Annotated in this window: 141 protein-coding genes and 4 pseudogenes; 70 read left to right on the top strand and 75 right to left on the bottom strand. The window is 69.3% G+C overall.

Annotated features, from left to right (window positions below; translation table 11 throughout):
- Window positions 1-396 precede the first annotated feature (396 nt).
- The 5 genes from ACFWBQ_RS27350 to ACFWBQ_RS27330 all read right to left on the bottom strand — a co-directional run bounded on the left by ACFWBQ_RS27350 (window position 397) and on the right by ACFWBQ_RS27330 (window position 5475).
- A complete protein-coding gene (locus ACFWBQ_RS27350; RefSeq protein WP_385500181.1) occupies window positions 397-777 on the bottom strand; it encodes a hypothetical protein in 381 nt (126 codons plus the stop codon).
- 131 nt (window positions 778-908) lie between these two features.
- Window positions 909-2267: a GH1 family beta-glucosidase gene (locus ACFWBQ_RS27345; protein ID WP_385500213.1), complete on the bottom strand. Its 1359-nt coding sequence runs from the start codon at window positions 2265-2267 to the stop codon at window positions 909-911.
- A gap of 20 nt (window positions 2268-2287) precedes the next feature.
- Window positions 2288-3151 carry a carbohydrate ABC transporter permease gene (locus ACFWBQ_RS27340; RefSeq protein WP_385500177.1) on the bottom strand — a complete coding sequence of 288 codons (864 nt, stop codon included), beginning with the start codon at window positions 3149-3151 and terminating at the stop codon, window positions 2288-2290.
- Complete coding sequence (locus tag ACFWBQ_RS27335) at window positions 3144-4151, bottom strand: carbohydrate ABC transporter permease (RefSeq protein ID WP_385500171.1); 1008 nt, start codon at window positions 4149-4151, stop codon at window positions 3144-3146. Before ACFWBQ_RS27335 ends, ACFWBQ_RS27340 begins: the two co-directional genes overlap by 8 nt.
- A 10-nt stretch (window positions 4152-4161) precedes the next feature.
- Window positions 4162-5475, bottom strand: coding sequence for an ABC transporter substrate-binding protein (locus ACFWBQ_RS27330; RefSeq protein ID WP_385500163.1), 1314 nt, complete (start codon window positions 5473-5475; stop codon window positions 4162-4164).
- Between the two features lie 143 nt (window positions 5476-5618).
- Between ACFWBQ_RS27330 and ACFWBQ_RS27325 the strand changes: the two genes are divergently transcribed.
- On the top strand, window positions 5619-6956 hold the full coding sequence (locus ACFWBQ_RS27325; RefSeq protein WP_385500153.1) for an ROK family protein: 1338 nt from the start codon (window positions 5619-5621) through the stop codon (window positions 6954-6956).
- A gap of 412 nt (window positions 6957-7368) precedes the next feature.
- On the opposite strand, the gene ACFWBQ_RS27320 is transcribed toward ACFWBQ_RS27325, so the two are convergent.
- The 3 genes from ACFWBQ_RS27320 to ACFWBQ_RS27310 form a co-directional block, all read right to left on the bottom strand.
- A complete protein-coding gene (locus ACFWBQ_RS27320) occupies window positions 7369-7683 on the bottom strand; it encodes a glycosyltransferase (protein WP_385500148.1) in 315 nt (104 codons plus the stop codon).
- 137 nt (window positions 7684-7820) lie between these two features.
- Window positions 7821-8900: a LacI family DNA-binding transcriptional regulator gene (locus ACFWBQ_RS27315; protein WP_385500145.1), complete on the bottom strand. Its 1080-nt coding sequence runs from the start codon at window positions 8898-8900 to the stop codon at window positions 7821-7823.
- A gap of 16 nt (window positions 8901-8916) precedes the next feature.
- Window positions 8917-11409, bottom strand: a complete 2493-nt coding sequence (locus tag ACFWBQ_RS27310) for a glycoside hydrolase family 3 C-terminal domain-containing protein (protein WP_385500137.1) — start codon at window positions 11407-11409, stop codon at window positions 8917-8919.
- 211 nt (window positions 11410-11620) lie between these two features.
- Here ACFWBQ_RS27310 and ACFWBQ_RS27305 point away from each other — a divergent pair, with 211 nt between their 5' ends.
- Window positions 11621-12955, top strand: a complete 1335-nt coding sequence (locus tag ACFWBQ_RS27305) for a peptidoglycan DD-metalloendopeptidase family protein (protein ID WP_385500131.1) — start codon at window positions 11621-11623, stop codon at window positions 12953-12955.
- On the opposite strand, the gene ACFWBQ_RS27300 is transcribed toward ACFWBQ_RS27305, so the two are convergent.
- Window positions 12945-14069, bottom strand: a complete 1125-nt coding sequence (locus ACFWBQ_RS27300; RefSeq protein WP_385500124.1) for a DMT family transporter — start codon at window positions 14067-14069, stop codon at window positions 12945-12947. The genes ACFWBQ_RS27305 and ACFWBQ_RS27300 overlap by 11 nt on opposite strands.
- A 364-nt stretch (window positions 14070-14433) precedes the next feature.
- Between ACFWBQ_RS27300 and ACFWBQ_RS27295 the strand changes: the two genes are divergently transcribed.
- The gene (locus ACFWBQ_RS27295; protein ID WP_385500115.1) at window positions 14434-16785 is read left to right on the top strand and encodes a GH92 family glycosyl hydrolase; all 2352 of its coding nucleotides are present in this window, start codon (window positions 14434-14436) and stop codon (window positions 16783-16785) included.
- 89 nt (window positions 16786-16874) lie between these two features.
- Here ACFWBQ_RS27295 and ACFWBQ_RS27290 read toward each other — a convergent pair whose 3' ends face one another.
- The 4 genes from ACFWBQ_RS27290 to ACFWBQ_RS27275 form a co-directional block, all read right to left on the bottom strand.
- The gene (locus ACFWBQ_RS27290) at window positions 16875-17327 is read right to left on the bottom strand and encodes an ATP-binding protein (RefSeq protein WP_385500109.1); all 453 of its coding nucleotides are present in this window, start codon (window positions 17325-17327) and stop codon (window positions 16875-16877) included.
- 256 nt (window positions 17328-17583) lie between these two features.
- Entirely contained in the window at window positions 17584-19113 is a 1530-nt protein-coding gene (locus tag ACFWBQ_RS27285; protein ID WP_385500207.1) for a CHASE3 domain-containing protein, read from the bottom strand.
- A gap of 101 nt (window positions 19114-19214) precedes the next feature.
- Entirely contained in the window at window positions 19215-20456 is a 1242-nt protein-coding gene (locus tag ACFWBQ_RS27280) for a PP2C family protein-serine/threonine phosphatase (protein WP_385500200.1), read from the bottom strand.
- A 129-nt stretch (window positions 20457-20585) separates the two neighbouring features.
- The gene (locus ACFWBQ_RS27275) at window positions 20586-21482 is read right to left on the bottom strand and encodes an RNA polymerase sigma factor SigF (protein WP_385500101.1); all 897 of its coding nucleotides are present in this window, start codon (window positions 21480-21482) and stop codon (window positions 20586-20588) included.
- Window positions 21483-21713: 231 nt separating this feature from the next.
- On the opposite strand from ACFWBQ_RS27275, the gene ACFWBQ_RS27270 reads away from it, so the two are divergent.
- The 3 genes from ACFWBQ_RS27270 to ACFWBQ_RS27260 all read left to right on the top strand — a co-directional run bounded on the left by ACFWBQ_RS27270 (window position 21714) and on the right by ACFWBQ_RS27260 (window position 25399).
- Window positions 21714-23171, top strand: a complete 1458-nt coding sequence (locus tag ACFWBQ_RS27270; protein WP_385500095.1) for an MFS transporter — start codon at window positions 21714-21716, stop codon at window positions 23169-23171.
- A 198-nt stretch (window positions 23172-23369) separates the two neighbouring features.
- Complete coding sequence (locus ACFWBQ_RS27265; RefSeq protein ID WP_385500088.1) at window positions 23370-24857, top strand: SDR family NAD(P)-dependent oxidoreductase; 1488 nt, start codon at window positions 23370-23372, stop codon at window positions 24855-24857.
- Window positions 24858-25225: 368 nt separating this feature from the next.
- On the top strand, window positions 25226-25399 hold the full coding sequence (locus tag ACFWBQ_RS27260; RefSeq protein WP_385500218.1) for a hypothetical protein: 174 nt from the start codon (window positions 25226-25228) through the stop codon (window positions 25397-25399).
- A 73-nt stretch (window positions 25400-25472) separates the two neighbouring features.
- On the opposite strand, the gene ACFWBQ_RS27255 is transcribed toward ACFWBQ_RS27260, so the two are convergent.
- Genes ACFWBQ_RS27255 through ACFWBQ_RS27245 form a run of 3 tightly spaced genes read right to left on the bottom strand, consistent with a single transcriptional unit; the run spans window position 25473 to window position 28278 of the window.
- A complete protein-coding gene (locus ACFWBQ_RS27255; RefSeq protein WP_385500077.1) occupies window positions 25473-26909 on the bottom strand; it encodes a lipase maturation factor family protein in 1437 nt (478 codons plus the stop codon).
- A 29-nt stretch (window positions 26910-26938) separates the two neighbouring features.
- Window positions 26939-27448 carry a DUF1990 family protein gene (locus ACFWBQ_RS27250; protein WP_385500071.1) on the bottom strand — a complete coding sequence of 170 codons (510 nt, stop codon included), beginning with the start codon at window positions 27446-27448 and terminating at the stop codon, window positions 26939-26941.
- Window positions 27445-28278: a YndJ family protein gene (locus ACFWBQ_RS27245; RefSeq protein ID WP_385500062.1), complete on the bottom strand. Its 834-nt coding sequence runs from the start codon at window positions 28276-28278 to the stop codon at window positions 27445-27447. The genes ACFWBQ_RS27250 and ACFWBQ_RS27245 overlap by 4 nt, the downstream gene beginning before the upstream one ends.
- Before the next feature lie 133 nt (window positions 28279-28411).
- Here ACFWBQ_RS27245 and ACFWBQ_RS27240 point away from each other — a divergent pair, with 133 nt between their 5' ends.
- From ACFWBQ_RS27240 to ACFWBQ_RS27220, 5 genes are all read left to right on the top strand, one after another.
- The gene (locus ACFWBQ_RS27240) at window positions 28412-30478 is read left to right on the top strand and encodes a SpoIIE family protein phosphatase (protein ID WP_385500056.1); all 2067 of its coding nucleotides are present in this window, start codon (window positions 28412-28414) and stop codon (window positions 30476-30478) included.
- Between the two features lie 120 nt (window positions 30479-30598).
- Entirely contained in the window at window positions 30599-31960 is a 1362-nt protein-coding gene (locus tag ACFWBQ_RS27235; RefSeq protein ID WP_385500049.1) for a wax ester/triacylglycerol synthase family O-acyltransferase, read from the top strand.
- Between the two features lie 162 nt (window positions 31961-32122).
- Entirely contained in the window at window positions 32123-33106 is a 984-nt protein-coding gene (locus ACFWBQ_RS27230; RefSeq protein WP_385499996.1) for an aldo/keto reductase, read from the top strand.
- 1 nt (window position 33107) lies between these two features.
- On the top strand, window positions 33108-33977 hold the full coding sequence (locus tag ACFWBQ_RS27225) for an amidohydrolase family protein (RefSeq protein ID WP_385499977.1): 870 nt from the start codon (window positions 33108-33110) through the stop codon (window positions 33975-33977).
- Between the two features lie 56 nt (window positions 33978-34033).
- A complete protein-coding gene (locus tag ACFWBQ_RS27220) occupies window positions 34034-34894 on the top strand; it encodes an Fpg/Nei family DNA glycosylase (protein ID WP_385499970.1) in 861 nt (286 codons plus the stop codon).
- A 7-nt stretch (window positions 34895-34901) separates the two neighbouring features.
- On the opposite strand, the gene ACFWBQ_RS27215 is transcribed toward ACFWBQ_RS27220, so the two are convergent.
- Entirely contained in the window at window positions 34902-35564 is a 663-nt protein-coding gene (locus tag ACFWBQ_RS27215; RefSeq protein WP_385499935.1) for a zf-HC2 domain-containing protein, read from the bottom strand.
- A gap of 32 nt (window positions 35565-35596) precedes the next feature.
- Window positions 35597-35911 (bottom strand): hypothetical protein, encoded by a 315-nt coding sequence (locus ACFWBQ_RS27210; protein ID WP_385499926.1) that lies wholly within the window; start codon window positions 35909-35911, stop codon window positions 35597-35599.
- Window positions 35912-35961: 50 nt separating this feature from the next.
- On the opposite strand from ACFWBQ_RS27210, the gene ACFWBQ_RS27205 reads away from it, so the two are divergent.
- The 4 genes from ACFWBQ_RS27205 (at window position 35962) to ACFWBQ_RS27190 (ending at window position 39833) form a co-directional block, all read left to right on the top strand.
- On the top strand, window positions 35962-36714 hold the full coding sequence (locus tag ACFWBQ_RS27205) for a LytR/AlgR family response regulator transcription factor (protein ID WP_385499908.1): 753 nt from the start codon (window positions 35962-35964) through the stop codon (window positions 36712-36714).
- A 62-nt stretch (window positions 36715-36776) separates the two neighbouring features.
- Window positions 36777-37139 (top strand): hypothetical protein, encoded by a 363-nt coding sequence (locus tag ACFWBQ_RS27200; RefSeq protein WP_385499889.1) that lies wholly within the window; start codon window positions 36777-36779, stop codon window positions 37137-37139.
- 23 nt (window positions 37140-37162) lie between these two features.
- A complete protein-coding gene (locus ACFWBQ_RS27195) occupies window positions 37163-38626 on the top strand; it encodes a cation acetate symporter (protein ID WP_385500197.1) in 1464 nt (487 codons plus the stop codon).
- Window positions 38627-38645: 19 nt separating this feature from the next.
- Window positions 38646-39833 (top strand): sensor histidine kinase, encoded by a 1188-nt coding sequence (locus ACFWBQ_RS27190; protein WP_385499877.1) that lies wholly within the window; start codon window positions 38646-38648, stop codon window positions 39831-39833.
- A 19-nt stretch (window positions 39834-39852) separates the two neighbouring features.
- On the opposite strand, the gene ACFWBQ_RS27185 is transcribed toward ACFWBQ_RS27190, so the two are convergent.
- Window positions 39853-40362: a hypothetical protein gene (locus ACFWBQ_RS27185; protein WP_385499863.1), complete on the bottom strand. Its 510-nt coding sequence runs from the start codon at window positions 40360-40362 to the stop codon at window positions 39853-39855.
- Between the two features lie 111 nt (window positions 40363-40473).
- Here ACFWBQ_RS27185 and ACFWBQ_RS27180 point away from each other — a divergent pair, with 111 nt between their 5' ends.
- The gene (locus tag ACFWBQ_RS27180; protein ID WP_385499858.1) at window positions 40474-40671 is read left to right on the top strand and encodes a zf-HC2 domain-containing protein; all 198 of its coding nucleotides are present in this window, start codon (window positions 40474-40476) and stop codon (window positions 40669-40671) included.
- Here the strand turns inward: ACFWBQ_RS27180 and ACFWBQ_RS27175 are convergent.
- The gene (locus ACFWBQ_RS27175) at window positions 40605-41174 is read right to left on the bottom strand and encodes a sigma-70 family RNA polymerase sigma factor (protein ID WP_385499853.1); all 570 of its coding nucleotides are present in this window, start codon (window positions 41172-41174) and stop codon (window positions 40605-40607) included. The genes ACFWBQ_RS27180 and ACFWBQ_RS27175 overlap by 67 nt on opposite strands.
- Before the next feature lie 258 nt (window positions 41175-41432).
- On the opposite strand from ACFWBQ_RS27175, the gene ACFWBQ_RS27170 reads away from it, so the two are divergent.
- On the top strand, window positions 41433-42644 hold the full coding sequence (locus ACFWBQ_RS27170) for a CapA family protein (RefSeq protein ID WP_385499846.1): 1212 nt from the start codon (window positions 41433-41435) through the stop codon (window positions 42642-42644).
- A gap of 60 nt (window positions 42645-42704) precedes the next feature.
- Here ACFWBQ_RS27170 and ACFWBQ_RS27165 read toward each other — a convergent pair whose 3' ends face one another.
- The gene (locus tag ACFWBQ_RS27165; RefSeq protein WP_385499835.1) at window positions 42705-43166 is read right to left on the bottom strand and encodes a universal stress protein; all 462 of its coding nucleotides are present in this window, start codon (window positions 43164-43166) and stop codon (window positions 42705-42707) included.
- A gap of 164 nt (window positions 43167-43330) precedes the next feature.
- Between ACFWBQ_RS27165 and ACFWBQ_RS27160 the strand changes: the two genes are divergently transcribed.
- A complete protein-coding gene (locus tag ACFWBQ_RS27160) occupies window positions 43331-44176 on the top strand; it encodes a polysaccharide deacetylase family protein (protein ID WP_385499823.1) in 846 nt (281 codons plus the stop codon).
- 27 nt (window positions 44177-44203) lie between these two features.
- On the opposite strand, the gene ACFWBQ_RS27155 is transcribed toward ACFWBQ_RS27160, so the two are convergent.
- Entirely contained in the window at window positions 44204-44866 is a 663-nt protein-coding gene (locus ACFWBQ_RS27155; RefSeq protein WP_385499811.1) for a class F sortase, read from the bottom strand.
- Window positions 44867-45691: 825 nt separating this feature from the next.
- Here ACFWBQ_RS27155 and ACFWBQ_RS27150 point away from each other — a divergent pair.
- Window positions 45692-45874, top strand: a pseudogene (locus ACFWBQ_RS27150) (hypothetical protein); the annotation flags it as partial.
- Between the two features lie 97 nt (window positions 45875-45971).
- Here the strand turns inward: ACFWBQ_RS27150 and ACFWBQ_RS27145 are convergent.
- Both ACFWBQ_RS27145 and ACFWBQ_RS27140 read right to left on the bottom strand, forming a co-directional pair.
- The gene (locus ACFWBQ_RS27145) at window positions 45972-46520 is read right to left on the bottom strand and encodes a hypothetical protein (protein WP_385499805.1); all 549 of its coding nucleotides are present in this window, start codon (window positions 46518-46520) and stop codon (window positions 45972-45974) included.
- A 165-nt stretch (window positions 46521-46685) separates the two neighbouring features.
- Window positions 46686-47453, bottom strand: coding sequence for a hypothetical protein (locus tag ACFWBQ_RS27140; RefSeq protein WP_385499801.1), 768 nt, complete (start codon window positions 47451-47453; stop codon window positions 46686-46688).
- A gap of 734 nt (window positions 47454-48187) precedes the next feature.
- Between ACFWBQ_RS27140 and ACFWBQ_RS27135 the strand changes: the two genes are divergently transcribed.
- The 3 genes from ACFWBQ_RS27135 to ACFWBQ_RS27125 all read left to right on the top strand — a co-directional run bounded on the left by ACFWBQ_RS27135 (window position 48188) and on the right by ACFWBQ_RS27125 (window position 52343).
- The gene (locus ACFWBQ_RS27135) at window positions 48188-49150 is read left to right on the top strand and encodes an SCO0930 family lipoprotein (RefSeq protein WP_385499795.1); all 963 of its coding nucleotides are present in this window, start codon (window positions 48188-48190) and stop codon (window positions 49148-49150) included.
- A gap of 203 nt (window positions 49151-49353) precedes the next feature.
- Window positions 49354-50172 (top strand): SAM-dependent methyltransferase, encoded by an 819-nt coding sequence (locus tag ACFWBQ_RS27130; RefSeq protein ID WP_385499788.1) that lies wholly within the window; start codon window positions 49354-49356, stop codon window positions 50170-50172.
- Window positions 50169-52343, top strand: coding sequence for a putative bifunctional diguanylate cyclase/phosphodiesterase (locus ACFWBQ_RS27125; protein ID WP_385499783.1), 2175 nt, complete (start codon window positions 50169-50171; stop codon window positions 52341-52343). Before ACFWBQ_RS27130 ends, ACFWBQ_RS27125 begins: the two co-directional genes overlap by 4 nt.
- A 42-nt stretch (window positions 52344-52385) precedes the next feature.
- Here the strand turns inward: ACFWBQ_RS27125 and ACFWBQ_RS27120 are convergent, their stop codons facing one another.
- The gene (locus ACFWBQ_RS27120) at window positions 52386-53360 is read right to left on the bottom strand and encodes a LysR family transcriptional regulator (RefSeq protein WP_385500191.1); all 975 of its coding nucleotides are present in this window, start codon (window positions 53358-53360) and stop codon (window positions 52386-52388) included.
- A 96-nt stretch (window positions 53361-53456) separates the two neighbouring features.
- On the opposite strand from ACFWBQ_RS27120, the gene ACFWBQ_RS27115 reads away from it, so the two are divergent.
- The 3 genes from ACFWBQ_RS27115 to ACFWBQ_RS27105 are packed head-to-tail and all read left to right on the top strand — an operon-like array spanning window position 53457 to window position 56858.
- Window positions 53457-54164 (top strand): succinate dehydrogenase, encoded by a 708-nt coding sequence (locus tag ACFWBQ_RS27115; protein WP_385499780.1) that lies wholly within the window; start codon window positions 53457-53459, stop codon window positions 54162-54164.
- Window position 54165: 1 nt separating this feature from the next.
- Complete coding sequence (locus tag ACFWBQ_RS27110; protein ID WP_385499776.1) at window positions 54166-56115, top strand: fumarate reductase/succinate dehydrogenase flavoprotein subunit; 1950 nt, start codon at window positions 54166-54168, stop codon at window positions 56113-56115.
- Entirely contained in the window at window positions 56112-56858 is a 747-nt protein-coding gene (locus ACFWBQ_RS27105; RefSeq protein ID WP_385499771.1) for a succinate dehydrogenase/fumarate reductase iron-sulfur subunit, read from the top strand. Before ACFWBQ_RS27110 ends, ACFWBQ_RS27105 begins: the two co-directional genes overlap by 4 nt.
- Window positions 56859-56937: 79 nt before the next feature.
- Here ACFWBQ_RS27105 and ACFWBQ_RS27100 read toward each other — a convergent pair whose 3' ends face one another.
- Window positions 56938-57129 (bottom strand): DUF6381 family protein, encoded by a 192-nt coding sequence (locus ACFWBQ_RS27100; RefSeq protein ID WP_385499764.1) that lies wholly within the window; start codon window positions 57127-57129, stop codon window positions 56938-56940.
- Between the two features lie 137 nt (window positions 57130-57266).
- Between ACFWBQ_RS27100 and ACFWBQ_RS27095 the strand changes: the two genes are divergently transcribed.
- Window positions 57267-57653, top strand: coding sequence for a plasmid stabilization protein (locus ACFWBQ_RS27095; protein WP_385499757.1), 387 nt, complete (start codon window positions 57267-57269; stop codon window positions 57651-57653).
- A gap of 82 nt (window positions 57654-57735) precedes the next feature.
- Here the strand turns inward: ACFWBQ_RS27095 and ACFWBQ_RS27090 are convergent, their stop codons facing one another.
- Complete coding sequence (locus tag ACFWBQ_RS27090) at window positions 57736-58305, bottom strand: DJ-1/PfpI/YhbO family deglycase/protease (protein ID WP_385499753.1); 570 nt, start codon at window positions 58303-58305, stop codon at window positions 57736-57738.
- 39 nt (window positions 58306-58344) lie between these two features.
- Here ACFWBQ_RS27090 and ACFWBQ_RS27085 point away from each other — a divergent pair, with 39 nt between their 5' ends.
- On the top strand, window positions 58345-58833 hold the full coding sequence (locus ACFWBQ_RS27085) for a hypothetical protein (RefSeq protein WP_385499750.1): 489 nt from the start codon (window positions 58345-58347) through the stop codon (window positions 58831-58833).
- Here ACFWBQ_RS27085 and ACFWBQ_RS27080 read toward each other — a convergent pair whose 3' ends face one another.
- Window positions 58834-59049, bottom strand: a complete 216-nt coding sequence (locus ACFWBQ_RS27080; RefSeq protein ID WP_329205008.1) for a dodecin — start codon at window positions 59047-59049, stop codon at window positions 58834-58836.
- A gap of 205 nt (window positions 59050-59254) precedes the next feature.
- On the opposite strand from ACFWBQ_RS27080, the gene ACFWBQ_RS27075 reads away from it, so the two are divergent.
- From ACFWBQ_RS27075 to ACFWBQ_RS27065, 3 genes are all read left to right on the top strand, one after another.
- On the top strand, window positions 59255-60505 hold the full coding sequence (locus tag ACFWBQ_RS27075; RefSeq protein WP_385499733.1) for an extracellular solute-binding protein: 1251 nt from the start codon (window positions 59255-59257) through the stop codon (window positions 60503-60505).
- A gap of 177 nt (window positions 60506-60682) precedes the next feature.
- Window positions 60683-61504 carry a GNAT family N-acetyltransferase gene (locus tag ACFWBQ_RS27070; RefSeq protein WP_385499717.1) on the top strand — a complete coding sequence of 274 codons (822 nt, stop codon included), beginning with the start codon at window positions 60683-60685 and terminating at the stop codon, window positions 61502-61504.
- Window positions 61501-62340, top strand: a complete 840-nt coding sequence (locus ACFWBQ_RS27065) for a lysophospholipid acyltransferase family protein (RefSeq protein ID WP_385499709.1) — start codon at window positions 61501-61503, stop codon at window positions 62338-62340. Before ACFWBQ_RS27070 ends, ACFWBQ_RS27065 begins: the two co-directional genes overlap by 4 nt.
- Here ACFWBQ_RS27065 and egtD read toward each other — a convergent pair.
- The 4 genes from egtD to egtA are packed head-to-tail and all read right to left on the bottom strand — an operon-like array spanning window position 62283 to window position 66656.
- Window positions 62283-63245, bottom strand: a complete 963-nt coding sequence (egtD, locus tag ACFWBQ_RS27060) for an L-histidine N(alpha)-methyltransferase (RefSeq protein WP_385499703.1) — start codon at window positions 63243-63245, stop codon at window positions 62283-62285. The genes ACFWBQ_RS27065 and egtD overlap by 58 nt on opposite strands.
- Window positions 63242-63997 (bottom strand): ergothioneine biosynthesis protein EgtC, encoded by a 756-nt coding sequence (gene egtC / locus ACFWBQ_RS27055; protein ID WP_385499699.1) that lies wholly within the window; start codon window positions 63995-63997, stop codon window positions 63242-63244. The genes egtD and egtC overlap by 4 nt, the downstream gene beginning before the upstream one ends.
- Window positions 63997-65337 carry an ergothioneine biosynthesis protein EgtB gene (gene egtB / locus ACFWBQ_RS27050; protein WP_385499693.1) on the bottom strand — a complete coding sequence of 447 codons (1341 nt, stop codon included), beginning with the start codon at window positions 65335-65337 and terminating at the stop codon, window positions 63997-63999. Before egtB ends, egtC begins: the two co-directional genes overlap by 1 nt.
- Window positions 65334-66656: an ergothioneine biosynthesis glutamate--cysteine ligase EgtA gene (gene egtA / locus ACFWBQ_RS27045; RefSeq protein WP_385499689.1), complete on the bottom strand. Its 1323-nt coding sequence runs from the start codon at window positions 66654-66656 to the stop codon at window positions 65334-65336. The genes egtB and egtA overlap by 4 nt, the downstream gene beginning before the upstream one ends.
- Window positions 66657-66803: 147 nt before the next feature.
- On the opposite strand from egtA, the gene ACFWBQ_RS27040 reads away from it, so the two are divergent.
- Window positions 66804-67640, top strand: a complete 837-nt coding sequence (locus ACFWBQ_RS27040; RefSeq protein ID WP_385499676.1) for a TIGR02452 family protein — start codon at window positions 66804-66806, stop codon at window positions 67638-67640.
- Here the strand turns inward: ACFWBQ_RS27040 and ACFWBQ_RS27035 are convergent.
- Window positions 67625-68092 carry a type II toxin-antitoxin system PemK/MazF family toxin gene (locus ACFWBQ_RS27035; RefSeq protein WP_385499667.1) on the bottom strand — a complete coding sequence of 156 codons (468 nt, stop codon included), beginning with the start codon at window positions 68090-68092 and terminating at the stop codon, window positions 67625-67627. The genes ACFWBQ_RS27040 and ACFWBQ_RS27035 overlap by 16 nt on opposite strands.
- 71 nt (window positions 68093-68163) lie before the next feature.
- Between ACFWBQ_RS27035 and ACFWBQ_RS27030 the strand changes: the two genes are divergently transcribed.
- The 3 genes from ACFWBQ_RS27030 to ACFWBQ_RS27020 all read left to right on the top strand — a co-directional run bounded on the left by ACFWBQ_RS27030 (window position 68164) and on the right by ACFWBQ_RS27020 (window position 70772).
- Window positions 68164-69288, top strand: coding sequence for a glycosyl hydrolase family 18 protein (locus ACFWBQ_RS27030; protein WP_385499656.1), 1125 nt, complete (start codon window positions 68164-68166; stop codon window positions 69286-69288).
- Between the two features lie 83 nt (window positions 69289-69371).
- Window positions 69372-70400, top strand: a complete 1029-nt coding sequence (locus tag ACFWBQ_RS27025) for a LacI family DNA-binding transcriptional regulator (protein WP_385499648.1) — start codon at window positions 69372-69374, stop codon at window positions 70398-70400.
- A gap of 60 nt (window positions 70401-70460) precedes the next feature.
- Window positions 70461-70772: a hypothetical protein gene (locus tag ACFWBQ_RS27020; protein ID WP_385499642.1), complete on the top strand. Its 312-nt coding sequence runs from the start codon at window positions 70461-70463 to the stop codon at window positions 70770-70772.
- Between the two features lie 415 nt (window positions 70773-71187).
- Here the strand turns inward: ACFWBQ_RS27020 and trxA are convergent, their stop codons facing one another.
- The gene (trxA, locus tag ACFWBQ_RS27015) at window positions 71188-71574 is read right to left on the bottom strand and encodes a thioredoxin (RefSeq protein WP_385499634.1); all 387 of its coding nucleotides are present in this window, start codon (window positions 71572-71574) and stop codon (window positions 71188-71190) included.
- A 115-nt stretch (window positions 71575-71689) separates the two neighbouring features.
- On the opposite strand from trxA, the gene ACFWBQ_RS27010 reads away from it, so the two are divergent.
- The gene (locus tag ACFWBQ_RS27010) at window positions 71690-73129 is read left to right on the top strand and encodes a dihydrolipoyl dehydrogenase family protein (RefSeq protein WP_385499628.1); all 1440 of its coding nucleotides are present in this window, start codon (window positions 71690-71692) and stop codon (window positions 73127-73129) included.
- 407 nt (window positions 73130-73536) lie between these two features.
- On the opposite strand, the gene ACFWBQ_RS27005 is transcribed toward ACFWBQ_RS27010, so the two are convergent.
- The 3 genes from ACFWBQ_RS27005 to ACFWBQ_RS26995 are packed head-to-tail and all read right to left on the bottom strand — an operon-like array spanning window position 73537 to window position 74689.
- Complete coding sequence (locus ACFWBQ_RS27005; protein WP_385499624.1) at window positions 73537-73803, bottom strand: DUF4235 domain-containing protein; 267 nt, start codon at window positions 73801-73803, stop codon at window positions 73537-73539.
- Complete coding sequence (locus tag ACFWBQ_RS27000) at window positions 73800-74279, bottom strand: DUF3618 domain-containing protein (protein WP_385499618.1); 480 nt, start codon at window positions 74277-74279, stop codon at window positions 73800-73802. Before ACFWBQ_RS27000 ends, ACFWBQ_RS27005 begins: the two co-directional genes overlap by 4 nt.
- Window positions 74279-74689, bottom strand: a complete 411-nt coding sequence (locus ACFWBQ_RS26995) for a phage holin family protein (protein ID WP_385499613.1) — start codon at window positions 74687-74689, stop codon at window positions 74279-74281. Before ACFWBQ_RS26995 ends, ACFWBQ_RS27000 begins: the two co-directional genes overlap by 1 nt.
- A gap of 766 nt (window positions 74690-75455) precedes the next feature.
- On the opposite strand from ACFWBQ_RS26995, the gene ACFWBQ_RS26990 reads away from it, so the two are divergent.
- From ACFWBQ_RS26990 to ACFWBQ_RS26950, 9 genes are all read left to right on the top strand, one after another.
- Window positions 75456-75797 (top strand): hypothetical protein, encoded by a 342-nt coding sequence (locus ACFWBQ_RS26990; protein WP_385499605.1) that lies wholly within the window; start codon window positions 75456-75458, stop codon window positions 75795-75797.
- A 401-nt stretch (window positions 75798-76198) separates the two neighbouring features.
- On the top strand, window positions 76199-77710 hold the full coding sequence (locus ACFWBQ_RS26985) for a cryptochrome/photolyase family protein (RefSeq protein ID WP_385499601.1): 1512 nt from the start codon (window positions 76199-76201) through the stop codon (window positions 77708-77710).
- 391 nt (window positions 77711-78101) lie between these two features.
- Window positions 78102-80396 (top strand): SpoIIE family protein phosphatase, encoded by a 2295-nt coding sequence (locus ACFWBQ_RS26980; protein ID WP_385499595.1) that lies wholly within the window; start codon window positions 78102-78104, stop codon window positions 80394-80396.
- Between the two features lie 138 nt (window positions 80397-80534).
- Complete coding sequence (locus ACFWBQ_RS26975; protein WP_385499589.1) at window positions 80535-82178, top strand: gluconokinase, GntK/IdnK-type; 1644 nt, start codon at window positions 80535-80537, stop codon at window positions 82176-82178.
- Window positions 82179-82365: 187 nt separating this feature from the next.
- Window positions 82366-83205, top strand: a complete 840-nt coding sequence (locus ACFWBQ_RS26970) for an SDR family oxidoreductase (RefSeq protein WP_385499584.1) — start codon at window positions 82366-82368, stop codon at window positions 83203-83205.
- Between the two features lie 34 nt (window positions 83206-83239).
- Window positions 83240-84715, top strand: coding sequence for a cytochrome ubiquinol oxidase subunit I (locus ACFWBQ_RS26965; RefSeq protein ID WP_385499579.1), 1476 nt, complete (start codon window positions 83240-83242; stop codon window positions 84713-84715).
- Entirely contained in the window at window positions 84712-85770 is a 1059-nt protein-coding gene (locus ACFWBQ_RS26960; RefSeq protein ID WP_385499575.1) for a cytochrome d ubiquinol oxidase subunit II, read from the top strand. Before ACFWBQ_RS26965 ends, ACFWBQ_RS26960 begins: the two co-directional genes overlap by 4 nt.
- Window positions 85771-85824: 54 nt before the next feature.
- On the top strand, window positions 85825-87591 hold the full coding sequence (locus tag ACFWBQ_RS26955) for a cation:proton antiporter (RefSeq protein ID WP_385499570.1): 1767 nt from the start codon (window positions 85825-85827) through the stop codon (window positions 87589-87591).
- 14 nt (window positions 87592-87605) lie between these two features.
- Window positions 87606-88883 carry a DUF2254 domain-containing protein gene (locus ACFWBQ_RS26950; RefSeq protein WP_385499565.1) on the top strand — a complete coding sequence of 426 codons (1278 nt, stop codon included), beginning with the start codon at window positions 87606-87608 and terminating at the stop codon, window positions 88881-88883.
- A gap of 57 nt (window positions 88884-88940) precedes the next feature.
- Here ACFWBQ_RS26950 and ACFWBQ_RS26945 read toward each other — a convergent pair whose 3' ends face one another.
- The 4 genes from ACFWBQ_RS26945 to ACFWBQ_RS26930 all read right to left on the bottom strand — a co-directional run bounded on the left by ACFWBQ_RS26945 (window position 88941) and on the right by ACFWBQ_RS26930 (window position 95214).
- Window positions 88941-89933: a transcriptional regulator TrmB gene (locus tag ACFWBQ_RS26945; protein WP_385499563.1), complete on the bottom strand. Its 993-nt coding sequence runs from the start codon at window positions 89931-89933 to the stop codon at window positions 88941-88943.
- A gap of 137 nt (window positions 89934-90070) precedes the next feature.
- A complete protein-coding gene (locus ACFWBQ_RS26940; RefSeq protein ID WP_385499558.1) occupies window positions 90071-93805 on the bottom strand; it encodes a S8 family serine peptidase in 3735 nt (1244 codons plus the stop codon).
- 514 nt (window positions 93806-94319) lie between these two features.
- Complete coding sequence (locus tag ACFWBQ_RS26935) at window positions 94320-94679, bottom strand: AMP-binding protein (RefSeq protein ID WP_385499551.1); 360 nt, start codon at window positions 94677-94679, stop codon at window positions 94320-94322.
- Window positions 94660-95214, bottom strand: coding sequence for a hypothetical protein (locus ACFWBQ_RS26930; RefSeq protein WP_385499549.1), 555 nt, complete (start codon window positions 95212-95214; stop codon window positions 94660-94662). The genes ACFWBQ_RS26935 and ACFWBQ_RS26930 overlap by 20 nt, the downstream gene beginning before the upstream one ends.
- Window positions 95215-95502: 288 nt before the next feature.
- Between ACFWBQ_RS26930 and ACFWBQ_RS26925 the strand changes: the two genes are divergently transcribed.
- Window positions 95503-97341 (top strand): glycoside hydrolase family 15 protein, encoded by a 1839-nt coding sequence (locus tag ACFWBQ_RS26925; RefSeq protein WP_385499544.1) that lies wholly within the window; start codon window positions 95503-95505, stop codon window positions 97339-97341.
- A 265-nt stretch (window positions 97342-97606) separates the two neighbouring features.
- Here the strand turns inward: ACFWBQ_RS26925 and ACFWBQ_RS26920 are convergent, their stop codons facing one another.
- From ACFWBQ_RS26920 to ACFWBQ_RS26910, 3 genes and pseudogenes are all read right to left on the bottom strand, one after another.
- Window positions 97607-98176 (bottom strand): DinB family protein, encoded by a 570-nt coding sequence (locus tag ACFWBQ_RS26920; RefSeq protein WP_385499536.1) that lies wholly within the window; start codon window positions 98174-98176, stop codon window positions 97607-97609.
- A gap of 443 nt (window positions 98177-98619) precedes the next feature.
- Window positions 98620-99003 (bottom strand): annotated as a pseudogene (locus ACFWBQ_RS26915) (PepSY domain-containing protein); the annotation flags it as partial.
- Entirely contained in the window at window positions 99002-99292 is a 291-nt protein-coding gene (locus ACFWBQ_RS26910) for a hypothetical protein (protein ID WP_385499533.1), read from the bottom strand. The pseudogene ACFWBQ_RS26915 and the gene ACFWBQ_RS26910, both read right to left, overlap by 2 nt.
- 436 nt (window positions 99293-99728) lie before the next feature.
- On the opposite strand from ACFWBQ_RS26910, the gene ACFWBQ_RS26905 reads away from it, so the two are divergent.
- Window positions 99729-100844 (top strand): AI-2E family transporter, encoded by a 1116-nt coding sequence (locus ACFWBQ_RS26905; RefSeq protein WP_385499530.1) that lies wholly within the window; start codon window positions 99729-99731, stop codon window positions 100842-100844.
- An 815-nt stretch (window positions 100845-101659) separates the two neighbouring features.
- Here the strand turns inward: ACFWBQ_RS26905 and ACFWBQ_RS26900 are convergent.
- Window positions 101660-102103: a subtilase-type protease inhibitor gene (locus ACFWBQ_RS26900; protein WP_385499525.1), complete on the bottom strand. Its 444-nt coding sequence runs from the start codon at window positions 102101-102103 to the stop codon at window positions 101660-101662.
- A 956-nt stretch (window positions 102104-103059) separates the two neighbouring features.
- Here ACFWBQ_RS26900 and ACFWBQ_RS26895 point away from each other — a divergent pair.
- Together ACFWBQ_RS26895 and ACFWBQ_RS26890 are read left to right on the top strand one after the other, a co-directional pair.
- Entirely contained in the window at window positions 103060-103965 is a 906-nt protein-coding gene (locus tag ACFWBQ_RS26895) for a metallophosphoesterase family protein (RefSeq protein WP_385499519.1), read from the top strand.
- The gene (locus ACFWBQ_RS26890; RefSeq protein ID WP_385499510.1) at window positions 103962-104672 is read left to right on the top strand and encodes a 4'-phosphopantetheinyl transferase; all 711 of its coding nucleotides are present in this window, start codon (window positions 103962-103964) and stop codon (window positions 104670-104672) included. Before ACFWBQ_RS26895 ends, ACFWBQ_RS26890 begins: the two co-directional genes overlap by 4 nt.
- Here the strand turns inward: ACFWBQ_RS26890 and ACFWBQ_RS26885 are convergent.
- Window positions 104596-105189 (bottom strand): histidine phosphatase family protein, encoded by a 594-nt coding sequence (locus ACFWBQ_RS26885; RefSeq protein WP_385499505.1) that lies wholly within the window; start codon window positions 105187-105189, stop codon window positions 104596-104598. The genes ACFWBQ_RS26890 and ACFWBQ_RS26885 overlap by 77 nt on opposite strands.
- Before the next feature lie 277 nt (window positions 105190-105466).
- Between ACFWBQ_RS26885 and ACFWBQ_RS26880 the strand changes: the two genes are divergently transcribed.
- Window positions 105467-105682 carry a CbtB domain-containing protein gene (locus ACFWBQ_RS26880; RefSeq protein WP_385499500.1) on the top strand — a complete coding sequence of 72 codons (216 nt, stop codon included), beginning with the start codon at window positions 105467-105469 and terminating at the stop codon, window positions 105680-105682.
- Between the two features lie 26 nt (window positions 105683-105708).
- On the top strand, window positions 105709-106482 hold the full coding sequence (locus ACFWBQ_RS26875; RefSeq protein WP_385499492.1) for a CbtA family protein: 774 nt from the start codon (window positions 105709-105711) through the stop codon (window positions 106480-106482).
- A 92-nt stretch (window positions 106483-106574) separates the two neighbouring features.
- On the opposite strand, the gene ACFWBQ_RS26870 is transcribed toward ACFWBQ_RS26875, so the two are convergent.
- On the bottom strand, window positions 106575-107075 hold the full coding sequence (locus ACFWBQ_RS26870; protein ID WP_385499480.1) for a GNAT family N-acetyltransferase: 501 nt from the start codon (window positions 107073-107075) through the stop codon (window positions 106575-106577).
- Window positions 107076-107231: 156 nt separating this feature from the next.
- Here ACFWBQ_RS26870 and ACFWBQ_RS26865 point away from each other — a divergent pair, with 156 nt between their 5' ends.
- Together ACFWBQ_RS26865 and ACFWBQ_RS26860 are read left to right on the top strand one after the other, a co-directional pair.
- The gene (locus ACFWBQ_RS26865; RefSeq protein WP_385499470.1) at window positions 107232-107984 is read left to right on the top strand and encodes an SDR family oxidoreductase; all 753 of its coding nucleotides are present in this window, start codon (window positions 107232-107234) and stop codon (window positions 107982-107984) included.
- 109 nt (window positions 107985-108093) lie between these two features.
- Window positions 108094-108804, top strand: coding sequence for a TetR/AcrR family transcriptional regulator (locus ACFWBQ_RS26860; RefSeq protein WP_385499466.1), 711 nt, complete (start codon window positions 108094-108096; stop codon window positions 108802-108804).
- A gap of 221 nt (window positions 108805-109025) precedes the next feature.
- Here ACFWBQ_RS26860 and ACFWBQ_RS26855 read toward each other — a convergent pair whose 3' ends face one another.
- Window positions 109026-109772, bottom strand: coding sequence for a DUF2199 domain-containing protein (locus ACFWBQ_RS26855; protein ID WP_385499460.1), 747 nt, complete (start codon window positions 109770-109772; stop codon window positions 109026-109028).
- Between the two features lie 9 nt (window positions 109773-109781).
- Complete coding sequence (locus ACFWBQ_RS26850; protein WP_385499454.1) at window positions 109782-110165, bottom strand: tetratricopeptide repeat protein; 384 nt, start codon at window positions 110163-110165, stop codon at window positions 109782-109784.
- Window positions 110166-110288: 123 nt separating this feature from the next.
- Between ACFWBQ_RS26850 and ACFWBQ_RS26845 the strand changes: the two genes are divergently transcribed.
- From ACFWBQ_RS26845 to ACFWBQ_RS26835, 3 genes are all read left to right on the top strand, one after another.
- Complete coding sequence (locus tag ACFWBQ_RS26845; protein WP_385499447.1) at window positions 110289-111254, top strand: pirin family protein; 966 nt, start codon at window positions 110289-110291, stop codon at window positions 111252-111254.
- Between the two features lie 1257 nt (window positions 111255-112511).
- On the top strand, window positions 112512-112910 hold the full coding sequence (locus tag ACFWBQ_RS26840; RefSeq protein ID WP_385499442.1) for a hypothetical protein: 399 nt from the start codon (window positions 112512-112514) through the stop codon (window positions 112908-112910).
- Window positions 112907-113938, top strand: a complete 1032-nt coding sequence (locus ACFWBQ_RS26835) for a LacI family DNA-binding transcriptional regulator (RefSeq protein WP_385499436.1) — start codon at window positions 112907-112909, stop codon at window positions 113936-113938. Before ACFWBQ_RS26840 ends, ACFWBQ_RS26835 begins: the two co-directional genes overlap by 4 nt.
- Before the next feature lie 83 nt (window positions 113939-114021).
- Here ACFWBQ_RS26835 and ACFWBQ_RS26830 read toward each other — a convergent pair whose 3' ends face one another.
- The 7 genes from ACFWBQ_RS26830 to ACFWBQ_RS26800 all read right to left on the bottom strand — a co-directional run bounded on the left by ACFWBQ_RS26830 (window position 114022) and on the right by ACFWBQ_RS26800 (window position 123179).
- Window positions 114022-115371, bottom strand: a complete 1350-nt coding sequence (locus tag ACFWBQ_RS26830; protein WP_385500186.1) for a cellulase family glycosylhydrolase — start codon at window positions 115369-115371, stop codon at window positions 114022-114024.
- A 471-nt stretch (window positions 115372-115842) separates the two neighbouring features.
- Complete coding sequence (locus tag ACFWBQ_RS26825) at window positions 115843-116808, bottom strand: ROK family protein (protein ID WP_385499429.1); 966 nt, start codon at window positions 116806-116808, stop codon at window positions 115843-115845.
- Window positions 116809-117085: 277 nt separating this feature from the next.
- Window positions 117086-119584, bottom strand: coding sequence for an NPCBM/NEW2 domain-containing protein (locus ACFWBQ_RS26820; RefSeq protein ID WP_385499422.1), 2499 nt, complete (start codon window positions 119582-119584; stop codon window positions 117086-117088).
- 683 nt (window positions 119585-120267) lie between these two features.
- Window positions 120268-120993 carry a carbohydrate-binding domain-containing protein gene (locus tag ACFWBQ_RS26815; RefSeq protein ID WP_385499407.1) on the bottom strand — a complete coding sequence of 242 codons (726 nt, stop codon included), beginning with the start codon at window positions 120991-120993 and terminating at the stop codon, window positions 120268-120270.
- A 566-nt stretch (window positions 120994-121559) separates the two neighbouring features.
- On the bottom strand, window positions 121560-121979 hold the full coding sequence (locus ACFWBQ_RS26810; RefSeq protein ID WP_385499397.1) for a hypothetical protein: 420 nt from the start codon (window positions 121977-121979) through the stop codon (window positions 121560-121562).
- 66 nt (window positions 121980-122045) lie between these two features.
- On the bottom strand, window positions 122046-122207 hold the full coding sequence (locus tag ACFWBQ_RS26805) for a substrate-binding domain-containing protein (protein WP_385499392.1): 162 nt from the start codon (window positions 122205-122207) through the stop codon (window positions 122046-122048).
- A gap of 216 nt (window positions 122208-122423) precedes the next feature.
- On the bottom strand, window positions 122424-123179 hold the full coding sequence (locus ACFWBQ_RS26800; RefSeq protein WP_385499381.1) for an SDR family NAD(P)-dependent oxidoreductase: 756 nt from the start codon (window positions 123177-123179) through the stop codon (window positions 122424-122426).
- Between the two features lie 246 nt (window positions 123180-123425).
- Here ACFWBQ_RS26800 and ACFWBQ_RS26795 point away from each other — a divergent pair.
- Window positions 123426-123812, top strand: a pseudogene (locus ACFWBQ_RS26795) (AraC family transcriptional regulator); the annotation flags it as partial.
- A gap of 447 nt (window positions 123813-124259) precedes the next feature.
- On the opposite strand, the gene ACFWBQ_RS26790 reads toward ACFWBQ_RS26795, so the two are convergent.
- Window positions 124260-124835, bottom strand: coding sequence for a hypothetical protein (locus ACFWBQ_RS26790; RefSeq protein ID WP_385499371.1), 576 nt, complete (start codon window positions 124833-124835; stop codon window positions 124260-124262).
- Between the two features lie 338 nt (window positions 124836-125173).
- Between ACFWBQ_RS26790 and ACFWBQ_RS26785 the strand changes: the two genes are divergently transcribed.
- The 3 genes from ACFWBQ_RS26785 (at window position 125174) to ACFWBQ_RS26775 (ending at window position 128461) form a co-directional block, all read left to right on the top strand.
- Window positions 125174-126943, top strand: a complete 1770-nt coding sequence (locus ACFWBQ_RS26785) for a glycoside hydrolase domain-containing protein (RefSeq protein ID WP_385499366.1) — start codon at window positions 125174-125176, stop codon at window positions 126941-126943.
- 31 nt (window positions 126944-126974) lie between these two features.
- Complete coding sequence (locus ACFWBQ_RS26780; RefSeq protein WP_385499357.1) at window positions 126975-128054, top strand: peptidoglycan-binding protein; 1080 nt, start codon at window positions 126975-126977, stop codon at window positions 128052-128054.
- Window positions 128055-128176: 122 nt separating this feature from the next.
- On the top strand, window positions 128177-128461 hold the full coding sequence (locus ACFWBQ_RS26775; RefSeq protein WP_385499349.1) for a hypothetical protein: 285 nt from the start codon (window positions 128177-128179) through the stop codon (window positions 128459-128461).
- Here ACFWBQ_RS26775 and ACFWBQ_RS26770 read toward each other — a convergent pair.
- From ACFWBQ_RS26770 to ACFWBQ_RS26745, 6 genes are all read right to left on the bottom strand, one after another.
- On the bottom strand, window positions 128451-129605 hold the full coding sequence (locus ACFWBQ_RS26770; protein ID WP_385499345.1) for an anhydro-N-acetylmuramic acid kinase: 1155 nt from the start codon (window positions 129603-129605) through the stop codon (window positions 128451-128453). The two genes, ACFWBQ_RS26775 and ACFWBQ_RS26770, sit on opposite strands and share 11 nt — an antisense overlap.
- Window positions 129606-129774: 169 nt before the next feature.
- Window positions 129775-130797: an ABC transporter ATP-binding protein gene (locus tag ACFWBQ_RS26765; protein ID WP_385499339.1), complete on the bottom strand. Its 1023-nt coding sequence runs from the start codon at window positions 130795-130797 to the stop codon at window positions 129775-129777.
- Entirely contained in the window at window positions 130794-131834 is a 1041-nt protein-coding gene (locus ACFWBQ_RS26760) for an ABC transporter ATP-binding protein (RefSeq protein WP_385499333.1), read from the bottom strand. Before ACFWBQ_RS26760 ends, ACFWBQ_RS26765 begins: the two co-directional genes overlap by 4 nt.
- The gene (locus ACFWBQ_RS26755; RefSeq protein WP_385499323.1) at window positions 131834-132745 is read right to left on the bottom strand and encodes an ABC transporter permease; all 912 of its coding nucleotides are present in this window, start codon (window positions 132743-132745) and stop codon (window positions 131834-131836) included. Before ACFWBQ_RS26755 ends, ACFWBQ_RS26760 begins: the two co-directional genes overlap by 1 nt.
- 2 nt (window positions 132746-132747) lie before the next feature.
- On the bottom strand, window positions 132748-133746 hold the full coding sequence (locus tag ACFWBQ_RS26750; protein ID WP_385499315.1) for an ABC transporter permease: 999 nt from the start codon (window positions 133744-133746) through the stop codon (window positions 132748-132750).
- A gap of 133 nt (window positions 133747-133879) precedes the next feature.
- The gene (locus ACFWBQ_RS26745) at window positions 133880-135712 is read right to left on the bottom strand and encodes an ABC transporter substrate-binding protein (protein ID WP_385499307.1); all 1833 of its coding nucleotides are present in this window, start codon (window positions 135710-135712) and stop codon (window positions 133880-133882) included.
- A 284-nt stretch (window positions 135713-135996) separates the two neighbouring features.
- Here ACFWBQ_RS26745 and ACFWBQ_RS26740 point away from each other — a divergent pair, with 284 nt between their 5' ends.
- Entirely contained in the window at window positions 135997-136905 is a 909-nt protein-coding gene (locus tag ACFWBQ_RS26740; RefSeq protein ID WP_385499300.1) for an N-acetylmuramic acid 6-phosphate etherase, read from the top strand.
- 141 nt (window positions 136906-137046) lie between these two features.
- Here ACFWBQ_RS26740 and ACFWBQ_RS26735 read toward each other — a convergent pair whose 3' ends face one another.
- The gene (locus tag ACFWBQ_RS26735; protein WP_385499290.1) at window positions 137047-137994 is read right to left on the bottom strand and encodes a MurR/RpiR family transcriptional regulator; all 948 of its coding nucleotides are present in this window, start codon (window positions 137992-137994) and stop codon (window positions 137047-137049) included.
- A gap of 93 nt (window positions 137995-138087) precedes the next feature.
- Window positions 138088-139191: a serine hydrolase domain-containing protein gene (locus ACFWBQ_RS26730; RefSeq protein WP_385499283.1), complete on the bottom strand. Its 1104-nt coding sequence runs from the start codon at window positions 139189-139191 to the stop codon at window positions 138088-138090.
- A gap of 135 nt (window positions 139192-139326) precedes the next feature.
- Here ACFWBQ_RS26730 and ACFWBQ_RS26725 point away from each other — a divergent pair, with 135 nt between their 5' ends.
- The gene (locus tag ACFWBQ_RS26725) at window positions 139327-140247 is read left to right on the top strand and encodes a GNAT family N-acetyltransferase (protein ID WP_385499275.1); all 921 of its coding nucleotides are present in this window, start codon (window positions 139327-139329) and stop codon (window positions 140245-140247) included.
- Between the two features lie 106 nt (window positions 140248-140353).
- Window positions 140354-141874 carry a glycoside hydrolase family 3 protein gene (locus ACFWBQ_RS26720; RefSeq protein ID WP_385499268.1) on the top strand — a complete coding sequence of 507 codons (1521 nt, stop codon included), beginning with the start codon at window positions 140354-140356 and terminating at the stop codon, window positions 141872-141874.
- Between the two features lie 247 nt (window positions 141875-142121).
- Here the strand turns inward: ACFWBQ_RS26720 and ACFWBQ_RS26715 are convergent, their stop codons facing one another.
- Window positions 142122-142346 (bottom strand): hypothetical protein, encoded by a 225-nt coding sequence (locus ACFWBQ_RS26715; RefSeq protein WP_385499262.1) that lies wholly within the window; start codon window positions 142344-142346, stop codon window positions 142122-142124.
- Between the two features lie 106 nt (window positions 142347-142452).
- Between ACFWBQ_RS26715 and ACFWBQ_RS26710 the strand changes: the two are divergent.
- Window positions 142453-142734: pseudogene (locus ACFWBQ_RS26710) on the top strand (transposase); the annotation flags it as partial.
- Window positions 142735-142802: 68 nt separating this feature from the next.
- Here ACFWBQ_RS26710 and ACFWBQ_RS26705 read toward each other — a convergent pair.
- Window positions 142803-143231: a VOC family protein gene (locus ACFWBQ_RS26705; RefSeq protein ID WP_385499259.1), complete on the bottom strand. Its 429-nt coding sequence runs from the start codon at window positions 143229-143231 to the stop codon at window positions 142803-142805.
- A gap of 431 nt (window positions 143232-143662) precedes the next feature.
- Window positions 143663-145798, bottom strand: a complete 2136-nt coding sequence (locus tag ACFWBQ_RS26700) for a cellulose binding domain-containing protein (protein WP_385499253.1) — start codon at window positions 145796-145798, stop codon at window positions 143663-143665.
- Window positions 145799-146260: 462 nt separating this feature from the next.
- Between ACFWBQ_RS26700 and ACFWBQ_RS26695 the strand changes: the two genes are divergently transcribed.
- Window positions 146261-146419, top strand: a complete 159-nt coding sequence (locus ACFWBQ_RS26695) for a transposase family protein (RefSeq protein WP_385499241.1) — start codon at window positions 146261-146263, stop codon at window positions 146417-146419.
- Between the two features lie 596 nt (window positions 146420-147015).
- On the opposite strand, the gene ACFWBQ_RS26690 is transcribed toward ACFWBQ_RS26695, so the two are convergent.
- The 4 genes from ACFWBQ_RS26690 to ACFWBQ_RS26675 form a co-directional block, all read right to left on the bottom strand.
- Window positions 147016-148551, bottom strand: a complete 1536-nt coding sequence (locus tag ACFWBQ_RS26690; RefSeq protein WP_385499236.1) for a glycoside hydrolase family 43 protein — start codon at window positions 148549-148551, stop codon at window positions 147016-147018.
- A gap of 369 nt (window positions 148552-148920) precedes the next feature.
- The gene (locus ACFWBQ_RS26685) at window positions 148921-150597 is read right to left on the bottom strand and encodes a CocE/NonD family hydrolase (RefSeq protein ID WP_385499232.1); all 1677 of its coding nucleotides are present in this window, start codon (window positions 150595-150597) and stop codon (window positions 148921-148923) included.
- Between the two features lie 15 nt (window positions 150598-150612).
- Window positions 150613-151077, bottom strand: coding sequence for a MarR family winged helix-turn-helix transcriptional regulator (locus ACFWBQ_RS26680; protein WP_385499222.1), 465 nt, complete (start codon window positions 151075-151077; stop codon window positions 150613-150615).
- Entirely contained in the window at window positions 151070-151906 is an 837-nt protein-coding gene (locus tag ACFWBQ_RS26675) for a hypothetical protein (RefSeq protein ID WP_385499211.1), read from the bottom strand. Before ACFWBQ_RS26675 ends, ACFWBQ_RS26680 begins: the two co-directional genes overlap by 8 nt.
- Window positions 151907-152577: 671 nt before the next feature.
- Here ACFWBQ_RS26675 and ACFWBQ_RS26670 point away from each other — a divergent pair.
- From ACFWBQ_RS26670 to ACFWBQ_RS26650, 5 genes are all read left to right on the top strand, one after another.
- Window positions 152578-153876, top strand: coding sequence for an extracellular solute-binding protein (locus tag ACFWBQ_RS26670; RefSeq protein WP_385499207.1), 1299 nt, complete (start codon window positions 152578-152580; stop codon window positions 153874-153876).
- Between the two features lie 11 nt (window positions 153877-153887).
- A complete protein-coding gene (locus tag ACFWBQ_RS26665) occupies window positions 153888-154910 on the top strand; it encodes a carbohydrate ABC transporter permease (protein WP_385499192.1) in 1023 nt (340 codons plus the stop codon).
- Window positions 154910-155812, top strand: a complete 903-nt coding sequence (locus ACFWBQ_RS26660; RefSeq protein ID WP_385499178.1) for a carbohydrate ABC transporter permease — start codon at window positions 154910-154912, stop codon at window positions 155810-155812. The genes ACFWBQ_RS26665 and ACFWBQ_RS26660 overlap by 1 nt, the downstream gene beginning before the upstream one ends.
- A 1267-nt stretch (window positions 155813-157079) precedes the next feature.
- Window positions 157080-158723, top strand: a complete 1644-nt coding sequence (locus ACFWBQ_RS26655; protein ID WP_385499164.1) for a glycoside hydrolase 43 family protein — start codon at window positions 157080-157082, stop codon at window positions 158721-158723.
- Window positions 158724-159227: 504 nt separating this feature from the next.
- Window positions 159228-160658: a non-reducing end alpha-L-arabinofuranosidase family hydrolase gene (locus ACFWBQ_RS26650; RefSeq protein ID WP_385499154.1), complete on the top strand. Its 1431-nt coding sequence runs from the start codon at window positions 159228-159230 to the stop codon at window positions 160656-160658.
- A gap of 504 nt (window positions 160659-161162) precedes the next feature.
- Here the strand turns inward: ACFWBQ_RS26650 and ACFWBQ_RS26645 are convergent.
- The 3 genes from ACFWBQ_RS26645 to ACFWBQ_RS26635 all read right to left on the bottom strand — a co-directional run bounded on the left by ACFWBQ_RS26645 (window position 161163) and on the right by ACFWBQ_RS26635 (window position 162062).
- Window positions 161163-161336 (bottom strand): hypothetical protein, encoded by a 174-nt coding sequence (locus ACFWBQ_RS26645; protein WP_385499142.1) that lies wholly within the window; start codon window positions 161334-161336, stop codon window positions 161163-161165.
- Between the two features lie 72 nt (window positions 161337-161408).
- On the bottom strand, window positions 161409-161651 hold the full coding sequence (locus ACFWBQ_RS26640; protein ID WP_385499132.1) for a hypothetical protein: 243 nt from the start codon (window positions 161649-161651) through the stop codon (window positions 161409-161411).
- A gap of 219 nt (window positions 161652-161870) precedes the next feature.
- Window positions 161871-162062, bottom strand: a complete 192-nt coding sequence (locus ACFWBQ_RS26635; protein WP_385499127.1) for a hypothetical protein — start codon at window positions 162060-162062, stop codon at window positions 161871-161873.
- 550 nt (window positions 162063-162612) lie between these two features.
- On the opposite strand from ACFWBQ_RS26635, the gene ACFWBQ_RS26630 reads away from it, so the two are divergent.
- A partial coding sequence (locus ACFWBQ_RS26630; RefSeq protein ID WP_385499123.1) for a glycoside hydrolase family 15 protein occupies window positions 162613-163951 on the top strand: 1339 nt, incomplete at its 3' end.

Raw genomic sequence — 163951 nt, 5'->3', positions numbered from 1 at the left:
ACGGAGACCCGTGGCCCGCCGCGGACTCTTGCTGCGTACGCAGGGTTCCTGCCCGGATGCTCCGGGCAGGGGCAGGGGCGTGGGAGGGGGGCGGATGGTGTGTGCGGGTCTCGCCGTGGAATGCGTGATGGCGGCCGGCTGCCGGCCCTGCGGTGCGGCGGCAGCGGGGCGGGCCGACAAGGACGCCCTCCGCGCGTTCGCAGTCGAGCGGCCCGGACTGTACGCCGCGTGGGCGGGGATACAGATCGATGCGCGGGCGGCGGCCCGGCAGCAGGGGTGTCGGTGTCCTCCTCGAGCACCGGCCGCCGGCGAGGGACGCGGCGGTGAGCGGCCGGCCGCCCCTGAGCAGCGCACGACGGTCCGCACCCGCCGGCTGACGCCGCGAACGCGAGGCCCCTAGGGGGAATCCTCGGGACCGTCGTCGTCGGAGCTCAGCTCCTCGGCGCGCAGGGCCAGGTCCTGCAGTACGTCGGTCGACGTGACCTCCTCCTGGCCGGAGTCGTGCACTTGTGCGAGCGCGATGAAGGCCAGCGTGAAGGCTCCGACCAGCTGTTCGACGGCGCCGCCGACTTCCCGGCCCACAAGGGAGGCCATCTCCTCGACGGTCGCGTCCCCGGGAATGGCGATGTGCGGCATCGTCTCGTTGAGAAGCGTCGTCACGATGCTTCCGCCCGCGTCCGGGTCGTTCCCGTTCGTGTCCCCCTCGGCCTGGCGCTGCATCTCGCCTGCCTCCGTGAGGATGCCGATCACTCGCTTGAGGACTTCGCTCTGCTCCATACGGTGAGCATAGGCGCCGGAGCTGTCCACATGATCGCCGTCCGACCGCGTGCCGAACGGCCGGAGCCCCCGGACACGGGCATGTGGGGATGCCGTGTCCGGGGGCTCCGGGCCGTCGCCCGGTGCGGGGCTCAGGCCGCCTTGCGGGGCCTGCCGCCCGAGTACTCGCGGATCAGCTCCGCGTAGCGCCGGCCGCTGGTCTTGATCGTGCGGCGCTGGGTGGTGTAGTCGACATGGACCAGGCCGAAGCGCTTGTCGTAGCCGTAGGCCCACTCGAAGTTGTCCAGCAGCGACCAGGCGAAGTAGCCCGCCAGCGGTGCACCCTTGCGCACGGCGCGGGCACACGCGGCCAGGTGCTCCTCCAGATACCGGGTGCGCTCCGGGTCGTGCACCGAGCCGTCGGCCCGGACGACGTCCTGGTAGGCCGAGCCGTTCTCCGTGACGTAGATGCGCTGCGCGCCGTACTCCTCGGTGAGGCGCAGCAGCAACTGCTCCAGACCGTCGGAGTGGACCTCCCAGTCCATGTGGGTGTGCCGTGCGCCGGGCAGATAGACCTGCTTGGCGTTCGGGACGGACCCGCGCTCGTCGGCGGTGACGACCTGGCGGAAGTAGTAGTTCAGCCCCAGCCAGTCCAGCGGCGCCGCGATGGTCTCCAGATCGCCCGGCTGAACAGGCAGTTCCACTCCGTACAGGTCGAGCATGTCCTGCGGGTAGCCGCGGCCGTGGATGGGGTCGAGCCACCAGCGGTTGATGTGGCCGTCGGCGCGGACGGCAGCCGCGCGGTCGGCCTCGCTGCCGCTCGCCGGCTCGACCGGGCTGAGGTTGTTGACGATGCCGACGCGGGCGTCCGGTGACTGCGCGCGGATCGCCTGCACGGCCAGACCGTGGCCGAGGTGGAGGTGGTACGAGGCGCGGACGGCGGCCGTCAGGTCGGTCAGACCCGGCGCCATCCTCCCTTCCAGATGGCCGACCCACGCGGAGCAGAGCGGCTCGTTGAGGGTCGCCCAGTCCTTCACCCGGTCGCCGAGGCGTTCGACGACGACGGAGGTGTAGGCCGCGAAGTGCTCGGAGGTCTCGCGGACGGTCCAGCCGCCGCGGTCCTGGAGCGCCTGCGGCAGGTCCCAGTGGTACAGCGTGGCGAACGGGGTGATCCCGGCGTCCAGGAGGCCGTCGACCAGCCGGTCGTAGAAGTCGAGGCCTGCCTTGTTCACCGGGCCGTCGCCGCCCGGCACGATCCGCGGCCAGGCGAGCGAGAAGCGGTAGGCGTCCGCGCCGAGCTGCTTGATCAGACCGATGTCCTCGGGGACCCGGTGGTAGTGATCGCACGCCACGTCGCCGGTGTCACCGTTGTCGATGGTGCCGGGGGTGTGGGAGAAGGTGTCCCAGATCGAGGGGGAGCGGCCGTCCTCGGCCACGGCTCCCTCGATCTGGTACGCGGCCGTGGCGACGCCCCAGGTGAAGCCGGCCGGGAGGGCGTTGAGGTCGTTCACCGACTGCCTTTCCGTAGCGGTCACTTGACGGCTCCCGCGGTGAGCCCTGCGACGAGGTAGCGCTGCAGGAGCAGGAATCCCGCGACGACGGGCACGCTGACGACGAGCGAGGCGGCCATGACCTGGTTCCAGTACACGTCGTTCAGAGTGGAGTACCCCTGCAGACCCACGGCCAGGGTGCGGGTGGTGTCGTTGGTCATCACGGAGGCGAAGAGCACCTCGCCCCAGGCCGTCATGAACGCGTACACGGACACGGCGACGATCCCCGGCACCGCGGCCGGCACGACGACCTGGAACAGGGCCCTGATCGGGCCGCAGCCGTCCACGAGGGCTGCCTCGTCCAGGTCCTTCGGGATGGAGTCGAAGTAGCCGATCAGCATCCAGATGGAGAAGGGGAGCGAGAACGTCAGGTAGGTGAGGATCAGCCCGCCGCGCGAGCCGTGCAGGGCGAGACCGGTGCTGTTGCCGATGTTGACGAAGATCAGGAACAGCGGGAGCAGGAAGAGGATCCCCGGGAACATCTGCGTGGAGAGCACCGTGACGGTGAAGACCCGCTTGCCGCGGAAGCTGTAGCGGCTCACCGCGTATGCCGAGAACACCGCGATGGTCACCGAGAGCACCGTCGCGGAACCCGCCACGATCAGCGAGTTCACGAAGTACTTGGCGAGCGGGATGGTTTCCCAGATGTCGAAGTACGGCTCGATGGTCAGCCGGGACGGGATCCACTGGAACTTCCCCGACACGTCCTCGAGCGGTTTCAGCGAGCTGCTGACCATGACGTACACCGGCAGCAGGACGAAGCCCGCGAGCAGGGTCAGGATGATGCGGCGGGTCCAGAGGAAGGACTGCGGCGCGGCCATGGGGGACCGGGCGGGGCTAGACATCGGCGCCCTTCCTTCCGCGTGAGGTGAGGAACAGATAGCCGGCCGTCACGATCAGCAGGAAGAGGAGCAGCAGGACGGACATCGCCGAGCCGCTGCCGAAGTTCCAGGTGACGAACGACGACTGGTAGATGTGGATCGAGATCAGGTCGGCGTTCTCCGGTGCCGACTTCCCGAACAGCACATACGGCGTGTTGAAGTCGTTGAACGTCCACAGGAACAGCACGAGCACCAGGACCTGGTTGACGGGCCGGAGCGAGGGCAGTGTGATCTTGCGGATCTGCTGCCAGATGCCGGCGCCGTCGATCGAGGCCGCCTCGTACAGCTCGCGCGGGATGTTCTGCAGCCCGGCCATCAGCATGAGGAAGGCGAACGGCCAGCCCTTCCAGACCGAGACGATGAGCAGCGCGTAGATGCTGTTGTCGCCGATCAGCCAGAACGACGGCTGGTCGGTCAGCCCCAACTGGTCATGGACTACGTGGTTCACCAGCCCGTTGTCCCGCTGGAACATGAAGGCCCACGTGATGACGGCCGCGTAGACCGGCAGGGCGTACGGGACGAGGAACACCGCCCGCAGGACGCCCCGGCCGCGGAAGTTCTCCTGCAGCATGATCGCTGCGGCGACTCCGAACAGCCAGGCCAGTCCGACGGCGAAAAAGGTGAAGACACAGGTGACGAGGAACGAGTGGAGCAGTGCCTCGCCGATCGGGGCGTTGAAGTCGACGGCGATGCTGTAGTTGTCGAGGCCGGTCCAGGGCGCTCCGCCCCAGTTGTTGATGTAGAACTGCGTGAGCTGGCGGAAGCTCATCACGATCCCGATGATCATCGGGATGATGTGGATCAGGAGTTCGAGCAGGACGGCGGGGAGCAGCAGGAGATAGGGCAGTCCGCCACGGCGGATCCGGTCGGGGATGCGCGGCAGTCTCCGGCGCGCACCCCCGGTGCCCGTGCTCATCGCCCTGTCCTGTTTGTCGACCTGGGGATCGGTGGTCACGGCGGTCATGAAGTGTGCCTCACTGCTGCATCGTCTGCTGGGCCTTTTCCAGGCGCGCCTTGACGGTCTCGGTGGTGATCGGCTTCCCTGCGGCGGCCTCGGCCCACAGCTCCTTGACCGCCGTTCCCACGGCGGTCTCGAACAGTGACTCGTTCGGGACCTGGGGGAGTGGCGCAGCGCTCGTGGCGAGCGTGTCGCGCAGGACCTTGAGGTCGGGGGCGGCGAACGCCGCGTCGGCCTGGGCAGCCTTGACCGGGGGAATCGAGCCGTAGGTCTTGTTGAGGAGCTTCTGCTCCTCGTCGCTCGTCATGAACTTCACGAACTTCTTGGCGCCGTCGATGTTCTTGGTGTTCTTGAACACCGCCATGTTGATGCCGGCGACCATCGAGTTGGTGTTCCTGCCCGCGCCGGGGGCGCCCGACGCCACGGGGACGGGGGTGACACCCCAGTCCTCGGGCTTCATGCCCTGGGCGGCGAAGGTGGACGCGGCGGCCTGCCACAGCACCATTGCCGTCCTGCCCTTGGCGAAGTCCGTGAGCGACTGGTTCTGGGCGTACTCCGCGTTGCCCGGGGCGATGATCTTGTCCTTGGCCATCAGGTCGATGTACTGCTTCACGGCGGCGACCGCACCGTCGGAGGTGAAGGTCGCCTTGCCGGACCCGTCGAAGAAGTCGGCTTCGTGCTGCTGGCCGAGGACGAAGACCTGGTGGATGTTGTTCGAGAGGTTCCCGCCCTCGGCGCCCAGCCCCCACTTGCCGTCCTTCGACAACTTCTTGCCGTCGGCGACCAGCTCGTCCCAGGTGGCGGGCGGCGCGGTGATGCCGGCCTCCGCGAACATCGCCTTGTTGTAGTAGAGCGCGTACGCCAGCGAGTACAGCGGCACCGCGGCGGGCGGCTCGCCCTCCTTGCCGGCCGAGGCGACGGCCGAGTCGACGAAGCGGTCACGGCCGCCGATCGTCTCGAAGTTCTTGTCGTCCCACGGGAGCAGGGCGCCGGTGGCCTGGAGCGAGGCCGACCAGGTGTTGCCGATGTTCAGCACGTCCGGGCCCTGACCGGACGCGGTGGCGGCGAGGATCCGGTTCAACAGGTCGGCCCAGGGGACGACCTCCAGCTTCACCTTGATCCCTGTCTCCTTCTCGAACTTCTTCAGTTCGGGAGTGAGGATCTTCTTGTCGGCCTCGATGCTCGGGCCCTGGTTGGACGCCCAGTACGTGAGGGTCTTCGGTGACGCGTTGCTGCTGCCGGACGACGACGTTCCGCCGCCGCACCCGGTGACTCCGACGGCGACGGACATGGCGAGGGTGACGGCTGCTGCGGCTCTGAGGTGACGCATGAAAGGTGGCCCCTTTCCGGGAAGGGCAGCGTTCGGGATCCGAACGGCCTTCCTTCACTTAATTTATGACGTGATTTAAGAGGTGAAGGAAGTGTGCGTCAAGAGGTGAGGCCGGGGTATGTTTCCGGAACGAAGGGAGCAACATGGCTGAGCGCAGCAGACGGACCGTGCGTGACCTGCGAAGGGGCAATCGGGCGAGGGTATTGCAACGGTTGTATTTCGACGGCCCGCTGAGCCGTCAGGAGCTCGGCCCCGCGACCGGGTTGAGTTCGGGATCCATCAGTAACGTGGTCGCCGAGCTGGCCGCGGAAGGTCTCCTCGAGGAGGCCGGAATCGTCGACTCCGACGGCGGGCGCCCCCGCACCCTGCTGCGGGTCGCCCCGGGCGGCGGACTGCTCGTGGGCATCGACATCGGTGAGACCCGGGTCCGCGTCGAGCTGTTCGACCTGTCGCTCACGGAACTGGCCCGCACCGAACGCCTGCTTGCCCAGCACGGCTACGACGTCGACCGCATCGTCAGGCACGTCCGTACGGGGGTGGCCGATGTCCTGCGTGACGCGGGAGCCGACCCGCACCGACTGCTCGGGATCGGTATCGGAGTGCCGGGCATCATCGAACGCGAGGCATCCGGAGCCGCTGACGGCCGGGGAGCGGTCGTGCACGGCCAGACCATCGGCTGGAGCGCCGTCCCCTTCGAGCGGATGCTCCGCGAGGCCGTCGATGTGCCGCCGGAGGTACCGTTCTTCATCGACAACGGCGCGAAGACGCTCGGGCAGGCCGAAATGTGGTTCGGCGGCGGCCGCGGCGCCGCCGCCGCGGCCATCGCCCTCATCGGCTCCGGCGTGGGCGCCAGTGTCAACAGAGGAGAGATCCTCGACGAGGACCTGTCGAACGCGGCCCTGGAGTGGGGCCACACCACCGTGCAGGTGCGGGGCCGCCGCTGCCGCTGCGGTTCCATCGGCTGCCTGGAGGCATACGCCGGTGCGGAGGCCATGCGCGAGCGCTGGCACGAAGCCGGCGGCCCGCTGCCCGCGGACACCGACGACGAGACCGCCCTCGCCGCGCTCCTCGCCGCCGCCTACCCCCGATCGGGCGGCACGGCCCCGGACCCGGTGGCGGCCGCCATCCTGGACGAGACGGCCGAGTACCTGGGCGCCGCCCTGGCCGACCTGGTCAATCTGTTCCTGCCCGACCGGATCCTGCTCGGCGGCTGGGCGGGGCTGCTGATCGGCCCGCATCTGCTCCCGGACATCCGGCGGTACGCCCAGGAGTACGCGCTGAGGTATGCGGTGGCCCGCACCACGATCGAGATGGGTCACCTCGGTCCGGACGCGGTCACGGTGGGCGCCGCGACCCTGCCCCTGTCCGACTTCCTGGCCCGCGGCGGCAGCCGGCCTGCGACGGGCCCAGGTCCGAACATCGCGCCCGGCCCGGCCCGGAGAGCTGCGGCAGCCCTGCGCAGCCGTACCCCGGCGGGCTGAGCCGTACCGCCCGGTGGCCGTGGTGGCCCCGAGCCGTGTCCGTAGGGTCCTGCCAGGCGCCGCGTGCCGGGCGGGATCTCGCGGGACAGCCCTGGGAGCTCATGACCTTCTTGATGGTGAGGTCGTCATCGCGGCGGACGTCGGAGCATGTGCGCCGAAGGGCCGGTCCGGTGGGAGCGGGACAGGAGGCGGGCCCTCCGTATGGATGCCGGAGGGCCCGCCGGGTTGTGGGAGTCGCCCTGGGACCGTGCCTCGGGCTGCCCTCCCGTCGCCGGAGGCACGGTCCCGACCCGGACGGTGGTGCCCCCGATGCCATGGTGACGGGGTCCCGCGGACGGCGCGGGAACCGGGGCAAGCCACCCGGTCCGCCCGGGCATGTGCCCCGACGGGCGAGGAGTCCGCGAACGGTCTGTCAGAGGTAGACGACCGCCCCTTCGCGTATCCAGCCCCGTCCGTCCGCTGCCGCATCGGTGGCGACCAGTACGTAGCCGTACTCGTTGTAGGACGCGCCCTCGCAGGTCGATGCGCCGACGATGTCACCGGCGTACTTGGTCTTGACGACGACACTGTTCGGGTTCGGATTCTCGTATACCCCAGCGGTCGGCCACACGACCTTGTACTGGCATCCGGCCTGGGCCGAGGCGCCGGCAACCGGGCCGGTGACGAGCGCGCCGGCGAAGCCGAGCGCGGTGGCCAGGACGGCGGTGGTGAGACGGGTCATGCGCATGATTGGTGGCGCTCCTCAGGAGTCGACGATGTGTCAGGGCACATGATGGCAGGCCCTTCGGCGCGACCACCGCACCTTTCTGCACTCCCCACCGCCAGACCGCTGACCAGGGCGGATCCAGACGTCCCGCTGGGACTTCAGGCGGAATCCCGTACCACGAGGGCCGGTTCGTGGATCACCGAGGTTGCCGGGCTGTCCGGTGACGCGAGGCGGTCCAGCAGCAGTCTCGCCATCTCCGCCGCCATGTCCTCCACCGGTTGCCGAACCGTCGTCAGCGGCGGCCGGCAGGCGGATGCCACGCTGCTGTCGTCGAAACCGATCACGGCCACGTCCGCGGGTACCCGCCGACCGTGCTCCCGCAGGACATGGCAGGCGCCCATCGCCATCAGGTCGTTCCCCGCGAACACCCCGTCCAGGTCGGGGTGTTCCGTCAGCAGCCGTTCCATCGCGGCCTCGCCGCTCTCCTGGGTGAACTGCCCCTCGGCGATCGGGATGTACGGGTGTCCGCGTCGCGCCATCGTGTCCCGGAAGCCGGCCAGGCGTTCCTGTCCCGCGGGTACGTCCAGCGGGCCGGTGATCGTGGCGATCCGACGGCAGCCGCGCGCCAGCAGGTGCTCGGCGGCGAGCTGTGCCCCGTCCCGGTGGGCCAGGTCGACATAGCTGATCCGTACCGGCCGGGCGGGACGCGCGTACAGCACCGCGGGCAGTCCCGCGTCCGTGATCAGTCCCGGCAACGGGTCCTCGGCGTGCGTCGATACGATCAGTGCCCCGTCCGCGCTGCCCTGCCGCAGGTAGGACACCACCTCGTCCCGGGCCCGTGGGGTCTCGGCGAACATCAGGACCGGATGCATCCCGCGCGGCCGCAGGTAGTTGACGACACCCGTCACCACCCGGCCGAAGAACGGGTCGGCGAAGACCCGGGCGGTGAAGGAATCCCCGTCGGCCGCCCCGGCTCCGTCTCCCTCGTCCGTCTCGACCCCCGCACCGGAAACGACCAGGACGATGGCGTCCGCCCGACGCGTGACCAGGGCGCGCGCCGCACGGTTGGGTGCGTAGCCGGTGACGGAGACGGCCTGACGCACGGCCTCCTGGATCACCGGGTCGACATTGCGCACTCCGTTGATGACCCGTGAGACGGTGGCGCGCGACACGCCGGCGGCCCTCGCCACGTCCTCCAGGGTGGGTGCCGCACCGGCCGATCGCTGGTCATCCGTCATGGGCGCATTTATAGCATCAGTGGAGCAGTTGCGGAGAGCGCTCTCCCTCTGTGCTGGGCCCACGTCCGGACAAAGGTTCACCCATCGCGAGCACAGCCTCCAGCGGCAGGTCCCCGGCCGACCGCCCGGCGAGCAGCCGGACCTCGCCGGGATCCGTCTCCCACCGCGACCGGACCACCGACCAGTGGGCGGCGGCCCGGCCCGCGACCCGGACCGTCGCCACCGCGCTCTGCCCCGGGTCCGCCTCGACCGCCGCGTACCCGATCAGCTTGCGCACCGGCCGCTCCGCTCCGGAGGCCGGCCGGGACAGATAGACCTGAACGACCTCGCGCCCGCGCCGAGGCCCCGTGTTGCGCAGCCGTACGCATACGTCGAAGGCCTCCCCGGCCCGCACCGCTTCCGGCGGCGACAACTCCTCGTACTCCCACCGTGTGTAGCCGAGTCCGTGCCCGAACCAGTAGGCGGGCGCCGTCCCCGAGCGCAGCCATGCCCGGTGGCCGATATGCCAACCCTCCTCGTAGCGCAGCACCCCCGCGTCCGGGCGGGTCGTGAGCACCGGGACGTCCTCCTGCGCGGCGGCCCATGTGGTCGGCAGCCGGCCCCCCGGCTCGGCGAGGCCGAACAGGACGTCCGCGAGCCCGTGGCCGGCCTCCTGGCCGGGGAACCAGGCCAGGAGCAGGGAGGGGACCCGGGTGTGCCACGGCATGGCCACCGGGCCGCCGGAGTTCACGATCACCACCGTGCGCGGGTTGGCCCGCACGACCGCTCGCACAAGCTCGTCCTGGCCGTCCGGCAGGCCGAGGCCCTCGCGGTCGCGGCCCTCCGACTCGCTCTCCTGCGTGGTGCCCACGACGACCACGGCGACATCCGAGGACCGTGCCGCGGCCACGGCTGCAGCGAGCGCCGTGGCGTGGTCACCCGCGGGGGGAGCCGCCGCCAGGACCGTCGCCACGCCCGTCCCCGGCGCCAGGCCGCGCCGGGCGACGACCTCGACCTCGGTGTCCGCCTCCAGCACCGCCTCCGCCCGCCGGAAGGGAGGTGCGACATGGACACGCGTCGGATCGTCGCTGTCCAGCGGGAACGTCCCGCTGAGCACCTCCCGGCCGTCGACGCTCAGCGAGAGCGGCCCCCAGCCGCCGACCGCCCAGGTCCACCTTCCGCCGGTGTCCGGCCTGATCAGCGTCCGGATCTCCACCGTCGTGGCCCCGGCCACCGTCACCGAGGGTTCCACGATCCGGCCGGACAGCCGGTGCTCCGCGTGGAGTTCGGCTCCCGCCCCGTCCAGCAGCCGTACGAGCACCCCCGGTTCGCCGCTGCGCGGATCGCGGGCCCAGGTCCCGTCCAGGGCGCGCGGCAGGGCGGACGGCGCCTGCCCGGGGGCGTACGTCACCCGTGTGCCGCTGCCCAGCGCCTGCTCGATGCCCTCCAGCGGAGAGACGACGGAGGCCGGGAACGCCTCCGCGCTGCCCCCACCCTGAATCCGTACGTCGCAGGCATGCGCCCCGATCACGGCGACGCTGCGCAGCCCCGCCGGATCCAGCGGCAGGAGCCCGCCCTCGTTGCGCAGCAGGACGGTCCCCGCCGCGACGGCCCGGCGCAGCAGAGCGCGCTGGACGACGAGGGAGACGGCGGGACGCCACACCGGCTCCGGACGGCCCAGTGCACCCACCCGGCCGGCCAGCCGCAGCAGCCGTCGGACCTTGTCGTCCAGCAACTGCCGCTCCACGAGCCCCTGTTCCGCGGCGGCGAGCAGGCCGACGGCCCAGGGGCTGTGCGGACCGGGCATGGCCAGGTCCTGCGCCGAGTCCGCGGTGTCGAGCAGCGAACGCACAGCGCCCCAGTCGGAGACCACGAGGCCGTCGAACCCCCACTCGCTCTTCAGCGGCTGCTCCAGGAGGGGGGATGCGGCCATGGTGCAGCCGTTGACCTGGTTGTACGCGGACATCACCGCCCACACGCCTGCCTCGACGGCCGCCTCGAACGGCGCGAGATAGACCTCGTGCAGGGTCTGCTCGTCGATCCGCACGTCGACGGTCAGCCGGTCGGTCTCGGCGTCGTTGCCGATGAAGTGCTTGGCGGTGGCGGCCACACCGCCCGACTGGATGCCCTTGATCAGTGCGACACCCGTGCGGCCGGTGAGCAGCGGGTCCTCCGAGAAGCACTCGAAGTGCCGCCCGCCCAGGGGTGACCGGTGCAGGTTGAGTGTGGGGGCGAGAAGGACATCGACACCTTTGCCGCGGGCCTCGGCCGCGAGCAGCGCACCCAGCTCGGTCACCAGTCGCTCGTCCCATGCGGCGGCGAGCGCGGTCGGCGAGGGCAGGACGAGGGAGGTCTCCCGTTCGTCCCAGGCCTCACCGCGTACCCCGGCGGGTCCGTCGGAGAACGTCAGCGGGCGCAGACCGACGGCCGGTTCCCCGTGCGTACGCCAGGTGGTGGCGCCCGTCAGCACGCGCACTTTCTGCCCGAGATCCAGCTTCTCCAGCAGACGATCGATCTCTTCATCCGTCATGCGGCCCCGCCCCTCACCCGCACCCTCGGTTGGAGAGCGCTCTCCCAATGTGCTCGGCACAGCGTCGCTGGCCGGTATCGGCTCTGTCAATGGGGTGCCGCGGCGGGGTGTGCGGGTAACAGCTCGGTAGTCCCTCACTTGTCACCACCCGTTGTCTGCACCTAAGTTGGCCGCTTGCGACGTGTCCTACTGCCAGTGGGGGAGCCAAGTCATGGCCGCGAACGGACGGCACCGCAGATATCAGCCCAGCCGGATCAACCGTGCCTCGCTCACGGTGACGGCGGGCGGCGCGGGCATCGCGCTGCCGCTCCTCACAGCCGCTTCGGCAGGAGCCGCCTCGACCGATGTGTGGGAGAAGGTCGCCGCATGCGAGTCGACCAGTAACTGGCACATCAACACGGGCAACGGCTACTACGGCGGCCTCCAGTTCACCCGCTCGACCTGGGCGGCCTTCGGCGGCACGGCCTACGCCGCGCGCGCCGACCTGGCCACCAAGGACCAGCAGATCGCCGTCGCGGAGAAGGTGCTGGAGGGACAGGGGCCCGGAGCCTGGCCGGCCTGTTCGGTGCGGGCCGGGCTGACGCGGGGTGGTGACGCCCCCGACATCGCCCCACAGACGAAGCGCGGCACGGCGGTCGACGCGGCGAAGGCGAGCACGAAGGCCGCACCGAAGAGCACACAGCACTCCGGCTCGGCGAAGGCCGCGCCGGACGCCCGGGCGGGCAAGGCGTCCGCAACGCCGACGTCCGTGCCGGGCAAGCGCGAGTCGTACACCGTGGCCCGTGGCGACTCCCTCTCCGGCATCGCCGCGGCCGAACGGGTCCAGGGCGGCTGGCAGCGCCTCTACTCGGCCAACCGTGCTGTCGTCGGTGACGACCCCGACCTCATCCTGCCCGGACAGCGGCTGAGCCTCGAGGTGGCGCAGACGCCGAGGACCGCGAAACCTGCGGCGACGAGTGAGTCCTCGCGGGCGCGGGCCGGCTCGGCGAGTCCGGAGCGGGACGCTTCGAAACAGCAGGCCACCCCGAAACAGCGGGCCACCGGGAAGCCCGCACCGAAAGCCACCCGGAAGACTGCTCCCAGGGCGGCACCCGAGCAGGCCGCGAAGTCCGCCGCCAGGCCCAAGCAGTCGGCCAAGCAGCACGCAGGCGTCACCGCACCCGTGGCAGCCCGGACCGGAACCCCCTACCACCAGGCAGGTTCATGGTCGAGCGGCTATCACACGGGCGTCGACTTCCCTGTGCCCACCGGAACCTCGGTGAAGGCCGTCGCGTCGGGGAAGGTCGTCTCGGCCGGCTGGGCGGGGGCGTACGGCTACGAGATCGTCATCCGCCACAGCGACGGCAGGTACAGCCAGTACGCGCACCTCTCCTCGCTCCACGTGCGCGAGGGCCAGCAGGTCGGCAGCGGCCAGCGGATCGCGCGCTCGGGATCCACCGGCAACAGCACAGGCCCCCATCTGCACTTCGAGATCCGAACCGGCCCCGGCTACGGCTCCGACGTCGACCCGCTTGCCTATCTCAGGGCGGGCGGCGTCAGTATCTGAACGACACCGTGCGGCTCCGGCGCTCCCCGCTCCGGGCGAGTAAGTCGCTGCGGCGTGCCGGGCCGGCAAAGGGTCGCTCCCCCTTGAACTCCACCCGCCCCGCCGCGTGGTTCAGCGGCAGGGCTGTCGGTGCCGGAAACGGGTCCGGGGAGCGCTGCGCGGGAGTGGGCGGGGGCTTCGGCGGCTCGGGAACCACAAGGATCCGGCTCCCGTGACCGGCTTGTGGGGCCTCCCCGTCCGCATCGGCTGCCGACCGCTGCGGACCCAGCCGCTGAGACCCCGTACGCTCCGCGGTCAGCCTCTGTGTGGTCAGCAGGACCAGCCCGCCCGCCGCCAGCGCACCGCAGCCGAGCGCCAGCACCGTGCCTGTCATGCCATAACGGAACTGCTCCCCGAAGAGGGTGAGACCCACCGCGGCGGCGACCACCGGATTGACCACGGTGACCGTCGCGAGCGGCGCGGTCAGCCCGGCACCGCGGTACGCGGCCTGGGAGAGCAGCAGCCCCGCGGCGGCCAGGCAGGCGATCACCAGAAGCGTCGGCAGCCCTGAACCGACCGAGCCGGACGTCCATTCCACCGCCACGGTCTTGGTGAACACCGATGCCATTCCGAAGGCGACGCCGGCGCCCGTGGCCAGCACCACACTGCGCACCATCGGGCGGTGCAGTCCCTTGGCGAGTACGGTCACGACCGCCACCGCGCCGAACGTCCCGGCCGCCAGCACCAATTGCTCAGGGCCCGTCAGCGTGTGCGAGCCGGCGCTCCCCGTGAGGGCCAGCAGCCCGGCCAGGCCGACCGTGGCCATGATCGCGCCGCGCCAGGCCGTCCGTCCCGCCCTGCGGCGGACGAAGAGCGCCGCCATCGGCAGGGCGAAGACGATGGTCAGGGCACCGAGCGGCTGGACGAGGCTGAGGGGACCGTAGGCCAGCGCCACGACATGCAGCACCGCGCCCACGCCGTTGAGCGCCACAGCCGCCCACCAGACGGCGTTGCGCACCGGTGCGTACGGGCGGTCGTGACCGCCCGCGGCCACGCGCTCCTGGACGATTGCCCCGGCCGCATAGGCGACCGCGGAGATCAGTGACAGCAGCACGGACAGCGCAAGGGAACTCATGTACACCACGATGTCCTGTCAAAGCCGCCGCGTCGTCGTCCTTGAGGCGGCGATTCGGCGTACTGCTCCAGTAGTACGTACATCACTCCTACGTCCTCCTCTCGACGGTAGTCCTCCTTGCCCCGGGGCTCAGAAGATGGGCCGCGAGACACACAGCGTGCTGACGGTCCGATGCGGCGAGTACCCGAAACCCGAAGAAAAGTGAGAAAACCGGGTTGGCGTGAGTCCTCGCCCCGCCGAGGTCCGTGTGCCGCGAGCCTGGACAGCGGCCCGGTGTCGTGTTGTCATGCCACTGCCTGTTCTTGCAACGTTGTACGGACGTGCTCCGACAACGTTGTCAGTGTGTCCAAGGAGGAACTTCCCCATGCACCGGACCCAACGGCCGAGACTGCGCGGACCGGCGGCAACGCTCGCAGCCGTCGCGCTTCTCGGCGGCGTTCTCACCACCGGCCCCTCGGCCCAGGCGGCTCCCCGCGCCGAGGGCGGGCTGACCGATCTGGTGAATCCGTTCATCGGCACCCAGAACGAGGGCAACACCTACCCCGGTGCGGCCGTCCCGTTCTCCATGGTCCAGCTCTCGCCCGACACGGGGCACAGCGTCGGCTACGACTACACGGACACACAGATCCGCGGCTTCAGCAGCATCCACCCCTCCGGTGTGGGCTGCGGCCTCGGTGGCGACCTGCCCGTGCTCCCCACGACCGGTGACATCACCGAGACGGACAACTCCGCGTACGCCTCCGGGTTCAGCCATGACAACGAGAAGGCGAGCCCCGGCTACTACCAGGTCGGGCTCACCTCGTACGGCGGGATCAACGCCGAGCTGACCGCCACCGAGCGCACCGGCGTCCAGCGGTACACCTTTCCGGCCACCGACAAGGCCAACGTACTGATCAACGCAGGTCAGTCGCTGCACCGCACCGTCAGCACCACGGTGGAGGTGCTCGACTCCCGTACGATCCGCACGGCCATCACCGGCAGCGGCTTCTGCCAGGACACCAAGCCGTACACGCTCTACACGATCACCCGCTTCGACCGGCCCTTCGCCCACGCGGGCACCTGGAAGGACGGCGCTGTCACCGACGCCCAGGAGTCCACGGGAGCAGCCGGCAACGGCGCCTGGGTCCGCTTCGACACGACCAAGGACCGCACGGTGGAAGCCACCACCGCGATCAGTTACGTCGACGCCGCCGGAGCCGCCCGCAATCTGCGCGCCGAGGGCGGCCACAGCTTCGACCGCGTCGCCCGCGCGGCACGTGCCACATGGGAGGACCGCCTCGGCGACGTGCGCGCACAGGGAGGGACCGAGACCCAGCGACGCACGTTCTACTCGTCCCTCTACCGCTCCTTCCTCGGCCCGAACATCGGCCAGGACGTCGACGGCCGCTACACCGGCTGGGACCAGAAGATCCACCGCAGCAAGGGCTTCACGTACTACCAGAACTGGTCGCTGTGGGACACCTACCGGACCCAGGCCCAGCTGCTGTCGCTGCTCGCCCCGCACGAGGCACGGGACATGGCGATCTCCGTCCTGAAGATCGACGAGCAGAGCGGCTGGCTGCCCAAGTGGGGCTACGGAACGGTCGAGACGAACATCATGACCGGTGACCCCGTCACCCCCTACCTCACCAACGCCTATCAGCAGGGACTCCTCAAGGGGTACGAGGAACAGGCCTACCGCACCCTGAAGAAGAACGCGGACGGCGTCCCGCCCGCCGACTCCCCGGCAGTCGGCCGCGAGGCCAACAAGGAGTACCTCGCCGACGGATTCGTCCCGTACATCAACGGCCGTCCGCACGCCAAGCCCGGCGACTCCGACTACGACCACGGCGGCTCCGCCACCCTGGAGTACGCGCTGTCGGACGCGATGCTCGGCGAGATGGCCGCCGAACTCGGCCACGACGCCGACGCCCGGCGTTACCGGGAGCGTGCGCAGAACTACCACCGGATCTTCGACAGCTCGACCGGCTTCTTCCGCTCCCGCGACGAGAAGGGTGCCTTCGCCGGGCCCGCCGACCCCGCGAAGAGCGAGGGCTTCCACGAGGGCACGTCCTGGCAGTACCAGTGGCTCGTCCCGCAGGACCTGCCCGGCCTCGTCGGACTGATCGGCGGCACGGACGCGACGAACGAGCGCCTCGACTCCTTCTTCGCGTATGAGCAGTTGCTCGCCGATCCGGCGAAGACGGTGCGCGAGGTATGGGTCAACGGCCCGTACGACTACTACAACGCCGACAAGTACAACCCGCAGAACGAGCCCGACCTGATCGCCCCGTACACCTACCTGTCGACCGGGCAGCCGTGGAAGACGACCGACGTGGTCCACGGTGCGCTCACGCTCTTCACCGACACCCCGACCGGCATGACGGGCAACGACGACATGGGCACCATGTCCGCCTGGGACGTGCTCTCGTCGATCGGGATCTTCCCGGTCCAGCCGGGCACCGACACCTGGGGCCTGTCCACGCCCGTCTTCGACCGGGTGGATCTGACGCTGGACCGCCGCTACTACCCGCACGGTTCGTTCACGGTGCGGGCCCAGGGCACCTCGGACACCGACCGCTACATCCAGTCGGCGCGGCTGGACGGGGCGGAGCAGGCCAGGACCTACCTCACCACCGAGGACATCCGTTCGGCACGCTCACTCTCCTTCGAGGTGGGCAGTGAGCCCTCCGCATGGGGCACGTCGCCCTCGGACGCCCCGCCGGCCCTCGGCTAGCAGGTACGGCTGCGGCGCCCGCCGTGTCCTGGACCGAGTGTCCGGACGGGGCGGGCGCCGCGTCGATGTCGAAGGTGCTGAGCTGTCGTTCAGGTACTGAGCTGGAATTCGGCCCGGATGCGCTTGCCCACAGGGACCCGCTCAGCCGTCAGCCGGTCGCAGAGCGCCACCACGATCTCCATGCCGTGACCGCCGAGACGGGCAGGGTCGGGGGCGTAGAGGACCGGCAGCGCCGTGCTGCTGTCGTACACCGTGACGCTGATGCACTCCGCGTTTCCCTCGAGCTCCAGCAGGTAGGGGCCGTGGCTGTAGCGGTCCGCGTTGGTGACGAGCTCGCTCACCGCCAGCATCAGATCGCTACGGGTGTGCTCGCCGAGGACCGCCAGCCACTCCGCCGCCAGCCGCACCAGGAAACGATCGGCCAGCTCGCGCGCCTGCGCGATGCAACCCGGTTCGCCGTCGAACACTTCGGCGGCGAGCAGAACCTCCGTGGACGAAGACCCCAGCGAAGGGCTCGGCCTTGAGGTGGCCTGTTCGTTCATGTGCTCCAGCCAGGGCGCCGCAGGGGAGGTCGCTGACCTCTTCTCGCCGTTCGTCTACCCGCGTCGAGAGATCCCACTCCGGGGGATCTCTCAGATCTTACGCATGACCGGGGCGGCAGTACCACGATGACGAAGAAGTCGTAGATCCGGCGCACCGCACCGATGAACCGCTCCCGGCCGACCGGCTCGGTGACGTGGGCGTCGGTTCGTGCGGTCCGTAGCTGAGCAGGACCTCGACCGGCGCTCCCCGGGGCGTTCACGGGGCGTCTCCCGAGTGCGGGGTGATCAGGGCGGGCGCGAGCAGTTCCGCCGTGGTGTGCGTGGGGGCCTCGGGAAGCACGGGCAGGGTGAAGTGCATGAGCGTGCCTTCGGCCGGGCCGGGGTCCAGCCAGATCCGGCCACCGTGGAAATCGATGATCTTGCGGCAGAGGGCGAGACCGATGCCCGTTCCCTCGTACGCGTCACGGGCGTGCAGACGCTGGAAGATGACGAACACCTTGTCCGAGAACTCGGGTGCGATCCCGACACCGTTGTCCGCGACCGTCAGATGCCAGTCCTCGCCCTCCCGCACACATCCGACGGTGATCCGGCACGGCACATCCGGACGGCGGAACTTGACCGCATTGCCGATGAGGTTCTGCCAGACCATGGTCAGCGACGTCGCGTCGCCGAGCAGTTCCGGCAGCCGGTCCTCGCGTACGAGGGTGGCGCCCGACTCCTCGACGGCCAGGGTGAGATTGGCGAGGGCCCGGTCCAGGGAGCGCTCGAGATCTACGGGCTTCCAGCTCTCGTGGACCCGTCCCACCCGGGAGAAGGTGAGCAGATCGTTGATGAGAACCTGCATCCGCCCGGCGCCGTCGACCGCGAAGTCGATGTACTGCTTGCCGCGTTCGTCCAGCTCCGCGCCGTACCGCTTCTCCAGCAGCTGGCAGAAGGAGGCCACCTTGCGCAACGGCTCCTGCAGGTCGTGCGAGGCGACGTAGGCGAACTGTTCCAGTTCGGAGTTGGACCGGCGCAGCTCCACCGTCTGTTCGGCCAGCAGGGTCTCCCGCTCCCGGGACTCGGCGAGCTCCGCCACGAGGCGGCGGCGCATGTCCTCCACCGCGGCCGCCACCGCCCGCACATCGGAGGGACCGCGGACCTTGATCCTCCCGGCGAACGCGCCCGACCGTACCTTGTCCGACGCCGCGGTCAACGCGTTCAGAGGCCGGCCCACCATCCGGTGCAGCAGCAGACTGAGCGACACGACGGCCAGTACGAAGCCGACAACCAGCGCGAAGAGCACCTGGTCGCGGGTGGTGCGCGCGCCACTCAGATCGGCACGGGCCTGATCACGTGCGGCGTCCAGGTGGGACTGCTGCACCGTGTACAGCCGTCGCAGCGTGTCGAACTCCGACTTGCTCCGGCGGACCGGATCCGAGGCCTCACGCGTGGGGACGGTCCTGCGGACGGCGGCGATCAGCGGTTCGGCCCGTTGCAGGCGCCACTGCCGGGAGGCCTTCTCGATCCGGTCCAGGTCCCTGGCGAACGGCTGTTCGTCCCCGACCAGCGCGCGCACCCGGTCCAGCCGGTTCCGCTCGGCCCGCATGCCCGCCTCGTAGGGCTCCAGGAACGAGGCGTCACCGGTGAGCGCGAAACCGCGCACACCGGTCTCCTGGTCGAGGAGGGAGTTCTGCAGCTGGAACGACGCGGAGCGGGCGGGCTGGATTCGGTCCACCAGGTCCGTGGTCCGGTCGGAGATACGGGAGAGGACGAGGCCGCCGACGACCAGACACCCGCAGACCATCAGCACGAAACCGGCCAGGATCAGATGGACCCAGTTCTGCACCGACAGCCGTGCGAACGGACCGGGCCGCTCGGTCGTCCCGGCCGCGGAGTCGTCCGTCGTCACGAGTCCGCTCGCCAGCCCAGGTGCAGAACGGCGACGTCGTCGGCCAGCCCTCCGTAGGGTGAGGCGCTTTCGGTGGTCTCGGCGACGAGGGCATCGACGAAGGCCCGGGGTGCCAGGGCCCCGTGCCGACGGGCCATGGCCAGCAGCCCTTCCTCGCCGAGCCGGGACTGTGGCCCGGTGCGTCCCTCGAACAGGCCGTCGGTGAACAGGACGAGTTCGCTGTCGGGGAAGAGGTCCAGCTCCGTGACGGTCCAGCGGCCGGCCCCGGGCAGCAGCCCCAATGCCATGCCGGGATCGGGTTCCACCCAGGTGACGTCCGTGCCGCGGCGCAGCAGCAGGCCGGGATGACCGGCCCGCGCGATCCGCACCCGGTCCTTGCCCGGCGGGAAGACAAGTGCGGTCACGGTGGCGAAGACATGGGCGTCGGACCGCTCGGCGACGAGTATCTGCTCCAGGAGGCTGATCTTCTCGAGCTGGGTGACCCCGGTCAGTACGGCGGTGCGCCAGGCCACCCGCAGGCAGACACCCAGCGCGGCCTCCGCGGCACCGTGCCCCGAGACATCGCCGATCACGGCGTGCACCGCACCGTCGGCGGTCTGCACCACGTCGTAGAAGTCGCCGCTCAGCAGCCCGTGGGCGCGCCCCGCCTCGTAGCGCGCGGCAACAGCGAAACTGTCGTCGAGCAGCAGCGGAATGGGCAGCAGCGCGCGCTCCAGCCGGGCGTTCTCCTTGGCTATCAGCTGACTCGTCCGCATCGCGGAAGCCGATCGCTCGGCCTGCTTGCGCTGGAGGGCGTAGCGGACCGCGCGGCCCAGCGCCTCGGGATCGATCCGGCCCTTGACGAGGTAGTCCTGGGCGCCGTGCGCCACCGCGGACAGCCCGGTCTCGGCCTCGGCCAGACCCGTCGTGACGACAATGGCCGCATCCGGGGCCGAATCGACGAGCTGTCTGACGGCATCGAGGCCCTGCACATCGGGCAGATGCAGATCCAGCAGGACACAGACGGGGGTGCGGCAGGACCGCAGGAAGAGTCGTGCCTCGGCCAGTGACTTGCACCAGGTGAGCGAGGAGCCCAGCTCGATGTCGGCCAGCAGCTCCTCGACGAGCAGAGCGTCCCCGGAGTCGTCCTCGACCAGGAGAATGGCCGCGCCGACGTCCCAGACGGACGCGGCGGCGGTGACGAAGCCCTGCTGCGCGGGGATCCCGGTGGGCTCCTTCGTACGCGCAGAGGTGTCCATCGGCAGCTCGGACACGCTCCACCCCCTCGAACGGACGGCGCAGGTCTCCCCGCGCCGCATCGCCTGGAAGCATATGTGACTGATGCCCGGCTGGTCAGCCGGGCATCAGTCAGCGCGTGTGCTTGTTCCTCAGGCCTCGATGCACATGCCCGTACGCAGTCGCTGCACGATCCTGCTGAGCAGCCGCGAGACGTGCATCTGGGAGACGCCCAGCTCCGCACCGATCTGCGACTGCGTCATTTCCTGGCCGAAGCGCATCCGGACGATCTTTCGCTCCCGCTCGTCCAGCTGCTCGAGCAGCGGGGCCAGCGTGTGCAGATTCTCGACACTCTCCATGGCCGGGTCGTCCTCGCCGAGGAGATCGGCGTACGAACGCTGGTCGTTGCCGGAGTCGCTGTCGGCACTCGGGGTGTCCAGCGAGCCGGCCGAGTAGCCGTTGGCAGCGACCAGCCCCTCGATGATCTCCTCCTCGGGGAGATCCAGATGAGCGGCGAGCTCCCGCACCGTGGGGTCGCGGTCGAGCTCGGCGGACATGTGCTCCTTGGCCTTGGCGAGGTCGACGCGCAGCTCCTGGAGCCGGCGCGGGACATGGACGGACCAGGTCGTGTCGCGGAAGAACCGCTTGATCTCACCGACGATGTACGGCACCGCGAACGTCGCGAACTCGACCTCACGCGACAGGTCGAACCGGTCGATCGCCTTGATCAGGCCGATCGTGCCCACCTGGATGATGTCCTCGGTGTCGTCACCACCCCGGTTGCGGAACCGCGAAGCTGCGAAGCGCACCAGCGAGAGATTCATCTCGATCAGCGTGTTGCGCGCGTACTGGTACTCGTGGGTGCCTTCCTCGAGGACCTGGAGCCGGTCGAAGAAGATCTTCGACATGGCCCGGGCGTCCTGAGGAGCGACCTTTCCCGTGTCCTCGATCCATGGGAGCGATGTCACGTCACCACCCGAAGCGGCCTCGTCGCCCTGCGCCGTGGCTGTGCCGACTGCTTCGGTGGTTCGCACTGACATGGCCGTCATGGTGTCGCCCTCCCCTGGATCCGATGTGGTGACGAGCGCATGCCCCGGTATCCGGAAGTGATGCCACCGAATCCGGTTTTTTTTGCCGCGACGGCGGGCGGAGATGATTGCCACCGTCGGATGTAACGATCTGTGTTGGTTCAGCGTGATTTCGCAGACGCGTTCTGAACCGATGTGTGAGCCGCGCCTCATTCCGGGCACCTGTGGTGTTCCGGAAACAGAGGAGGCGCCATGAGCGACACCGGCACGGCAGGCGGGGCGACCGTCACGACCAGGATCCCGGCCCGGCTGGACCGGCTGCCCTGGTCGCGCTGGCACTGGATGATCGTGATCGGACTGGGGACGGTCTGGATCCTCGACGGTCTCGAGGTCACGGTCGTCGGCAACATCGCCAGCCGGCTGTCCGAGGACGGCAGTGGACTGGCCATCACCGACGCCCAGGTCACCGGCATCGCAGCCGCGCTGTACGTGGCGGGCGCCTGTTCCGGTGCGCTGGTCTTCGGGTGGCTGACCGACCGCTTCGGGCGCAAGAAGCTCTTCCTGATCACTCTCGTCGTCTACCTGGCGGCCACCGCGCTCACGGCGATCTCCTTCTCGGCGTGGTGGTTCTTCCTCTTCCGCTTCCTGACCGGCTTCGGGATCGGCGGGGAGTACGCGGCGATCAACTCGGCCATCGACGAGCTGATCCCCAGCACGTACCGGGGGCGTGTCGACCTCATCATCAACGGCAGCTTCTGGCTCGGGGCCATGGCCGGCTCCCTGCTCTCCGTCCTCGCCCTGGACACCGGCATCTTCCCCAAGGACGTCGGTTGGCGGCTCACCTTCGCCCTGGGCGTGGTCCTCGGACTCGCCATCCTGGTGGTGCGCCGCCATGTACCGGAGAGCCCACGCTGGATGTTCATCCACGGACACGACGAAGCGGCCGAGCGGCTGGTCGAGGGGGTGGAGCAGGAGGTCGAGAAGGAGACCGGCCGCCCTCTGCCGCGCGCCGAACAGGCGATCACCGTGCGCCAGCGCAAGAGCGTCGGGTTCGGATTGATCGCCCGCACCGTCTTCCGCTCCTATCCCAAGCGGGCGGTTCTCGGGCTGGCGCTCTTCATCGGGCAGGCCTTCCTCTACAACGCCGTCACCTTCGGATTCGGCTCGATCCTGGTGAAGTTCTTCGATGTCCCCAGCGGGTCCACCGGCTACTACTTCGCCGTCATCGCGTTCTGCAACTTCCTGGGACCGCTCTTCCTCGGCCGGCTCTTCGACACGGTGGGGCGCAAGCCGATGATCGCGGGCACCTACATCCTCTCCGGGGTGCTGCTCTTCGCCACCGCCTGGCTCTTCGGCGCGGGCTCGCTGAACGCCGCCACCATGACCGGCTGCTGGTGCCTGGTCCTCTTCTTCGCCTCTGCGGGCGCCAGCTCCGCCTACCTGACCGTCAGCGAGATCTTCCCGATGGAGACGAGGGCCATGGCCATCGCCTTCTTCTACGCCGTGGGCACGGCGGCCGGCGGTATCACGGGGCCCTTGGTCTTCGCGGAGCTCACGTCCAGCGGCGTGGTCGGCGACACGGCCCTGGCCTTCTCCATCGGTGCCGGGCTGATGGTGGCCGCCGGCCTGGTCGCGCTCTTCCTCGCGGTCGCCGCCGAGCAGAAGTCCCTCGAGGACATCGCCACCCCCCTCTCGGTCGAGGAGAGGTAGAGAGCCGTAGGGGCGGCCGACCCGACGCCCTCCGTCGAGGTGAGGCAGGGCGGCCGACCCGAACGGAGCAATGCCCGACTCATGGCAGACTTGACCGGGGCATTCGGCCCGTGCGCGCCTGCCCTCGCCGGCCCCGGCCGGACCACTCCCCACCGAAGCCCGGCAGCGGCGCGAGTGACGAGCAACAGAGGAACGGCAATGACGGTGACACAGGACAGCCCGGAGCTCGCTCCCGGAATCGATGAGCTCGGTCCCGGAATCGACCCGGAGCGGCTGGCCGTCTGCCTGAGCGTGCTCGACGAGCTCGACACCATCGAGGTCGACCACCCGGACGCCATCGCCGTGCGCCGGGCCACCGCCGGGATCTACCGGACGGTGAAACAGCGCCGCCGCCAGGAGCGCCGCGCCGCCAAGACCGCGCACGACAAGGCCGTCACCGAGGCCACCGCGACCGGCTCCGCCGAGCGCATCGACGACGAGACGCAGGGTGTGCTCCCGTCGTCCTCGGCCACCGCCGAGATCGCGGGCATACTCCAGCGCCCCAGGTCCTGCTACATCTGCAAGACCCGGTACGTCGAGGTGGACGCCTTCTACCACCAGCTCTGCCCGCAGTGCGCCACGGAGAACCGGTCCAGGCGCGAGGCCCGCACCGACCTCACCGGGCGCCGTGCTCTGCTCACCGGCGGCCGGGCCAAGATCGGGATGTACATCGCGCTGCGGCTGCTGCGCGACGGCGCCCACACCACCATCACCACCCGCTTTCCCAACGACGCGATCCGCCGCTTCAAGGCGATGCCGGACAGCGACGAGTGGATCCACCGGCTGAAGATCATCGGGATCGACCTGCGCGACCCGGCGCAGGTCGTCGCCCTCGCCGACTCCGTCGCCGCCGAGGGCCCGCTGGACATCCTGATCAACAACGCGGCGCAGACGGTGCGCCGCTCCCCGCAGGCCTACGGCGAGCTGCTGGGTGCCGAGTCCGCCCCGCTGCCCGCGGGCGAGCTGCCGGCGGCGGAGGTCATCGGCACCTTCGGCAGCGGCACGGTCGACCGTGTCGCCGCGCTTCCCGCCGCCCGCACGGCGGGGGAGGGTCTGAGCGCTCAGGACGTCACCGACCTCGCCCTGGTCACCGGATCCGCCTCGCCTGCCCGCATCGCCGCAGGCACAGCGATCGACGCGGGCGGCCTCGTGCCCGACCTGCACGACACCAACAGCTGGATCCAGACGGTCGAGGAGGTCGAGCCGATCGAGCTGCTCGAGGTCCAGCTCTGCAACTCGACGGCGCCCTTCATCCTGATCAGCCGGCTCCGCCCGGCGATGGCCGCGGCGGCGAAGCGTGCCTATGTGGTGAACGTGTCCGCGATGGAGGGCGTTTTCAGCCGCGGATACAAGGGTGCGGGCCATCCGCACACCAACATGGCCAAGGCCGCGCTGAACATGCTCACCCGCACCAGCGCCCAGGAGATGTTCGAGAAGGACCGCATCCTCATGACGGCTGTCGACACGGGCTGGATCACCGACGAGCGTCCGCACCCCGACAAGATCCGCCTCGCCGAGGAGGGCTTCCACGCCCCGCTCGACCTCATCGACGGCGCCGCCCGGGTCTACGACCCGATCGTGCGCGGCGAAGAGGGCGAGGAGCTCTACGGCTGCTTCCTGAAGGACTACGCGCCGGCAGGCTGGTGAGCTCGGCAGGAACAGCGAAAAGGCGGCGGCCCGTGCCCACGGGTTGCCGCCGTTTTCGTCCCGGTGTGTGATTCCTGGGGAACAGGAGGTGAACGCCGTTGGCTGAAAGTGATCCAGACCACACGTTCTGTCGAGCGGGATCGCGCTCATTTGGTTACTGTTGAGCGAACGGACGCCACCAAGGGATCCACGAAACTTCCTCGGCCGTCCTGGGACAGGTTTGTAAGCAGACCGCCGTCCCGCCCCGTATACCGGCGCCACCGCGACCGAACTGTTTCTGCCCCTGCCCCGCAGAGGGCGGTCGATTCACGGTTCTCACGCCGCAGCGTCGCCACCGCCCGGGGTTACGCGACACAAAGGAGTCCGCGGTGACACCTGAAATGACGAAGAGCGAGCAGCGCCCCGCCGAACGGACCGGAGCACGGGCCCCCCGGCCCGAGAAGCTCCGCAACATCGAGGTCTGGGCAAGGTCGGCACCGATCCGGCTGGCCGGTTACGAGGACGATCTCGCCGAGCCGCACATCCTGCCCGGTATCGACTGACCGCTCGCAGCCCCACGTCGCACAGAGCCGAACTCCGGTCCCCGCACCTCAACCTGCGGGGACCGGAGCATTCTCATGTCCGGTCCCGGGGCCGCAGCGGTACGGGCCGGGCCACCGGCCGCATGAAGTCCCGTACGTAGGTCCGGTGCCACCAGCGTCCGGTGGCACGCAACTCCCGCCAGTCCGTGTACCGGTAGTGGAAGACCCGGGCGCGGACATGCGCGGGCGGGGCGTCGGGGAAGGGGTTGTGCCGCAGCAGCCGCAGGGTGTCGCCATCGCCCTGCAGCAGCCGTTCGACGAACGGTCCGAACCAGGACCGGGCGTACGCGGGGGAGAGCGCCGCGAACCACATCATCCAGTCGAGCCGCAGATGGTACGGGGCGAACTGGCGCGGCATCCTGTGCGGGTCGCCCGGCTTTCCGCGGAAGCCGTACTCGCGCCAGTGGGTGCCCTCGTGGATCACCGCCTCGTCGGTCCCCTCGACCACGACCTCCAGCCGCATCCTGCTGATGCTCCCGAACGCTCCGTAGGTATTCACCAGATGGAGCGGGTCGAAGGACCGGTTCATCACCTGACGGCGGGAGAGGAGATTGCGCGCCGGACGGTAACTGAGCACCAGGACGAGGACCGTCACCGCCATGACCACCACCTCGAACCAGAGCGGTGGCCCGGACTGTGCGGGCGGCGGGCCCGCGACCGGGGACCAGTCGATCGCGGCGAGGGCGAGGGTGATGGTCAGCCAGTTCAGCCAGGCGAAGTTCCCCGACAGCACCAGCCACAGCTGGGTGATCAGCATCAGGCCCGCGGCGATGCTCGCCACCGGTTGCGGGGTGAACAGCACAAAGGGCACCACGAGCTGGGTGACATGGTTGGCGGCCACCTCCACCCGGTGGGCGGGCTTCGGCAACCGGTGGAAGAACCAGCTCAGTGGCCCCGGCATCGGCTGCGTCTCATGGTGGAAATCCAGACAGGTCAGGCGTCGCCAGCACGCGTCACCCCGGATCTTGATGAGGCCGGCGCCGAACTCCACCCGGAAGAGCAGCCAGCGCAGCAGCCACAGCACCAGAACCGGGGCCGCGGTGTCCGCGTTGCCGAGGAATACGGCGAGGAAGCCCGTCTCCAGCAGGAGCGACTCCCAGCCGAAGCCGTACCAGACCTGCCCGACCTGGACGATCGACAGGTACAGCACCCATGGCACCGCCCACAGTGCCATGGCCGCCCACAGCGGAACGTACCCGTCCAGGCCCGCGAGAAGGGCGAGCGAGACCGCGCAGCCCGTCCAGGCGACGAGCGCGAAGAAGCGGTCGGAGTAGTGGAGACGGAACAGGCCGGGCGCGGCCCGCCAGGGAGTGCGCCGCAGCAGCTCGGGCACGGGAAGCATGCCTCGTGCGCCGATCAGCGCCCGGAACTGCAGCGCGGCGGTGACGAACGCGACGAGATAGACGACGGCGAGAGCCCGCTGGAAGATCAGCCTGCTCAGCCAGTAGCCATCTGCGGTGAACCACTCCATCGCTTCCAGTATCCGGTCCGCCCGGCCTTTTACGCCGCCGACACGGTCCGGCGCAGCACGGAACCCAGTCTCCGTGCGTACCACCGCTGGGCCAACGGCACGAGAGGGCCGGCGAGCCGGGCGTACCAGGTGGCCGGCCGGGAGAACGCCGTGACGGTGAACCACACCGTCCCGTCGTCCGCCAACTCCACCAGGAAGCTCTCTTCGCCGCACTCCGGATGCCGGTCCCGGGTCCCGTAGGCGAAGCCGGTGCGGTCGCTTTCGTACGCGGTCCAGACGACCTCGCAGGGGGCGGTGACGCGGAGGCGGCCGAGGCCTGCCGACACCTGGACGGTGACTCCGGCCGCCGCCCGTGCGGCCGACGCGTTCACCCGGGCTCCGGCCGCGCGGTGCATGCGCCACTGGGTGACGGCGGCACCTGCGGCCTCGAAGTGTGCCCGGCCCCGGCCCACGGCGGTCCGGTGGTGCAGATGGTGGTAGCCCTGCGGGAGCGGCCCCAGGCGGGTGGCTCCGACCTCTGGGTACGTCAATGTGGTCATGCGGTCCTGCCTTCCGGGTGGGTGCGGTCCTGGATGCGGTGCCAGGCGAGCAGCGAGCAGAGTGCGAAACCCAGTGCGTTGCCCAGTCCATGGGTGGCGGCCATCCAGGTGAGGGTGGGGTGGGGCAGGCCTGTGGCCTCGCCGAGTGCCCAGCTCAGCGCGAGCACCATGGTCGCCACGAGCACGGCGGCCGACGTGGCGAGAAGGACACGGGTCGCGCGGTCCCGGCCGCCGCGAGCGGTGCGCCACGTCAGATGGGCGACCGTCCACATCCCGGCGGTCAGCACCACGGCCCCGGCCAGCTCGGCCCAGTCGCCGACGAAGTAGCCGACGAGGACGAGCAGGGTGCCCAGGGGCACACTCAGCGCGGCGAAGCTGCCCGCCGGTCCGTCACCGCTCCCGCAGACGAGACCCGCGACCAGGGCTGCGGCGAAACCGGCGAAGTGGAAGTGCGGCACGGTCAGGGCCAGGATGCCGAGCCCGAAGCCGAACAGTTCGTGGCCCGCGCGCTCGGCGACCAGGGCAAGCGCGGCGATCGAGGGGGTGACCAGTGCGGTGAGCAGGGCGATATCCGCGGGGCGGATCCTGCGGGTGCGGGCCAGGCGCGACGGGGCGTGCGCCACCAGAAGCAGCGCCCCCAGGGCGTAACAGCAGGCGAGTGCGGTGGCGGTGGCTCCGCGCGGCAGCCACAGGGCCACGGCGCCGGGCACCGCGAAGAGCGGCCACCGACGCCGTATCCGGTCGAATGCCGGGTCGCCGACGAGCCTCAGTCCCGCCGGCACGATCACCAGCATTCCCAGCATCACGATCAGACCGACCAGCACGGACATCGAGCCACCCCCGACTTCACACGACGTTGAACGTGTTCAATTGCTGTCGTGCCGAGAGTAGGCCCTTTCTTGAACGCGTTCAAGGTGGACGGTTCGGTCGAGGAATCGGACAAATAATGGCAGAGTGGCGCACATGGATGATCGGGTAGCGGGTGCCCTGTCACTCCCGGACGACTGGCCCGCCCACCCGGACCTCAGCCTCGCCCTGAACCGAATGGGCAGCTTCGACTGGGATCTGGACAGTGGACTCATGCACATGGACCAGCCCGCGCTCGACGTGTTCGACCTGCGCCCCGACGAGTACGACAACGACCCCGCGTCCCTCGCCCCGCGGGTGCCCACCGACGAGGCGATCAGGCTCGACGGCATGGTCTCGACGGCACTCAAGAGCGGCCGCAGCAGCTACGGTGCGTACTTCCGCAGGACGCAGCGCGACGGCTCCCTGCGCTGGACCCACACCCAGGGCTTCATCCGCCGGGACGGCACCGGCAGGCCGCGACGCATCATCGGCATCGTGCGCGACGCCACTCAGGAGCTGGCCGATTCCACGGCCCGCCGGGAGGTGGACGAGGCGCGGCGGCGCCGGACCAGCCTGGTGGAGGGAACGACGGCCGCGCTGGCCCACGCCCGGACCGTCAAGGACGTCACCGACGTCCTGAAGAACTCCCAGGGGCTGGCCAACCTCGGTGCCACCAGCCTGGTCATGGGTCTGCTGGAGTCCGGGCGCATCCACCTCGTGGCGGACGGGCCCGAGGGGGCCTATGTGCCGGGGACCCGCTACACCCGGACGGACGAGCCCTACCCGATGAGCGAGGTGATCCGCACACTCGCGCCCCGCTTCATCGAGTCCGCGGAGGACTTCGCGACCTCGTACCCGATCCTCTGGCCCCACATCAGCCACCTCGGCATCACCGCCGCCGCCTATCTGCCGCTCATCGCCCAGGCCCGCCCGATCGGCGCACTCGGACTCCTCTACGGCAACAAGGCGGGCTTCACCGCCGACGAGCGGAACCTGCTGGTGGCGCTCGGCAGCTCGATCGCCCAGAGCCTCCAGCGGGCCATGCTCTACGAGCAGGAACACGATCTCGCCGAGGGCCTCCAGCAGGCGATGCTGCCGCGCCGGATCCCCGAAGTTCCCGGAGCGCAGGTTGCCGTCCGCTACCGCTCCGCGCGGCTCGGCCGGGACATCGGCGGCGACTGGTACGACATCATCGCCCTGCCCGGCGGCCGGGTCGGCGCCGTCATCGGAGACGTACAGGGACATGACACGCACGCGGCCGCTGTCATGGGGCAGCTCCGGATCGTGCTGCGCGCCTACGCCGCCGAGGGGCACAGCCCCGCCACGGTGATGGCGCGGGCGTCCGTCTTCCTCCATGAGCTCGACACGGACCGCTTCGCGACCTGTACCTACGCCGAGGTCGACCTGACCACCGGGGTGGTGCAGCTGGTCCGGGCGGGCCATGTCGACCCGCTCGTGCGCGACGTCGACGGCAGCTGCCGCAGGCTGCCCGCGGAGGGCGGCCTGCCGCTGGGGCTCTCGGCGGAGTTCGGCCGCCTCGAATACCCGGTCAGCACCCTCGAGCTCGACCCGGGCCAGACGCTGCTGCTGTACACCGACGGCCTGGTCGAGCTGCCCGGGGCCGATCTCGACGAGGGCATGCAGCTGCTGACCTCCACGGTGCACAACGGTCCGCAGGACATCCAGCAGCTGGCCGACCGGCTCTGCGATGTCGTGGACGAACGCGGTGGCGAGGACGATGTGGCGATGCTGCTGCTGCGCCGCAGGGCCGCCCACGCGCCCCACCCGGGCGGCAGGCTCCAGCAGCACGTCGCGCAGAACGACCCGGAAGCGCTGAGCTCGTCCCGCCACATGATCCGGGCGGCGGTGCGCGCATGGGGTGCGAAGGACCGCGCGGACGAGGTCGAGCTGGCCGCCGACGAGCTGATGACCAACGCGCTGATGCACACCGACGGCGGCGCGATCGTCACCATCCGGGTGCTCACCGGCCCCGAACGGCGGCTCCGGGTCGATGTGGAGGACCGTTCCAGCGCACTGCCGCGGCGCAGGGACGCGGGGGAGTCCGGAGTCTCGGGCCGCGGGCTGATGCTCGTCGACCGGCTGTCCGACGTGTGGGGTGTGGAGTCCCGAGGCAACGGCAAATGCGTGTGGTGCGAGTTCGTCATCCCGGAGCGCCTGTAGCGGGCGTGCCGTAGCGACGCGAGGATGTAACAGTACGTAATACGTCCGTGCTTGACCGTAACCGATCACCAGCGATTGACTGCGATCCTGCAGTTCTGCTGTCGATGACACGAGGCCCCGTTGACTACCGAGCTACTTGCACCGCTTGATCTGGCTTTCTGGCACCTCGAATCCGATGCCCACCCGATGCACCTCGGCGCGCTCGCCGTCTTCTCCCCGGCGCCCGGAGTGACCCCGCAGGACCTGCTCGCTCTGCTCGGGGAACGCGCTGCCGCGATTCCCCGGCTCCGTATGAGGGTGCGGGACGTCCTGCTGCCCGTGGGCGGGGCTGCCTGGTTCACCGACAAGGACTTCGACGTGCACCGTCACGTCAGGCGGGTGGTTCTCGGGGAAGGCGACTTCATGGCGGAGGCGACCCGGCTGGCCGGCGAGCTCATGGAGCAGCCGCTCGGACGGGGCCTGCCGCCCTGGCAGATGTACCTTCTGTGCGGTGCGGGGGGCGGCCCGTTCGCCGTGCTGGTGAAGCTGCACCACGCGCTCGCCGACGGGATGCGGGCCGTCGCCATCGGCGCCGGGATCTTCGATCAGATCGCCGCCGCCGGAACGGGACGGGGCGCGGCGCGCCGCCGGACGCCCGTACCCCCGCGCTCCTGGCTGCCCGGCCCGCACAAGGTGGCGGGCGCGGCGCTGGACCGGATCGGGGATGTCGGCCGGGCGCTGGGGGTCGGCGCCTCGGTCGTACGGGCCAGCCGCCTCGATCTGCGCGGCTCGACAGCCCTGACCGCGAGCTCCAGCGGCACCCGCCGCCTGGCCACCGCCGAACTCGACGCCGAGGCGGTCCAGCGGATCCGCCGCGCCGAGGGCGGCACGGCCAACGACGTCCTGCTCGCCGTGGTCGCCGGGGCGCTGCGCCGCTGGATGCTCGAACGCGGCGAGCAGCTCCCCGTCGCCGACCCGCGCGCGCTGGTCCCCGTCTCCCGGCGCCGGCCGGTCGGTGCGGCCACCGGCAACCGGCTCTCCGCCTACCTCCTCGATCTCCCGGTCGGCGAATCGCAGGGCCTCGAGCGGCTGCGTCTGGTCCGTAGCGGGATGGACCGCAACAAGGCCGCGGGCCCGATGCGCGGGGCGGGTGCGGTGGCCGTGCTCGCCGATCAGCTGCCCGCCCTGGCCCACCGGTTCGGTGCTCCGCTGGCCGGGAACGCGGCACGCATGCTCTTCGACGTCCTGGTCACCAGTGTGCCCCTCCCTCGCTCGGCGCTCTCGCTCGGCGGCTGCCCGCTGAGCGCCGTCTACCCGATGGCCCCCCTGGCCCGCGGGCAGTCACTCGCCGTCGCCCTGTCCACGTACGGCGGGCGGGTGCAGGTCGGACTGGTGGCCGACGGCAAGGCACTGCCCGACCTCGACCGGCTGGCGGTCGCCGTCCAGGACGAGCTGGCTGCGCTGCAGTCACAGGTCGTGCCCGTCGTGCCTGCCCCGTCCTAGAGTGGATGCGTGGGGGTCTCTGTCCTGCGCGCCCTTGATAGATCGGACAGCTTGAGGGGAATGTGCCGCATCCGAGCCGTCGTAGGTGTTGACGCGTCCAAGTGATCCGATGAATATACGCAGTGCAGTGCACCGGCGATCATCGGCAAGGGCGGCAGAGGCATGCGGCGCATCAGGCTCGGACGCAGCGCGGTCGAGATCACCGAACTGTCCTTCGGAGCAGCGGCCATCGGCAATCTCTTCACCGAGGTCGATCCCGCACAGGCTGCCGCAGCCGTCGACGCCGCCTGGGACGAGGGTGTCCGGTACTTCGACACCGCGCCGCACTACGGCCTCGGACTCTCCGAACGCCGGCTCGGCGAGTCCCTGCGCGCGCGGCCCCGCGACGCGTACGCGGTCTCCACCAAGGCAGGCCGGCTGCTCGACCCGCTGCCCGCCGTCGGGGCGGGGACCGCCGACGGGCTGTCCGACGGGTTCGCCGTGCCGCACACCCACCGTCGCCGCTGGGACTTCAGCGCCGACGGCATCCGCCGGAGCATCGAGGACAGCCTCGAACGGCTCGGCCTCGACCGTATCGACATCGTCTACCTGCACGACCCCGACGACCACGAGGAGGCGGCGTTCCGCGAGGGGTACCCGGCGCTGGAGAAGCTGCGGTCGGAGGGAATGGTCGGCGCCATCGGCGCCGGCATGAACCAGACCGCCATGCTCACCCGCTTTCTGCGCGATACCGATGTCGACGCCGTGCTCTGCGCGGGCCGGTTCACACTCCTCGACCAGAGCGCCCTCGCCGAACTGCTGCCGGAGGCAGCCGCCAGGGGCCGCAGTGTCGTCGTCGGCGGCGTGTTCAACTCCGGCCTCCTCGCCGACCCGCGGCCGGGCGCGACGTTCGACTACACCGAAGCCCCCGCGTCGCTCCTCGACCGGGCCCTGCGCATGAAGGCCGTCGCCGGGCAACACGGTGTTCCGCTGCGTGCCGCTGCCCTGCGCTATCCGCTGAGCCACCCGGCCGTCGCGGGAGTACTCGTCGGAGCCCGGTCCCCGGACGAGGTACGGGACGCCGCCGCGCTGTTCCGTACTCCGATCCCCGAGGCACTCTGGGACGATCTGCGCGCCGAAGGACTGCTGGGTGAGGGTGGGAGGTGACATGACACCGCCCCCGCAGGTCGTCGATGCCCACCACCATGTCTGGGACCTCGCCGTCCGGGACCAGGACTGGATCACGGGCGAGGAACTCGCCCCGATCCGCCGCACTTTCACCCTCGCCGACCTGGAGCCGGAGGCACGCGCCGCAGGTGTGCGGGCCACCGTCCTCGTCCAGACCGTCACCGCCCCGGAGGAGACCCCCGAGTTCCTCGCGCTCGCCGCCGGCAGCGGTCTCGTCGCGGGCGTCGTCGGGTGGACCGACCTCACCGCACCCGAAATCGCCGACACGCTCGCCGCCCTGCGCGCCCTGCCCGGCGGCGACCGGCTCGTCGGAATCCGCCACCAGGTCCAGGGCGAACCCGACCCTCAGTGGCTGCTTCGCCCCGACGTCCTGCGCGGGCTGGAGGCCGTTGCCGCCGCCGGACTTGTCTACGACCTGATCGTCCGGCCGCATCAACTGCCTGCCGCCGTCCGGGCCGCCGCCCAGCTGCCCGGGCTCACCTTCGTACTCGACCACGCGGGCAAGCCACCGGTGGCACAGCGGCGTACGCACCCGTGGGCCGACGGGCTCCGTGCGCTGGCCGCGCTGCCCAACACCGTGTGCAAACTCTCCGGCCTGGTCACCGAGGCGGACCCGCACTCCTGGACCGTCGAGGACCTGCGCCCGTACGCCGACACCGTCATCGGCGCCTTCGGACCCGACCGGCTGATGTTCGGCTCCGACTGGCCCGTGTGCCGGCTCGCCGCGTCGTACGCCGATGTCGTCGACGCGGCGCGCGCGCTCACCTGCGGTCTCGGCGAGGACGAACAGCGGTCCGTCTTCGCGGCCACCGCCCGCCGCGTCTACGGCCTGCGGGAACCGGCCGGCTGAGGGCGCGCCGCGCTCCTTTGCAGGCGTCGGCGGGTCCGCTGCGGCAGGCTGGTGTCATGCCCGAACTGCCGGAAGTCGAAGCCCTGCGGGACTTCCTCGGCGACCACCTGGTCGGCAAGGAGATCGCCCGCGTCCTGCCCCTCGCGATCAGCGTCCTCAAGACGTACGACCCACCCCTCACCGCCCTGGAGGGCACGACCGTCACCTCCGTGGCACGGCACGGCAAGTTCCTGGACATCACGGCAGGGCCGCTCCATCTGCTGACCCACCTGGCCCGGGCAGGCTGGCTCCAGTGGAAGGACAGCTTCCCCGCCACACCGCCGCGGCCGGGCAAGGGACCTTTGGCCCTGCGCCTGATCCTCGCCGGCGGCGACGGGTTCGACCTGACCGAGATGGGTACCACCAAGCGCCTCGCGGTCCACCTCGTACGCGACCCGGCGGACGTACCGGGCGTCGCACGCCTCGGCCCCGATCCGCTGGCCGACTCCTTCGACCGGGACGTGTTCGCCCGGCTGCTGGGCGGGGAACGGCGACAGCTCAAGGGAGCCCTGCGCGACCAGTCCCTGATCGCGGGCATCGGCAACGCCTACAGCGACGAGATCCTGCACGTCGCGAAGATGTCGCCGTTCAAGCTCACCACGAGCCTCGGCGACGCCGACATCAGCCATCTGTACACGGCCATGCGCACCACCCTCCAGGAAGCCGTCGAACGCTCCCGGGGCGTCGCCGCCGGGAGGCTCAAGGCCGAGAAGAAGAGCAACATGCGGGTCCACGGCCGTGCGGGACAGCCCTGCCCCGTCTGTGGTGACACCGTCCTGGAGGTGTCGTTCAGCGACTCCGCGCTGCAGTACTGCCCCACCTGTCAGACCGGCGGCAAACCCCTCGCCGACCGTCGCCTGTCCCGCCTGCTCAAATAGCCGTCCTTCAGCGGGTCACCGTCGCCAGCCACCGCCCGTCCGACGCCCGCACCTCGAAACGATCGATGTCGGCCGGCCGCAGCGCTGCGCCCCCGCGAACCACCACCGGCTCCTCGCCCGGCCCCGTGACCGACCAGGTACTCACCGTCTGCTCGCTGCCGTCCCGCCCCACCGCGACCAGTGCGCACACCCCCGCCACCGGGACCCGCGCCACCTCCAGTCCGACGTCCGAGCCCCACTCCCTCGCACCGGTCGTCACGACCGCGCTCACCCCGGAGTCCCCTCCCCCTCCCGTCCACCGCTCGGCCACCGCCTGACCGGGCGGCGGTCCGCCGTGCAGGCCCGCCACGGCCGCCGGCCCTCCGGCGCCGAGCACCACGGCCGCCGCCACCAGTGCGAGGCGCCGTCTGCGGGACGCACGGCGCCCGGCCGTGGCCACGGCGACCATCCGGTGCAGCAGTTCGGGCCCGGCATCGGCCACCGGAGCGACTCCGGCCGGCGTCCGGCGCGCATACGCCGCGAGCTGGGCCGCCACCTCGCCGAACTCGCGCACCTGGACCCCGCACGCGGAACACTCCGTCAGATGCTCCTCGAAACGGAAGGCATCGGCAGCACCGAGCACGCCGAGCGCATAGGCTCCGGCGTCGCGGTGGGGTTCGAGGATGCGCATGCCCTCACGTACGCAGCGAACCCGCACATCACTCAGGGATGGGGCTCTTCTTGAGGGAGCTGTTGCAGGTTTCCCTGCCGTGGGTCGTGGCGAGCCGCCCTGACCGCACACATCGACATCGAGACCATCGAGGCCCCGGACCGGCACCCGGGTCGTCGGCGTTCGGCTCCGGGGGCGGGGGAGAGACGTTCGTGTGCGAGGTGCGAGTGCTCCTGGAAGTCGCCGTCGTCGGTCCGTACGCGGAGTTCGAGGACGGCCTCGGCAGCGGTCAGGCCCTGGCGGGCTCCGGTGATCTCCAGGCGGTCGCCGATCGGATGGCGGCAGCGCGAGCTCCACCCGTCACTCATGCCCTGCCGCCGGAACACACCCACGACCGACCGGTCTAAACTCCGGCCTCATGCTGCGCGCACTCGCCGTCGACGACGAAGCACCCGCCCTGGAGGAACTCCTCTACCTCCTGCGCGCCGATCCGCGCATCCGGAGCGCCGAGGGGGCCACCGGCGCGACCGAGGCCCTGCGCCGCATCGGCAGTGCCGTCGAGGCCGGACCGGAGGACCCCTCGGCCATCGACGTCGTCTTCCTGGACATCCACATGGCGGGTCTCACCGGACTCGACGTCGCCCAGCTCCTGGCGGGTTTCGCCGCGCCCCCGCTCATCGTCTTCGTCACCGCCCACGAAGGCTTCGCCGTGCACGCCTTCGACCTCAAGGCCGTCGACTACGTGCTCAAGCCCGTCCGCCGCGAGCGCCTGGCCGAAGCCGTCCGCCGCGTCGCCGAACAGGTCGGCGAGCGCTCGGCGCCCGTCCACGACGCCGCGGCCGACCAGATTCCGGTCGAACTGGGCGGGGTGATCCGGTTCGTCCCCGTCGAGGACATCGCGTACGCCGAAGCGCAGGGGGACTACGCCCGGCTGCACACCGCCACCGGCAGCCACCTCGTCCGGATCCCGCTGACCACCCTCGAGGAACGCTGGCGCTCCCGCGGCTTCGTACGCATACACCGGCGCCACCTGGTGGCGCTGAGCCGTATCGACGAACTCCGCCTCGACGCGGGCAGCATGAGCGTGCGCATCGGGGACGCGGAACTCGCGGTCAGCCGTCGTCACACACGGGCCCTGCGCGATCTCCTGATGCGCCAGACCGGCCGCTGACCTGGGCCTACCCGGGCTCGCCCCTTCCCAGCCGAGGCCCGCGCCGCCTAGACTCCGAGCCCATGTCCGCAGAGAGCACGCCCCGGCGCGAAGTGGTCACGGGGGAGCCGCGGCGAGTGCGTCCGCTGCCCCGCTACCGTGCCCAGTCGGAGATCGACGAGCAGACCGCTCTCGGCGGCGCCTACGTCCGCTCGCTGATGCGCAGCCAGCTCCGCGCCGGACTCACCGCCTTCGCCGTACTCGCCCTGGTCGCCGGCACCCTGCCGCTGGTCTTCGAGGCACTCCACAGCAACACCCTCGTCTGGGCGGTCCTCGGCTTCGCCACCTATCCACCGCTCACCCTGGCCGCCTGGTGGTACGTGCGCAGGGCGGAGCGCAACGAGCGCGACTTCGCCCGACTCGTGGAAGGCCGCCCCGCACCGTGACCGCCCCCGGCCATCCGGCATCGATGGTGGCGGTCGCCCTCGTCGTCCTGGCCACCGTGCTCGTCGGCGGCTTCGGGCTGCGGATCTCCCGGACCACGTCCGACTTCTACGTCGCCTCCCGCACCGTGCGGCCGCGCCTCAACGCCGCCGCGATCAGCGGTGAGTACCTCTCCGCCGCCTCCTTCCTCGGCATCGCGGGTCTGGTGCTGGTGCACGGCCCCGACATGCTCTGGTACCCGGTCGGCTACACCGCCGGATACCTCGTCCTGCTGGTGTTCGTCGCCGCGCCGCTGCGCCGCTCCGGGGCGTACACCCTTCCCGACTTCGCCGAAGGACGCCTGGAATCACGGCAGGTGCGCAGGCTGGTCAGCGTGTTCGTCGTCGGCGCGGGCTGGGTGTACCTCGTACCGCAGCTGCAGGGCGCCGGACTCACTCTGAAGATCCTCACCGGAGCGCCCGGCTGGCTCGGCGACGTACTCGTGGCCTCCGTCGTCGTCCTCGCCGTCGCGGCGGGCGGCATGCGCTCGATCACCTTCGTGCAGGTCTTCCAGTACTGGCTGAAGCTGACCGCGCTCCTCGTCCCGGCGATCTTCCTGGTGCTGGCCTGGCAGGGCGACGGACGGCCCCGCGTCAGCTTCGACGAGCAGGTCTCCGTCTTCCGCGCCGACCACCCGCTCTACGCGACGTACGGGCTGATCGTGGCGACCTTCCTCGGCACCATGGGCCTGCCCCACGTCGTCGTCCGCTTCTACACCAGCCCCAACGGCCGCGACGCCCGCCGCACCACCGTCGCCGTCCTCGCCCTGATCGGCATCTTCTATCTGCTGCCGCCGGTCTACGGAGCCCTGGGCAGGCTGTACGCCCCCGAGCTCATGCACCGCGGTGACGCCGACGCCGCCGTCCTGCTGCTGCCCGCCCGGGTGATCGGCGGCCTCGGCGGTGACCTCCTCGGCGCGCTCGTCGCCGGCGGTGCGTTCGCCGCGTTCCTGTCCACGGCGTCCGGGCTCACGATGGCCGTCGCCGGCGTGATCACGCAGGATGTCCTGCCGTCGCGCGGCGTACGGCACTTCCGGCTGGCCACCGTCCTGGCCATCGCCGTGCCGCTGGCCGGTTCGCTGCTGGTCAGCCGGGTGCCGGTGGCCGACGCCGTGGGCATGGCCTTCGCGGTCTCCGCCTCCTCCTTCTGCCCGCTGCTCGTCCTCGGCATCTGGTGGCGGCGGCTCACCCCACCGGGCGCGATCGCCGGACTGCTGCTCGGCGGCGGCTCCGCCCTGCTGTCCGTGGCCATCACCGTCAGCGGCGCGGTACGCCCACCGGGCTGGCCGCACGCTCTGCTCGCCTGGCCCGCCGTCTGGTCCGTGCCGGTCGGCTTCCTCGCGATGATCCTGGTGTCCCTCGCCACGCCGGGACGGATACCGCCGGGCACCAACGCGGCCATGACCCGCTTCCATCTGCCGGAAGCGCTGACCTCGGGGAGAGGGCGATGAGCCCCTGCAAGGAGAAGCGGTGACCGGAGCCGGGATCGCCGTCATAGCCGTGCTCACCCTGCTGCTGTTCGGTACGGGCTTCCTCCTCGGACGCACCGCACGTCCCGTGCGCACCAGTGACGTGGGTACGCCCGTCGAGCACGCCACCTTCGAGACCCTGCACACCGCATCCCTCGCCGCGCCGCCCCTGCGTGCGGGTCTCACCGAGGAGAGTGCCCGCAGATCGGCACGCAGGCTGCGCTCACTGCTGGGCACCGACGCCCTGTGCCTCACCGACCGGGACAGGGTGCTCGTGTGGGACGGCGAGGGAGACCATCACGGCAAGGACGTGATGCACCACGTCCAGGGGCTCCTCGCCAGCGGCCGGGACACCGCCTTCCACAGCGACTGCGGGGACCTCGACTGTCCGCTCCGCTGGGCCGTCGCCGTCCCGCTGACGGTCGACAACCGGGTGCTCGGCACGCTCGTGGCCTATGCGCCCCGCGAATCCGCCGTACTGGCGAGGGCCGCGGGAGAGGTGGCCCGCTGGGTCTGTGTACAGCTGGAACTCGCCGAGCTCGACCGCTCCCGCACGCAGCTGATCGAGGCCGAGATCAAGGCACTGCGGGCGCAGATCTCTCCGCACTTCATCTTCAACTCGCTCGCCGCGATCGCCTCGTTCGTCCGCACCGACCCCGAGCAGGCGCGCGAACTCCTGCTGGAGTTCGCAGACTTCACCCGCTACTCCTTTCGCAGGCACGGGGAGTTCACCACCCTGGCCGACGAACTGCACTCCATCGACCAGTACTTGGCGCTGGTGCGGGCCCGCTTCGGCGAGCGGCTCTCGGTGACCCTTCAGGTCGCCCCGGAGGTGCTGCCCGTAGCCCTGCCGTTCCTCTGTCTCCAGCCGTTGGTCGAGAACGCCGTCAAGCACGGTCTGGAGGGTGCCGTCACCAGGAGCCGCATCACGATCAGCGCACTGGACGCGGGCGCCGAGGCGGAGGTCGTCATCGAGGACGACGGCACCGGCATGGAGCCGGACCGGCTGCGGCAGATCCTGCGCGGCGAGGGCGGTACGTCCACCGGGATCGGGCTGCTCAACGTGGACGAGAGGCTGCGCCAGGTGTACGGGGACGACTACGGGCTGGTCATCGAGACCGGCGTGGGCGCAGGCATGAGGATCACCTTGAGACTGCCCAAGTACCGTGCGGGAGTTCACGGTTCATGACGTCCCGCCCTGCGGCAGCTCAGTACAGATGAATCGCCAGATGCCCGAGCGGCAGCCCGAGCTGCCACGCGGGCGTCCACACCTGCGGCTCCCGCTCCTCCTCGCTCCCCGCCGGCTCCCAGGGCGGCGGCCCGATCGCCTCGAGGTCCGCCGCCAGCAGCTCGGTCTCCTCCAGCCAGCGCCAGGCCGCACGCGCCAGCGCGAGGTCGGGATCGTCCCGCGAACCCGCGGCCCTCGGGCGCTCCGGGCTGTTCAGCCGCGCGCAGACCCACCGTCTCCACGCCGCTCCGTACGCGGTGAGCAGCCGCAGCTCGTCCACCCGGGCCGCGGGCAGCGCATCGGCCACCGCCCCGTCGGAGAGGAAGATCGTCAGGGCGAGCGCATCCCGGCCCGCGCGGTACTCCAGCGTCGTCGGCTCCATCAGGTCGCCGGTCACCAGCAATTCGTCCGCGATGTACTCGGCGTACATCCAGTCCATCGGGACCAGCAGCCCGCCCCCACTGGTTCCATCGTGCTGTTCGGGACGCATCCCGTCTCGCCTCTTTCTTCGACTCGGCACCGGGCTTCACGCAGCATTGAACCGGGGGCGCGTGCCCCGCGTGGGCAGAAGGGCAGGATCCGTCGGGAGATACGAGGTGCGATGACCGCCGAACGCGGCGACGACCCGCATGTACGGCAGCTGCTGGGCGCGTACGTGCTCGACGCACTGACCGCAGACGAGAGCGGTCCGGTCGCCGGGCATCTCCAGCGGTGCGACGCGTGCGCCGCGGCCTATGTGGAGGTCGCGGACGCGGTGTCCCTGCTCGCGCTGCTCAGCGTGGACGACCTGCTGGAGTAGCCGGGAAGATTGCGTGACAGCAACCGGAGCGCGTAGTAGGAACGGGATTTGACGGTGCCCGCCGGTATGCCGAGTGCCTGGGCCGTCTCGCCCACGCTCAGCCCGCGGAAGTAGATCTGTACCAGCACGGCGCGGTGCTCGGGGCTGAGTGTCCTGACCGCCTCGCGGACATCGAGCGTGCGGACAGCGGAGTCCGCGGTGTTCTCCCGGGCGGGGGCGCTCTCCAGGACCACGTCACTGACCTCGGCGGGCCGGGCCTGGCGGGACCTGCGGGCGTCGATGGCCAGGCGCCGGGCGACGGTGAAGAGCCAGGGGCGCATCGAGTCGTACGGGGCGTCGAACGCCTCCGGATGCTGCCAGGCGCGTACCAGCGTCTCCTGCAGCAGGTCCTCCGCCCGCTGCCGGTCGCCGAACGTCAGCCCGAGCGCGAAGTTGAACAGAGCCGGCCCGTGTTCCCTCTGCAACTCCGCGAGGGCCCGCTCATCGGTTGTCGCCGTGGTCATCGTGAACGTCCTTTCCCGAAGAGGCCCCTGCCGCCTCGCTCCCGCCTGGGCGTATACGAACGCATCGTGGCTCGGGGGAACAGGCAGCGCACCGAGGTGTGCGCCGAGCGGTCGCACGGAGCGGCGAGTGGTGCGGTGAACGGTCGGGAGGCGGCGATACGGCCGATTCAGGTACTTCACTACCTATGTCCTTGACTCGCCAGTATGAATATATGTGTATTCGGATGGCCGAAATCATCCGAACTGGGAGTCGTGCAGATGACGAAGCGCATCCGACAAGGCGCGGTGATCGCTGTTGCGGGCCTGCTGGCCGCCGCGACGGCCTGTACCGGCCAGCAGTCCACGCCCCCGGGGTTCGCCGGGCGCCAGCTGGCCGCGGACCGGGGCGGCAGCGGGGCGGGCAGCGGGGGAGCGGACGGCGCGCGTACCTTCACGCTCCTGGCCTCGGGCGACGTCCTGCCCCACTCCTCCGTCATCGACCGGGCCGCGGTCGATGCGGGCGGCAGGGGCTACGACTTCCGCCCGATGCTCAAGGGCTCCGCTCCCGCCGTCGCAGGTGCGGATCTGGCCATCTGTCACATGGAGACGGTGTACGGGCAGGACGGCGGTCCCTACACGGGCTACCCCTCGTTCAAATCGCCGCCCGAAGTGGCGCAGGCGCTGCGTTCCACCGGCTACGACTCCTGCTCCACCGCCTCCAACCACACCCTGGACGACGGTGCGCCAGGGATCGGGCGCACGCTCGACGCCCTGGACAAGGTCGGCATCGCCCACGCCGGATCCGCCCGTTCCTCCGCCGAAGCGGGCCGTCCCACCCTGCTGAAGGCCGGTCCGGGCAAACGGGCACCGAAGGTCGCCCACCTCGCGTACACCTACGGCACCAACGACATGCCGCTGCCCCCGGGGCAGCCCTGGGCGGTCAACCTGATCGACCGGGACCGGATCGTCGCGGACGCCAGGGCGGCCCGCCGTGCGGGCGCCGACGTCGTCGTTCTCTCCCTGCACTGGGGCACGGAGTGGCAGGACGAACCCGATGAGGAACAGCTCGCGCTGGGCCGGGAACTCACGGCTTCCGTGACCGGGGGCCGCCCCGACATCGATCTGATCCTCGGTACCCACGCCCATGTCCCGCAGGCGTACGAGAAGGTCAATGGCACCTGGATCGTCTACGGCATGGGTGACCACATCGCCGGTGCGATGGTCAATCACGAGGGAGTCGAGGATCCACGCGGCAACGAGAGCTCGATGGGCCGCTTCACCTTCGCGCCGCCCGGGAAACCCGGGGAGCGCTGGACAGTGAGCAAGGCCGAATTCATTCCCCACCGGTTCGATCCCGCTACCGGGCGTTCGTGGAACCTCGACGCGGCCGTGGAGGGCCGGGCGGACCCCCGGTGGGAGGTCCGCGAACGGATTCGCGGTGTCGTCCTCAGCCGTGGCGCCGGTCAGGACGGACTGGTGCCGGGGAAGTAGCCGCCCGGCGGCGTCACAGGACGACGTCGACGGGGACCGCGGTGTACGGGGCCGTGGCGTTTACGGTACGACGGTGACCGGCCAGCGCCCGGACTTCACCAGCCGGACCGCCACCGAACCGACGAACCGGTGCCCGGCGGACTCCGACGCTCCGACCACCACCGCGTCCGCCTTCAGCTCGTCCGCCGCCGTCACGAGCCCGTTGTACGGGTCGCCGCGGAAGGTATGGAATTCCCAGCGGACATTCCATATGTCCTTGAGCCGCTCGGTCGCCGTCCTGATCTCGGCCACCAGTTCCTCGGCGATTTCCTGCGTCGCGTCGGAGACCGGTACCCCCAGGGCGGCACCGGCCGGGATCACCGGCTGGACGTAGACAAGGGCGAGCATGGCGTTCTGGCGGCGGGCGAGGCCGGCGGCGTAGGCCGCGGCCCGCATCGAGGAGTCGGACCCGTCGATGCCGGCGACGATCACCTTGGGGCCGTCCGTGCCGCGTTCGAACCGGTCGTGTTGCTGGTCTGTCACGGCAGTGAGGTTAGCCGCACCCGAACAGGAAGCTCGCCCCGGCCACCGTGCGGCCCGGGTCGGCCCGTCCGTCATCGCCGGTGCACTCCTTCCATCGGGTGCAAACAGCTGCCCGCCCGGTGTTGCCGACAGGTCCTGGCCGTTCGGCGTGCGAGCAGTTGGCCATGAAACATGATCAGATTGCGGCGGGACGCCGCACCCTCTTGCGCCTCGCCCTCGGGATCGGGGCTGCCACCGCCGTACACATGGTCGCTGCGGACCCGGCGGGTACGCCTCCCCGTCCCGGGGGAGAGCCGCCCACGGGGGCCGCCGGCCCTCCGCGGAGTGCGCGGATGAGCCCCACCGGGTACCGCCTGCGACCCATGACGGCCCACACCCCGCCCCGGTTCCGGCCCGCAGCGCCACCGGTGCGAACCCGGCCGTTCGAGGAGTTGCCGGACCTGGGGCACGACGCCATGGTGCTCAGCTTCGACGACGGCCCGGACCCCGCCTACACACCGAGCATCCTGGCCACCCTGCGCAGGTACGGGGTCCGGGCGATGTTCTTCGTCTGCGGCGAGATGGCGGCAGACAACCAGGACCTCCTGCGCGAGATGGATGCGGACGGGCATGTGGTCGGCAACCATTCCTGGTCCCACCCGCTGATCCCGGCGCTCTCCAGGCGCGCGATCCGTGCCGAGCTCGGCATGACCAGCGAGGTGATCGAGAAGACGCTGGGGGCTCCGCCGCTCTGGTACCGGGCCCCGTACGGTGCCTGGAACCGCAACTCCTTCGAGATCGGCGCCGCGATGGGCATGGAACCGATGGCCTGGACCGTCGACAGTCTGGACTGGACCTCACCGGGCACTTCCACCATCGTGCGCCGGGTTCGGCAGGGCGCGGCACCGGGTGTCGTGGTGCTGTCGCACGACGCGGGCGGCAATCGGTCGCAGAGCGTCGACGCTCTGCGCCGGTATCTGCCCGCGCTGATCGAGGACGGCTACCGCCTGACCGTCCCGCACCGCAGCTGACGGCCGCGCCGCGCGCCTGCGTACCCGCTAACGCGTCTCGACCAGCCGGGCGAAGACCACCACGTTCCCGTCGTATCCACCGGCCCTCGAATAGCCGCCACCGCAGGTGATGACCCGGAGCTCGGAGTACCCGGTGTCGCCGTAGACCCGGGCTCCGGGGAAGTCGTTCTTGGAGAACACCTCGACTCCGTAGACCTCGAACACCGCGATCCGGTCGTCGTAGCGGGCCACTTCGACACGCTGGCCCTTCTGGAGGGAGCCCAGGCCGTAGAAGACAGCGGGACCGGACAGGTTGTCCACGTGGCCGACCACGACGGCCGTACCGCGCTGTCCGGGGGCGATGCCGTTCTGATACCAGCCCGCGAGGTTCGGGTCCTGCGGGGGCGGCGCCTCGATCCAGCCGGCCGGATCCAGATTCACGTCGATCACAGGCGCGTCGACCTGGATCGACGGAACCTGGATCCGTGCGGCTGGTGCGTACGGCAGCGGCTGTACCGGTTCGCCCTCGGCCGGTGCGGGGGCTGCCGCGTCCCGTGGGCCCGCCACGGAGGCCGCGGCGGCGGGCTGAGGTGGTCCGGGAGAGGTCTCGACGCCATTGCGCATGAGGGCGAGCCCGGTCAGCATCACCAGGGCGATCGCGCCCCAAGGTGTGCGTCTGCTCCGCTCGGCGCCCCAGTGGTCCCGGCCCATGGTTCTCCCTTCGTCGCGACATCGCAAACGCTAGGCGCGGGGCGGTGCGGCGGCGATCAGAGAAGGGCGAACGGGTGGCGGCCACGGGGAGCCCTCTACTTCGGAGTAATGAGCAGATAAAAATTCTGACGGTCCGTGACCTGCGGATGCGTCAGATTGCGGGCCCGACGCACGGCGTGTCGGCTCACCGAGGTGGAGCAGCGCCGAAGTGCAACATTTGCGGTATTTGGTGAGGGTTCGTCATGGGACGCGTTCTCGCCCATTCATCCCGGGGAACAGGACTCCGGGGCGCTTCCCGCTGGAGGTTCCAAGATGCGTGCTTCACGCACTCTCGCAGCTGCCGCGACCGCGTTCGCGGCAGTCGGGCTCGCTGCTCCGATGGCGGTCGCGGGCGGTGGCCCGGGCAGCAACTCGAGCAACGCCCCGACCAACGTCACCGTCAACCCGTCCGCCGTCCACCAAGGCGCCACCCTGCAGGTCAGCGCAGAGGGATGCGGCCGCTCGGGCGGCAAGGTGTGGTCGAACGCCTTCCCGACGGTGAACCTCTCGCCCGGGCGGGTCGGCTACGCCACGGCGCGCATCCGCGACAACACGACGCCCGGGCAGTACAGCCTGTCCGTGAGGTGCAACGAGAACGGCAACAACTTCGGCAACGGCAACGGCAACGGCAACGGCACCGGCGGCAACGGTGGCCAGGGTGGTAACGGCGGCCAGGGCGGCGACGGCGATGAGCGCGGCAACGGCGGCCAGGGCGGCGACGGCGGCCAGGGTGGTAACGGCGGCCGGGGCGGCAACGGCGATGAGCGCGGCGGCCGTGGCGAGAACAACGACTCCGTCGCGACGGCCCGTTTCACCGTGCTCCCCAGCCGGGGCGCGCAGGGCGGCCTCGGCGGCTCCATGGGGCCGAGCTCGGTCGAGATGCAGGTCGGAGGCGGTCTTGTCGCCGGGGCAGCCGTCGGCGGTGCTGTCTTCATCGTCCGTCGCCGGATGAGCAATGCGGCAATGTAACGCGTCGAACCTCCTGCCCGGCCCGATACGCCCGTCGCCCCGAGTCCTGGATCAGGACCCGGGGCGACTGTGTGTGCTGTGAAGTCGTGCGGCACGGTCAGTGCTGACGGCCGGTCCGCCGCTTGCGCAGGACATAGACGGCACCCGCTGCCGCGACCGTCACCAATGCGGCACCGGCTGCGATCTCACCGGGATCCACGGTGTCGACGCTGCCGCCGAGCCCGCCCAGCACACCGCTGGGAGACGCGGTGGAGCTGGTGGTGGGAGCGGTGGTGGGGGTGTTGGTGGGGGAGCTCGTGGCACCGCTCGTGATGGACAGGTCCGCCGTCCGCGTCGTGTTGCCGCAGCGGAAGGTCACTTCGTAGACGGCCCCGCGCCTGGCGTCCCAGTCGACCGTGACGGTGGCCGACCTGCCTCGCGGGATCGTGGTCGTGTCGAACACGCCCGAGAACGCGGTCGCGTCACTGGTGCACCCCATGGCGCCGAGGGTGACCTGGCCTCCCGGCGCGACCGTCGACGGAGTGATGGTCGGCGTGAACGAGGTGGATGTGCCGCCTGGGAGCACGTGGGCCGATGCGGCCGGTGCCATCAGGAAGCAGGCTGCCGCGCCCAGCAGGGCGGCGGGTGCGACACGTATCGCGCGCATGGTGAATCCTCCGGGTCCCCGAGGAGCAGCCGCGGAACGGATTTCCGCAAGGCATGAGAAATGCACCTCGATGCCCGAAACGGTAGAAGTACCACATATCACCCGCGATCGGTGTCCGGCAAATGGGGCAGTCTTGTCCCCCGGCCGGCGCACCCGCCGGGTGTCCTACCCGTCTGTGGCGTGCGGGAACAGATCGACGAACGGGGCGGTGGTGGCCGAGATGCCCCGGCCGAAGGGGGCGTCGAAGTCCCAGATCAGGAAGAGCAGGAAGGCGATCAGGACGCTGAAGAGGCCGGCGAGCAGCAATTCGCGGAACGTTCTGCGGATCTGGAGTGTGAAGATCAGTCCGACCGTGACCAGCGCCCCGGTGATCAAGCCGAACCAGACGACTCCCGGCATCGTCGCGCCCGCGTTCTGGCCCCGGGAGCCCCGTGCGTCGTCGACGGCGGCCACCTGGTCCACCAGCGGCTGGTACGCCTGCCCCTCGTGGTCCGTACGCGGCCGGTATTCTGTGACGTCGGCCCGTAGCCGGTCCAGGAGTCGTGTCCCCTCCTCGGTGAGGCTGCTGTGCTCCGTCATTGCCCTCCACTCCTCGTTGACGACATACGAGACGTAGGCGTCGACATCGCCGCGGATGCGGTCGCGTACCTCGGCCGGATATACGGCTGAACGCGCGCTCACCTCATGCAGCGCCTGGGCCTCCAGGCGTACCGATTCCTGGGCGGCGCTGCGGCCCTCCCAGACGCCCGCGATGGCCAGGCCGAGCACGATCGCGTACACCACGCCGATCATCATCGTCATGTACTCGATGACGTCGGGCGTCTCGGACGGATCGTCGTCATCGCCGATGCGGCGGTTGTTGAGGACTGCGATGGTCAGGACGACGGCGCAGGCCGAGGCCATGGCGATGGTCAGAACAAGCCATTCCGACATGGGCTTCCTTCATCGGTCTTCATCGGACATCGGTCATCGGGACGAGCGGGGCCGTAGCACGGCAACCGCGAATACGGCGGGAGCGGTGATCAGCAGGGTGAGCGAGACCAGCGAAGTACCGGCCCGGGGTGCTTTGCGGGGCGGTTTCCGGTAGGCGGGCAGCGCCACGGGCCTGGGTGAGGGCGGCGCCGGACGCGCCGTGGGCGACGGCGGCGGCGGCGCGGGTTCCGGTTCCGGTTCGGGTGGCGCGGGGGCCGGAGGCGGGGGCGGGGGAGGCGGAGGTGGCGGTGGCGGAGGAGGGGGTGGGGGAGGAGGAGGCGGCGGTGGTGGAGGCGGCGGCGGGGCCGGTTCGGGTTCGGCGACGACGGCCTTGCACTGCCCACCGCCCGCCACGGCGACCGACGAACCGCCGTCCCCCTGCCCGATGGAGGCAACCGCACAGTTGTCACCGGTCGCGGGCGCCGGTACGGCGAGCAGCCAGAGCAGAGTGGTGGCGGCTATGAGCCGCCCGATGCGTGATCCGTACACGCCGGGGATCATGTTCCCTGCCGGCGTGCGGCACGCGGAGTGGGGAGCCGATTCGCCTGATGGTGGGGATATTCGTCGATTCGCGTTTGCGCGCGGAGAAACTTTCTCGGTGACCTGTTGAACACAGGGGCAGTACTCGCCCGTACCTAGGGCCATGAGCGACGCGGACTCGCGTCGCAACCGGCAGAAGGACAACGGGAGTCGAAATGAATACCTGGCGGAACGCCTCGCTCGCGGTGACGACGGTGGCCCTGTTGGCACTGACGACGGCGTGCGGTCAGGAGAAGGGCACCGCGTCCCCCAACGGTCAGGCCGTCGGCAATGCGGCTCCCGCGCAGCAGCCGGCCGGCAGCGGGTACGGCTCGGACGGGGGCTACGGTTCCGACACGGGTGCGGACGCCGCGGCACCGAAGGAAGCCGGGCAGCTCGCGGTGTGGGACAGCAAGGAACTGGGCAAGGTGCTGACCGACAGTGAGGGCTTCACGCTCTACCGCTTCGACAAGGACACCGCGAACCCACCGAAGTCGAATTGCGAGGGCGACTGTGCGAAGACCTGGCCTGTGGTCCCCGCCGGCAACGCCACGGCCGCGGCGGGGACCGACGCCGCACTGATGGGCGAGGTCACGCGGGCCGACGGCACCAAGCAGCTGACCGTCGCGGGCTGGCCGATGTACCGGTACGCCAAGGACACCGGCCCCGGAGAGGCAACCGGGCAGGGCGTCGGAGGTACATGGTTCGCTTCGGCTCCGGACGGGAAGAAGGCGGCGGTGAACGCGGATGGCCCCGTCGGCGCAGAACCTGCTGATCTCGCCGGCCTTTCGGTCCGTAAGGACCCGAAACTCGGAGAGATCGTCGTCGACAAGCGGGGGATGACCGTTTACCGCTTCAAGAAGGACTCGGCGTGGCCGATGAAGTCCGCGTGCACGGGAGACTGCCTCAAGAAGTGGCCCGTCGTCAGCCCCGTGGCGAAGAATGATGTCGAGGGCGTCACCACCAAGGGATTTGTCACCTTCGACCGTCCCGACGGCATCAAGCAGCAGTCCGTCGACTGCTGGCCGATCTACACCTTCTCCGGTGACGCGGAGCCCGGAGACACCAACGGCCAAGGTGTCGGGGGGACATGGTACGCGGTGTCGCCCAACGCAAAGCTGGTCGGCGCCCCCAAGTAGTACCGAAGAGGTCTACGCAGCACCGGTCCGTCGCTGTATGTTACGCGCAGCGACGGGCCGGTTGCACATGCCACTGGTGTGTGACCAATAACGGATCTCTAATTTCCGTTTCCACTCGCTCTCTTGGCGGTCGATCAGTAGCCTCTGGTCAACACTGACCATGAACATGGCCGGATCGCCGTGGCGACTTGTTGGAGACATCGATGGAGCGTCCCGCCTGGGCACCGCAGGGCATAGACATCTCGGTGCCGAGCGTGTCTCGCATGTATGACTTCTATCTGGGCGGTTCGCACAATTTCGAGGTGGACCGGGAAGCGGCCCGCAAGGCCATGGAGTTCATGCCGGGCCTTCCCAAGATCATGCAGGCGAATCGCGCCTTTATGCGCCGGGCCGTGCAGCACGCCACCACTTCGGGCATCAGCCAGTTCCTGGACATCGGATCGGGCATACCGACGTTCGGCAACGTTCACGAAGTCGCCCAGGCGGCCGACCCGGAGGCCCGGATCGCGTACGTCGACCACGATCCGGTCGCGGTCGCGCACAGCCAGGCGGTGCTGGAGGGCAACGAGCGGACCGTGGTCGCCGCGGCGGATCTGCGCAAGCCCTCGGAGATCCTGCAGAACCCGGAGATCCGCGGACTGATCGACTTCGACAAGCCGGTGGCACTGCTGCTCGTGGCGGTGCTCCACTTCGTCGAGGACGCCGACGACCCGTACGCGGCGGTCGCCGAGCTGCGGGAGTCGCTGGCGCCCGGCAGCCTGCTCGTCCTGACCCACGCCTCGTACGAGGGGATTCCGCTTTCCCAGGAGGATGCCGGCGGCACGGTCGGCGTCTACCGCACCATCCGCAATCCGCTGATCATGCGGTCGCGCCAGGAGGTCAGCAGGTTCTTCGAGGGATACGAGATGGTCGAGCCCGGACTCGTCTCGATGCCCGACTGGCGTCCCGAGAACCCTGAGGCACGGGCGCAGGAAGACCCGTTCGCCTTCTCGGGCTTCGCCGGGGTTGGACGCAAGGCGTGAGCATCCCCGCTCAGGCGTCCGGTGCACCGGACGCGGAACCGGACGGCCCGGAGGGCCGGCTCCGGAGATTCGCCACCATCTGGAGCCGGGCGATCTTTCCGTCCACGGCCACGTCCATGACCCGCCCGGAGTTCGAGGAGCACCTGCTGCCGCTCGCCCGGGAGCTCAGCGCAATCCTTCATGCACGGCCCTTCGACGCGGCGTCCGCACAGCAGGTGGGGGCCGCGCTGGTTGCCGCCCACTGCACGGATCCCGACGCCCTCAGCTCCACACTCGGCGTCGTCGATTCGTACCTGGTGCTCTACTGCGGCACCAACGGCCCTGCGGAGCTGTCGACCGAGGACAGCCGGGCCCGCTGCGCGCGGATGCAGCACGCGCTCGCCGGCGGCTTCACCCAGGCCTTGCGCGAGCGGACGCTCAACGAACAGGAAGCCATCGCCCGGTCGGCGCTCACGGCCCGCTCGCACGCCGAGGCGGCGCTGCACGCGACCGAGGCGCGGTTCCGTGCCGTGTTCAAGGACGCGGCCATCGGGATCGGCATCGCCGATCTCGAAGGCAATGTGCTGGAGATCAACGACACCCTCACCCGGATGTTCGGCGGCCTGGAGAACCATGTCCGCAGCCACAAGGTGAACGAGTGGGTCCACCCCGAGGACTCACCGCAAGTTTGGAAGTACTACAACGAGCTGGTACGCGGGGAACGTGAGCACTACCGCGTGGAAAAGGCCTACTACCGCAACGACGGCACCGTGCTGTGGACCAATCTCACGGTCTCGCTGCTGCGCGACTCCGAGGGCCGTCCGGAGTACCAGCTCGCCCTCATGGAGGACACCACCGAGCGGCGGCTGCTCAACCTCAGGCTGCGCTACGAGGCCACGCACGACGCGCTGACGGGGCTGCCCAACCGGACCCTCTTCTTCGAGCGTTTGGAGAAGGCCCTCGCCGCCAAGGAGGGCATGCGCTTCGGGCTCTGCTATCTCGACCTCGACGGCTTCAAGGCGATCAACGACAGCCTGGGTCATGCGGCCGGCGACCGGCTCCTGGTCGAGGTCGCCGACCGGCTGCAGAGCTGTGCGACGGCCCCGGGCGAGATGGTCGCACGCCTCGGCGGGGACGAGTTCGTGGCCCTGACGACCGGTCCGCGTACCGAGGACGAGGTCGACGAGCTGGCCGGCCGAATCCTCTCGGCGCTCGCCACGCCCATCCGGCTCGACGGCCGGGAGCTGACGGTACGGGGGTCCATCGGCGTCGTCGAGGGGCCGTCGGGCGAACGTACCGGCGCAGAGGTGCTGCGCAGCGCCGACATCACCATGTACCGCGCCAAGTCGGCCGGCGGCAACCGCTACGCGCTCGCCGACGCCGAGGCCGACGCCCGCGCCATCACCCGGCACGGACTGACCACGGCACTGCCCGCGGCCCTGGACCGAGGCGAGTTCTTCATCGAGTACCAGCCGTTGGTGCACCTGGGCGACGGCAGTGTGCACGGTGCGGAGGCGCTGGTGCGCTGGTGTCACCCCCAGCACGGCGTGCTGGGCCCCGACCGGTTCATCCCGCTCGCCGAGCACACCGGGCTGATCGTCCCGCTCGGCCGCTGGGTACTGGAGGAGTCCGTCCGCCAGGCGAACTTCTGGACGGAGCGGCACACCGACGGCGGCCCGCTGCGGATCAATGTCAACCTTTCACCGACGCAGCTCCACCACCCGAGGCTGGTCGCCGAGACCGTCGACGTCCTGGAGCGCTCCGGACTGGAGCCGGGCGCGCTGTGCCTGGAGGTAACCGAGTCGGCGCTGATCGGTGCCGACGACGATCTGCTCAAGCCGCTGCGGCAACTGGCGGAGATGGGCGTCGATATCGCTCTGGACGACTTCGGGACCGGCTACTCGAATCTGGCGAACCTGCGCCGTCTGCCCGTGAGCGTCCTCAAGCTGGATCGTTCCTTCACCCAGGGCATGCAGCACCATCCGGCCGACCCGGTCGACCTGAAGATCGTCGAGGGGATCGTCTCGCTCGCCCACAGCCTGGACCTCGCGGTCACGGTGGAGGGCGTGGAGACAGGCGCCCAGGCCGAGCAGCTGCGGCAGTTGGGCTGCGACACGGCCCAAGGCTGGTACTACGCGCGACCGGGGGCACCGGACCGGATCCACGCCCTGCTGCTGGCGGACGCGGTCTGACACTTCGTCCTCAACCGTCGGACGGGGTACGACACTTCGTCCTCAACCGCCGGACGGGCCGGATCCGTCGGCGGTTGAGGACACACCGGGCGGCACCGACGCTTCCGGCCCGCCCGCCCCGCCGGGCCCGTCCGTCCCCTTGGTCAGGAGCATCCGCTGCAGTTCCCGCGCCGCCCGCGGCGGCGCGACGTCGCTGCGGTGCGCGAGCGCGATGGTGCGCCGCAGACCGGGCGAGGCCAGCGGTGTCGCTCGCAGATCCTGGCCGGCCCGTACGGCGACCATGCGGGGCACCACCGCGATCCCGAGCCCCGCCCGTACGAAGCCCAGCACGGCGTCCATTTCGCCGCCCTCCACCGTGAACGACGGTTCGAAGCCCTCCGCGCGGCAGGCGGCCACCGTCAGCTCTCGCAGGTCGTACCCGTGCCGGAACATCACCAGCGGCTCGTCCTCGAGATCGGCGATGCGCACCGTGCCCTTGGCGCCGGGCCCTTGCCGTGCCGTCGACGACACCACGACCAGGTCCTCGTGCAGCAGTTCCAGGGTGGTCAGCGCGGGCGACGCGGCGGGCAACGGCAGCACGACCAGCGCGAGATCCAGCGCCCCCCTGGCCAGCTGCCGTACGAGGTCGTGGGAGCCGCCCTCCTCGATCAGGAGCTGGATTCCCGGGTGCAGATCGTGGAAGGCGCGCAGCACGTCAGGCAGCAGACCGGTGCAGACGCTCGGAGTGGCACCGAGCCTGATCCTGCCCCGGCGCAACTGCACGAGCTCCTGCACCTCGTGCCGTGCGGTGTCCGCGTCCGCCAGGATTCTGCGTGCCAGCGGCAGCAACGCCTCCCCGGCGTCGGTGAGCGCGATGTTGCCCCTCGCCCGGCTGAAGAGCTCGGCACCCAGTTCGTTCTCCAGTGCCCTGATCTGCTGGGAGAGCGAGGGCTGGGAGACGTGCACCTCCTCGGCGGCCCGCGTGAAGTGCCGGGCCTCGGCGACGGCAACGAAGTAGGTGAGCTGCTGGAAGTGCATGGGACCGACGATAGCGAACCCCATAGAGAAAGCCTATGGATATGAGTTGTTTCATGTCTTGGACTGATGGTGCCATTCGGGCCTAGCGTCGTGTCCATGGCATTGGCAACGCGGACGGACCGACGGCCGTCCATGACGCGTACGCTCTGGGACTCGTCCGTCGGCAAGAAGATGATCATGGCTGTGAGCGGCCTGATCATGCTCGGATATCTGGGCGTCCACATGCTCGGCAACCTGAAGATCTTCTTCGGATCCGGCGAGTTCAACCACTACGCCCACTGGCTCCGGACCCTCGGCGAGCCCTTCCTGCACTACGAGTGGGCCCTGTGGATCATCCGTGTGGTGCTCGTCGCGGCCGTCGTCCTGCACGCGGTCTGTGCGTACCAGCTGAGCCGCCGCGACATCAGGGCGCGCCCGAACGCGTACGTTCACAAGAAGGCGCGCGCCGGCTACGCCACCCGCACCATGCGCTGGGGCGGCATCATCCTGGCGCTGTTCATCGTCTGGCACATCCTGGATCTGACGACCGGCACCGTGCACACCGGCGGATTCCGGTCCGGACACCCGTACCAGAACGTCCTCGACACCTTCTCCACCTGGTACGGCAACGTCATCTACATCGTCGCTGTGCTCGCCATGGGCCTGCACGTCCAGCATGGATTCTGGAGCGCGGCGCAGACCCTCGGCGTGGGCAACGCGACCCGTGACCGGGTGCTGAAGACCCTCGCCAACGTCCTGGCAGTGGTGCTGACGGTGGGCTTCGTCTCCGTGCCCGTGGCCGTCATGACCGGAGTGGTGAGCTGACATGAGCGACTACACGAACTACGCGACCGGCGAACCCGTCGTCGACACCAAGGCGCCCGAGGGCCCCGTCGCCGAGCGCTGGGACACCCGCCGCTTCCAGGCGAAGCTGGTCAACCCGGCCAACCGCCGCAAGCACACCGTCATCGTCGTCGGCACCGGTCTCGCCGGCGGCTCGGCCGGTGCGACACTCGCCGAACAGGGCTACCACGTCGTCCAGTTCTGCTTCCAGGACTCACCGCGGCGCGCCCACTCCGTCGCCGCACAGGGCGGTATCAACGCCGCGAAGAACTACCGCAACGACGGCGACTCCATCCACCGGCTCTTCTACGACACGGTCAAGGGCGGCGACTTCCGCGCCCGCGAGTCCAACGTCCACCGGCTCGCCCAGATCTCCGTCGAGATCATCGACCAGTGCGTCGCCCAGGGTGTGCCCTTCGCCCGTGAGTACGGCGGCCTCCTCGACAACCGCTCCTTCGGCGGCGTCCAGGTCTCCCGTACCTTCTACGCCCGCGGCCAGACGGGGCAGCAGCTCCTCCTCGGCGCCTACCAGGCGCTCTCCCGCCAGATCGCCGCGGGCAACGTCGAACTGCACGCCCGCACCGAGATGCTCGACCTGATCGTCGTCGACGGGAAGGCCCGCGGCATCGTCGCCCGCGACCTGATCACCGGGAGGACCGACACCTATCTCGCCGACGCGGTCGTCCTGGCCAGCGGCGGCTACGGCAACGTGTTCTACCTGTCCACGAACGCCATGAACTCCAACGCCACCGCCATCTGGCGTGCCCACCGCCGCGGCGCCTACTTCGCCAACCCCTGCTTCACCCAGATCCACCCCACCTGCATCCCGCGCACCGGTGACCACCAGTCCAAGCTGACGCTGATGAGTGAATCGCTGCGCAACGACGGACGCATCTGGGTCCCGAAGGCGAAGGGCGACGACCGCCCCGCCAACCGGATCCCGGAGGACGAGCGGGACTACTACCTCGAGCGCATCTACCCGGCCTTCGGCAACCTCGTGCCCCGCGACATCGCCTCCCGCGCCGCGAAGAACGTCTGCGACGAGGGCCGCGGGGTCGGTCCCGGCGGGCAGGGCGTCTACCTCGACTTCGCCGAGGCCATCCAGCGGCTGGGCAGGAACAAGGTCGAGGAGAAGTACGGCAACCTCTTCGACATGTACGCGCAGATCACCGCGGAGAACCCGTACGAGACTCCGATGCGGATCTACCCTGCCGTGCACTACACGATGGGCGGGCTCTGGGTCGACTACGACCTGCAGACCACGATCCCCGGCCTCTTCGCGATCGGCGAGGCCAACTTCTCCGACCACGGAGCCAATCGGCTCGGCGCCTCCGCGCTGATGCAGGGCCTCGCCGACGGCTACTTCGTCCTCCCGTCGACCATCAACGACTACCTGGCCCGCCACCCGCACGCCGAGGAGATCGACCAGGACCACCCGGCGGTCACCGAAGCCGTCGCGGAGACCGAGGACAGGCTGAACCTGCTCCTCGCCGTCGACGGCGACCGCACCCCCGACTCCTTCCACCGTGAGATCGGCGAACTCATGTGGGAGTTCTGCGGCATGGCCCGCACCGAGGAGGGGCTGCGCAAGGCGCTGGACCGGATCCCGGAGATCCGGGAGGAGTTCTGGCGCCGCATCAAGGTGCCGGGGACCGGCGAACAGTTCAACCAGTCGCTGGAGAAGGCCAACCGTATCGTCGACTACCTGGAGCTCGCCGAGCTCATGTGCCTCGACGCCCTGCACCGCGCGGAATCCTGCGGCGGCCACTTCCGCGAGGAATCACAGACCCCGGACGGCGAAGCCGCCCGCCGGGACGCGGAGTTCTCCTACGCCGCCGCCTGGGAGTTCAACGCCACCGGCGACGCCCCCGTCCTGCACAAGGAAGACCTCGTCTTCGCGTACGTCCACCCCACCCAGCGGAGCTACGCATGAAGCTGACCCTGCGCGTCTGGCGCCAGCAGAGCGCCGAGGCGCCCGGCGCCATGGCCACCTACGAAGTCGACGGCATCTCGCAGGACATGTCGTTCCTGGAGATGCTCGACACGCTCAACGAGGAACTCATCCTCGACGGGGACGAGCCCGTCGCCTTCGACCACGACTGCCGCGAAGGCATCTGCGGCGCATGCAGCCTCGTCATCAACGGCGACGCCCACGGCCCGGAACGCACCACCACCTGCCAGCTCCACATGCGGTCCTTCCAGGACGGCGACACGATCGACATCGAGCCGTGGCGCGCCTCCGCCTTCCCGGTCGTCAAGGACCTGGTCGTGGATCGTTCGGCCTTCGACCGCATCATCCAGTCCGGTGGATACATCTCCGCCCCCACCGGCACGGCACCCGACGCGCACGCAACCCCTGTGCCCAAGCCGGACGCCGACTACGCCTTCGAGCACGCCGAGTGCATCGGCTGCGGAGCCTGTGTCGCGGCCTGCCCCAACGGCTCCGCGATGCTCTTCACCTCGGCGAAGATCAACGCCCTCAATGTGCTCCCCCAGGGCGCACCCGAGCGCGAGACCCGGGTACTCGACATGGTCGCCACCATGGACGAGGAGGGCTTCGGCGGCTGCACCCTGACCGGCGAGTGCGCCACGGCCTGCCCCAAGGGCATTCCGCTGCCCTCCATCGCGGCCATGAACAAGGAGTGGCTGCGGGCGACCCGCAAGGTACGCCGCTGACCGTCGTACACAGCTGTGCCGGTGGCCCCTGTCGGTGTCGAGCAGGGGAGGACCACCGGCACAGTGTCGGGCCGAGCGCTTACACCATCGGGTCCATGCCGCGGTCCCGCATGCTGCTCTCCTGCTCGCTCTGCTCCTGCAGGCGGCGGGCCTTGTCCTGGAGCCGCCGGCGCTGCTCGGGGTCGGTGGCACGTTCTGAGGCTTCCTTCAGTTCCTGCGCCTTGGTACGCAGCTGCTGGGCACGGCCGCCGGATTCACCTGCAACGCTCATGATCACTCCTGGATCGGTGGGGGAGCGGACAGGATCAGCGAATCAGCGCTCCGCCGAACCTGCATCTCGAACGGCACCGGGCCGCGGCCGGACCGGTTGAGGGTGCCCCGTTCGGCTCTCCGGCCGGGCGGCGGGCAGTGCCACGCTGTGGGGTAGGGGCAGGCGGACCACGGCCCCGGTCCGGGAGCGAGGAGAGGTGTCATGCCCGCAAGTTCCAGCTCCAGGCGCGAGGCTACGAGCACATCAAGGAGGGCGCGGAGAAGCGCGGCACCTCCACGGAGCGTGCGAAGGAGATCGCCGCCCGCACGGCCGACAAGGAGCGTGCACACTCGGGCGAGTCGGGGACCCTGGGTACGGCTTCCCTCCGGGACCCGAAGTCGGCGTCCGAGCGCGGCGGCGAGCTTTCCCACAGCGGGGCCGAGGGGCCGACGAAGGACCCGTTGCACGAGGAGGCCAGGAGGCGCAACGTCGACGGTCGCTCGTCGATGAACAAGGAGCAGTTGCGCAAGGCTCTCGGCCGCTGAGCGCACAGGCGCGGATCCGCACCGCCCCCCGGCCGCCCGGCGCCGCTGCCGTCTCCCTGGGGCCAGGAAGGGGCGGTGGGGGTCAGGAACCCACCGCTGCGAGTTCCTTGTCGACCTCGTGAAGGAAGTCCGGCAGGTCGTCCGGTGTACGCGAGGTGATCAGGAGCCAGCCGCCGGCGTCGTCGCTGACGACCGGCGCGTCGACCCAGTTGCCGCCGGCGTTGCGGATGTCCGTCCTCAGTGACGCGTACGAGGTGAGGGTCTTGTTCTCGATGACTCCCGCCTCGATCAGCGCCCATGGTCCGTGACAGATGGCCGCCACCGGACGGCCGGAGGACGTGAACGAGCGGACGAGGTCCGAGGCGGCCTCCTGCAGCCTCAGTGAGTCGGCGTTGAGCGTTCCGCCGGGGACCAGAAGGAGGTCGTAGCCGGTCGGGTCGGCATCGGTCAGCGCGAGGGACGGGCGCACATTCTCCCCGGGATCCCTGTCCCCGACGAGCGTGCGGATGACGTCCACGGAGACGGCGGCAATGTCCACGGTCGCTCCGCGGTCGCGCAGGTGCCGCACGGGCAGTACGAGTTCGTCCTGCTCGACGCCGTAGTTGGTCACGATTGCGAGCACCCGGCGTCCGCCGAGGTCATTGCCCGTCATTCGTCCGTCCTTTCGTCGTGCTTCTTCCAGGGTGAGCGGGTGAGAGACGACGCTCGGCCGCTGGCCGTGTTCGACCTGGACGGGACGCTCGCGGACAACGGCCACCGGCAGCACTTTCTCGAAGGGGCCCGGCGCGACTGGAAAGGGTTCTTCGCTGCGGCGGTCGACGACCCTCCGCTGGAGAAGGGCGTGAAGCTCGCTCTGTCGAGCGCCGAGCAGTGCGAGGTCGTGTACCTCACCGGCCGGCCGGAGCGGTGCCGCCGGGACACCCTGGCGTGGCTGGAGCAACATGGTCTGCCGCGGGGCCGCGTTCACATGCGGCGCAACGACGACAGGCGGCCGGCCCGCCGCACCAAGCTGGAGATCCTGAAGCGGCTGGGCCGGGAGCGTGAGGTGCGGATCCTCGTCGACGACGACGAGCTGGTCTGCGACGCGGCCGAACGGGCCGGATTCACAGTGGTACGGGCCCGCTGGGCCGATTCGTCGCCGTCGCTCAAGGATGCGCAGGAGCGCGAAGGCCGGACCTGATCAGGCCTTCCCGTCGAGACGGAAGCCGACCTTGAGGCCCACTTGGTAGTGGGCGATGCGGCCGTTCTCGATGTGCCCGCGCACCTGTGTCATCTCGAACCAGTCGAGATTGTGCAACGTTTCGGAAGCTCTTGCGACGCCGTTACGGATCGCCGCATCGATGCCCTCCTCGGAGGTTCCTACGATCTCGGTGACCCGATAGGTGTGATTAGACATCTAATGTCTCCTTTCGTGGTTCCACGGTGCCTCACTCTGCGTCGACGCGCGAGGGATCGCGGCCGTCGAACTCCCGGAGGCAGGGCCCTTGACCTGCCGATTGGTCCATACCAAACTCCGGGTCATAACCCGTGCGAGCGCCGCCCGCAGTCCCCCCATCCGGGTCCTGTTGTTTCGTCGTGCCGTTCCGCAGAAGGTGACCCTCGTGAAGATCCGCAAACTGGCCGGAGCCGTTGCGCTCATTTCCTCCGTCGCGCTGGGCGGTTGCGGCTATCTGCCCGCGGGTGACGACAGCCGCACCGTGACGGTCTGGCTGATGAAGGACAGCGTTTCCAAGGGCTTCCTGGACCGCTTCACGCAGTCGTACGAGGAGGAGCACCCCTCTGTCGAACTGGAGTTTGTCTTCCAGGAGTGGAGCGGCATCGGCCCCAAGGTCATGGAAGCCCTCGGCGGCGATGACGCACCGGACGTCATCGAGGTCGGCAACACCCAGGTCGCGCAGTACGCGGAGAGCGGCGGACTGAGCGATCTCACCCTCGAGTCGATGCGTGACCTGGGCAGCGAGGACTGGCTGCCGGGTCTGGCGGAACCGGGCAGCATCAACGGTCAGCAGTACGGAATTCCCTGGTACGCGGCCAACCGTGTCGTGATCTACAACAAGGACCTCTTCGCCCAGGCGGGGATCACGGAACTGCCCAAGACGCGTGAGGAGTGGATCGACATCAGCGAGAGGCTCGACAGTGCCGACCGGCAGGGCATCTACCTCGCCGGTCAGAACTGGTACGTCCTCGCCGGATTCATCTGGGACGAGGGCGGTGAACTCGCCGACGAGAACGGCGGGGACTGGCAGGGTGCGCTGGGCTCGCCCGCCGCGCTCCGGGGGATGGACTTCTACAAGCAGCTCCAGGGGCTCGGCGACGGGCCCAAGGACGCCGACGAGCAGACGCCCCCGCAGACCGACGTGTTCGCCAAGGGTGATGTCGCCCAGATCATCTCCGTGCCGGGAAGTGCCGGACTCATCGAACAGGCAAATCCCGAACTCAAGGGAAAGCTCGGCTACTTCCCCATTCCCGGCAGGAGCGCGAAGAAGCCGGGTGCCGTCTTCACCGGCGGGTCGGACCTGATCGTGCCGGACAAGGCCGACGAGCGCCGCGCGGGTATCGACGTCATCACGGCGCTGGCGAGCGAGAAGTGGCAGACGGAGCTTGCCAGGACCATGAGCTACGTGCCCAACAAGCCCGCCCTCGCCCGTGTCATCGAGGGCCAGGAAGGAACGGCCGCGATGGCCGAAGGGGCCACCCAGGGCCGCGCCACGCCCAATTCGCCCCACTGGGCCGCCGTCGAGGCCGAGAACCCCATCAAGCCGTACATGACCGCCGTGCTGGAGGGAGGCGATCCGGCAGACGAGGCGAGGAAGGCGTCGGAGCGCATCACCGTGAAGCTCACCACGGGCTGACAGCGGTCCGGGAGCGACGGCTGAATCCGGCACCCCGGGATTCAGCCGATTCGACATCCCCGCTCTCCGTAGCGGTCATGTCAAATCCAGCCGGTCACGGAAGAAGTAAGGGGCCGGGCCGTCGCACTCCAGCAAAAGCCCGGCAGCCGCCCTGCTGATCCGTCCCCGGAGACTGCCATGACCGTGCTGCCCCTGCCCCTCACCTCACCCGTTCCCGCCCACGCCCCGGCCATACCTCCGCAGGGCGGGGCCCCCGCCGCCCCCTCGGGCTACCGGGTATCGCTCGCCACCTGCGCGGAGGACGTACGGGCCGCCCAGCGACTGCGCCACCAGGTCTTCGCCGGGGAGCTCGGCGCCCGGCTCGACGGCCCCGAGCCCGGCCTGGACAGCGACGCCTTCGACGTCCACTGCGATCACCTGCTGGTGCGCGAGGTGGCCACCGGGGACGTCGTCGCCACCTACCGGCTTCTTCCGCCCGAAGGGGCCGCGCGGGCCGGCGGCCTGTACGCGGAGAGCGAGTTCGACCTCAGCCGGCTGGGACCGATCCGCGACGACCTGGTCGAGGTCGGCCGTTCGTGTGTCCACCCCGCCCACCGCGACGGTGCGGTGATCGCGCTGATCTGGGCAGGACTCGCCCGCTACATGGAGCGCACCGGTCACACCTGGCTGGCCGGCTGCTGCTCCGTACCCCTGGCCGACGGCGGAGCGCTGGCGGCCAGGAGCTGGCATACCGTACGCACCCACCATCTGGCCCCCGAGAAGTACTGGGTCACCCCCCATCGCCTCTGGGACACCTCAGGACACCCCGCAGGGGGCGCAGGAGGCCGGGCCGCGCTGCCGCCCCTGCTGCGTGGCTATCTGCGCCTGGGCGCCTGGGTCTGCGGCGCCCCCGCCCACGACCCGGACTTCAATGTCGCCGACCTCTACGTCCTGCTCTCGATGCGCCGTACCGACCCGCGCTACCTGCGCCACTTCCTCTCGCTCGCCCCGCTGCGATGAGTGCCTGGCTGCCCACGGCCCCGTGCACCCCGCACGACTGCGCGGGACACCGGGGCGAGCGGCGCGCCCCGCTGCCCGCCGCCGCCCTGCTGTTCGCCGGCTGCACGCTCACCCTGCTCGGGGTGCTCTGCGTACCGGTCGTGCTGCTCCTGGGCCCGGCGAGCCGTGACCGACTGGTCCGCCGGTGGGCGTACACGGTGGTGCGGGCCTTCGGCGTACGCATACGCGTCACCGGACGGCCGGTGACGGCGGGACGTGCGCCGGCCGGGGAGCTCGTGGTCGCCAACCATGTCTCCTGGCTGGACATCCCGCTCGTCGCAGCGGTCCTCCCGGCCCGGATGGTCGCCAAGAGCGAGATCCGGAACTGGCCGCTGCTCGGACCGCTCGCCGGCCTCGGCGGCACGCTGTTCATCGAACGGGACCGGCTGAGAGCCCTGCCCGCCGCGGTACGGGCCCTCGCCGGGGCGCTGGCCTCCGGATCACGGGTCGCCGTCTTCCCGCAGGGCAGCACCTGGTGCGGCCGGAGCACCGGCGGCCGGTTCCGGCCCGCCGCGTTCCAGGCGGCGATCGACGCGGGCGCCGTGGTCCGGCCGCTACGCATCCGCTACCGGACCACGGACCTGAGCACCGCGGGCGCCGCGGCGTTCGTCGGCGACGATCCGCTCGCAGCCTCGATCTGGAGGGTGGTGACCGCCGCCGGGCTCACTGCCGAGATCAGCGTCCTTGCGCCGATTCCGGCCGGCAGTGAGCCCGACAGGCGTTCACTGGCGCGCGCCGCTCAGTCGGCCGTGGCCAAGGACAGCGCGAACCGGCCCGCGGAATCCGTCCACCACTGAGCCAGCCGCAGCCCCGCTGCGGCCAGTTCGTCCCGTACCCCCTCCTGGCGGAACTTCGCCGAGACCTCCGTACGCAGTTCCTCACCCGCCTCGAACGACACCACCAGATCCAGCTCCCGGACCTTCACCGTCAGGGCCCGCCGGGCGCGCAGCCGCATCTCGATCCACTCGTGTTCCGGGTCCCACACGGCGACATGGTCGAAGTCGTCGAGCTGGAAGTCCGCCCCCAGCTCGCGGTCCACCACCGTCAGCACGTTCTTGTTGAACGCCGCCGTCACCCCGGCCGCGTCGTCGTACGCCGCGACGAGCGTCGCTTCGTCCTTGACCAGATCCGTGCCGAGCAGCAGGCTGTCGCCGGGCGCGAGCCGTGCCCGTACGGACTTCAGGAACGCCGCGCGCTCGTCGGGCAGCAGATTGCCCAGCGTGCCGCCCAGGAACGCGACCAGCCGCGGCCCGGGACTGTCGGGCAGCTCCAGGACGTGCGTGAAATCGGCGATGAGGGCGTGCACGGAGAGCCCGGGGCGCTCGGCCAGCAGTGCCTCTGCCGCACCCGTCAGGGCGCTCTCACTGACATCGACGGGCACGTAGGTGTGCAGGTCGGGCAGTGCGTCCAGTAGATGCCTGGTCTTCTCCGAGGACCCCGACCCCAGCTCGATCAGGGTCCGGGCCCCGGACGCCGCTGCGATGTCCGTGGCGCGCGCGATCAGGATCTCCCGTTCGGCACGGGTCGGGTAGTACTCGGCCAGCCGGGTGATCTCCTCGAACAGGTCACTGCCGTGCGCGTCGTAGAACCACTTGGGCGGCAGCGTCTTCGGGTGCCGGGTCAGGCCGCTGAGCACATCGGCGCGAAGCGCCGCGTCGGTCGCGTCCAGCGGCAGGGTGCGGGTCAGCAGAAAGGGACTCACTCAGTGGGCTCCTTGAGCGGTGTGAGCAGAACGTCGGTGCGGGTCGCGGCCAGCAGAGTGCGGTCGGGGACCTCTCGCCAGTACGGATCGTCGTCGTACGGCTCCGAGGCGACCACCATGCGGCGGCCTGGTTCGTCGAGATACCAGAGCGAGTCGCCCCAGGCGGTCGCCACGATCGTGGAGCCATCGGTGAGCAGCAGGTTGAGGCGCGATCCGGGGGCTGCCGAAGCGATGTCGACCACGGTGTCGGCGACCGCCTGCGGTATCTCGTCGCCCTCGGCGATCCGGTGGAGCACGAGTGCCCAGATCAGCGCCGAGTCGGTCCGCGCCGCCAGGGCGAGCAGCGACGCGGGCGGCAGAACGCCTGCCAGCGGCGCCAGGGAGTCCGGCCAGCCCTTGACCGCTCCGTTGTGGCTGAACAGCAGGCGGCCCGCGGCGAACGGTGCGGCGGCTGCCTCACCGTCCGCGCCGGTGCGCGTCGCGTCACGGACCGCGGCGAGCAGCGCCGTGCTGCGCACCACACGGGCCAGATCGGCGAAGGTCTCGTCACCCCAGATGGGTCCCCGACGGCGGTAGCGCCCCGGAACCGGATCGCCGTCCGCGTACCAGCCGACCCCGAAGCCGTCGGCGTTGACCGTGCCGTACTTCTGGCGCCGCGGCTCCCAGGACTGACGTACGAGCGAGTGCGGCGGGGACACGAGCACCTCGCCCAGAGCCATCGGGGGCCCCAGGCAAGCGATATGACGACACATCAGGCATCCCTCGCAGTACGGAAGCCGGAAAAGATCTGGCGCCGCACCGGAAGGTCCCAGTTGCGGAACGTACCGCGGCAGGCCACCGGGTCCACGGCGAACGAACCGCCGCGCAGCACCTTGTGGTCGGGGCCGAAGAACACCGCCGAGTACTCGCGGTACGGGAACGGCGCGAAGCCCGGATAGGGCAGGAAGTCGCTCGACGTCCACTCCCATACGTCGCCCATCAGCTGCCCCGCGCCCGCCGGCGACCGGCCGGCCGCGTACGCACCCGCGGCGGCGGGACGCAGATGCCGCTGGCCCAGATTGGCCCGCTCCGGTGTCGGGTCCTCATCACCCCAGGGGTAGCGCAGCGAACGCCCGGAGGCGGGATCGTGACGGGCCGCCTTCTCCCACTCGGGCTCGGTCGGCAGCCGTCGGCCCGCCCAGCGGGCGTACGCGTCCGCCTCGTACCAACTGACGTGGAGCACCGGCTCGTCCGGACCCACAGGCTCGGTCACCCCGAAGCGCCGACGTAGCCACTGCCCGGCGTCCCGGTGCCAGAACAGGGGTGCAATGAGCCCGTGTTCGCGGACCATGGCCCAGCCCTCAGGAGCCCACCAGCGCGCTTCGGTGTACCCGCCGTCCTCGATGAAGCGCCGGTAGGCGCCGCAGGTGACCGGGGCGGTGTCGATGAAGAACGCCGGCACCTCGCGCCGGTGCGCGGGCCGTTCGTTGTCCAGCGCCCAGGGCTCGGTCGAGGTGCCCATGGTGAAAGGGCCCCCGGGGACCAGGACTTCACCCGGACGGGAGGCTGCGTCGGTCGGCTCCGGCGGCTCCGGTGCGCTGAGCACTGCCGGCCCCGACCGCAGCTGATGGGTGATCAGCATCGTCTCGTCGTGCTGCTGTTCGTGTTGGGCGATCATGCCGAAGGCGAAGCCGGCCTGCTCGAGTCGCCGACCGCCGCCATGCAGCGGAGCGCCGTCGAGAATGTCCAGGGCCCGTCCGCGTACCTCGGCGGCGTACTTCCTCGCCTCGGCCGGCGCCAGCAGGGGCAGCGACGGCCTGCTCGCACGGGAATGCTCGAAGGCGTCGTACAGGCCGTCGATCTCCGGGCGCATCGCCTCACGGCCGCCCACGGCGCGCAGCAGCCACAGCTCCTCCTGATTCCCGATGTGCGCCAGGTCCCAGACCAGGGGCGACATCAGCGGAGAGTGCTGGGCGATGAGTTCGTTGTCATCGAGGCTGTCGGTGAGCAGCGCGGTGCGTTCGCGGGCGGTGAGGAGTGCGGCCAGAGCGCGCTTGCGCAGGGCCTCGGTGTCGAGGCCGGGTCCGTCGGAAGAGGCAGGTGTGTCGGTCATCGGGCCGGGCCCTTTCCATGACGCGGTGCGGCTCCGGCGCCGGACCGCGCTTCCGTCCGGCCGAGCAGATCGTCGGCCGGACATCGGCCCCGGGCCACGAAGCGGTCGTGGAAGGACGCGACGGTGTTCTGCACATGGTCGGACGCCCCGATCCTGGGCAGCGCCTCCAGGGCCGCCGCGAAACAGGCGGCGGCGGCCGAGGCCAGTTCCGGATCGCTCAGCCCGTCACGGGCGGCGGTCGTCCAGAGCGGATTGCGCGGTGCGGCCGGCGGGCCCGCCGTCTCGGCCAGGGGCTTTACGGTGCGGTACACGGTTTCGGCTGCCTCCGGGTCGTCGAACATGGCGGTGGTCACGGCCAGTGGCACCAGCCAGCCGTCGGTGCCGGACTGGGCGTCGATCATGCGCAGCTCCAGGTGTCCGCGCGGGCGTACGGGCGGGAAGAGCGTCGTGATGTGGTAATCGAGGTCGGCTCGCACCGGCGGCCGTGGCCCCCCATCCCGGATCCAGTCCCTGAGCGTCAGCCCGTTCGGTACGGCCCAGGGGGCATCGGCGCTCCGGATGCACATCAACGGCGTGTCCAGGACATGCGCCGCCCAGGCGTCGCGGGGCGCGAGACGGCTGCTCGGAGCCAGGGACCGGGCCGGATCGAGGTCGGCCCACAGCGACTGCCGTGTCGAGCGCCAGCCCGTGGGCAGCCCCTCCCGGAACGGAGAATTGGCGAAGGCCGCGACGAGGACCGCACCCAGCAGGTGCCCGAGCTGCCAGCGCCGCCCGTAGCCCAGCGGTCCCGGCTCCTCCTCACCGGCGTCCAGGCATACCTGGACGGAGGCGGACGTGCACATCATGGCGCGGCCGGCGCTCCCGGACCGGTCGAGGGAGGTTTCCATGGCTGCGTAACGGGGCTCCTGCAGCAGACGGCGGGGAGGATGCCACGGATCTACGCCGAGTCCGACCGGTTCGAGACCGGCCCGGCCGAGGGTGTCGCGCACGGCCCTCATATCGGCGGCGGTCTGGTCGATACACGCCATGAGGGAGGCGGCGGGCTGCGAGCTGAGCTCCAGCTGACCGCCCGGTTCGAAGGTCAGGGCCGCGTTCAGCGGGGTGTCGCGCACGGCGTCCGCAGCGGCGCCGAGACGGTCGTGGGAGACGGGGACATCGGGATGCTCCTGGTCATGAATGAGCCATTCGAGTTCCACACCGACCGTCCGGGGCGGTCCTGTCTTGAAACATATGCCGCGCAGCAGATCCTCCACCTCGTCCTCGCGGAGGGGTTCTGCGTCAACGGGCGGACTGTGATCGCCGGGTGTGTCCGGGGGCATGCTGGGCCTCCTCTTGGGGTGCTTCCTTACCACCCAAACCCTTACCGGGAGTTCGCACAAGGGTGCCCCTGCGGGACGGAAAACCGGTTGCGTCCATGCCGCCGGGACATCCAGCATGCCCCGTATGCACCACACGGGGGCGCGCCGATGAGCGCACGACTGCGCGGCATCGCGCGAGATACCGAGGCCATCGTCACGGCCGGGCGCTACCGCACGCCCGACGGGCGCGAGGTCACCATCGAGCGTGCCCTGACGGCCGCGCTCTCCGGCACCCGGCTGTACGGCCCCGAGCCGGTGCCGGTCGCCGTCCTGGACACCGACCGCACCCCGGCCGTCGAGGTCACCGGCGAGAGCAGCCTGCAGGCGGCGCACCGGTTGGCCTCCGGATCAACGGCCAAGGTCGCCGTCCTGAACTACGCCTCCGCCCGCAACCCCGGCGGCGGCTACCTGAACGGCGCGCAGGCCCAGGAAGAGGCCCTGTGCCGTGGCTCCGCGCTCCATGCCACGCTGCTGCGCGCCCCCGAGTACTACGCCCACCACCGCACGGAACGCAGTGCCTTCTACACCGACCGGGTCATTCACTCACCGGGTGTGCCGGTCTTCCGCGACGACCGGGGGCGGCTCCTCGACACCCCGTACACCGTGGGCTTCCTGACCTCGCCCGCACCCAACGCCGGAGTGATCCGCAGGCAGACCCCCGAAGAAGCGCACCGCATCCCGGCCGCGCTCGCGAGCCGGGCCGAACGGGTGCTCGAGGTGGCTGCCGTCCGCGGCTACCGCCGGCTGGTCCTCGGCGCCTGGGGCTGCGGGGTCTTCCAGAACGACCCGGCCGAGGTGGCGGGGGCCTTCCGCGCCCTGCTCGCCGACGGCGGACGGTTCGCGGGCCACTTCGAGAGAATCGTCTTCGGCATCCTGGAACGCAGTCCCGGATCCCCGGTCCGGGCGGCCTTCACCCGGGTGTTCGCCGGTCAGCTCCAGCCGTAGCGCTCCCGCAGCCGCACCACGACCTGGTCGAACCTGTCCCGGTCCAGAGCACACGCCTCACGGCGCATCCCGTCCTCGTCGACCCTCAGCACCCGGTCCAGATCGACCCAGGACGGCCGCCCCGAGCTGTCCCACGGACCGGCACCCAGCGAGACCCACTCGTGATCCCTGTCGTGCTGCTTGCTGGACAGCTGCACGGCGAGCAGCGTGCCCTCCTGTTCCCGGGCGACGACCAGAACAGGCCGGTCCTTGCCCCGTCCGTCGTTCTCCTCGAACGGCACCCACGTCCAGACGATCTCTCCCGGGTCGGGATCGCCGTCACGGTCCGGCGCGTAGGAGGTGCGGACCGGACCCACGTCGAGGGGGTCGGCCTCGGCCGTGGCGGTCGGGCCACTGCGGCCGGGGAAGTCGGAGGAGCTGTTGCTGCTGTAGTTGCCGTGCTGGAACGTCATCGCAACACCGTAGAACCTGGACGGCCCAATCCGTGGAGCGGGTCCGCGAAATGGGGTTCAGGCTCGACCTCATGATCACCCCCGTTCTCACCGCACACCTGTCCCGCGCCGTCACGGTCGCCGGGCTCCTCGCAGCAACGCTGCTGCCCACGGTTTCCGCCACGGCGTCAGCCCCGGTCCCGGACCCGCCCCCGGCCTCGTCCACGGCCTCAGGGCTGTCCGGCGGCCCCGCGGCACCGCCTCCCCGTACGGTGTCGGCGTGGCTGCCCTACTGGGACCAGGAAGGCGCATACCAGGACGCCTTGCTCCACGCCGACCAGCTGCACACCGTCAGCCCGTTCTGGTACGAGGCCGTCTCGGCCGGCCGGATCGACGCACACCCGGGCGCGGGCGAGCGACGGATCATCGACGGACTGCACCGCGCCGGAGCGAAGGTCGTCCCCACGGTCATGGAGACGATGAAGTCCGGCGTCCTCGCAGCGATCCTCACCAGCCCCGCCCGGCGCACCGAGCACGCCGACGCGCTGATGCGCACCGTCGCCACCCGTGACTACGACGGCCTCGACCTGGACTACGAGTCCATCGCCGCCACGGGCGACGCCACCTACGCCTCCGTACGCGACGGGTTCACCGCACTGGCGACCGATCTCTGCCACCGGCTCCAGGGCATGGGCAAGCAGTGCGTGATCACGGTGTTCCCCAAGACCGCGACCACCGGGCGCATCTGGGACTACGCGGCCCTCGGCCGCGTGGCCGACCGGCTGCGGATCATGGGCTACAACCTCCACTGGTCGGGCGGCGACCCCGGACCGCTCGCCGATACGCGCTGGTACGACGACATCCTCACCCGCGCCACCGCCCTCGTCCCCGCGGCCAGGCTGGAGATGGGGCTCCCCGCCTACGGCTGGGACTGGCCCGCGGACACCGACAGCGCGTCCGCGACGAAGCATGTCACCTGGAAGGAGGCCGAGGCGCTGCGCGCTGAACAGGGCGCGCCCTACCGGCTCGACGAGGTCTCGGGTACGCCGTACTTCACCTACGAGGACGGCACGGAGCTCCGTGAGGTCTGGTACCAGGACGCCCGCGGGGTCGCCACGCATCTGCCGGTGCTGCGCAGACACGGCGTCACCAACACCGTGCTGTGGGCACTCAACTTCGAGGACCCCCAGGTCTGGCCGGTACTCGCCGGCGGATGACCCCCGGTGCCCCGCTCCGCCCGCCGCCTGGGTGCCCCCGGGCCGCGGGCGGTGCCGACGGGTCTGGAAGACTGCCCGACGCCATGAGCCAGTTACCCGAGCAGCCCGCCCACATCTCCGTACCGACCAGCGCCGATGTGGCGCGCCTCGCCGGAGTCTCCCGGGCCACCGTGTCCTACGTACTGAACAACAACTCGACCGTACGGATCAGCGAACCCACCCGCCGACGGGTCAGGGAAGCAGCCTCCGACCTCGGCTACGTCCCGCACGCGGCGGCCCGTAGCCTGCGCGCCGGACACACCAGGATGGTGCTGCTGGCCGCCGCGCACGTGCCGGCCGGACCACTCCACCAGCGCTTCTACCAGGACCTCCAGACGGATCTGCGCCGTCTCGACTACACCGTCGTGCAGTACGGCAGCGTCGGTCTCGACGCCGATGAGGCGGCCAGGGCCTGGGCGGAGCTCCGCCCCGTCGCGGTCGTCTCACCGGGCGCCATCGCCCTCACCCCGCACGGCATAGGGGTGCTCACCCGCTCCGGCGCCAAGGCGGTGATCACGCTCGGCCCTCAGCCCGTGGCCGGCGCCCACGCACTCGTCATGGACCAGCGGGAGGTCGGCAGCTGCGCGGCTCTGCACCTGCTGTCCCGCGGCCGCCGCCGGATCGGCGTGGTCATGCCCCAGGAACCCGGGCTCGCGCTGTTCTCCGAGCCACGGCTGGCCGGTGCGCTCCATGCGGTGGAGCAGTCCGGGACCGATGCCCGGGTCCAGCCGCTGCCGCTGCGGTACGAGGAGGAGTCGGCCGGGGAACTTGCCGCCCGGTGGCGGACACTGGGCCTGGATGCCGTGTTCGCGTACAACGACGAATACGCCATGCTCCTGATGAGGGCGTTGCAGGACGCCGGTGTCCAGGTGCCCGCGGAGACGGCCGTCATCGGTGCCGATGACCTGATGCTCGGCAGGCTCCTGCGGCCCCGCCTCAGCAGCGTCAGGATGGAACTGGCGACCGCACAGCCGTTGGCGGAGATGATCGACAGACTGGTGCAGCACCCGGGCGGTGCACCGGAGCGTCACGATCTGCTGCGTGCCAGGTCAGTGGCACGCGAGTCCAGCTGACCGGGTCCTCGGCGGTGCCACGACATGCGCAGCCGACAGCAGATGTCTAGCGTCGTCGGCATGAGCCATCCGCAGAGCTACGAGATCCTGCTGGTCCCGGAATTCAAGGAGTCCACCGGCGCCCCGGTGCCCGGTATCGCCATCCGCTCGGCGGTCGTGGCGGCCACAGGGGACACGGGGGCGTCGGGATACCCGCGCTATGCGGGGGACGGCATGGAGGCGGACATCGACCCGGCGACACATACCGTGGAGGCCCTGCTGGTGGACGGGGCGGAACTGGACTACGGCCTCACGGTCCGGATCGCGGAGCGGAGGGCCGAGGCCGGGGAGGAGACCGCCGAAGGCACGGGGGAGGAGACCGGCGACCGCTGAGCGCCGGCCCGCCGCACCGCCCTGCTCACAGCCTGCTCGCCCGCCCATACCCGCGCCCGGGCGAGCGCGGGTATCGACATCGTGCGGGAGAATCCCGCGTCGAGAGGTTCGACGAGAGCGCGCGGGAGCGCGCACCAGCCGTGCGCTCCGGCGGGGAAGCGCATGCAGCGCGGTCTCCAGGACGGCCCGGCCGCAGTGGTCCTCGCAGCACGGGTACGCGTCGTCGGCAGTGAGGGTGACCGTCCGGGCAGGACGGGCTCACCCGCGCCCGCCAGGGACGCAGGCCCCTGGCCACGGCTCCGGCCGACACGGGTGAGGCCAGGCGCACCAGCCGTTCTCAGCGGATCCCGCCCACGTGTGAGGGCCCGGCCGCACCGGCCGGGCCCTCACCACGTCTGCCGCAGGTCCGGAGGGTCTACTGCTGCTGCTCCTGCGGCTGGGCCTGCGTCTGCTCCTCGACGGACTTGCGTACCTCGTCCATGTCCAGCTTCCGCGCCTGCCCGATGACGTCCTCGAGTGCTGCCTCGGGCAGTGCTCCGGGCTGGGAGAAGACCGCCACGTTGTCCCGGACGATCATCAGCGTGGGAATGGACCGGATCTCGAAGGCCGCCGCCAGCTCCTGCTGCGCCTCCGTGTCGACCTTGGCGAAGACCAGGTCGGGGTGGCGCTCGGACGCCGAGTCGTAGACCGGCGCGAACTGCCGACACGGGCCGCACCAGGAAGCCCAGAAGTCGATCAGCAAGAAGTCGTTGTCGGTGACGACCTGATCGAAGTTTTCCTTGGTGAGCTCTACGGTGCTCATACTCTGCTACCTCTTCCTCTGCCCGTTCGGACCTGTCCGGCACAACGGTGACGTCGCTTGACCTATTCCGCCTGCCCATGTGGCAGCGGCCCACACCCACGACCAGACTGTCCCCATGACTGATTCTGGGGAGAACGCCGAATACGACGTCGTGGTGATCGGTGCCGGTCCCGTGGGGGAGAACGTGGCCGACCGCACTCGGGCTGCTGGGCTGAGTACGGCCGTTGTCGAGTCCGAACTCATCGGCGGGGAATGTTCGTACTGGGCCTGCATGCCGAGCAAGGCGCTGCTTCGCCCGGTCGTCGCCCGCGCCGACGCGCGCCGCGTCCCGGGCCTGAGCGCTGCCGTCGAGGGTCCGCTCGACGCGGACGCCGTCCTCGCCCACCGCGACGAGCAGACCTCCCACTGGAAGGACGACGGCCAGGTCGCGTGGCTGGACGGCATCGGTGCGGACATCTACCGGGGCAAGGGCCGGCTGACCGGAACCCGGACGGTCTCCGTGACCGCCCCCGACGGTTCGCAGAAGCAGCTCACCGCACGGCACGCCGTCGCCGTCTGCACCGGCAGCAGGGCCGTGGTTCCCGCGTTGCCCGGCATCGCGGACGTCCGCGCCTGGACCAGCCGCGAGGCGACCAGCGCCAAGGAGGTGCCCGGCCGCCTCGTCGTCGTCGGGGGCGGAGTGGTCGGCGTCGAGATGGCCACCGTCTGGCAGGGGCTCGGCTCCCGGGTGACCATGCTGATCCGCGGCCGGCGGCTGCTCCCCAAGATGGAGCCGTTCGCCGGTGAACTGGTTGCCGAGGCCCTGACCGAAGCAGGCGCACGCATTCTCACCGGAGTGTCGGCCACCGCCGCGCGGAGGGCGGGCAAGGACGGCCCCGTGACCGTAGAACTGGACAACGGGGAGCGCCTGGAGACCGACGAGATCCTCTTCGCCACCGGCCGGGCCCCGCGCACCGACGACGTAGGTCTCGACACGGTGGGGCTGAAGCCCGGCTCCTGGCTCCCCGTGGACGACAGCTGCCTGGTCGAGGGCAGCGACTGGCTGTACGCGGTCGGAGACGTCAACCACCGCGCGCTGCTGACGCACCAGGGCAAGTACCAGGCCCGTATCGCGGGGGCCGCGATCGCGGCCCGCGCACAGAAGACACCGCTGCTGGAAACGGACCCATGGGGTGCGCACGCGGCCACCGCCGACCATGCCGCCGTCCCCCAGGTCGTCTTCACCGACCCGGAGGCCTCCTCGGTCGGCCTCACCCTCGCGGATGCGGAAGCGGCCGGCCACCGGGTACGGGCCGTCGACTACGACCTGGCCTCGATCGCGGGTTCGGGCCTGTACGCCAAGGGGTACAGGGGCCGCGCGCGGATGGTCGTCGATCTGGATCGCGAGATCCTGCTCGGAGTGACCTTCGTCGGACCGGGCATCGGCGAACTCCTGCACTCCGCGACGATCGCCGTCGCCGGTGAGGTCCCCATCGACCGGCTGTGGCACGCGGTCCCCGCCTACCCGACGATCAGCGAGATCTGGCTGCGGTTGCTCGAGACGTATCGCGCTTAAGGTCGCCGCTGAACATGGACAGAAACAGGCTCGGAGCGGACGCAGTCCGATGGCGTCCGTCAGCTTGCACACTCTGTTGCGATGACATGGCCGCCCTCGCGGGCAGGGCGGCCGGCTCGGCGGCGCCTTGGCCACGCGCGGCACCGGTGACGACGACGACCTTGCCGAGCAATCTCATGGCGTGCAAGTCGGTCACGACCGCTCCCGGTTGAGGCGCGGGCCAAGCCGGCAGGGGGGCTCGGTACCGGGGACCACGGTGTTGGTGAGCGTGCCGATGCCCTCGACGGTCAGGCGCGCCCGGCTCGAGCGCCCCGGAGGTCCCGTCCCGGGGCTCGGAGCCACCAGGGACCAACGATGTGCTGCCCGGCGAGGAGCGGAACGGAGGTGGGGGTCCAGCCGCCCGCGGGTCAGCCCGGCCAGCTGCCCGTCAGGCGTCGCGTGGCCACGGCGCCCGAGCGATCGACCGTGGCCTTGACCACGGCGAAGATGGCGCCCTGGAGGGCGGCGGCGAGCAGGATCTGCTGCCAGGAACGGTCTTCGTCCGTGGCATCGGGGGCGTCGTCCTTACCCTCGATGATCTTCCACGCCTGTCTGAATGCGGCACCCGCGATCATGCCGCTCGCCGCGCCGAGGGCCAGCCCGACCGGCTTGTAGGCGATCTTGAACGTCATCATCGGCGCCCCCGGCCGCGGCGCACCAGCAGGAAGGCTGCGAACAGCGCACCGCCCGCGAGCAGCGGCTTGCGGTTGGCGCGTGCGAACGACGCGGCCCGGCCGGCGTTTTCGAGCAGCGGGTCGGGAGCCTTGTCCGCCGCGTACTGTCCTGCCCGAGTCGCGGTCTCCCGTACCTGTGCAGCAGCCTGCGTCGCCTTCTCCAGGACGGGATCGGGCGTCTTGTCCTTGACGAGTTGCGTGGCCTGCTCCGCCTTCTCACGGATCTGGTCGGCAACCAGGGCCGCCTTTTCCGAGGCTTGTTCCTTCGCGGCGGCAGTCTTCTGCTTCGCCTGCGCCTTGACGTCGGCCTTGGCCGCCAGCGCTTCGACGGTCTGCCCGAGTTCGTCGCGGGTGTGCTCGACCTGCGCGCGCAGCTTCTCGGGGTTGGAGGCGTCGGGGGCGGGGGTGCCTATGTTGGTCCGGGATTCTTCATTCATCAGTGTGTCCTTTCCTTGATCGCGGCCAGATCGGCCTTGACGCTGTCGATTGTCTGCTCGGGGGCGGGGGAGCCGACCGCGGCGATCTGCTTCTTCCCGGCCAGGGCGGCCGCGGCTGCCACTGCCGTCAGCACCGCCGTGACGATGAGGGCCGACGCCCACACCGGCAGTACCAGCGCGAGAGCCGCGATGCAGGTCGCGATCAGAGCCTGGGCCGCCAGGATGCCGAGAAGGCCCGCGGCGCCGAAGAGGCCGCCGCCCTTCCCGAAGTGCTGGCCCTTCTGGGTCATTTCCGCCCGGGCCAGCTGTATCTCCTCGCGGACCAGCTCCGAAATTTGCTGCGAGGCGCGCGGAACCAGCACGCTCACCGAGTCGTCGGTGGCGTGGGTCTGCCGCTCTGCCGTGCTCATGGCCAGGTCACCTTGCCTTCCTCGATCTGTCCGAAACACCGGCTGCCCCATGGCATTCGACGGGTCGGTCAGCCGCTCTGCCCCGTGCCGTCCGTGGTGTCCTGGACGGGAGCGTCGGCGTGGCGTTCGACGGAGTCGATGCCGAGTGGCAGGAGCAGCGGGTCTCGTAGTGGTAGACGGCGGCGATCACCTGTCCGTCGGTGGCTTTCCGCACGAAGTGATAGCCCTTGGCGGGCTGGTGCCGGACCTCGAAGCGAGCCCGCCATGACGAAACCTCCTCGGTGAGCTGTGTTTGCCGCTCTCGGCTCGACTACCCCGCAACCGCCCCAGCACCCACCCCCGCCGGGAAGGGCTTCCCCGACGCGGCGTGCCCGCCCGCTCTCTGCCCGGATCGCCGCCCGCTTCTGTCCGACGTCCAAAGCTTTCGACGACCGGAACAGAGCCCGGAGCAAGAGCTGCCAACAGGCAATCCTCGCCCCGAAAGGCTGTCCTGCCGGCGGGCGCACGACGACAGTTATGGCACCTCGCCGCGTTGTCGGAACGCCCGAACTGCCCACGGAGGCGACAAGATCGACCGGTCGCTCCGCACGCTTGGCCGGGACGATTGGGCATCATTCACAGCTCCGTCCCTGGCGACGCAGGGGGTTCGACGCGTCCCGAAGGACAACTTCGGGGGTGGACTTCGGTCGCGGGGGCCATGCTTGTCTGCGAGGGCTGCCGCGTTGCCGGGCGGTATCTGCGATGTGTGTGAGGCAGCATGAGCCAGATGGATTCTCCTGCGCAGCCGGAGCGGACTCCCGACGGCCGGTACATCGTGGTGAACGGTCGGCGATGGCGGGCGACAGACCCGGAGATTCCCGAGAATGTAGCCGCCGACCTGCGCCGTCACCTCATGGCAGCCCGGCGTGCGGTAGCCGCCTCGCGCCGGAACGAGGACAAGGCCGCCGAGGGACTGGCCCGTAGCCGGGTGCACACGGCAAAGGTGGCGCTCGGCGAACGTGGCACCCCTTGGTGGGAACAGTCCATCACCGAGCGGCGCCAACGCTGGGAAGACGGTGCCATTGAACTCGGTACCGACCAGCCGGACGCAGGCCGGACAACACCGTAGGTCTTCGCATCGCGCCAAAGCTCCGCCCGGACCAACTGTGCAGCGAGAGAGCCGTGGGCCGGCGAGCGCCGGCGCCTTCCGGCGCCGGTCGTCTCCTGCGGTCCCGGCGATTGCCTGCGGTCCCGCCCGCGCAGGCATCCGGGCTGACCCGAAGGCAGGCCCTGCGGGTTCGCGCTGACTTTTGACGGGCCCGATGCCATGACCGGTGCCGGGCTGCGTGGACCGCTGGACCGATCGATTCCGTCAGCGAGCACGAGGCGGTGCGGGCGGCTCCGCGAGTAGCGAGGCGCCCGGCGTGTGCGGGGCAGGGCCCATGCTGGCGTGCGCTTTGATCTGTGAACGAAAGCATCGCTCGGCGCGGTGCGCCGATCAGGCAACAGATCGTCCACGGAGGGCGCGGCATGACTGAGGAAGAGTCCGGCACCCCCCACTGGCTGTTCGGCGATCAGCTCGGTCCGCATTTCGTCGATCCGGTGCGGGGCGGCCCGCACCGGGATGCGCCGCTGCTGATGATCGAGTCCAGGAGCGTCTTCCGGCGACGACGGTTTCATCGTGCCAAGGCCCACCTGGTCCTTTCGGCGATGCGCCATCGAGCAGCCGAGCTCGGTGACCGCGTGCGGTACGTCAAGGCGGACACCTACCGTCAGGGTCTGCGCGAGACAGTGGGGGATGCCCCGATGACCGTGCACCACCCCACGTCCTACGCGGCCCGCGCCTTCGTGCGCGCGCTGCCCTCCGTACGCGTTCTGCCGGCGCGCGGTTTTCTCGTGACGCACGACGAGTTCAGGAATTGGGCGGACAACCGCGGCACGAAACACCTCCGCCAGGAGGACTTCTACCGATGGGTCCGCCGGACGCACGACCTGCTGATGGAAGGCGACCGTCCCGTCGGCGGCCGGTGGAACCTGGACCACGACAACCGGCAGCCCCCGCCACGCGGTGCCACCGACCTGGGCGTTCCGGCGCCCTATCGGCCCCGGGAGAGCGACATCGACGCCGAGGTGCGGTCAGACCTCGACCGCTGGTTGCGCGACGGTGATGTCGAGTTCGTCGGCGAGGACGCACCACGCAGGTTCCCCGCCACCCGCCGCGAGGCACTCGCCGCGCTCCGCCGCTTCGTCGAGCACCGGCTCGCCACGTTCGGCGCGTACGAGGACGCGGTTCTCGCCGGGGACGCGACGATGAGCCACAGCCTGCTCTCCTCGTCGCTCAACCTCGGCCTGCTGGACCCCGCGGAATGCGTCGAACGCGCGGAGGCACGATGGCGATCCGGCGATGTGCCACTCAACAGCGCCGAGGGATTCGTCAGGCAGATCGCTGGATGGCGCGAGTTCGTCTGGCACGTCTACTGGTACTTCGGCACGCAATACCGCGCGAGCAACGCTTTGCGTCACCACGAGCCACTGCCCGACTGGTTCTCGGAGCTGTCCTCGGAAGCGACCGGTGCGAACTGCCTCGCCCACGTCCTGGAGCAGGTCAGATCGACAGGCTGGACACACCACATTCCACGCCTGATGATTCTGGGCAGTTTTGCCCTGCAACAGGGTTGGGAGCCCCGGGCCGTCACCGACTGGTTCCACCGCAGCTTCGTCGACGGCTACGACTGGGTCATGGTCCCGAATGTGGTGGGCATGTCGCAGTACGCGGACGGGGGCCGCATGACCACCAAGCCCTACACGTCCGCAGGCGCGTACATCGACCGCATGAGCGACCTCTGCGGCCCCTGCCGGTACAAGCCGTCCGTGCGGGTGGGTGAGGACGCCTGCCCCTTCACCGCCGGGTACTGGAATCTTCTGCACCGCCACCGCGAACGATTCGAACGCAACGCACGGATGACTCAGGCGGTGCGGGGGCTGGACCGGCTCCCCGATCTTGAGGAGCTGCTGGAACAGGAGCGCGGCCGCCGGGACTGAGGCCCCTTTTGCGTGGTTGTGCAGCAAGGACTGCGTGCAGGTTCCTTTCCTGGCAGGCCCGCACGCCGACCTGGTGGAGCCTCTGCGGCCGAAGGCGGACCCACTGTCGTTTGGAGCGTCAGGCCGTCGGACGGTGCCATCACCCATCCTCACTGTCGCTTGTAGCAGCGAAGGGCTCAGGCGAGGCCGAGGAGGGCCAGGTAGGTGCGGGGATGGCGGTCGCAGCGGTGGTCGAGACGGCGGCATTCACGGGTGCAGTACGTACGGCCTCGGGTGCCGGCCGACGTGCGGATCCCCAGTGGAGACCGCAACCTGGAGGGAAGCGAGCACGCAGGCACAGACATGTGGCCAGGTGGGACCGTCGGGGGGAGAACCGGAGGCGATCCGTCGAATGGCATCCGACGACGCGCTGTTGGTCGTGGACGTGTCGGGAACCGTGCTTGAGTGCACCGAAGAGGCCGAAGAGTTGCTCGGCCGTGCGGCATCCGAGGCGGTGGGCCGTCCGGCCTGGGAGCTGCTCCCCGCTACGGCGAGGTCGGCCGCCGACAATCCGTGGTCCAGGACCGGCGGCGCGGAGGGGCTACTGGTGCGGCCGGTGGTCCGCCAGGACGGCTCCAGCGCCTGGGGTGTGTACCGGGCGGTGTCCCTCGAGGGCGAAGACCCGCTCGGCAAGGCTCTGTTGAGGGCGCTGTTCACCCTGTCTCCCATAGGGATGCAGGTCATGGACCCCGACTTGCGGATCCTCCGGGTGAACACGGCAGCAGGCGGTATCAGCGGGATACCGGCCGACCGTCTGGTCGGGCGTCGGCTGGACGAGGCGTTCCGACTCACGAGCCCCGAGGCGACGGCGGCCATGGTGCGAGGCGTACTCGCCACCGGTGAGCCCGCGATCGACAGGATCGTGGGAGGCAACCCGCCCAGCGACCCGGACCGTGAGCATCTGTACGAGGTTTCGGTGTTTCCGCTCCAGGGCTCCGACGGACAGATACTCGGTGTCGCGAGTTCGGCGGTCGACGTCACCGAACGTGAGCATGCCCTGTCGCGTACCCGGATCCTCGACGCCGTTCGAGAAGACGTGGGCCACACCCTGAAGATGGACGCCACCTGTGCGGAACTGGTTCGCGTCCTGGTGCCCGCCTTCGCGGACGACGCAGAGGTGCACCTTCTGGATCCGGTCATCCGCGGGGGCGAGCCACCGTCCGCGCCGGTGGCGCCCGACGTGCCTCTACGGCGCATGGCACTCGCCTCCGCAGAGCGCCTTCCTCCGTCGGAGGACCCGGACCTCGGGCCGTTCCGCTTTCCATCAGCCTGGTCGCAGTCGCTCACCGACCTGCAGCCTCACCTCATCGTCCACGGCCCGGATCCGGCCCCGGCCGCCCGTCCATCCCAAGTCCACTCCGCCATCATCGCTCCGCTGACCCTGAGGGGTGGGGTGCTCGGGACGCTGAGTCTCCACCGGTCCACCGGGCGTGCAAAATTCGAGCAGAAGGACCTCGACCTCGCTCTGGACCTGGCGGTACGCATCGCACTGCACATCGACAACGCCCGGCGCTACACACGTGAACACACCATCGCCCTCACGCTGCAGCACCGTCTCCTCCCGCAGAGCCTTCCGGGTCGGGTTGCCCTGGAAACGGCCCACTTCCACCGGCCGGGAGCGGCGGGCGGCGGTTGGTTCGACGTCATTCCGCTCTCCGGTGCGCGTGTGGCCTTCACGGTCGGCCGCGTCTCGGGGCAAGGGATCCAGGCGACCACAGCCATGGGGCAGATACGGACCGCAATCCATACCCTGTCCTCGCTGGATCTCGAATGCGACGAGTTGCTGGCCCGGCTGAACGACACGGTCGCGCGCCTCGCCGCCGAGCGCTCCGCCCTCGACCTCGGACACACCTCGCACAAGGAGGAGCTGACCGCGGGATGTGTATACGGCATCTACGACCCACTGACTCTCAGCTGCACGATCGCTCTCGCCGGCCACCCGCCCCCGCTGCTCGTCCACCCGGGCGAGGCCACGGTCATCCCTGATCTTCCCCAGGCTCCGCCTCTCGGCACGGGCACGGACGGCGCGGTGTTCGCCTCCACCTGCCTCGACCTGGAGGAGGGAAGCGTCATCGGGCTCCATACCGACGTGTTCCTGCCTCCGGAGGACCCCCCCGCCGGTACTCGCCGGGAGGAAATCCGGAAGGTCCTCGCGGACACCGGCCGCTCACTGGACGCGCTGTGCGAGGAGGCAGTCCGAAAAGCCGCTCCCGAGGGGCACGACACCGACGCCATCCTGCTCCTCATCCGTGCCCACGCCGTTGAGGCCGGCCGGGTGGCGCAGTGGGACCTGCCGGCGGAGCCCGCTGCTGTGGCCACCGCACGTGCCTGGGCCCGTCGGCAGCTGGCCGGCTGGAGCCTCGGCGAACTCACCTTCAGTACGGAACTCATCGTGAGTGAACTCGCCACCAACGCCATCCGCTACGGCAAGCCTCCACTCGAGCTGCGCCTCATCAGCGGCCCGACCCTGATGACGTGCGAAGTCAGCGATTCGAGCCTCGTCGCACCGCACCTGCGCCACGCACAGGCCACGGACGAGGGCGGCCGCGGGCTGTTCATCTGCGCCGAGCTTGCACATCGGTGGGGCGTCCGCTTCACCAACCGGGGCAAGACGATCTGGACCGAGCAGGAGTTGCCCCAGGGATAGCGGAACGTTGGTCACACGCCTGCTGAGGACTTGAACGGGTGAGGCCTTCCCCTGGGGATCCCGCCCCCTTCCACCCGAGATGCGCGTCCGGGCCGGGTGGCCGAGATTGGAGGCACCGGTCCCCCGCTGGGGGCGTCCGTGACACGGAGGAACCTCCATGACGAGAGAACAGACGGCACCCCGTGCGACGAGCGGGGGTCACGGCAGCGGCTGGCTGGTGTTCGCCGCGGTTCCCCGCCCCCGGAGGATCTGACGTCCGGGACCTCGACGGCCGCCGCCCACGACGAGACCTGCGGACCGTCGGCGCCCCTGGTCCTGATCGTCGGTCTGTCCGGCTCCGGCAAGACCACGGTGGGCCGGCTTCTCGCCGAGCGGCTCGGCTGGTCGTACCGGGACGCGGACGAGTTCCACTCTGCGACCGCCCGCGACGGGATGGCAGCCGGCCACGCTCTCACGGACACCGATCGCGAGCCCTGGCTGGAAGCCATCTCGGCATGGCTGGACCACGAGATCGCCGCGCACCGGTCTGCGGTCGTCACCTGTTCCGCCCTCAAGCGCGCCTACCGCGACCGGCTTCTCTCCGGGAGGCCTGAAGTGCGCCTGGTGTACCTGCATGGCGCACCCGAGCTGATTCGCTCCCGATTGTCCGGCAGGCGAGGCCACTTCTTCCCGGCGAGCCTGCTGGAGAGCCAGATCGCCGCCTTCGAGGAACCGGACCCGGACGAGCGTCCGCTGGTGGTGGAGATCGATCAGCCGCCGGAGGCGATCGTCGCCGCGCTGGCCTCGCTGCTGAACCGCGCCCCCGAACACGCCGGGGCGCCCCGCGGGCGCGCCGCGGAACCCATGGCCTCGTCCGCTGGGACTCCCGTCAGCCCGACAGGTGAACAGTGGACCTTGACATGGGAGGGGCAGAAAGCCGTCGTGGTCCAACTGGGCGCCGCCCTGCGCCACTACGAGGTGGACGGCCGGACCCTGCTGGACGGCTTCGCCTCCGACGCCCCCATTACCGGTGGCAGGGGGCAACTGCTCGTCCCCTGGCCCAACCGCATCGGCGGCGGCCGCTACCACTTCGAAGGCGCGGACCTGCAACTCCCGCTCACCGAGCCCGAAAAGGGCAACGCGATCCACGGCCTCGTCCGCTGGGTCCCATGGCAGTTGCAGGCCCGCAGCGAGGAATCGCTGCGGTTGAGCACCGTACTCCGTCCGCAGCCGGGCTATCCCTTCCTGCTGGACGTGACAGCCGAGTACCGGCTGGGGCCCGCCGGCCTCGACGTCGTCGTCTCCGCTACCAACGTGGGGGACGGGCCCGCTCCCTATGGCGTGGGGCAGCATCCGTATCTGACGGTCGGCACCGGCCCGGTCGACACGGTTCTGCTGACCGTTCCCGCACGGGACCGCTTTCTCACCGACGACCGGGGCCTGCCGGTCGGCCAGGAGCCTGTCGAAGGTTCGGCCTTCGATTTCCGTACGGCTCGCCCCCTCGGTTCCCAGCGGTTGGACACCGCCTTCAGCCTCGACCGTGTCGACGGCGACGAGGCCGTCGTACGGCTGGCCCACCCTTCAGGGGCTCACGGAGTGGATGTCCGGCTCGGCGAAGGCGCTCGGTACGTACAGATCTACACGGGCGACACGCTGCCGGAGACCGAACGCCGTCGGGGCGTCGCGGTAGAGCCGATGTCCTGCCCGCCGGATGCCTTTCGCAGCGGCCTCGGCCCCGACGTACTGGAGCAGGGCGACACCCATGTGCTCCGATGGGGCCTCAGGGCATGGCGGTCCTCATGAACGCGGGCATGTCCTGCGCGCCAAGCGCCCGGCGCCCGGCTGAGCCGACCGGGGGAAGCCGCTCCGTCCAATGGGTCAACAACAACCCGCCAGGGCTGCCGCCGCGCTCATCCGGTGATTGCCTGAACCCCGCCTGCCGGGTAGCGGTCGGGCGGACCGGAGCGGCGCAGCGAGGAGACAGGGCATCATGGATTCCCACGTCGAGGCATTGCGGGGTGCTCTGCCGGCCCACTTGCTGAATGGCCAGACAGCGCTGGTGACCGGCGCCAATTCGGGCATCGGCAAGGCCACTGCCATCGGACTGGGCCGGGCCGGTGCCGACGTGGTGGTCAACTACGTGAGCGGCCGTGACGCCGCCGAGCAGGTGGTGGAGGAGATCACCTCGTTCGGGGTGCGTGCGGTCGCCCACGAGGCGGACGTCTCGCAGGAGAGCCAGGTCATCGCGATGGTGGACCGAACGGTCCAGGATTTCGGGACCCTCGACATCCTGGTCGCCAATGCCGGTATGCAGCGTGATGCCGCGTTCACCGAAATGACTCTCGCCCAGTGGCAGAAGGTGCTCGACGTCAACCTCACGGGCCAGTTCCTGTGCGCGCGGGAAGCGACCAAGGAGTTCCGTCGGCGCGGAGTGGTCCCGGAGGTGTCCCGGGCGGCCGGGAAGATCATCTGTATGAGCTCGGTGCACCAGCTCATCCCCTGGGCAGGGCACGTGAACTACGCCTCCTCCAAGGGAGGCGTTCAGATGATGATGCAGACCCTGGCACAAGAGCTCGCACCGGAGAAGATCCGGGTGAACGCCGTCGCCCCCGGGGCGATCAAGACCCCCATCAACCGCAGCGCCTGGGAGACTCCGGAGGCTCGGGACGACCTCCTGCGCCTGATCCCCTACGACCGGATCGGTGACCCCGACGACATCGCGCACGCCGTCGTCCTGCTCGCATCCGACCTCATGGACTACGTGGTGGGGACGACTCTCTACGTCGACGGCGGGATGACGCTCTTCCCCGGGTTCGCGACCGGCGGCTGACCTCTTCCGCGGGCCCCGAACAGCGAAGGCGGTTATGCACACCTCGGTCCATCTGCTGGCGAGTGCTCCGGATCAACTCCTGCCGGCCCGAGAACTCATGGCCTTCACTCTGGCCTCCCACATCATTCTGGTCCCGTTGGGTGTAGCCCTGCCTCTGATCACCCTGGTCATGCACTACCGCGGGCTGCGTCACAAGGACGCGACAGCCCTCCTGCTGGCGCGGCGCTGGTCGGCGGTCATGGCGGTTCAGTTCGCCGTCGGTGTGGTCACCGGCACCGTGCTCTCCTTCGAGTTCGGTCTGCTCTGGCCGGGGCTGATGGGCAGGTGGGGCGATGTCTTCGGAATCGGCTTCGGGGTCGAGGCCTGGGCGTTCTTCCTCGAAGCGGTCCTCATCGCCATCTATCTCTACGGATGGCGGCGGTTGAAGCCCCGGACGCACTTCCTGCTCGGGTTGCCGCTCCCGGCCGCCGCACTGCTCGGGGCGTTCGGCATCCTGGCCGCCAACTCCTGGATGAACACACCGCAGGGCTTCTCCCTCGACTCCGCCGGCAATCCGATGGACGTGAACGTCTGGAAGACGATCTTCACGCCGATGTTCGGGCCGCAGTACTGGCACTTCGTCGTGGGCATGCTGCTGACCGCGGGCTACATGGTGGCCGGCGTCTACGCGGTCGGCCGGCTGCGGGGACGTCGTGACCGTTACCACCGGCTCGGCTTCGCCGTTCCCTTCACCATCGCCGCGCTGGCGACCCCGGTGCAGTTCGTCCTCGGCGATTCCATCGCCCGGTCGGTGTTCCACAAGCAGCCGGTGAAGTTCGCCGCCATGGAGATCGTCTGGAAGACGGACACCCGCGTACCGGAGTACCTGTTCGGCCGCCTGCACTCCGACGGTTCCATCTCGGGCGGTATCAAGGTTCCGCTGCTCGACTCCGTCCTCGCCGGCTTCAGCCCGAACACCAAGGTCGTCGGCCTGACTTCGGTCCCGCCGGACCAACGGCCGACAGCCGTTCAGGCGACAATCGCACACTGGGCTTTCGACATCATGGTCCTCATCGGCTCTGCTCTGGTGCTCCTCGCGCTCTGGTACGGCCTGGTCTGGCTGCGGCACCGCCGGCTCCCCGCCTCCACGTGGTTCTACCGCAGTGCGGCCTGCGCGGGTCCGGCCTCGGTCGTGGCTGTCGAATGCGGCTGGATCGCGACCGAGGTGGGGCGCCAGCCATGGATCGTCTACCAGAACATGCGCGTCGCCGAGGCAGTCACGGCGACGCGCTCGTCCACCCTGTGGATCATGCTCGGCCTGGTGATTGTCGTCTACCTGTTCATCTTCGGCTCGCTCCTCGCCGTCCTGCTCATGCTGCGCACCCGCTGGCGGCTCGCCGACGCGCAGCAGGCCGCCGGGCGTCCGGCGGATGAGCCGGAGAGGGACAGCCCCTACGGCCCCCGGGCGGCTGTCCCCGCAGGTGACGGCGCCGCCGGCGGTGCCTCCCCGTCCCGGGATGACCGACCGTGACGGCCGACCTGATGGCATTGGTGCTGCTGCTGGCCATCGCTGCGTACACCTGCGCGGGCGGTACCGACTACGGTGCCGGCTTCTGGGACCTGACCGCGGGAGGCACTGAACGCGGCAAGCGGCCGCGATGGCTCATCGATCACGCGATGGCACCCGTGTGGGAGGTCAACAACGTCTGGTTGATCTTCGTCTTCGTCATCATGTGGACCGGCTTCCCCACCCTCTACCAGGCTGTGTTCTCGGCGATGTGGCTGCCTCTGGCGCTGGCCGCCGTGGGCCTGGTCCTGCGCGGCGCCGGCTTCGCCTTCCGTAAGGTCGTCCGCCGGCTCGCAGACCGGCGTCTCTACGGTGCCGTGTTCGCCGTGGCCTCGCTCGTGACGCCGTTCTTCCTCGGCGCCGCCGTAGGGGGTGTCGCCTCAGGCCGGGTGAAGCCCGGTACGGAGGCGTCGGCAGACGCCTGGTCCAACCCCACCTCGATCATGTTCGGCCTGCTCGCCGTCGCCGCGACCGCCTTCCTGGGCGCCGTCTTCCTGACAGGGGATGCCCGCCGCTTCGACGCACCCGATCTGATCGCGTACTTCCGGCGGCGCGGGCTGCTGAGCTTTGGCGTGCTCGTGGTGCTGGTGGTGATCACCCTGTTCGTCGCCAGCGAGGACGCCCCGCACGTGTGGCACGGGCTCACCCACGGGGCGGGGCTGGCCTTCGGTATCGCCGGCGCAGTGGCTTCCTTCACCACGGTGTGGCTGCTCGTGCGGAGACCGGGCGGCTGGGCCCGCGCCTCGGCCGTCGGTGCCATTGCTTGCGCGGTTCTCGCCTGGGGCCTGGCCCAGCGTCCCTATCTCCTCCCGCGGTCGCTGACCGTCGCCGAAGGCGCCGGCGCATCGACCACGCTGACCTGGCTGGCGTTCGTCACTCTTGTCGCCCTGGTGATCGTGGTACCGGCCGTCGTGTTCCTGTACTGGCTCGACACCAGAGGCGATCTCGAAGAACTTACCGAGGCCGACCTGCGACAAGGCGGCGATCCCGAGGACGGCGGCACGGCGGGAGCCGCCTGACCGTCGGTACGGCTGAACCTCCACCGCGCCAGGACCCTGCCGAAAGGAGTTGCTGTGACAGACGACGAGATCTACCTCGGAATCGCGCTGACCCTGATCCTCGCCACCGGGTCACAGATCCTGGCGAGCAAGCTGCGCGTCCCCGCCCTCATCATCCTGCTGCCCGCAGGGTTTACGGCCGGCGCGCTGACAGACGTCATCCACCCCGACCAGCTGATGGGGCGGAACTTCGACGTCCTCGTGTCGATGTCCGTGGCGGTGATCCTCTACGACGCCGGTCTCGGGCTCAACCTGCGCAAGCTCACCGGCCGCACACGGTGGATCGTGGGACGGCTGCTGCTGCTCGGTGTGCTCGTCACGTTCCTGGTCACCTCCGCCGTGGCACCGGCGATGTTCGACATGCCCCTCAAAGTCGCCTCGATGCTCGGCGTGATCCTGGTCGTCTCCGGTCCCACGGTCGTGGGCCCCATCCTCGACTTCGTACGGCCCACGGACAAAGTGCGCCGCATCCTCATCTGGGAAGGGACCCTGACCGACCCGATCGGCGGCATCCTGGGCGCACTGGTCTTCCACGCCATCGCCACCACGCACCGGGTCGACATCGGCCGGGGCTACCAACTCGGCCAGTTCGCCATCAGCATGGCCGTGGGACTGATCGGCGGAGCGGTCGGTACGGGATTGCTCTCGCTCACGCTTCGCACGCTACGGCTCGGCGAGACGCTCGGGACGCTGGCCCAGTTGGCCACCGTGATCGCCGTGTCCGCCGGCGCCGACATCGTCAGGGACGACACGGGACTCATCGCCGCTATCGTCACAGGCCTCGCCGTCACCAACATCAGCGGTTTCGACATGCCCGCGCGGCGTCCCTTCTTCGAGACTCTGGCCCAGCTGATCATCGGTCTGCTGTTCGTCTCTATCTCCTCCACCGTCACACCTGCGTCCCTCGTGCCCGTACTCCTCCCGGCCCTCGCCCTCATCGCCATCCTGGTCCTCGTGGTGCGGCCTCTCGTGGCCTACGTGTCGACCGCGGGCTCCGGTCTGTCCATGGGCGAGAGGACCTTCGTCGGATGGATGGCCCCCCGCGGCATCGTTGCTGCGGCCACGGCCACGGCGTTCTCCGCGAGCCTCGTCGACAAAGGGGTCGACGGGGCCGCCAGAATTCTTCCCGTCACCTTCCTCGTGATCGTCGGGACGGTCCTGCTGTACGCCCTGAGTGCGGCACCGGTCGCCAGAATGCTGGGCATCGTCAAACCCGCCGGGACACGGATCCTGCTCGTGGGCGGCGAGCCGTGGGTGGTCGATCTGGGAAGGAGTCTGAGCTCGGCCGGCCTCGACCTGCTGATGTGGGCAGGCCTCGCGCAGGAGCGCCAACGGATCGCGGACGCCGGTATCCAACTCGCCAAGGGTGATCTGCTGGCCACGGCCACCAACCCGGGTGCCCGGCTGGAGGGGGTGACGGCAGTCTTCCTGGCCACGGACGACGACGACTTCAACGCGCTCGCTTCGGTCGTGATGCAGGACAGCGTCGAAGGACCCGTCTATCGGGTCGGGCCTCCCCACGACAGCCACGGAGTCGTGGCTCCCTACACCGGCGGGGACATCCTCTTCGGTAGATCGCTCGTCCGCCACACGCTGGCCGCGCGGTACGAGGCGGGCGCGCGGTTCCTGGTTCAGCCGGCCTACGCTCCACTGCCGCCCGGGAGCGAGACCCTCTTCGTGGTACATGAGGACCTGCGGCTGGAACCCGTAACCGAGAAGCGGCGGGTCACTCCCAAGGAAAGCGACAGCGTTGTGCTGCTGACGCCCGGCACCGAGCAGTGAGGCAGGCTCCCATGATGTCCTGGGCCTCCGCATTCCGGTTGCGGCAATACGTGAAAGCGAGCCTGTGGATCACGCCGTTGTTCGGTCTCGTGCTGGGAGTCGTGCTGGCCGAACTGGCCATCGCCGCTGACAGTTCGGACTGGCCACCGGGTGGCTGGCGCTATTCGGCGACGACGGCGAGCGGAGTTCTGAGCTCCATCGTCGGGTCGATGGTCGCCCTTCTGGGATTCGTTGTGACCATCGGTGTTCTCGTCATTCAGCAGGCCACAGGAACGTTGTCCCCCAGATATATGCGGCTCTGGTACAGGGACCGGCTGCAGAAGGCCGTGCTGGCCACCTTCACCGGCACATTCGCGTTCGCCTTCTCCTTGCTGCGCAGTATCGAGTCGAATTCGGTACCGGACCTCGGAGTCACCCTCGCCGGCGCTGCCGTGGCCGTCAGCCTGTTGCTGCTGCTCATCTATCTCAACCGCTTCACGCACAACCTCAGGCCGGTCGCCATCGCCGATCTCGTCGGCCGCATGGGGGAGGACGTCTTCGAGCACGGGACCTCGACGGCCAGGGCCTCGGCGCCGCACCACGGTGAACCAGAGCCGGGTGGACGGACGACCGTGGTCCGCGCGACAGGAAGCGGAGCCCTCCAAGCCCTCCACATGGCAGGCCTCGCGGCTCTCGCCGCGTGCCATGACTGCGTGTTCACCGTGCCCCATGTGATCGGTGACTACGTCCCCCGTGGCGCCGTCCTCGTCGAAATCCACGGCGGCACGTCCACCCCCGACAACGCGCGGGTGACCGGTCTCATCGCGCTCGGTGCCGAGCGGACGATCGAACAGGATCCGGCCTTCGCCCTGCGGGTGCTCGTCGATATCGCCATCCGCGCGCTGTCGCCCGCCGTCAACGACCCCACCACCGCGGTACAGGTCCTCAATCACATCGAGTCGTTCCTCACCAGGATCGGCCAGTCGCCACTGCCCGGCCGGTATGTGCTGGCCGGTGACGACGGCAGGCCGCGGCTCGTGCTGCGGGGCAGGGCATGGGAGGACTACCTTCAGCTCGCCGTTTCCGAGATCCGCGATTACGGGGCAACGTCGACGCAGGTCTGCCGACGGCTGCGTGCCCTGCTCGACGGGTTGCTCGACAGCCTGCCCGCCACCCATCATCCGGCAGTACGGGCAGAGGTGGATCTCCTGGGTGAATCGGTGGAACGGGCGTTCCCCGATGCGGCTCGCCGTGCTGTCGCGCAGATGGCCGACAGCCAGGGCGTGGGTGGCCGGTCCCGGCCCGGCCGATAGCGGGGTGGCTGTGTCTCCAGCCACCCCAGCCGGCTCACACCGGGCCGAAGTGCCCGTTCAGTTCGGCTCCACCCAGCCGTGTCGGATGGCATGGCCGCCGAGCTGCATCCGGGTCCGGACTCCGGCCATGTCCATGAGGTGGCGCAGGCGTCGGTGCAGTGTGCGCGGTGACAGACCGAGCTGTGTCGCGGCTGTCGGGTCGGTCAGGCCGGCCAGCAGAAGGGCGAGGATCTTTCGGTCGAGGTCGGTCGGGCCTTCCGTACCGAGCTCCACGGTGGGTTCGGATTGTCCGCCGGTGCCCGACAGTTCGAGCGGGTGGGCGGTGCGCCATACGGTCTCGAACAGCGCATCCAGCGCATCCAGTAGGCCGCTGCGGTGCAGCAGCACGGCACCGGGTTCTCCGGCCGGTGTGACCGCGAGTGGGACGAGGCCGAGGTCGGCGTCGGCCAGCACGAGTTTCATCGGCAACTGGTCGGCGACACGCAGTTCCACGCCGTTGCGCAGTGAATCGATCGCATCGGTGATGATGCCCGGCTCTGCCAGCACGGCCCTGTCCAGTACCGCCCGGAAGTGCACGCCGCGGCCGATGGCCATGGGTTCGGCCGAGTTCTCATCGGGCGGCACGGCGACGAACGGTGCGGTGATGAACGTGCGGACCTGCGTGCGGGCTGCCTGCTGTACCTGAAGGAAGCGATGGCGGATGGCGTCGACGCCCGTGACGACCTCGATCAGATCGCTGATGCTGTTCCCGGTCATCGCCGCCCGGTGTTCCTCGGCGAAGGTCACGAGAGCCTGCTCGGCCATGCGCAGCCCGTCCTGGCGCTGGCTGATGAGAGCGCCGAGGGCCATGGCCGGCGGCGCGGCGGTGAACAGCCCATCCGCCGAGCTGATCACCAGCCCCCACCCGACCAGATGGCACAAGGCCTTGTCGATGTGGGCCTGCGACACGTCCAGCAGATCCGACAGCAGGATTGCGGTGGAGTTCGGCCGTCCGAGCAGCGCCCGGTAGACGTGCTCGTCATCGGGCTCGAGGCCCAGAACATCCAGCATCGGCGACCGACTCTCTTCCGCTTGCCGCAGCGGGGAGAGTATGCGCCATGGTGGCAGGCCCTGAATAGTCCCTGCTGGGAGCGGGTGTGAGGGGAAGGGCCCCGGGGAGTCGCCTCCCCGGGGCCCGACAGTGCGGTTCATCGCAGGCCGTACGCCCGGATGATCTCGTTCTTGACGCTGAAGCCGCGGTCCGTCCCGGCGCTCGCGCGGATCGACACGAAGGCGCCGGGCTTCTTGGCCGTCTTGAACGAACCCGTCCAGTAGCCGCCGGAGCCCTTGGCCAGGGTCACCTTCTGCCAGGTGGCGCCGTCGTCGTACGAGACGTCCAGCTTCACCGTGGTGACCTTGCCCGGCACGGTGGCGAGGTCCATCGACACCGGCTTGAGCGCGATCCGCTGCGTCGCGTTGGCCTTGATGTCACCGTGCAGGTCCGACTCCAGCTTGTAGTCCAGGTTCAGCACCGAGAACCGCTCGAAGAAGTCCGAGTCGACGGTGTCGGACATGAACGTCCACTCCGTGTGGGTGCGCGTCGACAGGCGGAAGACGTCACCGGGCCGCTCCACGTCGAGGACGGTGCGATAGGGAAGGTTGCCCGCCGGCACCTCCACCCACTGCATGTCCCCGCTGACCGGGTTGTCGTGGATCAGCTTGTCGCCCTGGAAGACCTGCAGGTGGGACGGTGTCTCACCCCACGGCAGGTAGCCGCCCAGCCGCATGTTGTCGCTGGCGGAGGCCCACGCCTGCACGTTCCACGTCATGTAGTTCTGCCAACGGGAGTTGTACACACCGAAGGACTCGCTCTGAGCGGGGCGGGTCAACGGAGCGAACCAGTCCAGACGGCTGGCGCTGCCCTTGGCATAGGTGTTATCGCCCGACACCATCACCCACGGCAGGGGTCCGTCGACACCTTGCGCGTGGAACTCCCTCCAGACCTGGCCCGGGGTCACCCATTCGGTGCGGGTGCCCGGGTGCCACTCGAGCTCGGGCATGTTGAACGACGGGTTGAGGGTGAAGTCGGACCGGTAACCCTCCGACAACTTGCCTTCCGTGGCCGAGTAGTAGCGGGCGTCGATCCGGGCGAGGTCATGCTGGGTGGGCTTGTAGACGAGTGCCCGGTCCGGCACCTGGCCGGGGTAGTCCCGGGTCAGGTCGTAGACGAACGGCGTGTGCTCGGTCTGCTTCACGGTCAGCTTGAAGATGCCGGCCTTGGCCGTCGCGATGAGGGCCTTGCCCGCGTCGCGGTGCACGGTGGCGACCGGGATGGCCGACTCGCCGACGTACTCCATCAGGCCGCCGACACCGTCGTTGACCACGATCAGAGCCTTCGCACCGGCCGCGACCGCGGCCTCGGTGCGCTCCTGCGGCGAGACCTCGTCGCTGCGCGTGATGACGACGACCTTGCCCTTGGCGTGGATCTTCTCGTACGCGGTCGCCGCGCCGTTGCCCGCGTAGACGGCGTTCAGCGTGTCCGTGGCGGTGCCCAGGGCGCTGCCCGCCTGCACCCTTGCCTCGAATTGGAGCCGACCGCCCAGCGTGCTCAGGCCGAGCTGCGGCTCGCCCTTGCGCCAGCGGGTGATCAGCATGAACTCGCCCTGCTTCATGGGCTCCGTCGGGGCGACGTAGACATCGTCGTACGTGGGGGGTACCACGTACGCGCTGCGGTAGTCCATGTACGGGTCGAGGCCCTTGTAGTGGACGTTGAAGTCGACCTTGCGCTGGCGGTCCTCGGTGCGCTGCGGCGCCTCGGTCTGCAGCAGGCGTGCCTTGCTCGCGTCCAGTACCACGTTCGCGGAGCCGTCCTTGAGCACGGTCTCCGGGTCGACCAGCACGGCCACGCCCGAGCGTTCCGCCTTCTCGCCGGCCACGTCGAGGTACCCCGCGACGGTGTACAGGCCGGGTGCCATGCGCATCGTGGTCGAGCCCTCGACGTAGACATTCCACGGCCAGGAGTCGCCGGCCAGGTTTATCCCGACCCAGCCGGCGGCGGGCTTGCCGTCCCGGCCGACCAGCTTGATGTTCAGGTCGTAGCGCTCTTCCTCCTCGAGCAGCGCCACCGAGGTGCGGGTCACCGGCTTCCCGGTGGCCGCGTCGGTGGCTATCACGTAGCCGACATGCCGGCCCGCCGAGACGGCTTGCGGGTCACCGGTCACCGGGACGGCAGCGGTTCCGCCCGCCGGAACGGTCACCGTGGTGGCTCCCAGCGTGAACGGGCCGTCGTCGTCGGTGAGCGCCAGGTTCAGCGTGACGTCGGCGGAACCGGTGTTGGTGTACGTCAGGCTCTCCGTGACGGCGACGTCGCTCGGCTCGTGCGGCCAGGTGTAGTTGCCGAAGAAGAGCGATCCGGTGCCGCGAACCGTGGTGCGCACGGCGGCGGCCACGTCGAGGCGGCCGGTGCCGACCTCGTACGGCGAGTACCCGTCGTCCAGGCCCTTCGCCGTGCTCATCAGGTGTTCCTTGAGCTGCGCGCCGGTCCAGTCCGGGTGCTGCTGGGCCAGGATCGCCGCCGCGCCGACCACGTGCGGGGTGGCCATCGAGGTGCCGCTGATGGTGCGGTAGAGGCCCTCACCACCGTCGGTCATCTCCTGCGAGCGGGCTGCGGTGATGTCCACGCCGGGCGCCGCGATGTCCGGCTTCATGCCGCCGGAGTAGGCCAGCGGGCCGGTGCTGGAGAAGTTCGCGAGCTGGTCCTGCTTGTCCGTGGCGGCCACGGTCAGCGCCGAGGCGGCCGCGCCGGGGGCGGAGATGCTCTCCGGGCCCGCGTTGCCGGCAGCGATGACGAACAGGGTGCCGTACTGGGCGGACAGTGCGTCGACCGTCTGCGACATGGGGTCGTTGCCGTCTGTCGGGTAGGAGTCGCCGAGGCTCATGTTGACGACGTCCGCACCGGTCTCGGCGGCCCACTGCATGCCGGCCATGACCCAGGAGTCCTGGCCGTAGCCCTCCGCGCCGCCGAGCACCTTGCCGACGAACAGGTCGGCGCCGGGGGCGACGCCCTTGTTGTCGCCTCCGGAGGCGGCGCCCGAACCGACGATCGTGCCGGCCACATGCGTGCCGTGCCCATTGACGTCGGTGACGGCCTCACCCGGCACGAAGCTGGCCGTGCCGTCGATCAGGCCGGCGAAGTCGGGGTGGTTGGCGTCGATGCCGGTGTCGAGCACCGCCACCTTGACGCCCTTGCCGTTGTACCCGGCGGCCCAGGCCTCGGGCGCGCCGATCAGCGGCACGCTCTCCTTGAGGTTGGCCTTCACACGACCGTCGAGCCACAGCTTCGCCACACCTGCGCCCAACTTCGCGCTGCCCAGCGGCGCGACGGTGGTCCAGAAGGTGCGGGCCTGCCGCTTCTCGGTGCTGAGCACAGCACCTCGGATGCCGTTGAGCTTGCGGGTCAGCTTGCTGCCCCGGGGAGCCGTCGGCTCGACGGCCGAGCGGGACTTCGGCTGGACGTACGTCGCAATCAGCGGTACCGCGGCCGACTTCGCGTCGTCGTAGCCCATCTCGATCAGGTCGGTGACGTTGAACAGCCGCCTGTCCAGCTTGTCAGTGCCCAGTAGTGGCGCCGCCTCGTCCGGGATGACGAACAGGTCACCCTTGATCTTCTGGATCTTTACGCCGCCGACAGCGCTGTCCGGCCGGTCGACGTCGGCGGTCTGCTTGCCGTCGGCCATCGTGGTGACCGTGACGACGTCGCCCGTGACCAGGGTGACCTTGTGGGTCGCCGAGGACTTGGCGGGAACGGTGGACTTGCTCGGAGCGGCTTGTGCGGGCGCTTGCAGAACTGCGAGCCCCGACGCCAGCAGCGGCACCGCGGCGGCGGCCGAGATCAGCTGCCAGCGCCTGCGCCGGAAGGCGGAAGAGTGAGAGGGGGAGAACATGCCATGGGTTTATCGGCCGACAACGCCCGACGTGAAGGCCTGCTGGCGGCAAGTCCTTGCCATGGCAAGGACTTGACAGCCGCAAACGGCTGGAAGCGGGGCAAGATGTCCGTGCCGACGCCGATATCCAGTCACCGGTTGCAGCGCGATGCGGTGCCTCGGCCCGGGCTCGGAATCCCGGGTTCGTCGAGGTGGAGGTCGTTATGCTGCGGAGCGCCCGCGTCACCCGCCTGTTCCCGACGGGACCTGGCGACACGGCAGGACACTTCCCCGTGCATGGCCAGGGCGAAAAAGCCGACGAGGCACATGACTGAGAGGTTCCGCTGTCGAGAACGTCCGGCGCCGCAGCGAGGCAGCGCTGACGCCGCTGATGCGGCCGTCGTCCAGGCGCACCCGCGTGTTCAGTACCCCGGAGCAGTTACTCGAGGGAGGGACGGCGGCCTCGTGCAGGGCGGCAGGAGGCCGCGCCGCCGTGGCCGGGTGCGACCTGCTCAATTCTGAGCGGTGAGGGTGATCAACGTGGCGGCGAACGGTGGGAACCCGGTGGGCAGGGCCCAGTACATCGTGCAACACCCGTGCAGAAGGTCACCGCATGACGCCGCATCAGGACCAGGGCGGACCGGGCGTCGCAGCGAGGTAGCAGGACCAGCGTCGCGTGCGAGGCGAGGCCGGCATTCATCTGCACGACCCCGCCGAAGGAGAGGAAGGGCGGCAGGGCGATCAGGTGCACGTCGTGCTCGACATCGCCGAACACCGTGTGGCAGGTGAGCACCTTGAGCATCACGTGGGAGTGGGTGAGCTCAGCGCCCTTGGGTCGGCCCGTGGTGCCGTAGGTGTACAGGATGACCGCCGTGTCAGTGGGCTCCGTGGCCACCGTCTCGAAGCCCGTGCTCCGGTCGGGCTGTGCCGGCGGTCAGGGTCTGGCGCCCGCGATGGGGGAGTGCTCGGTGGGGGCGGTCACCCACGTCACCGCGGGCGATCTCCCGTTCGAGGATGCATCTCGTCTCGCTCGTGATCCGCTCCGCGTACTCCGCGTACTCCGCGTACTCCGCGTACTCCGCGTACTCCGCGTACTCCGCGTACTCCGCGTACTCCGCGTACTCCGCGTACTCCGCGTACTTGCCTCGCACCGCACTGTATCGGCCGACGCCCCGATGAGGCCCCGCGTTCAGCCGATCCGAACCCGGCAGCCGGTAGGCCTCCGGGCGAGCAGTGAGTACGAAGCGGAGCTCGGCGCGGAAGTCGCCCAGGTCGGGCACCGACAGGACGCCGATGCGGGTTCCCGCGGCGACGATGATCACATCCTGCTTGGTGGGCCACCGCCGGTAGATGGCGGGCTTGCCCCCCGGCCCGTGCCGCGACCGCGTCCCTCGTGACCACCCGATGCCCTGCTCGGTCACCAGGCCCACGACTCGGTCACCAGGCCCACGACCGCGTCGAGGACGGCACCGGCGACCCGTTCCTCGCGCCGTCGACCTGGCTCTCGTACGGCTGCATGCCTACCCTGCGCAGAGCCTACGTCTCCGCCGGATCGGCCGAAACGCGCTCGCCCGGGGAGGTGCACAAAGTTGCGCCGGGTGCCGTTCTCGGATCGGTGCAGCGGCAGGGCTCCCGCCGCCACTTCGCGTCACTCCCTCGCCAGGACGGGGCGTCCTCGTTGGCCTAGGCTTGTCAATCGGGGCCGAAAGGGGTTCGAGATGGACGAATACCCCCTGATCGAGAACCACGGTCTGATCGGTGATCTGCAGACCGCGGCTCTCGTGACCACCGATGCGACGGTCGACTGGTTCTGCTGTCCGCGCTTCGATTCGCCCAGCGTCTTCGGCGCTCTGCTCGACCGGCGGAAGGGCGGCCACTTCACCGTCGGGCCCGCCGCTGACAGCTATACCACCAAGCAGCTCTACCACCCGGACACCGCCGTGCTGGTCACGCGTTTCATGACCGAAGCCGGAGCCGGCGAGGTGGTCGACTTCATGCCGATCACCGGCACGACCGCGACCGACCGGCACCGTCTGGTCCGCATGCTGCGCTGTGTCCGGGGGAGCATGACCTTCGAAGGGGAGATCGCTCCGCGCTTCGACTACGGCCGCAAGCCGCACGAGGTGCACATCACGGAGCACGGGGCCGTGTTCACCTCACAGGACATGGACCTTGCGATCCACGCCGTCCGTGAGCCCCAGGACGAGCGGCTGCTGACTATTCTCCCGAACGACAACGACCTGCGCTTCACCCTGACCCTGCAGGCAGGACAGCAGCGCGGGCTGGTCATGGAATCGTCTCCTGGCGGGCCGCCGCACGAGGTCCGAGTGGCGGAGTTCGAGCAGCTCTTCGACGAGACGGTCCGGTTCTGGCGCTCGTGGCTGGGCCAGTCCACCTACTCGGGCCGTTGGCGGGAAGCGGTGGAGCGTTCGGCCGTGGCGCTGAAGCTCATGACCTACGCACCGACCGGCGCCCTGGTCGCCGCCCCCACAGCGGCTCTGCCCGAGCAACTGGGCGGGGAACGCAACTGGGACTACCGGTTCACCTGGATTCGTGATGCGTCGTTCTCGGTGTACGCCTTGCTGGGCATGGGATTCAAGGAAGAGGCCGCCGCGTTCATCAGCTGGCTGCACGAGCGCGTGAAGGAAAAGGCCGGTGAAGGCGATGGCAGCACCGGGCCACTGAACATCATGTACCGGGTCGACGGCTCCTCCGACATGGTCGAGGAGACCCTCGACCATTGGGAGGGGTACCGCGGCTCCGCCCCGGTCCGCATCGGGAACGGAGCAGCGACCCAGCGGCAACTGGACATCTACGGTGAGGCACTCGACAGCATCTACTTCGCGCACCAGCACGGCATGCACCTCGACCACGGGGGCTGGACCGCGCTGCACACGCTTCTCGACTGGCTGGTCGACCACTGGGACCAGCCCGGCGAAGGCCTGTGGGAGACCCGTGGCGGCCAGAAGGACTTCACCTACGGGCGCGTGATGTCCTGGGTGGCCTTCGACCGCGCCCTTCGGATCGCCTACGACGACGGCCGTCCCGCGGCCCGCGGCCGCTGGGTGGACGCGCGTGACGAGATCTACGCGCAGGTACTCAACCGCGGATGGGACCCGAAGAAGCAGGCCTTCGTGCAGCATTACGGCGACGATGTGCTCGACTCGTCGCTGCTGCGCATGCCGACGGTCGGCTTCATCACGCCGGATGATCCGATGTGGAAGTCCACGCTGGACGCGATGGAGCGTGAGCTGGTCAGCGACAGCCTGGTCTACCGCTACAACCCCGAGGCATCCCCCGACGGGTTGCGGGGCTCCGAGGGAACCTTCTCCCTGTGCACGTTCATGTACGTCGATGCCTTGGCGCGGGCCGGACGCACCGACCTGGCCAGGCTGGTGCTGGAGAAGATGCTCACCTATTCCAACCACCTGGGCCTGTTCTCCGAGGAGATCGGCCTGACGGGACGACAGCTGGGCAACTTCCCGCAGGCCTTCACGCACTTGGCCCTGATCGACGCGGCGATCACTTTGGACGCCAAGCTCAATGGGGGCGCGTAGGGGCAGGACGTAGGCGCACGGAGTTCGTGCGCGAAGAGAACGTCGTGCTCCGGGGGCAGTGAACCGGAGGCGGGCTGCACCACGAATCGGGCTCCCCACGCCCGCCCGGCCCAGGGCCGATGCCGTTCCAGCCGTGCCCATTCCTCATTCGTCAGATCACCCCGCCCCATGCCCGAGTCAACGAGACGCGCAGGGACCCGTCACATCTGAGGCTTTCACTTCGAGGTGGTGTGCCGGTGGGGGCGGGTGCAGATCCCGGCCCACGTCACTGGCCCACCCTTCCGTCGACGCACTCGCGCAACAGGTCGGCATGCCCGCAGTGACGGGCGTACTCCTCGATCCTGTGCACCAGCAGCTCCCGAACCGCGATCCCGTCCTTCCCCACCCGCTCGCCCAGGTCCGGGTGTTCGGCCAGTGCGGCGTCGGTCGCGGCCTGCTCGCGCTCCAGATCGGCGTACGCGGCGTCGACCACGGCCTGCTCCGCGACAGCTCCGTTGAAGTCCGCGTCCTTCTCGCCGTAAAGCTTCGGCACCGGGTCACCATCGGTGATCCAGTTGCGCCAGTCCCGTTCCACCTCGACGAGGTGCCGAACCAGGCCGAGCAGCGACATCGTCGACGGCGGAACCGACCGCCGGGCCAGCTGCTCCGCATCCAGGCCCTTGCACTTCATCCGCAACGTCATGCGGTAGTCCGTCAGGAAGTCCTGCAGCGTCGCGAGCTCGCCGTCCGGACTGGCGCCTTCCCGGTCGCGGGGGTCATCGTCCGGATCGGCCCACATGTCGGGGAAGACGGTTGCCTGGCTCCATCGCGCGGGTTGATCAGTCATGCGTCGCATGATCGCCTGGAACGGCCCGAGCCCGCTACTGTGTTTTCACTTCGCGGTGGCGTCAGGATCAGGAACCGGTCTCGGCGACGTGGCCCTCCAGCAGGCCGGGCCGGTACGGCATCCGCGTCAGTCGGGTGCGGGTCTGACCGGTCCCATCGGGATGCTGATACATCAGGACTACCCTCGCCCCACCACCATGGCGTCTCGAAGCGGATGCCCCCAGATGTTTTGCCGGGCAGGCCCCTGGGTCCACTCCGACAACGCGCGGGCTGGCGCAGGTTGGCAGGTAGAGGCCCCATCGGCGGTCCGGGCCTGTCTCCGAGAAGTCCAGGTCGGCTCTGCGGCGCCGCAGAGGCGTCCGGTGTCCGTCGGATCTCCGGCTGCGGCGCCACTCGGAGCCGGGAGGGGCACGGGCTTGCCCGTGCCCCTCGCTCACCGTCGTTCTCCGTCCGTCAGGTGATTCGACGTCTCATGATCAGACCCACTGCCACATCGGCCAGGACGAAGCCGAGCAGTGTCACACCGAGGACGGGCAGGGCCCATCCAAGGGCGGCCACGACTGGAACGCCGACGATCAGTACGGGCAGAGGCAGTTGGCGCCAGACACCGCGAGCGGGCGCTTTCCCGAATGATGCCGCGCGGTCCGAGCGGGTGGGGCGCCGCTGCCACCACATGCGGTAGCCCCAGAAGATCACCAGCATCAGCCCGATCGCGATGGCGGCGAGCACGATCTGGTTGACGATGCCGAAGAGGACACCCATGTGCCCCTGGACACCGAGCTTGCTGAGCTTGGAGAGGAGAGGATGGTCGGCCCAGCGGGTGTGCGCGGTGACCTCAGGAGGAGGGCTCGTGCGCGGGGTGGCAGGTCCTGGCTGTCAGGAGGTGGAAGACCAAGTGCAGTGCGAACTGGAGTGAGCCGAGTACCAGTACGGTGACGTCGAACCTGCGTTGCCGGGCTCCGAAGAGAGCAGTCCCGAGGACTGCCAGGATGGCGAACACGAGCAACACGGCCCCTGCGCCCGGAAGCCGGCCACCGGAAGCCACGTGTGCCACGGCGCTGAGCAGAAGCGAGGCGCAGAGCAGACCGTTTCCGGTCCGTGTCAGCCAGCTTCCCGGTGCACGCACCGGCACAAAGTACCGGCACTATGGGCTGATGGTGTGTGGAATCGGAAGTCCGCAGGCTCACAGGGCGTTCTGGTAGCCGTTCTCGCCCTTCACCAACGTCGGTGGGAGTGGGGGTCCGATATCTCGTCGGTGGTGACGATCAAGGGCCCGATAGGCGTGAACGTGTCGTACGACGTGCGCGTGGAGCGGCCCTGGATCGGACCATGACGTCCAGCACCCAGGTGCCGTCGACGACATCGTCCAGTGCGTCGTCCGCGTCGTCCGCGTCGACGTGGCCGGCGGTGCGTCCCGCGCTTCTCTGCATAGCCGGTCAGGCGTTCGGCCAGGGCTGCGTTGCCTGGTACCTCAGGCGGCGGGTCCGCCAACGCCCCTTGTTGGTCGGGCCTCTGACGGGAGCGATCGATCCGGAGAGGAACTGGCCAATAGGGTGACTCACATGTCTGTCACGTTGAGCTCCACCAAGACCCGTGCCGCCCTCCGCGTTTCGGCACGTGTCTCAGGCGAGTTGCTTCTGGTTCTTGTCATGGCCGCGGCGGCGGTGTGGGTGCTGGGTCGTATGTGGTCGGTCATCTGGCCGCTCATAGTCGGCTTGTTGCTCACCACTCTGACATGGCCCATAGCGCGCTACCTGCGCCGACGCGGGTGGCCCCCGGCCCTCGCGGCTTCTGTGGTGACGGTGCTGTTCCTCCTGGTTGCCGCCGGGATCGCAGCGCTGATTGCGGTGCCGGTGGCCTCCCAGTCCGGTGAGCTCGCCGACGGTGTGGTCGAAGGTATCCAGAAGCTACGCACGTGGGCCTCCGGGCCGCCGCTCAACATCGGTGACGATCAGATCGCCGGTGCGTTCGATTCTGCGGCTGCCCGCATCCAGGACAGCGTCGGCAGCATGGTCACCACTGTCGTCACCGGGGTGAGCACTGTGGTCAACGGCGTGGTCACTGCAGTCCTGGCGGTCTTCCTGATGTTCTTCATGCTCAAGGACGGCCCCCGGTTCCTGCCGTGGCTCGCCCGTCAGCTGCCCGGTCGGCTTTCCACCGATGTTCCGACTGTGGCGGCGCGTGGTTGGCGGACGCTGGGTGAGTTCGTGCGTTCCCAGGCGTATGTCGGCTTGCTCGACGCCGTCCTCATCGGCCTCGGTCTGTGGATTGTGGGAGTGCCGCTGGTGCTCCCCCTGGCGGTGCTGACCTTCGTGTCCGCGTTCGTGCCGATTGTGGGAGCTCTGTTCGCCGGTTTCGTTGCGGTTCTCATCGCCTTGGTGTCGAACGGATTGACCGACGCGCTGATCGTGTTGGCGATCATCGTCGTGGTGCAGCAGCTCGAGGGCAATGTGTTCCAGCCCATGATCCAGAGTCGCGGACTCGGTCTCCATGCTGCGGTGGTCCTGCTGGCTGTGACCTTGGGCGGCAGTCTGGCCGGCATCGTGGGCAGCCTGCTCGCCGTACCCGCCGCCGCACTGATCGCGGTGGTCTGGAACTATCTGCGCGAGCAGCTCAGCGTTCCGCAGCTGGAGCCAGAAACCCGTGTGTCCCCGAGTGGCGCCCGATCTCCGTCATGAAGCTTCCCGCTTCGTTCCGGTGGTCGGGACGATCGGGCGGCCGCCCACTCCCAGCTGTCTACGGGGTCGACGGGTGGCCCTGCAACGTCCGCCTGGGCCACGGATGCGGCCCAGAGAGGACACTCGTCCGTCCTGCGCCTCGATCCGGCGCCACTCGGCCCGGCACGGCGGCGCTCCAGCTCGAGAAGGCGCGTCGGCGAGGTGGACGAGTTGCCTGATTGCTTCGAGTTGTAGGTCAGTTGATCAGCAGCGCCCCGGACCCGTGATGTCCCTGTTCTACGGCGGTTCCTGCGGCGGTGTCACGGGTCCCGGGCGCCGGCCGAGGCGGCCCGGAACGGGAGACGGGCGGGCCGGGACCCGTGCGGGTCGGCGCCCCGTCTCCCTTCCGGCGCACCTCGCAGAACCAGGGAGGCCGACTCCACATCGGCGTGCATGCACGGCGCGTTGACTTGGCGCCGCCTGGCCCGCTCGCCGAGGCGCCGTCTGTCCGCTGCTCCTGGCCCGATCCGATGTCGCGGTGGCCGACCGCGCCGGCTCCTCGACATTGTGATCGGTGACCGCGGCGACGACCCGACAAGCACCGCCGCCGTGTGTGGACCCTCGGCGGGCAGCCGGCGATCGTCCGCCGGAGCTCCGAGCGGGTACGGGCCTCGGGCCGACCGGTACGGAGTCAGCACGCTGCCGAACCGGTGCTGGTTCCGCGCCGACTTCGAAGACCGCGAGCGGTGAGACCGCCATGGTGCGGGTCCGAACGCGAGCCGGTCAGCTTCCTTGCAGACCGAGGCCGCTTCGACCGCGTGCGCCGGACGGCTCGATCAGAACGCGAAGACCGGTCCTTCGCCCAGGCTTGCCTGCATCTGACACGCATTGCCGAAGGTGGCCGACCAGGCGACGCTACGGCCCTGCCACACGCCGGTCGCTTCGAGGACGACGGGGTCCCACTGGCGTGTGCAGTTTCCCGGCGACTGCTGCGTGGTCAGCCGAGCGAACTCGCCGTCGACCGCGCGCAGCTCCGAACAGGCCGCAGCGGGCGAAGGGTGAGTGCCGTTCGGGCGGGGCGCACAGCTCAGGGTGACAGCTCGCTGGACGGTGACCGAGGAGGCGCTGCCCTTGCCGACCGACAGGACGAGGGCCGACGGGGCGTAGAGGCCGGTCGGCTGAGCGGGTCGGCCCTGCGCGACGCCCATGGCTGCCGTGCCGGACACGATGAGTGTGGACACCGCGGTGATTACGCCGATTCTGCCGAGGTTGTAACGCATGCGTGAAACTCCTTCGTCGGGGGTGGTGATTGCGGTGGGGAGTCTGATGCCTGCAAGGAGTGAGTGCACGTCGATCAGTACTTTCCGGCCCGACCTCCGCCGAACGGGCCTACCGAATGGCCGTTCGGCCAGCTCGGAAGTGGTGTGCGCGCCTCGCACCGGGTGTCCGACATGTGGACAGATTTCGGTGGTACAACCGCGAACTACCGCCTGACCTGCAATAACGGCGATGTGGTTTTCGCGAAAAACCCCAGGCTTCGGCCGGAAAGCAGTGCTGAGGAGCCTCCGCAGTGATCGGAGTCCGCGGCTTACGGAGCGGCTTGCCGAGGTCGGTCTTGCCGATGCGCCGTACATCGGTGGTGACCTCCGGCCGATCGGCCGGAGGCCGTGCTCAGGCCGTCGGCCCCCGCCGGAATCACCGAGCGTGACAGTTCCGGGTGCGGTCCGGGTTCATGCGCGGTGGACGAAGGAGATCATGCACGCGGTGCGCGACGACTTCGCATGCGAACCGGTCGAGTTCAACGGCGAGAACAACCGCGTCCACCCACCGGCGAATGTCCGCCCGAGGTCGCACTGCCCACGCTGTTGAACTCCTCCAGGGCGTCAGCTCCCCGACTCCGCCAGGCATACCCCGAACCTTTTCGCCACCAATGGCGTGCCCGGCCCCTGTGGACCGGCTGCTACTTCACCGGCTCAGTCGGCGGAGCCCGCTCTCGATCGTCCGTCAGTACATGGAGCGACAGGACCGTCCGCTCCGGCCGCAGTGCGGAGCACCTCACGGATCGATTCACCACCGGGATGAAGCCCGATACGCCGCGATCGGTCCCGCCTGCCGGGGGCGATGAAAAGGGCAGCGACCCAGCAGTGGGTTGTACGGCGGCTGCGGGAGCAGCCGCAGCTGAGACACGCTACGGATAACGGGCCCGGCGGAGCGAGTGGGACGGTAAATTCGAACAATGAGCCAACTGAGCGACCCCGTCCATCAATCGCCGCGGGGCCGGGGCCGGCTTCTCGCCGTCAGCGATCTCCATCTGGGGATCGCCGACAACCGTCCGATCGCCGACAGCCTGCACCCGTCGTCCGACGATGACTGGCTCATTGTCGCGGGCGACGTGGCGGAGCACGCCGAGGACGTCGCACAGGCGCTGGAAATGCTGGCGGGACGTTTCGCCCACGTGGTGTGGACCCCCGGCAACCACGAACTGTGGACCGTGGACAAGGATCCCGTACGACTGCGCGGACAGGAACGGTACGAGCACCTCGTACAGGTGTGCCGGGAGCTCGGCGTGACGACACCGGAGGACCCGTACCCCTGGTGGCAGGGAGCGGACGGGCCGGTGGCCGTCGCCCCCGTGTTCCTGCTGTACGACTACACCTTCCGCGCCCCCGGAACGACGACCAAGGAAGAATCCCTGGCCCGGGCGCACGAGGCCGGGGTCTTCTGCACCGACGAGTACCTGCTCCACCCCGACCCCTATCCCGCCCGGGACGACTGGTGCCGGGCGCGGGTGGCGCAGACCGAGGAGCGGCTGGCCGCGCACGACCCGGACATCCCTCTGGTGATCGCCGGGCACTGGCCGCTGGTGCGCGAACCCACATCGGTCATGTGGTACCCGGAGTTCGCCCAGTGGTGCGGCACGGAACTGACCGCCGACTGGCACCGCCGCTTCAACGTCGCCGCCGTTGTCTACGGGCATCTCCACATCCCCCGTACGACCTGGTACGACGGAGTGCGCTTCGAGGAGGTCTCGATCGGCTATCCCAGGGAATGGCGCAAACGTGGCCACCCCCGGGGGCTGCTGCGTCAGATCCTTCCCTACGAGGGCGAACAGCCCCAGGACGGGCCGGGCGAGGAGTCGTGATCGAGCAACTGGTCCCCGAGTACGTCGCGTGCGCGGACACCTTTGAGGCGGATGCTCCGGCGGGAACGCTCTACCCCGAGGAAGAGGAACTGGTCGCCCGCAGCGTGGACCGGCGCCGGCACGAGTTCGCGGCCGTGCGCGCCTGCGCGAGACGAGCCATGGCGGCCCTCGGACTGCCTCCCGTGCCGGTGTTGCGCGGCCACCGCGGCAATCCCCTGTGGCCCGAGGGGACCGTGGGCAGCATGACGCACTGCGACGGTTACCGCGCCGCCGTACTGGCCCGGGCGTCCGAAGTCAGAGCGCTCGGGATCGACGCGGAGCCGGACGAACCGCTGCCGTCCGATGTGTGGGAGGTTATTTCGCTTCCCTCGGAAAGGCGGCGGATCGCCTCGGATGCGGACCGTGCGGCGCCCCATTGGGACCGGCTGCTCTTCAGCGCCAAGGAGAGTGTTTTCAAGACGTGGTTCCCGCTCACCGGGCTCGAGCTCGACTTCGACGAGGCGGAGATCACATTCCTTCGGAGTGGGAGGACTTCACGCCAAGGCACCTTCACGGCTCAGCTCTTGCGCACGGCGCCGGGGATACCGGGGTCGTTCGAGGGCAGGTGGCTGGTCCAGGACGGTTTCGCGGTCACCGCGATCGCCCTGCCCCACGCTTCTCCGGAGGGCGACCGCACCGCAGGTTCCACCGGCCCGACCGCCCGGTGAGCTCGGTGAGAGCGAGCGGGGCGACGTCCAGGCGCCAGAAGGCCTGAACCGGCAGGACCAGTGCCTGGACCACCGCCGCGCGAACGACCGCAGGCTCGACCACGGCCATGACCCGCCCGTCGCGGTCCCCGGCCAGAGTCTCCAGCCAACTGCCCACCCGGGCGGTCAGATCCAGCAGCGACTCGCCCCCGTGCGGGGCGGCCGAGGGGTCGGTCAGCCAGGCGGACACCGCCTCGGGCTCCGAGGCGCTCACGTCCGACAGCGGTTGGCCGCTCCAGCGCCCCATGTGCCAGTCGCGGAGCGCGGGTTCGGTCCGGGCGGAGAGCCCGAGCGCCTGGGAGGTCTGCCGGCAGCGCTCCGAAGGCCCGCGCACGTACCGGTCGGCTCCCGGCACAGCGCCGGCGGCGTCCCCGGCCATGCGCAGACCTGCCTCGTCCAACGGTGCGTCACCCTCGAAGCGCGCCTCTCTCGACGCGGCATTCAAGGCCGGTGAGATCAACATCACCTGTACCGTCATGCTCGGCCTCCACTCCCTGAACAGCTGCCCAATGCGTAGGCGCCCCATGGGAACACGGTCGGCTCCGCAAGCTGCGACCGGGCCGGTTGCACCGTGGCGGCGCCCGAGCAACAGGCGGTATGGTCGCGGCAACCAAGACGAGGTGTGAACGGAAGTCCGGTGAGAATCCGGCACGGTCGCGCCACTGTGTACCCGCTGAATCTGCGGGAAAGTCAGACCCGGCACCTTCGTCTCAGGCACCACGACAGGGACGCGTGTTCCCACAGGAGGTTCTGCCATGGCACATTCTGCTGCCCCAGCTGCGATCGCACCCGTGATCACCCCCATCTCGCTGAAGGCCATCGCCCCTTGGGCCGTCTTCTTCGGCATCCTGATGCTCGTCCTGCTGTACTTCGTCGGCGCCGAGCAGGGCGCCACCGCGGTCTTCTCGGGCGAGTCCGTGCACGAGTGGGTCCACGACGGACGCCACCTCCTCGGATTCCCCTGCCACTGAAACTCAGGGAATCAGGGGAACGTTCCATGAACTCCGTATCGGTCAGAGCTCTGCTCGTCCGCGGCATGCTGGCCGGCCTCGTGGCCGGCGCGCTCGCCCTTGCCGTGGCCTACTTCCTGGGTGAGTCCCGTGTGGACGCCGCCATCGCGCTGGAAGAGTCACACACCCACGACCACGGCGGCGGCGAGGAACTCGTCAGCCGCACCATGCAGGCCACCGGCGGGCTCGCCACCGGTGTCCTCGTGTTCGGCGTGGCCATCGGCGGCATCGCCGCACTCGTCTTCTGTTATGCCCTGGGACGCATCGGCAGCTTCGGCCCCAGGGCCACGGCTGCCCTCGTCGCGGGCGCGGCCCTGTTGACGGTGTACGTCGTGCCGTTCCTGAAGTACCCGGCCAACCCGCCGGCTGTCGGCAACCCCGACACCATCGGGCAGCGGACCGGCATGTTCTTCCTGATGGTCGCGCTCAGCGTGCTGTTGGCCGTTGGAGCCGTGATCATCGGCAAACGTCTCGCACCCCGACTGGGCAACTGGAACGCGACGACTGCCGCGGGCGCCGGCTATGTCCTGCTGATCGGGCTCGCCTACGCCTTCCTGCCCTCGTTCAACGAGGTGGGTACGGACTTCCCGGCCAGCCTGCTGTGGGAGTTCCGGCTGTCCACGCTCGCCGTCCAGGCGACGCTCTGGACCGCCTTCGGTCTCGTCTTCGGCTATCTGACCGAGCGGCTTCTGGTACCGGCCGCCCGTACGGTGCCGGCAGGTGACCGTACTGCACCTCGCCCGGCCGACGCCGTGAGCTGACCGTCGAGCCCTGCAGGGGCCTTACGACGAGTGAACCCGCCGGGGATTCCCGGCGGGTTCCGTCATGTGTGGGCTCCTGGTCGAGCCCCACGTCAGGCGTCCGGCCGATCGGTTCGTGTCCAGTCGATGCGGAAGTGCGTGAGCCGGTCGTCCACGCCGGCCGGCCGCATGCCGGCCGCTGCCATGACGCGCTGCGATCCGATGTTGTCGAGATCGGCGTCGCCCATCACGGAAGCCACGCCCTGGGAACGCGCGAAGACCAGAAGGGCCCGTAGCGCCTCCGAGGCGTACCCCTGACCGCGTACCGAGCGGATCAGGCCGTAGCCGATCGTCACCCGGCCGTCGGAATCCGGCCTTCCGTGAAAGCCCGCACCGCCTATCGCGTATCCGTCCGAACGGCGGCGTATCTCGTAGGCGCCGAACGGCTGGGGGCTGCCGGTGTCCGCGCAGGTCGCCAGGAAACGGCGGGCTGCCGCGCGGTCGCCGTCATCCGGGTATCCCGGCGCCCAGAGCGAGCCTGCCGGGGGTTCACCCACCTCTACGGACGCGGCATCGGCCGCGCCCATCGGGTGCAACAGGAGGCGTGTCGTCATGAGGTTGCCCATGACAGACCGGAGTATCACTTCGGCAGGTTCCGGCGCATCCGAGTATCGGCGGGCGGCGACGTAGCGTCGCTACGGTTGTGATGTTAGCGTTGTTCCAGCGGGGTCACGGAGACGGCCGGGCCCCCTGTACCGCAGGAGCAGGTCATGAGCGAGCAGCAGCACACCACCGCGACGCGCAGGGTCGCTCTTGTCACCGGGGGCTCGCGGGGCATCGGCCGTGAAAGCGCCGAGCGGCTCGCGGCCGACGGATTCGCCGTCGTCATCAACTACGCGGGGAACAAGACCGAGGCCGAAGCGGCCGTTGCGGCTGTCGTTGCCGCAGGCGGCGAGGCCTTCGCGCATCAGGCGGACGTCGCCGACGAGAATGCCGTCGCCGCCCTCTTCGATGAGGCCGAGGCGGTCTTCGGAGGGATCGATGTAGTCGTCCATGCCGCGGGTGTCATGACGCTCGCCCCACTGGTCGACACCGACCTCGACGTACTGGACCGGATGCACCGCACCAACATCCGCGGCACGTTCGTCGTCGACCAGCAGGCGGCGCGCCGCCTCCGCGACGGCGGGGCGATCATCAACTTCTCCAGCTCGGTGCTGTCGCTCTCCCTCCCCGGATACAGCGCGTACGCGGCGACCAAGGGGGCGGTGGAGGCGATGACGCTGATCCTCGCCCGGGAGCTGCGCGGCCGGGACATCACGGTCAACGCCGTGGCCCCCGGCCCGACCGCCACCGCGCTGTTCCTGGACGGCAAGGACGAGGAGACCATCGCGAGGATGGCAGCCCAGCCGCCGCTCGAACGGCTGGGCATGCCGCAGGACATCGCGGAGGTCGTCTCGTTCCTCGCCGGCCCCGCCCGCTGGGTCAACGGCCAGGTGCTGCGCGCCAACGGCGGGATTGTCTGACGGGCCGGGCAGGCTTCTTCCGCTCCCGCCCGGACATGCCTCGACGGTGTGCAGGCTTCCCCCGCGGGTGCGCGACCCACGCCGTGCACCGCTTGATAGCGTCCGTGCGGTGAGTACCCGAGCACGCATCCTCGAAGTGGCCGCCGAGCTGGTCGCGGCGTCCCCGGACGGGGACATCTCCACCCGGGCTGTGTGCGAGGCCGCCCAGGTCGGTGCACCGGCTCTCTACCGGCACTTCGGGGACAAGGAAGGGCTGCTGTCGGCGGTGGTCGACCACGGCTTCGAGGCCTACCTCGCAACGAAGCGGGAACGGGGGGAGTCCACGGACCCCGTCGAAGACCTCCGAAACGGCTGGGACAGTCACATCGAGTTCGCCCTGCGGAACCCGAACCTGTACCGGCTGATGAACTCTCCGGCGATGCGCACACCGCCCGCCGCGGCGCTCGAGTCCCACCGGATCCTGACCCGCGACCTGGAGCGGGCGGCGGAACAGGGGAAGCTGCGCGTCACCCCCGAACTGGCCGCCCAGATGATCATGTCGGCCACCACAGGCGTGGCCCTCATGCTCGTATCCCGCCCCACGACGTTCTCGGACGACAGCATGCGGACGCGCGTACGCGATGCGGTGCATGCCGCCGTCTTCACCCCGGACGCACGCGTCGCCGAGCCGGTGGACGCCGAAGTCCCCACTGCCGCGGTCCGGTTGAGGGCTCTGCTGCGTCGGTCGACCGGGTACGGCCTCAGTGCCGCGGAATCGGTACTGATGAACGAGTGGCTGGACCGGGTGTCGAATGCGGCGCAGGGGGAGGGGAAGAGCTGATGGGCCGGTCCCTGCCTCCGGATCCCTTCCACCGACGCCGACCAGAGGTACAACACGTTGTGATCAAGAAGGATCTGACCAGGCGAGGGAACGCCAGACCTGCTGCGCCCAGGTGAGGTCGGCAGGGTCCTCATGGGTGCAGAACAGCCCGGCGGCGGTGCCGACGGCCGACACCGTGAAGCCGTAGAACTCGTGCCGTTCCCCGCCGTGGTCGTCCGGGGTCAGCCAGAAGCGTGGCGGAGTCCGCCGGGCAGAGGCTCGGTGAGCCGCTGCGCGGGCAGCTTGTCGGGGGCGCCGTCGAGCAGTACGGAGAGGAAGTCCTCGGGGGTACGTTCCGGGACGTCGTCCGTGAAAACCGTCACGGCGGCGCTGCGGTCCGGTCCGGCGAACTGGTCCGCTCCGTCGGCGACCCGGGCGGTCAGGCCTGCGGTGCGGACGACGGACCAGCGGTCGCCGAGGCCGGTGCGGACGTCGACGGGGAGCTGGTGCGGGAAGCGGCTGAGGACGTGGTCCCGGTCCCAGACGTCCTCCAGGACGCGGGTGGCCGCCGGGTGGTGGCCGGCGACGAGGTAGGGAAGCTCCTCGGGGTCGGCGACCCTGGCGGTGAACGGGGCGCCCAGCAGGTCGTCGCCCCAGGGGCGGACCTTGTTGGAGAGCAGCCCCCTGAAGGTGAGGTCCGAGTAACTGCGGTCCTCCCACCGCTCGTCCGCCTCCCGGAGCGTGGCCTCGTCGACCTCCAGCCATACGCCCAGGACCAGCTCGGTCTCGTGCGTCAGCCGGACGGGCAGCAGACAGCGGATGAAGGCGCCGACGCCGTCCACCCGGAGCAGCGCGGAGGGGCCGAGCCGGTGCCGGGACCCTTCGGGTGCGGTGAGGGCGGCGTCGGGCAGGTTGAATCCGATGTCGATGCGCCGCTCGTCCGTGAGGGAGTCGCCGCAGCAGGAACAGGAGGGAAGATGGCTGGTCACAGCGCCAGGTTAGGGAACGCCCGCACCGCCCCGAAGTCCGGGGTCCTGCCCTTCCCGGAACTCCCCGGCCAGCGCCGCGGCCATCCTCAGATGCGGGGCCGCTTCCGAGGACCGCCCCTGGCGTTCAAGTGTGCGACCGAGCATGAGCCGCGCATACTCCTCGACCGGATCGCGTTCCAGGACGGCGAGCAGCTCTGCCTCGGCCTTCCCGAGCCGCGCCGAGTGGTAGTAGGCGCGCGCCAGCAGCAGCCGCGGTGCGACCAGCTCCGGGGCCTCGTCCACCAGTCCGCCGAGGATCCGCGCCGCCGTCATGTACTCCTTGGCCTCGAAGAACATCTGCGCACGGTCCCAGCGGTCGGCCGCGGTGCCGAACTCGTAGTAGGTGTCGTTCACTTCTCCTCCTGGAGTGAATCGGGTCCTGCGGACGCGTCAACACAGGGGTGTAGTTTAATATTCCACTAAATTTTCGGCGTGGGGACCGGCACTTCGCGTCCGCACGGGAATAGGTTGAGCGCCATGAGCAATCTCGATCGCCAGGCCGCACTCTCCGTCTGCGGAGGACGGGGCTTCGTCGTCGCCGAGCCGGTGCGTGAACTCCTCACGCCGCGGCATGTTCAGCTCGGCGAGTCCACCGAGGTACGCCGACTCCTGCCCAACCTGGGCCGCCGCATGGTCGGCGCCTGGGCCTTCGTGGATCACTACGGGCCCGACGACATCGCCGACGAGCCCGGGATGCAGGTGCCGCCGCACCCCCACATGGGCCTGCAGACGGTCAGCTGGCTGCACGACGGTGAGGTCCTGCACCGCGACAGCCTGGGCAGCCTCCGGACGGTCCGCCCGCGCGAGCTGGGTCTGATGACCTCGGGGCGGGCGATCAGCCACTCCGAGGAGAGCCCGAAGCCGCATGCCAGGCTTCTGCACGGAGCCCAACTATGGGTGGCCCTGCCCGACGCCCACAGGAACGTCGAACCGCACTTCCAGCACCACGCCGACCTCCCCGAGGTCACCGCGCAGGGGCTCACCGCAACCGTCATCCTCGGCGAACTCGACGGCGCCACGTCGCCCGGCACGGCGTACACCCCGATCGTGGGTGCCGACCTGGCCCTGACGGGCGGCGCCGAGGCCCGGCTGCCGCTCGATCCCGACTTCGAGTACGCGGTGCTGTCCATGTCCGGCGAGGCCGAGGTCGACGGCGTCCCGGTACTGCCCGGCTCGATGCTCTACCTCGGCTGCGGGCGGAGCGAACTGCCTCTGCGCGCGGTGTCCGACGCTGGGCTCATGCTCCTCGGTGGTGAGCCTTTCGAGGAGGAGATCGTCATGTGGTGGAACTTCATCGGGCGGTCCCATGAGGAAATCGAGGCGGCCCGGCTGGACTGGATGGAAGGCCCCCGGTTCGGTGAAGTGAAGGGCTACGACGGCGACCGGCTGCCTGCTCCCGCACTGCCGCCGGTGGCACTGAAACCGCGGGGCCGGGTGCGCTGACCTGGGGTGATGTGCCCTCCTATGCTTTTCGTTGCGTGCACTGGCTGTGTCCCCTCGCCGGTACGGCGGGGGGACACAGTTGTGCCTGCCGTGGGTCGGTTCCTCGGGCGGTCGGCAGTTGCGCGTGTTGGTACCTGTGACCAGGTCTGATCAAACACGTGCTGACCCTTCGCCGACCTTGCTGATGCATAATCAGATTGGCGGGTCATCGGACCGTCGGTGTCGGCCCTGCCCGGCCAGTGCTCTCCCGGGAGTTCCTCGCGCGGTGCGAATCCGTTAGCTGCATCGATGAAGTCGCTTTGCTCTTGGCGGCGTTGGCGCGGTGCGGCGCACGCTGTGCATTCCGGATTGCTCGCAGAAATCACGGCGCCCGCTACGTCACGCCCCTGAACGAGGTCGGCTCGCTCTCCGGCACGATCCAGGCTGTCGATCTCGGTACGTACCTCATGAAGTTGTCCACCGGGGTCGCTCTGACCTGCGGCGTTGTGGTTCTACGAATCTCTGACCTGCGAAAATGCGTCTTTCCGCTTCTTTCAGATTCGTGCTGCGCTATGCAGTCGATTCTCCCCACACGCTCCGCAGGGCCGTCGATGCTCCCCAAATTCTCCCCAGATGTGCCTCTGGGGAGAATTTGGGGAGAGCACGGTGACGCGGGAGAGCAGGTTTGTCTGCGGCTCTAGGGTCAGCACGCTGAGTGACTAACCCGTCTGCTCGCCAGCGGCGGCAGTTACCGGAACCGATGAGACGCTCCCATCGGAGACGCCGGAGCCCTCGCGGAGAGCACGCAGGAGACACACCGCGGCCACGACGACCCGGCGGCTCGCCTTCGCTCGCGCGAGCGTCACGGCATTGGTGTCGGTGGGCTCGATTCGGGGCGTGCCGTGCGACTCCGAGTTCATCTCGCTGCGGGCGTCCGCGAACGACGACCGCGGCCCCTCGGTCAAGCGGGAGATCACTCGGGCGGTCGGGGTGAAGTAGCCCCTGCTCCCCGCCTTCTGTTCCCGATCCCGGTCGGGGCTGCGGCCCAGAATGGCGAACTGCCTTCCCGGGCCGCAGTGTTCAGCGGCCTGTGGTTGGCCGGGCGGCTGTGAATGCGGGTAACGACGTTGCTGCGCAGGGCTGTTTCATCTGTCCCCCAAGGCCTCATCACTGTGATCACCGAGGTCGGGCACAGGGCGGCACACCGGGTGGAGCGTCTGAGGCAGTTCATGCGCAAGGCCCTGCCGATGCGAACACCCAGTGAGCAGGAGGCTGACGGTGACGGTCGGTGCCCGCTTTGTCCTTCGATTCCCGGTTCCGGAGGAGCTGGTCCCCGCCGAAGGGTCCGCCAAGGAGTTCCTCGTCGCCGATGCCGACGGCCTGAGGGCCCTCCACTTCTCCGTGCGGAACAAGGACTTCGTCTGTCCGCGGCCGGAGTGCGACGGCACCATGGATGCGGTGGCGGGCAAGAGCGATAGAGTCGACAGCGTGGTAAGCGCACACACTCTACTGAGAGACCTCCTCCTCCAGGCCGACCGCCTCGAGCCGAGTGCCGCGGCCGATCAGGGCCTGCGGACACTGCTGCCCGGCGAACAGGCCCGATTCCGTGTGACTGGCTGCGGATCCGTGGACGCGGAGAGGGCGCGGTCGGCCCTCTTCCGCGCGGACGCCAGGTGAACAGTCCCGCACGCGTAACGATCAAGGACGTCGCCGCTCGCGCCGGTGTGTCCAAAGGGGCCGTCTCGCTGGCGGTCAACCACAAGCCCGGCGTCTCGGAAGCCACACGACTGAGGATTTTCGAGGCCGCAAAGGAGCTGGGCTGGGCGCCGAACCTCACCGCGCGGAGCCTCTCCAGCCAGCGGGTCGACATCATCGGCCTGGCTCTGTGCCGCCCTGCCCGGCTGCTCGGACTCGAACCCTTCTACATGGACTTCATCTCCGGGATCGAGAGCGTGCTGGTCGACCGCTCCTACTCGCTGCTCCTCAGACTGGTGCGGGATCTCGACGAGGAGACCGAGCTGTACAAGTCCTGGTGGCGCAGCCAGACGATTGCCGGCGCCATTCTGGTCGACTTCCACGAGAGCGACCCGAGGGTCCCCTCGCTGCAATCCATCGGGCTGCCGGCGGTGGCCGTCGGGCATCCGTCCCTCACGGGTTCGTTTCCCGCGGTATGGACCGACGACGCCACCGCCGCGGCCGAGGCCGTCCGTTACCTGGCGGCGCTCGGACACCGACGGATCGCCCGCGTCGGTGGTCCGGTCGGTCTCGGGCACAGCGCCATCCGGGCCACAGCCTTCGCGGCCACGATGCGGGAACTGGGACTGCAGGAGGGCCGCCAGATCGCGACCGGCTTCGACGGAAGCGAGGGGGCCAGGGCCACACGTTCCCTGCTGATGTCGGCCGAGCGTCCGACGGCCATCGTCTACGACAACGACATCATGGCCGTGGCGGGGGCGGGCGTCGCTGCCGAGATGGGCTTCGTGGTTCCCGACGACGTATCGCTGCTCGCCTGGGACGACTCGCAGCTGTGCCGGATCACTCATCCCACACTGTCGGCGATGAGCCACGATGTGCACAGCTTCGGAGCGCAGGTGGCCCGCACGCTGTTCTCGGTCATAGAAGGCCGGCACACCGGTTCCGTGCAGGTGCCGACCCCGTCACTCACCCCGCGCGGTTCCACCGCACAGGCACCCGCCCGAACCTGAGAACAGCACCTGGAAAGCGCTGCGGCCTCTCCACCCGACTGACCGGCTTGGAAAGGCCGCAGTTCTTGCTGGTGCGGGGAGGGTCAGCGTGTAGTGCAGGAAGCGCCGTTCAGGGCGAAGGCGCTGGGAGTGCTGTTGGCCGAGGTGGAGGAGCCGTTGAGGCCGAAGCTCGCCGATCCGCCTGCCGGAATGCTCTCGGTCCAGGACTCGTTCGTGGCCTTGACCGTCGAACCCTCCTGGCTCACCTTGGCGTTCCACGCAGAGTTGATCTTCTGGTCGCCCGGGAAACGGAACTGGAGTTGCCAGCCCTTGACCGCAGTGGTGCCAGTGTTGCGGATGGTGACGTCCGCGTTGAAGCTGCTGCCCCAGTCGCTGAGCTTGTAAGTCACCTGGCAGGTGCCGCTTTCGGCGCCACCGTCGCCACCGTCGCCGCCGGAGCCCCCGCTGCCGTACACACTGGCTTCGCGGGCGGTCTCCCTGATCCCGTTGGCGCCGTTGAGGAAGCGCTGGCCCCATGTGGTCAGCTGACCGGCATCGAAGCCGGTAGCCATGTCCAGGTACTCGACCCCGCTGCCGTTGCCGCTCCAGGACCAGCCCAGGTAGCCGATGCCCAACTGCTGGGCGGTCGCCATGATCGCGTCCTCGTCCGGGTTGCCGTCCGAATGGGCGTCACCGAATTCGCCCACGACAATCGGAAGCTTCTGTGACACAAACCGGTTCAGGTAGGCCTGGACTTCGGCGGCAGTGTCGTAGACACCGTACATGTGGATCGAGAAGACGGTGTTCTTGTCAGGGTCGGCGGCGAACACTCCTGCCGCATTGTCCCGCATGGTGAAGGACCAGTCCTGGCCCCAGTTCGGGGCATCCACCATGATGGTGTGCTTGAATCCGGCTGCTCGCATGCTCTTGATGGCATCGGTCGTACCGGAGGCCCAGTTTTCGTACCCGGTATTTCCGTACGGTTCGTTACCCAGGTTCAGGATGATGTACTTCTCCTGTCCCTCGACCGCGCTCTTGATGCCCTTCCAGTAGTCCACCGCGCGTGAGAGAGGGACCGCGGCGCCGGCTTCGCCGTACCCCGTGGTGTCGTGGGCCTCAAGGACACAGACCAGGCGGCTGGCCTTGCACTGTTCGACGATGGTTGCAACATCCGCGGTGTCGTTCTTGGTCCACTGGTCGCCGGTGCTCAGCACTACACGCGCCGAGTTGGCGCCGAGTGCCTTGATGTCCTTGAGCGCCTGCGGCGTCTTGGCCGTGTACCAGGCGTGTGCGTGATTGACCCCGCGCAGGACGAAGTCGTTGTCGTTGGCGTCGAGCAGGCGGCCCCCGCTGACGTGGAAAGCGTTGGATGCCTCTGCGGCCTGGGCCGCGTGGGGTGCGGTGAGCACTGCGGCGGTGACAGCCAGCAGGGCTCCCGCAGCGGTGGCCAGCATCCTTCTCATATGTCGCTCCCAATGTCGTGGCGTGTTCGCGGACCGGAACGGATTCCCGCGCGGCGCGTCACGCTCTGCCGTGTGTGGCGGTGGTATTCCACCCCGAGCCGTGCCATGGGAAGGCGCGACGAACGTGTGACCTCCGAGGTGCATTCCACGGTGAAATGAATGCTGTCGAGATCGGGATGGCTAGGGCCCTCGTCGGCCGGAGGATTGTTGCGGCTCCAGCCGGCCGACGAGGAATTAGTCGAGGGGGAATGCCCATGTGGTGCGTGCTCAAATGGGTGGCGAGCGTGGGCACTTCACCTTGTGTTCAGGCGACTGGAAGAGAGATTAGAGGCACTCGAACAGCGAGACAACCGTTGGAACCAAACCGGTTAAGTTTAGTTCCAGTTTAATTGGCAGAGGGCCACAGTCCTGCACTGCGCGAAGTCTGCAGAGGCATGGTGGGCTACGGAATACGGAGATGAGTTACGGACGTGGCCCTGCCACGAGTGCGGGCGCGCCGAGCTGCGAGGAAGCGACGGCAGCTGCCCCGATGAGCCCGGCGTCCAGGGCCAGAAGCGCCGGCACGATGGGCAGGCCGCGGGTGAAGTCGAGCACTGCGTAGTCGGCCATATGCCGCCGCAGGGGCCCGAAGAGCGTGTTGCCGGCCTGAGCCACGCCGCCACCGATGACCACGAGATCGAGCTCGACAAGGGCTGCCGTTGCGGCGATCGCTGCTGCGAGCGCCTGGGCCGCCCGCTCGTAGGCACCCAGTGCGCGGGGGTCCCCTGCCCGCGCCGCCTCTGCCACTGCCGCCGCCGTCGGGGCCACCCCGGGCGGCGCGGACCACCCGGCGGCCTGCGCGTGTGCGGCGATTGCCGTACCGCTGGCAAACCCCTCGACGCAGCCAGGAGCCCCGCACGGACATACCGACCCCTTCAGGTCGACGGTGATGTGGCCTATGTGACCGGCGTTTCCTGTTCGGCCGGTGTGGAGCCGGTTGCCGAGGACGAGGCCGCCCCCCACACCTGTGGACACCACCATGCACAGAGCGTTCTCGAATCCCCGGGCCGCACCCAGCCAGTGCTCCGCCGCAGCCATCGCCACGGCATCGCCGATCAGAACCGGTCGTATCTCCGGGGGCATCCGCGGATGCGCTGCCACTTGTTCGGTCAGTGGGAAGCGCCGCCACGCGGGAATGTTGACCGGACTGACTGTGCCTGCGGCGGTGTCCACCGGACCTGCACTGGCGATGCCGAGGCAGGTCAGTTCGTCCCACATGGGGTGTGCTGCCAGCTCGTCGATGACCGATGTCACCGCCGTCATGAGCTCATCGGCAGACTTCTGCGCTGGAGTCGGCCTCTGTGCGCGCACCACCAGCGTGCCCGCGTCGTCCACGAGCGCTCCGGCGATCTTCGTGCCGCCGATGTCCAGTGCTCCGTACACCGTCACGTCACTACACCTTTCGTGAGGGGAGCGGTTCCATCACTCCGGAGCACACTCTGGCTGATGGTGACAACGTTGTCTAGTTGCTTGTTTAGTTAAGGTCAAGGTTTAGTAAAATAACTCGCTTCGCGCCGTGGCCTGGCGGCCCGGGCCACCCGGGAAGGGGGAAACGCTGCCTGGTGTGACGTGGCGGCGGTGCGGCGCGGCGCAGTGATCCGCGCCCCGGTCCCGCCCCGGCCGTGAGCCGGGGCGGATCCGGGATGCGGTGCGGGCAGGGGTTGCGCTACTCGGTCCTGATGTTGTCGACGACGTGGTCGCCGCCGCTGTTCAGGAACACCCACACGGCGGTGATGGGGCTGTCGTCCAGGCTCACTCCGGCAGGGCAGCTGATCTGGTCGATCCTGCGGGTGATGGTCCTGCTGGAGCCGGGGTTCACCCAGGTCCACAGGCCGGCCTGGCACCAGGACGAGGAGTCCCCGGCCTGGACGGCGATCTCGGCCGAGGTGCCGGTCGTGCCCGCCTTCACGTCGAACTTGATGCTGTCGACGCCCGTCAGATCCGCCGGGTTGTCCAGTTGGACTCCGAACCAGTTGCCGCCCGTGGGGGCGTGCACGAGCAGTCCGTGCTCTCCGTCGGTGTGGAAGGCGCTCGACTGCTCGACGGTGCCGCCGTTGTCGGCGTTGGCGATGGTGAAGCCGTCGGTGCCCGACTCGAAGGAGAACAGGGTGTGCTCGGTCGGCTGGATCGGGTCGGTGGGCGAGGCGTCGCCGCAGGTGAGTACGGGGGAGGCCCAGTCGGCGTGAGCAGTGGCATCCGCTGTGGCGGAGGCAGTGGTCAGGACCAGCCACTGCGCGCCGGTCAGGTCGGCGGCGAGGGTCTGGGCCGAAGCGCCGGGGGCGAGGGTGGCGCTCGCGGCCGTGGTTGCGTCGGTCCGGATGGTGAAGGTGGCGGAGGTGCCGCTGGTGTCCTCGTCGTCGATGCCGACGTCGGTGGTCAGCCGGGAGCACTTGCCGCCCAGGTAGTAACGGATCTCGCTGTCGCTGCTGGTGCCCAGACCGCGGTCGTACACCCGGCCGGCGACGGTGATCAGGTTGCCGTCGCCGACATCCACCGGGCCGTTGCTCTGGTCGGCCTCCACGGGGCCCAGCCCGTTGGTGCTGCTCGCCGAATTGATGGTGCTGAGGTAGCGCCTGCCGTCGGCCGGCGCGGTGACCACCTGGGCGATGACGTCACTGGAGGTCGCGGCCGTGTGCCCGCTGCCCCACTTGTACGAGGCGGCGACGTGGAGCGAGTAGCTTCCGGCGCTCGCGCCGTCGGGGACCTGGACCTTCCAGGTGGTGGTCAGGGAAGCGTCGGTGCCGAGCGCCGGCCGACGCCCGGTGGTCGAGGTGCTGACCTTCCATCCCGCGGGACCCGTCACACGGACTCGGACGTCGCGGACCGCCCCCACGCCGCGGTTGGTGGCGGTGGTGACCAGCGTGCCGGCCGTTGACGGGCCGGGCACCAGAGTGGGCACCTCGCCCGTGGCGTTCACCGACGGGGCGACCCGGTGGGGATCGGACATCGGGCGCACCTTGTAGACGACCGTCCCATGCGCCGGTACGGCCGCTTCGATCACCGACCGGGTTTGGGTGACGTCCTTGGTCCAAGCGTCCTGCAGCCGGTAGGCCGCCGACCGGCGCAGTCCGGTCGCGTGCGCCGGGACGCTCACCGTTGTGAGGGTGTCGGTCGAGTTGTACAGCGCGATCGCGTGCTCCCCGTTCGAGAGCGGTTTGTCGAGCACCATCAGCCCGTGGTCGTCGGAGACGACCTTGCCCTGGACGCCCAGGGGGTCCTGGTCGATGGCGATGACGTCCTTGTCGGTGAGGATTCCGAGGGTCTCGGCGGACGCCTTGCGCAGGTCGGTGCCGATGATGAGGGGGGCGGCCATCATCGCCCACATGCTCATGTGGGTGCGGTACTCCGTGGCGGTCATCCCGCCGTTTCCTACCTCCAGCATGTCCGGGTCGTTCCACTGGTCGGGGCCCGCGTACGGGTACAGCTTCGCGTTCGCGGCGATGATGGAGCGCACGCTCGGCCAGTTGTCGCTGATGTCGCCGGTGGTCCGCCACAGGCTGCCCACGCCGGGCCCCCACTGCCAGGGCTGCGACGAGCCCCATTCGCAGATCGAGAGGATGATGGGCCGCCCTGTCGCGCCCAGCGCGTCACGCATCGTCGTGTACCGGCGGATGTAGTCGGCCTGCGACCCGTCGGACTGGTTGTTGCAGTTGTCGTACTTCAGGTAGTCGACGCCCCAGTCAGCGAAGCTCTGGGCGTCGGTGGTCTCGTGGCCGAGGCTGCCGGGGTAGCCGGCACAGGTGGCAGTGCCGGCCGACTCGTAGATGCCGAGCTTGAGGCCCTTGGAGTGGACGTAGTCGGCTGTGCCCTTGATGCCGTCGGGGAACTTGGCCGGGTCGGGGACGAGGCGGCCCTGGTCGTCGCGGGTGTGCGTCATCCAGCAGTCGTCGATGTTGACGTAGGCGTAACCGGCCGCCTTCAGGCCCGAAGTGACGAAGTAGTCGGCGGTCTGCTCGATCAGCTCCTCGCTGACGTCGCAACCGAAGGCGTTCCAGTTGTTGAAGCCCATCGGGGGCGTGCGGGCCAGACCGTTGTCGGTGGCCGTCGCGTGCGTGACCGCGGGCTCGGTGGCCGCGGCGGCGGACACGGACGAGGCGGTGAGCCCCACGCCCCACAGAGAACAGGCGGTGGCCCAGATCAGGAGTCTGCGGACGAACCGTTGCATGCGAATCCCATCGTGATATCAGTCGTCGTGAGACGAGTACTGGTGCTCTCTGTCGCTAGCGCCACCGGACAAGCGGCGGCCAACCGGGCGCTTGCGATGCGGGGCGATCAGGCCGGTGCTGATGTGCGTGCCGCCGCCCAGCACCCGCCCCGCCGGCCCCGAGGCACGCCAGACCGGCGTATTCGCCTGGTTTGTTCGGTGCGCTGGACGGACGGTGACTGCGGGGAGGTGTGTGTTTCAGATGCAGCCGACACCGCTGGCCACCGCCGGTCCACCGTGCGTTCGCTCACCCACGACAGAAGTCGTCCGGAGATACCTTGGTGCGGCGCCCGGTGCCTGCGCCCGGTGCCTGCGCCCGGTGCCTGCGGCCCCGGCCGTCCATGGCCGAGGTTGTGCGCTGCGCGACGGGCTGGACCGTTCATGATGTGCGGCCTTTCCGATGGCCGGTGGTGATCGGGCGGCGTGGGGGATGGCGGGGCCTATGGCGGCGCGAGAATCTCGGAGCCGACAACTCTGTTCCGGCGGCCCGGGGGGTGGGGCTCAGGGGGATTGCGGGTCCCGTGGCCCCTGGGACCAGGAACCCGTGGCACCGGGTCTGCGCCCGTGCGGACAGGGGCCCGGCGGGCGGCCCGCCACAGGGTGAAGCGGGCCGCCCGGCATGAGTTCGTTCGTTGGACGATGGATCAGATGGGGGGGACCTGCACCCAGAAGCGGGTGTCGTTGCTGAGGTTGGCGCTGTTGTTGTTGATCTGGCTCTGGATCCAGTAGATGGCGGTCTTGTAGTTGTTGATGTCCGTGGTGTTGGGGTTGCTCAGCCCCGAGGAACCGTTGCGGTGGCCGGCGAACCAGGTGCCGATGCCGTAGTGGTTCTGGCTCTGGTGCAGGCAGGACACGTCCTGGCTGAGGTTGCTGTTGAGCGCGGCGCCGTTGTTGTACTGGCTGGTGCTCTGGCCGGAGAACTGGCTGCAGGCGGAGCGGAGCATGAGCCAGTTCTGCTTGAAGATCCCGAAGTTCGCCGCGTCGCCGGTCTTGTTGTCGCCGTAGGGGTAGTTGGTGCCCATATTGTCGGTCTCCAGCATGGCCACGGCCAGGTCGAGGCTGTTGCCACCGGCGCTGCGAACCTGGCTCTTGCGGCTGCCCAGGCCGGAGACGGTGTACGAGCCACAGCTCATGCTCGACGGGCAGGCCGAACTGCCGGCGCCCCCGGTGTCGGCGGAGGAGCCTCGGACGACGCAGGACTGGTTGTTCTCCCAGCCCCAGCCGTCACCGTCCGGGTCGCTCGAACTGCCATTGGCACAGTAGGCGTAGCCGTTGGGGGCCGTGTCGGCGCTGGCGGTCGGCGCCGAGTTCAACGCCAGGCCGACCAGTGCGGCCAGTGCCGACATGACCCCGATGATTTGGCGTTTCATTCTGTGGTTCCTTTCGGTTCGGTGCGAAAGGGGCTGGGTGAGAATTCGGTCGCAGCAGCAAGCGGCTCCTGGCGCCGATGAGCCCTTGGCAGGTGCACATCGCTACCCGAGACACTTCCGTTCGCGCCAGCGCAATGTGACAACGTTGTCGTCGCATTACCACCCGGGACACTTCTGTTCTCGCCAACGGGGAGACAACGTTGTCGCCGAGAGGGTAGGACGCCTTCAGGTTTTGACGGCGGCCTGTCAGATTGCGGCTGCTGCGGAAGATGGAAACACTAGACCGGTTAAGCGGTCAACGGTTCGGACGGCATCTGATTCAAAGAGGTCCGCAGTGATCAGGTCGCTGCCAGTAGCTCCGGGGCCTACTGTTGTGGGCCTGTCGCGATGCCGACGCACAGCCGTTGCGCTGATCTGGTGCGACTTAATCGGTTCACTTTCAGCCAACCCTCCGGACCTGGCGCCGGCCGGGGTGCACACGCTCCGGCGGACTGCGCGGAGCCTGTGTGGTCGGGGCACCCTGGGCCCCCTGAGGCGTGCTTGGTCGGTGGGGGTGCAGTAGAGCCTCACCGGCGGAAGACGGGAGGGAACCGTCGGCGCGTCTGTCCGGTCGTGCCGGGCGCCGAAGGCGCATACGGCGTGGCAGTGACAGCGGAGGGCGGGCCGTCCGGCACAGTGGGGAGTCGCTCCAAGGCGATCAGGACGGCTGCGGTGGGCCGCCCAATGCCCTCGCTCTCTTCGGCGAAGAGACCGACCCCGGCAGGGTCCTGCACCGCTGCTGCGTCTCCCGGTCCCTGCTGGACGAAGCGACCGTGCCGGTCCTGCTCGGGCCGCACCCGGTCGCCTTCGAGATGAACGACCAGCTGTTGCAGGCCGAGTTCGACCAGTTCGCCGACGACTTCGACCCCGAGGACCCCGACCGTGAGGCCCGGTCCCGCAAGTTCGGGCGCCTCACCTCGGTGTTCGCCAACCCTGACCGCGTCCACGCGGTCTCCAGGACCGGCCGATGGGCACCGGCCACATGCGCCCGCGGCGAATCCACCGGCCGGCCCTCAGCGGGCCCGCGCTGTGGACTCCCGCACGATCAGCTGGGGAGGGACCACCGTGGGCACCGGCGGGATCTCTTCCTCGCCGAGCTGCTGGAGCAGACTCAGCGCGGCGACCCGGCCGAGCCGCTCAAGGTCCTGCCTGATGGTGGTCAGACGTGGATGCATCAGCTGACTGATCGGGAGGTCGTCGTGGCCGATGACGACAGGTCGCCGGGGACGTCCCGGCCCGCGCTCTTTGGCGACCTTGCCGCGGCGTGGCGCACCCTGCTGCGCCCCTTCTGCCAGAGGCCGGGCGGTCGCTGTGGCCGGTCGTGATCCCCCGCCCCATGCTTCAATCAGCGAGCACCTGGTTGCAACGTCACATGATCCGCCGGGCGATGCCTAGAGGTTGAAGCCGCCTGAGACGTCGAGGTTCTGGGCGGTGACCCAGCGGCTCTGCTCCGACAGGAGGGTGGCGATGACCATGCCGACGTCATCGGGTTCACCGACCCTGCCGAGTGCGGTTCTGGCGGCGAGCGCCGGGATGACTTCGGGGAAGCGGGTGAAGGCGTCGTCGGCCAGGCGGGTACGGGTTGCCCCGGGCGAGACGGCGTTGACACGGATACCGCGCGTGCTGAATTCCTTGGCCATATACCGGGTCAGCACGTCCAGGCCGCCCTTCATCGAAGCGTAGACCGAGTATCCGGGCTCCATCCCGACCGTCGTGGAGTTGCTGCTGGTGTTGACGATGGCCCCGTGGTCCGCCAAGAGCGGCAGCAGCGTCTGTGTGAGGAAGAACGGGCCCTTGAGGAGCACCCGCATCAGTTCGTCGAACAGTTCCTCGCTCGTGTCCGCGATCAGCGAGGTGCGGGACAGTCCTGCGTTGTTGACCAGGAAGTCGAACGTGTCTCGCCCGAAGGTGTCGTGGAGTACCCCGGCCATCGAGGTCCGGAAGGCTGGGAAGGTGCTGCTGTCGCCGACGTCCAGCGGCAGCGAGACGGCCGTGCCGCCGTTTATCTCGATGGTGGCGACCGTGTCGAGTGCGCCCTGCGGGTTCTTGCCGTAGGTCAGGATGACGCCCACTTCGCGTTCGGCGATCTGGATCGCGGCGGCCTGGCCGATGCCGGAGCTGGCTCCGGTGACGATGGCGACCTTCATGATGTTCCTCCTGAGTGGAAGTCGAGGGTGCCGTGCAAGGGCCGGCCGGACGTGCGGCTGAGTCCCCGGCCCGGCACGGTCGAGGCGGCTGTTCCATCGGCGGCGGGTATCCGGCCCATCGACCGTTGACCGCTGGCAAATCCATGCAACCAACCCGCCATCGCAACGTGTACAACAAACCTCGCCCGTCCTTGCACAATCCTCTCCAGAGCGGGAACAGGGCGCCGACGGTGCTGCAATGAGGTCATGTACCTCGACGAGCTCCGTGTCCTGCTGGCGCGCCATGCGCGCCCCGACTGGACCACGGCCATTGACGGCGTGCTCATCTCGAAGGTCGACCGGCTCGACCCACCGGAGCCTTCGATGTCCGGCATGGTCCTGGCGGTGATTGCCCAGGGCGCCAAACGGCTCGCTCTGGGCGAGCGCGTCTACGAGTACGGGCCGGGCCAGTATCTGGTCGCCTCCGTCGACCTCCCGGTCACCGGACACTTCACCCGGGCCGACCCCCGGGAGCCGGCACTGGGCTTCGGGCTGGTGCTGGAGCCGTCCGACGTCGCCGACGTACTGCTGCAGGCGGACCCCGCAGGCGCCCCGCGTGCCGGGAGCGGCGCGCCCCCGGGCATGCCGCCGAGCTCGACGGTAATGTCCTCAAGGGCCGGCCCAAGAGGATGCGGCTGATCGTCCGCAAGGAACGACCCCACCCCGGCGCCCGGTTGCGCTTCATCGACGCAGACGGGCTGCGGTGGCACCGACGACGCGCAGTGCTTCACGTACGACGGCCACCGCCGGCTTTCCGACGCCTGGACGCCCGCCGACAGCAACTGCACCACCGCACCAGCGGCCGACAAGCTCGGCGGACCGGCCCCGCACTGGACCAGCTGGACCTGCACCGTCGCCGGCCTGCGCGACACCGTGACCCAGCACAAGGCGGCCGGCAACACCACGACCGCCCACACCTACCCTGCCGTGGCGGCCGACGGCACCGGCCAGCCCCACACCCTGAAGACCACTGGCACTTTTTGCCCCAGTACTGCGTGCCGGTGACTTCCAACTCATCGAGTGAGCGCGGACACACCCTCGCTACTTCAGGGCGTAGGCCCGGGTGATGGTCTGCACGGTGCGATTGCCCGCGGAGTCCCACGCCTCCGTCCTGAGGGTCACGAAGCCGTTGGTGTCCGCCTTCCTGGGGTGTCGGAGCTCGACCCGGAAGGAGTTGCTGTCCTCCCGCCGGACCTTGGCCGAATTCCAGGTGACCCCGTCGTCGTAGGAGACCGAGACCTTGGCGCCGTCCATCGCGGTGGATCCGGTCCAGCCCTTGGCACGGCCGGCGTTCACGGTGAAGGAGTAGGCCTTCTTGGCCGAGGCCTGGTTGAGGGCGTTCAGCGGCATGTCGTGGTCGAGCTGCACCGCCGGCATCGCCTCGCAGACGGTGGGCACGGGAGAGAACTCGTCGCAGCCCTCGACTGCCATCGTGGTCGGCTCTGCGGATGCGAAGTTCCACTCGGTGCGGACCTTGCCGCCCGGGGTGACGCCCAGGGAGTCCTTGGCTCGCGTGATCTCCTGGACGAACCGGTAGTCGGCCTTCTCGGGGACCATCAGCTTGCCGGTATCGGTGGTCAGGTCGCCGTTGCGGTAGTAGGCCCAGCTGCTGACCATGCCTGTCGCGCTGTGCCTGGCGTCGCGACCATGGTCCGCCGGACAAGCCCTGGGTCATCGGAACGAAGTGCAGGAAGTTCACGGGTGCGAACAGAGTGTGCAGCCTGAGCGGACCTCGACGCCGAACTGCTCTCGCCCCGCGTTCCGTTCATGGAGGGGTGGGCCCGAGGAGCTATGTATAAAAGTTTCGGTGAGATCTAGTGCAACGGAACTCAATGACACGCTACCTTTCGCTTGCCCTGACACGGTGGCCCCCGCACATAACAGTGCCGGCGAGGTACCGCGGCCGGGTGCAAGGCGCACAGTCCTTTTCATCCCAGAGGCGAAACTGGAGTGCCATGACACCGCCCCGACCACCACGTGCGCGCCTGCGGGCCGCGACCACCCTGCTCACTGCGCTGGCCGCACTGAGCGCGGCTGCCCTGACCGCCGCTGCGTCACCGGCCGCCGCCGACGGCGCAAAGGACGTCTCGTACCGGGGCTACCACGTACGCGTGCCCAGCAGTTGGCCGGTCATCGACCTGGCCGCCGCCCCCGAGACGTGCGTGCACTTCGACCGCCACGCGGTCTACCTCGGACACCCCACCGACGCCGGTCAGGCCACCTGTCCTCCCGGACTGGTCGGCCGTACCGAGGCACTGGTGATCGAATCACTGGATGCCAAGGGGCTTAAATCGTTGGACAGTTCCACCCGCATCGCGCCCAAGGGCGCCGCGAAGGCAGCGGCAACGGACAGCAGGGGCGCGTCCACCGGGCGGATACGCCAGGCGGTTCCCGCTGCCGGGGTGCTGGTCACTGCTTCGGTCGGCGGCGACGAGCCCGCCGTGCAGAACATCCTGGACAGCGCCGGTCTGGACGCGGACGCCAAGGCCGTTCCGCTGTCCGGCACTTCAGCCGGCCATGACCCGAGCGCGTCCGTGACCGCCGCGTCCGCCGTGGCGCCACAGCCGGGTACGTATACCGGTCTGGGCTTCGACCCGTGCGCCGCGCCGTCCAACGCGCAGATGTCCGCCTGGTCCGCCTCACCGTTCCGCGCCATCGGGGTGTACATCAGCGGCATCAGCGCCGCCTGCGACCAGCCGAACCTGACCGCACCCTGGATCCAGACCCAGACCTCCGCAGGCTGGCACATCATCCCCATCCACGTCGGTCTCCAGGCTCCGTGCAACACGTACACGCACAAGGTGTCGTACACACTGTCCACCGCCGCGAGCCAGGGCCGCGCCGCGGCGCAGGAGTCCGTCGCGGCCGCCGCGGCGCTCGGGATGCCGCAGGGCAGCGTGCTCTACAACGACATGGAGGCGTACGACCAGAACAACGCCGCGTGCAGCAACGCGGTGCTGACCTACATCTCCGCGTGGACCGAGGAACTGCACGCCGACGGCTATCTGTCCGGCGAGTATTCCTCAGCTGCCTCCGGCATGGCGGACCTGGCGGCCGAGTACACCACCGGCACGTACACGATGCCGGACCACATCTGGTTCGCCCGCTGGAACAGCCAGGCCGACACCGACGCCAAGCCGTATGTGCCGGACGGGTACTGGGCCGACCACCAGCGCATCCACCAGCTCACCGGGGACACCGACGAGACCTGGGGCGGCGTGACCATCAACATCGACCGGGACTACCTGGACGTGGGCCTGGGGCCGTTCGCCGGCTCCTGCTCCGCCGGACTGGACTTCTCGCTGTACGGTTCGATCTCGGCCGGCTCCTCCGGAGGCCTGGTCAGTGCGGCCCAGTGCCTGCTGACGCGCCAGGGCCACTACAGCGGCACGGTGGACGGGGCGTTCGGCTCGGGCACAACCGCGGCGGTCCAGTCGTACCAGACCGCTACGGCCCTGCCGGTCACCGGCACCGTGGACTCCCACACCTGGACGGCGCTGCTCGCCGCGGGTACCAAGCCGACCCTCCAGTCCGGCGCCACCGGGGCGGACGTCCAGCGCCTGCAGCGGGCGCTGATCGCGGCCCGCGGGCAGACGCTGACCATCGACGGCGACTTCGGCCCGGCGACCACCACCGCGGTCAAGGCGTACCAGACCGCCCAGGGCCTGACCTCCGACGGGATCGTCGGCAACGCGACCTGGACCGCCCTGCAAGCCGGCAAGTGACCTGCGACCGATGGCGAATCGAAGGAGAACCATGCCTGCGTACGGAATACGCCGTCGGGTCGGCCGCAGTGTCGCGGTCGCAGTCGCGGCGGTGCTGCTCGCGCTGAGCGCCGCCGCCCCCGCAGCGGCCGCGACCGCCCCCGCGCGGACCAACCTGCTGTCCTCCAGTTGCCCCAACACTGTCGAACAGGGCCAGGTCAGCGGGTGTGTGGCGGAGCTTCAGACACTCCTGAACCTCGGCGGGGCCTCGCTGACCGTCGACGGCGACTTCGGCCCGGCGACCACCGCGGCGGTCCAGGCCTACCAGACGTCCCGGGGCCTTACCTCGGACGGACTGGTCGGCCCGGCCACCAAGGCCGCGCTGTACTACGAGGACCCGGCGGTGGCGATCGACCTGCGCTCGCTGCGCTGCCCGGTCGACCTGGAGCCGAACGAGAACGACGGCTGCGTCACCGAGCTGCAGAAGAAGCTCAACGCCACCGGGGCGTCGCTGACTGTGGATCATATCCTCGGCAGCGGCACCACCAATGCGGTGCGCACCTACCAGACCTCGGTGGGTCTGCCGGCCAACGGGGTAGTGAACCCGGCCACCAAGGCGAAGCTGTACGGCGACCCGCTGCCGCAGCAGCCGGCGGACCTCGGCTCGGGGCGCTACGCCGCGGTCGTCGACTTCGGTGAGGAGGCCACCGGCCAGAACATCCAGTACGTCTGGGGCGGCGGTCACGAGACGGACTTCGGCCCGTCGATCGGCATCTGCGACGGCTACAGCGGCTCGATCCAGCCGTGCCCTGCGGAAGAGGAGGTGGGCCTGGACTGCTCGGGCTTCACCCGTTGGCTGTACTGGCGGGCGGGTGCGGGCGACATCGGCCAGACGTCCCGGGACCAGGTGGTCAACCCGCGCCTGGCACAGGTCACCGCGGCCAACGCGATCCCCGGTGACCTGGTGTACTTCGGCGGCTCACCGTCGACCGTGCACCATGTCGGCGTCTATATCGGGAAGGTGGACGGGGTGGCCATGATGGTCAACGCCTCGCACACCGGCACGTACGTCCGGCAGGACACCATCGCGTCGCGCACGGACCTGCTCGGGTACTACCACCTCACCAACTGACGCTCGTCAGTGACGGCGGCCGACCCCGTACCGCGAGGCCGGCCGCCGGTGTCTGTAACTGTTCGACCTCAATGCGAGGTTCTGCGAATTCTACTTACCAAGGTGCCGCCACGCGCGCGCTCGTGCTCGACGAGCCGACCGCCGTGCTGGACGCCGCTGCCGAACACCTGCTTTTGGGGCGGCAGTTGGCGCGGGCCGACGAAACCGTCCGGGCGACCGGCGCGATCGCTCTGTTCGTCTCGCACCGGTCTTCCACGGTCAGTGCGGCCGACTTGATCGTGGTGCTCGACGGAGGTGCGGTGGCCGAGGAGGGCTCGCACACCGGACTCATCGCCGCGGGCGGCGGCTACGCCGAGCTCTTCGCCGTCCAGGCCCGCGGCTATCAGGCCGCCCAGGTCAGCAGGTGAACCGGGCGGCTGTCGGAGTCTCGGCGAGGGGCTCCGGCAGCCGCAGAGGTCCGCCGCCGGGGGTGATCCTGCCCAGGATGCGCGAGCCCGCAGCGCCCGTGCAGCTGGGCAGGGTGCTTGGTAGGCCGTGGGCAGTGAACCAGCCAAGTACCGCGAAGGCGACTGCCTCCTTGGCGGCCGAGGGCAGCCCCAACGCGTCCGAGCGCAGGAGTTCGACGTCCGGAAGCAGCGCCCCGATCCGGCCGGTGAGCACGGGGTTGTCGGCGCCGCCCCCGGATACCACCAGGGTCCGCAAACCGTTTTCCCTTACGGCATCGGAGACGGTGCGCGCGGTCAGCTCGGCGAGCGTGGCGAGGAGGTCCTCGGGCGACAGGGCAGGTCGTGCGGCCAAATACCGTGCCAGGTAGTCGGCGTGGAAGAGTTCCTTCCCGGTGGTCTTCGGGGGCCTGCGCCGGTAGTACGGCTCGGAGAGCAAGTCGCTGAGCAGCGCCTCGTCCACGCGTCCGGTGGAGGCGAGGCGGCCGTCCATGTCGTACGCGTGGCCGGTCAGGGCCAGCATCGCCGCGTCCATCAGGGCGTTCGCCGGACCGGTGTCGAAGGCGAGCGGCGCCCCCGATCCGGTCACGGTCACATTGGCGATCCCGCCGAGGTTCAACGCGCCTGCCGGGCCGGGCAGGCCGGCAAGGAGCAGCGCGTCGAGCAGCGAGACCAGAGGGGCACCCTGGCCGCCCGCCGCCACGTCCGCAGTGCGTACGTCGGAGACCACCGGAACACCGAGGCGCTCGGCGATCCAGGCAGGCTGGCCCAGTTGGAGGGTGCCGCGCACCGTGTCCTCCTCCACCCAGTGGTAGAGGGTCTGACCGTGTGAGCACACCAGGTCCACGGTGCCTGCGGCGGTCACGGCGGCCTCGCCGGCGTCGGCGAAGGATTGGCCGATCAGGGTGTCCAGGCGGCAGACCCCGGCGAGTGACACCTCGTGCGGGGGCAGTGCGTCCAGGATCTCGGCGCGCAGGGCGGCGGGATAGGGGTGCTGCGCGGCGTGGACGAGCGAGCCGTGCAATGTACCGCCGTCGAGGCGGAGTTCAACGACAGCCGCATCGATCGCGTCGTGCGAGGTGCCGGAGCTGAGTCCGAGGATTCTCACAGGTGACCTCTCTGCTGGGCTTTCCCGGGGGACAACTCCTGCCCTCCGGCCGGTCGAGCGGATGTGCTGGGGCCGCGGCAGAGAATCACGCGGCGAACGGAAGCGAAAACCGTGCGGGCGGGTCCGCCCTCGAGGGGAGCGCACCCGCCCGGTACAGGAAGGCCGACGGTCAGACCGCGGCCGGCTCGATCTCCACGCCGACCACGCGCCGCGACTTCGGGTGGAAGCAGGCGTGGCGCTGGCCCGACTTCCCCAGCGCCTCGAGTTCCGGCCGCTCGGCGGTGCAGCGGTCGGTGGCGAAGGGGCAGCGCGGTGCGAAGAGGCAGCCGTCCGTCTGCACCTTCTCGTCCAGCGGCGCCAGGGGCGTCAGCCGGTCGGGACCGGGCTCCTCCAGACCACGCATGATCGGGATCGCCGACAACAGGCACTGCGTGTAGGGGTGGACGGGCCCTTGGACGACGTCGTCGGTGAGGCCACTTTCGATGACCTGACCGCGGTAGATGACGTGCAGCTCGGCGCCCTCGCCGACGTACCGCGCCGTCGCCACGTCGTGGGTGATGAAGACCAGCGAGATACCCAGGCGTTCGCGCAGGTCGTGGAGCAGGGCGAGGATGCCCAGGCGCATCGAGACGTCGATCATCGAAACGGCCTCGTCGGCGATGAGCACCTCGGGGTCGACGGTGAGCGCGCGGGCGATGACCACGCGCTGGCGCTGACCGCCCGAGAGCTGATGCGGGTACTTGGGGAGGACCCCGTCCGGCTCCAGACCCACCAGTTCCAGCAGTTGCGAGGCCCGTGCCCGTACACCGGATGCCGAAGCGGCGCCGCCCGACTCCTTCGCTCGCATCCGCAGCGGGTCGCCGAGGATCTGCTCGATCGTGCGGGTGGGGTTCAGGGCAGAGTACGGGTCCTGGTGGATCATCTGGATGCGGCGGAAGTACGGGGCACGCTTGCGCGGCGAGAGCGTGGAGAGCTCCACGCCGTCGACCACGAGCTCGCCGCCGTCGAAGGTCTCGATCCCCGTGAGGATCTTGCCCAGCGTCGTCTTGCCGCAGCCCGATTCGCCGATGAAGGCGACGGCACCGCCCTTGGGGAGCGTGAAGTCCACGCCGCGCAGGGCGTGGACCGTGCGTTCGCCGGTGAACGCCCCGCGGGAGTGGTAGGTGCGGGTGATGCCGCGCGCCTCGATCACGACGCGTCTCCCTTCTGGGTGGTGGAGCTGACCACGGCGGCGTCCGCGTGGCACGCCCGCTGGTGGCCGGCCGCGTGCTCCGCGAGCTGCGGTTCGTCCTCGGCGCAGATGTCCATCGTGAAGGCGCAGCGGTCGCGGAACACGCAACCCGTCCTCGCGATGGTGGTGAGGTCCGGCGGGCGGCCCGGCAGGGCGCGGGCTGCGGCCGGGTCGCCGACGATGCGTGCCGTGGCACCGATCAGGGCCTTGGTGTAGGGGTGGGTGGGGTTGCGGAGGAGATCCAGCGTCGGGCCGTGCTCGACGATCCGGCCGCCGTACATCACGGCCAGGTTGTCGGCGAGCTCTGAGACCACGCCCATGTCGTGGGTGACGATGAGGGTGCTGAGGTTGTTCTCCTCGTGCACCTGGCGGATGATCTTCAGCACCGCTGACTGGGACAGTACGTCCAGAGCCGTGGTCGGCTCGTCCAGGATGAGGACCTTGGCGTTCAGGACGAGAGCGAAGACGATGCCCAGGCGCTGGCGCATGCCGCCGGAGAGCTCGTGCTGATAGGAGTCCAGAACGCGGTTGCCGTCCAGGCCCATCCGCTCGGCGAGCTGCTTGGCGCGGGAGAGCAGGCCCGGGAGGTCCTCGACGTCGTGCGAGCGGCCCAGGTCCAGGATCTGCTTGCCGATGGTCTTCAGCGGGTTCATGGAGTTCTGCGAGGCCTGGAAGACGTAGCCGAGCGCCGAGCCCCGTACCGCCCGCATCGCCTTGGCGTTGAGCGTTGTCACGTCACCGATGCCGTCGACGTGGATGGCGCCGCCTGCGATCCGGCCCGGCTCGGGCACGGCGTTCATCAGGGACAGGGCCAGGGTCGACTTGCCTGAACCGGACTCCCCCACCAGGCCGGTGATCTCACCGCGGCGCAGATCGAGGGAGGCGTTCGCGACAGCCGGGTACTCCGTGCCGTTGATGCGGTAGTGGACACTGAGGTCGCGTACGCGGACCTCGGCCTCCCTGGCCTCGGGCGCGGCCTTCTTCGTCGGTGTGGTCATCAGCGCTCCCTCAGTCGCGGGTTGAAGAGCTCGTCGATCGCGTCCAGGAACAACACCACGCCCATGATCAGGAGCAGGATGCAGGCGAGTGGGGCCAGCAGGTAGAAGATTGCCTCGGGGCTCTGCAGCGCTCCTCCGGAGAACACCGCCTGGTTGATCATCACGCCCCAGTTGGTGCTGGTGAACGGCACGATGCCGAGGAAGAACAGCCCCACCTGGGCTTCGACGAAGCCGATGACCGACAGGAGCAGGTGCATCGCCACGTACGGGGCGACGTTCGGCAGGAGCTCGCGTACGATGATGTGCCGGCTGGGCAGCCCGAGGCCGCGTGCGGCCTCCAGGAAGCCGCGCTCGCGCAGGCTCAGCACCTGGGAACGGACGGCGCGGGCGATGCCGCCCCAGCCGACGACGCCGAGCACGAAGCCCATCTCCAGCGGGCTGTCGAACTTCCACATGGTGGTGAGCACGACGAGCAGCGGCAGGCCGGGGACCGTGAGCACGAAGTCGGTGACGCGCATCAGCGCGGAGTCGGACAAGCCGCGGTGGAAGCCGGCCAGGAGCCCGACGGTGGTGCCGATCGTCGAGGCGAACAGGGCGGCGAGGGAGCAGGTGAGCAGTACGTAGCGGCTGCCGACGACAGTGGACTGGAGCACGTCGGAACCGGCGAAGTCGGTTCCGAGCCAGTGCTCTGCGCTCGGCGGCTGATAGATCGCGTCCGGGTCGATGGCGAGCTGGTCGCCGTAGACCATCGGGCCGAAGGTGCCCATCAGGACGAAGAACACCAGGATGGACAGGCCGATGATCCGGCCGGGCTTGCGCGTGAGGACGCGCCGGATGCCGGTCCAGCGGGAACGCCTCGCCGAGGGGGCATCAGCCGGACGGGGCGGCTTGGTGAGCGTCGCGGTGGTCATGGTCAGCGCCTCACTCGGGGGTCGATCACGGAGTAGAGGAGGTCCGCGACGATGTTCGCAAGCACCACCGCGGTGGTGATCAGCAGGAAGGCACCGGTCATCAGGGGGTAGTCGCGCTTGCCGATGCTGTTCAGCAGCAGTTGCCCGACGCCGGGGTAGTTGAAGGTGGCCTCGATCAGGATCGCTCCGCCGAACAACGTGCCGAACGAGAGGGCGAGGGTGGTGAACAGCGGCAGGATCGCGTTGCGGCCGATGTAGCGCATCCGCGTGCTGCGGGTGATGCCGCGCAGCTCGGAAGCGAGGATGAAGTCGTCACCGAGGACGGAGACCACGCTGGAGCGCATGCTGAGCATCCAGCCGCCGTAGGAGATGAGGACGTACGTGGCGACCGGGAGGATCGCGTGGTACGCGACCGACGACACGTACTCGACGTTCCATCCAGGGTCCACCAGGAGCGTCTCGGAGACGGTGCCGCCGTACGGCAAGGCCCCCAGGTTGGTGTAGAAGACGGCGATGAGCAGGATCGCGATCACGAACGACGGGATGCCGGCGATCATCGAGGCGGCCACGCTCAGCCCGCTGCCCAGGCGGGACGACCGCTTCACCGCCGCGACCACACCACTACTGACACCGATGCAGAAGCTGATCAGCAGGCCGCTCAGGATGGGGATGACGGTCCACGGCAGGGCGTCGCCGATGACATCTGCGACCGGCACTCCGCTGTAGGAGATCGAGATCCCGAGGTGACCGTGGAGCAGGTCGCTGATGTAGTGCGAGTACTGTGTGAGCAGCGGGTCCTGCGAGGTGTACCCGTAAATAATCGAGGCCTTGGCCTTGGCCTCCTGGTAGTTCATTCCCATGGCGACGTACTTCTCGTACGCCACGTCGCCCGGTTTGCCGGGCAGGGCGTGAACGAGGAAGAACGTAAACGTGGCTACGATCCAGACCATGACCGCGCCACCGGCCAGGCGGATCGCGATGGTGCGCGCCAGTCCCTTCACGTTCCTGCATCTCCTTCCTTGTCGTAGGGGGTTGTCGTAGGACAGCGCGCGAGCGGGGCGACGGCCTGGTGCGACTGCCGCCCCGCGGTGGTGCGCCGTGCGGTAGTTGCTCGGTGCGGTTACCCGGCCTGGATCACTTGCCCTTGGCCTGGATGTAGCCCTGCATCATCCACAGACCGGGCTGGTTGGCGAGGATCTCGTCCTGCCCGTTCTTCGGCCAGTTGGTGAAGTTCTTGTCGTAGGTGAACTTCACGTTGGTGTAGTCCCACATCGGGATGACAGGAACTTCCTGGTTGGTGGCCTTGACCAGCTGTGTGATGACCGGCTTCTTGGCCTCGGTGTCGAGGCCTGCGAGGCCGGCCGTGAGCTGACCCGGGTTGATGGACTGCCCGTCGACCGTGAAGGTCTCGTCGCCGTGCATCCAGTTGCCGTCACCCTTCCTCTCGGTGTGGGTGACCTTGTTGCCGTTGGCGACGAAGCCGTTGCTCTCGCCGTACAGGCGCTGGAAGTTCTGGCGCGGGTCGGCGCCGACGGCGGTCAGCCACCAGCCGACGTCGAACTTCTCGGCGGCCATGTCCGTCTGGTAGGCGCCGAAGTCGGCGGAGAGGGCCGGCTTGGTCTCGATGCCGAAGGCGCTGAGTTCGTTGGCGACGACGGTGGAGGCGGCGATCCAGTCACTGAAACCGTTGACGGTCTGCAGCGTGATCTTCCACTGCTTGCCGTTCGCCAGGTACCACTTGCCGTCCTTCTGCTTCAGGCCTGCGCCCTTCAGCAGCTCGGCGGCCTTCGCCTCGTCGTGGGCGTACGGGTTGAGCTTGCCGACCGCGTCGGCGCCCAGCCACTGCTCGGTCGACTTGCGGATCATGCCGGCGGGGGCGGTGGAGGCCATGCCGCCGACCGGCTGGCCCACCTTGGTGATGGCCTCGCGGTCGAGGATGTACGCCAAGGCCTGGCGCACCTCCTTCTTGTCGTACGGTGCCTTGCTCTGGTTGAAGGCGATGGAGGCGTTGACGTAGGAGGTGCCGTCGGCGCGCTTGTAGCCCTTGGCCAGGATCTGGTTCAGGACGTTCGTGGGGATGGCGGTGAAGGGCGCGGCGTCCAGGTCCCCGCTCTTCATGAAGCCCCAGATCTGCTCGTTGCCGGAGTAGTGGCGGATGACCACCTGGCTCGGAGCGATCTTGCCGAGGTCGTAGAAGTACTTGTTGCGGACGAGGATGGCCGAGCCGGGATTGACGCGCTTGACCACGAACGGGCCGGCCGAGACGTCCTTCTTCGGCGCGAAAGCCGCGATGGCCTTGCCGGTCTCGTTCAGCTTGTCCACGGCGGCCTGGGCGGCGGTCGCCTGGGCCGCGTCCACCTGTTGGCTGGCGGCGATGGTGTCCCAGATGTCGGCCGGCACGAGATGGCTGTAGACCGACTTGGGGACGATGGACTGGCCCAGGATCTGCTTCGCGAAGTTCGAGTTGGTGGTTCCGGCGGCCTGCTTGAACTCGATGTCGTGCTTGCCCACGGAGGTCACGGAGGCGACGTTGAGGCCCTCACTGAGCTGGCCCGAGCCGACCGAGGCAGTGCCCTGGGTGAGCGCGATGGCCATGGACATCTTGATGTCCTCGACGGTGACCGGCTTGCCATCGGACCACTTGGCGGCGGGCTGCATGTGCGCGACCAGCGTGTCGCCCTTGACCTCCCAGCTCTTGGCGAGGCCCGGGAAGGCGTCGTTCACATCCATCGGGTTCTTCTTCTCGAACCCGAGGCGCATCGAGTTGTAGGTGAGGAACGTGTTCCCGTTCGGGCTGTACGGGTTCATCGGCGCGCCCGGGGTGATCGGGTTGTTCGCGTCGACCGTGGTAAAGACGCCACCGCCGTCGGTGCCGTTCTTCGCACCGGAATCCGGTGCGCACGCGGCGAGCGTGCCAAGGGTCGCGAGTGCGGCGGACACTGCGACGAAATGCTTGAACCGGGCCATAGCGCGTGGTCTCCGATCGACGGGCAGGAGAGAAGTGGGAAGCAAGCTCTTGGGGGGTGAGCAGACCGTAGGAGCGGTTCCACAGCCATGTCAATGAATTGCGTTGGCTGAATCTAGTTCGTAACTTACCGCCGCACAGGGCCGGGCAAAATCCCGCAACCGGCCGGAAGACGCAGCGCATGTGCGCGACTGGAGGGGTGGAAAGTTACGTCGAACGCGCAACTCCTGTGGCAAAGTTACCGGCGCTGGCCCACCCTTGCCCTCTGACCGAGAGGAAAGCCACGATGCACCCGCCGCTTCCCGTGCGTATCGACGCCCCCACCGAAACCCGCAACCCCCGCACCCGCGACATCGACGACGTCCCCACCCTTGCTGTGCTGCGCCTGCTCAACGTGGAGGACCGCATCCCGGCCGAGGCGGTCGCAGCGGTCCTGCCCGAACTGGCACGGCTCGTGGACGAGACTGCGCGCCGGATCCGGGCGGGCGGCCGACTGCACTACTTCGGCGCGGGCACCTCCGGTCGGCTGGCGGTGATGGACGCCGCCGAGCTGATCCCCACCTTTGGCCTGCCGCCCGGCATCGTCGTGGCCCACCATGCGGGCGGTCCGCGCGCGTTGGTCCAGCCCGTGGAGGGCGTCGAGGACAGTCCGGACGCGGGCGCGGCCGATGCAGCCGAGGTGGGTCCCGGGGACGTCGCGGTCGGCGTGGCCGCCAGTGGCCGCACCCCGTACGTCGGGGGTGCTCTGCGTGCAGCTCGGGCGGCCGGTGCCTTCACTGCGCTGGTCAGCGCCAACCCCGGCGCCGAGCTGGCCGATCAGGCGCACCTCCACCTGGGGGTAGACACCGGGCCGGAGGCAATCGCGGGCTCCACCCGGCTGAAGGCCGCCACCGCGCACAAGTTGGTGCTCAACAGCCTGTCAACAGCCGTGATGGTGGCGCTCGGCCGTACCTACTCGAACTTGATGGTCGATGTCGCCGCCACCAACGGCAAGTTGCGCGGACGGCTCCTCACCATCCTGGTGGAGGCCACCGGGCTGGACGAGGAGCACTGTGCGGTCGCCCTCGCGGCCGCGGGAGGCGAATTGAAGACGGCACTGGTGACCTTGCTCGTGGGGTGCCCTCCGGAGGAGGCGCGCGCGGCGCTCACGGCCGGCGAAGGGCACGTCCGGGTAGCCCTGCGGTCCCTGGCCTGAGCTCTGCTCGTCCTCCGGACGCGCCGTTCCCCAGCCGTGGGACGGGCCTGGCAATCAGGCCCGTCCCACGGCTGGGGACACATTCAAGTCCGTCCGGCGCTTGACGACAGACCGCCCGCCGGGCTGCCCCGGCGATCCCCCTCACTGTGGGGTGCGCCGCCGGTGCACCGCGGTGTACGTGCGTTCCAGGGCGCGCGTCGTGCGGCTGTAGTTGCGCTGGGCCACCCCGACGAACAGGCAGTCCACCAGCGTCAGCGCAGCGATCCGGCTGGACATCGCACCGGACCTGAAGGTGGTTTCGCGCGCCGCGGTGGTCAGAACATGATCGGCCACGTCGGCGATCGGTGATCGCGGGAAGTTGGTGATGGCGATCGTCGTGGCGCCGTTCTCCCATGCCTCACGCAGGGCAGTCACCGTGTCGGTCGTGGCGCCCGTGTGCGAAATGCCGATCGCCACGTCGCCCCGGCCGAGCAGGGCCGCGGAGGTGAGTGCACCGTCCGGATCCGACCAGGCGGTCACCCGGTGCCCGATGCGGTGCAGTTTCTGCTGGAGGTCGAGTGCGATGAGCGCGCTGGCACCGACTCCGTACAGATCCACCGCGCTCGCCCCGACGACCACGTCGATGGCCCGCTGAAGAACGATCAGATCGATCTGGGCGATGGTGTCCTCCACCGCGCGGGCGTCCGAGAAGCCCAGCTTGCCGACCACGTCGGCCAGCGAGTCACCGGGCCCGATCTCGCTGCCGGCGCTGGACCAGGCCGGACCGCTGTCCTCGCTTCCGGCCGCTGCGGCCAGCTTGATGCGCAGGTCCGGGTAGCCCTTGAGGCCCACTGCCCGGCAGAATCGGATCACTGTGGTCTCGGAGGTGCTGCACTGCGCGGCGAGTTCACTGATGGTTCGTTCGGCGACCCCGACGGGATCGGCGATCGCGGCCTCGGCGACCCGCCGCTCCGACGGTGGCAGCGAGGGCAGCAGGGCGCGGATCTGCACCAGTACCGTCTGCGGAGGTGAAGCGCGCTCTGCATTGGTGGCAGCGGTGCGCCGAGCGGCGTCGCCGACTCCGCGCTGTCGGTCACGTGGGGCAGCCATGTGGGAATCCTACGGGTTCGATGTGGTTCGGGTAGCCGAGTGGCGAAATATGTGCGGGACGGCGGCCGGATTTGGAGGGGTGTCAACGGGCTTTCACCGTGGCCGTGTTTCGTCATCCTGCGCCCGGACGGATGCGGACTCGGCACGGGCCACGGCCGCGTGCACGGCGCTCCGCAGCCCTTTGGCCCGCCCCCCGCGCCCGTAGTGCACGGCGTTGGTCAGCAGCACCACCCAGATCCCGCTGACCGGATCGAACGCCAGGCTGGTGCCGGTGAAACCGGTGTGCCCGGCACCGGTCGCGGGCCAGTGGGGAGACATGTGGTCCCAGACGTCGCCGGGCAGTGTCCAGCCCAGGCCCCGCGCGCCGTCCAGTCCGGCAGTCTGGAGGCTCAGCGCCTCGCTGCGTATCCGGGGTGACAGCACCGAGTCCTCGGCCAACCAGAACGTCCGAAGGTAGTGCACGAGATCCGGCGCACTGCCGAACAGCCCGGCGTGCCCGGCCACACCGCCCAGGCCCTCGGCGTTCTCGTCGTGCACCACGCCCCGCTTGGGCTCCCCTCCGGGCGGCGCCTCAGTCGCGGCAGTGAGCGCCCGCCAGTCGGCAGGCGGCAGGTAGCGGGTGGCGCCCAGGCCCAGTGGGTCGAGCACCAACTCCCGTACGGCGGCGTCGAGCGACTGCCCGAACACGGTGGCCACCACTTCGCCGAGCAGTATGAAGCCAAGGTCGGAGTACCCGGCCACGGTGCCCGGCAGGTGATCGAGGGGCTCGCCGAGCACGGCGTCGAGCCGATCGGCAGGACCGCCCGGGAGCTGCCAGAAGTCCCGGTGCGGGGGCAGTCCGGAGGTGTGCGCCAGGAGATGGCGAACCGTCACCGCGTCCTTGTGGCCGCCGGTGAAGCCCGGCAGGTGGCGGCGCACCGGGTCGTCCAGCCGCAACGCCCCGGTGTCGGCGAGCCGCAGTACGGCGGGTGTGGTGGCCACTACCTTCGTCAGCGAGGCCAGGTCGAAGACGGTGTCAGCGGTTACGGGGCTCCCCGTCGGGCCGTCCGCGGTGGTTCCGTGGACGGAGGTGCGAACCGGGCCGTGTGCACCACGGCCGGTGATCAGGACTGCGCCCGGCACAACTCCTTCCTTCACCGCCCTCCGGACGAGGTCTGCAGGGTCGGGGAGACCTGCGGGTGCTTCGGGGACTGCCATGGCGGCCCTGCCTTCCGGTGGCGTTCGAGGGGCTGACAGGCTGATCATCCCGCTGGTAAATTTCCACCGCAATACCGAGCTCCAAGGTTATTGACTTACTATTCGGTCCCCCGACGCCATCCTGAGGTGCGCAGCATGACGAACCCTTCCGCAACACGCACTGCAAGGGAGAGCGACCTCCCGGCACTGCGAACCATCGTCCGCGCGGCCCTCGTTCACGACTGCGATGCCGAGCACGTGCTCGATCTGCTCTGGACGCAGACCTCAGCCAACCCCCAGTTGCGGATCCTCGCCGAGGCCGACGGAGAACCGGTCGGCCTCGCTCTTGCCGCAATCCGTCCCGCCACCGCGAGCGCCCCCACCACCGGCCACACCGATCTGCTCGCCGTGCACCCCCGGGTGCAGGGCCGCGGCATCGGACGCGCCCTGCTCGCCCGCTCCGAGGGACTCCTCGCCTCCGCCGGCGCCGACCAGTTGATGATCCGCGGCAGACCCCCCTACTACGCCTGGCCCGGCATCGACATCCGCTATACACGCGCCGTCTGTCTCGCCGAGTCCAGCGGCTACACCCGCGGACCCGAGGGTCTCAACATGAGCGTCGACCTGCGCACCGCACCGCTGGCCACCGCTGACGACGAGGCGCGACTCGCCGCGGAAGGGGTGACGGTGCGCCGCCTTGCCCCGGCGGACGAGATACCGTTCCTCGCCTGGATGACACAGTGGGGCGGCTCGTGGGACGGTGAGGCCGCCCGCGCCCTCACCTACGACCCGCCGCGTGGCCATGTCGCCGTCCGCGAAGGCGCCGACGGACCGGCCTACGTCGGCTTCGCATGCCACGGCGTCAACCGCCGCTCCTGGTTCGGCCCGATGGGCACCGAGTCCTCGGAGCGGGGACTCGGCGTCGGTACCGTCCTGCTCCGCCGCTGTCTGGCTGACCAGCGCGCAGCCGGACTCGACGAGGCCGAGATCGGCTGGACCGCCCCCATCCACTTCTACGCCCGTGGCGTCGACGCACGGCTCGGCCGCGTCTTCTGGACGTACTCCAAGGGCCTCTGAACTTCCCACCCCCGAGGCCCCTCCTGGTCTGCCCGCGTCCAGTCCGCCCGAGGCCGCCGGGGCCCGGACGATGTCTGAAGACCCCCCGGCAGGAGAGGACCCCGCCATGCCACTCAACCGCCCCATCCGGTCCGCCGACGAACTCCTGGTCCTCGCCGACCGGGTCCTGCAACCTGGCTTCCAGGGCACCACCGCCCCCGACTGGATCCGCCGCAGACTCGGCGACGGACTCGGTTCGGTCCTCCTTTTCGGCCCCAACATCCGCGACCGCGCGCAGACGTCCGCTCTCACCGACGCCCTGCGCGCCGAGAACCCCGATGTCCTGATCGCCATCGACGAGGAGGGGGGCGACGTCACCCGGCTGGAGGCCGCAACCGGCTCCTCCTACCCCGGCAACCTCGCGCTCGGCGTCGTCGACGACTCCGAACTCACCGCAGCCGTCGCCCGCTCCATCGGCGGCGAACTGCGCGCCGTGGGCATCGGCCTCGACTACGCCCCCGACGCCGACGTCAACTCCAATCCAGACAACCCGGTCATCGGTGCCCGTTCATTCGGCGCCGATCCCGTCCTGGCCGCCCGCCACACCGCCGCCTGGGTGCGCGGACTGCACGACGCGGGGGTCGCCGCCTGTGCCAAGCACTTCCCCGGCCACGGAGACACCGACACGGACTCGCACCTCGACCTGCCCACCGTCGCCATGGACGCCGACACCATCGCGGAACTGGCCCTGCCGCCCTTCCGTGCCGCCCTCGATGCGGGGGCACGAGCGGTCATGACCGCTCACCTGCTCATTCCCGCCTACGACGCGGAGCGCCCCGCCACTGTCAGCCCCCGCGTGATCACAGGGCTGTTGCGCGAGGAGCTCGGATTCGACGGACTCATCGTCAGCGACGCCGTCGAGATGCAGGCCGTCCGTGCCCGCTATGGGCTGACAGGCGCGGCCGTCCGCGCCCTCGCCGCCGGAGTGGACCTCATCTGTCTTGGGAACGGATCGGGCGACGCCGAGTTCGCCCGACTCCGCGCCGACGTTGCAGACGCGGTGGCCCTCGGCGAGCTCGCCGAGGAACGCCTGGTCGAGGCCGCGGCCCGTGCCGCGGACTTCGCCGCCTGGCAACGGGCGCTGGCCGACGCCGTCTCCACCCCCGCACCGGACCGGGCAGTGGGCCTGGAGGCCGCCCGCCGAGCACTGCGCACCAACGCCGAGAACCCGGCGGCTCTGCGCCTGAACACCCCCGCAGTCCTGATCGAGTTCGGCGTCCCCGGGACCGTGGCCGAGGGCGACGGTGTGCCGTGGGGCCTCGGCCCCGCTCTCACCGCCCTCATGCCCGGCACCCTGCGCATCACCTTGCCCGCTCTCACCCCGTACGACCCGGCCTACGCCGGCCGGATCCTTGCCGAGGCCGCCGGCCGACCGTTGGTCCTGGCTGTCCGCGACGCCCACCGCCGCCCCGCCGTACGGGAATGGCTGCGCGCCCTGCTGGCCCGCCGTCCCGATGCGATCACGGTGGAACTCGGTGTCCCGCAGCCCGGCCTCGGCGGCGTCCGCATCAACACCCACGGCGCCGCCCGGGTCTGTGGGCAGGCAGCCGCGGAGATCCTCGCCGGTCGGGCACCACGGCGGGCTTGATCTACCCCGGACCGCCTGATCACCGTTCAGTGGACCGACCAGTCGGCCCTGTTCAAGCTCGTCCGGCGCCTCAGGACAATGCGGCCACCGGGGCGGGCCCGCACCTTACGGCACCGGCGCCGGTTCCGGGGCGGGCACCGTCACAGGGGCCGGTGCTGTCGACTCCCGTACCACCTGCCGGGGGAGAATCAGCAGACGTCCGGCCGCGCGCGCCGAGTCGATCCCGGCGTGCAGGTGCGCGAACGTCTCAGCGGCCATCTCCCGTCAGCGGCCGGTGGACCGTGGTGAGTGGCGGCTCGAAGCGGTCCGCGAGCAGGATGTCGCCGAACCGACCACCGAGACGTCCTGCCCGCACTGAGCCCGGATCCTTCGCACCCCGGCAGATCCCGGTCGCGCACATATCGATGATCGCGACGAACGCGGTGGGTGGACGCGGTCCGGAGAGGAGTTCCCGGGCCGCGTTACGCCCCAACTCGGCGGCGTCCTTGTCAGATACGAGGGGAGTCGTGCAGGCGAGGACCTCACAAGGGGGCGCATGGGTAGTGCCGGCCGAGCGGAGTCGCACAGCTCCTGCAGGATCTGGCGCCAAAACCGCCGTCGGCAACACCCATGACCATCGCCGACGGCGGCTACCAGGGCACCGGATTGGTCATCCCGCACCGCCGGAACGAAGGTGAAGGACTCCCGGCTCGGAAGGAGGAACACAAGCGCTCCCACCAGCAGGTTCGGGCCCGCGTCGAGCACACCTTCGCCCGGACGAAGAGTGGAAGATCCTTCGCGACTGCCGTCTGAAAGGCGACGGCGTTCACACCGCCATGCTCGGCGTCGCACGGCTGCACAACCTCGCCCTCACGGGATAAATCCCGCCCAATACGGGACCGGAGAGGCACAAGAGGGCTGCTCCGCGCCTCTCCGGCTCGGAGAATGCTCAGTCGATACAGAACTCGTTGCCCTCGATGTCCTGCATCGGGATGCACGAATCAGTGCCGTCATACAGGGTCTGCACGTGTACCGCGCCGAGCGGGACCAGGCGTGCGCATTCGGCCTCAAGTACGGCGAGGCGCTCCTCACCCACGAGTCCGGTGCCGACCCGCACATCAAGATGCAGCCGGTTCTTGGCAGCCTTTCCTTCGGGGACGCGCTGGAAGTACAACCGCGGACCCACGCCTGAGGGATCACTGCAGGCGAACCATGAATCCCGCTGCTCAGGTGGCTGCGAGTGCTTGAACTCGCCCCAAGTGGCAAACCCCTCCGGTGGCGGCGGTATGACGTACCCCAATACCTCGCACCAGAAGCGAGCGAGGCGCTCCGGTTCTGCGCAGTCGAAGGTGACTTGGAACTTCTTGATCGCTGACATCGGCGCACCGTAGCAGGGGACTCTGCCGCTCGTCCCCACCACAGTTCAAAGGGTCTCGCAACACTGCTTGTCAGCGAGCACAGATGCTCGTTGAAGACATCGGCCGGGGTTCTCCATCAGGTCGAGTTCCCGGCAGACGGCTCGACCCCGAAGTCGTCGCGGAGGTGGTTGATCACCGCATCGGCCTCGGGCGGGGCTGGTCGAGCTACTTTGGAAAACGCTCGGGCGGCCTTCAGTATCTCCTTCGCCCGAGGCAACTCAGGTGCCGGTAGGGGAGTTGTACGAGTTCGGCTCGCTCGGCGGTGGTGAGCAGGTCGGGCCGACTGCCGTGGCCGGCCTCTGCCTGGCGGACCCCAGCCGCAATGCTTCCTTGTGGATACCGGTCCGCCCGGGGCAGGTTGTCCTGCCACCGCTCCCGGGCGGACCGGATCTCAACCGCCGGAGCAGACAGTGCCGTTGAGGCGGATGGCCGTCGGATCGGGGTTGGGGCCGTCGTTGGCGCCGACGAAGCCGAAGGAGGCTGTCGACGCGCCGTCCGGGGCCAGCGGCCCGGCGCCCTCGGGCGCGGTCACGCGGACGTGCCGACCGGTCTGCTGGAACGTGGCGTTCCAGCCGGAGGACACCGACTGGCCGTCGGTCGGCCAGTCCCAGTCCACGGTCCAGCCGGTGATCGGGGTGTCCGAGAGGTTCCGGACGGTGACCGTGGTCACGAAGCCATTGCCCCAGCTCGTGTCGCGGTGGAAGGTCAGCGCGCAGGCGGCGTCCGTCGGGGTGCCGGTGGTGAAGGTCAACGGACCGGACGGGGCGGAGATCCGTCCCGCGGCGTCGGCCGCCAGTACGTTGACCGTGTGTGTGCTGCCCGGGGGCAGGTTCCGCAGGGTCACGGACGTGCCGGTGGTCTCGCCGATCAGCCGGGTGTGCGCGCCGTCCCGCTCCTGGACCAGGTAGCGGGCGGCACCGGCCGCCCCCTCCCACGACAGGCGCGCGGTGGTGTCGGTCACCGCCTCCAGCCCCGGGGTGCCCGGAGCGTCGGCGGCCGAGGCCCCGGGCCCGGTGCCGGGCTGCGGGGTGAGGGTGACGGTGAGCATCGCGTACGGCGGCACGGTGACCTGGGAGGCGGACGCCCCACTGCCGGTGACGTCGGTGATGTCGCTGTCGCCGCGGGCGTAGCGGCTGACCTCGGGTGCGGCGGCGGACGGGGTGAAGCCCGCGTATTCGAGGTTCACGGTCCGAGCGGCGTCGGGGTCCTTGTTGATGAGCAGGACGCTCAGGCGCCCGTCGCGACGGTGCACGGCGTGTGCGGAGACGTCCTGCGCGGAGGACGAGGCGGCGACCATGGCGTCGCCGGCGGTGCCCAGTTCGCTGGTCATCTTCATGCCGTAGTAGGGGTGGAACGGCGTGTTCGCCGCAGGTTGGCAGACGTCACCTGTGCAGGAACCGCCGGACAGCATGCCCATGTCGCCATAGTCGGTCTCGCCGTCGACGGTGGTGATCCGGCCCGGGCCGTTGTGGGTGTTCCACCAGTCGACGTTGAACACACCGTTCTCCAGAGCCGTCATGAAGGCGTCGGCGGCGAACAGGCCGTTGGGGCGGGCCGTGAGCATGGCGCCGCCGGTGTTGGTGTTGACTTCGGTGAGGGCGATGCCGATGCGCGGGGAGTCGGCGCCCGCGTACCGGTCGATCTGGTTGCGCACCTCCCGCAGTTCGCCGGGCAGCCGGGTCAGCCGGGTCATGGCGGCGTCGGCGGTGGTGTCGGAGCCGCCCGCGTACCAGTGGACGCTCACGAAATCGATGACGTCGGTGACTTCGGAGAGCACGGTGTGGTTCCAGTCGCCCGGATCGCCCTCGCCGACGACGCCGTCCGGCCAGTTGCCCGGGGCGGTGAGGACCGCGCCGATCCTGATGGTCGGGTCGATGGCCTTCATGGCGGCGGCGTAGGCGCGGACCTGACGGGCGTACTCCCGGGGGCTCTTGTCCGCGTGATCGTCGTGCTCCCAGCCGCTGCCGTAGTGGCCGTTGCCGTAGTTCTCGTTGCCGATCTCCCAGTACTTCGCGTCGTAGTTCTTGGTGACGTTCGCGTACCGGACCCAGCCGGCCGCCTCCTCGGGCGTGCCGGAGCCGTAGTTGGCGATCAGGATCGGCTGCGCCCCGGTGGCGCGGACGGTGCCCATGAAGGCGTCGAAGCCGGTACCGGGGGCGACGTATCCGCCGGGCGCGGTGTGCGTCTCCCAGTGGTAGATATCGGCGTACGAACCCCCCGGGTAGCGCATCGCCCCGACGTCGGCCGCCTTCATGAGGGCGGCGACTTCGGGGTCGTTCATGTGCGAGTCCCAGACAGCGGCGTTGACACCACGGGCGGTGTCGGACAGCCGGCCGAGCGACGCCTGCGTGTTGACCCGGACATCGACGTCCGCGGTCGGCGCCTCCTGCGCGGCGGCGGACGCGGCACCGGCGGCGCCGAGCGGGGACAGCAGGGCGAGCGTGGCCGCCAGGGCGGCGGCGGTGCGTGCGAGGTGACGGGGGCGACCGGCGCGGGCCGGCCCGACGGGTCTCTGCGGTAAGGCCATGGGGGTCCTTCCTAGGGGGCCGGCGACGGACTGGTCGGCGGGCGCCGGGCAGGCCGTACGACCGGACGGGCGGGCGCCGGCGCGCGGCGGCAGGATGCTTCTCTCCGAGGGCACGGGGAATGAACGGTGCGCGGGTGGTGCGGCGTGCGTGGACGCGGGGGTGGCGCGGTGCGTTGCGGTCGTACAAGGGTGGGCAGCGGCTCCGGAGATGGGAGCGCTCCCATGATGGGAGGAGGGTGATGTTCTGTCAACGGACGGGACGGATGAACCGACGACACCGCCCACCACCGCTGATCCGGACCGTGTCGTCGACGGTGACGGGCATGCCGGCCCTTGCAGACGTGAGCGCATCCGGACGTGCTCGGTCGATGTCCGGAGGATCATCTGCCTCTTCGGAACTTCGCAACGAGCGTTTCGGGCTCCTCCGCGTCGACTACAAGCCACAGCAACGCACCGGCCCGGATGAATGTCCGCGTTGACGACGGTGGGCCGGCCGCCGACCATGCCGCGGGCGGCGGCCAGGCCCGGGTACTGCTGGTGGCCGAGTACTACCGCACGAACCTCACCATGCGGCAGCTCGCCCCGCTGCTCGGCGTCTCACCGGCGAGGTGTGCCGGGTGACTCAAGGCTCGGCCCGCTGCTGGCGCTCGAGCCGACCCGGGCCTGTCAGGAAGCAGCCGAGCGGCTGTGGATCGTCGACGGCACCCTCATCCCGGTCCGCGACCGCAAGGTCGGAGCGTCCTCGCGCAACTACCGGTTCTCGGCGAACGTGCAAGTCAGCGGGGTTGGTCGGGCCCGATCTACGAGCCCGGGAACTGCACACCCGTCGCCGAATCAGTTCTGCCACTCGTGCAGCAGTCCACCGGCCATCAGGAGAGTGGTGCCGACGGTGCGGATCGTGGCGTGGGAACGTTGACGGCGCGCCGGCCCCGTCCATGGGGTCCCTTTTCGCGCACTCCTGGCGCTGCCGACAGCCGTCAGAAACCCCGAGCCGACCCATTGCCGCCCGAGCATGGGCGCTCCTTCAGGGAACCGGTGACATCGCCGAGGGCGCCCTGCAGCTCTCGTCCTTCGTCGACCAGGTGTTCGCCGCCACCGGCGCGTCTCAGGTCGACATCGTCGGCCACTCCCTCGGTCGGCGCGGTCTCGCGGCATGCCGCGTGCGGCACCCGCAGGGACGCAGGTGTCGCACGCGGCCGAACGCCGAACGCCGAGCGTCAAGCGGAGGGCGCCGAGGCCGGGGCATACTCGAACCAGTCGAAGGCGACCGCGCCCTCGGTGGCGTACATGCCGATAACGCGGCCGGTGAAGCCACAGGCGACCTCGGCGGACAGGTAGCGCCCGTCCAGTTCGGCGAGTGGCTGGGCCTCCGAGGCGTCGGGATCGCCGAGCCAGAAGGCGATGGTGTCGGGGCCGGTGGTCCCGCCATCGGTGAGTTCGGGCGACGCGGGCACGAGGTCGGACGTCCGGATCGCGACGGTGAGGGTCAGCGGCCCGGACGGGATCGGTCGGCTGGCCACGGTTTGGCGCACCGGACCGATCCGGGCGACGACGCCGGCCTCTCCGTTCCCGACCTCCAGTTCGTAGTGGTGGGCCTCGTCCAGGCGCACGCTGAGGCCGCCGCGTCCCGTACCCGGGTCGATCGCAGCGGTGACGCGGCAGTCGTGGTGCTGCTGGCGGCGGCCGACGAAGGTGTACCCGGGGCGGTCGAGGGTGGCGCCGGTGGCGCTCAGGGCCAGCCAGCCAGGGCGCTCGGTGAGCGACCAGGAGCCCTCCGGACGGGTGAACGGCGAGACCCAGTGCGGCGCGAGAGCGGACTCGTCGAAGTCGTCGCGGGCGGGCAGGGACGGAACGGGGTGCCAGGCACCGCCGGGGGCCGGGTGGCTCTCGGGAACGGGCGCGACGACGGGCCAGCCGTCCTCGTCCCATTCCACCGGGGTCAGGAACGTCTCGCGGCCGAGCACGTGCACGTCGGGAGTGAAGCCGCGGGGCCGGACGCCGAGCAGCACCATCCACCAACTGCCGTCGGGAGCCTCCACGAGGTCGGCGTGGCCGGTGTTCTGGATGGAGCGGGCGGTACCGCTGTGGGACAGCAGGGGGTTGGCGGGTGCGCCTTCCCAAGGGCCGCGCGGCGAGCGGCCACGGGCGATGGACACGCTGTGGCCGCGTTCGGTGCCGCCTTCTGCGATCAGCAGGTACCACCAGTCGACGATGCGGTAGAGGTGCGGTGCCTCGGGAAACTTGAGGCCGCTGCCCGACCACGTGGCAAAAGGCCCCTCCAGCACCTCCCCCTTGACCGGGTCGATCCTGGCCATGTTGATGCCGCCTTCGGGCCCGGAGAAGGCGCACCAGCAGGTGCCGTCCTTCTCCCACGCCAGATCGGGGTCGATCCCGGGCAGGTCGATCCACACCGGGTCGCTCCACGGTCCCTCGGGCCGCTCGGCCGAGACGACGAAGTTGCCGCCGCCGTCTATGTTGGTGTTGATGATCCAGTAACGGCCTTCGTGGTGGCGGATCGTGGGGGCGTAGAGGCCGCCGGACGCCTTGGCACCGGGGAGAGGCAGCGGCAGCTGCTCGGGCCGGTCGAGCACATTGCCGATGTGCTCCCAGTGCACGAGGTCCTTGCTGTGGAAGAGCGGCAGCCCGGGGAAGTACTCGAAGCTGGAGCACACCAGGTAGTAGTCGTCACCGACCCGGCACACGCTCGGATCGGGATGGAACCCGCTGATCACAGGGTTGTCGTACGTACGCACAGAATGTGTTCCCTTCGAGTCGGCGGGCGCCGTGGAGCGAGTCCGGGGCTTTCCCGTAATCCTTGGTGGATCAGCGCGTGGCGTCAGGTGCGGTGCATCGCAAGGCGGAGGGACGTCCGCATACCGGATGTGTTCGGGCGTTCCGGCAACGCGGCGAGGTGCCGTAGCTGTCGTCGTGCTCCCGCCAGGGATTACGGGACAGCCCTTTGGCCGAGGCAGGTTGGCGCACTTCCAGCCGGTGCAGGGAAACATCTCCGCGGGCGGAATCACGATCGGATGAGCTCAGGCGCGCCGGAGGACACAAGATTCGGCGTCGGACAACTCCCCACCCTGCGGCCACGTTTCCCCATGGGATGGAAGTCGCGGTGGTCATGAGGCCCACACCGGCAGGTCCATCCGGGAGGGATGGGCGGTGTCGTGGGAGATCTCCTGCTCGGCACGGACGGTGACCGTGGCCGTGACGGCGGGCTCGCCGGTGCCGGGGTTCCGGGCGTAACGCGGATGCGCGCCCGAGCTGACCTGGATGCCGATGCGGTGACCGGCCGCGAACCGGTGGAAGGTCGGCCACAGTGGCACTTCAACCTCGGCGAAGCCGTCTTCGTCGGGCTGTGGGTCGGTTGTGGCCGTGCCGATGCTTCCGATGCGGCGGATGCCGTCGCAGACGGTCATGGAACGGCCGTCGGGGTGCACGTCGCAGATTCGGACGAACACGTCGGCGCTGGGAGCGGAGGAGCGGAACCGGATCCGGGCGACCGGCTCGCCGGCGACGACGACGGCGTCCTCCAACGGGGTGCTGCGGAAGACGGTGACGTCGGCGCGGCCTTCGTGTGCGGCGTTGTCGACCGGCCCCGAGTCCGGGTTCAGGCTGGGGCCGCCGACAGCGGGTGTGGGATTGTCGGGGTCGTAGGTGTAGCGGGTGATACCACCGTCCGGGGAAGTTGGGTCGAACAGGCCGGACGCGTGCAGGTGCCAGGACCGCACTGTGGTGCCGGGCGGTGGCCATGCAGGCAGGTCGTGCCACTGCTGGGCACCGGTGAGGAAGGTGCGGACGGGCGCGACGCGGCTGCCGGGTGCACCGGCGAAGTGCTCCTTGAGGAATTCGACGGACTCTACGAAGGACGGTCCGGCACCGCCGGTGATGTGGTTCCACGGGCCGACTGTCAGACGCGGCGGGCGGCCAACGGCCGCGAGCTGGGCGTAGTTGCGCAGCTGCCAGGGCAGGAAGATGTCGTACCAGCCGGTGCTCATGTAGATGGGTGCGGTGACGTCGGGCACCGAGGCGGTGTGCGACTGCTGTGTCCAGTATGTGTCGGTGAGCTTCTCGTGGGTGAGCCAGTCCTGGTACCAGCTGATCGCCTGCCCGGCGGCGGTGTCACCGGCGCCCAGTGGCAGCACGTCGAAGGCATTGTTCAGCTTTCGGTCGGGCAGTGGCATGACGCGCAGCATCGATATGAGGCCGCGGCGGCCCATCAGGTCCATCGACCGCGACCAGCCGAGCGCGTTGCGCAGCGAAAAGGTCCCGTTGTCCCAGGTGATCGCGCCGAAGTCGGGCATCGTGTTGATCAGGCAGAGCGCGTCTGGTGCACGGTCAGGATCCTCGCGCTGCATCCGCCCGGCCACCGCCCACTGCGTGTATCCCAGGTAGCTCGGCCCGTATGTCGCGACCGAGCCGGTGAACCACGGTTGCTGTCGTACCCACCGGTGGGTGGCCATGCCGTCACGCTGCTCGTCCAGTTGGGGCGTGAATGTCCCGCCCGATCCCCAGGTGCCGCGGCAGCTCTGGACCACGACGGTGAACCCCTCGCGGGCGAGCGCCGGCGCCCGGGCGAGGGAGGGCCGGCGGCCGTACGGTGAGCGGATGACGATCGTGGGCAGTGGCGGGTTCACCTCGCCGATAGGCGTGTAGAGGTCGGCGGTCAGTTCGACACCGTCGTCCATGGGCACGCACAGGTCGCGCTGCACCGTGAAGTCGTAGGGGCCTGGTGTGACTCCTTGGAGCTGCCTGGTCTGCAGCCAGCGGGACAGTGGTCGGCGGATCCCGGTCATTGCGTGTCCTTCGATTCAGGCGCGGGGCGGGGTGGCCGGCCGTTGGGCGGCGATGGCATCACGCAGGCGTTCCAGCGCCGGCAGCGCGGCGGCCAGTGCTTGATGGTCTGCGGCGGGCAGGGTCGCGGCCGCGTCGGCGACCAACGCGGCGCCCGCGTGGTCGAAGCGTTCGAACAGGTCCAGCGCCTTCGCGGAGACGGAGACCTGCACCTGGCGGCGGTCGTCAGTGCGCGGGTTGCGCGTGACCAGACCGGCGGAGTCCATGGCGCGCAGCAGGTTGCTGACCGTGGAGCGGCTCAGGTCCAGCCGCTCGGCAAGCTCGCCGGGGGTCATGGCGGTGCCTCGCGGCAGGGCTCGGATGATCTCGATCTGCGCGTCGGGGATCTCCGGCAGGCGCTCGGCCCTGCGCGCTGCGGCCAGCAGTGTACGCCGCAGGGGCGAGATGACAGCGGCCAGCCGGGCGGGGTCGAAGTCACTCATCGGCCGACGCTCGGCGGGTCAGTGACTGTCGGCTGTTGGGCGCGTCCGGGTGGAAGACGGCCGCCCGTTTGCAGGAGGTGGCGTAGTCGGCCAGTTCGCCCGGCGCGAAGACCTCGCCGATGTCGCCGAAGCCGTGCGGCGCCCGTTCGTGGGCCGGCACCATGACGTGCTCGCGGACTTGGCGGCGGTTGCTGTGCACGAGTGCGGTGGTGGGCGGGCGGCGGTCGGCCTCGTAGCGGGTGAGGGCCTGCTCGACCGTCGGCGCGGTGGTCAGGTGCAGCGCCGGCGTTCGCGCATCCAGGATCGTCTGGGACGCGCCGTTGGATCCGTGCAGGGCCGAGTGGATGCCGCCCGCACGCACCACCACGTCGGCCCCGCCACGGACCACGCCGGCGTCGGTGTCGGAGCAGGCGACATCGGCATCCACGCCGTGCTCGACCGCGACCAGCTGGTGCCCAGTCAGGACCGCCTCGGGATCCAGCCTGTCGTGCACCGTTTCCAGCAGTATCCGCTGCAGCCGCCCGCGATACACCGACAGCTGCGGCCACCGGTAGCCGGCGTGCGAGCCGCGCGGCTCGCACCAGATCCGCTGCCCGTACCGGTTGAAGTAGGCCGGCGTGCTGGGAGCCGCTGCTGGCTCGGCCATCCGAACCATCAGGCCCAACTCCGTCAGCGCGCACACAGCGGCCGTGAGCAGGTTGATGCCCACTCCAAGTGGCCGCAGGTCAGCAACCCGCTCGAACACGCGCACATCACGGTGTCCGGCCTCATGCAGGCTCAGAGCCGCGGCAAGCCCGCCGATGCCGGGACCGACGATCACGATCGACATCTGAACTCCCTACATCAGGCAGGTAGTTTTGAGACAAAACTACCTGCCGTCAAGGGGTTCGCGTATTCCATCGGGAGCTTGCGGGCCACACCTCACGGCGGTGGACGACAAGGCGCTGCGGCGCCAGGACCCGAGCCGGCACGAACCGGCGAGGGTACGCAACTGCAGGGGCCGTGCTGCTCGTTGAGACCGTCATCGCACAGTGGGAGAAATTGGCGGCCTGGTACTGCAAGGCCTCAAGGGGTCGCGCAGCGTGGACCGCAGCCGGACGGGCGCGATCGTTGGACGGCGTCGAAATGTTTCGGTAGTCAACCCTGATGGTCATTCGTAAGTTTCGAAGAACTTTCGGAAACAAGTCATTGACTGCCGCTCCGCGGCGAGCGCATACTCTCGAGCGATTGAGAACTCCCCGTAACGGAAACGACTCCGTACGGTCACACCCGTCCACCTGGCACGTCCACACGCGCATGCCCGGAGCCGGGAAGCACGGGTCTGCAGTGATCGTCGCGAATCCGCGTACGTGACCGACCCTCACTGTTGCCACGGACCACCTGCCGCTTGAACACCTAGATCGGCGCACGTACGAGACTCTTGGCGCTCAACAGGCCATTAATTTGCGCAAACTATTCGCATTCATTGTGTCTATGACGACAGATCAGGGAGCTTCCACGATGACGAGGGAAATACGCAGCGCGACAGTCGTCGCGATCGGCTTGGGCATCGCACTCGCTGCCACCGGCTGCGCCGGCGGCAGCAGCGCCGACAGCGGCGGCGGTTCGTCCGATGGCAAGGTCACGCTGACCCTCTGGGAGAACGCGCAGCCCGGGCCCGGTGAGAAGTACTGGCAGGCAGCCGCGAAGGCGTACCACTCGCTGCACCCGAACGTCACGATCAAGATCCAGGCGATCCAGAACGAGGACCTCGACGGCAAGCTGCAGACAGCCCTCAACTCGGGCTCCGCGCCGGACATCTTCCTTCAGCGCGGTGGCGGCAAGTTGCAGGCCATGGTCGATGCCGGCCAGGTCCAGGCGCTGAACCTCACCGCCGCTGACAAGGCGAACGCGGGAGCGGCAGCTGTCGAAGGCTATTCGATCGACGGCAAGGTCTACGCGATGCCGGTCGACACGCAGCCCGAAGGCATTTACTACAGCAAGGACCTGTTCAAGAAGGCCGGCATCACCTCGACGCCGACGACGATGGACGAGCTCGAGGACGCTGCCGCGAAGCTGAAGGCGATCAATGTCGCGCCGATCGCGGTCGGTGCCAAGGACGCCTGGCCGGCCGCGCACTGGTACTACAACTTCGCCCTGCGCGAGTGCAGCCAGGACACCATGACGGAGGCTGCCAAGTCGCTCAAGTTCACCGATCCGTGCTGGACCAAGGCCGGCGACGACCTGGCTTCGTTCCTGAAGGTCAAGCCCTTCCAGAGGGGTTTCCTGACGAACTCGTCGCAGCAGGGCGCCGGGTCGTCCGCGGGCATGCTCGCGAACCACAAGGCCGCCATGGAGCTCATGGGCAACTGGGACCCTGGGGTGATCGCCGGCTTGACCCCGAACAAGAAGCAGCTCCCTGACCTGGGCTGGTTCCCCTTCCCTGCCGTGGCCGGTGGCCAGGGCGACCCGACCGCAATCATGGGCGGCCTCGACGGATTCTCGCTGTCCAAGAACGCGCCGAAGGAGGCCCATGGCTTCCTCGAGTTCCTTGTGACCAAGGACCAGCAGAAGGCCTATGCCAAGGCCTTCTACGCGATCCCGGTGAACAAGGACGCCCAGGAGGTCGTCACCGACCCCTACAACGTCTCGGCACTGCAGGCCTTCAACAAGGCCGCCTACTCGATGATGTTCCTTGACACCATGTACGGCCAGAACGTCGGCAACGCCATGAACACCGCCGTCGTGAACCTGATGGCCGGCAAGGGCACCGCCGCCGACATCGCCAAGGACACCAACGCTGCTGCCGCGAAGGGCTGAGTAAGCAGACGATGAGCAACACCCTGGGTACTGACACGGCCACCGGCCGCCAGTCGCAGGGCACGCCTGGAGTCGGGGGCGCGGCCAAGTCCGCGTCTCCGACTTCGCTGCGAGCGGCCGCGCGCCGCCGCGGCCGTGCCAAGATGCGACTCGAGATCGCGGTCCTGTCCGGGCCGGCGATCATCATGTTCTTGACCTTCGTGATCTTCCCGGTGGCGCTGGCCGCGTTCTACGGCTTCTACCGGTGGAAGGGCTACGGGGCACCCACCGACTGGGTCGGTCTGGACAACTACAAGCTGATCCTCACCGACCCCGCTTTCCAGCAAGTTCTGTGGCACACCTTCCTGATCCTGGTGCTCTCCCTGATCATCCAGGGCCCGCTGGCGATCGTCCTTGCGCTCCTGCTCAACCAGAAGATCCGTGGCCGCTCGGTCATCCGCGTCCTGATCTTCGTGCCCTACGTCGTCTCCGAGGTCATCGTCGGCACCGGCTGGAGTCTGATGCTCCAGACGAACGGCGCCGTCAACGATCTCCTGCAGCACATCGGCCTGGGCTTCCTGCAGGCTGAATGGCTCTCCGACCCGAAGCTGGCCATCTGGACGCTGATGGGCATCATCTCGTGGAAGTACATCGGCTTCGCGGTGATTCTGATGCTCGCCGGCCTGCAGTCGATCCCCGAAGAACTCTTCGAGGCTGCCCAGATCGACGGCGCCTCCTACTGGAAGATCCAGCGCCGCATCACGCTGCCGCTGCTGGGGCCGACGATCCGCATCTGGGTGTTCCTGTCGATCATCGGCTCGCTGCAACTGTTCGATCTCGTCTACATCATCTGGGGTCCGTACATCGCGGGCACCGCGGGCACCTCGACCATGGCGATCTACATGGTCGCCCAGGGCCGCAACGCGGGCAACTACGGCTACGGCAGCGCCATCGCGGTCGTGATGTTCCTGATCTCGCTCATCGTCGCGCTGATCTACCAGCGCTTCGTCCTGCGCCGCGACCTCCAGGGCGCCGTCACCGAAGGAGCCGCCTGATGAGCGCGACTACCGCCAACTCCTGGTTCTCCTCCGACGCGGAGCCGAACACGCCCATCGACCGTCGCAACAATCGTGACAAGCCGCAGAAGTGGGGGAACCCCTTCACCTACTTCATCGCACTGCTCTTCATCGGGGTCTGCGTCGCGCCGGTGCTCTACATCGTGCTCGGCGGATTCCGCACCAACTCGCAGTTCACCACGAGCCCGGCCGCCCTGCCGCACCCTTGGGTCCTCAGCAACTACACCGACGTCCTGACGTCGAGGACGTTCTGGGGCGAATTCGCCAACTCCACCATCGTCGCGCTCGTGAGCACCGTCGGCATCGTCGTCCTCGGCCTGATGGTGAGCTTCGTGATCGCGCGCTACGACTTCAAGCTCAAGGGCGCGATGTATTCCCTGTTCGCCGCCGGCCTGATGTTCCCGATGGTCATCGCGATCACCCCGCTGTACATCGTCATCAAGAACATCGGCCTCGTCGACAACCTGTTCGGCATCATCATCCCGCAGATCGCCTTCGGCCTGCCGACGACCGTCATCATCCTGGTGCCGTTCCTCAGAGCCATTCCCAACGAGATCGAGGAGGCCGCCGCGATCGACGGTGCAAGCCGACTCGGATTCTTCTTCCGCATGGTGATCCCGCTGTCGCTACCCGGTGTGGTGACAGTAGGCGTCCTCTCGTTCATCGGCAGCTGGAACAACTACGTCCTGCCCCTGTACATCCTCAACTCGGACGCGAACTTCACCCTGCCGCTCGGCGTCCAGGCGTTCTCCTCGCAGTACTCCTCCGACACCGCGAAAGTCCTCGCGTTCACCTCACTCGCCATGCTGCCCGCACTGATCTTCTTCTCGATCTTCGAGAAGAAGATCGTCGGCGGTCTCACCGGCGCCGTGAAGGGCTGAAACCGGCACCGGGATGCACCGGACCGTCTCACGCCTGCCCCCTGCCGTGCCTCCGGCAGGGGCAGGCCGCTGATCGGCGGCATCGCTCAGCCTCCGGCACGCCCCGCGCCACCCATGGAAAGGACCGTTGAATTGCCCCGCGCGTAGCCGGGGGTCGCCCAGCGCACGCCGCTTGGATCAACCTGAACACATCCACGTGACAGGGAACGGTGTTTCTGTGGCGACTGCATCCTGCTGTCCGGCTTGCCGGCGATGTCGTGGGTCTGCTTTCCCCGACAGATGCTGAGGCATTTCCACCTCATGTCGGCCGGCGAGGATCGGCGTTTGAACGGCCTTGACCCGGGGGCCCTGCGGGCTGGCGCCGGAGGCTTTCGACGAAAGATGCGGCCGGGATGTCGAGACCGGCGTGGCGGCTCCGTCTCAGGGGCAGATGCGGCCAGCGTGGCCGCACCATCCCACGTACCGGGAGGACAGCCATGCGAAAACTCATCGTCCAGCAGTGAGTTGCCGTCGACAACATCGCCGCGGAGGAGGACGGCGTGATCTCGGGATGTGCTGGAACGTCACCGGGCGGTCCCACGAGGAAATCAAGGCTGCCCGGCCGGACTGGATGGAAGATCCCCGCTTCGATGAGGTGAGGGGCGGTGACCGGCTGCCTGTTCCCGCACTGCCGCCGGTGGTGCTGAAACCGCGGGGTCGGGTTGCGCTGACCTGGGGTGATGCACCCTCCGACGCTCCCCGCTGCGTGCGCTCGCTGCGTGCCCCCGCCGTTACGGCGTGGGCACGCAGTTATGCCTGCCGTGGGTCGGTTTCTCGGGCGGTCGGCAGTTGCACGTGTTGGCAGGCACCTGTGACCAGGTCTGATCAACAACTTGCTGACCCATTGCTGACCTTACTGATGTGTCATCGGATGGGTCGGTCGACGAACCGCCGTTGCCGGCCCTGCCCGGCCAGTGCTGGGCGGCCGGCTGTGTCGACACCGTCCACGAAATGGACCCCGCTCCGGCGGCACATGGGCGCCCAGTGCGGCCATTTGATGGCTTGACCTGCGCCGTTTCGTCCATGAGGCCCTGCGAATGTTTCGGCATTGTTCGCGACTCATGCGAGAAGTATTGACGTCGCTCACCGATTCCCCTTTCATTCAGGTTGCTCGACACTTCGACCCTTGTTCGATATCACGAACACGTCGTAGTCGCTCCACCCGCACAGCAAGGCACCTCCGGGTCACGCCCACCGAAAACGCCGAGCCGCAAGGAGCACGCCGCCCATGCGTATGTCATGGCCGCATCACCCTTTCTCCCGTCGTCGCGCGCTGGCGGCCGCCACCGGCCTCGCCGCCGGCGCGGTTCTCCCACTGACGGGAGCCTCCCGCGCCGCAGCCGCTCCCGCCCAGGGGTCGGCCCGCGCCGCCGGGGAGTACGCGAACCCGGTGATCTGGCAGGACTTCGCGGACATCGACGTCATTCGCGTCGGAAACACCTACTACGCCTCGGCCTCGACCATGCACTACTCGCCGGGCGCGCCCGTCCTGCGCTCGTACGACCTGGTGCACTGGGAGATCGCCGGCCACTCGGTGCCGGTCCTGGACTTCGGTGCCAAGTACGACCTGAACGGGGCCCGTGGCTATGTCAGAGGGATCTGGGCGTCGTCGCTGGCCTACCGTCCGAGTAACAGGACGTTCTACTGGCTGGGCCAGATCGACTTCGCCCGGACGTACATCTACACCGCAACGGCCGTCGAGGGGCCGTGGAACCGGCTGACGACGATCAGCACGCCCTACTACGACGCGGGGCTGCTGGTCGACAGCGACGACACCCTGTACGTGGCGTACGGCAACACCACGATCAGCGTGGCCCAGCTCTCCGCCGACGGCCGCACCCAGGTCCGGACGCAGCAGGTGTTCACGACCCCGTCGAGCGTCGGCACCCTCGAGGGCTCCCGCTTCTACAAGATCAACGGGCAGTACTACATCTTCCTGACCCGCCCCGCGAACGGGCAGTACATCCTGAAATCGTCGGGCGGCCCCTTCGGTCCGTACACGATGCGGCAGGTGCTCCTCGACCTGCGCGGGCCGATCCCCGGCGGAGGTGTCCCGCACCAGGGCGGCCTGGTGCAGACGCAGAACGGCGCCTGGTACTACCTGGCATTCGTCGACGCCTACCCCGGCGGCCGGGTGCCCGCGCTGGCACCGGTCACATGGACCTGGGACGGCTGGCCCGTCGTCCAACTGGTGAACGGCGCATGGGGCACCTCCTATCCCAGCCCGGCAGTGCCGCCGCCGCCCCGCCAGATCACCCCCATGACCGGCGTCGACACCTTCGACGGCACGACCCTCAAACCGAGATGGGAGTGGAACCACAACCCGGACAACACCAAGTGGTCGGTCGACAACGGCCTGACCCTGCGCACCGCGACGGTCACCGATGACCTGTACTGGGCCCGCAACACCCTCACGCACCGCATCCAGGGCCCCACCTCCACCGCCACGGTCCAGCTCGACCACTCCGCGATGCGGGACGGCGACCGGGCGGGACTCGCGCTGCTGCGTGACTCCTCCGCGTGGATCGGTGCCAAGCGCGAGGGCGGAGCCACGCGGGTGGTGATGGTCAGCGGGCTGACCATGGACAGCAACTGGAACACCACCGGCACCGGCTACGAGCTCGCGGGCGCGACCGTCTCGGGCGGCCGCATCTGGCTGCGCGCGAGCGCGGACATCCGCCCCGGCGCGGCACGCACGGGGACTTTCTCCTACAGCACCGACGGCGTCACGTTCACCCGCCTCGGACCCGACTTCTCCATGGGTAACGACTGGCGGTTCTTCATGGGCTACCGGTTCGCCCTCTTCAACCACGCCACCCAGGCGCTCGGCGGCTCGGTCCGCGTCACGCGGTTCGAGCTGTCCACGCCCTGAACCGAGCCGACCCCGGTCAACCCCCACCCGCACCCGGCCGTACGAGGAGAAACATGAACCCGCTCAAACGCTTCGGACGTCGCCGAACCTCGGTCCTGGACCTGGCTCGATGCCCTCTTCAGGTAGGGCACGTCACGTCGTTGTTCCGTTCGATTCCTCAGCTCCGCTTCGCTCAAGGAATGCCATGAACAAGCCAATCCGCACCGTCCCGCGCGGGCCCCGGTCTCGATCGGAGCGCGAAAGGCTCTCGGAGTACGCGGGGGTCACCGTGCGGTGGGCTTGCACCACGACGATCAACGTCCGACACGGGCCCGTGCGTTTCGCAGCGGCCCGAAGTCCCCGGGCGCCACCGGTCTCTCAGAAGGTCGCGCAGGACCGGGAAGCCGCCAGGGGTCAGCCGTGGTGACCACCCACCGCTATAAACCGCACCACATCGAATCGACAGTCCGGACAACCTCTGACGAGGCCAACCGGAACCGCTTACTTAAGGTTTGGGAAGTCCCCATGCGCAGAGAAAGTTTCAGCCGCAGGCATCTGTCTGTGGTGCTCGCCGCCGCGGTTGCGGCCCTGGTCGCGTTGGCGGCGCTGCTCGTCGCCAACCCGGCTCAGGCGGCTACCAGTGGCGCCTTGAGCGGTGTTGGTTCGGGACGGTGTCTCGATGTGCCGGACGCCGTCCAGACCGACGGCACGTACCTGCAGATCTACGACTGCTGGGGTGGGACCAACCAGCAGTGGACGTTGACGGACAGCAACCAGCTGACCGTGTACGGCAACAAGTGCCTGGATGTTCCGGGCCACGCCACCGCGGCCGGTACCCGGGTGCAGATCTGGACCTGTTCCGGTGGTGCGAACCAGCAGTGGCGGGTGAACTCCGACGGCACGGTCGTCGGCGTGGAGTCCGGGCTGTGCCTGGAGGTTACGGGTACCGGTACGGCCAACGGCACGGCGGTGGAGATCTGGACGTGCAACGGCGGCAGTAACCAGAAGTGGACCGGCCTGTCCGGGACGTCGACCCCGCCGACGGGCGGCACGTGTTCTCTTCCGTCGACCTACCGGTGGACGTCGACGGGTGTCTTGGCGCAACCGGCGAACGGGTGGGTCGCGCTGAAGGACTTCACCAGCGTGATGTACAACGGCAAGCACCTGGTCTACGCGTCGAACGTGTCGGGATCGTCGTACGGCTCGATGAGGTTTGCTCCCTTCACGAACTGGTCGGACATGGCGTCGGCCGGCCAGGCCGGGATGAGCCAGGCCGCAGTGGCGCCCACGCTGTTCTACTTCGCGCCCAAGAACATCTGGGTGCTGGCGTACCAGTGGGGTGCGTCGGCCTTCGTCTACCGCACGTCGAGCGACCCCACCAACCCCAACGGCTGGTCGTCGCCGCAGCCCCTGTTCACCGGCAGCATCTCCGGCTCCGGCACCGGCCCGATCGACCAGACCCTGATCGGCGACGGCCAGAACATGTACCTGTTCTTCGCCGGTGACAACGGGAAGATCTACCGGGCGAGCATGCCGATCGGGAACTTCCCGGGCAGTTTCGGCTCGTCGTACACGACGGTCATGAGCGACTCGACGAACAACCTGTTCGAGGCGGTGCAGGTCTACAAGGTTCAGGAACAAAACCAGTACCTCATGATCGTTGAGGCGATCGGTGCGAATGGGCGCTACTTCCGCTCGTTCACGGCCTCCAGCCTGAGCGGTTCGTGGACCCCGCAGGCCAGCAGTGAAGGCAACCCCTTCGCGGGCAAGGCCAACAGCGGTGCCACCTGGACCAATGACATCAGCCATGGTGACCTGGTCCGCAACAACCCGGACCAGACCATGACCATCGACCCCTGCAACCTGCAGTTCCTCTACCAGGGCAAGTCCCCCACCGCGGGCGGCAGCTACGACCAACTGCCGTGGCGGCCGGGTGTCCTCACCCTGCAGCGCTGACCTTCCTGATTGACCGTGATCGCGGTGCGGTGCGGTCTGCCGGTGCGTAGACGAGCGGTTCACGGCGTGGGCAACTCCACCTGCTGACCGATACTCACCGCCTCGAGGAACCTCAGCCGTGCGTCGGCTGGGGTTCCTCTCTTCTGTGGACTTCCTGGTGGGTACGGACGGAAGCGCGACGAGGCCACCGGGGATAGCGCTTGCCGGTCGTGATGTGTCGTGCCTTCCGCACGTTTCAGCCGGGTCGCCGGCCGGGGCACGGAACCTTGGACGGCTCACTTCTCAGGCACCCGACAGATCCCGCGAAGACGTTCCCGTTCCCGTTACTACCTACTACCCGGCCGACCCCCGGAGTCGGCCACTGTGGGCGCGTGAAGCCGGGCCCCGGCACTCCCAGCTGCCTCTTCGAGACACCGGACGCCGAACCCCGGATGATGTCACCACGCGCATACTGACGGCCCGGATTTCCCCTGACCGCAGGTTGGTTGGCCCGAAGGCCGCTGATCAGTTGTGCCCGAACTTCCGCTCCTTCTTGTGCGAAACGGTCTCCCCGATCGCACGCGCCGCGTCGGGCGTAGCCGCCGTCGGCGTCTGTTCCTTCGTCTCGGCGGCGGCGGCGCTGCGCTCATGACCGCCGGTACGAGCACCACGGTTCTGCCGGCTCTGCTTCTTGCTCACGATCGTGCCTCCTGTCAGCGTCCCGAACGATGGGGCATCTCCAGATTCGCATATGCGTACGAAAGATGCATATCAGACATAATCGGGCACACGGAAATGATCACGCCTCACGCCTCCCTCGGTGAGGTCCGTGAGCGCGGCTCCCAGCCGCCGTGCACCCTCGGTCAGCTCGGAGTGATCGGCCGTCGCGGCGAACCCGATACGCAGGTGGGCCGGCCGCGGCTCGGTGGAGAAGCCGAGCTCTGCGAGCTCGTCGGTGATTCGACCCGTGGGCCACGTGTGGTCGCGGCGCCACGTTTTGATCTGGCCGATCACCCGCGAAGGGCTTGCGTTCGGCCTTGTTCGTGGGGGATCACCAGATCGAGCAGTCCGGCATCGCCGTAGCGTCGCCGTCGATTGGCCCATGTGCTGACACAGGTCCGAGAGACCCCATCTCGACTGAAGCGTGGGCGATCAAGTGAGTTCGACAACGTTCGACCAGTCCTCGCCGGCCGTCGACACTCGCGGAGCCTTCGGTGTCCCATAGGTGTGAGCTCAGGGGCGGCGCTTCATGGCGTGGGTGGACAGGATCAGCCCGAGGGTGGCGTTTGCTGTGGCTGTGATGAGGCGGTGGAGCGCGGAGATATCGAGGAAACCGCCGGTGAACAGGGCGCGGGCGGCGTTGACGATGTGGGTGATGGGGTTGATCGCGGCGACGTCGCTCAGCCAGGCGGCCTGCCTACCCACGGATGGAGGCGTTTTCCATCCAGGATCAGGCCATTCGGCGATTGACGGATGTCTACAAGGCCAAGAAGGTGGCTCCCCAACCAGGCGGAGGCAGAGCGTGTGGCGACGTACGGGTCTATGCGGTTCGGGGAGTACGCCGCGGAGTGGAGGGCTGGCCGGCGGGACCTGGCGCCTTCCTCGGTCAGGCACCTGGAATCGTTGCTGGAGCACCACCTGCTTCCCGCATTCGGACGAGCACGTTCGACCACAAGGTCGTGGACGGGTTCATCCGGAACCTGGAGCGCAGGGGTGTCGGCCTGGCCACCGGAGCAGGAAAGGGGAAACGAGGAGACCAGAGAAGAGCCAACGGCGTTGGTCGCCAGGAGGGTCACGGCCAGGGTGCCCGTCGCCAGTGGCGAGGGCCCGCGGACCGGCGCGAGCTCGTCGGCATCTCGGTACCGGACGAAACGTAGTGGCCGACACTCGCCGGAGTCGCCCTCCGAGATTGCTCCTTTAGTATGAAACGAGGGTCTGTTTGGTAGAGATGCCGCCCGTAGTAAAGGGAGGGCCCGTGACTGGTGAGGCCCACACAAGCGAAGAAGATGGCGCGGCACGCCGCCCAAAGAGCGCGGGCGCTAGCCGGTATCTGCCGGTTTCCGAGCACGGGCTGATCGGGGATCTGCGCAGTGCCGCGCTGGTAGGGACGAACGGCACGATCGATTGGTACTGCTGCGGCCGATTCGACGCACCCAGTGTCTTCGCCTCACTTCTCGACGCCGAGAGGGGAGGCTCCTTCGAGCTGGCCCCGGACGTACCGACCCGCACGAAGCAGTTCTATTTTCCTGACACCAATGTGCTCATCACCCGCTTCTTCGCGGACGACGGGGTGGGCGAGATCCAGGACTTCATGCCGGTCGTCGACGATTCGCGCGAGCGCAACCGACACCGGCTGATCCGCAGAGTGGTCTGCGTCCGCGGATCGCTGCCCTTCCGCGCCTACGTGTCACCCCGCTTCGGCTATGGGGCGGAGCCGCACACTGTCCGTACCGAACATGGCACTCCGGTCTTCGAGTCGGCCTCGCTCATCCTGGCGTTGACGTCCAGCATGCCGGTCGAGCACGACGGCCAGGACGCATGGTCGCTGTTCACGTTGCACGAGGGTGAAAGCGCCGTCTTCGCGCTCGACCGGGTCGGAGGCGAGGTGACCCCGAGGGCCTGCCCCATCGGTGAAGCGGAGGAGCTGTTCGAGGCCACCGTGCGGTACTGGCGGCGGTGGCTGTCCACGTCGCGCTACCGCGGCCGCTGGCGCGAGATGGTGCACCGCTCGGCGCTGACACTCAAGCTGCTCACCTACGCTCCGACCGGCGCCATCGTGGCTGCGCCGACGACGAGCCTGCCCGAGCAGATCGGCGGCGAACGGAACTGGGACTACCGGTACGTCTGGGTCCGCGACGCGGCCTTCTGCGTCTATGCGCTGCTCCGCCTGGGCTTCACCGACGAGGCCCAGGCATTCATGCGCTTCCTGATCGAGCACGTCTACCTATCGGAACCCGGCACGGGCCCACTGCAGATCATGTATGGCATCGACGGCCGCCGCGACCTGCCCGAGCGCGAGTTGCCCCATCTCGAGGGCTACCGCGGCTCCGCCCCTGTGCGCGTAGGCAACGACGCCGTCGGTCAGCTGCAATTGGACATCTACGGCGCGCTGGTCGACTCGATCTACCTCTACGACAAGTGGAGAGAGCCGATCTCCAGCGCGCACTGGGACACCGTCTGCGATTTGGTCGACTGGGTTTGCGAGAACTGGGACCAGCCCGACGAGGGAATCTGGGAGACGCGTGGCGGGCGCAAGAACTTCTGCTACTCGCGGCTGATGTGCTGGGTGGCGATCGAAAGGGCCATGCGGTTGG

This window comes from Streptomyces sp. NPDC060035 (assembly GCF_042736635.1).
Classification (GTDB): domain Bacteria; phylum Actinomycetota; class Actinomycetes; order Streptomycetales; family Streptomycetaceae; genus Streptomyces.
The sequence above is the reverse complement of the archived record's forward strand: the minus strand, read 5'-3'. Positions and strand labels throughout refer to the sequence as shown.

Excerpts from the sequence above, each read along its gene's own strand:
- ACFWBQ_RS27160 (WP_385499823.1), top strand. The coding sequence starts at position 43,331 with ATGAAACATGATCAGATTGCGGCGGGACGCCGCACCCTCTTGCGCCTC.
- ACFWBQ_RS26865 (WP_385499470.1), top strand. The coding sequence starts at position 107,232 with ATGAGCGAGCAGCAGCACACCACCGCGACGCGCAGGGTCGCTCTTGTC.
- ACFWBQ_RS27250 (WP_385500071.1), bottom strand. The coding sequence starts at position 27,448 with ATGACCACATTGACGTACCCAGAGGTCGGAGCCACCCGCCTGGGGCCG.
- egtA (WP_385499689.1), bottom strand. The coding sequence starts at position 66,656 with ATGCCCCCGGACACACCCGGCGATCACAGTCCGCCCGTTGACGCAGAA.
- ACFWBQ_RS26655 (WP_385499164.1), top strand. The coding sequence starts at position 157,080 with ATGCGTATGTCATGGCCGCATCACCCTTTCTCCCGTCGTCGCGCGCTG.
- ACFWBQ_RS27120 (WP_385500191.1), bottom strand. The coding sequence starts at position 53,360 with ATGCACTTCCAGCAGCTCACCTACTTCGTTGCCGTCGCCGAGGCCCGG.
- ACFWBQ_RS26965 (WP_385499579.1), top strand. The coding sequence starts at position 83,240 with ATGCACACCTCGGTCCATCTGCTGGCGAGTGCTCCGGATCAACTCCTG.
- ACFWBQ_RS26675 (WP_385499211.1), bottom strand. The coding sequence starts at position 151,906 with ATGTCGATCGTGATCGTCGGTCCCGGCATCGGCGGGCTTGCCGCGGCT.
- ACFWBQ_RS27215 (WP_385499935.1), bottom strand. The coding sequence starts at position 35,564 with ATGCGCATCCTCGAACCCCACCGCGACGCCGGAGCCTATGCGCTCGGC.
- ACFWBQ_RS26800 (WP_385499381.1), bottom strand. The coding sequence starts at position 123,179 with ATGAAGGTCGCCATCGTCACCGGAGCCAGCTCCGGCATCGGCCAGGCC.
- ACFWBQ_RS27220 (WP_385499970.1), top strand. The coding sequence starts at position 34,034 with ATGCCCGAACTGCCGGAAGTCGAAGCCCTGCGGGACTTCCTCGGCGAC.
- ACFWBQ_RS27270 (WP_385500095.1), top strand. The coding sequence starts at position 21,714 with ATGAGCGACACCGGCACGGCAGGCGGGGCGACCGTCACGACCAGGATC.
- ACFWBQ_RS27195 (WP_385500197.1), top strand. The coding sequence starts at position 37,163 with ATGGTGGCGGTCGCCCTCGTCGTCCTGGCCACCGTGCTCGTCGGCGGC.
- ACFWBQ_RS27295 (WP_385500115.1), top strand. The coding sequence starts at position 14,434 with ATGCACCGGACCCAACGGCCGAGACTGCGCGGACCGGCGGCAACGCTC.
- ACFWBQ_RS27285 (WP_385500207.1), bottom strand. The coding sequence starts at position 19,113 with ATGGTCTGCGGGTGTCTGGTCGTCGGCGGCCTCGTCCTCTCCCGTATC.
- ACFWBQ_RS27210 (WP_385499926.1), bottom strand. The coding sequence starts at position 35,911 with ATGAGTGACGGGTGGAGCTCGCGCTGCCGCCATCCGATCGGCGACCGC.
- ACFWBQ_RS26745 (WP_385499307.1), bottom strand. The coding sequence starts at position 135,712 with ATGGCCCGGTTCAAGCATTTCGTCGCAGTGTCCGCCGCACTCGCGACC.
- ACFWBQ_RS27315 (WP_385500145.1), bottom strand. The coding sequence starts at position 8,900 with ATGACGGATGACCAGCGATCGGCCGGTGCGGCACCCACCCTGGAGGAC.
- ACFWBQ_RS27080 (WP_329205008.1), bottom strand. The coding sequence starts at position 59,049 with ATGTCTAATCACACCTATCGGGTCACCGAGATCGTAGGAACCTCCGAG.
- ACFWBQ_RS26785 (WP_385499366.1), top strand. The coding sequence starts at position 125,174 with ATGACACCGCCCCGACCACCACGTGCGCGCCTGCGGGCCGCGACCACC.
- ACFWBQ_RS26970 (WP_385499584.1), top strand. The coding sequence starts at position 82,366 with ATGGATTCCCACGTCGAGGCATTGCGGGGTGCTCTGCCGGCCCACTTG.
- ACFWBQ_RS26805 (WP_385499392.1), bottom strand. The coding sequence starts at position 122,207 with ATGCATCCACGTCTGACCACCATCAGGCAGGACCTTGAGCGGCTCGGC.
- ACFWBQ_RS27305 (WP_385500131.1), top strand. The coding sequence starts at position 11,621 with ATGGCCGCGAACGGACGGCACCGCAGATATCAGCCCAGCCGGATCAAC.
- ACFWBQ_RS26920 (WP_385499536.1), bottom strand. The coding sequence starts at position 98,176 with ATGCGACGCATGACTGATCAACCCGCGCGATGGAGCCAGGCAACCGTC.
- ACFWBQ_RS26880 (WP_385499500.1), top strand. The coding sequence starts at position 105,467 with ATGGCACATTCTGCTGCCCCAGCTGCGATCGCACCCGTGATCACCCCC.
- ACFWBQ_RS27230 (WP_385499996.1), top strand. The coding sequence starts at position 32,123 with ATGCGGCGCATCAGGCTCGGACGCAGCGCGGTCGAGATCACCGAACTG.
- ACFWBQ_RS27175 (WP_385499853.1), bottom strand. The coding sequence starts at position 41,174 with ATGACCACGGCGACAACCGATGAGCGGGCCCTCGCGGAGTTGCAGAGG.
- ACFWBQ_RS26705 (WP_385499259.1), bottom strand. The coding sequence starts at position 143,231 with ATGTCAGCGATCAAGAAGTTCCAAGTCACCTTCGACTGCGCAGAACCG.
- ACFWBQ_RS26830 (WP_385500186.1), bottom strand. The coding sequence starts at position 115,371 with ATGCTGGCCACCGCTGCGGGAGCCCTGCTGGCTGTCACCGCCGCAGTG.
- ACFWBQ_RS27290 (WP_385500109.1), bottom strand. The coding sequence starts at position 17,327 with ATGAACGAACAGGCCACCTCAAGGCCGAGCCCTTCGCTGGGGTCTTCG.
- egtB (WP_385499693.1), bottom strand. The coding sequence starts at position 65,337 with ATGACCGACACACCTGCCTCTTCCGACGGACCCGGCCTCGACACCGAG.
- ACFWBQ_RS27265 (WP_385500088.1), top strand. The coding sequence starts at position 23,370 with ATGACGGTGACACAGGACAGCCCGGAGCTCGCTCCCGGAATCGATGAG.
- ACFWBQ_RS27135 (WP_385499795.1), top strand. The coding sequence starts at position 48,188 with ATGAATACCTGGCGGAACGCCTCGCTCGCGGTGACGACGGTGGCCCTG.
- ACFWBQ_RS26700 (WP_385499253.1), bottom strand. The coding sequence starts at position 145,798 with ATGGCCTTACCGCAGAGACCCGTCGGGCCGGCCCGCGCCGGTCGCCCC.
- ACFWBQ_RS26945 (WP_385499563.1), bottom strand. The coding sequence starts at position 89,933 with ATGCTGGATGTTCTGGGCCTCGAGCCCGATGACGAGCACGTCTACCGG.
- ACFWBQ_RS27020 (WP_385499642.1), top strand. The coding sequence starts at position 70,461 with ATGAGCCATCCGCAGAGCTACGAGATCCTGCTGGTCCCGGAATTCAAG.
- ACFWBQ_RS27310 (WP_385500137.1), bottom strand. The coding sequence starts at position 11,409 with ATGACGGATGAAGAGATCGATCGTCTGCTGGAGAAGCTGGATCTCGGG.
- ACFWBQ_RS26895 (WP_385499519.1), top strand. The coding sequence starts at position 103,060 with ATGAGCCAACTGAGCGACCCCGTCCATCAATCGCCGCGGGGCCGGGGC.
- ACFWBQ_RS26680 (WP_385499222.1), bottom strand. The coding sequence starts at position 151,077 with ATGAGTGACTTCGACCCCGCCCGGCTGGCCGCTGTCATCTCGCCCCTG.
- ACFWBQ_RS26725 (WP_385499275.1), top strand. The coding sequence starts at position 139,327 with ATGACGAACCCTTCCGCAACACGCACTGCAAGGGAGAGCGACCTCCCG.
- ACFWBQ_RS27300 (WP_385500124.1), bottom strand. The coding sequence starts at position 14,069 with ATGAGTTCCCTTGCGCTGTCCGTGCTGCTGTCACTGATCTCCGCGGTC.
- ACFWBQ_RS26685 (WP_385499232.1), bottom strand. The coding sequence starts at position 150,597 with ATGACCGGGATCCGCCGACCACTGTCCCGCTGGCTGCAGACCAGGCAG.
- ACFWBQ_RS26660 (WP_385499178.1), top strand. The coding sequence starts at position 154,910 with ATGAGCGCGACTACCGCCAACTCCTGGTTCTCCTCCGACGCGGAGCCG.
- ACFWBQ_RS26670 (WP_385499207.1), top strand. The coding sequence starts at position 152,578 with ATGACGAGGGAAATACGCAGCGCGACAGTCGTCGCGATCGGCTTGGGC.
- ACFWBQ_RS26990 (WP_385499605.1), top strand. The coding sequence starts at position 75,456 with ATGGATTCTCCTGCGCAGCCGGAGCGGACTCCCGACGGCCGGTACATC.
- ACFWBQ_RS27070 (WP_385499717.1), top strand. The coding sequence starts at position 60,683 with ATGACCGTGCTGCCCCTGCCCCTCACCTCACCCGTTCCCGCCCACGCC.
- ACFWBQ_RS26940 (WP_385499558.1), bottom strand. The coding sequence starts at position 93,805 with ATGTTCTCCCCCTCTCACTCTTCCGCCTTCCGGCGCAGGCGCTGGCAG.
- ACFWBQ_RS27010 (WP_385499628.1), top strand. The coding sequence starts at position 71,690 with ATGACTGATTCTGGGGAGAACGCCGAATACGACGTCGTGGTGATCGGT.
- ACFWBQ_RS27245 (WP_385500062.1), bottom strand. The coding sequence starts at position 28,278 with ATGTCCGTGCTGGTCGGTCTGATCGTGATGCTGGGAATGCTGGTGATC.
- ACFWBQ_RS26875 (WP_385499492.1), top strand. The coding sequence starts at position 105,709 with ATGAACTCCGTATCGGTCAGAGCTCTGCTCGTCCGCGGCATGCTGGCC.
- ACFWBQ_RS26950 (WP_385499565.1), top strand. The coding sequence starts at position 87,606 with ATGTCCTGGGCCTCCGCATTCCGGTTGCGGCAATACGTGAAAGCGAGC.
- ACFWBQ_RS27110 (WP_385499776.1), top strand. The coding sequence starts at position 54,166 with ATGAGCGACTACACGAACTACGCGACCGGCGAACCCGTCGTCGACACC.
- ACFWBQ_RS27280 (WP_385500200.1), bottom strand. The coding sequence starts at position 20,456 with ATGGACACCTCTGCGCGTACGAAGGAGCCCACCGGGATCCCCGCGCAG.
- ACFWBQ_RS26735 (WP_385499290.1), bottom strand. The coding sequence starts at position 137,994 with ATGGCTGCCCCACGTGACCGACAGCGCGGAGTCGGCGACGCCGCTCGG.
- ACFWBQ_RS26790 (WP_385499371.1), bottom strand. The coding sequence starts at position 124,835 with ATGGTCAGCAGCTGGGCCTACTACCGCAACGGCGACCTGACCACCGAT.
- ACFWBQ_RS27340 (WP_385500177.1), bottom strand. The coding sequence starts at position 3,151 with ATGTCTAGCCCCGCCCGGTCCCCCATGGCCGCGCCGCAGTCCTTCCTC.
- ACFWBQ_RS27035 (WP_385499667.1), bottom strand. The coding sequence starts at position 68,092 with ATGACGTTCCAGCACGGCAACTACAGCAGCAACAGCTCCTCCGACTTC.
- ACFWBQ_RS27275 (WP_385500101.1), bottom strand. The coding sequence starts at position 21,482 with ATGACGGCCATGTCAGTGCGAACCACCGAAGCAGTCGGCACAGCCACG.
- ACFWBQ_RS27105 (WP_385499771.1), top strand. The coding sequence starts at position 56,112 with ATGAAGCTGACCCTGCGCGTCTGGCGCCAGCAGAGCGCCGAGGCGCCC.
- ACFWBQ_RS26980 (WP_385499595.1), top strand. The coding sequence starts at position 78,102 with ATGGCATCCGACGACGCGCTGTTGGTCGTGGACGTGTCGGGAACCGTG.
- ACFWBQ_RS26985 (WP_385499601.1), top strand. The coding sequence starts at position 76,199 with ATGACTGAGGAAGAGTCCGGCACCCCCCACTGGCTGTTCGGCGATCAG.
- ACFWBQ_RS26720 (WP_385499268.1), top strand. The coding sequence starts at position 140,354 with ATGCCACTCAACCGCCCCATCCGGTCCGCCGACGAACTCCTGGTCCTC.
- ACFWBQ_RS27335 (WP_385500171.1), bottom strand. The coding sequence starts at position 4,151 with ATGACCGCCGTGACCACCGATCCCCAGGTCGACAAACAGGACAGGGCG.
- ACFWBQ_RS26780 (WP_385499357.1), top strand. The coding sequence starts at position 126,975 with ATGCCTGCGTACGGAATACGCCGTCGGGTCGGCCGCAGTGTCGCGGTC.
- ACFWBQ_RS26995 (WP_385499613.1), bottom strand. The coding sequence starts at position 74,689 with ATGAGCACGGCAGAGCGGCAGACCCACGCCACCGACGACTCGGTGAGC.
- ACFWBQ_RS26650 (WP_385499154.1), top strand. The coding sequence starts at position 159,228 with ATGCGCAGAGAAAGTTTCAGCCGCAGGCATCTGTCTGTGGTGCTCGCC.
- ACFWBQ_RS27240 (WP_385500056.1), top strand. The coding sequence starts at position 28,412 with ATGGATGATCGGGTAGCGGGTGCCCTGTCACTCCCGGACGACTGGCCC.
- ACFWBQ_RS26740 (WP_385499300.1), top strand. The coding sequence starts at position 135,997 with ATGCACCCGCCGCTTCCCGTGCGTATCGACGCCCCCACCGAAACCCGC.
- ACFWBQ_RS26695 (WP_385499241.1), top strand. The coding sequence starts at position 146,261 with ATGAATGTCCGCGTTGACGACGGTGGGCCGGCCGCCGACCATGCCGCG.
- ACFWBQ_RS27090 (WP_385499753.1), bottom strand. The coding sequence starts at position 58,305 with ATGACGGGCAATGACCTCGGCGGACGCCGGGTGCTCGCAATCGTGACC.
- ACFWBQ_RS26730 (WP_385499283.1), bottom strand. The coding sequence starts at position 139,191 with ATGGCAGTCCCCGAAGCACCCGCAGGTCTCCCCGACCCTGCAGACCTC.
- ACFWBQ_RS27115 (WP_385499780.1), top strand. The coding sequence starts at position 53,457 with ATGGCATTGGCAACGCGGACGGACCGACGGCCGTCCATGACGCGTACG.
- ACFWBQ_RS27005 (WP_385499624.1), bottom strand. The coding sequence starts at position 73,803 with ATGATGACGTTCAAGATCGCCTACAAGCCGGTCGGGCTGGCCCTCGGC.
- ACFWBQ_RS27130 (WP_385499788.1), top strand. The coding sequence starts at position 49,354 with ATGGAGCGTCCCGCCTGGGCACCGCAGGGCATAGACATCTCGGTGCCG.
- ACFWBQ_RS27185 (WP_385499863.1), bottom strand. The coding sequence starts at position 40,362 with ATGCGTCCCGAACAGCACGATGGAACCAGTGGGGGCGGGCTGCTGGTC.
- ACFWBQ_RS26760 (WP_385499333.1), bottom strand. The coding sequence starts at position 131,834 with ATGACCACACCGACGAAGAAGGCCGCGCCCGAGGCCAGGGAGGCCGAG.
- ACFWBQ_RS27200 (WP_385499889.1), top strand. The coding sequence starts at position 36,777 with ATGTCCGCAGAGAGCACGCCCCGGCGCGAAGTGGTCACGGGGGAGCCG.
- trxA (WP_385499634.1), bottom strand. The coding sequence starts at position 71,574 with ATGAGCACCGTAGAGCTCACCAAGGAAAACTTCGATCAGGTCGTCACC.
- ACFWBQ_RS27170 (WP_385499846.1), top strand. The coding sequence starts at position 41,433 with ATGACGAAGCGCATCCGACAAGGCGCGGTGATCGCTGTTGCGGGCCTG.
- ACFWBQ_RS27155 (WP_385499811.1), bottom strand. The coding sequence starts at position 44,866 with ATGGGCCGGGACCACTGGGGCGCCGAGCGGAGCAGACGCACACCTTGG.
- ACFWBQ_RS27180 (WP_385499858.1), top strand. The coding sequence starts at position 40,474 with ATGACCGCCGAACGCGGCGACGACCCGCATGTACGGCAGCTGCTGGGC.
- ACFWBQ_RS27205 (WP_385499908.1), top strand. The coding sequence starts at position 35,962 with ATGCTGCGCGCACTCGCCGTCGACGACGAAGCACCCGCCCTGGAGGAA.
- ACFWBQ_RS26870 (WP_385499480.1), bottom strand. The coding sequence starts at position 107,075 with ATGACGACACGCCTCCTGTTGCACCCGATGGGCGCGGCCGATGCCGCG.
- ACFWBQ_RS27255 (WP_385500077.1), bottom strand. The coding sequence starts at position 26,909 with ATGGAGTGGTTCACCGCAGATGGCTACTGGCTGAGCAGGCTGATCTTC.
- ACFWBQ_RS26755 (WP_385499323.1), bottom strand. The coding sequence starts at position 132,745 with ATGACCACCGCGACGCTCACCAAGCCGCCCCGTCCGGCTGATGCCCCC.
- ACFWBQ_RS27000 (WP_385499618.1), bottom strand. The coding sequence starts at position 74,279 with ATGAATGAAGAATCCCGGACCAACATAGGCACCCCCGCCCCCGACGCC.
- ACFWBQ_RS27145 (WP_385499805.1), bottom strand. The coding sequence starts at position 46,520 with ATGCGCGCGATACGTGTCGCACCCGCCGCCCTGCTGGGCGCGGCAGCC.
- ACFWBQ_RS27320 (WP_385500148.1), bottom strand. The coding sequence starts at position 7,683 with ATGCGCATGACCCGTCTCACCACCGCCGTCCTGGCCACCGCGCTCGGC.
- ACFWBQ_RS26665 (WP_385499192.1), top strand. The coding sequence starts at position 153,888 with ATGAGCAACACCCTGGGTACTGACACGGCCACCGGCCGCCAGTCGCAG.
- ACFWBQ_RS27065 (WP_385499709.1), top strand. The coding sequence starts at position 61,501 with ATGAGTGCCTGGCTGCCCACGGCCCCGTGCACCCCGCACGACTGCGCG.
- ACFWBQ_RS26815 (WP_385499407.1), bottom strand. The coding sequence starts at position 120,993 with ATGAAACGCCAAATCATCGGGGTCATGTCGGCACTGGCCGCACTGGTC.
- ACFWBQ_RS27350 (WP_385500181.1), bottom strand. The coding sequence starts at position 777 with ATGGAGCAGAGCGAAGTCCTCAAGCGAGTGATCGGCATCCTCACGGAG.
- ACFWBQ_RS27025 (WP_385499648.1), top strand. The coding sequence starts at position 69,372 with ATGAGCCAGTTACCCGAGCAGCCCGCCCACATCTCCGTACCGACCAGC.
- ACFWBQ_RS26885 (WP_385499505.1), bottom strand. The coding sequence starts at position 105,189 with ATGACGGTACAGGTGATGTTGATCTCACCGGCCTTGAATGCCGCGTCG.
- ACFWBQ_RS26845 (WP_385499447.1), top strand. The coding sequence starts at position 110,289 with ATGAGCAATCTCGATCGCCAGGCCGCACTCTCCGTCTGCGGAGGACGG.
- ACFWBQ_RS26820 (WP_385499422.1), bottom strand. The coding sequence starts at position 119,584 with ATGCAACGGTTCGTCCGCAGACTCCTGATCTGGGCCACCGCCTGTTCT.
- ACFWBQ_RS27140 (WP_385499801.1), bottom strand. The coding sequence starts at position 47,453 with ATGTCGGAATGGCTTGTTCTGACCATCGCCATGGCCTCGGCCTGCGCC.
- ACFWBQ_RS27325 (WP_385500153.1), top strand. The coding sequence starts at position 5,619 with ATGGCTGAGCGCAGCAGACGGACCGTGCGTGACCTGCGAAGGGGCAAT.
- ACFWBQ_RS27100 (WP_385499764.1), bottom strand. The coding sequence starts at position 57,129 with ATGAGCGTTGCAGGTGAATCCGGCGGCCGTGCCCAGCAGCTGCGTACC.
- egtC (WP_385499699.1), bottom strand. The coding sequence starts at position 63,997 with ATGTGTCGTCATATCGCTTGCCTGGGGCCCCCGATGGCTCTGGGCGAG.
- ACFWBQ_RS26905 (WP_385499530.1), top strand. The coding sequence starts at position 99,729 with ATGTCTGTCACGTTGAGCTCCACCAAGACCCGTGCCGCCCTCCGCGTT.
- ACFWBQ_RS27040 (WP_385499676.1), top strand. The coding sequence starts at position 66,804 with ATGAGCGCACGACTGCGCGGCATCGCGCGAGATACCGAGGCCATCGTC.
- ACFWBQ_RS26900 (WP_385499525.1), bottom strand. The coding sequence starts at position 102,103 with ATGCGTTACAACCTCGGCAGAATCGGCGTAATCACCGCGGTGTCCACA.
- ACFWBQ_RS26925 (WP_385499544.1), top strand. The coding sequence starts at position 95,503 with ATGGACGAATACCCCCTGATCGAGAACCACGGTCTGATCGGTGATCTG.
- ACFWBQ_RS27030 (WP_385499656.1), top strand. The coding sequence starts at position 68,164 with ATGATCACCCCCGTTCTCACCGCACACCTGTCCCGCGCCGTCACGGTC.
- ACFWBQ_RS27330 (WP_385500163.1), bottom strand. The coding sequence starts at position 5,475 with ATGCGTCACCTCAGAGCCGCAGCAGCCGTCACCCTCGCCATGTCCGTC.
- ACFWBQ_RS27225 (WP_385499977.1), top strand. The coding sequence starts at position 33,108 with ATGACACCGCCCCCGCAGGTCGTCGATGCCCACCACCATGTCTGGGAC.